216 protein-coding genes, 5 tRNA genes, 1 other RNA gene, 1 pseudogene and 2 riboswitches (2 of these 225 running past the window's edge) are annotated in these 225,022 nt (G+C 71.0%); of the genes and pseudogenes, 118 read left to right on the top strand and 105 right to left on the bottom strand.

What is annotated here, in order from left to right:
- Both EDD29_RS42440 and EDD29_RS42435 read right to left on the bottom strand, forming a co-directional pair.
- A protein-coding gene (locus tag EDD29_RS42440) for an aminotransferase class V-fold PLP-dependent enzyme (protein WP_123669775.1) crosses the window boundary here: on the bottom strand, nucleotides 1–355 show its start. The gene continues 839 nt to the left of window position 1, outside the view; only the first 355 of its 1,194 coding nucleotides appear in the window; its start codon is at nucleotides 353–355; its stop codon lies beyond the left edge, outside the window.
- A gap of 46 nt (nucleotides 356–401) precedes the next feature.
- Nucleotides 402–514: riboswitch (SAM riboswitch) on the bottom strand.
- 45 nt (nucleotides 515–559) lie between these two features.
- The gene (locus EDD29_RS42435) at nucleotides 560–1,372 is read right to left on the bottom strand and encodes a PIG-L family deacetylase (protein WP_123669774.1); all 813 of its coding nucleotides are present in this window, start codon (nucleotides 1,370–1,372) and stop codon (nucleotides 560–562) included.
- An 89-nt stretch (nucleotides 1,373–1,461) separates the two neighbouring features.
- On the opposite strand from EDD29_RS42435, the gene EDD29_RS42430 reads away from it, so the two are divergent.
- Nucleotides 1,462–1,845: a hypothetical protein gene (locus EDD29_RS42430; protein ID WP_123669773.1), complete on the top strand. Its 384-nt coding sequence runs from the start codon at nucleotides 1,462–1,464 to the stop codon at nucleotides 1,843–1,845.
- 25 nt (nucleotides 1,846–1,870) lie between these two features.
- Here the strand turns inward: EDD29_RS42430 and EDD29_RS42425 are convergent, their stop codons facing one another.
- Nucleotides 1,871–2,596 (bottom strand): hypothetical protein, encoded by a 726-nt coding sequence (locus EDD29_RS42425; protein WP_123669772.1) that lies wholly within the window; start codon nucleotides 2,594–2,596, stop codon nucleotides 1,871–1,873.
- 9 nt (nucleotides 2,597–2,605) lie between these two features.
- The gene (locus EDD29_RS42420) at nucleotides 2,606–3,841 is read right to left on the bottom strand and encodes a PucR family transcriptional regulator (protein ID WP_246053300.1); all 1,236 of its coding nucleotides are present in this window, start codon (nucleotides 3,839–3,841) and stop codon (nucleotides 2,606–2,608) included.
- Nucleotides 3,842–4,077: 236 nt separating this feature from the next.
- Between EDD29_RS42420 and EDD29_RS42415 the strand changes: the two genes are divergently transcribed.
- Nucleotides 4,078–5,343, top strand: a complete 1,266-nt coding sequence (locus EDD29_RS42415) for a lipase family protein (RefSeq protein WP_123669771.1) — start codon at nucleotides 4,078–4,080, stop codon at nucleotides 5,341–5,343.
- Nucleotides 5,344–5,388: 45 nt separating this feature from the next.
- Here EDD29_RS42415 and EDD29_RS42410 read toward each other — a convergent pair whose 3' ends face one another.
- Nucleotides 5,389–5,598 (bottom strand): hypothetical protein, encoded by a 210-nt coding sequence (locus EDD29_RS42410; protein WP_246053299.1) that lies wholly within the window; start codon nucleotides 5,596–5,598, stop codon nucleotides 5,389–5,391.
- A gap of 246 nt (nucleotides 5,599–5,844) precedes the next feature.
- Here EDD29_RS42410 and EDD29_RS42405 point away from each other — a divergent pair, with 246 nt between their 5' ends.
- From EDD29_RS42405 to EDD29_RS42395, 3 genes are all read left to right on the top strand, one after another.
- A complete protein-coding gene (locus EDD29_RS42405; RefSeq protein WP_246053298.1) occupies nucleotides 5,845–6,693 on the top strand; it encodes a serine hydrolase in 849 nt (282 codons plus the stop codon).
- A gap of 70 nt (nucleotides 6,694–6,763) precedes the next feature.
- Entirely contained in the window at nucleotides 6,764–7,693 is a 930-nt protein-coding gene (locus EDD29_RS42400; protein ID WP_123669769.1) for an alpha/beta fold hydrolase, read from the top strand.
- A gap of 55 nt (nucleotides 7,694–7,748) precedes the next feature.
- Nucleotides 7,749–8,423, top strand: coding sequence for a TetR/AcrR family transcriptional regulator (locus EDD29_RS42395; protein WP_123669768.1), 675 nt, complete (start codon nucleotides 7,749–7,751; stop codon nucleotides 8,421–8,423).
- On the opposite strand, the gene EDD29_RS42390 is transcribed toward EDD29_RS42395, so the two are convergent.
- Together EDD29_RS42390 and EDD29_RS42385 are read right to left on the bottom strand one after the other, a co-directional pair.
- A complete protein-coding gene (locus EDD29_RS42390; protein ID WP_148086284.1) occupies nucleotides 8,401–9,003 on the bottom strand; it encodes a hypothetical protein in 603 nt (200 codons plus the stop codon). The two genes, EDD29_RS42395 and EDD29_RS42390, sit on opposite strands and share 23 nt — an antisense overlap.
- Nucleotides 9,004–9,067: 64 nt before the next feature.
- On the bottom strand, nucleotides 9,068–10,825 hold the full coding sequence (locus EDD29_RS42385; RefSeq protein WP_123669766.1) for a S9 family peptidase: 1,758 nt from the start codon (nucleotides 10,823–10,825) through the stop codon (nucleotides 9,068–9,070).
- A gap of 146 nt (nucleotides 10,826–10,971) precedes the next feature.
- Between EDD29_RS42385 and EDD29_RS42380 the strand changes: the two genes are divergently transcribed.
- Nucleotides 10,972–11,475 carry a hypothetical protein gene (locus EDD29_RS42380; RefSeq protein ID WP_148086283.1) on the top strand — a complete coding sequence of 168 codons (504 nt, stop codon included), beginning with the start codon at nucleotides 10,972–10,974 and terminating at the stop codon, nucleotides 11,473–11,475.
- Nucleotides 11,451–12,359 (top strand): ATP-binding protein, encoded by a 909-nt coding sequence (locus EDD29_RS42375; protein WP_148086282.1) that lies wholly within the window; start codon nucleotides 11,451–11,453, stop codon nucleotides 12,357–12,359. The genes EDD29_RS42380 and EDD29_RS42375 overlap by 25 nt, the downstream gene beginning before the upstream one ends.
- Here EDD29_RS42375 and EDD29_RS42370 read toward each other — a convergent pair.
- From EDD29_RS42370 to EDD29_RS42360, 3 genes are all read right to left on the bottom strand, one after another.
- On the bottom strand, nucleotides 12,338–12,757 hold the full coding sequence (locus tag EDD29_RS42370) for a hypothetical protein (protein WP_123669763.1): 420 nt from the start codon (nucleotides 12,755–12,757) through the stop codon (nucleotides 12,338–12,340). The two genes, EDD29_RS42375 and EDD29_RS42370, sit on opposite strands and share 22 nt — an antisense overlap.
- Nucleotides 12,758–12,888: 131 nt before the next feature.
- Nucleotides 12,889–13,944 carry an aspartate-semialdehyde dehydrogenase gene (locus tag EDD29_RS42365; RefSeq protein WP_123669762.1) on the bottom strand — a complete coding sequence of 352 codons (1,056 nt, stop codon included), beginning with the start codon at nucleotides 13,942–13,944 and terminating at the stop codon, nucleotides 12,889–12,891.
- Nucleotides 13,941–15,209, bottom strand: a complete 1,269-nt coding sequence (locus EDD29_RS42360) for an aspartate kinase (protein ID WP_123669761.1) — start codon at nucleotides 15,207–15,209, stop codon at nucleotides 13,941–13,943. Before EDD29_RS42360 ends, EDD29_RS42365 begins: the two co-directional genes overlap by 4 nt.
- 469 nt (nucleotides 15,210–15,678) lie before the next feature.
- On the opposite strand from EDD29_RS42360, the gene EDD29_RS42355 reads away from it, so the two are divergent.
- The 4 genes from EDD29_RS42355 to EDD29_RS47955 all read left to right on the top strand — a co-directional run bounded on the left by EDD29_RS42355 (nucleotide 15,679) and on the right by EDD29_RS47955 (nucleotide 20,315).
- Nucleotides 15,679–15,999 (top strand): hypothetical protein, encoded by a 321-nt coding sequence (locus EDD29_RS42355; RefSeq protein WP_123669760.1) that lies wholly within the window; start codon nucleotides 15,679–15,681, stop codon nucleotides 15,997–15,999.
- Complete coding sequence (locus tag EDD29_RS47510; protein WP_123669759.1) at nucleotides 15,999–17,177, top strand: NB-ARC domain-containing protein; 1,179 nt, start codon at nucleotides 15,999–16,001, stop codon at nucleotides 17,175–17,177. The genes EDD29_RS42355 and EDD29_RS47510 overlap by 1 nt, the downstream gene beginning before the upstream one ends.
- A complete protein-coding gene (locus tag EDD29_RS42345) occupies nucleotides 17,132–18,442 on the top strand; it encodes a tetratricopeptide repeat protein (protein ID WP_342774486.1) in 1,311 nt (436 codons plus the stop codon). The genes EDD29_RS47510 and EDD29_RS42345 overlap by 46 nt, the downstream gene beginning before the upstream one ends.
- Nucleotides 18,443–18,614: 172 nt before the next feature.
- Nucleotides 18,615–20,315 (top strand): tetratricopeptide repeat protein, encoded by a 1,701-nt coding sequence (locus EDD29_RS47955; RefSeq protein ID WP_123669757.1) that lies wholly within the window; start codon nucleotides 18,615–18,617, stop codon nucleotides 20,313–20,315.
- Between the two features lie 83 nt (nucleotides 20,316–20,398).
- Here the strand turns inward: EDD29_RS47955 and EDD29_RS42335 are convergent, their stop codons facing one another.
- Complete coding sequence (locus EDD29_RS42335; protein WP_246053297.1) at nucleotides 20,399–20,869, bottom strand: NUDIX domain-containing protein; 471 nt, start codon at nucleotides 20,867–20,869, stop codon at nucleotides 20,399–20,401.
- A gap of 224 nt (nucleotides 20,870–21,093) precedes the next feature.
- On the opposite strand from EDD29_RS42335, the gene EDD29_RS42330 reads away from it, so the two are divergent.
- Both EDD29_RS42330 and EDD29_RS42325 read left to right on the top strand, forming a co-directional pair.
- Nucleotides 21,094–21,648, top strand: coding sequence for an RNA polymerase sigma factor (locus tag EDD29_RS42330; protein ID WP_123669755.1), 555 nt, complete (start codon nucleotides 21,094–21,096; stop codon nucleotides 21,646–21,648).
- Nucleotides 21,645–22,745 (top strand): CU044_5270 family protein, encoded by a 1,101-nt coding sequence (locus EDD29_RS42325; protein ID WP_123669754.1) that lies wholly within the window; start codon nucleotides 21,645–21,647, stop codon nucleotides 22,743–22,745. The genes EDD29_RS42330 and EDD29_RS42325 overlap by 4 nt, the downstream gene beginning before the upstream one ends.
- 60 nt (nucleotides 22,746–22,805) lie before the next feature.
- On the opposite strand, the gene EDD29_RS42320 is transcribed toward EDD29_RS42325, so the two are convergent.
- The 5 genes from EDD29_RS42320 to EDD29_RS42300 are packed head-to-tail and all read right to left on the bottom strand — an operon-like array spanning nucleotide 22,806 to nucleotide 27,826.
- Nucleotides 22,806–23,885 (bottom strand): SMP-30/gluconolactonase/LRE family protein, encoded by a 1,080-nt coding sequence (locus EDD29_RS42320; RefSeq protein WP_211360169.1) that lies wholly within the window; start codon nucleotides 23,883–23,885, stop codon nucleotides 22,806–22,808.
- A 48-nt stretch (nucleotides 23,886–23,933) separates the two neighbouring features.
- Nucleotides 23,934–25,100 (bottom strand): acyl-CoA dehydrogenase family protein, encoded by a 1,167-nt coding sequence (locus EDD29_RS42315; RefSeq protein WP_123669753.1) that lies wholly within the window; start codon nucleotides 25,098–25,100, stop codon nucleotides 23,934–23,936.
- A complete protein-coding gene (locus EDD29_RS42310; protein ID WP_123669752.1) occupies nucleotides 25,100–25,741 on the bottom strand; it encodes a carboxymuconolactone decarboxylase family protein in 642 nt (213 codons plus the stop codon). The genes EDD29_RS42315 and EDD29_RS42310 overlap by 1 nt, the downstream gene beginning before the upstream one ends.
- A 13-nt stretch (nucleotides 25,742–25,754) precedes the next feature.
- Nucleotides 25,755–26,306, bottom strand: a complete 552-nt coding sequence (locus EDD29_RS42305; RefSeq protein ID WP_123669751.1) for a VOC family protein — start codon at nucleotides 26,304–26,306, stop codon at nucleotides 25,755–25,757.
- Nucleotides 26,303–27,826: a class I adenylate-forming enzyme family protein gene (locus EDD29_RS42300; RefSeq protein WP_123669750.1), complete on the bottom strand. Its 1,524-nt coding sequence runs from the start codon at nucleotides 27,824–27,826 to the stop codon at nucleotides 26,303–26,305. The genes EDD29_RS42305 and EDD29_RS42300 overlap by 4 nt, the downstream gene beginning before the upstream one ends.
- Nucleotides 27,827–27,970: 144 nt before the next feature.
- Here EDD29_RS42300 and EDD29_RS42295 point away from each other — a divergent pair, with 144 nt between their 5' ends.
- The 3 genes from EDD29_RS42295 to EDD29_RS42285 are packed head-to-tail and all read left to right on the top strand — an operon-like array spanning nucleotide 27,971 to nucleotide 30,369.
- Nucleotides 27,971–28,582: a TetR/AcrR family transcriptional regulator gene (locus EDD29_RS42295; protein ID WP_123669749.1), complete on the top strand. Its 612-nt coding sequence runs from the start codon at nucleotides 27,971–27,973 to the stop codon at nucleotides 28,580–28,582.
- 21 nt (nucleotides 28,583–28,603) lie between these two features.
- Nucleotides 28,604–29,020, top strand: coding sequence for a nuclear transport factor 2 family protein (locus EDD29_RS42290; RefSeq protein ID WP_123669748.1), 417 nt, complete (start codon nucleotides 28,604–28,606; stop codon nucleotides 29,018–29,020).
- Nucleotides 29,017–30,369: a phosphotransferase family protein gene (locus EDD29_RS42285; protein WP_123669747.1), complete on the top strand. Its 1,353-nt coding sequence runs from the start codon at nucleotides 29,017–29,019 to the stop codon at nucleotides 30,367–30,369. The genes EDD29_RS42290 and EDD29_RS42285 overlap by 4 nt, the downstream gene beginning before the upstream one ends.
- Nucleotides 30,370–30,447: 78 nt before the next feature.
- Here the strand turns inward: EDD29_RS42285 and EDD29_RS42280 are convergent, their stop codons facing one another.
- Complete coding sequence (locus EDD29_RS42280; protein WP_123669746.1) at nucleotides 30,448–31,359, bottom strand: hydroxymethylglutaryl-CoA lyase; 912 nt, start codon at nucleotides 31,357–31,359, stop codon at nucleotides 30,448–30,450.
- Between the two features lie 68 nt (nucleotides 31,360–31,427).
- On the opposite strand from EDD29_RS42280, the gene EDD29_RS42275 reads away from it, so the two are divergent.
- Entirely contained in the window at nucleotides 31,428–32,081 is a 654-nt protein-coding gene (locus EDD29_RS42275) for a GntR family transcriptional regulator (RefSeq protein WP_123669745.1), read from the top strand.
- Nucleotides 32,078–33,286, top strand: coding sequence for a CaiB/BaiF CoA transferase family protein (locus tag EDD29_RS42270; protein WP_123669744.1), 1,209 nt, complete (start codon nucleotides 32,078–32,080; stop codon nucleotides 33,284–33,286). Before EDD29_RS42275 ends, EDD29_RS42270 begins: the two co-directional genes overlap by 4 nt.
- Nucleotides 33,287–33,366: 80 nt before the next feature.
- On the opposite strand, the gene EDD29_RS42265 is transcribed toward EDD29_RS42270, so the two are convergent.
- The 6 genes from EDD29_RS42265 to ffs form a co-directional block, all read right to left on the bottom strand.
- Nucleotides 33,367–34,299, bottom strand: a complete 933-nt coding sequence (locus EDD29_RS42265) for an EamA family transporter (protein WP_123669743.1) — start codon at nucleotides 34,297–34,299, stop codon at nucleotides 33,367–33,369.
- 112 nt (nucleotides 34,300–34,411) lie between these two features.
- Nucleotides 34,412–35,029 carry a DUF5063 domain-containing protein gene (locus EDD29_RS42260; RefSeq protein WP_123669742.1) on the bottom strand — a complete coding sequence of 206 codons (618 nt, stop codon included), beginning with the start codon at nucleotides 35,027–35,029 and terminating at the stop codon, nucleotides 34,412–34,414.
- Entirely contained in the window at nucleotides 35,022–35,621 is a 600-nt protein-coding gene (recR, locus tag EDD29_RS42255; RefSeq protein WP_123669741.1) for a recombination mediator RecR, read from the bottom strand. The genes EDD29_RS42260 and recR overlap by 8 nt, the downstream gene beginning before the upstream one ends.
- Nucleotide 35,622: 1 nt before the next feature.
- Complete coding sequence (locus EDD29_RS42250; protein ID WP_425455001.1) at nucleotides 35,623–35,961, bottom strand: YbaB/EbfC family nucleoid-associated protein; 339 nt, start codon at nucleotides 35,959–35,961, stop codon at nucleotides 35,623–35,625.
- Between the two features lie 184 nt (nucleotides 35,962–36,145).
- Nucleotides 36,146–38,236, bottom strand: coding sequence for a DNA polymerase III subunit gamma and tau (locus tag EDD29_RS42245; protein WP_123669740.1), 2,091 nt, complete (start codon nucleotides 38,234–38,236; stop codon nucleotides 36,146–36,148).
- A 23-nt stretch (nucleotides 38,237–38,259) separates the two neighbouring features.
- Nucleotides 38,260–38,355, bottom strand: an RNA gene (gene ffs / locus EDD29_RS42240) — signal recognition particle sRNA small type.
- Between the two features lie 45 nt (nucleotides 38,356–38,400).
- Here ffs and EDD29_RS42235 point away from each other — a divergent pair.
- Nucleotides 38,401–38,721 (top strand): DUF952 domain-containing protein, encoded by a 321-nt coding sequence (locus tag EDD29_RS42235; protein ID WP_123669739.1) that lies wholly within the window; start codon nucleotides 38,401–38,403, stop codon nucleotides 38,719–38,721.
- A gap of 10 nt (nucleotides 38,722–38,731) precedes the next feature.
- Nucleotides 38,732–38,819 (top strand) — tRNA-Ser (locus tag EDD29_RS42230).
- A gap of 325 nt (nucleotides 38,820–39,144) precedes the next feature.
- Here the strand turns inward: EDD29_RS42230 and EDD29_RS42225 are convergent.
- Nucleotides 39,145–39,747, bottom strand: a complete 603-nt coding sequence (locus tag EDD29_RS42225; protein WP_246053296.1) for an LURP-one-related family protein — start codon at nucleotides 39,745–39,747, stop codon at nucleotides 39,145–39,147.
- 591 nt (nucleotides 39,748–40,338) lie between these two features.
- Between EDD29_RS42225 and EDD29_RS42220 the strand changes: the two genes are divergently transcribed.
- A complete protein-coding gene (locus EDD29_RS42220) occupies nucleotides 40,339–41,133 on the top strand; it encodes an SAM-dependent methyltransferase (protein WP_123669738.1) in 795 nt (264 codons plus the stop codon).
- Nucleotides 41,134–41,330: 197 nt separating this feature from the next.
- On the opposite strand, the gene EDD29_RS42215 is transcribed toward EDD29_RS42220, so the two are convergent.
- Nucleotides 41,331–42,173 (bottom strand): bifunctional 5,10-methylenetetrahydrofolate dehydrogenase/5,10-methenyltetrahydrofolate cyclohydrolase, encoded by an 843-nt coding sequence (locus tag EDD29_RS42215; protein WP_123669737.1) that lies wholly within the window; start codon nucleotides 42,171–42,173, stop codon nucleotides 41,331–41,333.
- Nucleotides 42,170–42,790 carry a cyclodeaminase/cyclohydrolase family protein gene (locus EDD29_RS42210; protein WP_123669736.1) on the bottom strand — a complete coding sequence of 207 codons (621 nt, stop codon included), beginning with the start codon at nucleotides 42,788–42,790 and terminating at the stop codon, nucleotides 42,170–42,172. Before EDD29_RS42210 ends, EDD29_RS42215 begins: the two co-directional genes overlap by 4 nt.
- Before the next feature lie 232 nt (nucleotides 42,791–43,022).
- On the opposite strand from EDD29_RS42210, the gene EDD29_RS42205 reads away from it, so the two are divergent.
- Nucleotides 43,023–43,925, top strand: a complete 903-nt coding sequence (locus EDD29_RS42205) for a hypothetical protein (protein ID WP_123669735.1) — start codon at nucleotides 43,023–43,025, stop codon at nucleotides 43,923–43,925.
- Here the strand turns inward: EDD29_RS42205 and EDD29_RS46080 are convergent, their stop codons facing one another.
- The gene (locus EDD29_RS46080; RefSeq protein ID WP_170201789.1) at nucleotides 43,926–44,081 is read right to left on the bottom strand and encodes a hypothetical protein; all 156 of its coding nucleotides are present in this window, start codon (nucleotides 44,079–44,081) and stop codon (nucleotides 43,926–43,928) included.
- Nucleotides 44,082–44,504: 423 nt separating this feature from the next.
- Between EDD29_RS46080 and EDD29_RS42200 the strand changes: the two genes are divergently transcribed.
- Both EDD29_RS42200 and EDD29_RS42195 read left to right on the top strand, forming a co-directional pair.
- The gene (locus tag EDD29_RS42200) at nucleotides 44,505–45,956 is read left to right on the top strand and encodes a glycine hydroxymethyltransferase (protein WP_123669734.1); all 1,452 of its coding nucleotides are present in this window, start codon (nucleotides 44,505–44,507) and stop codon (nucleotides 45,954–45,956) included.
- 43 nt (nucleotides 45,957–45,999) lie between these two features.
- On the top strand, nucleotides 46,000–46,755 hold the full coding sequence (locus tag EDD29_RS42195) for an AfsR/SARP family transcriptional regulator (RefSeq protein WP_170201788.1): 756 nt from the start codon (nucleotides 46,000–46,002) through the stop codon (nucleotides 46,753–46,755).
- Here EDD29_RS42195 and EDD29_RS42190 read toward each other — a convergent pair.
- From EDD29_RS42190 to EDD29_RS42175, 5 genes are read right to left on the bottom strand one after another with little or no spacing between them, the layout of a single operon-like run.
- Nucleotides 46,736–48,064 (bottom strand): aldehyde dehydrogenase family protein, encoded by a 1,329-nt coding sequence (locus EDD29_RS42190; RefSeq protein ID WP_123669732.1) that lies wholly within the window; start codon nucleotides 48,062–48,064, stop codon nucleotides 46,736–46,738. The two genes, EDD29_RS42195 and EDD29_RS42190, sit on opposite strands and share 20 nt — an antisense overlap.
- The gene (locus EDD29_RS42185) at nucleotides 48,061–48,615 is read right to left on the bottom strand and encodes a cupin domain-containing protein (RefSeq protein ID WP_211360168.1); all 555 of its coding nucleotides are present in this window, start codon (nucleotides 48,613–48,615) and stop codon (nucleotides 48,061–48,063) included. Before EDD29_RS42185 ends, EDD29_RS42190 begins: the two co-directional genes overlap by 4 nt.
- The gene (locus EDD29_RS42180) at nucleotides 48,612–48,866 is read right to left on the bottom strand and encodes a ferredoxin family protein (protein WP_123669731.1); all 255 of its coding nucleotides are present in this window, start codon (nucleotides 48,864–48,866) and stop codon (nucleotides 48,612–48,614) included. Before EDD29_RS42180 ends, EDD29_RS42185 begins: the two co-directional genes overlap by 4 nt.
- Nucleotides 48,866–49,096 (bottom strand): Rieske 2Fe-2S domain-containing protein, encoded by a 231-nt coding sequence (locus EDD29_RS46075; protein ID WP_170201787.1) that lies wholly within the window; start codon nucleotides 49,094–49,096, stop codon nucleotides 48,866–48,868. Before EDD29_RS46075 ends, EDD29_RS42180 begins: the two co-directional genes overlap by 1 nt.
- Nucleotides 49,093–51,384 carry a GNAT family N-acetyltransferase gene (locus EDD29_RS42175; RefSeq protein WP_123669730.1) on the bottom strand — a complete coding sequence of 764 codons (2,292 nt, stop codon included), beginning with the start codon at nucleotides 51,382–51,384 and terminating at the stop codon, nucleotides 49,093–49,095. The genes EDD29_RS46075 and EDD29_RS42175 overlap by 4 nt, the downstream gene beginning before the upstream one ends.
- A gap of 160 nt (nucleotides 51,385–51,544) precedes the next feature.
- Here EDD29_RS42175 and EDD29_RS42170 point away from each other — a divergent pair, with 160 nt between their 5' ends.
- From EDD29_RS42170 to EDD29_RS42120, 12 genes are read left to right on the top strand one after another with little or no spacing between them, the layout of a single operon-like run.
- Complete coding sequence (locus EDD29_RS42170; RefSeq protein WP_123669729.1) at nucleotides 51,545–51,817, top strand: acyl carrier protein; 273 nt, start codon at nucleotides 51,545–51,547, stop codon at nucleotides 51,815–51,817.
- Nucleotides 51,818–51,825: 8 nt separating this feature from the next.
- On the top strand, nucleotides 51,826–52,932 hold the full coding sequence (locus EDD29_RS42165) for a ferritin-like domain-containing protein (protein ID WP_123669728.1): 1,107 nt from the start codon (nucleotides 51,826–51,828) through the stop codon (nucleotides 52,930–52,932).
- The gene (locus EDD29_RS46070; RefSeq protein ID WP_170201785.1) at nucleotides 52,929–53,699 is read left to right on the top strand and encodes a hypothetical protein; all 771 of its coding nucleotides are present in this window, start codon (nucleotides 52,929–52,931) and stop codon (nucleotides 53,697–53,699) included. The genes EDD29_RS42165 and EDD29_RS46070 overlap by 4 nt, the downstream gene beginning before the upstream one ends.
- Nucleotides 53,696–54,664, top strand: coding sequence for an alpha/beta hydrolase (locus tag EDD29_RS42160; protein WP_170201784.1), 969 nt, complete (start codon nucleotides 53,696–53,698; stop codon nucleotides 54,662–54,664). The genes EDD29_RS46070 and EDD29_RS42160 overlap by 4 nt, the downstream gene beginning before the upstream one ends.
- Nucleotides 54,661–54,930, top strand: coding sequence for an acyl carrier protein (locus EDD29_RS42155; RefSeq protein WP_148086281.1), 270 nt, complete (start codon nucleotides 54,661–54,663; stop codon nucleotides 54,928–54,930). The genes EDD29_RS42160 and EDD29_RS42155 overlap by 4 nt, the downstream gene beginning before the upstream one ends.
- Nucleotides 54,917–56,518, top strand: a complete 1,602-nt coding sequence (locus EDD29_RS42150; protein ID WP_123669725.1) for an AMP-binding protein — start codon at nucleotides 54,917–54,919, stop codon at nucleotides 56,516–56,518. The genes EDD29_RS42155 and EDD29_RS42150 overlap by 14 nt, the downstream gene beginning before the upstream one ends.
- A gap of 2 nt (nucleotides 56,519–56,520) precedes the next feature.
- Nucleotides 56,521–57,747 carry an aspartate aminotransferase family protein gene (locus EDD29_RS42145; RefSeq protein WP_123669724.1) on the top strand — a complete coding sequence of 409 codons (1,227 nt, stop codon included), beginning with the start codon at nucleotides 56,521–56,523 and terminating at the stop codon, nucleotides 57,745–57,747.
- The gene (locus EDD29_RS42140) at nucleotides 57,744–59,123 is read left to right on the top strand and encodes an MFS transporter (RefSeq protein WP_123669723.1); all 1,380 of its coding nucleotides are present in this window, start codon (nucleotides 57,744–57,746) and stop codon (nucleotides 59,121–59,123) included. The genes EDD29_RS42145 and EDD29_RS42140 overlap by 4 nt, the downstream gene beginning before the upstream one ends.
- Before the next feature lie 15 nt (nucleotides 59,124–59,138).
- A complete protein-coding gene (locus EDD29_RS42135; RefSeq protein ID WP_123669722.1) occupies nucleotides 59,139–60,137 on the top strand; it encodes an acyl-CoA desaturase in 999 nt (332 codons plus the stop codon).
- An 8-nt stretch (nucleotides 60,138–60,145) separates the two neighbouring features.
- Nucleotides 60,146–61,780 carry an AMP-binding protein gene (locus tag EDD29_RS42130; protein ID WP_123669721.1) on the top strand — a complete coding sequence of 545 codons (1,635 nt, stop codon included), beginning with the start codon at nucleotides 60,146–60,148 and terminating at the stop codon, nucleotides 61,778–61,780.
- Nucleotides 61,781–61,791: 11 nt separating this feature from the next.
- Complete coding sequence (locus EDD29_RS42125) at nucleotides 61,792–62,676, top strand: SAM-dependent methyltransferase (protein ID WP_123669720.1); 885 nt, start codon at nucleotides 61,792–61,794, stop codon at nucleotides 62,674–62,676.
- Nucleotides 62,677–62,681: 5 nt separating this feature from the next.
- On the top strand, nucleotides 62,682–63,980 hold the full coding sequence (locus EDD29_RS42120; RefSeq protein WP_170201783.1) for a condensation domain-containing protein: 1,299 nt from the start codon (nucleotides 62,682–62,684) through the stop codon (nucleotides 63,978–63,980).
- Nucleotides 63,981–64,035: 55 nt separating this feature from the next.
- Here the strand turns inward: EDD29_RS42120 and EDD29_RS42115 are convergent, their stop codons facing one another.
- A complete protein-coding gene (locus EDD29_RS42115) occupies nucleotides 64,036–65,550 on the bottom strand; it encodes an MDR family MFS transporter (RefSeq protein WP_123669718.1) in 1,515 nt (504 codons plus the stop codon).
- Nucleotides 65,551–65,672: 122 nt separating this feature from the next.
- Between EDD29_RS42115 and EDD29_RS42110 the strand changes: the two genes are divergently transcribed.
- Nucleotides 65,673–66,425: a TetR/AcrR family transcriptional regulator gene (locus EDD29_RS42110; RefSeq protein WP_123669717.1), complete on the top strand. Its 753-nt coding sequence runs from the start codon at nucleotides 65,673–65,675 to the stop codon at nucleotides 66,423–66,425.
- Here the strand turns inward: EDD29_RS42110 and EDD29_RS42105 are convergent.
- On the bottom strand, nucleotides 66,415–67,029 hold the full coding sequence (locus EDD29_RS42105) for a TetR/AcrR family transcriptional regulator (RefSeq protein ID WP_123669716.1): 615 nt from the start codon (nucleotides 67,027–67,029) through the stop codon (nucleotides 66,415–66,417). The two genes, EDD29_RS42110 and EDD29_RS42105, sit on opposite strands and share 11 nt — an antisense overlap.
- 50 nt (nucleotides 67,030–67,079) lie before the next feature.
- Between EDD29_RS42105 and EDD29_RS42100 the strand changes: the two genes are divergently transcribed.
- Nucleotides 67,080–68,027 (top strand): NADP-dependent oxidoreductase, encoded by a 948-nt coding sequence (locus tag EDD29_RS42100; protein ID WP_123669715.1) that lies wholly within the window; start codon nucleotides 67,080–67,082, stop codon nucleotides 68,025–68,027.
- Here EDD29_RS42100 and EDD29_RS42095 read toward each other — a convergent pair.
- From EDD29_RS42095 to EDD29_RS42065, 8 genes are all read right to left on the bottom strand, one after another.
- Nucleotides 67,981–70,098 carry a transglutaminase TgpA family protein gene (locus EDD29_RS42095; protein ID WP_148086280.1) on the bottom strand — a complete coding sequence of 706 codons (2,118 nt, stop codon included), beginning with the start codon at nucleotides 70,096–70,098 and terminating at the stop codon, nucleotides 67,981–67,983. The genes EDD29_RS42100 and EDD29_RS42095 overlap by 47 nt on opposite strands.
- A 41-nt stretch (nucleotides 70,099–70,139) precedes the next feature.
- Nucleotides 70,140–71,231, bottom strand: coding sequence for a DUF58 domain-containing protein (locus EDD29_RS42090; protein WP_123669713.1), 1,092 nt, complete (start codon nucleotides 71,229–71,231; stop codon nucleotides 70,140–70,142).
- Nucleotides 71,228–72,232 (bottom strand): AAA family ATPase, encoded by a 1,005-nt coding sequence (locus EDD29_RS42085; protein WP_170201782.1) that lies wholly within the window; start codon nucleotides 72,230–72,232, stop codon nucleotides 71,228–71,230. The genes EDD29_RS42090 and EDD29_RS42085 overlap by 4 nt, the downstream gene beginning before the upstream one ends.
- Nucleotides 72,229–74,460, bottom strand: coding sequence for a WD40 repeat domain-containing protein (locus tag EDD29_RS42080; protein ID WP_123669711.1), 2,232 nt, complete (start codon nucleotides 74,458–74,460; stop codon nucleotides 72,229–72,231). Before EDD29_RS42080 ends, EDD29_RS42085 begins: the two co-directional genes overlap by 4 nt.
- On the bottom strand, nucleotides 74,451–76,730 hold the full coding sequence (locus tag EDD29_RS42075; protein WP_123669710.1) for a WD40 repeat domain-containing serine/threonine protein kinase: 2,280 nt from the start codon (nucleotides 76,728–76,730) through the stop codon (nucleotides 74,451–74,453). Before EDD29_RS42075 ends, EDD29_RS42080 begins: the two co-directional genes overlap by 10 nt.
- Nucleotides 76,731–76,826: 96 nt before the next feature.
- Nucleotides 76,827–76,952 carry a hypothetical protein gene (locus tag EDD29_RS47950; protein ID WP_281280992.1) on the bottom strand — a complete coding sequence of 42 codons (126 nt, stop codon included), beginning with the start codon at nucleotides 76,950–76,952 and terminating at the stop codon, nucleotides 76,827–76,829.
- Nucleotides 76,952–77,419: a hypothetical protein gene (locus tag EDD29_RS42070; protein WP_123669709.1), complete on the bottom strand. Its 468-nt coding sequence runs from the start codon at nucleotides 77,417–77,419 to the stop codon at nucleotides 76,952–76,954. Before EDD29_RS42070 ends, EDD29_RS47950 begins: the two co-directional genes overlap by 1 nt.
- A gap of 61 nt (nucleotides 77,420–77,480) precedes the next feature.
- Nucleotides 77,481–77,831, bottom strand: a complete 351-nt coding sequence (locus tag EDD29_RS42065; RefSeq protein ID WP_148086279.1) for a hypothetical protein — start codon at nucleotides 77,829–77,831, stop codon at nucleotides 77,481–77,483.
- A 126-nt stretch (nucleotides 77,832–77,957) separates the two neighbouring features.
- Here EDD29_RS42065 and EDD29_RS42060 point away from each other — a divergent pair, with 126 nt between their 5' ends.
- Nucleotides 77,958–79,421 carry a hypothetical protein gene (locus tag EDD29_RS42060; protein ID WP_123669707.1) on the top strand — a complete coding sequence of 488 codons (1,464 nt, stop codon included), beginning with the start codon at nucleotides 77,958–77,960 and terminating at the stop codon, nucleotides 79,419–79,421.
- A gap of 324 nt (nucleotides 79,422–79,745) precedes the next feature.
- Nucleotides 79,746–80,549, top strand: coding sequence for an FHA domain-containing protein (locus EDD29_RS42055; protein WP_148086278.1), 804 nt, complete (start codon nucleotides 79,746–79,748; stop codon nucleotides 80,547–80,549).
- A gap of 69 nt (nucleotides 80,550–80,618) precedes the next feature.
- Here EDD29_RS42055 and EDD29_RS46065 read toward each other — a convergent pair whose 3' ends face one another.
- Both EDD29_RS46065 and EDD29_RS42045 read right to left on the bottom strand, forming a co-directional pair.
- Nucleotides 80,619–81,680, bottom strand: coding sequence for an NAD(P)H-dependent amine dehydrogenase family protein (locus EDD29_RS46065; protein WP_170201781.1), 1,062 nt, complete (start codon nucleotides 81,678–81,680; stop codon nucleotides 80,619–80,621).
- A gap of 109 nt (nucleotides 81,681–81,789) precedes the next feature.
- Nucleotides 81,790–82,455 carry a TetR/AcrR family transcriptional regulator gene (locus tag EDD29_RS42045; protein ID WP_123669705.1) on the bottom strand — a complete coding sequence of 222 codons (666 nt, stop codon included), beginning with the start codon at nucleotides 82,453–82,455 and terminating at the stop codon, nucleotides 81,790–81,792.
- Between the two features lie 188 nt (nucleotides 82,456–82,643).
- On the opposite strand from EDD29_RS42045, the gene EDD29_RS42040 reads away from it, so the two are divergent.
- Complete coding sequence (locus tag EDD29_RS42040; protein WP_123669704.1) at nucleotides 82,644–84,554, top strand: serine/threonine-protein kinase; 1,911 nt, start codon at nucleotides 82,644–82,646, stop codon at nucleotides 84,552–84,554.
- A gap of 105 nt (nucleotides 84,555–84,659) precedes the next feature.
- On the opposite strand, the gene EDD29_RS42035 is transcribed toward EDD29_RS42040, so the two are convergent.
- On the bottom strand, nucleotides 84,660–86,231 hold the full coding sequence (locus EDD29_RS42035) for a PstS family phosphate ABC transporter substrate-binding protein (protein ID WP_123669703.1): 1,572 nt from the start codon (nucleotides 86,229–86,231) through the stop codon (nucleotides 84,660–84,662).
- Nucleotides 86,232–86,429: 198 nt separating this feature from the next.
- Here EDD29_RS42035 and EDD29_RS42030 point away from each other — a divergent pair, with 198 nt between their 5' ends.
- The gene (locus EDD29_RS42030) at nucleotides 86,430–87,830 is read left to right on the top strand and encodes an FAD/NAD(P)-binding protein (RefSeq protein ID WP_123669702.1); all 1,401 of its coding nucleotides are present in this window, start codon (nucleotides 86,430–86,432) and stop codon (nucleotides 87,828–87,830) included.
- Nucleotides 87,831–87,839: 9 nt separating this feature from the next.
- On the opposite strand, the gene mftF is transcribed toward EDD29_RS42030, so the two are convergent.
- The 7 genes from mftF to mftA all read right to left on the bottom strand — a co-directional run bounded on the left by mftF (nucleotide 87,840) and on the right by mftA (nucleotide 94,567).
- Nucleotides 87,840–89,315, bottom strand: coding sequence for a mycofactocin biosynthesis glycosyltransferase MftF (gene mftF, locus EDD29_RS42025; protein WP_123669701.1), 1,476 nt, complete (start codon nucleotides 89,313–89,315; stop codon nucleotides 87,840–87,842).
- Nucleotides 89,316–89,558: 243 nt separating this feature from the next.
- A complete protein-coding gene (locus tag EDD29_RS42020) occupies nucleotides 89,559–90,674 on the bottom strand; it encodes an NDMA-dependent alcohol dehydrogenase (protein ID WP_123669700.1) in 1,116 nt (371 codons plus the stop codon).
- 197 nt (nucleotides 90,675–90,871) lie between these two features.
- On the bottom strand, nucleotides 90,872–91,600 hold the full coding sequence (gene mftE, locus EDD29_RS42015; RefSeq protein WP_123669699.1) for a mycofactocin biosynthesis peptidyl-dipeptidase MftE: 729 nt from the start codon (nucleotides 91,598–91,600) through the stop codon (nucleotides 90,872–90,874).
- A 25-nt stretch (nucleotides 91,601–91,625) separates the two neighbouring features.
- The gene (gene mftD, locus EDD29_RS42010) at nucleotides 91,626–92,816 is read right to left on the bottom strand and encodes a pre-mycofactocin synthase MftD (protein ID WP_123669698.1); all 1,191 of its coding nucleotides are present in this window, start codon (nucleotides 92,814–92,816) and stop codon (nucleotides 91,626–91,628) included.
- A 111-nt stretch (nucleotides 92,817–92,927) separates the two neighbouring features.
- Nucleotides 92,928–94,172: a mycofactocin radical SAM maturase gene (gene mftC, locus EDD29_RS42005; protein ID WP_123669697.1), complete on the bottom strand. Its 1,245-nt coding sequence runs from the start codon at nucleotides 94,170–94,172 to the stop codon at nucleotides 92,928–92,930.
- Complete coding sequence (gene mftB / locus EDD29_RS42000) at nucleotides 94,169–94,447, bottom strand: mycofactocin biosynthesis chaperone MftB (RefSeq protein WP_123669696.1); 279 nt, start codon at nucleotides 94,445–94,447, stop codon at nucleotides 94,169–94,171. The genes mftC and mftB overlap by 4 nt, the downstream gene beginning before the upstream one ends.
- Before the next feature lie 6 nt (nucleotides 94,448–94,453).
- On the bottom strand, nucleotides 94,454–94,567 hold the full coding sequence (gene mftA / locus EDD29_RS41995) for a mycofactocin precursor MftA (RefSeq protein ID WP_246053295.1): 114 nt from the start codon (nucleotides 94,565–94,567) through the stop codon (nucleotides 94,454–94,456).
- Nucleotides 94,568–94,675: 108 nt separating this feature from the next.
- On the opposite strand from mftA, the gene mftG reads away from it, so the two are divergent.
- Nucleotides 94,676–96,226: a mycofactocin dehydrogenase MftG gene (mftG, locus tag EDD29_RS41990; protein ID WP_211360167.1), complete on the top strand. Its 1,551-nt coding sequence runs from the start codon at nucleotides 94,676–94,678 to the stop codon at nucleotides 96,224–96,226.
- A 90-nt stretch (nucleotides 96,227–96,316) separates the two neighbouring features.
- On the opposite strand, the gene mftR is transcribed toward mftG, so the two are convergent.
- Complete coding sequence (mftR, locus tag EDD29_RS41985) at nucleotides 96,317–96,985, bottom strand: mycofactocin system transcriptional regulator (RefSeq protein WP_281280991.1); 669 nt, start codon at nucleotides 96,983–96,985, stop codon at nucleotides 96,317–96,319.
- A 241-nt stretch (nucleotides 96,986–97,226) separates the two neighbouring features.
- Here mftR and EDD29_RS41980 point away from each other — a divergent pair, with 241 nt between their 5' ends.
- From EDD29_RS41980 to EDD29_RS41935, 9 genes are all read left to right on the top strand, one after another.
- On the top strand, nucleotides 97,227–97,766 hold the full coding sequence (locus EDD29_RS41980) for an RNA polymerase sigma factor (protein WP_246053293.1): 540 nt from the start codon (nucleotides 97,227–97,229) through the stop codon (nucleotides 97,764–97,766).
- Nucleotides 97,763–98,938 carry a CU044_5270 family protein gene (locus EDD29_RS41975; protein WP_123669694.1) on the top strand — a complete coding sequence of 392 codons (1,176 nt, stop codon included), beginning with the start codon at nucleotides 97,763–97,765 and terminating at the stop codon, nucleotides 98,936–98,938. The genes EDD29_RS41980 and EDD29_RS41975 overlap by 4 nt, the downstream gene beginning before the upstream one ends.
- Nucleotides 98,939–99,554: 616 nt before the next feature.
- Entirely contained in the window at nucleotides 99,555–100,163 is a 609-nt protein-coding gene (locus tag EDD29_RS47945) for a fasciclin domain-containing protein (RefSeq protein WP_123669693.1), read from the top strand.
- Between the two features lie 46 nt (nucleotides 100,164–100,209).
- Complete coding sequence (locus tag EDD29_RS41965) at nucleotides 100,210–101,772, top strand: hypothetical protein (RefSeq protein ID WP_123669692.1); 1,563 nt, start codon at nucleotides 100,210–100,212, stop codon at nucleotides 101,770–101,772.
- A gap of 145 nt (nucleotides 101,773–101,917) precedes the next feature.
- Nucleotides 101,918–103,501, top strand: a complete 1,584-nt coding sequence (locus EDD29_RS41960; protein ID WP_211360166.1) for an ABC transporter substrate-binding protein — start codon at nucleotides 101,918–101,920, stop codon at nucleotides 103,499–103,501.
- A complete protein-coding gene (locus tag EDD29_RS41955) occupies nucleotides 103,498–104,991 on the top strand; it encodes an ABC transporter permease subunit (RefSeq protein ID WP_246053290.1) in 1,494 nt (497 codons plus the stop codon). The genes EDD29_RS41960 and EDD29_RS41955 overlap by 4 nt, the downstream gene beginning before the upstream one ends.
- Nucleotides 104,988–105,953, top strand: coding sequence for an ABC transporter permease (locus tag EDD29_RS41950; RefSeq protein ID WP_246053289.1), 966 nt, complete (start codon nucleotides 104,988–104,990; stop codon nucleotides 105,951–105,953). Before EDD29_RS41955 ends, EDD29_RS41950 begins: the two co-directional genes overlap by 4 nt.
- Nucleotides 105,953–106,996, top strand: coding sequence for an ABC transporter ATP-binding protein (locus EDD29_RS41945; RefSeq protein WP_123669690.1), 1,044 nt, complete (start codon nucleotides 105,953–105,955; stop codon nucleotides 106,994–106,996). The genes EDD29_RS41950 and EDD29_RS41945 overlap by 1 nt, the downstream gene beginning before the upstream one ends.
- Nucleotides 106,983–107,840 (top strand): ABC transporter ATP-binding protein, encoded by an 858-nt coding sequence (locus tag EDD29_RS41935; RefSeq protein WP_211360165.1) that lies wholly within the window; start codon nucleotides 106,983–106,985, stop codon nucleotides 107,838–107,840. Before EDD29_RS41945 ends, EDD29_RS41935 begins: the two co-directional genes overlap by 14 nt.
- Here EDD29_RS41935 and EDD29_RS41930 read toward each other — a convergent pair.
- Together EDD29_RS41930 and EDD29_RS41925 are read right to left on the bottom strand one after the other, a co-directional pair.
- Nucleotides 107,748–109,004, bottom strand: coding sequence for a sensor histidine kinase (locus tag EDD29_RS41930; RefSeq protein WP_123669689.1), 1,257 nt, complete (start codon nucleotides 109,002–109,004; stop codon nucleotides 107,748–107,750). The genes EDD29_RS41935 and EDD29_RS41930 overlap by 93 nt on opposite strands.
- Nucleotides 109,001–109,651 carry a response regulator transcription factor gene (locus EDD29_RS41925; protein WP_123669688.1) on the bottom strand — a complete coding sequence of 217 codons (651 nt, stop codon included), beginning with the start codon at nucleotides 109,649–109,651 and terminating at the stop codon, nucleotides 109,001–109,003. The genes EDD29_RS41930 and EDD29_RS41925 overlap by 4 nt, the downstream gene beginning before the upstream one ends.
- A gap of 124 nt (nucleotides 109,652–109,775) precedes the next feature.
- Here EDD29_RS41925 and EDD29_RS41920 point away from each other — a divergent pair, with 124 nt between their 5' ends.
- From EDD29_RS41920 to EDD29_RS41895, 6 genes are all read left to right on the top strand, one after another.
- Nucleotides 109,776–110,303, top strand: coding sequence for a hypothetical protein (locus EDD29_RS41920; RefSeq protein WP_123669687.1), 528 nt, complete (start codon nucleotides 109,776–109,778; stop codon nucleotides 110,301–110,303).
- Nucleotides 110,303–111,358: an efflux RND transporter periplasmic adaptor subunit gene (locus EDD29_RS41915; RefSeq protein ID WP_123669686.1), complete on the top strand. Its 1,056-nt coding sequence runs from the start codon at nucleotides 110,303–110,305 to the stop codon at nucleotides 111,356–111,358. The genes EDD29_RS41920 and EDD29_RS41915 overlap by 1 nt, the downstream gene beginning before the upstream one ends.
- Entirely contained in the window at nucleotides 111,355–112,026 is a 672-nt protein-coding gene (locus EDD29_RS41910; RefSeq protein ID WP_123669685.1) for an ABC transporter ATP-binding protein, read from the top strand. Before EDD29_RS41915 ends, EDD29_RS41910 begins: the two co-directional genes overlap by 4 nt.
- Nucleotides 112,023–113,240 (top strand): ABC transporter permease, encoded by a 1,218-nt coding sequence (locus tag EDD29_RS41905; RefSeq protein ID WP_342774472.1) that lies wholly within the window; start codon nucleotides 112,023–112,025, stop codon nucleotides 113,238–113,240. Before EDD29_RS41910 ends, EDD29_RS41905 begins: the two co-directional genes overlap by 4 nt.
- Before the next feature lie 123 nt (nucleotides 113,241–113,363).
- Nucleotides 113,364–114,230, top strand: coding sequence for a KPN_02809 family neutral zinc metallopeptidase (gene ypfJ, locus EDD29_RS41900; protein WP_123669684.1), 867 nt, complete (start codon nucleotides 113,364–113,366; stop codon nucleotides 114,228–114,230).
- Between the two features lie 49 nt (nucleotides 114,231–114,279).
- Nucleotides 114,280–114,570: a type II toxin-antitoxin system VapB family antitoxin gene (locus tag EDD29_RS41895; RefSeq protein ID WP_123669683.1), complete on the top strand. Its 291-nt coding sequence runs from the start codon at nucleotides 114,280–114,282 to the stop codon at nucleotides 114,568–114,570.
- A 211-nt stretch (nucleotides 114,571–114,781) separates the two neighbouring features.
- On the opposite strand, the gene EDD29_RS41890 is transcribed toward EDD29_RS41895, so the two are convergent.
- From EDD29_RS41890 to EDD29_RS41880, 3 genes are all read right to left on the bottom strand, one after another.
- The gene (locus EDD29_RS41890) at nucleotides 114,782–115,066 is read right to left on the bottom strand and encodes a MerR family transcriptional regulator (protein WP_342774471.1); all 285 of its coding nucleotides are present in this window, start codon (nucleotides 115,064–115,066) and stop codon (nucleotides 114,782–114,784) included.
- A gap of 674 nt (nucleotides 115,067–115,740) precedes the next feature.
- Nucleotides 115,741–116,139 carry a hypothetical protein gene (locus EDD29_RS41885; protein WP_123669681.1) on the bottom strand — a complete coding sequence of 133 codons (399 nt, stop codon included), beginning with the start codon at nucleotides 116,137–116,139 and terminating at the stop codon, nucleotides 115,741–115,743.
- Between the two features lie 344 nt (nucleotides 116,140–116,483).
- Nucleotides 116,484–116,915, bottom strand: coding sequence for an ATP-binding protein (locus tag EDD29_RS41880; RefSeq protein ID WP_148086277.1), 432 nt, complete (start codon nucleotides 116,913–116,915; stop codon nucleotides 116,484–116,486).
- 162 nt (nucleotides 116,916–117,077) lie between these two features.
- Between EDD29_RS41880 and EDD29_RS41875 the strand changes: the two genes are divergently transcribed.
- From EDD29_RS41875 to EDD29_RS41860, 5 genes are all read left to right on the top strand, one after another.
- Nucleotides 117,078–117,920, top strand: coding sequence for a helix-turn-helix domain-containing protein (locus tag EDD29_RS41875; RefSeq protein WP_123671021.1), 843 nt, complete (start codon nucleotides 117,078–117,080; stop codon nucleotides 117,918–117,920).
- A 9-nt stretch (nucleotides 117,921–117,929) separates the two neighbouring features.
- The gene (locus tag EDD29_RS41870; RefSeq protein ID WP_123669679.1) at nucleotides 117,930–118,115 is read left to right on the top strand and encodes a DUF397 domain-containing protein; all 186 of its coding nucleotides are present in this window, start codon (nucleotides 117,930–117,932) and stop codon (nucleotides 118,113–118,115) included.
- A 5-nt stretch (nucleotides 118,116–118,120) separates the two neighbouring features.
- Nucleotides 118,121–118,303: a hypothetical protein gene (locus EDD29_RS46060; RefSeq protein ID WP_170201780.1), complete on the top strand. Its 183-nt coding sequence runs from the start codon at nucleotides 118,121–118,123 to the stop codon at nucleotides 118,301–118,303.
- A gap of 126 nt (nucleotides 118,304–118,429) precedes the next feature.
- The gene (locus EDD29_RS41865) at nucleotides 118,430–118,666 is read left to right on the top strand and encodes a hypothetical protein (protein WP_246053288.1); all 237 of its coding nucleotides are present in this window, start codon (nucleotides 118,430–118,432) and stop codon (nucleotides 118,664–118,666) included.
- Nucleotides 118,666–118,923, top strand: coding sequence for a helix-turn-helix domain-containing protein (locus tag EDD29_RS41860; protein WP_123669677.1), 258 nt, complete (start codon nucleotides 118,666–118,668; stop codon nucleotides 118,921–118,923). The genes EDD29_RS41865 and EDD29_RS41860 overlap by 1 nt, the downstream gene beginning before the upstream one ends.
- On the opposite strand, the gene EDD29_RS41855 is transcribed toward EDD29_RS41860, so the two are convergent.
- The 5 genes from EDD29_RS41855 to EDD29_RS41835 form a co-directional block, all read right to left on the bottom strand.
- Entirely contained in the window at nucleotides 118,913–119,986 is a 1,074-nt protein-coding gene (locus EDD29_RS41855; RefSeq protein WP_148086276.1) for a hypothetical protein, read from the bottom strand. The two genes, EDD29_RS41860 and EDD29_RS41855, sit on opposite strands and share 11 nt — an antisense overlap.
- 132 nt (nucleotides 119,987–120,118) lie before the next feature.
- Nucleotides 120,119–120,208: transfer RNA gene (locus EDD29_RS41850), tRNA-Ser, on the bottom strand.
- Nucleotides 120,209–120,218: 10 nt separating this feature from the next.
- Complete coding sequence (locus EDD29_RS41845; RefSeq protein ID WP_123671020.1) at nucleotides 120,219–120,650, bottom strand: nucleoside deaminase; 432 nt, start codon at nucleotides 120,648–120,650, stop codon at nucleotides 120,219–120,221.
- A gap of 67 nt (nucleotides 120,651–120,717) precedes the next feature.
- Entirely contained in the window at nucleotides 120,718–121,176 is a 459-nt protein-coding gene (locus EDD29_RS41840; protein WP_211360164.1) for a tRNA adenosine deaminase-associated protein, read from the bottom strand.
- 20 nt (nucleotides 121,177–121,196) lie between these two features.
- Complete coding sequence (locus EDD29_RS41835) at nucleotides 121,197–121,685, bottom strand: tRNA adenosine deaminase-associated protein (RefSeq protein WP_123669674.1); 489 nt, start codon at nucleotides 121,683–121,685, stop codon at nucleotides 121,197–121,199.
- Nucleotides 121,686–122,000: 315 nt separating this feature from the next.
- On the opposite strand from EDD29_RS41835, the gene upp reads away from it, so the two are divergent.
- The 5 genes and pseudogenes from upp to EDD29_RS41815 all read left to right on the top strand — a co-directional run bounded on the left by upp (nucleotide 122,001) and on the right by EDD29_RS41815 (nucleotide 125,599).
- A complete protein-coding gene (gene upp / locus EDD29_RS41830; protein ID WP_123669673.1) occupies nucleotides 122,001–122,636 on the top strand; it encodes a uracil phosphoribosyltransferase in 636 nt (211 codons plus the stop codon).
- A gap of 174 nt (nucleotides 122,637–122,810) precedes the next feature.
- The gene (locus EDD29_RS41825) at nucleotides 122,811–123,038 is read left to right on the top strand and encodes a three-helix bundle dimerization domain-containing protein (RefSeq protein WP_123669672.1); all 228 of its coding nucleotides are present in this window, start codon (nucleotides 122,811–122,813) and stop codon (nucleotides 123,036–123,038) included.
- An 89-nt stretch (nucleotides 123,039–123,127) separates the two neighbouring features.
- Nucleotides 123,128–123,286 (top strand): hypothetical protein, encoded by a 159-nt coding sequence (locus EDD29_RS46055; protein ID WP_170201779.1) that lies wholly within the window; start codon nucleotides 123,128–123,130, stop codon nucleotides 123,284–123,286.
- Nucleotides 123,286–123,795 (top strand): annotated as a pseudogene (locus EDD29_RS41820) (PH domain-containing protein); the annotation flags it as partial. The gene EDD29_RS46055 and the pseudogene EDD29_RS41820, both read left to right, overlap by 1 nt.
- 511 nt (nucleotides 123,796–124,306) lie before the next feature.
- Nucleotides 124,307–125,599 carry a helix-turn-helix domain-containing protein gene (locus EDD29_RS41815; RefSeq protein WP_123669671.1) on the top strand — a complete coding sequence of 431 codons (1,293 nt, stop codon included), beginning with the start codon at nucleotides 124,307–124,309 and terminating at the stop codon, nucleotides 125,597–125,599.
- 220 nt (nucleotides 125,600–125,819) lie between these two features.
- On the opposite strand, the gene EDD29_RS41810 is transcribed toward EDD29_RS41815, so the two are convergent.
- The 5 genes from EDD29_RS41810 to EDD29_RS41790 all read right to left on the bottom strand — a co-directional run bounded on the left by EDD29_RS41810 (nucleotide 125,820) and on the right by EDD29_RS41790 (nucleotide 132,922).
- Nucleotides 125,820–126,458: a B3/B4 domain-containing protein gene (locus tag EDD29_RS41810; RefSeq protein ID WP_123669670.1), complete on the bottom strand. Its 639-nt coding sequence runs from the start codon at nucleotides 126,456–126,458 to the stop codon at nucleotides 125,820–125,822.
- 4 nt (nucleotides 126,459–126,462) lie between these two features.
- Nucleotides 126,463–126,909, bottom strand: a complete 447-nt coding sequence (locus EDD29_RS41805; protein WP_123669669.1) for an ATP-binding protein — start codon at nucleotides 126,907–126,909, stop codon at nucleotides 126,463–126,465.
- A gap of 184 nt (nucleotides 126,910–127,093) precedes the next feature.
- Nucleotides 127,094–127,933 (bottom strand): aldo/keto reductase, encoded by an 840-nt coding sequence (locus EDD29_RS41800; protein ID WP_123669668.1) that lies wholly within the window; start codon nucleotides 127,931–127,933, stop codon nucleotides 127,094–127,096.
- A gap of 275 nt (nucleotides 127,934–128,208) precedes the next feature.
- Nucleotides 128,209–129,267, bottom strand: a complete 1,059-nt coding sequence (locus EDD29_RS41795; protein WP_148086275.1) for a hypothetical protein — start codon at nucleotides 129,265–129,267, stop codon at nucleotides 128,209–128,211.
- 118 nt (nucleotides 129,268–129,385) lie between these two features.
- Entirely contained in the window at nucleotides 129,386–132,922 is a 3,537-nt protein-coding gene (locus EDD29_RS41790) for a replicative DNA helicase (protein ID WP_123669666.1), read from the bottom strand.
- A 228-nt stretch (nucleotides 132,923–133,150) separates the two neighbouring features.
- Here EDD29_RS41790 and EDD29_RS41785 point away from each other — a divergent pair, with 228 nt between their 5' ends.
- The gene (locus EDD29_RS41785) at nucleotides 133,151–134,479 is read left to right on the top strand and encodes an MATE family efflux transporter (RefSeq protein ID WP_123669665.1); all 1,329 of its coding nucleotides are present in this window, start codon (nucleotides 133,151–133,153) and stop codon (nucleotides 134,477–134,479) included.
- 67 nt (nucleotides 134,480–134,546) lie between these two features.
- Entirely contained in the window at nucleotides 134,547–134,735 is a 189-nt protein-coding gene (locus EDD29_RS41780) for a hypothetical protein (protein WP_123669664.1), read from the top strand.
- 104 nt (nucleotides 134,736–134,839) lie between these two features.
- Here EDD29_RS41780 and rplI read toward each other — a convergent pair whose 3' ends face one another.
- The 5 genes from rplI to EDD29_RS46050 all read right to left on the bottom strand — a co-directional run bounded on the left by rplI (nucleotide 134,840) and on the right by EDD29_RS46050 (nucleotide 136,780).
- Nucleotides 134,840–135,280, bottom strand: coding sequence for a 50S ribosomal protein L9 (gene rplI / locus EDD29_RS41775; protein ID WP_123669663.1), 441 nt, complete (start codon nucleotides 135,278–135,280; stop codon nucleotides 134,840–134,842).
- A 16-nt stretch (nucleotides 135,281–135,296) separates the two neighbouring features.
- On the bottom strand, nucleotides 135,297–135,533 hold the full coding sequence (rpsR, locus tag EDD29_RS41770; RefSeq protein ID WP_123669662.1) for a 30S ribosomal protein S18: 237 nt from the start codon (nucleotides 135,531–135,533) through the stop codon (nucleotides 135,297–135,299).
- Nucleotides 135,534–135,600: 67 nt separating this feature from the next.
- Nucleotides 135,601–136,167 (bottom strand): single-stranded DNA-binding protein, encoded by a 567-nt coding sequence (locus tag EDD29_RS41765; protein WP_123669661.1) that lies wholly within the window; start codon nucleotides 136,165–136,167, stop codon nucleotides 135,601–135,603.
- 58 nt (nucleotides 136,168–136,225) lie between these two features.
- Complete coding sequence (gene rpsF / locus EDD29_RS41760) at nucleotides 136,226–136,516, bottom strand: 30S ribosomal protein S6 (protein WP_123669660.1); 291 nt, start codon at nucleotides 136,514–136,516, stop codon at nucleotides 136,226–136,228.
- Between the two features lie 126 nt (nucleotides 136,517–136,642).
- Entirely contained in the window at nucleotides 136,643–136,780 is a 138-nt protein-coding gene (locus tag EDD29_RS46050; protein WP_170201777.1) for a hypothetical protein, read from the bottom strand.
- Between the two features lie 143 nt (nucleotides 136,781–136,923).
- Here EDD29_RS46050 and EDD29_RS41750 point away from each other — a divergent pair, with 143 nt between their 5' ends.
- A complete protein-coding gene (locus EDD29_RS41750; RefSeq protein WP_123669658.1) occupies nucleotides 136,924–137,709 on the top strand; it encodes a deoxyribonuclease IV in 786 nt (261 codons plus the stop codon).
- On the opposite strand, the gene EDD29_RS41745 is transcribed toward EDD29_RS41750, so the two are convergent.
- The 5 genes from EDD29_RS41745 to EDD29_RS41725 all read right to left on the bottom strand — a co-directional run bounded on the left by EDD29_RS41745 (nucleotide 137,706) and on the right by EDD29_RS41725 (nucleotide 145,414).
- Nucleotides 137,706–138,260: a barstar family protein gene (locus EDD29_RS41745; protein WP_123669657.1), complete on the bottom strand. Its 555-nt coding sequence runs from the start codon at nucleotides 138,258–138,260 to the stop codon at nucleotides 137,706–137,708. The two genes, EDD29_RS41750 and EDD29_RS41745, sit on opposite strands and share 4 nt — an antisense overlap.
- Nucleotides 138,261–138,267: 7 nt before the next feature.
- Nucleotides 138,268–138,651, bottom strand: a complete 384-nt coding sequence (locus EDD29_RS41740; protein ID WP_123669656.1) for a guanyl-specific ribonuclease — start codon at nucleotides 138,649–138,651, stop codon at nucleotides 138,268–138,270.
- A 28-nt stretch (nucleotides 138,652–138,679) separates the two neighbouring features.
- On the bottom strand, nucleotides 138,680–139,522 hold the full coding sequence (locus tag EDD29_RS41735) for a D-alanyl-D-alanine carboxypeptidase family protein (protein WP_123669655.1): 843 nt from the start codon (nucleotides 139,520–139,522) through the stop codon (nucleotides 138,680–138,682).
- A 1,290-nt stretch (nucleotides 139,523–140,812) separates the two neighbouring features.
- Nucleotides 140,813–142,387, bottom strand: a complete 1,575-nt coding sequence (locus EDD29_RS41730) for a hypothetical protein (protein ID WP_123669654.1) — start codon at nucleotides 142,385–142,387, stop codon at nucleotides 140,813–140,815.
- A gap of 132 nt (nucleotides 142,388–142,519) precedes the next feature.
- Complete coding sequence (locus tag EDD29_RS41725) at nucleotides 142,520–145,414, bottom strand: transglycosylase domain-containing protein (RefSeq protein WP_123669653.1); 2,895 nt, start codon at nucleotides 145,412–145,414, stop codon at nucleotides 142,520–142,522.
- Nucleotides 145,415–145,690: 276 nt separating this feature from the next.
- Between EDD29_RS41725 and EDD29_RS41720 the strand changes: the two genes are divergently transcribed.
- The 3 genes from EDD29_RS41720 (at nucleotide 145,691) to EDD29_RS41710 (ending at nucleotide 148,093) form a co-directional block, all read left to right on the top strand.
- Complete coding sequence (locus EDD29_RS41720; protein ID WP_123669652.1) at nucleotides 145,691–146,329, top strand: PadR family transcriptional regulator; 639 nt, start codon at nucleotides 145,691–145,693, stop codon at nucleotides 146,327–146,329.
- Between the two features lie 53 nt (nucleotides 146,330–146,382).
- Nucleotides 146,383–147,462: an inositol-3-phosphate synthase gene (locus tag EDD29_RS41715; RefSeq protein ID WP_123669651.1), complete on the top strand. Its 1,080-nt coding sequence runs from the start codon at nucleotides 146,383–146,385 to the stop codon at nucleotides 147,460–147,462.
- Between the two features lie 133 nt (nucleotides 147,463–147,595).
- Complete coding sequence (locus tag EDD29_RS41710; protein WP_123669650.1) at nucleotides 147,596–148,093, top strand: beta-class carbonic anhydrase; 498 nt, start codon at nucleotides 147,596–147,598, stop codon at nucleotides 148,091–148,093.
- A 37-nt stretch (nucleotides 148,094–148,130) separates the two neighbouring features.
- Here the strand turns inward: EDD29_RS41710 and EDD29_RS41705 are convergent, their stop codons facing one another.
- A complete protein-coding gene (locus EDD29_RS41705) occupies nucleotides 148,131–148,658 on the bottom strand; it encodes a hypothetical protein (RefSeq protein WP_148086274.1) in 528 nt (175 codons plus the stop codon).
- Between the two features lie 47 nt (nucleotides 148,659–148,705).
- Here EDD29_RS41705 and EDD29_RS41700 point away from each other — a divergent pair, with 47 nt between their 5' ends.
- Together EDD29_RS41700 and EDD29_RS41695 are read left to right on the top strand one after the other, a co-directional pair.
- Nucleotides 148,706–151,165, top strand: a complete 2,460-nt coding sequence (locus tag EDD29_RS41700; RefSeq protein ID WP_123669648.1) for a peptidase M16 family protein — start codon at nucleotides 148,706–148,708, stop codon at nucleotides 151,163–151,165.
- Between the two features lie 182 nt (nucleotides 151,166–151,347).
- Complete coding sequence (locus EDD29_RS41695; protein WP_246053285.1) at nucleotides 151,348–152,592, top strand: MFS transporter; 1,245 nt, start codon at nucleotides 151,348–151,350, stop codon at nucleotides 152,590–152,592.
- Here the strand turns inward: EDD29_RS41695 and EDD29_RS41690 are convergent.
- On the bottom strand, nucleotides 152,561–153,214 hold the full coding sequence (locus EDD29_RS41690; protein ID WP_123669646.1) for a hypothetical protein: 654 nt from the start codon (nucleotides 153,212–153,214) through the stop codon (nucleotides 152,561–152,563). The genes EDD29_RS41695 and EDD29_RS41690 overlap by 32 nt on opposite strands.
- A 197-nt stretch (nucleotides 153,215–153,411) precedes the next feature.
- Here EDD29_RS41690 and EDD29_RS41685 point away from each other — a divergent pair, with 197 nt between their 5' ends.
- Entirely contained in the window at nucleotides 153,412–154,677 is a 1,266-nt protein-coding gene (locus EDD29_RS41685; protein WP_123669645.1) for an adenosylmethionine--8-amino-7-oxononanoate transaminase, read from the top strand.
- Here EDD29_RS41685 and EDD29_RS41680 read toward each other — a convergent pair.
- Entirely contained in the window at nucleotides 154,674–156,098 is a 1,425-nt protein-coding gene (locus EDD29_RS41680; RefSeq protein WP_246053284.1) for a CCA tRNA nucleotidyltransferase, read from the bottom strand. The genes EDD29_RS41685 and EDD29_RS41680 overlap by 4 nt on opposite strands.
- 125 nt (nucleotides 156,099–156,223) lie before the next feature.
- On the opposite strand from EDD29_RS41680, the gene EDD29_RS41675 reads away from it, so the two are divergent.
- The 5 genes from EDD29_RS41675 to EDD29_RS41655 all read left to right on the top strand — a co-directional run bounded on the left by EDD29_RS41675 (nucleotide 156,224) and on the right by EDD29_RS41655 (nucleotide 163,118).
- Nucleotides 156,224–158,422 carry a DUF6049 family protein gene (locus EDD29_RS41675; RefSeq protein ID WP_281280990.1) on the top strand — a complete coding sequence of 733 codons (2,199 nt, stop codon included), beginning with the start codon at nucleotides 156,224–156,226 and terminating at the stop codon, nucleotides 158,420–158,422.
- Nucleotides 158,397–160,088: a murein biosynthesis integral membrane protein MurJ gene (murJ, locus tag EDD29_RS41670; protein ID WP_246053283.1), complete on the top strand. Its 1,692-nt coding sequence runs from the start codon at nucleotides 158,397–158,399 to the stop codon at nucleotides 160,086–160,088. The genes EDD29_RS41675 and murJ overlap by 26 nt, the downstream gene beginning before the upstream one ends.
- 86 nt (nucleotides 160,089–160,174) lie before the next feature.
- On the top strand, nucleotides 160,175–161,740 hold the full coding sequence (locus EDD29_RS41665) for a protein kinase family protein (protein ID WP_123669642.1): 1,566 nt from the start codon (nucleotides 160,175–160,177) through the stop codon (nucleotides 161,738–161,740).
- Entirely contained in the window at nucleotides 161,740–162,420 is a 681-nt protein-coding gene (sigM, locus tag EDD29_RS41660) for an RNA polymerase sigma factor SigM (protein WP_123669641.1), read from the top strand. The genes EDD29_RS41665 and sigM overlap by 1 nt, the downstream gene beginning before the upstream one ends.
- Nucleotides 162,417–163,118, top strand: coding sequence for an anti-sigma factor family protein (locus tag EDD29_RS41655; RefSeq protein ID WP_123669640.1), 702 nt, complete (start codon nucleotides 162,417–162,419; stop codon nucleotides 163,116–163,118). Before sigM ends, EDD29_RS41655 begins: the two co-directional genes overlap by 4 nt.
- Before the next feature lie 86 nt (nucleotides 163,119–163,204).
- Here the strand turns inward: EDD29_RS41655 and EDD29_RS41650 are convergent, their stop codons facing one another.
- Nucleotides 163,205–163,765, bottom strand: coding sequence for a dienelactone hydrolase family protein (locus EDD29_RS41650; RefSeq protein ID WP_123669639.1), 561 nt, complete (start codon nucleotides 163,763–163,765; stop codon nucleotides 163,205–163,207).
- A 127-nt stretch (nucleotides 163,766–163,892) separates the two neighbouring features.
- Here EDD29_RS41650 and trxB point away from each other — a divergent pair, with 127 nt between their 5' ends.
- Nucleotides 163,893–164,819, top strand: a complete 927-nt coding sequence (trxB, locus tag EDD29_RS41645) for a thioredoxin-disulfide reductase (protein WP_123669638.1) — start codon at nucleotides 163,893–163,895, stop codon at nucleotides 164,817–164,819.
- Nucleotides 164,820–164,822: 3 nt separating this feature from the next.
- On the top strand, nucleotides 164,823–165,146 hold the full coding sequence (gene trxA, locus EDD29_RS41640; protein ID WP_123669637.1) for a thioredoxin: 324 nt from the start codon (nucleotides 164,823–164,825) through the stop codon (nucleotides 165,144–165,146).
- A gap of 267 nt (nucleotides 165,147–165,413) precedes the next feature.
- On the opposite strand, the gene EDD29_RS41635 is transcribed toward trxA, so the two are convergent.
- On the bottom strand, nucleotides 165,414–166,526 hold the full coding sequence (locus EDD29_RS41635; RefSeq protein ID WP_170201776.1) for a DNRLRE domain-containing protein: 1,113 nt from the start codon (nucleotides 166,524–166,526) through the stop codon (nucleotides 165,414–165,416).
- 160 nt (nucleotides 166,527–166,686) lie between these two features.
- Nucleotides 166,687–167,289, bottom strand: a complete 603-nt coding sequence (locus tag EDD29_RS41630) for a GNAT family N-acetyltransferase (protein WP_246053281.1) — start codon at nucleotides 167,287–167,289, stop codon at nucleotides 166,687–166,689.
- Between the two features lie 184 nt (nucleotides 167,290–167,473).
- Here EDD29_RS41630 and EDD29_RS41625 point away from each other — a divergent pair, with 184 nt between their 5' ends.
- From EDD29_RS41625 to EDD29_RS41610, 3 genes are all read left to right on the top strand, one after another.
- The gene (locus EDD29_RS41625; protein ID WP_246053280.1) at nucleotides 167,474–168,709 is read left to right on the top strand and encodes an aminotransferase-like domain-containing protein; all 1,236 of its coding nucleotides are present in this window, start codon (nucleotides 167,474–167,476) and stop codon (nucleotides 168,707–168,709) included.
- Between the two features lie 2,906 nt (nucleotides 168,710–171,615).
- The gene (locus EDD29_RS41615) at nucleotides 171,616–172,536 is read left to right on the top strand and encodes a D-alanine--D-alanine ligase family protein (protein WP_123669634.1); all 921 of its coding nucleotides are present in this window, start codon (nucleotides 171,616–171,618) and stop codon (nucleotides 172,534–172,536) included.
- A gap of 1,439 nt (nucleotides 172,537–173,975) precedes the next feature.
- Entirely contained in the window at nucleotides 173,976–174,524 is a 549-nt protein-coding gene (locus tag EDD29_RS41610; protein WP_123669633.1) for a hypothetical protein, read from the top strand.
- A 782-nt stretch (nucleotides 174,525–175,306) separates the two neighbouring features.
- Here the strand turns inward: EDD29_RS41610 and EDD29_RS41605 are convergent.
- From EDD29_RS41605 to rsmG, 3 genes are all read right to left on the bottom strand, one after another.
- Nucleotides 175,307–176,305: a ParB/RepB/Spo0J family partition protein gene (locus tag EDD29_RS41605; RefSeq protein ID WP_123669632.1), complete on the bottom strand. Its 999-nt coding sequence runs from the start codon at nucleotides 176,303–176,305 to the stop codon at nucleotides 175,307–175,309.
- Nucleotides 176,306–176,336: 31 nt separating this feature from the next.
- A complete protein-coding gene (locus tag EDD29_RS41600) occupies nucleotides 176,337–177,245 on the bottom strand; it encodes a ParA family protein (protein ID WP_123671016.1) in 909 nt (302 codons plus the stop codon).
- A gap of 116 nt (nucleotides 177,246–177,361) precedes the next feature.
- The gene (gene rsmG, locus EDD29_RS41595; RefSeq protein WP_123669631.1) at nucleotides 177,362–178,063 is read right to left on the bottom strand and encodes a 16S rRNA (guanine(527)-N(7))-methyltransferase RsmG; all 702 of its coding nucleotides are present in this window, start codon (nucleotides 178,061–178,063) and stop codon (nucleotides 177,362–177,364) included.
- 129 nt (nucleotides 178,064–178,192) lie between these two features.
- On the opposite strand from rsmG, the gene EDD29_RS41590 reads away from it, so the two are divergent.
- Nucleotides 178,193–178,450: a DUF6458 family protein gene (locus EDD29_RS41590; protein ID WP_123669630.1), complete on the top strand. Its 258-nt coding sequence runs from the start codon at nucleotides 178,193–178,195 to the stop codon at nucleotides 178,448–178,450.
- Nucleotides 178,451–178,520: 70 nt separating this feature from the next.
- On the opposite strand, the gene EDD29_RS41585 is transcribed toward EDD29_RS41590, so the two are convergent.
- The 5 genes from EDD29_RS41585 to rpmH all read right to left on the bottom strand — a co-directional run bounded on the left by EDD29_RS41585 (nucleotide 178,521) and on the right by rpmH (nucleotide 181,073).
- Complete coding sequence (locus tag EDD29_RS41585) at nucleotides 178,521–179,000, bottom strand: Jag family protein (RefSeq protein ID WP_123669629.1); 480 nt, start codon at nucleotides 178,998–179,000, stop codon at nucleotides 178,521–178,523.
- Nucleotides 179,001–179,262: 262 nt separating this feature from the next.
- Entirely contained in the window at nucleotides 179,263–180,237 is a 975-nt protein-coding gene (yidC, locus tag EDD29_RS41580) for a membrane protein insertase YidC (protein WP_123669628.1), read from the bottom strand.
- Nucleotides 180,227–180,565 (bottom strand): membrane protein insertion efficiency factor YidD, encoded by a 339-nt coding sequence (gene yidD / locus EDD29_RS41575; protein WP_123669627.1) that lies wholly within the window; start codon nucleotides 180,563–180,565, stop codon nucleotides 180,227–180,229. The genes yidC and yidD overlap by 11 nt, the downstream gene beginning before the upstream one ends.
- Nucleotides 180,565–180,921 (bottom strand): ribonuclease P protein component, encoded by a 357-nt coding sequence (gene rnpA / locus EDD29_RS41570; RefSeq protein WP_123669626.1) that lies wholly within the window; start codon nucleotides 180,919–180,921, stop codon nucleotides 180,565–180,567. The genes yidD and rnpA overlap by 1 nt, the downstream gene beginning before the upstream one ends.
- Before the next feature lie 14 nt (nucleotides 180,922–180,935).
- Nucleotides 180,936–181,073, bottom strand: a complete 138-nt coding sequence (gene rpmH, locus EDD29_RS41565; protein ID WP_106396750.1) for a 50S ribosomal protein L34 — start codon at nucleotides 181,071–181,073, stop codon at nucleotides 180,936–180,938.
- Between the two features lie 406 nt (nucleotides 181,074–181,479).
- On the opposite strand from rpmH, the gene dnaA reads away from it, so the two are divergent.
- The 12 genes from dnaA to EDD29_RS41500 all read left to right on the top strand — a co-directional run bounded on the left by dnaA (nucleotide 181,480) and on the right by EDD29_RS41500 (nucleotide 197,006).
- Nucleotides 181,480–183,264 carry a chromosomal replication initiator protein DnaA gene (dnaA, locus tag EDD29_RS41560; protein ID WP_123669625.1) on the top strand — a complete coding sequence of 595 codons (1,785 nt, stop codon included), beginning with the start codon at nucleotides 181,480–181,482 and terminating at the stop codon, nucleotides 183,262–183,264.
- A 215-nt stretch (nucleotides 183,265–183,479) separates the two neighbouring features.
- A complete protein-coding gene (locus EDD29_RS41555) occupies nucleotides 183,480–184,181 on the top strand; it encodes a hypothetical protein (RefSeq protein WP_123669624.1) in 702 nt (233 codons plus the stop codon).
- 946 nt (nucleotides 184,182–185,127) lie between these two features.
- Nucleotides 185,128–186,258 (top strand): DNA polymerase III subunit beta, encoded by a 1,131-nt coding sequence (gene dnaN, locus EDD29_RS41550; protein WP_123669623.1) that lies wholly within the window; start codon nucleotides 185,128–185,130, stop codon nucleotides 186,256–186,258.
- Between the two features lie 203 nt (nucleotides 186,259–186,461).
- A complete protein-coding gene (gene gnd / locus EDD29_RS41545; protein WP_123669622.1) occupies nucleotides 186,462–187,337 on the top strand; it encodes a phosphogluconate dehydrogenase (NAD(+)-dependent, decarboxylating) in 876 nt (291 codons plus the stop codon).
- A 192-nt stretch (nucleotides 187,338–187,529) separates the two neighbouring features.
- Entirely contained in the window at nucleotides 187,530–188,660 is a 1,131-nt protein-coding gene (gene recF / locus EDD29_RS41540; RefSeq protein WP_123669621.1) for a DNA replication/repair protein RecF, read from the top strand.
- Nucleotides 188,650–189,147, top strand: a complete 498-nt coding sequence (locus EDD29_RS41535; protein WP_246053279.1) for a DciA family protein — start codon at nucleotides 188,650–188,652, stop codon at nucleotides 189,145–189,147. The genes recF and EDD29_RS41535 overlap by 11 nt, the downstream gene beginning before the upstream one ends.
- Nucleotides 189,148–189,438: 291 nt before the next feature.
- Nucleotides 189,439–191,382, top strand: coding sequence for a DNA topoisomerase (ATP-hydrolyzing) subunit B (gene gyrB / locus EDD29_RS41530; RefSeq protein ID WP_246053278.1), 1,944 nt, complete (start codon nucleotides 189,439–189,441; stop codon nucleotides 191,380–191,382).
- A gap of 58 nt (nucleotides 191,383–191,440) precedes the next feature.
- Nucleotides 191,441–193,954: a DNA gyrase subunit A gene (gene gyrA / locus EDD29_RS41525; protein WP_123669619.1), complete on the top strand. Its 2,514-nt coding sequence runs from the start codon at nucleotides 191,441–191,443 to the stop codon at nucleotides 193,952–193,954.
- The gene (locus EDD29_RS41515; RefSeq protein WP_246053277.1) at nucleotides 193,951–194,817 is read left to right on the top strand and encodes a DUF3566 domain-containing protein; all 867 of its coding nucleotides are present in this window, start codon (nucleotides 193,951–193,953) and stop codon (nucleotides 194,815–194,817) included. The genes gyrA and EDD29_RS41515 overlap by 4 nt, the downstream gene beginning before the upstream one ends.
- A 78-nt stretch (nucleotides 194,818–194,895) precedes the next feature.
- Nucleotides 194,896–194,969: transfer RNA gene (locus EDD29_RS41510), tRNA-Ile, on the top strand.
- Between the two features lie 213 nt (nucleotides 194,970–195,182).
- Nucleotides 195,183–196,121, top strand: coding sequence for an NADP-dependent oxidoreductase (locus EDD29_RS41505; RefSeq protein ID WP_123669618.1), 939 nt, complete (start codon nucleotides 195,183–195,185; stop codon nucleotides 196,119–196,121).
- Between the two features lie 90 nt (nucleotides 196,122–196,211).
- The gene (locus EDD29_RS41500; RefSeq protein WP_148086273.1) at nucleotides 196,212–197,006 is read left to right on the top strand and encodes a hypothetical protein; all 795 of its coding nucleotides are present in this window, start codon (nucleotides 196,212–196,214) and stop codon (nucleotides 197,004–197,006) included.
- A 16-nt stretch (nucleotides 197,007–197,022) separates the two neighbouring features.
- On the opposite strand, the gene EDD29_RS41495 is transcribed toward EDD29_RS41500, so the two are convergent.
- Complete coding sequence (locus tag EDD29_RS41495) at nucleotides 197,023–198,168, bottom strand: type III PLP-dependent enzyme (protein ID WP_123669616.1); 1,146 nt, start codon at nucleotides 198,166–198,168, stop codon at nucleotides 197,023–197,025.
- Nucleotides 198,169–198,783: 615 nt separating this feature from the next.
- On the opposite strand from EDD29_RS41495, the gene EDD29_RS41490 reads away from it, so the two are divergent.
- The 9 genes from EDD29_RS41490 to EDD29_RS41455 all read left to right on the top strand — a co-directional run bounded on the left by EDD29_RS41490 (nucleotide 198,784) and on the right by EDD29_RS41455 (nucleotide 206,858).
- Complete coding sequence (locus tag EDD29_RS41490; protein ID WP_123669615.1) at nucleotides 198,784–199,476, top strand: Crp/Fnr family transcriptional regulator; 693 nt, start codon at nucleotides 198,784–198,786, stop codon at nucleotides 199,474–199,476.
- A 64-nt stretch (nucleotides 199,477–199,540) separates the two neighbouring features.
- Nucleotides 199,541–200,008: a hypothetical protein gene (locus EDD29_RS41485; RefSeq protein WP_148086272.1), complete on the top strand. Its 468-nt coding sequence runs from the start codon at nucleotides 199,541–199,543 to the stop codon at nucleotides 200,006–200,008.
- Nucleotides 200,009–200,046: 38 nt separating this feature from the next.
- Nucleotides 200,047–200,679, top strand: a complete 633-nt coding sequence (locus EDD29_RS41480; protein WP_123669613.1) for a TetR/AcrR family transcriptional regulator — start codon at nucleotides 200,047–200,049, stop codon at nucleotides 200,677–200,679.
- A gap of 153 nt (nucleotides 200,680–200,832) precedes the next feature.
- Nucleotides 200,833–200,949, top strand: coding sequence for a DLW-39 family protein (locus tag EDD29_RS46610; protein WP_211360161.1), 117 nt, complete (start codon nucleotides 200,833–200,835; stop codon nucleotides 200,947–200,949).
- Nucleotides 200,950–201,043: 94 nt separating this feature from the next.
- A tRNA-Ala gene (locus EDD29_RS41475) sits at nucleotides 201,044–201,116 on the top strand.
- Nucleotides 201,117–201,434: 318 nt separating this feature from the next.
- On the top strand, nucleotides 201,435–201,911 hold the full coding sequence (locus tag EDD29_RS41470; RefSeq protein ID WP_170201774.1) for a DUF4352 domain-containing protein: 477 nt from the start codon (nucleotides 201,435–201,437) through the stop codon (nucleotides 201,909–201,911).
- Between the two features lie 262 nt (nucleotides 201,912–202,173).
- A complete protein-coding gene (locus EDD29_RS41465; RefSeq protein ID WP_123669611.1) occupies nucleotides 202,174–203,898 on the top strand; it encodes a choice-of-anchor M domain-containing protein in 1,725 nt (574 codons plus the stop codon).
- A gap of 307 nt (nucleotides 203,899–204,205) precedes the next feature.
- On the top strand, nucleotides 204,206–205,909 hold the full coding sequence (locus EDD29_RS41460) for a DEAD/DEAH box helicase (protein WP_246053276.1): 1,704 nt from the start codon (nucleotides 204,206–204,208) through the stop codon (nucleotides 205,907–205,909).
- Between the two features lie 163 nt (nucleotides 205,910–206,072).
- Entirely contained in the window at nucleotides 206,073–206,858 is a 786-nt protein-coding gene (locus EDD29_RS41455; protein ID WP_123669609.1) for a polysaccharide deacetylase family protein, read from the top strand.
- A 31-nt stretch (nucleotides 206,859–206,889) separates the two neighbouring features.
- On the opposite strand, the gene EDD29_RS41450 is transcribed toward EDD29_RS41455, so the two are convergent.
- Together EDD29_RS41450 and EDD29_RS41445 are read right to left on the bottom strand one after the other, a co-directional pair.
- Complete coding sequence (locus EDD29_RS41450; RefSeq protein ID WP_123669608.1) at nucleotides 206,890–207,621, bottom strand: acyltransferase; 732 nt, start codon at nucleotides 207,619–207,621, stop codon at nucleotides 206,890–206,892.
- Between the two features lie 68 nt (nucleotides 207,622–207,689).
- Nucleotides 207,690–208,115, bottom strand: coding sequence for a hypothetical protein (locus tag EDD29_RS41445; RefSeq protein WP_123669607.1), 426 nt, complete (start codon nucleotides 208,113–208,115; stop codon nucleotides 207,690–207,692).
- Between the two features lie 302 nt (nucleotides 208,116–208,417).
- Between EDD29_RS41445 and EDD29_RS41440 the strand changes: the two genes are divergently transcribed.
- Complete coding sequence (locus tag EDD29_RS41440) at nucleotides 208,418–208,945, top strand: peptidylprolyl isomerase (protein WP_123669606.1); 528 nt, start codon at nucleotides 208,418–208,420, stop codon at nucleotides 208,943–208,945.
- Between the two features lie 89 nt (nucleotides 208,946–209,034).
- Complete coding sequence (locus tag EDD29_RS41435) at nucleotides 209,035–209,808, top strand: rhomboid family intramembrane serine protease (RefSeq protein WP_246053275.1); 774 nt, start codon at nucleotides 209,035–209,037, stop codon at nucleotides 209,806–209,808.
- A gap of 163 nt (nucleotides 209,809–209,971) precedes the next feature.
- Here EDD29_RS41435 and EDD29_RS41430 read toward each other — a convergent pair whose 3' ends face one another.
- Nucleotides 209,972–210,229 carry a cell division protein CrgA gene (locus EDD29_RS41430; RefSeq protein WP_123669604.1) on the bottom strand — a complete coding sequence of 86 codons (258 nt, stop codon included), beginning with the start codon at nucleotides 210,227–210,229 and terminating at the stop codon, nucleotides 209,972–209,974.
- Nucleotides 210,230–210,375: 146 nt separating this feature from the next.
- On the opposite strand from EDD29_RS41430, the gene EDD29_RS41425 reads away from it, so the two are divergent.
- Genes EDD29_RS41425 through EDD29_RS41420 form a run of 3 tightly spaced genes read left to right on the top strand, consistent with a single transcriptional unit; the run spans nucleotide 210,376 to nucleotide 211,767 of the window.
- Complete coding sequence (locus EDD29_RS41425) at nucleotides 210,376–211,023, top strand: class E sortase (RefSeq protein WP_123669603.1); 648 nt, start codon at nucleotides 210,376–210,378, stop codon at nucleotides 211,021–211,023.
- The gene (locus tag EDD29_RS46045; protein ID WP_170201773.1) at nucleotides 211,023–211,190 is read left to right on the top strand and encodes a hypothetical protein; all 168 of its coding nucleotides are present in this window, start codon (nucleotides 211,023–211,025) and stop codon (nucleotides 211,188–211,190) included. The genes EDD29_RS41425 and EDD29_RS46045 overlap by 1 nt, the downstream gene beginning before the upstream one ends.
- Nucleotides 211,177–211,767, top strand: a complete 591-nt coding sequence (locus tag EDD29_RS41420) for an anthranilate synthase component II (protein WP_123669602.1) — start codon at nucleotides 211,177–211,179, stop codon at nucleotides 211,765–211,767. Before EDD29_RS46045 ends, EDD29_RS41420 begins: the two co-directional genes overlap by 14 nt.
- Nucleotides 211,768–211,905: 138 nt before the next feature.
- Here EDD29_RS41420 and EDD29_RS41415 read toward each other — a convergent pair whose 3' ends face one another.
- The 7 genes from EDD29_RS41415 to EDD29_RS41385 all read right to left on the bottom strand — a co-directional run bounded on the left by EDD29_RS41415 (nucleotide 211,906) and on the right by EDD29_RS41385 (nucleotide 220,958).
- A complete protein-coding gene (locus tag EDD29_RS41415) occupies nucleotides 211,906–212,184 on the bottom strand; it encodes a hypothetical protein (protein ID WP_148086271.1) in 279 nt (92 codons plus the stop codon).
- 643 nt (nucleotides 212,185–212,827) lie between these two features.
- A complete protein-coding gene (gene pknB, locus EDD29_RS41410; RefSeq protein ID WP_123669600.1) occupies nucleotides 212,828–214,762 on the bottom strand; it encodes a Stk1 family PASTA domain-containing Ser/Thr kinase in 1,935 nt (644 codons plus the stop codon).
- Nucleotides 214,763–214,950: 188 nt separating this feature from the next.
- Complete coding sequence (locus tag EDD29_RS41405) at nucleotides 214,951–216,447, bottom strand: penicillin-binding transpeptidase domain-containing protein (protein ID WP_123669599.1); 1,497 nt, start codon at nucleotides 216,445–216,447, stop codon at nucleotides 214,951–214,953.
- A gap of 11 nt (nucleotides 216,448–216,458) precedes the next feature.
- On the bottom strand, nucleotides 216,459–218,000 hold the full coding sequence (locus EDD29_RS41400; protein WP_123669598.1) for an FtsW/RodA/SpoVE family cell cycle protein: 1,542 nt from the start codon (nucleotides 217,998–218,000) through the stop codon (nucleotides 216,459–216,461).
- 31 nt (nucleotides 218,001–218,031) lie between these two features.
- On the bottom strand, nucleotides 218,032–219,657 hold the full coding sequence (locus EDD29_RS41395) for a Stp1/IreP family PP2C-type Ser/Thr phosphatase (protein WP_123669597.1): 1,626 nt from the start codon (nucleotides 219,655–219,657) through the stop codon (nucleotides 218,032–218,034).
- A complete protein-coding gene (locus EDD29_RS41390; RefSeq protein WP_123669596.1) occupies nucleotides 219,654–220,211 on the bottom strand; it encodes an FHA domain-containing protein FhaB/FipA in 558 nt (185 codons plus the stop codon). Before EDD29_RS41390 ends, EDD29_RS41395 begins: the two co-directional genes overlap by 4 nt.
- A 9-nt stretch (nucleotides 220,212–220,220) precedes the next feature.
- On the bottom strand, nucleotides 220,221–220,958 hold the full coding sequence (locus tag EDD29_RS41385; protein ID WP_123669595.1) for an FHA domain-containing protein: 738 nt from the start codon (nucleotides 220,956–220,958) through the stop codon (nucleotides 220,221–220,223).
- 129 nt (nucleotides 220,959–221,087) lie between these two features.
- On the opposite strand from EDD29_RS41385, the gene EDD29_RS41380 reads away from it, so the two are divergent.
- Nucleotides 221,088–221,170 (top strand) — tRNA-Leu (locus tag EDD29_RS41380).
- 262 nt (nucleotides 221,171–221,432) lie between these two features.
- Nucleotides 221,433–221,969 carry a MarR family winged helix-turn-helix transcriptional regulator gene (locus EDD29_RS41375; RefSeq protein ID WP_246053274.1) on the top strand — a complete coding sequence of 179 codons (537 nt, stop codon included), beginning with the start codon at nucleotides 221,433–221,435 and terminating at the stop codon, nucleotides 221,967–221,969.
- 29 nt (nucleotides 221,970–221,998) lie between these two features.
- Here EDD29_RS41375 and EDD29_RS41370 read toward each other — a convergent pair whose 3' ends face one another.
- A complete protein-coding gene (locus EDD29_RS41370; RefSeq protein ID WP_123669593.1) occupies nucleotides 221,999–222,835 on the bottom strand; it encodes an SGNH/GDSL hydrolase family protein in 837 nt (278 codons plus the stop codon).
- Nucleotides 222,836–223,125: 290 nt separating this feature from the next.
- On the opposite strand from EDD29_RS41370, the gene EDD29_RS41365 reads away from it, so the two are divergent.
- Entirely contained in the window at nucleotides 223,126–224,001 is an 876-nt protein-coding gene (locus EDD29_RS41365; RefSeq protein ID WP_123669592.1) for an Fpg/Nei family DNA glycosylase, read from the top strand.
- A 40-nt stretch (nucleotides 224,002–224,041) separates the two neighbouring features.
- On the opposite strand, the gene EDD29_RS41360 is transcribed toward EDD29_RS41365, so the two are convergent.
- Complete coding sequence (locus EDD29_RS41360) at nucleotides 224,042–224,494, bottom strand: SSI family serine proteinase inhibitor (protein WP_123669591.1); 453 nt, start codon at nucleotides 224,492–224,494, stop codon at nucleotides 224,042–224,044.
- A gap of 42 nt (nucleotides 224,495–224,536) precedes the next feature.
- On the opposite strand from EDD29_RS41360, the gene EDD29_RS41355 reads away from it, so the two are divergent.
- On the top strand, nucleotides 224,537–224,875 hold the full coding sequence (locus EDD29_RS41355) for a rhodanese-like domain-containing protein (protein ID WP_123669590.1): 339 nt from the start codon (nucleotides 224,537–224,539) through the stop codon (nucleotides 224,873–224,875).
- 57 nt (nucleotides 224,876–224,932) lie between these two features.
- Nucleotides 224,933–225,022: riboswitch (TPP riboswitch) on the top strand; it runs 25 nt beyond the window's last position.

The following is a 225,022-nucleotide window of genomic DNA, read 5'->3' as shown; positions in this document are numbered from 1 at the left end:
CGTGGTGCTCGGAGGTGAACACCACGACCGACGTGCCCTGCGGCACGGCGCGGGCGAGGAGGTTGAACGCGTCGGTGGTGTTGCGGGTGAAGATCACCGACTGCGGCCCACCGAGGAACTCCCGGACGGTCTCGCGGGCGTCCTCGTAGGCGCGGGTCGTCACCTGGGAGGCGTAGCCCGCGCCCCGGTGGACGCTGCTGTAGTAGGGCAGGGCCTGCGCCACGGCGTCGGCCACCGCCTGGAGACAGGGCGCGGAGGCGGCGTAGTCGAAGTTGGCGTAGCCGGTGAACCCGTCGCGGACGGGGACGGGGGCGTCAAGGCCGACGACGGCGGGAAGTGACGTGAGAACGGTCATGGGGGCCTCCCGGGCTCCTCATGGATTCCGGGAACGCCGTCCGGGGAATCCGCGCTTGCCCGGCGCCTTTGCGTCGGGCCTGGTCGTCACCCGGACCACCCCGCCGCGGAGGAGGGTTGGCGGCCAGCAAGCCGGGGCTTGACGCTGGCACTCATGACCTGGCCCGAAATATAGCAGGACGTCCCCGACCTCCCGCAACCCCCCTCAGGTGAGGCCGGCGAAGAGGTCCTCGGTGTCGGCGGTGGTCTCGCCGCGGATGCGGGAGAAGGCCTCGTGGCCGAGGAACATCAGCTGGGCCTCCTTGGGCAGGGTGAACAGGAAGGAGCCGTCGCTCTGGCTGGCGTGCGCCTGGAGGGCCTCGGCCTTGCGCTCGAAGTACTCGGTGACGTCCACCACAGTGGTGACGAGCTCGTCGGGGGTGCCGAACTCCGGCTCGGCGCCCTCTTCCAGCTCGGGCCAGTCCAGGCCCCACTCCTGCTCGCGGGCCATCCGGCCCATCTCGGCCATGGCCGAGCGGGGCATGGCGGTGGCGTACAGCCGCTCGGGGATGCCGCTGCGCTCGGCGGCGGCGACGGCGACGCGGTGTGCCTGGATGTGGTCGGGGTGGCCGTAGTTGCCGTTCGCGTCGTAGGTGACGACGACCTGCGGGCGATAGTGCTCCATGAGGGCGACGAGCTTGTCGGTGGCGGCGTCGAGGTCGGCGGCGGCGAACGAGCCGGGGGCGGTGTTGGCCGCCCAGCCCACCATGCCGGAGTCCGCGTAGCCGAGGAGTTCGACGTGTTCGATGCCGAGGATCTCGGCGGAGCGGGCGAGTTCCTTCAGCCGGGTCTCGCGGACCCCGGCCGGGTCGTGGCCTTCCTCGCCGGGCTTGACCCCGCCCGGTCCGTCGCCTTGCTCCCCGTTCGTGCAGGTGACCAGGACGGTCCGGATACCGAGGGCGGCGGCGCGGGCGAAGACTCCCCCGGTGCCGATCACCTCGTCGTCGGGGTGGGCGTGCACGGCCATCAGCGTCAACATGCGCTCCAGCCTATGTCGCCCCGGTACTCATCCGCAGTTGAGTATCCGCACCCTGGGCGGGCCGGACGGGAGTGGCAAGACTGGGTGACATGCAGCAGATCTCCCGTAATGCCGCCCCCTTTCTCCTGCTCGCCCTCGCCGCCGCCGCCAACTGGGCGGCCTGGCTCGGCTGGGACCAGCGGTACGACACCGCGCCTGACGGCTCGGTGTCCGGCCCGTACCAGGCCTGGCAGGTCGCCGGGCTCGTCGTGGTCCTCGCCGCGCTCCTGATCGGCGGCGCCGTGCGCTTCGGCGCGCTCGCCGCGTTCGGCCCGACCCTGGGCATGTTCGCCGCCGTCGTCTACGACTGGTCCGACGACGACAGCGGCCTGTGGGCCGTCGGCGCGTCCATGGTGGTGCTCGGCATGTTCTTCGCGACCCTGCTCGTCGTCGCGCTCGCCGGGAACGCCCGCAGGATGACGGCCGCGAACTAGGCGGCCGGCCGCCCTAGGCTCGGCCTCACGTGACGTCGAGGGCCTTCCATGCCGTCGAGCGCTTCTGCCACTGGGTTCCACCGGGGAACCGCGCGGACACCGAGCCGTCGGCCGAGGCCTTGAACGTGAACGTGTAGGCGCCCTTGGCGTTGGTCTTGGCCGTCCCCAACCGGACGGCCTTTCCGCCCTTGGGCCGGAACCAGATCTGGACGGTCGCTCCCTTCAACCCGGAGAAGCCGCCCTTGAGGGTGAGTCCCTTGACCGTCCCCTTCGCCTTCGCCTTCGCCCCCTTGACGGCCCGGGCGGGGGACGTCGAAGACAGCTTCGCCGCACGCCTGACGGTGATGGCGCCGGCCTTCCGGTGGATGACGAAGTCGTAGTACGCGTTCCCCGAAGTGCCGTCGGTGGCGCCGACCTCAAGGGTGTACTTGCCTCCCCAGTCGGCCTTGTCGAGGACGGCGGTGCCCTTGTAGATGCCGTCTCCGGCGGTCCCCGAGGCACGCTTCAGATCACTGACGAGAGCGAAGCCCTTGCCATTGGGGAGCCGGAGCGTCGCGTCGACGTCGGTGATCCGCGTCCCGGTGACGCGGACCCGGATCGGCACCTTCGCCTTGCCGTCCGCGGTGATGACGGGACTGCCGGTGGCCTTCGCGGAGCGGACCTTGAGGGGTCCGGCGGCGTGGGCGGGGGTGACGATGGCGACGGCCGGGAGAAGGACCGTCAGGACGAGGGGGGCGACGACGGTGCGCATGCGCGGAGTCTAGGACTTATCCCCTTGGAACTCATCAATCCAGACATGCAACAGCAGCATCATCTCCAGCCGGGTCCGCGGGTCCTCCAGGTCGGCGCCGAACAGCTCCTGGAGCCGCGCCAGCCGGTACCTGACGGTCTGCGGATGGACTTTCAGCACGGCCGCCGCCTCCGTGGCGTTGAAGCCGTTCTTCATGCACTCCAGCAGCGTCTCCGCGAGTCTCGGCGCCTGCCTCGACCCGGCCCGGCTCAGCGGCGCGAGGCGGCGTGCGGCGATGCGGGAGACGAGGCCGCCGCCTTCGCGCAGCAGCAGCCGGGGCAGGTGGTCCTCGGCCTTCGCGACGAACCCGGCGCGGCGCGTCGGCTGTCCGGAAACGGTCCCGGCGAGCACGAGGTCGAGGGTGCGGCGCGCCCACAGGAGCGAGGTCGCGGCCTCGGCGACCGGGACCGCCGGGCCCATCGCGCCGGTCCAGCCCGCGAGGGTCGCGGCGAGGTCGGCGGCCCGGCCGGGGCCGTCCGGGTCGGGCACGACGAGCAGCGGCCTGCCCTCGTCGTGGCCGCTCAACAGCTGCGGCGGGAGCCCGGACGGGCCCTCGGCGACCTGTTTGCGCGGCACGAGCAGCACGACCGACAGCAGCTGCGGCAGCGGCCATCCGGTCCGCACCGCCTGCTCCTCGACGGCCTCCGCGGGCGCGGGCGGGTCGGCGAGCAGCAGCCCGATCAGCCGGGCCCGCCGCCGTTCCCGCTCGCCCGCGGCCTTCTCGGTGGCCTTGGCGTACCCGTGCGCGGCGGCCGAGGCGAGCGCGTCGAGATAGGCGAAATTCGCCTCGGCGAGCCGCGCGATGAGCGCCCGCGATTTCCCGTGCCGCTCGGCCTCCTCCGCGAGGAGCCGCCAGGCGACGCGTGAGGAGACCCGCAGCGCGTTCTGGAGGTGTTCCAGACCGCGGTCTTCGAGCGCCTCGCCGTAACCGATGTCGAAATAGGTCTGGTGCACCTCGCGCCAGGACGCGGAAGGATCTTCGATCAGATCGAGGAAATGGTGGACGGCCCGGGTCGACGCCTGTTCGACGACCTTTCCATAGACGTCGTCGTCCCGCCGTCCGTACTCCGGCACCTGCCGCCGGACCGCCGCGGACATGCGCTGGACCAGGTGCGGGACATGCGGGCGCAGCCACCGCGCCTCGCTCGCCGGGACGGCCCGCCAGGGCTCGTCCAGCAGTTCCTCGCACTCGTCAGCACCGCCCACCCTCAGGACGCTAATTCGTCGGCCGGGCGAGGTTAACTCAGTGCCGCAACGCCTTCCGAAGCGCACTCCTCACCATCGGACAAGACACCGGAGAACTGCGCGTTGAGCTGCGCCGACGCCGTCCCGTCCGTCCACGGCGCACAATCGCGCCCCGCGCATTCATCATTCGGCCGTGTAGGAGGCCACGGGGTCCAGGCCGATATTCGAGACGCGGTTCCCCCACCCCTGGAGACTCCATGAGACTCAGATCCCTGTGCGCCGCGGCCCTCGTGGCCGCGGCCTCGACCCTGACGGCGACCGGCCCCGCGGCCGCCGCGCCTTTGCTCTGCCTGGCCTCGGAGAAGCAGATCTTCGCGGCCGCGGGAACGATCACCGCGCCCGTCGGCGAGCTGCTCGCCTGCCGCCGCGTCACCCTCTCCGAGGTGCCCGGCAACATCTCCATGACCGCCTACCAGGTCCGCTACGTGTCCACGGACCTGCGCGGCGCGAAGGTCCCGGTGACGGGGACGGTCGCGGTCCCGTCGGCGTCCTGGACGAAGGGCGGGTCGCGGCCCACCGTCGCGTTCAACCCCGGCACCCTCGGCTCCGGCCCTCAGTGCGCCTTCTCCAAGCAGCTCGCGGGCGACTACCAGGACATGTACGAGGGCGAGCAGGTCGCGTCGTTCCTCAAGGCCGGGTTCGCGGTGGCCGCGACCGACGGCGTCGGGTACATCGACGGCGCCGTGCACACCTACATGATCGGCCAGAACGCCGGGCATGCCCTGCTCGACCTGGTCCGGGCGTCCCGCCGGATCCCGTTCGGCTCGCTGCGGGCCGACGGGCCGGTGGGCGTCGCCGGATACTCCGAGGGCGGCGCGGCGTCCCTGTGGGCGGCGCAGGTCGCCGCCTCCTACGCGCCGGAGCTGAAGGTCGTGGGGGCCGCCGCGGGCGGTGTGCCCGGCGACCTGAAGATGACCGCGGCGAAGCTCAACGGCGGCCTGTTCGCCGGGTTCCTCGCCGATGCCGTGGTCGGCCTGGGCGAGGCCTACCCGAGCCTTCCCTTCACCGCGCTGCTCAACGACCGGGGCCGCCAGGCCGTCGCGGACGTGAAGTCCAAGTGCCTGCTCGGGACGCTCTCGGCGTTCACCGGGCAGAAGGTCGAGAACTTCACCACCGCGAAGTACTCGCTGGAGCAGCTCTACGCGCTCGGCGACGCGTCCGGCCTGACCTGGGGCCAGGCGGTGGACGCGCAGAAACTCGGCGTGGGCATCGGCGGCGCCGCCTCGACGGCGACGTGGAAGATCGGATTCCCGACCTTCCAGTACCGGGGCCTCCTCGAGGAGATCATTCCGGTCGAGACCCAGGAGGAGACCCGGCGGCTGTACTGCGCGGCGGGCATCCCGACGCAGTTCAAGAACGACTACGCCGGCGAGCACCTGACGACCGACGCCCTGGCCCGGGGCGACGTGACCGCGTGGCTCGACGACAGGTTCACCGGCAAGCCGGTGCCGAACAACTGCTGAGCACGGCGCCGGGCCCCGTCGCGGACGCGGCGGGGCCCGGTGGCGTCAGTGCTTCTTCTTCTTCTTGGTCTTGGTCGAGTGCGACGAGGAGGAATCGTCCTCCCACTCGTAGCCCGGGGTGTTCTTCTCGCAGTAGCTGTCGGCCACCACCTGGTCGGTGGCGTCGTGCTCGCACCAGCGGTCGCCGCCGGAACAGGCCGTGAGGCCCAGCCCCGCCACGGCGAGGGCCATGACGGACAGCGCGATCCTGCGCATGATCATCAACCTCTTCGAGAGTCGTCGGTGTCGTCCGGAACGCTAATCCCGCGGTGTCCCGAACACCAGGGACCGCGTGCCCGGCGATTTCGGGCACTGCCTGGAACAGGCGTTTCGACGCACACGGCGGCCCGCCGGATCCCCGCGCGGGAAAGTGACCTGTGCCGCTCCCCGGGCCAGTGGTCTGGACCACCGCACCGCGTGATCACTAGAGTGTGCCTCCTCCCAGTACGAGGGGGACGAACCGTGCACGCTCCCACGTTCTTCGGCAGGACGACCGCCGCGGTGGCGCTCACCGCCTCCGTCCTCGCCCTGATCCCGACCGCCCCGGCCACCGCCGCCGCCAAGCCCGTCTGTGCGTCCGAGGACCACCCTGCCCTCGCGGCACGCCTCGGCCCCAAGCTCCAGGCCGCGGTGCGCGGCCGCTCCGGCAGCATCTCCGTCGCCGTGTACGACCGGAACCGGGGGCTCGGCTGCTACCTCGGCACCGGAAGGCGCTACGACACCGCGAGCACGGTGAAGGTCGCCGTCGTCGCCGCGCTGCTGCGCACCGCGCAGAAGGAGAAGCGCAAGCTGACGTCGCAGGAGAAGTCCCTGGCACGCGCGGCCATCACCCGCTCGGACAACAACGCCACGTCCACGCTGTGGAGCCGGCTCGGCAGGACCCGGATCCAGAAGCTCCTCAACGACGTCGACATGGACGCGACGACGCTCGGGCCGAGCGGCTACTGGGGGCTCACCCAGACCACCGCGTTCGACCAGCTCAGGCTGCTGCGGATGCTCACCCGCGACGACGACGAGGTGCTGACGGCCGCCTCCCGCCGCTATCTGCTCGGACTGATGAACGACGTGGTGGGCGGCCAGCGCTGGGGCACCCCGGCGGGCGCGCCCTCAGGCGTCAAGGTGCACGTGAAGAACGGCTGGCTGCCGCGCAGCACGCTGGGCTGGCGCGTGCACAGCCTGGGCGCGTTCGACGGCGCGGAACGCGACTACATGATCGTGGTGCTGACCCATGGCAATCCCTCCATGGCCTATGGGATCACGTCCATCGAACGCGTCGCGAAAGTCGTCCACAGGCAGCTCAACCCCGAGTGAATCTCGTTGTGTCACATACCGCTTACACAGCGGAAGCATCCAGGTAACGCCACCCGGTCAGGCTTCCCCCATGACCGTCGATCTGCGGTTCCGTGAAGTGCATGGTTATCGCCGGGCCCTCCGGATTGCGGGCGAAGGGCCTCCGCTGCTGCTGATCCACGGCCTCGCCGACAGCTCCGAGACCTGGCTCCCGATCTTCGACGAGCTGGCCGAGCACCACACGGTGATCGCGCCCGACCTCCTCGGGCACGGCGAGTCCGACAAACCACGCGCCGACTACGCCGTCGCCGCCTACGCGTGCGGGATGCGCGACCTGCTCACCGTGCTCGGGATCGACCGGGTGAGCGTCGTCGGGCACTCGCTCGGCGGCGGCGTCGCCATGCAGTTCGCCTACCAGTTCCCCGAGCGCTGCGAGCGGATCGTGCTGGTCTCCAGCGCGGGCATGGGTCCCGAGGTCCATCCCGCGGTCCGGCTGGCCACCGTGCCGGGCGCGGCGGGCACCCTGAAACTGATCTCGGCGGCGCCGGTGCGGCACGCCGTCCTAGCCGCCGAACCCGTGCTGCGGCTGCTCGGCGGGGTCGGGCTCGGCCCCGACCTCGCCTACATGATGACCAGGTACGCGAGGTTCGCCGATCCCGAGGCCAGGCGCGCGTTCCTGCGCACGGTCCGGGGCGCCGCCGACATCTCCGGACAGGCCATCACCATGCTGGACCGCAGCTATCTCGCCGCGGAGCTGCCCACCCTGGTCATCTGGGGCGACCGCGACCCGATCATCCCGGCCGCGCACGCCGAGGTCGCCAGGACCGCGCTGCCCGGCAGCCGCCTCGAGGTCTTCGAGGGCGCCGGGCACTTCCCGCACCACCACGACCCGGCCCGCTTCGCCAAGGTCGTCGGGGAGTTCCTGCGCGGCACCGCCCCCGCCCGCTACGACCGGGGCCATTGGCAGGACGTGCTGCGCGAGGGCAGGCCGGACGCCCCCGCGGCCTCCAGCGGCACCTGAACCCGCGATCCCGGCCGGACACCGCGACCCTTCGCGGCGGCCTAGAGTAAGGGGCGTGAGCGAGCCGAAGGCCACCGGGCGGTCGGAGCAGACCCGGGAGCTGATCGTCCAGACGGCGCTGCGGCTCTTCCGCCAGCACGGCTACGAGGCGACGACGATGCGGGCCATCGCCAAGGAGGCGGGGGTGTCGGTCGGTAACGCCTACTACTACTTCGGCTCCAAGGAAGAGCTGATCCAGTCGTACTACGACGAGCTCCAGGTCTCGCACATGGCCACGAGCCGGGCCGTCCTGGCCGCCGAGACGAACTTCGCGCCACGCCTGCTCGGGGTGCTGCGCGCCCGGGTCGACACGATGGTCCCGTACCACGAGTTCGCCGGGAAGTTCTTCAAGCTGGCGGCCGAGCCGACGAGCCCGCTCAGCCCGTTCAGCGCCGAGTCGGGGCCGGCCCGGTCCGCCGCGGTCGCGATCTACCGCGAGGTCGTGGACGGCTCCCGCGACCTGCGGCTCGACCCGGACTTCCGGCAGGAGCTGCCAGAGCTGCTCTGGCTGTACTCCATGGGCATCGTCCTTTACTGGGTGCACGACGACTCGCCCGGGTGCCGCAAGACCTATCTCCTGGTCGACCGGACCGTCCCGCTGGTCCAGAAGATGGTGTCGATGTCGCGGCTGCCGGGCTTCCGCTCGGTCACCCGCGAACTCGTCGACATCATTCGCAGTGTCCGCGCCTGAGCCGGACCATCTTCTCCGCGCACCACTCAGGGCCGTAGAAGATGTCCCAGTGGTCGCGGCGCTCGTCCACATAGAGCTCCCCGGTCCGCAGGCCCCGGTACATCGGTGAGGAGTCCTTGCGGCTGCCGACCTTCGTCATGGTCCGGTAGATATGTGAATCGACGCAATCGGTGGGCATGATGTCCACCTTGTAGCCGTTCTCATGGCCGTACATCATCTTCTGGTGACCCAGTTCGGTGCCGCCCGACACGGTGACGGGGCAGCCGCTCTCGCGGACGAAGCGGAGCAGCCCGTCCAGGGTGCCGCGCCGCAGTCCCTCGTAGGAGGTGCAGCCGCGGCGCGTGCGATCGGTGCACGCGCCGCTCGATCTGCGCGCCACGCCGGCCGCCGTGAGCTCGGCGTCGACGGACTCATGGGTGAGCCGCTCGAAGAAGTTCACCGCAGGGGCCACCTGCTGCACGACCGGTGCGGACGGCCGGACCACGAGGTCCGGCTCCCGCCCGGAATAGGCGACGACGCCCGTGACCACGATGGCGCCCGCGCATGCCGCGACAGTCGCCAAAAGGCCCGTGCGCTTCATGGATCTCCCCCCTCAGGACGAGCGAGGAGATCCCCTGCGAAGTACTACCGAAACAACGCCCGAGTCAGGACATGTTCAGGGATTTCATGGCGAAGCCGATCTCCGCTTCCACCTGCTTGAGGCGTTCTTCAATGACCAGTGACCCGTGGCCCGCGTCGTATCGGTAGACCTCATGGGGTTTGCCGAGCTTGCCGAGAGCGTCCAGGTAGTTATTGATCTGCCGGATCGGGCAGCGCGGGTCGTTCTCGCCCGCGAGGATCAGGACGGGCGCCTCGACGGCCTCGACATAGGTGATCGGCGAGGACTCGCGGTACTTGTCGGGCACTTCCTGCGGAGACCCGCCGAACAGGGACCTGTCGAACGCCTGGAGCGCCTCCATCTCGTCCTCGTAGGCCGCCACGTAGTCCGCGACGGGCACCGCCGCGACCGCCGCCGACCAGTCGCCCGGCTGGGTGCCGATGCCCAGCAGGGTCAGGTACCCGCCCCAGGACCCGCCCGCGAGGACGAGCCTGGACGGGTCGGCGAGCCCGGTCTCCACGGCCCAGTCGCGGACCGCCTTGACGTCCTCCAGCTCGATGAGCCCGACCTTCTCCTCCAGCGCGTCGCGCCAGGCCGAGCCGTAGCCCGTGGATCCCCGGTAGTTCACCTGGACGACGGCGAAGCCGTGGTCGACCCACGCCGCGGTGTTCGGGTTGAACGCGTCGACGTCCTGGGCGGTGGGCCCGCCGTGCACGTCGAACACCGCGGGGAACGGGCCTTCGCCTTCCGGCTTGGAGACCAGGGCGTGGATGCGGCCCCCGGGGCCCTCCACCCAGGCGTCCTCGACCGCGACGGAGCCCGGCGCGGCCTCTCCGGGCGGGGTCAGCACGACGGCGCCGGTGGTGGACCGGATGACGGGCGGCTCGGCCGCGCAGGTGAACGCGAACTCCACGGTGCCGTCCGGCCGGGCCGTCGCGCCGCCGATGACGCCGCGCGGGGTGTCGATCCGGATCAGCTCGCCCGTCGCGAGGTCGTAGCGGAACAGCTCGTCACGGGCCTCGTAGCCGTGCGAGACCAGCAGGCTCCGCCCGTCGGGGAACCAGCTCGCGCCCACCTCCCCCGGCAGGTCGAAAACGAGTTCCCGCTCTTCACCGGTGAGCGGGTTCCACAGCAGCAGCTCCTCCTTGCCGCGCCGCTCGTGGTCGACCAGCAGCCGCGGGTCGCCCACCACCGGCGAGAAACCCGAGGGCCCGACGCCTTTGCCCGGGCCGTCCCACAGATCCGCCACCACGGTGCCGTCGGGGCGCAGGATCCGCAGCGCGGGATGCCTGCTGTCGCCGTGCTCGCTGTGCCCGATCGCGATGAGGTCCTCATCGCGCGAGAGCCCGCCCAGGTAGGCGTTCTCCGCGTGCTCGTACAGCGTGACGGCCTCAGCTCCGGGATCGACGAGGTGGACCGACGAACCGTGCGCGCCGGACCTGCCCACCAGGACCCGGCCGCTGCGCCCGATCGCCAGACCCGCCGGATACGACGGCTCCAGGGGGGTCGCCGGAACCGCCTCGCCGCCTTCGAACGGCTGCTTCAGCCACACGCCGAACTCGTCGCCGTCGGTGTCGGCGAACCACCACAGCTCCCGGCCCCAGGGCTCGAGCGCGCCCGCCACCGTGCCGTTGGGACGGTCGGTGGCCTGCCGCTGCTCACCGGTGTCCCTGTCCCAGGTGTAGATCTCCCACGTGCCGCTGGCGTTCGACCGGAACACCGCGCGCTGCGGGGCCTCGCGCGCCCAGCCCGGCAGACTCACCCGGGCGGCCCGGAACCGCTTCTTCCACCTGTCGTCACTCATGGTCCATGTCTACCTCTTCGGGCCGACGGTCCGCACCGTGATCGCCACCTCCCGTCTCATGACTGGATTGTTTTCCCACGGATAAGGGAAGAGACAGAAAAACACACTCCGCTGCCGTGACCCCGCGCATCCCCCGGCGGTGCCCCATGCAATCCCTGCTCCAAGTGCTCCTCCCGCTGATCGTCGGCGCGCTGCTGACGCTGGCCGCCAAGGAGTTCCCGCGCGCCCAGGACCGCAACCGGGAGCGCGCGCGCCAGCTCCTGGCCGCCGCGCACGCCTTCAGGCACGCCGGCGAGCAGTGGCTCGACCTGCGGCTGACCGCCCACTCCACCCCCTCCACGGCCGAGCTGCGCCTCTGCCATGAGGATCTCGGCTGGCAACTGGAGCACGTGATCAGCAGGCATCCCTGCTGGCGCTGGCCGCGCAGGCTGCTCGAACACCTTCAGGAGGGCCCGCTCGGGCCCGGGCTGACCAGCGGCTGGACAAGGCTGCGCCCGGAGGAGCGGCGGGCCAGGCACGCCGAGACCCACCGCGCGCTCGACGAGTTCGTACGGCACACCGCGCGGCTCGCCGCCCGGATGGAGCATCCGCTGCTGTCCCGCCGAGAGATGAGGAGTGAGCCGGTATGGACGCGACCCCCTCAGGGATGAACCGCAGGAACCCGTTCGACACCTCGCCCGAAGCCGGGCATCTGCCGCTGTGCCCATGGCGACGTGCGTCGCATGAGGGGGATTATGTAGCGGTAGACCATAGTTTCCAGGCTTATGAGCAGTTCACCGGCGCCCTTTCCGGCGACCCATTCGGGACGGGCTGGCTGTGCGTCTTCAAAGGGCCGTCCGGGAGCGGCAAGACCGCGCTGATGCACCGCTGCGCGTCCTGGCTGCGCCGGATGGGCGAGACCTCGGGAGCCTTCCAGGCGGAGATCATCGACTTCACCGACCAGGTGCCGCCGACCTTCGAGGCGCTGCCCGTCGAGCAGCGGGTCGAGTTCGTCGCCCGGCGGGTCGCCCTGCGCGTCGCGGAGTTCCTCGGCCGGACCGTGGAATCCGGGCCGCCCGACCTGGTGTACGCGGCGCTGAGCGACCTCCTGCTGGCCCAGGACGAGGAGGACAGGAGACTCGTCCTCGTCCTGCTCCCTCCCTCCGAACTGGCCTCCGAGCTCCAGCACTACAGGTACCTGGGCCGTCCAGGGCTGGTCTTCATGGCCGAGATCTGCACCGACGAGACGGACGCGGCGGACGCCCTGACCTCCCGGTACGGGCTGCGCACGGTCCCCCTGGAGCTGCGCACCCTCGACCCGGAGGACGGCTGGAAGCTCGTCCGCGAAAGGCCGCCCGACGAGGGGAGCCCGAAGTTCCCGCGTCCGCTCGTCGACGCGTACATGGCGGCCATGGCGTCCCGGGGAGGATCCGGGATCTCCATCAAGCAGCTCCGCAGCGTCCTCGCCGGCGCCTTCGACGTGGCGCGCGCCCGCGCGCACACGACGGTCAGCGAGGAAGACCTCCTCGACTCCTATCTGGGCGGTGTGTCATGACCGAAGAAGCCGACGCCTTCGTGGACCAGCTCCAGGCCCAGGTGCACCGGCGATTCACCGACCTCGTGGCGGCCGAGCTGAACGCGTCCCGGTACACCAGGCACGCCGCCCGTGCTCTGGACGAGCGGCGGCTCAGCGCGCGGCAGCTCATCCACCGGCTCGGGCTGCCCGAGCGGCGCTTCCTCGCCGCGCTGCGCCGGGACCTGCGCGCGCTCGTCGGCGACGACCAGTACGCCACCGCCCTCGCCCTGCTCGCCCGCGACCAGTTCGCCCCCCTGGTCCGCGACTGGCTCACCGGGGAGCCGCCCTGCCCCGCGCTGCGGGAACGCGGCGTCACCTGGACGATCGGCCGCCAGGCCGCGCCCCTGACCACGATGAGCCTCCTCACCCTTCTCCACACCGCCCCCGCAGGCCGTACGGCGGCCCGGTCCGAGGCGGTGTTACGGGTCGGCCAGGGCCCGGCAAGGCGACGGCCCGCCCCCGGGAATCCGGGAACGGGCCGTCTACGGTTCGGCGCTCGGCCGTCGCGTCAGGAGGTGAACTCCGTGGCGACGAGCTCGGCGATCTGCGCGGTGTTCAGGGCGGCGCCCTTGCGCAGGTTGTCTCCGCACAGGAAGAGGTCGAGCGCCTTCGGGTCGTCCAGCGAGCGGCGGACGCGGCCGACCCAGGTGGGGTCGGTGCCGACGACGTCGTTCGGGGTCGGGAACTCGTACGCCTCGGGGTTGTCGCTGAGCACGACACCCGGGGCGGCGGCCAGGACGGCCTGGGCCTCGCGCTGGTCGACCTCTGATCCGAAGACCGCGTGGACGGCCAGCGAGTGGGTGGTGATGACCGGGACCCGCACGCAGGTCGCCGAGACCTTCAGGCCGGGCAGGCCGAGGATCTTGCGGGACTCGTTGCGGACCTTCAGTTCCTCCGAAGACCAGCCGCCGTCCTTGAGCGAGCCCGCCCACGGCACGACGTTCAGCGCGAGCGGCGCCGGGAACGGGCCCTCGGTGCCGACGACCGCGCGCACATCGCCCGCGCGCTGGCCCAGCTCGCGGTTGCCGGCGATCTTCTCGATCTGGGAGTAGAGGGTGTCGATGCCCTCCTGGCCCGCGCCGGACGCCGCCTGGTAGGAGGCGACGACGAGTTCGGCAAGGCCCCACTGCCGGTGCAGCGCGCCCAGCGCGACGATCATCGACAGGGTGGTGCAGTTCGGGTTGGAGATGATGCCCTTGGGCCGCGCCTTGGCGGCGTCCGGGTTCACCTCGGGGACGACCAGCGGCACGTCCGGGTCCATCCGGAAGGCGCCGGAGTTGTCCACCGCGACGGCGCCGCGCTCGGCGGCGATCGGCGCCCAGACCGCGGAGACCTCGTCGGGGACGTCGAACATGGCGATGTCGACGCCGTCGAAGACCTCGGGGGCCAGGGCCTGGACCACGACCTCCTCACCGCGGACGGTGAGCTTCTTGCCCGCGGAGCGGGGCGAGGCGATCAGGCGGATCTCGCCGTAGACGTCCTCGCGGGTGGACAGGATGTCGAGCATGACGGTGCCGACGGCACCGGTCGCGCCGACGACGGCGAGAGTGGGCTTGCGGCTCATCGGCCGGTACCTCCGTATACGACGGCCTCGACCTGGTCTGCGTCGAGGTCGAAAGCTCGGTGCGCGGCGGCGACCGCGGTGTCGATGTCGTCCTGGGCGACGATCACCGAGATGCGGATCTCCGAGGTGGAGATCATCTCGATGTTCACGCCCGCGTCGGCGATCGCGCCGAAGTAGGTGGCGGTCACGCCCGGGTGCGAGCGCATGCCCGCGCCGACCAGGGAGATCTTGCCGATGCGGTCGTCGAACCGCAGGGAGTCGAAGCCGATCCGCTCCTGCGCCTTGTTCAGCGCGGCGAGCGCGGCCTGGCCGTCGGCGGCGGGCAGCGTGAAGGAGATGTCGGTCTTGCCGGTGGCGGCCGCCGACACGTTCTGCACGACCATGTCGAGGTTGATCTCGGCCTCGGCGAGCAGCCGGAAGATCCCGGCGGCCTCGCCGACCTTGTCGGGCACGCCGACGACCGTGATCTTGGCCTGGCTCCGGTCGTGCGCGACGCCGGAGATGATCGCGTTCTCCACCTGGGTCCCCTCAGTGCTCGCGACGACCCAAGTGCCTTCCTTCTGGCTGAACGAGGACCGCACGTGGATCGGAATGTTGTAGCGCCGCGCGTACTCGACGCAGCGCAGGTGCAGGATCTTGGCACCGGACGCGGCGAGCTCCAGCATCTCCTCGTAGGAGATGCGCGGAATCTGCCGGGCCGTCCGGACGATGCGGGGGTCCGCGGTGAACACGCCGTCGACGTCGGTGTAGATCTCGCACACGTCGGCGTCCAGCGCCGCCGCGAGGGCGACCGCCGTGGTGTCCGACCCGCCCCGGCCGAGGGTGGTGATGTCCTTGGAGTCCTGGGAGACGCCCTGGAACCCCGCGACGATGCAGATCGAGCCGTCGGCGAGCGCGTTCTGGAGCCGGCCCGGCGTGACGTCGATGATTTTGGCTTTGCCGTGCGAACCGTCGGTGATCACGCCGGCCTGGGAGCCGGTGAACGATTTGGCCTCGTGTCCGAGGTTGGCGATGGCCATGGCGAGGACCGCCATGGAGATCCGCTCCCCGGCCGTCAGCAGCATGTCCAGCTCCCGCGCGGGCGGAAGGGGGGACACCTGCTGGGCGAGGTCGATCAGCTCGTCCGTCGTATCGCCCATCGCGGAGACCACGACGACGACATCATTACCGGCCTTCTTGGTGGCGACGATGCGCTGAGCGACCCGCTTCACGCAGTCGGCGTCGGCGACGGAGGAGCCGCCGTACTTCTGCACGACAAGAGCCACAGGCGGCGCTCCTACAGGTTCGAGTGCAAAGCTTGACTCCCAGAGTCTACCGATACCCCCCTGTGACCCCTCACCCTGGTTTTCTCATCTGCTGAGACAGGCGTATCAAACCCGTAGGGAAGACCGCCCGGAGCCATGTCCGGATGGTCCGATCGCGCGGTCCGGCGGGCCATGCCCGGGGGCGGCCGAGCCCGGTGCAAATATTCCGGACACCTCTGGACCGACCGCCAGAAAGCGGGCAGTCGGTGATCACCCCCTCGGCGAACTGTGCGGATGTGGATCTTCAATACCCCGAGGACGGGTTCGACGCCTTCCGTTTCCAGGGCCTCCGCCGACCGAAAAGCAGGCGAATTTTCGCAATGTCTGGAAATTTCGTTGCATTCTGGTATGAGAGTTACAACTGGCGCCCATGATGGTAAAGAACAGTCCGAACCACGCATGTCGGGAATCAGCACCAGAGGAGTTCCAGATGCTCACCGAGGCGACCGCCGCACTGGCCGCCATGGGCGGAACCGCCGTCGTTCAGGCCGCGACTCAGGACGGCTGGACCGTGGTCCGTGCCAGGGTCGGCCGCGGCCTGGCCAGGCGCGGGACGTCCGCGCAGGTGGCGGCGAGTGCGCAGGAAACGGACGAGACCGCGGAGACCGCCGTCGCGGATCCGGGCGCCGACGCCGCGCGGCCCGCCGCCCGCAACGACTTTCCCGTGGCGGCCATTAACGCGAACGCGCAGGACGAGTCACGGCAAATCAACATCGCCCATCTCGAAGGCAACCCGACCTTCCAACTCTGATGACCGAATTCTCGCCAGAGGCGCACGGCGCAAGCCGTCAAGTGAACATCGGGGCCATCACCGGCAGCACGTCCTTCGCGTTCACACCGCCCGAGCCGAAGCCCGAGGACCTCACCCCCATCACCGCCCCGCTGCGGGCCGGCCACCCCCTGCGCGGCCGCGACGAGTTGCTCAACGACCTCGTCTCGGGCTGGAAGGGCGCGGAACGCGTCAGGGTCCTGCACGGGATGGGCGGCTGCGGCAAGACCAGCATCGCGGCCGAGCTCGCCGCCAGGGTGAGCCCGCACACGGACGTCTGGTGGCTGTCGGCGGTCGACAACGAGCAGTTCTACACGGGGCTGCGCACCCTGGCCCGGTCCCTCGGCCTGTCCACCGACCAGCTCGACACCGCCAACTACCCCGACCTGCTGTGGAACCGCCTCGACGCGCACCCGCGGCGCTGGCTCCTCATCGTCGACAACGCCGACGACGCCGACGTGCTGCGGATCGGCGGACGCCGGCTGAGCTGGGGGACGAGCTGGCTGCGTCCCATCCGCTCCCCGCAGGGCCTCGTGGTGGTCACCTCCCGCGACGGCGGCGAGGACACCTGGGCCGACTGGTGCACCCTCCACCCCGTCGACGTGCTCTCCAACGACGACGCCGGGCAGGTGCTGATCGACCTCGCCGGAAGCCGCTCGGGCGACCGGGAGAGCGCGGCGGTCCTCGCCGAACGGCTCGGCAACCTTCCCCTCGCCCTGCACATTGCGGGCTCCTACCTCGCCAGGACCGGAAGGATCAGCCCCGCCTTCGCCGACCCGTCGGCGCTGCGTACGTTCAACGCCTATCGGGACGCCTTGGACGCCGGCGTACTGACGCTCTCCTTTCCCGTCGGCCCGACCGACGACCTCACGCCGCGCCCGGCCGGCGCCGTCATCGGGGCGACCTGGGCGCTGTCGCTCGACCTGCTCTCCGTGCGGGGCATCGCGCAGGCCGTCCGCTGCTCAGCCTTCTGGCCTGCTTCGCCGAAGCGCCCATCCCCTACGAACTCGTCCTCCTCCCCGAGGTGCTCGCGCAGTCCCCGCACTTCGCCGGCATCACGGGCGAGGCCCTCTGGGCGGCGCTCATCGGGCTCCAGGACTTCGGGCTCATCTCGATGGCCGAGCCGTCCGACCCGGAGGCCGCCCGGGTGCCGCTGCTGAGCCTGCACCCGATCGTCCGGGACACCGGGCAGGCGATGTCGCCTCCCGGGCTGTTCGACCTGGCGTCCACCCTGCTCGTCCACACGACGGCGCAGCTCAAGGCGCCGGAGGTGCCCGACTCCTGGCCCGCGTGGGGGTCGCTCGCCCCGCACGTCTTCGGAGCGCTCCAGCGGACCGCCCACCCGTTCCCCGCGCACCTGTCGACCTCGGCGGTCATGGCGGTCCGGTACCTGAACGCGGCAGGGCTCAGCCACCCCGCCGAGACGAAGGCGCGCAGCTCACTCGAATCGCTCGCCTCCTTCGTCGGGGCCGAGCATCCCGACGCGCTCGCGCTGCGGCACGGGATCGCCCGCGCGCTGGCCCATCAGGGGCACTACGCCGAGGCCGCCGCCGCCTACCAGGACGTCCTGGAACCCTGCCTCGACGCGCTGGGCAGCGACCACGCGCTGACCCTCGCCACCCGGCACGACATCGCCTGCGTCCTGGCCGAGCAGGGGCACTGGGCGCAGGCCGAGGCCCAGCTGCACGAGGTGCTGAACACCTGGCTGCGCCTGGCCGGACCCGACCACCCGAACCTGCTGCCGACCCGGCACGAGATCGCCCGGGTGATGATCAGCCAGGGCGACGACGCCGAGGCCGAGCGCGAGTTCCGGCGCATCCTGGCCGTCCAGCTCCGGCTGGGGGAACCCGACCGGCCCGACGCGCTCACCACCCGGCACAACATCGCGCTCGCGATGGCCAGGCAGCAGCGGCACGCCGAGGCCGAGGAGGAGCTGCGCGCGGTGCTCGCCGCGCGCAGAGTGGTGCTGAGCCCCGAGCATCCCGACACGCTCGCGACCCGGCACGGCATCGCCTACGTGCTCGCCCAGCAGGGTGAGTACGCCGCGGCCGAGGACAAGTACCGCGACATCCTGTCCGTCCGAGAGCAGGTGCTCGGCGAGCACCATCCCGACACGCTCGGCACCCGGCACGAGATCGCCAACGTCGTCGCCGCGCAGGACCGCTACGCCGAGGCCGAGGAGGATTACCGCACCATCCTCCCGATCCGGGCGCAGGTGCTCGGGGAGAGGCACCCCGACACGCTGAACACCCGGCACGAGATCGCCCGGATGATGGCGCTCGGCGGCCGTGAGGACGCCGCGATCGGCGAGTTCGAGGCGGTCCTCGAACTGAGCATCGACGTGCTGGGCGCCGACCACCCGGACACGCACAGCACCCGGAGCTGGCTCGCCAGGCTTCCCCGTCCCCGCCCGGCGAACGCCTGACCCCGCGCCGCCGCGGCGGCGCCCGTGCGCGTCCTTCATCCGGGCGCGCACGGGCTTGCGCCCTTCCTCCGCGCGCCCCGTTTCACCACGGCGAAAAGCCAAAAGTGAACCGAAACCCAGGCAGCTAAGTCTCACTCCGCAAAGAGCACCCGATCAGGCGGAAGGCAGACATATGGGCTCGGCGGACGCGACCCCCTACACGCGCAGGCTCCTCGCGCTCCTGGCGTGCTTCGGACCGGCCCCCCTCCCGCACACGCTGATCCTCCGCCCCGCGGTCCTCCGCGACTTCCCCGGCTTCGAGGACATCACCGGCGCGTCCCTCTGGACCGCCCTCGCCGCCCTCCACCGCGACGGCCTCCTCACCCCCTCCCCGCCCGACGCCCGAGTCCCCCTGCTCCACCTGACCCTTCCCTTTCCCCCCGCCCCTCCCGCCCCCGACCCCCTCCACACCGCCGCCCGCGCCCTCCTCATCCGCGCCGCCGACGCCCTGGCCGACCCCGACCGGGCCCCCGCCTGGCCCCTCTGGTGCGCCCTCTCCCCCCACGTCTTCGCCGCCCTCCTCCCCCACCCCGACCACGCCGACCCAAGCCCCTCCCCCACGAACCCCGACCGCACCGACCCGGCCCGCACAAGCCCCGAGCGCACCGCCCCCGCCCGTACAAGCCCCGAGCGCACGAACCCAGACCACCCGGACGCGCTCCGCCCCGGCCCGAGCCCCGACCACACGGCCCCCGCGCGCACCGACCTCGACCGTCCGGATGCCGGCACGCCCGCAGACGACTCCCGCACGAACCCCGACCGCACAGACGCGAGCCGCACGAATCCCGACCACACGGACACGGGGCGCACGGACACGGGGCGCACGGATCTCGATCGCGCGGACATCGACCGAGCGGACGCGGGGCGCACCGGCCTTGATCGTGCGGATGCGGGGCGCAGGGGGCTTGATCGTGCGGATGCGGAGCGTTCGGAACTCGGTCGTGCGGATCCGGGGCGGGTGGAACTCGATCGTGCGGGTGTCGACTGTGCGGATCTCGGTCGTGGGCGGCGGGCGGTGCGGGACGGGGGTGGCGGGTGGCGGGTGGACGAGGGGGTGGTGCGGGCGGTGCCGCGGTGCCTGCGGGGGTTGAACGCGGCCGGGTTGTTCCGGGTGGCCGAGTCGAGGGGACGGGCCTGTCTGGCGGTGCTGGAGGGGGCGCTCGGGTACGGGCACACGGCGGCGGTGGCGGTGCGGCGGGAGATCGCCGCGGCGCTCGCCGGGCGCGGGCTGTGGATCGACGCGGAAGCCGCGTACTGGGAGATCCTCGACGGGGCGGCGTACCCGCCCGGCGACCCGGACGGGCTCGCGATGCGGCGCGGCATCGCGGCGGCGCTCGGCGGGCAGGGCAGGCACGGTGCCGCCGAGGACCTGTACCGGGAGCTGCTCGAGGAGCATCTGCGGACGCTCGGCCCGGAGGCGCCCGCCACCCTCGCCGTGCTGCGCGGGCACGCCGCGGCGCTCGCCGGGCAGGGCCGCTACACCGAGGCCGAGGAGGCGTTCCGCGACATCTGGCACACCGAACTCCTCACGGTCGGCCCCGCGCACCCCGACACCCTCGCCACGTACCACGGCGTGGTCACGGCGATGAGCGGCCAGGAACGCTACGAGGAGGCGGAACCCGCCTTCCGCCACCTGCTCGGCGAGCGCACCGCGATCCTCGGTCCCGACCATCCCGACACCCTCGCCACCCGTTTCGAGCTGGCGCTGGTGATCCTCCTGCTCGGCCGGGCCGACGAGGCCCGCGCCGAGATCCGCTCGGTCCTCGCCGCCCGCATCGACGTCCTCGGCCCCCGCCACCCCCTGGTGGAGACCACCCGCGCCCACCTCCCCTGACCCGTCGCCCGAGCGCCCCGACGGGCCCGGCGTGCGCCGCGCGTCCGAAGGGCCCCAGGGCGTCGCGCGACCGCCGGGCGGGGTCAGAGGCGGGCCAGGAGCCGGTGGGCGGGCTGGATGGCCTCTGGGAGCTCGTCCAGCGCGAAGAGACGGGCCTCGAGGATCTCGCGCGGGTCCAGGGCGAGGGACTCCAGGCCACCGCGGAGGACCGCCTCGTAGATGATCTCGATGCGGAGGCGGTAGCCGCTGTTCACCTGCAGCAGGCGGCCCACCTCGACGGTCAGGCCGGTCTCCTCGCGGACCTCGCGCGCGATGGTGTCCTCATGGCGTTCGCCCTTTTTCGCATAGCCCGTGGGGAATCCCCACTGGCGGCCGTCCGGCCAGAACCTGTGCCGCAGCAGCAGAACCCTGCCGTCCTCCGTGCGGACGACCCCGGTGATCCCGCACATGAACGTCGCGTTCGCCGACCACAGCAGCCGCCAGTGCAGCCGCTTCATCCACCGCGTCCGCCAGATCTTCCGCAGCACCCCGTACACCCGGTACACCCCGAACACCCCCGTCTCCTCGCCCGCCGCGCGCCGCGCACCAGCAGAAACCCCCGACACCGGACGCCGTCCGCGGCGTCCCACCCCGATCATCGCACCCGGAAATCCCGCTCCGGAGTTATCCACAGCCCGGATTTCCGGCCTCCCGGGAAAGCGCGAAGGGGCTTCGGCGAACTACTCGTGACAACCGCCCCCGGCGAAAGGATCCCTATGACGGTCATCGAGGTGGATCCATGACCTCCCAGGCGATCGATGAGCGGTCCGACACGGGTTTCAGGGAGGATCCCGAGCGGTTCACCGCCGTGTACGACAGGTACTTCGACGCCATCTACGCCTATGTCGCCGCGCGGCTCGGGCCGGAGGCCGCCGAGGACGTCGCCGCCGAGACCTTCACCGTCGCGTTCCGGCAGCGCCTCGGATTCGATCCCACGCGCGGCGAGGTGCGGGCCTGGCTGTTCGGCATCGCCACGAACCTCGTGGCGCGGCACCGGCGCGCCGAGGCCCGGTACTACCGGGCCCTGTCCCGGACCTCCGCCGAACCTCCGTCGCCGGGCCACGAGGGACGCGTGGTCGCCACGGTGACGGCCGAGGGGCTGCGACCCAGGCTGGCCGCCGCCCTGGCCGCGCTCCGACCGGCCGAACGGCACGTCGTCCTCCTGGTGGCGCTGGCCGAGCTCAGCCACGAGGAGATCTCCCAGGCGCTCGGCATCCCCTACGGCACGGTCGGCTCGCGCCTGAGCCGCGCCCGCGCCAAACTCCGCACCGCCCTGGAAGGGACCGACCGATGAACGACCTCGAACACCTCAAGACCGCCCTGGCCGTCCCGGCTCCCGACCGGTCGGTCCGCGACGCGGGCAGGCACCGGCTCCAGCGGCTGATCCGCGCCGAGGGCGGACGGCCGTCCGGCGGGCCGCGCCTCACCTGGCGCGGCCTCGCGATCGGCGCGATCGGCACGGTCGCCGCGGGCGCCGTGCTCGCCACCACGACCCTCACGGCGCCGCAGGACCCGGGCACCGGCGCCATCGCGCCCGGCGACTCCTCCGTCCTGCTGCCCGCCGACACGGTGCTGATGGCCGCGTCGTCGAAGGTGCGGCAGCGGCCCGAGAAGGGCGGCTACTGGCGGGCCAAGACGGAGAACGCGCCGTTCAAGTACAAGACCGCCAAGGGATACACCGTCCAGGCGACGATGCGGACAGAGACCTGGATCACCGCGTCTCCCCAGGTCAAGGGCTGGCGCGTGTTCGACATGTCGGGCTACGCCCCGGCCACGCCGGCAGACAAGTCCGCGTGGGAGGCCGATGGATCCCCGACGAGCTGGCGGGTCGAGTGGGCGCCGGGCTTCTGCGAACAGGTCAAGGTCAAGGGGGGTAAGGACTGCCACGTGACCGTGACGTCCGAGCCCGAGCACTCCGTCGAGCCGATCAAGACGAAGAACTCGATCGGCGATCTCGGCGGGCGCCCGATCACCCTGGACCAGGTCCGGGCGCTGCCGACCGACGCGGACGGGCTGGAGGCCGCGTTGGCCGACCGGATGCCGGGCATCGAGAAGGAGGAACTGCGAGACACGATCATCTTCGAGGCCGGCATCGACATGATCATGAGGTTGCCGGTCACGGCCGAGGTCAGGGCCGCCGCCTACGAAATGCTCGCGGGCCTGCCGGGCGTCGAGTCCACCGGCGTGATCGCCGACCCGCTGGGCCGCAGGGGCCCGTCCGTCGCGACGAACGCGGACGGCGCCGACAACGTCCTCTACCAGCTCATCCTGGACGAGAAGACCGGCCTGCCGCTGGCCACCCAGACCGTCGAAGTCGCCGACGGCGGCACGTCGGGAGCCAGCGTGGTGACGGAGATCGGCTGGACCGACGAGAAGCCCGGCCTGTCCTGACGCGGGGGCGCGCCCGTGCCGAACCGCGGAAGGGCTCGGCACGGGCGCGCGGGGAAAGGCTCAGGCCTTGTAGTGGTTCAGCTTGAGGCCGGGCCGGGGCCACTCGATCTTGAGCAGGCGACCGGTGCTGGAGGCGGTGACGTACGCGGTGCGCATGTCCTTGCCGCCCCAGGTGATGTTGGTGATGCCCGGGTCGCCGTCGACGTCGATCTCGACGAAGTCGACGAGCTCGCCCTTGGGACTGACGACGGAGATGCCCGCCTTCACCATGGACGCGACGTTCACGTTGCCGTGGCCGTCGACGCCGAGGGAGTCGAAGTTGACGTAGTCGGCGGCCGTGTAGAGGAAGTTGCCCCCACCGGACCCGGCCAGCGACTTGCCTCCGACGATCTGGCCGGGGCCCGTCACGTCCCACCACCACACACGGGCGGTGTAGGTCTCGCTGACGTACAGGCGCTTCCCGTCCGGGGAGAGGCCGACGCCGTTGGGGCCCTGCATGCCGGTGCCGACCGCCTTGCAGGACGAGCCGTCCGACTTGGCGTAGTAGAGCACGCCGGTGTCGGCCGCCTCGTTCACCGTCTTGCCGTAGTCGGTGAAGTAGAAGCCGCCGTGCGCGTCGAAGACGATGTCGTTGGGGCCGCGCAGGTCCCGGCCGTCGTCGTCCTTGGTGTAGAGGGTCTCGACCGCGCCGGTCTCCAGGTCGACGACCTGGACGCTGCCGCTCACGTAGTCGGCCGGGGTGCCGCCCGCGAAGGCGTACCCGTTGACCTCGAACCGGTACATGCCGCCGTTGTTGACGACGAAGACCTTCCCGTCCGGGCCGAGCGCGGCGCCGTTGGGCCCGCCGCCGACCTCCGCGACGACCGAGGTGGTGCCGTCGGGGCGGATCCGGGTGAGGGTCTTGCGGTGGATCTCCACGACGAGCACGTCGCCGTTGGGGAGGGCGACGGGACCTTCGGGGAACAGCAGGCCCTCGGCCAGCTTGGTGATCTTCACTTTCTTCCCTTTCGGCTTCGGGGAGTGCCCGTGGGGATGTGCGGAGGCGGCGTTGCCGCTGCCGAGGACGGTCAGGCCGACGGCCGAAAGGCCGAGCCCGGAGAAGAGCGACCGGCGGGAGAGCCGCCTGCGAGGGGCGCTCATATCTGCACCTTTCACGTGGGGTGGTGGGGTGGGGGTGGAAGGGGCGGATCAGCCCCGCATCTGGCGCAGGATCCGCTTCGCGGTGCTCTGGATGTGCACCTCGTCGGGGCCGTCGTACAGGCGCGCCTCGCGGGCGTGCCGGTACATGCGCGACAGGGGGAGGTCGTCGGTGAGCCCGGCGGCGCCGTGCACCTGGATGGCCCGGTCGATCACGTTGTGCACCATCCGGGCGCCGATCACCTTGATCGTGGCGATCTCCACCCGGGCCTGGCTTCCGGCGTCGATCGCCTCGGCCGCCTGGAGGGTGAGCAGGCGGGCCGCCTGGATCTCGGCGTAGGAGTCGAAGACGTGCTGCTGCATGAGCTGCTTGGCGGCCAGCGGCTCGCCGAACGCGCTGCGCGCGTCGAGCCTGGCGCACATCAGCTCGAACGCCCGCTGGGCCTGGCCGAGCCACCGCATGGAGTGGAAGATCCGGCCGGGGCCGAGACGGTCCTGGGCGATGACGAACCCGTCGCCGCGCGGGCCGAGGAGGTTCTCGGCCGGGACGCGCACGTTGTCGTAGTCGACCTCGTAGTGGCCGCCGTTGATGCCGAGCACGGGCGTCTCGCGCAGGATGCGGTACCCGGGGGTGTCCGTAGGCACGATGATCATGCTGAACGCCTTGTGCGCGGGCGCCTCGGGACCCTCGGTCCGGCACATGACGGTCGTGTAGGCGGCCTTCGCGGCTCCCGTGGTGAACCACTTGCGGCCGTTGATCACCCAGTGGTCGCCGTCGAGGACGGCCGTCGTGCGCAGGCCCGTAGGGTCGGACCCGGCCACGTCGGGCTCCGTCATCGCGAAGCTGGGAGACAGCTCTCCGGCGACCATGGGCGCGAGGTAGGCGTCGCGCCACCTGGGCGAGGCGTACTTGTTGAGCATGATCGAGTCCTGGAGGGTGTACGTCCCCAGGACCAGCTGGCCCCACTCGCTCCGGCCCTGGACCTCGTTGATGTACACATAGTCCAGGAACGGCAGTCCGCCCCCGCCGATCTCCTCGGGGTGGCCCAGCGCCCACAGCCCTTCGGACTTCGCCTGCGCGCGCAGTTCGTCGAACATCGCGTCCGACTCCTTGCCGCCCGCGTTGAGCACCGCCTCCGCGGGCTCGACACGGGTCGTCATGAACGCGTGGACGGCGTCGCGCAGGTCCCGGACCGAGTCGGGCACCGAGAACAGCATCAGTCCTCCCCGGCGAGGTCCGCGGAGATGTCCCGGCTGCCGTAGCCCTCGGGCGCGTCGACCTCGACGATCGGCTCGGGACGGTCGTCGTACTCCAGCTTCAGCACCTTGGACATCACGGCGTGCATCTCGTACAGCGCGGTGATGTAGGTGAGGAGGAGGATCTCCTTGTCGGTCAGGTGCTCGCGCAGGACCTCGAAGGTCTCGTCGGCGACCCGGCCGCCGTCGAGCACGATCCCGTCGGTGTAGGCGAGGACCGCGCGCTCCAGCGGGCTGTAGCAGTCGGCGGTGTGCCAGTAGGGGATCGCGGCGATCTTGTCTTCGGGCATGCCCAGCGCGCGCATCTGCTTGCAGTGCTGGGAGAACACGAACTGGCTGCCGCGGGCCCAGCCGGCCCGGCACTGGCCGAGCTCGCGCAGGACGGGGTCGAGTTCGGCCTTGCGGTAGAGGGCGAAGCCGCGGGTGGCGTGCCGGAACACGTGCGGGTCGTTGGCGAAGACCGTCCACCAGTCGCCGGGGGTTCCGGTGGCGGTGCCGTGGTCGACGGCCGGATCCTTGTCGGGGCCGAAGAGCCGGTCGTAGAAGAACAGGATGTTCTCGTCGGTGACCTCGGCGCGGGGGATCTCACGCAGGCGGGGCATGTGCTTCTCCTTCTCAGACGGTCCGGTCGGCGGCGGTGCGGGGCTCCGCGGTGGCGTCGGCCGCGGTGAACTCCCGCATCCAGCAGGCGAACTCCAGGAGGGCGCCGTCAGGGTCCTTGAAGTAGAAGGAGCGGACGAACACGCCGGGATGGAGCCTCCGCGCGATGGTCGACGGGCTGTCGTCGTGGTTGATGACGGGGCTGACCTCGACTCCCTTGGCCTGGAGCTTCTCGTAGTACTCGTCGAACTTGTCGACGGGCACGTGGAAGGCGACGTGGTTCATCGAGCCGGTCGCGCTGAGCAGTTCGCCCTGCTCGGGACGGGTCTTGGGCGCGGAGATGCCCGGGACGCCCTCGGGCGCGTCGGGGAACCAGAAGAACGCGACGCAGTTGCCGCCGCCACAGTCGAAGAAGAAGTGCTGGCCGTTGCCGGGAATGTTGAGCGTCTTCACCAGCGGCATGCCGAGCACACCGGAGTAGAAGTCGATGGTCGCCTTCATGTCCTTGCAGACCAGGGCCAGGTGGTTGATGCCCTGGATCTCGAACTCGGTGTTCTTGACGGTCACGCCTTCTCCTTCTGGGCGGTGCGCAGATCGCGCTTGAGCACCTTGCCCGCGACGTTCCTCGGCAGTTCGGCGAGGAACACCACGCGCTTGGGCACCTTGTAGCCGCCGAGGCGCCCGCGCACCGCGGCGATGATCGAATCGGCGTCTTCCGGCTCGCCTTGGCGCACCACCACGGCGGCGCAGACCGCCTCGCCCCACTCGGGGTCGGGGACGCCGAAGACGGCGGCCTCCTGGACCGACGGGTGAAGGTAGAGGGCTTCCTCCACCTCGCGGGAGGCGACGTTCTCACCGCCGGTGATGATCATGTCCTTGAGGCGGTCGACGATGTAGACCATGCCCTCTTCGTCCTGCCGGACGACGTCGCCGGTGCGGAACCAGCCGTCGTGGAAGGAGTCCGCGGTGAGCTCGGGCTCGCGCCAGTAGCCGAGCATCACCTGGTCGCCGCGCACGAGCATCTCGCCGTCCGCGCCCTGCGGGACGTCGTTGAGGTCCTCGTCGACGATGCGCAGGGAGGCCAGGTCCATGGGCCGGCCCGCGGCGGCGAGCAGGTGGGTCTCGCCCGCGGCGGCCCTGCGGTGCTCGGCCTCGCCGAAGTGCAGGATGTTGCCGCCCAGCTCGCTCATCCCCATGCCCTGGTAGAAGTCGCAGCCGAGCACCTCCATGCCGCGGCGGAGTACCTCGGCGGGGATGGCCGACGCGCCGTATCCGATGGCGCGCAGCGTGCCGAGGTCCTCGTTCTCGATGCCGGGGTGGCGGAGGAGGAAGGCGATCATCGTCGGCGCGAGGCCGGTGTTGGTGACCTTCCAGTCCTTGACCAGCCGCAGGAACGTGGGGTTGTCGTAGGCCCGCAGGATGCCCACGGTGCACGACCGCAGGTGGTTGACCAGGACGACGTAGCCGCCGACGTGGCAGAGCGGGAAGCAGAAGAGGAACACCTGGTCGTCGGGCAGGTCCCAGTGCGCGACGGAGCTGATCACACCCGTCAGCAGGTTCTTGTGGGACAGCATGACGCCCTTGGGCGTGCCGGTGGTGCCGCTCGTGTAGACGAGCCAGGCGAGGGAGTCCTCGTCGACCCGGGGCGGCTCCTCGGTCGAGGCGGCCGCGACCAGCTCGCGGTAGTCGAGGTCGCCGCCGCCGTCGAGGGCGACGATCGCCTTGACGCTCGGCATCGCGTCGCGGTGCGCGCCGATGGCCTCCAGGAAGTCGCCGCTCACGATCAGCACGGACGCCTGGGCGTGGTCGACGAGCTTGGCGATCTCGGCCGGGTGCAGCCGGTGGTTGAGGAAGGTCAGCGCCATCCCCGCGGCGGGCACGCCGTAGTACAGGTCGACGTATTCCGGCCGGTTCCCGGACAGCACGGCGACGCGATCGCCCGGGGCGGCGATCCCGCGCAGCGCGTTGGCCGCGCGCCGGACGCGGTCGCGCATGCCGGCGAAGGTGATGACCTGCTCTTCGAAACGGAGCGCCGTGCGGTCCGGGTGCTTGCGCGCGGCGAACTCGATGATGTCGTTGATCAGCATGAACGCCCCGGGGTGGTGGTGCGCATGGGTCCCCCTGCTTAGTGACTTGACAGTCATATCAAGTTGTCGGATGCTCGGGATACTGTTCCTGAGACCATCGGGTTGTCAACCCCTCAGCGGGAGCACTCGAGGAAGGAACGGCCCATGGAGACCGGAGAGACGCCCCTCACAGAGCGGGGGATCCGGACCAGGGAGAAGCTGATCTCGGCGGCGCGCGAGGTCTTCGAGGAACGCGGTTTCCTGGACACCCGGGTAGCCCACATCGCCCGGCACGCCAAGGTCGCGTACGGCTCCTTCTACACGTACTTCCCGTCGAAGGAGGCGATCTTCCTGGAGGTCGCCGACCGCCTGTTCGCCGACATGACGGCCCATCGGGTCCCGTCGCCGGGCAGCGAGCCCGCCGCGCGCATCCGGCGCGCGAACCGCGAGTTCTACGAGGCCTACCAGCGCAACGCGAAGATCATGCCGATCATCGAGCAGGTCGCCACCTTCAACGAGGAGTTCAAGGAGCTGCGGCGCAAGCACCGCGCCGAGGCGGTGACCCGCTCCAGCCGCGCGATCGAGCGGTGGCAGCGGGACGGCCTGGTCGACCCCTCACTCGACCCGGAGATGACGGCCAGGGCACTCGCCGCGATGGTCGACCACTCCCTCTACCTCTGGATCGTCCAAGGCGAGGACGCCGACGGCATCGAAAGGCTCCTCGACACCTTGGACACCCTCAACATCCGGGCCCTAGGACTACCCACCACCCCATGACCTGACCCCCGAGGAGAGACCGTGCAGCACGACGCGCTCGCCGACCGCTTCATCACCGCCGTCGCCGGCGGCGACATCGACACCCTCCGCACCCTCTACACGAGCGACGCCCTCATCTGGCACAACGGGCCCGGCGAAGGCGGCGGCGCGGAGCAGGCCGTCGAGGACAACGTCCGCACGCTGCGCTGGCTGTCGGCCAACCTCCAGGGCATGCGCTACGAGGAGGTCCGGCGCGCCCCCTGGAGCGCCGGGTACGTCCAGCAGCACGTGCTGCGCGGCAACCTCCCCGACGGGGCCGCGCTGGAGATCGCCGCCGCCCTCTTCGTCACCGTCACCGCCGACGGGCGCATCGCCCGCATCGAGGAGTACGCCGACACCCGCGGCAGTGACGCCCTGCGCGCCCTCTCCGCCGCCCAGCGCGCGGCGCGTGCCCGATGAGCGCGCCCACGATCGCGCCCGCGGCGACCGCCGAGACGCTGGCCGCGCTCCTGGCCGAACGCCTCGGCCCGGTCACCGGGCTGCGGCGGCTCTCGGGCGGCGCCAGCCGGGAGACCTGGGCCTTCGACGCCGCCGGGCGCGAGCTGATCCTCCGCCGCGACCCCCCGCACACGCCCGATCCCGTCGCGATGGCCCGCGAGGCCGCGCTGCTGGTCGCCGCGGCCGAGGCCGGGGTGCCCGTGCCCGCGGTCGTCGAGCACGGCCCCGACCTCGCCGGGACGCCCTACATGGTCATGGAGCGGCTGCGCGGCGAGACGATCCCGCGGCGGCTGCTGCGCGACGAGCGCTTCGCCGCGGTGCGCCCCGGCCTCGCGCGCGAGCTGGGCCGCATCCTGGCCCACCTGCACGAACTGCCGCCCGACGCGGTCCCCGACCTCCCGGCGCTCGACCCGTTGCAGGAGATGACGGACTGGTACGCCGGCTTCGAGGAGCCCCGCCCCGCCGTGGAGCTGGCGCTGCGCTGGCTAGCCGACAACCGTCCGGCCGAGGCGGGACGGCCGACGATCGTGCACGCCGACTTCCGCAACGGCAACCTCCTCATCGACGAGGACGGCGTCCGGGGCGTCCTGGACTGGGAGCTGTCGCACGCGGGTGACCCCTGGGAGGACCTCGGGTGGCTGTGCGTGAAGGCGTGGCGGTTCGGCTCCCCGCTGGCCGCGGGCGGCTTCGGGACGCGGGAGGAACTGCTCGCCGGGTACGCCGAAGGCGGGGGGACGCCTCCCTCACCCGAGACCCTGCGCTGGTGGGAGGTGTTCGGGACGCTCCGCTGGACGGTCCTGTGCCGGCACCAGGCGGAGCGCTTCCTGAGCGGCGCCGACGACAATGTGGAGTTCGCCGTGCTCGGGCGGCGCGTCTGCGAGCAGGAGCACGATCTCCTGCTCTCGCTCGGGCTCACCGAGCCCGTCACGGTCGCCGACCCCTTGGACGTCCCGGGCGAACCCGCCTCCGTGGGACCGCACGACCGTCCCGGGGCGGCCGCCCTCATCGACGCGGTACGGCACTACCTGACGACCGCCGAGGTGGCCGACGAGAGGCTGCGCTTCCACAACCGGGTGGGGGCCGCCGCCTTGCGGATCGTCCAGCGGGAACTGCTGCTCGGCGCGGAGCACGCGGCGGCGCACACGGCCCGGCTCGGCTCGTTCGGCTGCGCCGACGACGCCGAGTTCGCCGTGGGCATCCGCGAGGGCAGGTTCGACGACCGGTGGCACGAGGTCGTCACGGCCGTCGCCGCCTCGGTCGTGGACAAGCTGATCGTGGCCAACCCGCGGCACCTGGCCACACCCGCCTGACGTGAGCGGCCCGTTGGGCCGGGCGCCCCGGCGAAGCCGGGTTCTCGAGCGCCCGGCCCAACGGGGCCATGCGCACAGCTACGCGGGGAAGCCGCCCGCGCGGCCGAGCAGGGCGGGGGCCGGCTTGTCGAGCAGGGTGCCGAGCCAGGCGCCGGTCTCGGCGATCGCGGCCATGTCGATGCCGGTCGCCACGCCGCTGCGGTGCAGCATGTACAGCAGATCCTCGGTGGCGATGTTGCCGGTCGCGGCGGGCGCGAACGGGCAGCCGCCGAAGCCGCCCGCGCTCGCGTCGAGCACGGCGGCGCCCTCGTCCACGGCGGTCAGCGCGTTGGCGTAGCCGGTGTTGCGGGTGTTGTGGAAGTGGAACCGCAGCGCCGCGGAAGGAGCCGCCTCCTTGGCGCGGCGAGACAGGTCGCGGACCTGCGCGGGCACCCCTACGCCGATCGTGTCGGCGAGAGCCACCTCGAACGCGCCCGCGGCCTCGGCCCGGCGCGCGAGCTCCGCGATCCGCTCCGGCGGGGTCTCGCCCTCGAACGGGCAGCCGAAGGCCGCGGCGATCGTCATCCCGACGGGGACGCCCGCGGCGTGCGCGGAGGCGGCGATGTCGTCCCACGCGGCCAGCATCTCCGCGGTGGTGACGCCCTGGTTGCGCTGGGAGAAGGTGTCGGAGGCGACCACGACGACGTTGACCTCGTCGACGCCGGAGTCCAGCGCACGGTCCAGGCCGCGCCTATTGAGGACGAGGCCGCTGTAGGAGACGCCCTCGACGCGCGGGACGCCCTTCATGACCTCCTCTGCGCCCGCCATCTGCGGGACCCGCTTGGGGTTGACGAACGACACCGCCTCGATCCGCCGCACCCCTGCCTCGACGCAGCGTTCGATGAGCGCGATCCGATCGTCCGGGGACAGCGCCTTGGCCTCGTTCTGGAGTCCGTCACGCGGTCCGACTTCCAGCACCGTTGTATGCAATCTGACCAGTCCAATCCGCATCGTCCCTTGTGGCTCCTTCTATACTCCCCTATATTGCATGCAACAGCCAAGAGGAGAGGGGGTCGGAGATGGCAGCGGGCAACCGCGCGGCGGACACCGCCTACACGGAACTGCGCCGGATGATCGTCGGTGGCGAACTCGCCCCCGGGGCCCGGCTCGCCGAGGTCGAGCTGTCCCAGGCGCTCGGCCTGTCGCGCACCCCCGTCCGGGAGGCGCTCCAGCGGCTCGGCGCCGACGGGCTCATCGAGGTCCTGCCGCACCGCGGGGCACGGGTCGCCCTGTGGTCGGAGTCCGACATCGCCGAGATCTTCGAGCTGCGCACCCAGCTGGAGCCCTACGCGGCGGCCCGCGCGGCGCGCATCGGCGTGTCCGAGGCCGTCCTCGACGAGCTGCGCGGGCTGTGCGGGGCGATGGAGGCCGCGGCCGCCGAAGGCGAACTCGCCCAGGTGGCCCAGCTGAACTCGCGCTTCCACGCGGCGCTCATCGACGCCTCCGGCAACAGCCGCCTCCCGGCGATGCTCACCTCGGTGATGCACGCGCCCCTCATCCTCGGCACTTTCCACACGTACGACCCCGAGGGGATGGCCCGCAGCATGGGCCACCACCGCGAGGTCGTCGACGCGATCGCCGCCCGCGACCCGCAGTGGGCGGCCTCGGTGATGCGCTCCCACCTGCGCGCCGCCGCCGCGAAGATCTCCACATCCCCCAGGGAGGAAGAATGACCGATCCCCAAGCCTCCGTCAGCGCGCTGGGCGACCTGCGCGTCGTGGAGATGGGCCAGCTGCTCGCCGGGCCCTTCTGCGGCCAGCTCCTCGGTGACTTCGGCGCCGAGATCATCAAGATCGAGCCGCCGGGCTCCGGCGACCCGATGCGCGAGTGGGGCCGGGAGAAGCCGCACGGCCAGTCGCTGTGGTGGCCGATCCTCGCGCGCAACAAGAAGTCCGTGACGCTCAACCTGCGCACCGAAGAGGGCCAGGACCTGGCCCGGCGGATCATCACGCAGGCCGACGTGCTCATCGAGAACTTCCGGCCGGGCACCCTCGAGCGCTGGGGCCTGTCCCCCGAGAAGCTGTGGGAGCTGAACCCCGGCCTGATCATCACCCGGGTCACCGGCTACGGCCAGGACGGCCCCTACTCGCCGCGCGCGGGCTTCGGCTCGATCGGCGAGGCGATGGGCGGCATCCGGTACGTCACCGGCGACCCCGACTCGCCGCCGGCGCGGGCCGGCATCTCCCTCGGCGACGAGCTCGCGGGCACCTTCGCGGCACTCGGCACCCTCGTCGCGCTGCACGCCAGGAACCGGACCGGCAAGGGCCAGGTCGTCGACTCCGCCCTGTACGAGGCGGTCTTCGCGCTCATGGAGTCGCTCGTCCCCGACTGGGAGATCGCGAACTACCAGCGGGAGCGGACCGGCTCGGTGCTGCCGAACGTCGCGCCCAGCAACGTCTACCCGACGAAGGACGGCCCGATCCTCATCGCGGCCAACCGGGACACCATCTGGACCCGGCTCGCCGAGGTGATGGGCCGTCCCGAACTGGCCACCGACGAGCGGTACGCCACCCACGGGGCGCGCGGCGCCAACTCCGAGGAACTCGACGACCTCATCGGCGCGTGGACCGCCACCTGGGAGTCCGACCCGCTGCTCGCCCTCATGCACGAGAACGGCATCCCCGCCGGCCTCACCTACCGGGCCAAGGACATGCTCGCCGACCCGCACTTCAAGGCGCGTGAGGCGATCATCCGCCTCGCCCACCCGGAGTTCGGCGACTTCCCGATGCAGAACGTCTTCCCGAAGCTGTCGGACACCCCCGGCGAGGTGCGCTCGGTCGGGCCGGCGCTGGGTCAGCACAACGCGGAGATCTACGGCGGACTGCTCGGCATCGGTTCGTCCGATCTCGAGGGGCTGAAAGCGGCCGGGACCGTCTAGGCTTAACTCGTTGTTCCTCTGTTGTTCCACGCTGGGCCGGAACAGACCGATCAGGGCGGTCTGTTCCGGCCCAGCGTGTTTCATACGGCTTCTAGCAGGGGCTTCTCCTGGGCGTCCCGCGCGGGCGTCGCGCGCTGCGCGATGAACGCCCCGGCCAGCACCAGCAGCGCCCCGGCGAGCTGCGGCGCCGCGAGGCGCTCGTGCAGCAGGAACCAGCCGAGCACGATCGCGACCACCGCCTCAAGACAGGCGACGACCCCCGCGACCTGCGCCGACAGCAGCCTGACCGAAACGACGCCCGTCACGTACGCCAGCAGCGTCGCCACCAGCACGAGGTAGCCGTACGGCAGGAACGCCGCGATCTCGCGGCCGCCCAGATCGGCGGTTCCGGCGAGCACCCCGAAGTCCATCGTCCACGGCCGGGCCACGACGGTCAGCGCGAGCGCGGCGGCCAGGAAGCCGAAGGTGATCACGCCGAGCGGATCGGGCTGGTCGTCGCCCGTGCCCTGGTCCGCCAGCAGGAAGTACCCGGCCTGGCAGACCGCCGCGCACAGCGCGAAGGCGAGGCCGAGCGCGTCGAACGCCAGCCCCGACCAGATCTGCACCACGCACGCCAGCCCCGCGACCGCCAGCACGACGCCGAGCGACGCGGCACGGCTCACCGGCGCCCGCCGCACGAACCGCACCCAGCCGAGCACCAGCAGCGGCCCGAGGTACTCCACCAGAAGGGCCACCGCGACCGGGATGCGGGAGAGCGAGGCGAAGTAGAACGCCTGCACGCCCGCGATCCCCAGCATGCCGAAGCCGAGCAGCAGCACCGGGCGCTCCCGCAGGAGCGCCCGGTGGCGCCATGCCAGCGGCGAAAGCAGCAGCGCGGTCCCCGCGATCCGCAGCCAGGCCACGTGCAGCGGGTCGAGCCCCGCGTCGATCAGCGGCTTGGCCGCGACGCCCGAACTGCCGAACGCGAGCGCGGACAGCAGGGCTAGGGCGAGGGGTCTTCCTTGGCGGGACATCGGACCATGATGACAGGCGCCATTTCGGATTCACTCCTGGCGGTGTGCTCGGGGCACGCGGCCGGGGGTGCTTCCTCTCGTCCTGGGACGCTGCCCGTCAAATGGTCTTCCGTCAGGTGGTGACCAGGTCTGCGGGCTTGGGCTGCCCCGTCGGCTCGGTCGCCTCGGCGGGGTCGACCGGTTCCGCGTCGACCAGGCGCTCCTCGGCGACGTCCAGGCGGACGCCCGAGACGACCGCGTGCAGCGCGCGCAGCGCCGCCCCGCCGTGGTTGCCCCAGTGGTTCAGGTAGCTGTACTGCCACCACCACAGGGCCTCCATGGTCCGGCCCGCCTTGAAGTGGCGCAGCCCGTGGACGAGGTCGGACGCGACGTCCACGAGGTCGTCCGACAGCCGGTAGGACGTGGTCTCCACGTCCTTGTACGGGTCGAAGACCTCGATGTAGTCGTCCACCACGGGCAGCCGCTCGGCCAGGCCCTGGCGGACGACGTCGAGGTCGGGGTCGGGGCCGATCTCCGGCTCCCAGTTGTCGGGCAGCACCACGTCCGGGCTCGCCCCCAGCTGGGCGCCCGCCAGCATCACCTGGGCGACCTCCAGGAGGAGCACCGACACCATCTGGCTCCCCGCCTCGCCGCGCGCGCAGCGCTCCAGGCCCGCCAGATAGTTCTCCACATGCAGGACGACCCGTTCCGCCAGGTCGTCCCAGTCCTTCGGGGTGTTCGCACTAGACATCGAGCAATCTCCGTCCTTCGAAAGCGCGGCCCAACGTGACCTCGTCGGCGTACTCCAGGTCCCCCCCTACGGGAAGACCGCTCGCCAGCCGGGTCACCTTCAGGTTCATCGGTTTCACGAGCCGGGCCAGGTACGTCGCCGTCGCCTCGCCCTCAAGATTCGGGTCGGTGGCGAGGATGAGCTCGGTCACCTCCCCGTCCGCGAGCCGCTGCATCAGCTCCCGGATACGAAGATCTTCCGGCCCGACGCCCTCGATCGGGCTGATCGCCCCGCCGAGAACGTGATACGTCCCGCGGAACTCCCTGGTCTTTTCGATCGCGACGACGTCCTTGGACTCCTCCACGACGCAGATCACGGCGCGGTCCCGCCGGACGTCACGGCAGATCCGGCACTCGGTCTCCTCGGCCACGTTCCCGCAGACCCGGCAGAACCTGACCTTCTCCTTCACCTCGCGCAGCGCGTCGGCGAGGCGCATGACCTCGGCCGGATCGGCGTTCAGCAGATGGAAGGCGATGCGCTGGGCGCCCTTGGGCCCGACCCCCGGGAGCCTTCCCAGCTCGTCGATCAGGTTCTGGACGACACCCTCGTACATGTCAGAACCCCGGCAGACCGGGCATGCCCTGCGCGAGCGGGCCCATCGTGTTCTGCTGGAGCTCGGCGGCGGCGCGCGCCGCGTCCCGGATCGCCGCGATCACCAGGTCGGCGACCGTCTCCGCGGTCTCGGCGGGGTCTCCCCCGTCGATCGCCTTCGGGTCGATGACCAGCGCGGTGATCTCGCCCTGGCCGTTCATCGTCGCCTTGACCAGGCCGCCGCCAGAGGTCCCCTCGACCTCCGCGTCGGCCAGCTCCTGCTGCGCCGCGAACAGCTGCTGCTGCACCGCCTGCGCCTGCTCCAGCAACCGCTGCATGTCGAAACCGGGCTCCACGGCCATCCCCCTCCACCGACTCGGACTCCGAGCCTACGACGTCCCGCTCGATTCCGATACGACCCGGCCCCTGACCCATGACGAACCGTACGCGACCGGACACGGCTACCGGACGCCCTGGGGGTGTCCAGGCGTGGACGCGCCAGAACCCGATGTGGGTGGTGATCGGCTGCCGGTGGGGTCTGCGGGGTCAGGAGGTGGGGACCTCGCCGATGATCTGGCCGCCGAGTTCACGTTGGATCAGGGCGAGGCCGAAATCGGCCCTGCCGAGGCCGTCGGACTCGTCGAGGTCGTCGGGGCCGTCAGGGGGCGGGGGGAGCGGGTCGTCCGGTGCGGGGGCTGCGGGCGCGGGGCCCTTCGGCGGCTGCGGGGCCTGGGCGGCGGCGGGCGGGCGCGGGGCCTGGGGGCGTGGCGGCTCGGGCGCGGCGGCCGGGGCCGGGGCGGGCGCGGCGGGGCGGGGGGCGTCCCAGACAGCGGGCGGCGCGGCGGCGGGCGGGCGCGGCGGGGCCGCGGGCAGCGACCCGCCGAGCACCGCCTCGATCCGCCACTCCACGCCGAACAGTTCCTTGAGCACCTCGGCGAGCACCCCGTCACGGCGGCCGTTGACGAAGTTCTTGCGCTTGCCCTCGTGGTCGAACGCGATCGTCAGCAGGTTGCCCTCGACCGAGGCGGGGGCCACCCCCTCCATGATCGACATCCAGGCGACCCGGCTGCGGCGCTGCACCGACTCGAGGATCCGCGGCCAGTGCTGGCGGATCCCGTGCACGTCGACACCGCCGCCGCCACCCGTCGGGGCCTGCGCGGCCGCGGGCTGAGCGGGGGCGCCCCATCCGTCCTCGGCCGGCCTGGGGTCGGACCGCGGCGCGGCGGCCGGGGCCCTCGGAGGCTCGGGCGCGGCGGGCGTCGGCGCGGGAGCGGGCTCGTCGGCCCAGTCGGCGACCTTCGGCGGCTGCTGCGCGGGCTGCGGGCGCGCCGCCTCGACGGGCGGGGCCGGAGGCGTCGGCGCCTGCGCGGCCGGGCGGGCGGGGGCGGGCGCCGGGGGCGCCGCCGGAGCCTGACGGGCCGGGGCCGAAGGCGGGGACGGCAGGGCACCGCCCGAAGGAGGCGCGTAAGAACCAGCCGGAGGACCCGAGCGCTCAACGCGGTCCAACCGGGCGAGCAGCGCGGATTCGTTGCCGTAGGCGCCCGGCAGAAGGATCCGGGCGGAGATCAGCTCAAGGAGAAGCCGCGGAGACGTCGCCCCGCGCATCTCGGTAAGGCCGCTGTGCATGAGGTCGGCGGCCCTGGTGAGGTCGGCCGGGCCCATCGCCGCGGCCTGGACCTTCATCCTGTCGAGTTCGTCGGCGGGACCGTCGATCAGCCCCGTCGTCGTCGCCTCAGGCACGTTCGCCATGATCACCAGATCGCGGAAGCGGCCGAGGAGGTCGGCGGCGAAGCGGCGCGGGTCCTGGCCGCTCTCGATCACCCGGTCGATCGCGGCGAAGACGGCGGCCCCGTCACGCTGGGCGAACGCGTCGACGACCTCGTCCAGCAGGGCGGCGTCGGTGTACCCGAGCAGGGAGACGGCCCGCGCGTAGGTGATGCCCGCCTCGTCGGATCCGGCGAGGAGCTGGTCGAGGATCGACAGGGAGTCGCGCGCCGAGCCCGCGCCGGCCCGCACGACCAGCGGCAGCGCCGCCTCCTCGAACGGCACGTCCTCCGCGCCGAGGATCTCCTCCAGCAGCTCCTGGAGGGTCTTCGGCGGGATCAGCCGGAACGGGTAGTGGTGGGTCCGCGACCGGATCGTCCCGATGACCTTCTCGGGCTCGGTCGTCGCGAACACGAACTTCAGGTGCGGCGGAGGCTCCTCGACCAGCTTCAGGAGGGCGTTGAACCCCTCCCGGGTGACCATGTGGGCCTCGTCGATGATGTAGATCTTGAACCGCGCGGAGACCGGCGAGAAGAAGGCGCGTTCCCGGAGATCACGGGCGTCGTCGACACCACCGTGCGAGGCCGCGTCGATCTCTATGACGTCGAGGTGGCCGGCGCCGCCGGGGCCGAGCGCCACACAGGAATCGCAGACCCCGCAGGGGTCGGGCGTGGGGCCCTGCTCGCAGTTCAGGGAGCGGGCGAGGATCCGGGCACTGGAGGTCTTGCCGCAGCCGCGCGGCCCGCTGAACAGGTAGGCGTGGTTGACCCGACCGTTGCGCAGGGCCTGCTGGAGCGGTTCGGCCACATGTTCCTGCCCCTTGAGCTCACCGAAGGTGGCCGGGCGGTACTTGCGGTAGAGAGCCAGACTCATCTAGGGGATCCGTCCGTCTCGACGAAAAGGACCCCTCGCACACCCGCCAGAGCCTGTTTATCCTTGCTGCCTTCCGGCCCTGGGGAGGTTCACAAGATGACGCCATGCGAGGGGTCTGCCCCGAGTCTATGGCATCCGGCCGCCCCACCCGTACAGTCCGGAGAATGTCCTCCATCTTCCATGTCGCCGACCGCTCGGCTTGGGCCGCGACCACCCCTTCGACCCCCTACGCCTGGTCCTCCCGCGACCTCCCCTTGACCGAGGCCGGCTTCATCCACTGCTGCACCGAGCCCCAGCTCCCCCACGTCCTCACCACCTACTACGCCGACGCCGACCCCGCCACCCTCTGCCTCCTGGAGATCGACCCCTCATCCCTGGACGTCCGCTACGAGCCCGCCCCCACCGGCGACCTCTTCCCCCACCTCTACTCCCCCCTCCCCCTCTCGTCCGTAATCCGTGTTCTCCCACTCCCCAACACCCGCTAGACTCTCCCACGGAGGATTCGCCTAGTGGCCTAGGGCGCACGCTTGGAAAGCGTGTTGGGTGCAAGCCCTCACGAGTTCGAATCTCGTATCCTCCGCCAGTGCCTCGCCGGGCACGTAACGAGGGCCTCGCACGGGAAACCGCAGCTGAGGCCCTCGTTTGTTTCCCGGCCCGGCCCCACATCGACGGGCATGACGAAGCCACGGGCGCCCCTCAGGAGCCGGGGCTTCATCATGCCCGGTTGCAGTTGTGGTTTCAGTTGGCCCTTGAGCCCCAGCTGGGGTCCGCCATTGTCAGCTCCCACCAACCTCGCCCCGTGTGCCGGCCCGGCTGATCACCGGCTCCCACCGGCCACCTGCTCTGGTGGCTCGCATCGGCTGGCGCGCGGACCTTCCCGCGCTCTTGGTGCTCGAAGTCAGCCGGGGTCAGCGGCTCTGCAACGCGTCCAGCGCGACCGCCTGGGCGAGCACGAGCCGCCGGTCGATCCGGGGGTCGTGGATGTCGACGACGTAGCGGTCCCGCAGCCCGAACTTCTTGTCCACCGAGAACACCGGCTGGACGCCGCCCGCGGTGAAGTCGAAGTGGTAGGGCCACGCGAACGGCAGGCCGCCCACGATCGGCAGGAAGTCCCAGACGCGCCGCAGGATCGCCACGCCCTGGTTGCGCTCGGTGCCCGTGGTGACGCCGAGGCCCGGCACCTCGACATGCCAGGTCGAGGCGGTGAGGGAGCGCTTGAAGTCCTTGCGGAAGAGGCCGATCGGCTGGCCCGTGTGGTCGAAGACGTCGTACTTCGCCGCCAGGTCGATCCGCTGGCGCGCCTTGAACGAGGCGAGGACGTACTGCTTGTCCGCGCCCGTGTAGAGGGTGACCTGCTCCTTGAAGGCCATCCGCTTCTGCTGCGCGAAGCCCACGAGGGGGCCCTCCGAGCCGTCCGGGGCGGCGGCGTGCACCTCGTACTTGTTGACCATCAGGGTGACCTTCTGGCGGACGAGGAAGCGGGTCTGGGCCTGGAACCATTGGTAATCCACGGCACGGCAACTTACCGGGCCCTAGCGGTATATAACAGCCAAAATCGGACCACCTACGTCCACTCATCCCCACCACCCTCGCCGGAGCGGGCCTGAAGACCGGCCACAGGGCCTGGGACCCTCCCGTCGCTCGGGGATCGACTCACCTTCATGAGGTGGTCAGAGGCGGGACGGTCCAGCCCTACGCAACATGGCGGTCTCGGTTCTGGTCTCAGTTGCCCGTGTTCTAAGTGTTCGCGGGTACCCGAGCTTGGACATAAGGCCAGCTCAGGGATGGTGGCGGTTACCCGCGGACAGCCGTGTGCAGAATTGGAAAGCGTGTTGGGTGCAAGCCCTCACGAGTTCGAATCTCGTATCCTCCGCCAGCGCCTCGCCGGGCACGTGACGAAGGCCCCTCGCGGGAAACCGCTGACGGGGCCTTCGTTTGTTTCCCGGCCCGTGCCCGCTGGGGCCGCTGGGGCCGCTGGGGCCGCTGGGGCCGCTGGTCGGTATCGGCCATCTTCGGTTCAGTGGATCCGTTGTTCTCTGCCGATCACCGGTAGTTGGATGTTCTTCAACGACTCTGGCGATCCCCTCGTGAGGTGTTCAACCATGACGAGCAAGGCAGCGGACGTCAATCCAGACATTCCTCAGACGGCTCGGATCTGGAACTACTGGCTGGGCGGCAAGGACCACTTCGCCGTGGACCGGCAGGTGGGCGACGAGATCCTGAAGGTCATCCCGAACATGGCGCTGTTCGCGCGCGCCACCCGGCAGTTCCTTCAGCGCGCCGTCCACCACCTGGCGGCCGACCTCGGCGTGACGCAGTTCCTCGACATCGGCACCGGGCTGCCGACCGCCGACAACACTCACGAGGTCGCGCAGCGGGCGAACCCTTCGGCGCGCGTGGTGTACGTGGACAACGACCCGCTCGTCCTCACCCAGGCCCGCGCCCTGCTGGTCGGCTCGCCGGAGGGGAGGACCGCCTACCTGCACGCCGACCTGCGCGAGCCGGAGGAGATCCTCGCCAAGGCCGCCGACACCCTGGACTTCACCGAGCCGATCGCGCTCCTCCTGATGGGCGTCCTCGGCCACATCACCGACTACGACGAGGCGCGTTCCCTCATCCGGCGCCTGACCGACGCCCTGCCCAGCGGCAGCCATCTCGTCCTCTACGACGCCACCAACGTCGTGGACCCGGCCTCCGCCGAAGCCATCGACATCTGGAACCGCTCCGCCGAGCCCCCCTACGTCCTGCGCACCCCCCAGCAGCTCGAAGGCTTCTTCGACGGACTGGAGATCCTTCCCCCCGGCGTCGTCTCCTGCCCTCTCTGGCATCCCCCCGCCGACGACACCGACGAAGCCCCCGAAATCGACGAATTCGGCGGCGTAGGCCGCAAACCCTGACACCGCGCCCCGAGACCTCGAAGACCCGCGTCTCCCCACGTCAACGCCGCGGAACGGCCGGGTGGGCCGGATGCTCGACGCGTCTGCGAACCTCCGCGTCGACATCACGGGCCGCGTCGCGGAGCTCGGCCGCCCGGCCCCGCAGGTCGCCGGGTCCTGGTATCCCGGGGCGGGTGGCCGGGGGTCGAGCACGGCGGTCAGGAGTGTTCGGCGGCTTCGATCGCATGACGGAGCAGGAGCGCGGTGGTGACCGGGCCGACGCCACCCGGAACCGGCGTGACGGCGCGGGCGCGTGCGGCGACGGAGGCGTCGACGTCGCCGACCAGTCCGCCGTCCGCGGTCGGGTTGGTGCCGACGTCGATCACGATGGCGCCCGGACGGACGTGCTCGGTCGTGATCAGGCCCGCCCGTCCGACTGCGGCGACGACGACATCGGCGCGTGCGGTGACGGAGGCGAGGTCCTTGGAACGCGAGTGGCAGACCGTCACCGTCGCGTTCCGGTCGAGCAGCAGGTGCGCCAGCGGCTTGCCGACCACGTTGGACCGGCCCACGACGGCCACCTCCGCGCCTTCGAGACCGACCCGGTGATGGTCGAGCAGGGCCACGACGGCCTCGGCCGTGGCGGGCGCGAAGGCCGGCAGGCCGGAGGCCAGGCGCCCGAGCGACAGCGGGTTGGCCCCGTCCACGTCCTTCTCGAACGGGATGGACGACGCCATCTCCTCCAGCGCCGTCGAGCCCGGCAGCGGCGTCTGCAGCATGATCGCGTGGACGCCGGGGTCGGCGCCCAGCTCGGCCAGCCGCGCCGAGATGGCCTCGGGTGCGGCGTCCGCGCCCAGGTCGACGACGTCGCCGACGAGGCCCACGTTCGCGGAGGCCCGGACGATGGACCGGACGTACCACGCGCTGGCGTCGTCGTCGGTGGCGGTGACCACCACCAGCCGGGGCGGCCGGCCCTCGGCGACGAGGCGGGCGGTCCGCTCGGCGACGTCCGCTCTGACGGCCGCCGCGAGTTCCTTGCCGGACAGGACGGTGGCGCTCACTCGCCGATCTCCTGGAGGACGGCCGCCGACACCCGTTCGGCGCGGTCGGCGAGGTCATCGGTCAGCCCGGCCCTCTCGGTGAGACGCGCCCGCTCCCGCTCGTCCTTGATGCCGGTCAAGTTGATGACGACGTTGAGGCGGGCCGTGGTCACCGCCGCACGGACGGCGTCGGCGGCCGCCGCCACGTCGGTGATCACGTTGCGGTTCCCGATGGGCAGCAGGGTCTCGGCGAGGCCGGCCAGCCGGTCACCGAGCGCGATCAGCGCGGCGGGCGGCGCTGCGGCGCCGATCAGCGCGGCGGCGATCGCGGCGGAGCGCCGCGCCTTCTCCTCGTCGGAATCCTTCGGGAGCCTGTAGGCGTCCGTGACGGCGGTGAAGGCGGCGGCGTCCTCTTCGGCCAGCCGCAGGGCGGTGGCGCGGGCCTCGTCGGCCTCGGTGACGACGGCTTCGATCGTCTCGGCGTGCTCGGCGTGGTCGGGGCCGTCGCTGTACCTGGCGACCATGGCGAGCAGCGCGGCCGCCTGCGCCGCGTGCAGGGCCGCGACGGCGCCGCCGCCCGGCGCAGGTACCCGTTCGGCGAGATCGTGCAGATACTCCCCGACTGTTTGATCGCGCATCAAGCCCCCTCGAAGTCCGCCAAGACGACGCCGACTATAGCCAGTGGGGCACGGGCGGTCGCGCCGGGTTGCGCACCGGTGTCCGAGGTCGCGACCGATGGCTCTCCGGGTGAACCGGGATCGGGCCGGGGGCGTCTGAGGGGTTATGGACACCCCTGGGCCGCGGTTGCGGCGGCTGCGTGGGACGTGGCTGTACGGCACGTTGTTGTTGTCGTTGGGCGCTTTTGGCGTCGTGATCCTGCTGGCGCCGGCTGCCGGGACCGATCCCGGGCGGGTGCTGGTGGGGCTGCTGTTCTTGGGCAGTTCCATGCATGTCGCGGCGACCGGGTGGTTCTATACGTTGCCGGAGATCCGCTCCCATGCGCGTGCGCGGCTCGGCCGGTACGCGACGGTTCCGTTGGCGCTGGTCGCCGGGACGGCCGCGGTCGCCGCCGCGCTGCCGGAGTCGGCCTTCCGGTGGGCGCTGTACGCCTTCTTCGCCTGGCAGTTCTTCCACTTCCAGAAACAGAACCTGGGGATGGCGGCGCTGGCGGCGAGCGCGCTGCGGGCGGGATCCCTGTCGCGTGCGGAGCGCGCCGCGGTGGTCGGCACCGGAGTCGCAGGGACGGGCGCGCTGCTGGCCAGGCCGGATCTGCTCGGCCTGCACGACGCGCGTCTCGCGTGGGTGTTCCCCATCGCGTGCGCGGCCTTCCTCGCCGGGATCGGCCTCGGCCTCCACGGCCTGTACCGGCGTGGCAGCCGGCCGCCCGCGTTCGTGGCGATGTACCTGGGCTCGCTGCTGTTCTTCACGCCGGTCTTCCTGCTCGACGCGCCGTACGCGGCCGTCGCCGGCCTGATCCTCGCGCACGGGTTGCAGTACCTGCTGATCGTGGGGATGGTGGCCGTCACGCCGCGGCCGGGCGGCGGCCCGCTCGGCGTCGCGACGATGTTCGCGATCGCCTTGGCCGGCGGGTTCCTGCTGAACCTCGCCTCGCACCTGCACGGCTCGCCGCACGCCTGGGAACGCGCCCTCTACGGTGCGTTCCTCGGCGTGACGATGGCGCACTTCGTGATCGACGCGGGGCTGTGGCGGCTGCGCGAGGAGTTCCCCCGGCGCTTCCTCACCGCGCACCTGCCCTACCTGCTCAAGCCCTGATCAGCCGCCGCCGCAGCCGGGCACCTCGCCCGCGCCCGCGAGTCCCGCGAACACGACGACGACCCCCACGACCACGAGGAACGCGAACAGCCCCGCCGCGATCCAGCGCCGCTTCCTGCGAGGCCGTTCCACCTGCTCGGTCTCATACCAGTTCATCTCGGCCACATCGCTCATACCCGTCAGACGCGCGGAGCGGGTGGACGGTTCGGCGCACAACAGGCCAACATCGCGAAAGATCTGGGGGACCGATGGGATCTTTACCGTGAACCAGCACATCACCGATGGGCCGCCGCACAATTCGTCACGATGATGATAAAGCGCGGAATCGAGTATGACGCAGATCACACCACGGTGTGTCCCTGCAATTAATGCTGGTTACGGTCATATTAACGACTGCCCACCACCTCACCATTACTAATGGTGACTGTGAGTGCTTGACCGGGTTATGGCGCCCGATTTATGATTTCATCCGCGCGACTGGGGGCAGCCCGCGCGGGACGGTATCATTCCATGTCAACCAGCCTCTGGGGACGTCGCCAGGCGCGCCCCTGACTTCCGTTTCGGTGGCGAAGGGTATCGATGACCGAGATTCGGGCACAGGACGGTACGGTTTCGGCGGCATTTCAGAGCGCGCTCGAGGTGATCAGGCGGAGCGACCCGCGAATCGCGGACGCGATCTCGTCGGAACTGACCGACCAGCGCGAGTCGCTGAAGTTGATCGCGAGTGAGAACTACGCCTCCCCGGCGGTTCTGCTGGCGATGGGAAACTGGCTCAGCGACAAATACGCCGAAGGAACGGCGGGGCGGCGCTTCTATGCGGGCTGCCGCAACGTGGACACCGTCGAGGCACTCGCCGCCGAGTACGCTCGCGACCTGTTCGGCGCCCGGCACGCCTACGTTCAGCCGCACTCGGGCATCGACGCCAACCTCGTCGCGTACTGGGCGGTCCTCGCCCAGAAGGTGGAGTCCCCGGCACTGGCCAAGGCGGGCGTCCGCGGCGTCAACGACCTCGGGGACGCCGACTGGGCCCGGCTGCGCGCCGACCTCGGCGACCAGCGGATGCTCGGCATGTCCCTGGACGCCGGCGGCCACCTCACCCACGGATTCCGCCCGAACATCTCGGGCAAGATGTTCGACCAGCGCAGCTACGGTACCGACCCGGCGACGGGCCTGCTGGACTACGCGGCGGTCCGGGAGGCGGCCCGCGAGTTCCGGCCGCTCATCCTGGTCGCCGGGTACTCCGCCTACCCGAGGCTGGTGAACTTCCGGATCATGCGGGAGATCGCCGACGAGGTCGGCGCGACCCTGATGGTGGACATGGCGCACTTCGCCGGACTCGTCGCGGGACGGGTGCTGACCGGGGACTTCGACCCGGTCCCGCATGCCCAGATCGTCACCACGACGACGCACAAGTCCCTGCGCGGCCCGCGCGGCGGCATGGTCCTGTGCGACGACGAGTTCGCCGACAGCGTCGACCGGGGCTGCCCGCTGGTGCTCGGCGGCCCGCTGCCGCACGTGATGGCCGCCAAGGCCATCGCGCTGGGCGAGGCCCGGCGGCCGGAGTTCCGCGACTACGCCGCGCGCGTCGTGGACAACTCCCGGGCCCTGGCCGAGGGCCTGCTGCGCCGGTCGGCGACGCTCGTCACCGGAGGGACCGACAACCACCTGGTGATCATCGACGTCTCCCGGTACGGCCTCACCGGACGCCAGGCCGAGTCGGCCCTGCTCGACGCGGGGATCGTCACCAACCGCAACGCGATCCCGCGCGACCCCAACGGCGCCTGGTACACCAGCGGCGTGCGGATCGGCACACCCGCCCTCACCACCCGCGGCTTCGGCACCGCCGAGATGGACGAGATCGCCGAGCTCATCGACCAGGTCCTGCACGGCACGGAGCCCGCGCCGGGCAAGGACGGCCGCCCGTCCCAGGCGCTCTACCGCCTGAAGGACGGCCTCGCCGAGCACATCAGCGGGCGCGCCGCCGAGATGCTGGCGAAGAATCCCCTGTACCCGGAGATCGACCTGCCCTGACCCGGCCGGGGGACCACCTCGACGGCACCCGACGGAGAGCATGATGCGCTTCCTTCTGCTAGGTAATCTCGAGGTGCTCGACCAGGTCGGCCGGTCCGTCGAACTGACCCGCGCCAAGCACCGCCAGCTCGTGGGCATGCTGCTGCTGCGGGCCAACCAGGCGGTCTCGGTGGACCAGCTCGTGGACGGCATGTGGCCCGTCGTCCCCCCTCAGTTCGCCAAGGGGAACCTGAAGACGTACGTGTCGGCGGTGCGCCGCGCGGTGGCCGCCGCCGAGTGCGAGATCGAGACCGTGCCGCGCGGCTACCGGTTGTCGGTGCGCCCCGAGCTGGTGGACATCCTGCGGTTCGAGGCGATGCTGCGGGCGTCGGCGCGGGTGGGCTGCGACGCGGAGCGCGCCGTCCTGCTCGAGGACGCGCTCGGGATGTGGCGCGGCGAGGCGCTCCAGGACCTGGTCTTCGAGGGCGGACCGCTGCGGGACGCCGCGACGCGCCTGCGCGAGAAGCGCCTCGCGGCGATCCAGGACATCGCCGACCTGTGCGTGCGCTTGGGCCGCCACCGCGAGGCGATCGACCACCTCCGGGTCGCGCTCGGCCTTGAGCCGCTGCGCGAGCGGCTGTGGCAGAGCCTCATGGTCGCGCTGTACCGGGACGGCCGGCAGGCCGAGGCGCTCTCGGCCTACCGCGAGTTCCGGCAGCTGCTCGTCGACACGATCGGGCTGGAGCCCGGCTGCGACCTCCAGTCCCTGCACGGCAGGATCCTGTGCGGCGACGCGGCGCTCAGCGCAGGTTCACGGTGACGGTCTTGGGCCTGCGGTACTCGGCGAGCGCCAGCACGCTCAGGTCGGTCCCGGTCCCGGACGCGCCGCGCCCGCCGTGCGGGAGCTCCGCGGTCTGCACGAGATGGCAGTTGACCCAGGTCTCGCCCGCGTCCAGGCGCCGCGCGGCGTGCAGCGCGGTGTCCAGGGCGGCCGTCCACACGCTGGCCGCGAGCGCCTGCGGCACCGATCCGGCCAGCCGGAGCGCCTCGTCGAGGTCGCGGGCGGGCTGGACGGTGAGGACGGGCCCGAAGACCTCCTCGGTGACGGCGGGGTCGTCGTCGGGCAGCCCGGCGAGCAGGCACGCGGGCCGGAAGTAGCCGCCGTCGGCCTCGACCGCCCCGGCCGTGCGGACCTCGGCCTTGGCCCCGTCGACGAGCCGGTCGTAGCGCTCGGCCTGGGCGGCGTTGTTGAGCGGTCCGAAGTCGCGGCCCGCGGTCCGTCCGGCCAGGGCCGCGCCGAGCTTGGCGACCGCCGTGGCGTAGGCGGAGCCGACCGCGATGACGCGGGCGGGCGCGGCGCAGCTCTGCCCCGCGTTGTAGGTGGCGGCGTCGGCGAGGTCCGCCCAGGTGCGCTCCGGCGCGTCGGGCAGGACGAGGACCGGGCAGTTCCCGCCGAGTTCGAGGCTGATCCGGCGGGTCCCGGCCCGCCGCGCCACGTCGAGCCCTCCGGCGCCGCTGCCGGTGAACGCGACGGCGTCCACCTCGGCCTCGACGAGGCGGGTGCCGCACTCCCGCCCCCCGGTGAGGGTCTGGAGCACACCGGGCCCCAGCAGGATCGCGGCGTCCTCGGCGAGGAGCAGGGCGGTGTCGGGGGTGGTCTCGGCGGGCTTGAGGACGACGGTGTTGCCCGCGGCCAGGGCGGGCGCGCACCGCCAGGCCGCCATCATGAGCGGGTAGTTCCACGGGACGATCGCGGCGACGACGCCGAGCGGTTCGAAGCGGACCCAGCTCTCGTGCCCGTCGATGAGCTGCCCGCCGCCGGGCCCGAGTTCGGCCCGGACGGCGCCCGCGTAGAAGCGGAACAGGTCGGCGGCCTGCTCGACCTCCTCGCGCGCGTCGGCCGCGGGCTTGCCGGTCCCGGCCACCTCGGCCGCGGCGTAGGCGGAGGCCCGCTCGTCGAGCCGGTCGGCCAGCGCAAGCAGCCGCCGTGCCCGGTCGCGCGGGGTGAACGCCGCCCAAGCGGGCGCCGCGGCCCTGGCCCGGGCGACGACGGCCGCGGCGTCGCCGCCGGAGTCGGTGAGCCTGCCGCGGACCAGGCCGGTCCGCGGGTCGATCAGGTCGCCGGTCATGCCATCCCCACGCACGCGGCGCACGGGCAGTGCGCGCAACCCGCGTCGTGCAGCCGGTCGGGCAGCCCGGCGGACGCCCCGCAGATGAGGCAGTCCATGTCCCTGTCGGGTTCGAGGACCTCGATATAGGGGACGAGCTCCATGCGCTCGGTGGAGTCGACGGGCTTGTGCGGGGCGCCGACGGCGAGGATGAGGTGGTCGGTGATGGCGCCGACGGCGTGCGGCACCGAGCCCTCGATGAGGTAGACCTGCCCGGCCCGGGTCTCGTGGACGCGTCCGCCGTAGGTGATCGTCCCGATGCCCGCGATGACGGTGAGGACGTGGTGGCCGGGGTGGGTGTGCGGGGCGAACCCGGCTCCGGCGGCGAGCCTGATGACGTCCGCGCCGATGTCGCCGTTGCCGATGAGCGGACGGCCGGTGGCGCCGACGGCGCCCTCCATCGTGAGGGGCTGCGGGCCGTGCGGGATCCGCAGTCGGCTCTCGTCCGGTCCGATCTCGCTCTCGGCCCAGCCGAGGATGGACAGTTCCTGGCGGTACAGGGGTGTGCTCACTGGGACTCCTCGGGGGTGAAGAACGCGGCGTTCCGAGCGGTGAAGGACTCCCATTCCTCGGGGACCTCGGTCTCCCGGTAGATGGCGTCGACGGGGCAGACCGTGACGCACACATCGCAATCGATGCAGCGCTCGGGGTCGATGAAGTACTGGTCGGCGGCGTCGGTCGTCTCGATGCAGTCGGCGGGGCAGACCTCGGCGCAGGCGCCGTCCTTGACGCCGACGCACGGAAGGGTGATCACGAAGGCCATCAGAGGTCTCCTTCGGAGGGGGCGAGGTTCGGGCAGACCGGGCCGCGCAGCCGCTGCCCCGTCCTGACGTCGAAGGTGGCGCCGTGCCAGGGGCAGCGCAGGAACGGCCCGGCCAGGTAGGCGTCGGCGAGTGGCGCGCCCTTGTGCGGGCAGGTCTCCGGGATCACGTAGTCGCGGGCGCCGTGCCGCACCACGAGCCGGCCGTCCGCGAGTCGTGCGGGCGTGTTCACAGGGTCTCCTCCACGCGGATGAGCTTCTTGCCGTAGACGGGGTCGAACAGCAGGCCGCGGGCGTAGGCGGCGTCGGCGATCCAGCCGAGCCACGTGGCGAGGCGGGAGGCGGCGGGGATGTCGGAGGGCCGGAACTCCAGGTGCTGGCGGTAGAAGGTGCGGTTGAGGCGGACGTCGGCGATGCCCTTCCAGACCAGGCCCTCGTACTTGATGTGGGTGGGGATGCGGCAGCTCATCCGGATGCCCGCGGCCCGGTGGCCGCCGTGGTTGGCGTCCTCGGCGACGGCGATGTCCGGCAGGTTGAACGACTGGGCCTTGAACCGCCGGACGAGCGCGTAGTTCTGCGCCTTCTTGACGACGTTGTAGCGCAGCCGCTGCCCGATGGCGTTGGCGATGCCGACGTGGTCGAAGGGGACGCCCTCGGCCGCGCGGTCGAACGCCTCGCTGAACGCGGTGTAGCAGAACACGTCCTCGTAATCGAACTCCCAGGGCCGGTCCAGCTTCACCCCCATCGGGACGGTGAAGATCGCGTAGTCGACCGGGAGCGCGTCGTCGGCGACCGCCCACGCGCCGAGCGATCGCACGATGTCGGTGGGGGTCCGGCCGCCCTCGGCGGCGAGGTCGAGGAGTGCCGCCCAGGCCTGCGGGCCGTCGCCGGGCACGGCGCCGCCGAACTCGTCCTGGAGGTGGCCGCGCAGGTCGGCGGGCAGGGAGAGCACCTCGGCGCAGGCGGCGCGGGGCACGAGGAACTCGCGCCGCTCCCAGTTTCCGCCGTCGAACTGGAGGCAGCGCAGGTTGTCGCGCTCGACGGACCCGCGCAGGTCGGCGAGGCGGCGGGCGACGCCGCCCGGGGTGCCGGGCACGGCGCCGGGGTCCTCGCCGAGGAGTTCGGCGTAGGCGCGGATGCGGCGGGTCAGGAAGCCGAGGACCTGCGGCAGCGAGATGACCGACTGGTTGAGCTCCTGGAGGCAGAACCCCGAGTCCCGCCAGATCCACACCAGCGTGGCGACGGCGAGGGCGTCGGCGTCCCAGGTCCGTGGGTCGGTCCGGGCGCAGCGGGCGAGGACGGCGCCGACGGCGCGGTTGTCGAGCAGCTCGCCGCCCAGGTGGAACCGGATCTGCTCGAGGCCCTCGATGCGCTGCTGGAGTTCCAGCACGAGCAGGGGAAGGTCCTCCTCGCGCAGGCCGGTCCAGGCCCGGAGTGCCCGGTCGTGCAGCCGGTCGAGCCAGGGCCTGGACTCGGTGGTCCAGAAGGGCTCGCGGGCGGCGACGGCGTCGGCGAGGGAGTCCCAGCCGCCCGTGCGCAGCGGGCCCGTCAGCCCGAACTCCTCGCCGAGGACCGCGGCGGGCGGCTCGCCGGAGGCGACGCGCTCCAGGACGCGCGCGTGCAGGTGGACCGCGGACGCGACGTCGCCGCCGGTGCGGCCGAGCGCGAGGGCCATGGTGTACCAGGAGTCGGGGTCGGCGTCGCCGAACGGGATCTTCATCCGGTACCACAGGTCGTAGACGGTCGACCGGTGCTCCCCTGCGCGGTCGAGAAGGTCCTCGGCGGCGGCGGGGTCCAGGAGGGAGACGCCGGGCGCGAGGGCGGCGAAGCCCGCGGCGACCAGGCCCGCGGCCACGGCGACGTCGTCGTGGCGGGCGTCGTCGCGGATGAGGCGCAGCCGGTACTCCACCTCGTCGTCGACCGCCTTGGTCGGCGGCGCGGCCGGGCGGCCGACCAGCTCCCGGATCAGGGCGGCGTCGACCTCGAAGACGGCGAACTCCCCGGGCCCGGCGAGCCCGTCGGGGTCGGCGAGGTGGCCGGTCCGCGCGGGCCGGAGCCCCGCCTTGCGCAGGACCGCGTTGATCGCGCCGTTACGGGTGCGGGTCTCCAGGACGAGGCCGTCGATCGGGTACCGCGCCAGCACGTGGTCGGCCAGCACCGGCAGCGACCGCCGGAGGATCTCCGACAGGAAGCCGCGACCGCGCGCGGCCGGGTCGGTGAGGTGGACGTGCATGTATCCGCGCGGCCTGCCGAGGATGTTGACGTTGGTGAACCCGATGACCGTGTCGTCGAGGCAGAACGTGTATCCGAGGACGTCCGCGCGGGGCCCGTCCCGCCGGCACATCCGGACGAACCTGTCCCGGGTCTCGGCGCGTGTGCCAAGCCTTTCCGGATCAATTCCGAGAAATTCCAGATCGGCGGTCCCGTCATGCCAGTAGGAAACGAAACCGTCGATGTCGGACTCGGTCATGTCGCGGACGCTGAGTGATCCATCGTCGACTGGAAATCGCAGCAACTCCATGGGAATCCATGCTCGATGAGCGAGGTCCGCACCCGGTCCTGTCCGGATCCACACCGGGTTCACAGCCGGTTCATTGAGGCCGGAGGGGCCTTGTCAGCCCCTTGCCACCGCCGCACAATCGTCCGGGACGTGATCACGCCGATGATCTGGAGGGGCCGCCTTGATCGTTCTCGAAGAAGTCCTGGACATGGTCCGAAAGAAGTTGCGCAATAAACTTCCGGCCGATTATGAGATCACCGGTGAAAGCGACCTCGACGAGCTCGGCCTGTCCAGTCTCCAGGTCGCCGACATCATTTTCGCGCTGGAGGACAAGTACGAGTTCGAATTCGACCTGGCCAAGGCGCTCGGCATCGTGTCGATCAAGGACGTCGTCGCGGCGGCCAACGAGGCGATCGCCGAGTACCACGGCGTGTCCGCGGACGGGCAGGTCTGACCGAGCCGATGGACGCCAGCAACGCCCCGACGCCGGCCGGCCTCGCCGAGCTCGCCGGCACATGGGCCGTCCCGGTGGGCGGCGATGCGCTGTTCACCTGGGACTACGACCAACGGTCCGACCGGCTGATCAACCTCTACGCCAAGGGCAAGCAGCGCCAGTGGGACGCCGACACGCGGCTGGACTGGAGCCGGGAGGTGGACCCGGGCGACCCCCTGGGGATGCCCGACGAGCTGATCTGGATCGCCGACTCCGAGCTGTGGGACCGGCTGCCGGAGACCGAGCGGCAGGTGGTCAGACGGCACACCGCGGGATGGATGTACTCCCAGTTCCTGCACGGCGAGCAGGGCGCCCTGGTGTGCGCCGCCCAGGTCGTGCGGATGGTGCCCGGCATCGACGCCAAGTTCTACGCCTCGACCCAGGTGATGGACGAGGCGCGGCACGTGGAGGCCTACGACCGCTACCTGCGCGAGAAGATCGGCGTCCGGTACCCGATCACCTCGTCGTTGCAGGGCCTGCTGGACACGATCGTGCGCGATCCGCGGTGGGACTTCACCTACCTGGGCATGCAGGTGCTGCTGGAGGGCCTGGCACTGGCGTCCTTCAGCATCCAGCGCGATCTGATGACCGATCCGCTGGCCAAGGCGTTCAACGCCTATGTGCTGGAGGACGAGGCCCGGCACGTCGCGTTCGGCCAGATCGCGCTGCGCGAGCACTACCGCGATCTGACCGAGGCCGAGCGGCGCGAGCGCGAGGAGTTCGCACTGGAGGCCTGCTACGTCCTGAACGAGCGGTATGTGGGCAACGAGCTCTGGCACTCGCTGGACTACGGCGCGCAGGAGTGCATCGAGATCACCAAGAGGTCGGCCGCGCTGCGCGTGTTCCGCTACCGCCTGTTCTCCCGGGTCGTGCCGGCGCTGCGCTCCATCCACCTTTTCGGGCCACGGATGCAGGAGGGGCTCGGCAGCCTTGGGCTGCTGCGGTTCGCCAGAGAGGACCAGAACACGATGATCGAGGCCGACGAGCGGATCGCCCGCGAGATCGAACTGCTGGAGCTGGCCCGGCGGCGCGCCGAGATCGACGGCGCCGTCGCGCTCGGCGAGGAGGCCCGGTGACCCCGCCGCTCCTGGTCGCCAGGGACGCCCTCGTCTTCTTCGGGATCAACGCGCAGGGGATGCTCAAGCAGGACGAGCTGTTCCGGTTCATGGAGAGCACCGGGCCGCAATGGTGGCTGCCGGTGTCCGGCATGACCCGGGAGAGGTTCTGGACGAGCCGGCGGCACTCCCTCATGGCGCGGACCAGCACGGTCCGGATCCTGGAGGGGGGGTGCCGGCCGAGCGAGAAGGTGACCGTCGAGCACGAGATCACCCACGGCCGCCGCGCGCGCGGTCACCGCGCCCCCGAGTACGGGTTCATCGACGAGCTGCGGGTGCGCCGGGACCGGGACGGGCTCGTCGTCGCCGACCTGGTCTCGCACACCACGTGGATCGACTTCGGCGACGGCGTGCCGAAGGTCGCCGCGGCCCCGCCCGAGGGCCTGGACTGCCCGCTGGAGGAGCTGCCCCCGCCGGCGCCGATGCCGACCGCCGGGGAAGGGCTCGCCGAGGGGCTGTTCCGCTGGACGCCGCGCGAGTGCGACTTCACCAACCAGCACGTGTCGTTCCCGCGGTACGTGGAACGCGCCGAGAACGCGCTGGCGGACGCGGGGCTCGCGCTGCCCGCCCGTCCCGTCTGGCAGGGCTGGTACCGGGCGGACTTCAAGGCCGGGGAGCCGACCACCGTGGCGACCTCCCGCGGGGACGACGGCGCCCTGGTGTTCGCCTTCTCCGGCCCCGACGACCTGCGCCCCCGGGTCTGGGTGCGGCTCACGGACTCCGCGTGAGCGCCGTGCTGCCCGCCGGGCTCGACCCGGGACTGCGCGCCGTGCTCCGGCTCATCGGCGACGCGCCGCTGGGCGGCGCCGACTTCGACCCCCTCCGGGCCAGGGCGGCCTTCCGGGCTCTCACCGTCGCGGGGCGGCCGCCTTCGGCGCTCGTGCCGGTCGGCGGGGTCGAGGAGGTGACGGTCCCCGGACCGTCCGGCGCCCTCGCCTGCCGCGTGTACCGGCCGGAGGGGCGGGGACCGTTCCCGACCGTGGTGTTCCTGCACGGGGGCGGCTTCGTCCTCGGCGACCTCGACACCCACGAGGGCCACTGCCGGAGGCTGTGCGCGCAGGCGCGGGCCGTCGTCCTGTCGGTCGGCTACCGGCGCGCGCCCGAGCACCCCTTCCCCGCGGCGTTCCTGGACGCCCGCGCGGCGGTCCGCTGGGCCGCTGCGGAGATCGGGACGCTCGGCGGCGCGGGCGGGACACTGGCGGTCGCGGGCGACAGCGCGGGCGGCAACCTCGCCGCCGCGCTCGCCCAGGACTGCCGGGACCGGGGAGGGCCCGTCCTCGGCGGCCAGCTCCTGGTCTACCCGGCGATCGACCTCACCTTCTCGGACGGCTACCCCTCGCGCTTCGAGTTCGGCGAAGGACTGCTGCTCACCCTGGACGCCATGGCCTGGTTCCGGGAGTGCTACCTGGGGGCCGATCCGGGGACCTCTCCCTGGGCGTCCCCGATCAGGGGGGACCTACGCGCGCTGCCTCCGGCCATCGTCGTCACCGCGGAGTTCGATCCGCTGCGAGACGAGGGGGAGGCCTACGCGGCGGCCCTGCGGGCCGCGGGCGTGCCCGTGGAGTGCCTGCGGTTCGCCGGCCTCATCCACGGATCGTTCGAGCTGCCGCTGGTGTCGCCCGCCTGCGCGGAGGCCGCGCACACCGCCTTCGCCGCCTTCGGCCGGCTCCTGCGCGGGGAGGCCGCCCCGTGAGGCTCTTTCGCAGACGTGACGTACGGCGCAGCGTGACGTCGCTGATCGGTCAGATCCGCCCGGGGCTTCCAGCGGCCGCGCTGACGGGCGGCGCGCTCCTGCGCGAGGACCTCGGCCTCGACTCCCTCGCGACGGTCGGCCTCGCGGTGCGGCTGCACGACGAGCTGGGCGTGGACCTCGCGGCCCTCGCCGAACGCGCGGCCTCCGTGCTCACCGTCGACGACCTCGTCACCGTGCTGGAGGAACTGACCCATGCCGCCGACTGACGGACCGGGGCTCGCCGGCCTCGTCGCCCGCCTCGCCGAACTGCCCGACGCCGCGGTGCACCATCTGGAGGGCACGACCCTCGTCCGCCGTCCCTACCCGGAGGTCCACCGCGACGTCGTCGGCGTCCGGGACGGCCTGTCGGCGGTCGGCGTCAAGGCGGGGACGCGGGTCGGCCTGTGGGGCGCGAACTCCTATCAGTGGCTCGTCCACGAACTCGCGCTGCTGGACCTCGGCTGCGTGACCGTCACCCTGCCGGTCGCGGAGCTCGCCGGGCACGACCCCGCGGCGCTCGCCGAGCGGTTCGGCCTGGAACTGCTCATCGCCGACGAGGCCCGGTACGGCGACGCCGCCCGTCCGTCCTGGATGGTCCCGATGGGCGGGACGGAGAAGGCCGAGCCGCGCGACGCGGCGGACCCGCTGGATCCCGGCGTGTTCTCCATCGTCTTCTCCTCGGGCACGACCGGGACGGTCAAGGCGATTCAGATCGACCGGCGCGCGACCGAGGACTGCCTCGCCGAGTTCGGCCGCCACCACGCGTTCCGGCCGGACGACAGCATCCTGGTCTGCCTGCCGCTGTCGACGTTCCAGCAGCGGATCATGTACTACTGCGCGTTCTGGTACGGCTTCGACGCGGTCGTGGTGGAGCCGTCGCCGCTGATGTTCGCGGTGCTGAAGCAGGCACGGCCCACCATCATGGGCGGCCCGCCCGCCTTCTACGAGCTGGTGGAGAGCAGGTTCGCGGCGCTCCCCGCGCCCGTCCGGAGCACGCTCCGGGGGGCCGCGCGGGCGGCGGGCGCGCTGCCGGCCCCGCTGCGCCGCGCGGTGCGGCGCAGGCTGTTCGCCAAGGCGCACGAGGCCTACGGCGGCCGGATGCGGCTGATGCTGAGCGGATCGGCACCGCTGCGCCGCTCCACGGCCGAGCTGTTCGGGCTCGCCGAGCTGCCGCTCTTCCAGCTCTACGGCCTCACCGAGTCCGGCTTCATCGCCTGGAACCGCCCGGACGCCAACCGGATCGGCTCGGTCGGCCGCCCGGTGTTCCCCGGTTCGGTCTCGATCGCCGACGACGGCGAGGTCCTGGTCCGCTGGCCGCGCCCGCAGTCACCCGGCTACCTGGGCGAGCCGCCCGAGGTCCAGCGCGCCGCCTACCTGGAGGACGGGACGGTCGCCACAGGCGATCTCGGCCGCCTCGACGACGACGGGTTCCTGTATCTCACCGGCCGCAAGAAGGACCTCATCATCACCCGCGCCGGACACAAGATCGCTCCGGCACCGCTGGAGCAGCGGATCCTCGCGGACGCCGACGTCGCCCAGGCGGTCCTCGTCGGAGGCGGCGACCTCGCCTACGTCGGGGCGGTGGTCGCGCTGCGGCCGCACGCCGGGGACTCCGCGGTCGCCCGGGTCCGGGCCGCCGTCGCCGAGGTCAACCGGGACGTCCCGGAGGCGGGGCGGATCCTGCGGGTCCTGTTCACGCGGGACGACTTCACGAGGGAGAACGGGCTGATGACCACGACGTTGAAGATCGACCGGGCGGCGGTGGCGCGACGCTACCGCGCGGCCCTCGACGCAGGGGAGCTCTGGTACCCGTGAGCATGGTCACGCCGCGCGGCTCCGTCTTCCGCACGATGCGCCGCCATCTGCCGCCCGCTCTCGCCCTCGCCTACCAGGCGGCCGGGCAGGGCGCCCACGAGGAGACCGCCAGGGGGGCTACCGTCCGGCTGTCGGACGGCCGCGAGGTCGTCGACTTCGGCTCCTACGGCGTGGCGTTCCTCGGCCACGGGGAACCCCGGATCGTCGAGGCGGTCGCCGCGCAGCTCCGCGCGATGCCCGCGGCGACCCGCGCGCTCGCCAGCCCTCCGGTCGTCGCCTTCGCCGCGGAGCTCCAGCGCCGCTGCGGACCCGGCCTGGACCGGGTGTGGCTGGGCAGCGACGGCGCGGACGCCGTCGAGGCCGCGGTGAAGCTCGCCCGCCGGGCCACCGGACGGCTCCGGGTGCTCGCCGTGCACGGCGCCTTCCACGGGAAGACGCTCGGCGCCCTCGCCCTCACGCACGCGCCCGTCTACCGGGAGGGCCTCGAACCGCTGCTCTGCCACGTCACCCATATCGACCCCGGCGACCCGGAGGCCGTCGCACGCGAGGTCGCCCAGGGCGACGTCGCCGCGCTGATCGTTGAACCGGTCCAGGGGGAGGGCGGCGTCCGGCCGCTGGACCCCGAGACCGTCGCCCGCTGGGCGGCCGACGCCCGCGCGGCCTCCGCGTTCGTGATCAGCGACGAGATCCAGACGGGCCTCTACCGGTGCGGCCCCTTCGCGGTCGCGGTGGACCGCGGCTGGCAGCCCGACGCCGTGCTCTTCGGCAAGGCCCTGGGCGGCGGGGTGATGCCGCTGTCGGCACTGGTCGCCACGGCCGAGCTGTACGACCCGCTCATCGACGAGGCGGCCTGGCACTCCTCGACGTTCGGCGGGAACCCCCTGGCGTGCGCGGCGGGCCTGGCCGCCCTCACGGTCGCCGACGAGCTCGCCGACCGCGGTGCCCGCCTCGGCGCGGAACTCGGCGCCGCCCTCACCGCGGTGGCCTCGGCCCATCCCGGCGTCGTCACCGAGGTGCGGGGCATGGGCCTGCTGTGGGGCCTCGACCTGCGCCCGGACGTCGCCGACACGGTGCTCGCCGCGCTCCCGCAGCACGGCCTGCTCGTGTCGCGCTGCCTGAGCGCCCCGCACACCCTGCGGCTGCTGCCGCCCCTGGCCACCACCGACGCCGAGGCGTCCCTGGCGCTCGCCGCGCTGGACGCCGCGCTCACCGAGGCGGGTGCCCCATGAGGCGTTCGGCCCTGATCCCCCTGACGGCCGCGGGCGCGGCGTTCCTCGCGATGTTCGACGCGACCGTCGTCAACCTCGCGATCCCCGACCTCGCCGTCGACCACCCCGCCGCCGAGACCGCCGACCTCACCTGGGTCATCACCCTCTACGCGGTGTGCCTCGCGGCGCTGCTCGCCCCGGCCGGCCGCCTCGCCGACCTCCTCGGCGCCCGTACCGTCTTCGTCGCCGGGACCGCGGTCTTCACCGCGGCGTCCGTCGGGTGCGCGCTCGCCCCCGAGCTCGCCGTGCTGTTCGCGGGCCGGGCCGTCCAGGGCGCGGGCGCGGCGGCGATGCTGCCGGCCTCGCTGGCGATCCTGCTGCGCAACACCCCGCCGGAGCGACGGGCCGGGGCCATCGGCCTGTGGGGCGCCTCGAGCGCGATCGCGGCGGCCGTCGGGCCCAGTGGCGGCGGGCTCCTGGTCGAGGCGTGGGACTGGCACGCGCTGTTCCTCATCAACCTCCCGCTCGGCCTGCTGCTGATCCTCGGCGTCCTGGCCGCCTCGCCCGCGGACGCGCGCGGCAAGGGTCGCTGGCCGGACTTCACGGGAACGGCCCTGCTCGGCGTCGGCGTCGGCGGCCTCGTCCTCGGCCTGACCCTCGGCCAGGAGTGGGGCTGGGGCTCCGCGCGCACGGCCGCGGTCCTCGCCGTCGGCGTCGCCTCGACCGGTCTCGCCCTGTGGCGCTCGTCCCGGCACCCCGTCCCGGCCATCGAGACGGGCCTGTGGCGCAACCCCTGGTACGCCTGGACGAACCTCGCGACGTTCCTCTACGGGACGGCGCTCTTCCCGTGGCTGTTCGTCGGGATCCTCTACCTCACCGACGTCTGGGGCTACACCGGCCTGGAGGCCGGCCTCGCGCAGAGCCCCGGCGCGGTGACCGCGTCGGTGACGGCGCTGCTGTCGGGGCGGTTCATCAGCCGGTACGGGCCCCGGCCCGCGATCATCGGCGGTGCGCTGATCATGGTGGCGACCGTCGTCTGGATCCGGCTGGCGCTCACCCCCGAACCGGAGTTCCTGGCGTTCTGGCTGCCGAGCGGCCTGTTCGTCGGCATCGGCATGGGCGCACTGGCGACGGGGGTGGCGAGCTCGGCCGCGCTCGCGGTGGCGCCCGAGCGGTTCGCCGGCGCCGTCGGCCTGAACACCGCGGCACGGCAGATCGGCGGCGCGCTCGGCGTCGCGGCCATCGCGGTGATCCTCCCGGCCGGGACCTCCGCCGCGCACGGCGACTACCTGAACGTCTACCTGTTCTGCGGCGCGGCCGCCTTCGCGACCGCGGTCGCCGGGGCCGCTCTCTACGCGCTGCGCCCCGCTCCCGCCCCGTCCGTATCGCCCGCCTGACCTGAGGAGGAACCCGTGGACGGAAGGCAGCACCGCCTGTTCATCCTTGCCGTGAGCCTCGTGCCGTTGCTCGGCGTCGCCGTCGCGATGGTGCTGCTGTGGAACCGGGCGTTCGGCGTGAGCGACGTCGTCAGCCTCGTGGTGATGTACGCGATCGGCGGCATCGGGATCAGCACCGGGTTCCACCGGATGCTGTCGCACCGGTCGTTCAAGAGCGGCCGGGCCGTCCAGGACGTGCTCGCGGTGGCCGGGACGATCGCGGGACAGGGTCCGGCGATCATCTGGGCCGCCCACCACCGCCGCCATCACCGCGTCGCCGACCGGGACGGCGACCCGCACAGCCCCTACGCGGGCGGCGAGGGCAGCCGCCGCGCGATCCTGAAGGGCCTGTGGCACGCCCATCTGGGCTGGCTGTTCGACGAGGAGCTGACCTCCGACCCCGTCCGGTACTGCCCCGACCTCGTCCGCGACCGGCACCTGCGCTGGATCAGCGAGCACTTCGTCGGCATCGTCGTCGCGGGCCTCGCGGCCCCCGCCCTCATCGGCTTCGCGGTGAGCGGGGGCGAGCCGATGGCGGCGCTCACCGGGTTCGTGTGGGGCGGCCTCGTCCGGCTGTTCCTGCTGAGCCACTTCACCTACGCCGTCAACTCGCTCGGCCACTTCCACGGCCGCCGCCGCTTCAGCACGCCCGACGAGTCGCGCAACATCGGCTGGCTCGCCGTGCCGTCGTTCGGCGACTCCTGGCACAACAACCACCACGCCTTCCCGCGCGCCGCAGGGCACGGGATGCGCTGGTACGAGATCGACCCGAGCGCCTGGCTCATCAAGGGCCTGGCGGCGCTCGGCCTGGTGTGGGACGTCATCGAGATCGACAAGGACCGCCAGGACCAGCGCGCGGCCGGGCTGGCGAGGATCGGCGGCGGCAGGCACGCGCGCAACGAGCCGCCGGTACCGCTCGCGGAGATGCCCCGCCGGGGCCGCAGGCCCGCCGCGGACGCGGCAGACATCGAATAGGGAGCCCCATGGATTCGCTCTGGACGGCGCTGCTGGGCGCCCGGCGAAGCACTGTCCACTGCTGGACCGGGCACGGGTTCGCCGCCGCCACCTGGGCGGAGGTCGGCGCCGACGCCCGCCGCACGGCCGCGGGACTGCGCGGCCTCGGCGTCAGGCCGGGCACGACCGTCGCGGCGATCATGACCAACACCCCGGCGGCGGTGCGCGGTGTCCTCGCCATCTGGCTGGCGGGCGGCGCGGTCGCGTCGCTGCCCGTCCCGGCCCGGGGCATGGGCGTCGACGAGTACCTCGCGCAGATCGCGGCGATCTGCCGTTCGGCCGGGGCCCGGCTGCTGCTCACCGACGGCGCGCTGCTCCAGGCGCTGCCCGAGGGGGCGCTCGGCGGGATCGCCTGCCGGGAGTGGGAGTCGATCGGGGAAGGTCCCGCGATCGAGGCGTGCCCGCCCGGCGAGGACGAGCCCGCGTTCATCCAGTACTCCTCCGGCAGCACGGGCACGCCCAAAGGCTGCGTCCTCACTCCCCGCGCGATCGCGGCGCAGCTCGAGCTGATCCGCGACATGAGCGACGCCGACCCGGCCCGGGAGCGCGTGGTGTCGTGGCTGCCGCTCTCCCACGACATGGGGATGTTCGGCTGCACGCTGTTCCCCTGGTTCTTCGACATGCCGCTGGTCATGTCGACGCCCGAGCGCTTCATGTTCGGCGGGCGCTCCTGGTTCGCCGACCTCGCGGAGTTCGGCGGCACGATGACCGCGGGCACCAACACCGCCCTGTTCCTCGCGGCGCGGGCGCAGCACGGCAGGCCGCTGAATCACCGCCTCGAGGTGCGGACCGCGATCATCGGCGCCGAGCGGGTGGAGCGGGCGGCGCTGCTCGCGGCCTCGGCGGCCTTCGACGGGCTCCCCCTGGAGTCGTTCATGCCCGCTTACGGCATGGCCGAGGCGACGCTCGCGGTGTCGGCGTCCACCCCGCGGACGACGCCCCGGTTCACCTCGGTGGACGGCTTCGAACTGGCGCACGGCCGGGTGTCGCACGTCAGCCCCGACGCGCCGGAGGCGACCTGGCTCGTCGGCTGCGGACCGCCGTGCAAGGACGTCGGGATCTCCTCCACCGTTCCTTCGGGGGTGGGCGAACTCGTCGTGAAGTCGCCGAGCCTCGCGCTCGGCTACCAGGGCGATCCCGAGCTCACGGCGGCCCGTTTCACCTCGGCGGGCTTCCGCACCGGAGACCTCGGCTTCCTGCACGACGGCGAGGTCTTCCCCGTCGGGCGCCTGGACGAGGTGATCTCCTTCGGCGGCCGGAACGTCAGCACCCGCGAGGCCGAGCGGGAGATCGAGGCGATGGACCTGGTCCACCGGGGCTGCGCCGCCGTCCTCGACCTCGGCTCGGAAGGCCCCGCGGGCCGCCTCGTGCTCGTCGCCGAGCTCAGCAGGGCCGGCGCCGCCCCGTCCGAGGTCGCGGACACCGCCCGCGAGGCGGCCCGGATCGCCTCGGCGCGCTGCGGCCTCGTCCTGGACGCCTGCGTGTTCCTGCGGCGCGGCTCGCTTCCCAAGACACCGAGCGGCAAGGTCCAGCGTCACCGGGCCCGCCGGCTCCTGCTGGCGGAGGCCCTCCCGGCCATCGCCACGGTGCCCCTCGCAACCTGAACGGAGACGACATGACCCTTTCGGAATCGGTGTCCAAGCCCGCCTACATGGGCGCTTCAGCACCGGCGATCGAACACCACTACGACCTGGGGAACGCCTTCTTCGAGCTGTGGCTCGACGAGAGCCGCACCTACTCGTGCGCCCTGTGGGACGGCGACGACGACACCCTCTTCGCCGCCCAGCAGCGCAAGCTCGACTACATGGCGACCGGTGCCCGCGCGACCGGCGCCGCCCGTGTCCTCGACATCGGCTGCGGCTGGGGCGGCATGCTGCGGCACCTGGTCGAGCGGCAGAACGTGGCGCGGGTGGTCGGGCTGACGCTCAGCCCGTCCCAGGCGGAGTCGATCGGCCGGTGGGCCGACGACCGCTACGACGTGCGGGTGCAGAACTGGGCCGACCACGAGGCCGAAGGCTACGACGCGATCATCTCGCTCGGCGCGTTCGAGCATTTCGCGCAGCACGGGATGAGCCGCGAGAAACGACTCATGGCCTACCGGACGTTCTTCGGCCGCTGCCGCGACTGGCTCCAGCCCGGCGGCAGGCTCGCCCTCCAGACCAACATCGCGGGCCGGGCCCGGCCCCTGGACCGGCAGACGGTGCGGGAGATGCTGTTCGTGATCGAGAAGATCTTCCCCGAGTCGGTGATGCCGCCGATGAGCGACATCATCGAGGCGAGCGAGAACACCTTCGACGTCGTCACCGTCCGCAATGATCCCGACCATTACGTCCGGACCTGCCTGACCTGGGCCGACACCCTGCGTGAACGCAAGGAGGAGGCCGAGTCCGTCGTCGGCGCCGAGGTCGTCTCGGACTACCTGCACTACCTGGAGTCCTCGGCCCGCCAGTTCGAGCGGCGCAGCCTCGGCCTCGCCCGGATCATCTTCGAGCGGGTCTGAGCACGGTGCCCGACGGGCTGCCGGTCCCGCTCGTCCAGCGCCGCGTCGCCGACCCCGGGATCATCACCGAGGCGGTGCTCGTCTTCGCCGGGCCGCTCGACCCCGCCGCGCTGCGGGATGCGGCGGAGGCGGTCTGCCGCGCCCATGAGGCGACGCGCACGACCGTCGACCTGGACGCCGACCGCCAGACCGTCCACCCGTACACGCCCGGCGCGGTGTGCTTCGCGGTGTGCGAGGCGGGCCGGGGAGGGCTCCTCGCGACGCTGGACGAACGGGCCGGGCGGCCGCTCGACCCGGCCCGTCTCCCGGTCTTCCGGGTCGACGCCGTCACCGCCTCGCGGGACCGGGCGGCCGTGCACCTGGCGCTGCCGCACGCCGTCGCCGACTACACCTCCATGGAGATCGTCGTCGGCGACCTCGTCACCGCCTATGCCGGACTCACCGCGGGACGGCCGGTCCGTCTGGCCGTCCCGGGGCTGTTCACCGAGCACCTCCGGCACCGGGCGGCCCTCGCGGCCGACCCCGCCGTGTGGGCGCCCGGCGGGAAGGGGCACCGGGCCGCGGAGTTCTGGGCCGACCGCCTGGCGGGTGCGGCGCCGCCCGCGTTCGGCAGGCCCCGGCCCGGCGGAACGGGTCCGCGCACGCGGGTGCTGGCCGGGACGCTCGAACCCGAGGTGTCCCGGCGGCTCGCGGAGGTCTGCAGGGAGGCGCGCTGCTCCCCGTTCCACGCCGCGGTCGCCGCGTTCGCCGAGGCCGTCTCGGCCGTGACGGGCGAGGAGGACGTGACGACGATGTGCGTCGTGCACGGCAGGAACGACCCGGAGTACGCCCGCACGGTCGGCATGTTCATCGAGGAGGTGCCCTTCCGTCAGCGGGTGCGCGCCGGGACGCGGCGCGCGTTCCTGTCCTCGGTCGCGGTGCACGCCTTCACCGGCTACGTGCACGCGGCGACGCCGCTCGCGCTCGTCGCCGGGCACAGCCCCGAGGTCGCCGCGTTCGCCTCCCGCTGGCTGACCCGCGGACTGTTCCTCCAGTACCGCCCGCAGCGGTACGGCGCGGGCCTGGAGGACGCCGTGGACGGCGTGCGCCTGTCGTTCCCGCAGGAGGCCCACGCGATGAACGCCGCGGTGATGCCGGGCGTCGCCCTGTTCAGCGTCGATCACACGACCGACGTCCTGACCACCGACTTCCGCTTCGACACCCGCCGCTGGCTCCCCGCCGAGATGGACCGCCTCCACACGAACTTCCTCGACCGCCTCACCGACTACGCCCTGCACCCGGACGCCCCCGTCGGACCCTCCTGACCTCGACCACGCCGAAGGCCGGTGTCCAACGGGACACCGGCCTTCGCTGGTGGGGTCAGTGGGCGGGTTCGGCGTCCTTGACGGGATCGGCCGGGGTGTCCGGGGTGGTGGCGACGGCCGTGGGCTGGGGCCGGGGGATGAGGAGGATCGGGATGAGGGCCAGGGCGGCCAGGCCCAGGGCCCACCAGAACGTGTGGGTGAAGGCGGAGGTGAAGAGGTCGGCCGCCGCGGCCGGGAGGTCGGCCGGGACGGCGGAGAGGGTGCCGTCGGAGTCGGGGAAGCGGTCGGTGATGGCGAGCTGGAGGAGCACGGCCAGGGCGGCGACGCCGAGGGAGCTGCCGACGCGCATGCCGATGTTGCTGGCGGCGGTCGCCGACGGGACCTGGGCCGGGGACAGCGTCCGGTACATGCCGCCCATGAGCGCGGGCATCATCGAGCCGTGGCCGACGCCGATGAGGAACAGGATGCCGAGCAGCACCGGGATGGGCGTGTCGTAGCTGATCTGGGTGTAGCAGAAGATGCCGAGCAGCACGATGGGCAGGCCGGTGAGCGCGAGGCGGCGTGAGCCGAGGCGGTCGGCGAGGCGGCCGGACAGGGCCATGGTGATCATCGCGCCGAGGCCCATCGGGGCCGTCATCAGGCCGGACTTCAGCGGCGTGAAGCCGTGCACGACCTGGTAGTACAGCGGGAAGAGCACCATCATGCCGAACAGCGCGGCGACGTAGAGGAGGAACGCCAGGTTGACGACGCTGAAGGTGCGGTCGCGGTAGAGCCGGACGTCCACCAGCGCCCTGTCCCCGCGGCGCACGGCGTGCAGCACGAACGCGGTGATGAGCAGGAGCCCGAGCAGCGCGCTGCCGAGGACGCGCAGGCTCACCAGGTCCTCGCCTTCACCCGCCTCGGCCATGCCGAAGACGACGAGGGCGAGACCGGGGGACAGCAGCAGGAGGCCGAGCCAGTCGAGCTTGGACTCGACGGCCGAGCGGACGTCCCGTTCCATGAACCGGAAGGCGGCGGCGAGCGCGACGGCGCAGAACGGCACGTTGATGAAGAACAGCCAGCGCCAGCTCAGGTGGTCCAGGAGGAGGCCGCCGAGCAGCGGGCCCAGCACCGGCGCGAGCATCGCCGGCACCGCGATGACGGCCATGACGCGGCCCATCCGGTGCGGGCCCGCCTTCTGCGCCAGCATCGTCTGGCCGATCGGCATGATCATGCCCGCCGCCGCGCCCTGGAGCACCCGGAAGACGATCAGGCTCGTCACGTTCCAGGCCAGCCCGCACAGCGCGGATCCGGCCACGAACCCGATGAGTGACAGGATCCACATGCGTTTCGCGCCGAACCGGGCGACGGCCCAGCCCGTGATGGGGATGCTCATCGAGAGGGCGAGCGTGTAGCCGGTGAGCACCCATTGGATCGTCGGGAGGGGCTCCTCGAAGGCTTCCGCGAACGACTTCACCGCGACGTTGACGATCGTGGTGTCGAGGATCGTCATGACCGCGCCGAGGAGCACGACGATGGCGAGCTTGCGGAGTTCGGGGTCGAGCCCCTCGTCTTGGGTCTTTGTGACCACGGCATGTCCTAGTGCTGGGGGGTTTCGCGAAGCGGGCTCGTTCAGGGCGCTGAGCACTGTTCCGGCCCTACCGATACACTGTAGCGCTTAGCGATACGGCGTACGAGACTTATCATGGGGGCATGCGCTCCAACGTCGACCCACCCGGCCCCGGCGCGGAGGCGGGCCCCGTGTGGACGCGCGGCCGGACACGCCACCGCCGTCAGCTCTGCCGCGCCGACATCGTCCGGGCGGCCATGGAGATCGGCGACGCGGAGGGGCTGGCCGCGGTGTCGATCCGGCGGATCGCGACCCATCTCGGAGCGCGCACGATGAGCCTCTACAGCCACATCGACAAGAAGGAGGACCTCCTCGAGCTCATGGTCGACGAGCTCATCGGCGAGGTCCTCGTCCCGCCGGGCGAGCTGCCGCCGCACTGGCGCGAGGCGATCAGCCTGATCGCCCGCCGCTCCCGCGCGATGATGCGGCGCCACCCGTGGGCGGTGAAGCTGGTCAACCAGTACACGACGATCGGGCCGAACCGGTTGCGCCACCTGGAGCAGTCACTGGAGGCGCTCGACGAGCTCGGGCTGCCCCCGGAGAAGGCGGTCCAGATCGTCCACCACATCGATTCCTACATGATCGGCTGCACCCTGCGCGAGATCGTGGACGACGAGATGTTCCGCCGCTATGGCGTCACCCACGCCGATGCCAAGTCCGCGGCCATGCCCTACCTGCGCCAGCTCGTCGCCGAAGGCGACTTTCCCCGGCTCGCTCCCCTTGTCGAGGCCACCACCCAGCCCGCCGACCCGGAGCAGCGCTTCGAACGCGGCCTCTCCTGGCTCCTCGACGGCATCGCCCGCACCTTCGCCCCGGGCGAGACCCCTAGCGCCTGAGCGGCAGCCGGACGGCCGGGGGCAGCGGCGCGAGGACGGGGTCGGCCTGGAACGACCGGATCATCAGCGCGGCGAAGCGGCGCGACGCCGCGGCCCGCATCCCGGGTGTCTCCGCCCGGATGCCCTCGTTGGCCATCAGCGCCAGGCTGACGTCCTCCAGCACGAAGTCCCGCCGCAGCGAGCCCGTCTCCTTCGCCCGCCGGACCAGGTCGGCCAGCAGGTGGAGCGTGCGGTCGTGCGCCGCCGCGAATTCGGCGGGCAGCCCCGCGGTGAACGCGCGGGCGAAGCCCCGGTCGAGCGCGTGCACCGCCATGAGCCGCTCGATCACCAGGCAGAACCCGTGCCACGGGTCGTCGGCCGCCGCGCCCTCCGCGACGATCGCCGCGCAGGAGGCCATCTGCTCGGCGAACGCCTCGGCGAGCAGGGCCTCCTTGGTCGGGAAGTGCCGGTAGACGGTCGCGACGCCCACCTCGGCGCGCCGCGCGATCTCCCGGATCGGCACCTCGATGCCGTCGACGGCGAAGGCGGCGCGGGCGACGGCGAGGATGCGCGCGCGGTTGTCGCGGGCGTCTGAGCGGAGCTGCGTTCCCACTTGGGCCGGCATGTCTCTCACTTTAGGTAAACGGACGGGGTGCTCCGTTACGTTCTGCCGGTATGAGAGCAGTTCAGTTCGCCGCATACGGCCCCGCCGAGGTCGTCCACGTCGCCGAGGTCGCGGCGCCGCACGCCGGTCCGGGCGAGATCCGCGTCGCCGTCCGGGCTTCCGGGCTTTCCGCCGGGGACGTGCGCATCCGCTCCGGGGAGCTGCGCGCGGTGGTGCCCACGGTGTTCCCGTACCTGACCGGCTTCGACGCCGCGGGCGTGGTGGACGAGGTCGGCGACGGCGTCACCGGCGTCTCGGTCGGCGATGAGGTCTTCGGCATGACGAGCTCGGCCGCGCGCGGGGCCAACGCGGACTTCGCGGTCCTCGCCGCCTGGGCGCCCAGGCCCGCCGCGTGGAGCTGGGCGGAGGCGGGAGGCGCCGCGGGCAGCGTGGAGACGGCCACCCGGGTGCTCGACCGGCTCGCGGCCGGGCCCGGCCGGACCGTCCTCGTCCAGGGCGCGGCCGGCGGGGTCGGCACCGTGGCCGTCCAGATGGCGGCGGCGCGCGGCGCCACCGTGATCGGCACGGCGAGCGAGCGCAACCACGACTTCCTCCGCGCGCTGGGCGCGCTCCCCACGACCTACGGACCCGGTCTCGCCGACCGGGTCCGCGAGCTGGCCCCCGACGGAGTGGACGCGGTCTTCGACTGCGCCGGAGGCGCCCTTACCGACCTCGTCGCCATCGCCGCCGACCCCTCCCGGGTCGTAACGATCGCCGACCCGGCGGGACCCGCGCTCGGCGTCCACATGTCCCACGGGGCCCCGGCCGACGAGACGGGCAAGACCATCGGCTCCGCCGACCCCCTCGCCCTCCACGCCCTCCCCATCGCCGTCACCCTGGCCGCCGAGGGCCGCCTGCGCATCCCCGTCGCGGCGACCTTCCCCCTCACCGAGGCCCCGACGGCCCACGAACTCAGCGAGACCCGGCACGCCCGAGGAAAGATCGTCTTCCTGCACTGACCCGGCCCGACGCCCGATGACGCAGCGCGCCGGCTCTGCGGAGGGGATGGACGGCGAGCCGGACGTGGAAGGCGAGCTCCCTGGGCCGGAACCGACGGAACCAGGAGGTGGATCTGCGGAAGGCGAGGGCGGACGACCACGCGGCTCCGGCGTCGGACGAAGTCGGCGTATAGCGGAGGTAGAGGGAGGCGTCCATGAGCGCGGCGAGGGGCGCGAGCGGGGCGGAGTTCAAGTGCGCCGACTCGGCTACGGCCAACGTCCGGGTGGGCGTGAGTGCCGGATCCCTGGGAAGAGGACGGATCGCGTAGAGCCAGGCACCGGTGATGCGCGCTTGCGGGGGTCCCGCTCTTCTGGCACGGAAGACCGCGGCCCAAGGCATGACCGCTGCCGTGACGGGATAGGCGAGCAGCAGAAACGCGCCGAGGACCAGCAGCCACAGCCGCGAGGACGTCCACGCGACGACCGGCGGGTCGATGTCCGGCGGTTCGGGCGGCAGGGGCAGAACCGTGGGAGAAGGGCTCCCCTTCGGTGAGTCCACCTGATGGTCGGAGGGGGAAGTGTCGGGCGTCGGGGCGGCATCGGTCGTGCCCGCGCCGGAGCCTTCCCGGGCCGGGGTCGGGGAGAAGGCGACCCATCCGACCGACGGGAACCCGACCTCCGGCCAGACCAGCACGTCGCCGGACCTCACCGTGTGATCGCCGTCCAGGGCGTCGGCCTTCTCCGGGACCGTGAAACCGAGAACGAGACGGGTCCGGAGCCCCTGGGCGCGCGCGATCAGCGCGTAAGCGGTCGCGAACTGCTCGGACGTCCCGGCGCCGCCCTCACCACCGGCGCAGAAGGCCGCGAGCCTGCCGAGGGAGTGCCCGGGGCGGGCGTGGTCGTCGAAGACGCACCGCTCGCTGAGGAGTTCGGCGAGGCGCTCGGCGAAGTCGTAGGGGTTGGGCGCGTTCGCAGCGGCCTCCTCTCCCAGGTCGGCGAGCCGCGCGGGCAGCTCCACCCCGTGGTCGGGTCGCAGCGAGAGCTCGCGCAGCGCCGCCTTGTCGGCTTCGCCGGGTGTGCCGAGCCGGCGAGTCCACACCCGGTAGGTGAAGCCCTCCTTGACGGGGTCGGGCATGGCCAGCACGCCGGTCTCCGGATCGACGAGGGCCGGCGTGGAGAGCCGGTCGGGCCATCCGTCGGACGGCAGCCAACGGCCGCGCAGCCCGGTGAGCCGGATCGTGCGTTCGACGGGCTCGCCCGACACGTCGGCCCGCGCGGGGATCCGCGACCCGGTCCGCAGGAATGACGCCGACGTCGACCAGCGCAGTCCGTCGTGGGCGTCGAACACCGCGAGGCGGAACGGCTCGCCCGAGGCCGTGCCCTCGACGTCGAACAGTTCGGTGCCGTGCAGGAGCCATTCCGACACCCGGGAGAGGGGGTTCGCCTCGTCGCGGACGACGAGTGAGACCGACCTGCCGGCGCGCAGGTCGTGCGGCCGGGAGCCGCCGAGGAATCCCGCGGCGGCGACGGCCACGAACAGCACGGCGCACACCGCGAGCCCCGTCGCGATCCGCGCCCGCCGCGCACGCGGACGGCGGCGGGGCCTCCGCAGGAAGAGGAACGCGATCACCGCGGCGGTGAAGCAGACCGCGGGGACACGGTTGACCCCGGGTTCCGCCGATGAGTAGGCCATCGCGAGCGCGAAGACGGCGAACGCGGGGATGAGCGGCGTGGGACGGCCTCGTGTCCGCAGCGTCATCCGGACGGTCACCGCGGTTCCCGCCCAGAGCACCGCGAGCGGCACCGCGAGGTTCGCCGCCGTGGCGGGCACCGGGAGCGTGGTGTCGAGCAGCGCTCCCCAGCCCCGGTACAGGGCGATCGCCGAGCGTCCCGGATGGTCTCCGGCCCACCAAAGGACGGCGACGACGAGGAGCCCGGACGCAGGCCAGGCCGCCCACCAGGGAAGCCGCCGTGCGGCCGCACAGACGAAGGCGGTGCCGACACATACGACGGTGGCGGGTGTCCACAGAGCGCCCGCACCGAACAGTGAGTGGAAGCAGAGGCCCGCGGCGAGGACGGCGCCTGTTGCCACGGTGGCCTCCACGAGCCACCTCGGGGGGTGGAGGAGGCGTCTCACCGAGACCTCTGGAGCAGCCTCGCGGCCTCGGCGGCGTCGGGCGCCGTCACCGTCGAGACACGCGGGCGCCGCTGGATCGATGGCGGTTGCGCACGGGTGATCCGGAAGATCCGTGCGGTGCCCCGCGTGCGGCGCAGGAGGTCGTGCTGGCCGCGGTCCACCCCTCCGGTGACGACGACGAGCCGTCCGCCGCGCGGCGGACGGCCCCGGCGCAGCGGGATCGCCCCCGGGGTGACCGCGGCCAGCGCGTCGAGGAACGGGCGGACCTCCTCGACTCTGCGCTCGCCGACCAGGACCGTGCCTCCCGCCCTGAGGCTCGCGGTGTTGCGGCCGGGCAGGTCGGCCATCGCGTGCAGGAGCGAGGCGGCGGTCTCGACCGACGCCTCGAATTCGGCCGCGTCGGCGTAGGCGCGCGCGTCGGTGTCCAGGACGACGGTGAGGGAGCGTTCGACGGCGTCGGTGAGCTGTCTGACGACGAGGCGTCCGACCCGTGCGCTCGTCGGCCAGTGCACGTGCCGGAGACTGTCGCCGATGACGTAGTCGCGCAGCGAGTGGAACGAGGTGGGGTCGCGCTCCGCGGGACCGTCCGGGCCGTCGGCGGCCCAGGAGGCGGCCTGCGGCGGCATCGGCACCGACGCGGGATGGACGATCAAGGTCACCCGGTCGAGTGAGCCGAGCAGTCGTTCGGCGAGCCCGAGCGGCTCCCGGACCACCATGGAGGGGACGAGTTCGAAGACTCCGCGCCGGGCGGTCCCCGGTCCCAGCTCGAGCACGGTCCCGTCGGCGTGCTCCGCGACGTCGGCCTCGACGTCCCCGACCCGGACGGCGAGGGAGCGCAGCAGCCCCAGCCTGTCGCGCGTGCCGTGCACCTCCATCGGCAGCCCCATCGGCTCGCCCCGGGTGACCCGCACGACGCGTGCCCCGGTGCGCACCCGTGCGCCGCTCGGCCACCGGACGACGGCCGCCGCGCCGCCGGCGAGCAGCAGCAGGCACCCGCCCACCAGCAGGAACTCCCGATAGGACAGCGCGATGCCTGCGACGGTGAAGGCGGCCCCCACCCCTACGACGAACCGGCCGCTCTGCGTCACGCGCTCCACCAGCCGGACGAACTCGCGGTGGGCGCCGCGCGGACCGCCTTGGCGACGGCGTCGGCCGCGGTGAACGAGCCGTGGGCGAAGTCCGGTTTGATGACGAGCCGGTGCCCGAGCACCGCGGGGGCGAGATCCTGAACGTCGTCGGGGGTCACGCCCGCCCGCCCCTCGGACGCGGCGCGCACCTGGGCGGCCCGCATCAGCGCGATGCCCGCCCGCGGGCTCGCGCCCCGCTCCAGCTCCTCCATCGTGCGGGTGCGGCCGGTCAGCTCGACGATGTAGGTGTAGGCGAAGTCGCTGAGGTGCACCCTGCGGCAGGTCTCCTGGTAGTCCCTGATCTCCGCCTCGGGGATCGCGCGGGCCACTTTGCCGGGGCCGCGCAGGTCCCGGTGCCCCCGCAGCATCGCGATCTCGGCCTCCGGATCGGGGTAGCGCAGCGACAGCCGGATCATGAACCGGTCGAGCTGGGCGTCGGGGAGCGTGTAGGTGCTCTCGAAGTCCGCGGGGTTCTGCGTGGCGATGACGAGGAACGGGCTCGGCACCTCGTGCGTGGCGGTGCCCACCGTGACCTGCCTTTCCTCCATCACCTCCAGCAGGGCCGACTGCGTCTTCGGGGACGCCCGGTTCAGTTCGTCGGCGAGCAGGACGTTGGCGAAGACGGGACCGGGACGGAACCTGAGCCGTCCGGTCTCCGGGTCGATGATCTCGGTGCCGACCACGTCGGACGGCAGGAGGTCGGGGGTGCCCTGGACACGTTGGAACACCCCGCCGAGGGTCTGCGCCAGAGAGCGCGCGAGGAGCGTCTTGCCTACGCCGGGCGCGTCTTCGATGAGCAGGTGGCCGCCCGCGAAGACCGCGGTCAGCGCCAGCCTGATCTGCTCCTCCTTGCCCTGGACGACCTCCGCGATGCCCCGCACCGCGTGCTCGAACCCCGTCTTGAACCGCTCGACGCGCTCGGTCAGCTCGTCATCCGTCCGGTACATCGCGTTCCCCGTCATCGGCCGGGCACCTCCACGATCCATACGTTCCCGTCCCCGCCGGAGACCGCGACGGTCTCGTCATCCGGGCTGAATCTGAGCGACGATCCGGCGTCGAGGTCGTCGAGTGGGTCGCCGCGCCGCTGACCGGTCACCGTGTCCCAGAACGTGAGCGTGCCGTCCTTCCCGCTGAGCGCCACGACCGAACCGTCCCTGTTCGCCGCGATCGCGGTGTAGATCCCCCCGTCTCCGTGGTTGATCTCCTGGGGCGTGTAGTCGATCGAGCGGATCATCGCCCCGGTGGCGAGGGAGCGGACCGTGATCTTCTCCCCCAGCGTCACGACCGCCTCGCCGTCGCCCGTCCAGGTGGCGCGGTGCGCGTCCTCGAACTTTTCCTCGGGGAGACCACCGATGTCACCGGAGATCCAGAGCACCCGGGCCTCTCCGTATCCCGTCCAGAGAAGCCGGGTACCGTCCGGGCTCGGCTCCTTGACCGCGAGGAGGCCGAGCATCCCGAGCCGCGTGTACTCGCCGGGCTCGGCGAGATCCCAGGAGATGACGCGCTGGGCGTCACGGCTGTTGGCGTAGGGACCGCCTCCCCCGATGAGGGTCCGCCCTTCGTCGGCGAAGCTCAGCAGGTCGAAGGTGATCGGGTAAGGGACCTCCGCGAACATCCAAGCGCCCTCCAGGGGCGGATGGCCGGTGCGTTCCAGGGTCTGGACGTCGTACAGGAGGACCGATTTCCCGTCGTCGGCCGAGACCGCCGCGAAGGTACGGCTGTCCTGGCTGAACGCCATCGCCCCGCCAACGCCCCGGAGCCTTCCGCGCAGCCTTTTCGCGGGCATCTCGTACACCATCACCTCGTGCCCGCCGGAGACGGCGAGGGCCCGCCCGTCCGGGCTGTAGAGCAGGCCGGCCGATCCCTCCGGGCCGTCCAGCGAGGTCGGCGGTCCGTCCGCGACTCCGGTCGGGACGGGCTCCGGCTCCTCGGTCGGGGCCTCCTCGACGGGGCCCGACGGCCCGGGCTCGGAGGTCTGCGGAGGGGTCGGCGAGCTGTTGGGAGAAGGCGGGCCGGTCGAGGGCGCGGCGCTCGGGTCGAGCTGGGCCGGCGGCGCGGACGGGCGTGAGGTGGGCGCGTTCGCCTCCAGGGAGGCGGTCCCCGGGAAAGGCGGCTTCTCCGCCTTCTCGTCGTATTTGCGGATGAGCCGGTGTCCGTTCTCGCGGATCACCAGGGCGTTGGGGCCGTCGATCTCGTTGACCCAGAGCATGCCGTCCTTGCCGAACATCTCGAAGCCCGCCGACGCGATGGTCCGGTCGTCGATCTGGATGGGGTCCTCCTCCGCGCCGGTCACGAGGTCGTAGACGAGGAGCCGTCCGGCGGGGAGGTCGGGCACGTACACGGCGGAGCCGAGCTGGAACGCCCGGGCGGCCACGGTGCCGGCGCCGCCCAGCTCCACCCGCCTGACGCCCGGCCCTGCCTTCCCCGGCACGAGCAGGGTGCGCGGCGGCTGGAGCACCGGAACCCGGGTGCCCGAGGTGTTCTCGACGGGGAGCAGACCGGCGCCCGTCGCGGGCAGCCGGGTGACGGTCCCGTCGCGCAGGCCGCGGATCTCCCCCGAGGCCGGGACGAACAGGGCGGCCTCCCCGTCGTGCACGATCAGGTCGACGGTTCCCCGCACGGCGCCGACGCGCACCGGTTCCTCGGCCGTCCCGGCGTGGAAGGGCACCGCGCGTCCCTCGTCCAGGGAGAGCGCCCACAGGACGCCCCAGTCATCGACGACCGCGTCGTCGGCGGGGCCGGTGAAGCCGTCGACCTCCCGGGCCTCGGTCGGCTCCTCCCGCGGCACGAAAGAGGGGGATCCGCCTTCACGGAAGGCGTAGGCGCCGTCCGTCGTGCCGACCAGGCGGGCGGGCGGCGCGGGGAGCGTCGCCGCGGTCTCTCCGGTCATCCGCCGGGCGTCGACGCGGCGCAGTTCGGGTGTCGTGTCCTGCCAGACCAGCAGTGGGTCGGCGGCCTGGAACATCTCCGGGCTGAGCAGACCGTCCAGGGGGACGGAGCCGGAGACCTCGCCCGACATTCCGTCCGCGAGCATGATCTTGCCGATGGCACGGCTGCGGAGCCATGCGGTCCCGGTGGCGAACTCGAGGCCGACCCGTTCGGTCCGCAGACTGAACGCGGTCAGGGTGAGGCAGGCGCCGAGCGCCGCCGCGCTCGCGACGATCCTGCGCTGGAGAAGGGTCAGGCGCACGCGTCGGCTCCCAGGGTGCGGTCGGCGTCCGGCGCGAAACCGGCCCAGTCGTCGGGCGTCATGGCGCCGCCGACCGTGCAGGCGAAGGCCACGAGGGCGCTGTCGGACGGGGGCGAGGGGTCGGGCTTGAGACGCCAGACGGTGGGCGGGCCGACGCCCGAAGTGATCATGAAGGTGCCGTCCTGGGTGAAGGCGGCGTCCTGGGAGAGTGACCCGTCCGGATCCGGGAATTCCGCGGTGACCTCGCCGGAGTCCGGATCCATCAGATGGATCGCGGCATCGGGCATCGTCACGATCGGCGTGCCGTCGGGACCGACCGCCATGCGGTCGGCGGCACGGATCTCGGTCCTCGTGAGGCCGCGGTCGCGGATCCGCCAGAGGACGATCCGGGACCTCTCGTCACGGCCGATCAGCGCGCCGCCGTCCGCGGTGAAGGTCGGGGAGAGCAGGACGCCGTCGGGCGCGTCGACCCGGCCGAGCGGCTTGCGTGTGCGCAGATCCCAGAGGGCCACCTCGGTACCGAACACCCGGTCGCCGGCGAACAGGAGGCCGGGGGCCATGAGCACGGCGAGGACCGAGCCGTCCCGGCTCATCCGCGCGAAGCCGGATTCGGGGATCGTGAGCGTCCCCTCCGCACGGCGGCTCGCGACGTCCCAGAAGGCGACGCGCCCGCCGCCGAGCGCCGCGAGCGTGTCGTCGTCGGGGAAGGCGACCTGATCGGCGGCGAAGCGGAGCCGGCCGCCCGACTGCTCGCGAATCGTGGCGTTCCACAGCCTGACCGTGCCGTCGCCTCCCGCCGTGGCCGCGAGCCGGCCGTCGGGGCTCAGCGCCACTCCGGTGACGTCGGCGGTGTGCCCGGTGAGCGAGGGGAGGAGTTCGCTCCGGGTGTCCATGTTCCAGAGCCGGACGGTCGGCCCCGTCGCGGTGGCGAGGAGGGAACCGTCCCGGCTGATGACGGGTTCACGGATCTCGAGCGGTTCGCCCGCCTCACCCACCTCGCCGGAGAGATCCCCCTGGTCGGGGGCGTTGTAGGAGGCGAGTAGCGCGGCACGTGCCTCGGTGCCGGGCGAGACCTGCCAGGCCGTGGCGGCAAGGCGGGCCGCGGTGGCGGGGTCGGAGGCCAGTGTCTCGCCTGCGGCCTTCGCGAGGGCATGGGACAGCGTGAGACGGGCGTCGTCCGGGGCCGCGTCGGCGGCCGTCAGCAGGACGGTGACCGCTACGGCCGTCACCGCCGTCGCGCCCGCCGCGGCGAGGACGAGCCCGCGCCCCCGGAAGCGCACCCGGGGAAGCCGCGCCGCGGGCTTCGGCACGCGGGGAAGGGGCTGCGCCGCGGGCTTCGGCGAGCGGGACGCGAACCTGCGCCGAGGGCCGCGGTCCGGCACACGGTCCCAGGCCCGCAGCCGCTCGGCGGCCCTCTCGGCATCCGGCACACGGGCGGCGCGTTCGTCGCGGTCCTTGGTGAGCAGGTCGAGGATGAGGCGGTCGAGCGCCGGGGGAAGGTCGGGGCGCCGGACGCCGGGCGGCACGGGTTCGCGGTTCAGGTGCTGGTCGGCGTACCCCTCGCTGACGTCCGCCCGGAACGGCGGCTCCCCGACGGCGAGCTGGTAGAGGATGCCGCCGAGCGCGTACAGGTCGGCGCGGGCGTCGATCGCCTCGCCGCGCCACTGCTCGGGTGCCATGAACGGCCGGCTTCCTATCACCCTCTTGCCGATCGTGGGGTGCAGGGCGACCTGCTGGACCAGATGGGCGATGCCGAAATCGCAGATCTTCGGCCGGTCGCCGTCGAGCAGCATGATGTTGGCGGGCTTCAGGTCCCGGTGCACCACGCCCCCGTGGTGGGCGGCGGCGAGCGCGTCCGCGACGCGCGCGCCCACCTCTGCCAGCCGCGGAACCTGAAACCCGCCGTGCAGGAACACCTCCTCCGCGAGGTTCCTGCCGTCGAGGAACTCCATGACGAGATACCACTGCCAGCGTGCCTGGATCTCCCCCGGCCGCTCGACGACGCACTCCCCGAAGTCCAGCACCCGGGTGATGCCCGGATGCCGCAGCCCCGCGCCGATCTTGGCCTCCTGGTGGAACTTCCCGAGCCAGATCGGGTCGCTCGCGGCGACGTGCGGGAAGAGGAACTTGACGGCGGCCCGGCACGCGTTGAGGCCGTCGTACGCCTCCCAGACCTCGCCGAATCCGCCGGCGCCGAGCTGCCCGACGAGTCGGTAGCGACCGGCTATCTCCATGCCGGACGCGAACCACGCGCTGCGCTCCGCCCTCATCACACCCCCTGACCCGGATCCGGCACATGATGCCGGATCCGGAAATTGATCACGGCGGCACCGATAAGGACTGTTCGAATTGTTACGCGGAACGGCTCAGTCGTCAGACCGCCGCTTGCGCGAGTACTTCCGGTCGAACAGGACGGAGAACTGGGAGAGCGCACCGAGGACGACGAGGCACAGAATTCCGATTCCGATGGCGGTGCCGATGAATTCGCTCACTACGCGTCCCGCTGCGCGATGGCGATGCGGGCGAGCGGGTCCACGGCGCGCAGGTCCGCCGCGATGGCCTCCAGGAAACGCTTGTAGGGGGCCATGCCCGCGATCATCTTCGGGCCGGTCGGGATGAACAGCGTCTTGGTCTGGGTGGTCTTGTAGGTCTCCAGGCCCCCGACCCGGAGCCTGGTCACGGTGCCCCCGTCCGACGCCGTCGCCGACGCGGTCGCGCTGAAGGTGCAGAGCTCGAAGATCCGCCTGCCGCTGTTGATCGAGATCTCCAGCCGGCCCCGCGCCTCGCGCTCGACGTGCACCTCGGCGCCGAGGTTCTGCAGACCCGTGGTGAGCAGGCTCGCGCCCCCTCCCTTGACCTTGCCCGACGCCTTCTTGACGAGCTTCAGCACTTCCTGCGGGTCGACGTTCGTCGACGCGTTGAGGGCGAGGCTCGCCCGGGCCGCCACGGTGATCGCCATTTTCTCTTCTCCTGATTCTGAGTGGTCAATGCTCTTGTCCGAAGATCACGAAATTGCGGGTTCAGGCCGCCCTGTCGTTGCACGCGATCATGATCGGCGCGACGGTGAAGGAGAGTTCCAGCGGATCGAGGGAATCGCGCTCGGCCATCTCGGCGATTTTCGGTCCCGCATCGCCGATATCGGGGTCGTCCGGATATCGGGTGGCCACCTCGCCCAATTCCGCGAGCGCGGTGAACACCTCGCGTCCGGGAATGGAATTAGGGCCGTCATAGACCCGGGCCAGGTCGACGTAGGCGGCGCAGACGTCGTCGAGTCCGGTCGGGCCGATGCCGTCGGCTCCCGCCGCGCAGGCCTTGACGGGCAGCACGAGCAGCGCGGCGAGGAAGAGGTGGACCGCCGGGCGCACACGCATGTGTTCTCCTTCATCGCGGGGGACGACAGCCGCATCCTGAGGGAACCGAGGGCCCCGGAGCCTGCCGATCTGTAGTGTTTTTCGGGACGAATCGTCAGGACCTCGGGGGACGGACCGGGAGGTCATGTGGGGCAGAGCGAACGGGAGCGCGCGGCGATCACCCTGTGCCTCGACGCGCTGGCCAGACGCGGGATCACCACCAAGGCCGAGGTCGCGCGGCGGCTGGCGGGCGCGCACGGCAGAGCGGGCACGCTGAAGACGCTCAGCCACCACGGCGGGGTCACCCCCGAATTCATGCGCGACCTCGCCACCGCGGCCGGCCTGTCCGTCACCGAGGTGTTCGGCGCGCTGGGCTGGCTGCCGCAGCGCGAACTGCGCGACACCGCGTTCACCGACCTGGCGCACGACGCGACCTCGGCGCTGCGCGCGCTGAGCGAAGTGCCGGACCTGACCGCGTTCACCGCCGCGGTCCCCGCCGCGCCCTTCGCCGCGGCCCGTGCGCTGCTGACCGACCCCGACGGGCAGGAGCGCTTCGAGGTCCGGCTCTCCCAGATCGTCTCGGGCGACCGGTACCGTGCGGGCACCAGCGCCGTCGCGGAGTTCGGGCTGCGCGACAGGGCCGACCCGCTGCCGTCCCGCGATCTCGAACGGCTCGTCCTCGCCGCGGGCTTCCCCCATCCGCCGCGCGTCGCCGACGCGCACGCGGCCGTCCGCTGGGAGCTGCGCGCCCGCACCGCCGCCGCGCTCTCCGACGGGCAGGAGTACAGCTGGCAAGGGGACCGCGCACACCGGACCTGGCGGGCCGCCGCCGGGACCTGGCCCGCCCATCTCCTCGTGCAGGACTCCATCGTCGGGCAGCAGCGGCCGGTCGACCCGCACCCGCTCGGCGGCGGCGATGCCCCCGGCACGATCGTCGTGGTCGGCGGGCGGGAGAGCGGCGGCCAGGCCGCGGCTCTGCTGGCCGAGGCGCTGGGCTGGCAGTTCGTCCTGGTCCGGCCGGACATCGACATCACGCCCGGCGGCCGGGTCCGCCGTTATCCGAAGACGCGTGCCCAGGCCTGGATCGGCGTCGCCGAGCACATCGCGCGCCGGGCCGCCGACGGCAGGCCCTGGCACACCGTGGTCCTGCTCCGGCCGGACGCGCTGACCCACGACGGAGCCGGAACGCACTCGTACGCCGCGGAGCTGCTGGAGCGCACGCCCGCGCCGATCCTCTACCTGCGGCCGCCCACCGCCAACCTCCACTGGTGGGTCGCCAGGAATGCGGGCAACCACGATCCCGGTGACTTTCCCGAGGACGTCTGGCTCGACCGGTACACCGCGGCCTACGCCGCGGTGGAGGACCTGCTGCTCCGCAGATCCCGGCACGACGACCTCCTGCTGCGGTGCCCCGAGCCCGCCAGACCGCTCCTGCCGCACGTCCCCGAGGCGCCCGACGAGGTCATGGACCAGGCCGCGCGGGCGGCGTGGACCGCCGCCCGCTGGCTGACCGGCTCCGGCGTCGAACTGCGGGCGCCGCGGCCCGGAGTGTTCGCCCGCTGGCGGCCGGCGCTCGCCACCGACCCCGTGGCGTTCCTCCCGCGCCTGTGAGCCGGGTCCGCGCACGGTCAGTCCTGGCATCCGCAGTCGCTGTCCTGCTCGCATCCGCATCCTCCACCGAAAACCTGCACGATGCCTCCCATTTCGTCACCGAATGATCACCATGAGTAGCCATCGAAGGGGTCGAACCATGCGCGGAAACGCTCCGAACTCGGTGGATCCGGATGTTCGTTCCTTCTCGGCGCGGCCATCGTGCAAGGCCCGCGGCGTCCGGATCTCCCCCCTGATCCGGGGGTGGGAGAAAGCTCCGGGACGGGAGTACTTTGGGCGCGGGCGCGGCATCCCGCCGCGCCGGACCATCTCTCAGGCGGTGAGATGAACACTGCGCACCAGCGCGCGGCGGTCCCCGTTGTGGTAATCCCGCCGACGGGCGGCGAGCGCACCCTGGCGCCCGGCGAGGACCTTGTCTTCGGCCGCGAGTGGACCGTGGACCTGCCCCTCGACGGCGACCCGTCCCTCTCCCGCACGGCGGGCCGCATCACCGCCACCGCGGGCGGCGTCTTCATCGCCAACCTCAGTACGAAGCGCGCGCTCTACGTGCAGGTCGGAGCCGACCGCATGCGGCTTCCCCCCGCCCCGGAAGACGGCGTCGGCGTCATGATCACCGGTGGCGAGGTCGGCGTGGGCACCTCAACGATGCTGCGCCGCGGTCTGGCCATCACCGTCCGCCTGGGCGATCCGGCGAGCCGGCCCGCCGCGCACCGGCGCGATCAGGGCCTGCCCACCACCGGAACCGCGATCACCCTCGACGTCATGACCAAGGAGTTCATGGTCGCGTTCCTGCTCTGCCGCCCCTGGCTCCTCGACCCCACCCGCACGACCCCGCTCCCCGACACCCCGGAGCTGGGCCGACTGGCCCTGGAGCTCACCGGAGCGCACCACCTCCTGCGCGGCTACCGCACCAGCCCCGCCCGCGACGTCATCTCCTCCCGGGTCAACGACCACCTCCGCGAGCTCAGGCAGAAGCTCCACCGGGCCTCGCTCACCGCGACCGACCGCCTGCCCCTCCCCGCGCTCGCGGGCGCCCTGCTCCACTTCGACGTCATCACCCGCCGGCATCTCGCCCTCCCGGACGACCCGCGCTGGCTCACCGCCCAGGAGAACAAGTGGTGGAACTGACCGCCTCAGTGCCCTGATACCGCCCTGCCCGGACGTCCAGGGGAGGCCGGGGCAAGGCGGGGCGCGGGGTCAGGGGAGGTGGCGGGAGGACTGGGTGGTGAGGTCGGCGTAGGTGATGATGCCGGGGCGGGCGGCGAGGACCGCGGGGATCGCGTTGACCAGGGGCATCGCGGTGATCACGGAGCCTATGGCGAGCATGTCCTCCAGGGACATGGTGAACATGTCCTGCGGGAGCACCTCTACCTGGAGGTTGACCTGGGGGTGGCCGCGCACCTCGATGAGGTAGGCCATGGCGATGTCCCAGGACGGGTCGAGGTCGGGGGTGACGGTCCAGCGGACGCGGGCGGTGACGACGTCGGCGCCGGCACGCGAGCCGATCCATCGGACGTCCAGGCCCGCGACGGTTCCGGCGGCGACGTCGCGGCCCGGGACGTCGAGGTCCTTGGTGGCGTGCGCGAAGGCGACCTCGCAGCGGATGTCGTCGAGTTCGGCGCCGAGGAGTTCGGCGGTGGCCTCGACGGCGTCGGCGAAGGGGGCGGTCGCCTCCCGGACGGCGTCGGTGTGGCCCGGGTCGCCGGCCGGACGGCCCCAGCCGAGTCCGTCCTGGTTGGCGTCGGCCGCCCACGGCCCGATGTTGAACGACTCGAAGATCTCGACGTGGTCGACGCTGCGGCAGATCCCGGAGGCGACGGCGGCGAGCTGGTCGGCCCAGCCGGGGTTGACGCCGCTGCCGAACAGGCTCGCCCCGCCCGCCAAGGCCGCCTCCTCCAGGGTGGCGCGCACGGCGGGGCCGTAGGCGCGGCCGGTGAGGAACGAGGCGGTGGTGAGGACGTTGATCCCGGCGCGCAGAAGGCGGGTGAGCTGGTCGACGTCCGGGTGGAGGGGCGAGTGCAGGACGCAGTCGGGCGCGAGGGCGATGATCTCGTCGACGTCGGCGGTGGCGAGCACGCCGAGGGGGCGGCCGAGCCCGGCGAGTTCGCCGGCGTCCTTGCCCGCCTTCTCCTTGCTGTGCGCGAAGACGCCGACGAGTTCCAGGTCGGGGCGTTCGGCGATGGCGGCGAGCGATTGCCGGGCGACGTTCCCGGTCGTCCACTGGACGACGCGGATCGGGCGGTCGGGGGTGCGTGCCACGAGTCCTCCTCGGACGGCGGGGGGACCGCGAGCCTAAGAAGTTTTCTGACCACGGTCAACAATTTCGGGCGGAGACCCCTCGGGTGACCGGTAGCGGACGGCGGGCCGTTCAGGGCGCGAGACCGCTGTGCCCGGCGATGAGCGCCGCGATGTCCCGTCCGGTGGTCTCGGCGAAGCCGCGGTCGCCGTACGCACCGCTCGCCCAGTGCCGGGTGCCCGTCTCCATGAGGGACTGGGCGCCGCGGGCCAGGTGGAGCACGTCGACATGGGCGGGGAGCCTGCCGTCGGCCTGGGCGCGGGCCAGGACCTCGAAGAAGAGCAGCCCGGACGGGTGCGGCCCGCCCGACCGGAGCTCGGCGCGGTGCCCTTCCAGCACCGCCTCGACGAGCAGTTCCGGAGGGTTCCTGCGCATCGCCTGCTCCAGGACGGCGAGCATCGCGGTGATCACCTGCGCCAGGTCGTGGTCCCCGGCGAGCAGCTCCCTCGCCTTGCGCCGGGCCGCGCCGCTGGACAGCACCCCGGCCTCGGCGAGCGCGTGCTCCTTGGTCGGGAAGTAGAAGAAGAACGACCCCTTGGAGACGCCCGCCGCCTTGCAGATGTCGGCGACCGTCGTGTCGGCGAAGCCCTTGGTCCGCCACAGCGCGATCGCGGCCTGCAGCAGCGCGCGTTTCTTCTCCCGCGACCTGGACTGGGCGAGGTTCGCCCTCCGCTTCCCCTGGTCGGCGGGCGGGTCGGCGGGCGGGTCGGCGGGCGGGGTCGGCGCGTCCGGCTGCATGCCCCCACCCTAATCCCGACCCTGGTCAACTTTCTGAGGCCTTCCCGCCCGCAAGGCCGGACGGGCAGCGCCGCCTGGATGGACGCCGGACGACGTACCGGACAAGAGCGGATGAACAGCGGATGAGCCGCTGGTCGGGAGGGTCCGGACGGCCCTAGGGTCGGGGTCGTCTCGGAGAGGGGGCCGCGGTGTCGGAGATCGGCGGCTACCGTCTCGTCCGCCTGCTCGGGAGGGGAGGGCAGGGGGCGGTCTACCTCGGCGAGGGCGACGGGGGCCTCGTCGCGGTGAAGGTGCTGCACGAGGGAGGCTCCGGGGACGCCGTGCGCCGTTTCCTTCGCGAGGCGGAGATCGCGCGCAGGGTGGCGCCGTTCTCCACCGCGAGGGTGCTCGACGCCGGCGTGCACGAGGGCAGGCCGTTCATCGTCAGCGAGTACGTGCCCGGCCCTTCCCTCGACGTCCTCGTCCACCAGGAAGGGCCGCGTAACGGCAGCGCGTTGCAGCGGCTCGCCGCGACGACCCTTAGCGCGCTCGCCGCGATCCACCGGGCCGGGGTCGTCCACCGGGACTTCAAGCCCGCCAACGTCATCCTCGGCCCCGAGGGCCCGGTCGTCATCGACTTCGGCATCGCCCTGGCCATCGACCAGGCCGGGACGCGGACGGGCTCACTCGGCACGCCCGCCTACATGGCGCCCGAGCAGTTCGGCCAGACGCCGGTCGGGCAGGCCGCCGACGTGTTCGCGTGGGCCGGGACGATGGTCTTCGCCGCGACCGGGCACCGGCCGTTCCCCGGCGAGACGATGCCCGCGCTGCTGAACGCGGTCCTGCACGCCCCGCCGGACGTCTCCGGGGTGCCCGAGCCACTGCTCGGCGCCGTGCTGCGCTGCCTGGACAAGGACCCGCGGACCCGTCCCACGGCCGACGAGCTGTACGGGCTGTTCACCGGGCACCGGCCCGCTCCGGCGGCTCCCCCGGCGCCGCCCGAGCCGCCGACGCGGCCCGCCGAGCCCGCCACCCTGCCTTCCCCGCCGCCCCGCCGCTCCCGGCCCGCGCTCTGGCTCGTGCCGGTGGCGGTCGGCCTCGTGGCCGCGGTCGTCGCCACGTTCACCCTCTGGCCCGAAGGCGACCGCGCCGAAACCGGCGGGTCGCCCACGCCCGCGTTCGGCGCACCCGTGGGCGCGCCGCTCCTCGACCACGGCAACGACATCCGGGCGGTGGCCGTCGGCGTGGTCGGGGGCGCCCCCGTGGCCGCGACCGGATCGGACGACCAGACCGTCCGGCTGTGGTCGCTGGGCGACGAGCCGGCGGCGGGCCTGGTGCTGCAAGGCCACACCGGCTGGGTGCGCGGTGTCGCGTTCGGCTCCCTCCAGAGTTCCCCCGTCGTCGTGAGCGCCTCCGACGACGACACCGTAAGGATCTGGGATCCCTCCGACGGCTCCGAGATCGGCTCCTTCACCGGACATAACGGTGACGTGAAGGCGGTGGCCGTCGGCGACGTCGCCAGGCGGGCCGTAGCCGTGAGCGGGGGCGCGGACGCGGTCTTGCGCGTCTGGAACCTCGACGACCGGACCGAGACCGCCCAACTGCCCGGCCACACCGGGACGATCTGGGCGGTCGCCCTCACCGAACTCGACGGCGTCCCCCTCGCCGTCTCGGCCGGCGAAGACGGCACCGTCCGGATCTGGGACCTTCAGACCCGCACCCAGCGCGCGGTGCTCACCGGCCACACCGGTCCGGTCCTCACCCTCGCCGTCACCAGGATCGGCGGCCGCCCCATGGCCGTCACCGGCGGCGACGACGGCACGATCCGCTTCTGGGACCTCGCCTCCGGACTGGAGGACGGCACCCCGATCCGCGGCGGCGAAGGCCCCGTCCGGTCCGTGGCCGCGGGCACCACGGGCGGCACCCCGGTGATCATCTCCGGAGGCGAGGACCAGGTCCTCCGCGTCTGGGACGCCACCTCCCGCGCCGAGATCGGCGCCCCCTTCACCGGCCACACCGACCGCATCTGGACCGTCGCCTTCACCGACCGCACCGGCGTCCCCCTCGCCCTCAGCGGCTCCCGCGACAACACCCTCCGCCTCTGGAACCTGACGCGCTGAGCGGAAACGGGGCCGCCGCCCGTCGGCGGCCCCGCTCACGTCATCCGGCCGACACCAGGGCCGGATCATCAGCGGCTCGGGGGCGAGAAACGCGACCGGTCGGTGTCAGGTGGGTCGGCAGCCGGCTGGGGAGTCGAGGTCGGCGCAGGGGTGGTGGGCGTGGGCGCGGATGATGTCGAGGCCGCGTTCCATGGTGAGGAAGCGGAGGAAGCCCGCGGCGAGGGAAGAGGCGGCGGGGTGTTTGAAGGTGTAGGCGTACTCGGTTTCCCAGAAGGGGTAGATGCCCGCTTCCGCGGCCTCCAGGGTGGGGGACTCGTTGTCGATGGTGATGAGCTTGACGGCGTCGCCTCGGGCTTCGGCGAGGCCGAGTTCGGCGTAGCCGAGGGCGCCCGGCGTGCTGCCGACGGCGTCGAGGAGGTCCTTGGTGGAGGTCTTGCGGCAGCGGACCACGCCTTCGCCTCCGCCGTCGACCTTGAGGCAGTCCCTGGAGTTGTCGCCGGGAAGCAGCCCGGCCCTCCCGAGCACCCGCTTCTCGAACGCGGTGCGGGTTCCGGAGCCGGTCACCCTGTCGACGAGCCGGATCGGCAAGGGCTCGTCGCGCAGACGGGCCTCCTGCCAGTCGGTGTGGTCGCCGTTGTAGATCTCCTTGAGCTCGGTGACCCCGAGGTCCTCGATGTCCAGGCCGGGATTGCCGACGAGGGTGAACAGCATGAACGCGACGGGCCTCTGCACCGCGTTCGGGTAGGCCCCGTCCTTCCTGCCGTCGGAGAAGGCGATCTGGTCCGGGCCGCGCAGGCTCTCCAGGCCCGCGGCGCTGCCCTCGGCCTTGATCGCGAAGTGCGCGTCGGGGCACAGGTCCCCGTACGTGGCGGCGGCCTCTTCGAGGACGGGCCGGAAAGCGGTCGAGCCGAAGAGTTCGACCGTGCCGGAGGCGCAGTCGAGGGGCGCCGCGTCGGTGGTGGAGCCGAGCGCGAACTGGCCCGCGACGATCAGGACGAGGAAGGTCACGAGGGCGATGACGCGCCTCGGGACGCCGGTGTGGCTGATCGTCTCCTCCACGACGCCCTGGCGGGTCCGTCCGATGACCCGGTGCAGGACCCCGTCGGTCATCCGGTTCGCCAGCCGCCCGGTGAACCTGCGGACGGCGCCGCCCTTGATGCCGCCGACGACGACGGGCGGCAGCGCCTGGGCGCCGGTCCCGTCCCGTTCGAGAACGACGAGGACCTTGTAGTGGTCCGTCCGGTTCAGCGGGACGCGCGGCAGTTCGAGGGTGCCGCCTTCGGCGGACAGGCCCGTCCGGAAGAAGCGGCGCAGGTTCTCGTCGCTCAGCTCGGTGACGAGCATCCCGGCGACGCGGCGGCCGGGAAAGGTGAAGCCGAGCCCGACGGGGTCGTGTTCGGGCGCCGCGTAGTCGGCCGAGTCGATGTGCGAGGTTCCGTCGTTCTCGATGCGCAGCAGCACGAAGGACGGGTCGGTCAGGCTGTCGCCGTCGACGTCGCTCAGCCGCTCCAGGACGCCCGCGTGCTGGCCGGGCAGCACCTCGGTGGCGACGGTGTCCATCTGGACTCGGTAGCCGAGGCGCTTCTCGCCGACGACGACGAACTCCCAGAGGAACGCGGCGATGGGCACCGCGATACCGGCCACCGTGAGCACGAGATCCCAGGGAATGTCCGTCACGACCGCTCCTCGCCTGATCGTCGGATTGGCAAGGCTAGGCTCACCCCCAGGCCCGGCAGAACACTCCGCACGGACCTTTCCCCAGGTGTTCATCCCAAGGTCAAGACAGGCGTGGAACGCCTTCTTCCACGGCGCGAGTGGATCTTCGGTCACGCATTGTCTATCTATCCTCTGGGAAATATGGGTTAGTCTTTGGGCATGAGCGTGCGTGGGAGAACGGCTGCTCCGGCCGTGGTCATAGTCGGCGGGGGTGCCAGCGCGGCGCTCACCGCGATCCACCTTCTCCTCGGTGAAAGGGAGGCCGAGCCTCCCCGGGTCGTCATCGTGGATCGGGAGGGAAGGCACGGCCTGGGCCAGGCCTACTCGACCACCGATCCCACGCATCTCCTCAACGCCCCCGTGGCGAAGATGAGCGCGCTCGCCGAGGATCCCGATCACCTTCTGCGCTGGGCGCGGGCCCAAGGGATCACCGTCGAGGGGTCGGACTTCCTGCCGCGCCGCACCTACGGGCGGTATCTCCGTGATCTCCTCGACGAGGCGGGGCGGCTCCGCCCCGGCCGCCTCACGGAGATCACCGGCACGGTGACCTCCGTCTCCCCCGAAGGCTCCCGCTGGAAGGTGGCCGTCGATGACGGCGACCTTTTCGACGCCGACGCCGTGGTCCTCGCCACAGGGAACCGGGCGCCTACCGCGTGGCCGTGGGAGCCCGAGGGCGACCCCCGGTACATCGCCGACCCTTGGGCGCCCGGCGCGCTCGACCGGGTCGACGACTCCGGCGACGTCCTCGTCGTCGGGACCGGCCTCACCATGGTCGACCTCGCCATGACCCTGACGTCGCGGCACCCCGACCGGGTCGTCTACGCGGTGTCCAGGCACGGGCTGCTGCCTCGCCCGCACCGATGTCCGGCCCCGCCCGCGGTGCCGTTCAGCCCGCCCGCCGGGGACGTCACCGTCGCCGACCTGCACCGGATCTACCACGAGTCGGTCGAGCGCAACGACGGCGAGTGGCGCGGGGTCGTCGACGGGCTGCGCCCGCACGTCCCGGAGATGTGGGGGCGGCTGAGCCTGCCCGAGAAGCAGCGGTTCCTCACGTTCTTCGCGCGCGGCTGGGAGGTCCGCCGCCACCGCATCCCGCCCGTGTCCGTCGCCCGGATCGACGATCTGCGCTCCACCGGCAGGCTGCGCGTCGTCAAGGGCTTCCTCGACGACGTCACGGCGGGCCGGGACAGCCTCGCGGTCGCGGTCGCCACCGACGGGCTCCGCCGGGAGTTCGAGGTCGGCTGGGTCGTCAACAGCACGGGGCCCGCCGCCGACCCCCGCACCGACCCGCTGCTGCGCGACCTCATCGACGCGGGCACCATCGCCGCCGACCCCTTGGGCCTCGGCCTTTCCGCGGACGGCTGCGGCTGCCTCCTCGGGCCGGAGGGCGAGCCCCGTCCCGGCCTGTTCACGCTCGGCCCCACGCTGCGCGGCCTGCGTTACGAGACCACGGCCGTCCCGGAGATCCGCGCCCAGGCGGCGCACCTCGCGGCCGTGCACCTCGCGGAGTACGACGTGCCCGCGGCGCGGCCGAGCACCGGACGGGCCGTCACGACCTGAGCGGCGCCGCTACCGCGCGGGTTTCTTACGCTCGGCGAACGGCGTCCGTATGTGCGGCAGCAGGGGCGCGAGCGTACGCGCCCGCCACGCGGACGCCGTAACGCCCGAGCCGTAGGAGACGTCCTCCATCAGGCGCAGAGCCGTGTACCGCAACGGGTCCATGGCGGGGCGCCGGGTGACCCACTCCAAGGCGATCGGCGCGAGCATCGCGGCGGAGGCGGCGCGCGCAAGGCGGCTGCGCGGCGACGCCGCAAGGCAGGTGAGCCCGAGCGGCCACCACTCGCGCCGCAACGCGTGGCCCAGGGCGGCGGCGTCCGCCGTGACGCCCTTCGCCACGATCGCGGAGCTCAGCTTCCAGTCGTCGGACGTGCCCTTGAGCGAGCGCCGAAGGAGGTACGTCGTAGCGGCGACGCTCGCCGCGGCCGACACGGGACGCCCGTACGTCAGCAGGCCGAGGGTCGCGAGGTTCCAGACGGAAGGACGCGCGGGGACGAGCCGTCCAGGGTGGCGGCTTTCGAGGTCGGGCGCGGACGTCCCGTACTCGTGTCTTCTCTTCGCCCACGCCTTCGGGTCGAGCCTGGGCGTGTGCACGACCCGTGCCTCCGGCTGGTACCTGACATGCCAGCCGAGATCGGCGGTCCGCCAGATGAAGTCGACGTCCTCGCCGAGCCGGAGATCGGCGTCGAAGGCGGGGGCGCCCAGGGCCGCGTTGCGTACCAGGAGCGTCGCGCTGGGCACGAAGCCGAGCTTGGCGCCCGGCCTGACCAGCGCGGGCTTCGGCCCCATGTCCAGCGCCGACCGCGCGGCCTCGTAGCGCGCCAGAAGGCGGCCGTCCGCGGCGTCGGGAACGACCCGGGGCGCGACGACCGCGACCTTCGGATCGGCGAAGTACGGCATGAGGACGTCGAGCCAGCCGGGCTCGGGCCGGCAGTCGGAGTCCACGAACGCGGTGAAGGCGGTCCGGACGAGGCGCAGCCCTGTGTCGCGGGCCGCGCCGGGCCCCTGGTTGGCCTCGTGCCTGACCAGGCGCGCCCCGTACGTCCGTGCGACGCGGCGCAGCGGCTCGGGATCGGGCGAGGCGTCGTCCACGACGATCGCCGGAAGGCCCCGGACCGCCCTGAGCGTCCGTTCCAGCTCGTCGGGGCGGCCGTACGCGGGGACGACCACGGTGACGTCGTAGGGTCCGGACGCAGGCGCCGGGACGGGGCGCGCGAACCCGTGGTCGAGAAGCTGACGGGCGAGGGCTCGTCCCAACGGGGAGTGGAAGACGACTCCCCGCCTACCGGCCGCACGCAGCTCCGCGAGGAGCGGCACCGCGGCGGCGCCCATACGGACGACCTTCCAAGGCGAGCCTCCGGTCGCCACCCTGTCGCCCGACCACAGGGACGTGCCCGGGTCCAGCGCCACGCCGAACCCCTCGGGAAGTGCGGCTGCGGGCCCGGTGGGCGGACGGCCGGGTTCTGCGGTCGGAGGCGAAGTAGGCATCGGAGGTCCTAGGAGACGGGAAAGGGACCGCGACCCATCCCGTCGCGGCCCCCGGGGAGAGCGGTGTCCCGCGTGCTCCCCGCCCGGGGCGACGGGAGGGGAGTCACGCGGACGACCGCCGTCCGTCGGACGGGCGCGGGGCGCCCGTCCGACGATCGACGCCCGGCAGGCTACCGGTAAGGGTCATCGTGGACCGTGCTTCTCCACGAGGATTCCCACTCGGATGTGCCGGGACCGGGTGGATCAGGCCTGGAAGTCGATCACGCCGCGGATGTTCACGCCCGCGTGCATGTCGGCGTAAGCCTGGTTGATGTCTTCGAGCTTGTACCGGCGGGTGACCAGCTCGTCCAGCTTGAGGATGCCCTCGGCGTACAGGTCGAGCAGGCGCGGGACGGACAGGCGCGGCGCGTCCATGCCGTACAGGACGCCCTGGATCCGCTTCTGCATCATGGACAGCTCGAACAGGCTGATCGGGACGTCCACGACGTCCGCGGGGCCCTGCGCGGTCGAGACGACCGTGCCCGCCTTGCGGACGGTGGTGAGCGCGTCGCCGACGTTCTGGCCGGTGATGACGCCGACCGTGACGATCGTCGAGTCGGCGCCCTGGCCGTTGGTGAGGCTGCGCGCGAGGTCGCCGGCCTCGTGGATGTCGGCGACGCCGTCGGTGGCGCCGACCTTGAGCGCGACCTCCCGCTTGAACTCGACCGGGTCGCAGGCGATGATGCGCGCCGCGCCGGCGTGCTTGGCGCCCTGGACGGCGTTGATGCCGATGCCGCCGACGCCCATGACGATCACGACGTCGCCGGGCTTGACCTGGCCGCCGTTGACCGCCGAGCCCCAGCCGGTCGGGACGCCGCAGGCGATGAGGCACGCCACGTTCAGCGGCACGTCCTGGCGGATCTTGATGACCGAGAGCTGGTCGTAGACCTGCCAGTTGGCGAAGGTGCCGAGCAGGCCGCCGGTGGCGACGTCCTGGCCCTCGTAGTGCATGCGGAAGGTGCCGTCCATCTGGCTGCCTTCGAGCATCTTGGCGCCGTTGTCGCACAGGACCTGGAGGCCCTGGGCGCACCACTTGCAGCGGCCGCAGGCGGGGACGAAGGAGGTGATGACGTGGTCGCCCTCCTTCAGGTCCGTGACGCCGGGGCCGACCTGGCGGACGACGCCCGAGCCCTCGTGCCCGCCGCAGAACGGCAGGTGGGCGACGGGGATGTCGTTGACGGCCATGTGGTCGTCGGAGTGGCACAGGCCGGTGGAGACCATCTCCACCAGCACCTCGCCGTAGCCGGGCTCGTCCAGCTCGACGTCCTTCACCTGCCATGTGCCGGGCTGCTCCAGCAGCATGGCTGCGCGTGCCTTCATTTCCGTCTCCTTCGATGTGTTCCCTTCGGCGGACGTGCATCCGCCGAAGAGCGGGGGGGAACCTCGGACCCGTGCGTCCGAGGCCCGTCTCCGCGGCTCGCCTTCCCGGCGGCCCCTCCGTCAACGGGGGCGGGACGGGACCAGGCCGTGAGCGGGCATGCCGAAGAGAAGTCGTGGCGGCGGCGATGAGCGAAGGGTCAGGGCCCGTGGGGCTCTTGAAGGCGGCCCCGCTTGTCGGCGCGGCCTTCCCTGACCCGTCTGACGACGGTCGCGACCATCGCGGCGACGATGCGCTCGCCTTCTTCGGCGGTGGCGCCCGTCGGGTCGCCGAGGACGCCGGACGGCGACACCGCGCGCACTCCGCCCGCGAGCAGGTCGGGCATCAGCTCGGCGAGGGGCCGGGTGTCACCCGCGACGGCGTCGGCGAGCCGTACCCGGCCGGGGTCGAGGTGCAGCATCGCCGACGTCTCGGTGAAGCCCGCGTGCGGATCGGCGCCGGGCACCCCGCAGGGCACCCAGGACACGTCGTGGCCTTCCGCGCGCATCTGCGCGAGCGCGTCGTCCAAGGTGGGCACGTTCCCGCCGTGCCCGTTGACGAACACGACGCGGCCGGCCCACAGTCCGAGCGACCGGACCGTCTCCACGAGCACCGCGCGCAGCGCCGTGTGGCCGATCGAGACCGTCCCGGGGAAGCCCGCGTGCTCGCCGCTCGCGCCGAACGCGATCGCCGGAGCGACCAGTACGGGGCCGGGCAGTTCCCGCGCGGCGCGGGCCGCCACCGCCTCGGCGATCACCGTGTCGGTGGCCAGCGGCAGGTGCGGCCCGTGCTGCTCGGTCGCGCCTACGGGGACGAGCGCGAGCGCGCCGTCGGGGACGTCCGGCCACACCGCGCCCGCGAGGGCGCGGGTGGCCGGTTCGTGCGCCATCTCCGGGTTCCGGTCGCGATGCCGGTCAGGACTCGGTGAGCCCGGAGCCGCCGAGGGTCACCTTGAAATCGCGCGGGATGTGCAGGTCGGCGGGCGACAGCTCGCCGACCGACGAGTGGCCGAGGCCCAGGACCGCGGAGTCCAGGCCGCCGCGCAGGATGTCGAGCACGTTCTCCACGCCCGCGGTGCCGTTCGCGGCGAGGCCCCACAGGTAGGCGCGGCCGATGAGGACGGCCCGCGCGCCGAGCGCGAGCGCCTTGGCGACGTCGCTGCCGCGCCGCACGCCGCCGTCGAGGAGGACCTCGATCTGGTCGCCGACGGCCTCGGCCACGCCCGGCAGCAGCCGGATCGTCGCCGGGGTGGTGTCGAGGTTGTTGCCGCCGTGGTTGGAGACCGAGATCGCCGTGACGCCCGCGTCGACCGCGCGCTTGGCGTCGTCCACCCGGGTGACGCCCTTGAGCAGGAAGGGGCCGCCCCACTCCTTGCGCATCCACTCGACGTCCTCCCAGCTGGGGGGAGGGGTCTGCATCCACTCGTAGTAGGCGCCGAAGAACGTCGGGGCCTGGCCGCCGGGAGGCTGGAGGTTCGGGGCGGTGAGGTCCGGGATCTTGCCGGTCTTGCCGAAGCGCCACAGCCAGCCCGGCCGGTTGATCACCTTCGGCGCCAGCTTGACCATGGTCTTGAGGTCGATCTTCTCGGGGATCTGCGGGCTGCCCCAGTCGCGGCCGTTGGAGAACGACCAGTCGAGGGTGGCGATGAGCGCCTTGGCGCCCGCGTCCTTCGCGCGCTCCATCCGCTGCACCATCGCCTCGCGGCTGCCGGTCCAGTACATCTGGTAGAAGACGTTCTGGTTGACCGCGGCCACGTCCTCGACCGAGCGGCTGGCGAACGAGCTCAGGCCCATGATGACGCCCCGGTTGGCGGCGGCCCGCGCGACGGCGACCTCGCCCTCGGGGTCGACCGCCTGCACGCCGGTCGGCGAGATCATGACGGGGAACGACGACTCCACACCCATGATCGTGGTGCTGAGGTCGCGCTCGTTCTTGTGGCCCGCGACCTTCGGGGCGAATCCGAGCTGTGCGAACGCGTCGATGTTGTCGTCGATCGTGCGGCCGCGCTCCGACCCGGCGACGAGGGCGCCGTAGACCATGCCGGGGAGGCGCTTCTTGGCCCGGCGCTGCGCTTCGGCGACCGTTTCGAACCAGGCGTTGCCCATGGGTGCTTCTCCTTGCCGAGGGAGCGGCGGCGGGGGTGCGGGCGCCGTCCCTGAAAGATGTGGGGTAGCGCGGCGGACGCCCGCGGGGTATCGGACGTCCGCCGCAGGGGATCAGAGGGTGAGCCCGGCCAGGGGGTTCTCTTCGCACGCGCTCACCGGGCGGCGCTCGGGGTCCGGACGGCGCGTCGACAGCTTCACCGGGACCGGGCGGGACCGCGGCTTCACCTTGCGCGAGTGGTCGGCGGACGGCTTGGGGATCGCCGACCTGTCCTCGGACCGTCCCGCGAGCAGTGCCTCGCCGTGCCCGATGACGCACTCGGGGTCGGGACCGTCCAGCGGAAGTCCGGTGAAGAACTTCGCGGCCATGCAGCCGCCCTTGCAGGTGCTGTAGTGCGAGCAGGAGCTGCACGCCCCGCCCGTCTGCGGCTCCCGCAGGTCCTGGAACAGGCCGGACTCGCGCCACACCTCGGCGAAGCCGCCGGGCTGCCTTACGTTGCCCGCGAGGAACTTGTCATGGATGGCGAAGGGGCAGGCGTAGACGTCGCCGATCGGGTCGATCAGGCAGACGACGCGTCCCGCGCCGCAGAGATTGAGGCCGGGGAGCGCCTCACCGTACGCCGACAGGTGGAAGAACGAGTCTCCGGTGAGCACCTTGTCGCCGTTGGCGATCAGCCAGTCGTACAGCTCGCGCTGCTGGCCGGCGAGCGGGTGCAGCTCGTCCCAGACGTCGGCGCCGCGGCCGGACGGGCGCAGGCGGGTCAGCCGGAGCTGGGCGCCGTACTTGTCGGCGATCGCCTTGAACTCGTCCATCTGCGGGATGTTGTGCCGGGTGCAGACGACCGACAGCTTGAAGTTCTTCATCCCGGCGTCGCTGAGGTTCTGCATCGCGCGGATGGCCGTGTCGTAGGACCCGGGGCCGCGGACCGCGTCGTTCACCTCGGCGGTGGCGCCGTCCAGCGAGATCTGGACGTCGACGTAGTCGTTGGCGGCCAGACGACGGGCGGCCTCGGGGGTGATGCGCACGCCGTTGGTGGAGAACTTGACGCCGACGCTGTGCGAGGTGGCGTAGTCCAGCAGTTCCCAGAAGTCCGAGCGCACCGTGGGCTCACCGCCGCCGATGTTCACATAGAACACCTGCATGCGTTGCAGCTCGTCGATGACGGCCTTGCATTCGTCGGTGGTCAGCTCACGCGGGTCGCGTCGGCCGGAGCTGGACAGGCAGTGCGCGCAGGCCAGGTTGCAGGCGTAGGTCAGTTCCCAGGTCAGGCAGATCGGCGCGTCGAGACCGAGCTCGAACAGGTCGACCAGCCGCGTCCCGGGGGCGGGCGTGGCTACCCGCTCGGGCGTGATGGTCATGGGGTGGTCCTTTCGACGACCATGGCCGATCCGACGAGGGCGCCGAGCGCCGCGCCGAACCTGGGGAGGTCGGTTTCGGGTACTCCGGCCGCCGCGCAGGCGGCCCGTGCGGAGGGCGCGTCCTTGAGGGACTGCACTACCTCCAGCAGCACGCGGTCCTTGAGGAACGAGAGCTTGCGGGTTCCGAAGTGGTACAAGAGCGCGCCGAAGGGTTCCGGCCGCACCGAGACCTGCGGGTGCAGGTCCCAGGCGCGGTCGAGATCGAGAGCTGGCATGACGGCCTAGTACACGCCGCACATGCCGTCGATCGAGACCTCCTCGATCAGCGACTCGACGAGTTCCACGTCCTGGTTCTCGTTCATGGCACCTCCTCTTTCGGGTATGCGGCGGCCCACCTGTAGGTGAGGCGCCGCTCACATTGCTCGGACATGTCGGATACTAGTTACATCGAGTGCCAAAAGAAAGGGTCTACTTCGGATGAAGTACAGGTCACCTGCGGAATCATGGCCAAACCGGGCACGCCGATGAGCCGCCCGGACGTCCTGGTGGTCGGTGCCGGCGGGAGCGGGTCCGCCCTCGCGGCACGCCTCAGCGAGGACCCTTCGCGACGTGTCCTTGTCCTCGAAGCAGGCCCTGTACCTGCCGATTTGTCTGGTTTCCCGGAGAGTCTGCTGGACGCCCGGCTCGTCCCCGGAGCCCAGGCGGATCACCCCGCCGTCAGCACCCACCTTGTGCGGCTCACCCCCGGACAGGCTTACGTGGCCACACGAGGCCGCTACCTCGGCGGCTCCACGACGGTCAACGGCGGGTACTTCATCCGGGCCCGTGAAGCGGACTTCACCCGATGGGCCGCGGCGGCCGGAGACGACCTGTGGTCCTACGAGCGCGTCCTGCCGCTGCTCCGCCGGATGGAGAACGACCTCGACCTCGGAGGCGGGCCCTTGCACGGGGACGGAGGGCCACTTCGCGTCCGGCGTACGTCACTCGCTCATCCGGCCGCGGAGGCGTTCCGGGAGGCCGCTCGCGCACTCGGGTACCCGGAGGAGGCCGACAAGAACGCACAGGAGGCCCCCGGGTTCGGGGCGGTGCCCTCCAACGCGGTGGACGGGATCCGGATCAACACCGGGATCGCCTACCTGCTCAGCGCGCTGTCCCGGCCGAACCTCACGGTGCGCGGAGGATGCCTGGTGCGTTCGGTCGCCATCTCCGGCGGGCGGGCCACGGGGGTCGTCGTCGAACACGCGGGGCGGACCGAGGTCATCGAGGCGGGCGAGGTCGTCCTGTGCGCGGGGGCGTTCGTCTCGCCGCACCTGCTGCACCTTTCCGGCCTCGGACCCGCGCGCGACCTGGAACGGGCCGGCGTCCCCGTCGTCGCCGACCTGCCCGCCGTCGGGGCGGCGCTGAGCGACCACCCGCAGGTGGCGCTGGAGTGGACGCCGCGGGAGGCGCTGCCGGAGGCGTCGGGGTCGTGGCTCGGCGGGGCGCTGCACCTGACGTCCTCACGCGGGGCGGAGCCGGGGGACCTCGAGGTGCTCCAGTCCCTCGTGCCGCTCGCCGGACTCGTCGGCGGAGCCGTCTCGGTGCCCGGCGCGCCGCTGGCGTTCCTCGCCTCGGTCCAGACCCCTCGGCGGGCGGGAAGGCTGCGCACGGAATCGGCGGACCCCCGCGTCGCGCCCCGGATCGACTACGGGTACCTGGAGACCGAGGCCGACCGGGGGGCCCTTCGGGACGTCGTCCGGGCCGTCGCCTCGCTCGTCGCCACGGACGCGTTCGGTGAGGTCTCCTCCGGCCTCGTAGAACCCGCGGCCTTGGACGATGACAACGCGCTCGACCTCTGGATCGCCACCCGTCTCGGCACCTCCCAGCACACCTGCGGCACCGTCCCCATGGGCATCGAGGGGGACTCCGCCGTCGACTCCCAAGGCCGCGTCCACGGCGTTCCGGGCCTCCGCGTCGCCGACACCTCCATCCTCCCCACCGCCCCCCTCCGCGGCCCCGCCAACACCGCCGTCCTCACCGGCGAACTCATCGCCGCGGCCATGCGCGCCCAGTAGGCGCCCAGGAGTCCATACGCGGACCGGGCCCGCAGGCCGAGTCCGGCCCTGGGCGGCGGCTCAGTCCTCCGCAGGGCGGCCTGCCGCAGGTCACTCGACCTCGGGGCGTCCCGTCGCGGGGTCGGTGATCGCGAGGGCTGCGGCCTCAGGGCGGGCCGTTGCGAGGCCGGTCGTCGCGGGGTCGGAGGCGGCGAGGCCGTCGGCGATCCTGCGGAGGGCGGCGTCCAGGAGTTCGGTCAGGTCCTCGGCGGCGCCCACCGACAGCCAGTACTCGTAGGCGGAGATCGACGCGGCGAGCACCGCGTAGCCGGACAGGACGGGGAGCATCGCGGTAGGCGGCTGGCCGGTACGGGCGGCGACGAACGCCGCGATGATCTCCCGCCAGGCCGCGTAGCGCAGGGTCGCGTCGGCCTGGAGCGTCGGCACCCGCAGGATCAGCTCCATCCGCTGGCGGTGCCACGGCACCTCCTGCGGGTCGTACCGGTTGAACGCGACGACGGCGGCGCGGACCGCCTCCATCATCGGCGCGGCCGGATCCGCCTCGTCCAGGAGCACCCGCAGCCGCTCGAGCTGGTCCTCGAAGTCACCCCACACCAGGTCGTTCTTGGACCCGAAGTACCGGAAGAACGTGCGCCGCCCGATCCCCGCCGCCGCCGCGATGCCGTCCACGGTCGTCTCGTCGAACCCGTCCCGCGCGAACAACTCGAACGCGAGCCTCTCCAACGCCACCCGCGAAGTGACCCGAGGCCGCCCCAGCACCCCCCGATCCCTCCGCTTACCCCCCTCGATCTGCACCCCCCCAGGCTTTCACGCCCCCCACCCTCCCGCGACCCGCCCCGACCCTCGCACCCCCACCGCAGGAATCGTGGGCTTCGCCGGGACATGGCCCCGGGCCTGAACCCATGGGGCGGTCGGGTTTCTGGAAAACGGCGGTAACGATGGACGGTGCGGGACCACTTCCTGGTGACAGTGAAGTGAACCCGAGGACGGAGGTGAACGCGTGAGCGAGGACGAAAGGCGCTTCTCGGCGATGTACGGCGAGTGCCGTCAGCATGTCTGGGCTTACGCCGTCAGCCGCGGTGGGCGGAGTGTCGCGGAGGAGGTGGTCAGCGAGACGTTCGCCATCGCGTGGCGGCGTTTCGCGAGCCTGCCCGATCCGCCGCTGCCGTGGCTGCTCGGCATTGCCCGCAACGTGCTGCGCGAGGGGTACCGGGCCGAGCTGAAGCGGGAGCGGTTCGTCGCGGAGCTGCGCGAGCGGGCCACTCCCCCACAGGCCGACGTCGCCGAGGACGTCGCGGAGCGGCAGGCGGCCCTGCGCGCGCTGGCGACGCTCCCAGAGGACGAGCGCGAGCTTCTCGTCCTCGTCGCCTGGCACGGCCTGTCGCCACGAGCGGCCGCGAAGGTGATCGGCTGCTCGCCCGCCACGCTGCGCGTCCGCCTGCACCGGGCCCGGCGCCGCCTCCAGCGCGAGCTGGAGCGACCCACCGAAGCACGACCCGTCCGCCCCCGGCTGGGGATGATCCGTGAGGAGATGCCATGAACCGCGATCCGCTGCGCCTGCTGTCCGAGGCGCGTCCCGCCGACCTCGATCCACGTCTGCCCGTCGCCGAGGAGACCCGGCAGGCCGAACTCGCCGCGGCGATGGCCTCCGCCGTGCCCTCCACCGAGCCGGGCCGCGCGCCGCGGCGCGCGGCCCGGTCCGTCCGGCTCGGCTGGGGCGTGGGCCTGGTCGGCGTGCTCGCCGCGGCGGCGGTCGCGGTCAGCGTGCTGCCCGGCGAGATCCCCGCGGACGGCGGCACCCGCGGCCCGTCCTCCGGCACCGTGGCGCCGGGCACCATCGCCCTCGACCCCGAGAGCCTGCTGCTCGCCGCCGCCCAGGAGGCCGCCGTCGCCCCCGACACCACGGGCGACTACTGGAAGCGCGTCGTGTCCGCCCGCTCCTATGCCCGAGCGGGCGAGGGCGCCTCCGCCTACACCGTGGTGACGACGGTCCACGACGAGAACTGGACGCCGAACGTCCCCGGCGGCCGCCAGTGGTTCCGCCACCAGAACCTCGGCACCGTCCCGGCCTCCCCGCAGGACGAGGAGGTCTGGCGCGCCCAGGGTTCCCCCACCCCGATCGAGGTCGACCTCGCCCGGGGGAAGAAGCCCGGTGCCGGGCTCACCCCCCTGGAGACCGTCCCAGGTCCGGTCGAGACCGGGAGTTCGGCGCCCGTCGGGGGCGACAAGGTCTTCTGGCTCGGCCGCAACGTGTCCATGAAGGATCTGCGGGAGCTGCCCGCCGACCCGGCGAAGCTGCGCGCCTCGCTGCTGCGGTTCTACACCGGCACCGACACCGAGTCGTCGAGCGTTCCGATGGAGCGGGACGCCTGGCTGTTCCGCGTCGTGTCCGGCATGGTCACCGACATGCCGCTCCGCCCCAAGGTCCTGTCCGCCGCCTTCACCGTCCTGTCCGGCCTCGAAGGCGTCACCTCCGTCGGCGAGACCACCGACCCCGAAGGCCGCCCGGCCGTCGCGGTCTCGGCCCTCGAGACCACCCCGAACGGAGTCCTGGAACACCGCATCTACCTCGACCGCGCACGAGGCCAGGCCCTCGCCTCCGAGGTCATCGTCAAGACCCCCGCCGGCATGAACGCCGCCCTTCCCGCGGGCACCCCGCTCACCTCCACCACGGTCGTCTCCACCACCTGGACCGCCGACCACCCCTCCTGACCCCGACCCGGCCCGGGCGGCCCCGCCGCCCGGCCCCACCCCTCCGGTCCCCTTCGGGGGCGGGACCAAAGCCCCACGCCGCAAAGCGGGAAACGAGGTGGGACCCCCACCGACCAGAAGCAACGAACCGGACGAGTCCCCAACGAACGAAGGCAAGGCGGGAATCCGCACCATGGGTGCGCGGGCGCCGATCCGCGGTCCCGCCGAAGCGGGCCGGTGGGTGCGGAGCTGAACGCGACGAGCAGAGCAGGACCGGAGCCCCGCAGGGCGGAGCAATGAACAGCACGAAGCCCTGACGGGACAAAAGCCCACCGGCCGGGGGCCCTACGGGAGCGGGCCGTGTGAGGGCCCCGCGGAACGGGAGCCCTCACACGGCCCGACAGGCAACCCCGCAAAGGAGTGATGGGTCGGCAGGAGCGACGGGCGGAGGGAAGCGACGGGCGGAGGGAAGCGACGGGCGGAGGGAAGCGACGGGCGGGGTGGACGCGGGAGGGCGGTCGGGTATCCGGGTGGATGGGCGGGTGCGGGTGTGAAGGGGGGAAAGGGCGGGAACGGGCTTGATCATCGAGTGATCCGTACGGCGGAGAAGGCCGGGAACAGGCGATTCGGGGGGATCATGAAGGGTTATGTGCTGGCGGCGGGGGCCGTCATGGTGATGGGCGTCGCGGGCTGCGGCGGTGCGACTCAGGACGCTGCGGGCAAGGGTGGAAAGGCGGCGACGAGTCAGGCGCCGGCCGCCGTCTCGGTGTCGGCCGCGGCGCCGCAGACCTTCGGCTCCGGGTGCGCCGCGGTCCAGGGGTCGGCGGGGGCGGGGCTCGCGGGGATGGCGGCCCAGCCGGTGGTGACGGCCTTGGCCGACAGCCCGGAGCTGACCTCGTTCGCCTCGGCGGTCCGTAAGGCGGGCATGGTCGACACCCTCGACACCGCCCCGGAGATCACCGTGTTCGCGCCGAGCAACGCCGCCTGGGCGGCGGTCAAGAAGTCCGACCTGGACGACGGCATGATCCTCACCGGCATCCTCATGAACCTCATCGTCGAGGGCAGGCAGGGGCCCGCGGAGCTGGGCTCGGGCGATCTGGAGACGCTGCGCGGCAGCAGCCTGAAGGTCGCGGGCTCGGACGGCGCGTACACCGTCGGCGGCGCGAGGATCCTGTGTGGCAACATCAGCACGGGCAACGCCACGGTGCACGTGATCGACAAGGTCCTGCTCCCACCGGAGGAGTGACCGGCGTCCCGGTGGTCCGGCCGGGGCGCGACCGCCGGGAGGGCACATGGACATCCGTTCGCTGGAAGAGCAGGTCGACCTCCTCGTGGGGCTCGGTACCCGGCCGACGGGCTCGGCGGCCCACCGGGCCCTCGTGGAGGACGTCGCGGCCCGGTGGGCGGCGCTCGGTCTCGAGGTGCACCGGGACCGGCACACGTTCACCCGCTGGGAGGTCCCGCCGGGCGCCGCCCGCCTGCTGGTGGACGGCCAGGACGTCGAGGTCTCCTCGCCCTACCCCTATTCCGGAACGACGGGTCCCGAGGGGGTCTCCGGGCGGCTGCACCTGCTCGACGGCCTGGTCAAGCACTGGCGCCGGGCGCGCGGCGGGATCGCGGTCGTCGAGGTGCCGCACCGCGAGGTGCCCTTCGATCTGCTCGTCGGCGACTGGGAGGGCGGCGCCCCGGCGCGTCCCCCCATCGCCAACCCCGTGGTGACCGCGACCCTGTTCGGACCCTCGCTGGCCGCCGCGCGCAAAGCGGGCGTGCGTGCCGTCGTCGCGGTCTGGCGCGGTCTGTCCCCGGGCAACGCCGAAGGCCAGTACCTCCCGTTCACCTTCCCCTACCGCGACCTCCCCGCCCTGTGGGTCGCGGGCGAGGAAGGCGAACGCGTCCTCGCGGCCGCGAAAGCGGGCACGGAAGCCCACCTGACCCTGGACGCCATCCTTACCGAGTCCACTCGAACCGAGACGATCTGGGCGATCTCCGAAGCCTCATCCGATCCCGAAGACCCGGCACCCGCAAGCCGTTCGGCAGACGCCGCGCTTGCCGAGAGCCCGACGACCCCGGGTGGGGAGTCGACATCCGATCCCGAAGACCCGCGTTCGGCGGACGCCGTGCTTGCGGAGGGCGCAGGGGGCCCGGGTCGGGAGTCGATTCTTGTCGTGTCGCACAGCGACGGGGTCAACGCGGTGGAAGAGAACGGGCATATCGGGCTGGTGGAGATGGCGCGGGACGCGGTCGCGCGGCCGCATCGACGGAGGATGGTGTTCGTGCTCACGTCGGGGCATCTGCGCATCCCCGCGGTGACCGCGCACGGGCAGGCGACGACGGCGTGGCTGGCGGCGCATCCGGAGTTGTGGGCGGGCGGGCCGGGGCGGTCCCGGGCGGTCGCGGGTCTCGTGGTGGAGCACCTGGGCGCCCGGGAGTTCGCCGACGACCCGGCGACGGGCGACCATGGCCCGACCGGCGCCCTCGAACCCGAACTCCTCTACGCGACGACCCGGCAGCTCCGCGATCTCGTCCTCGAGGAGTGGACGGGGCCGGCGCCCGCGCCCACGGAGGTGTGCGCGCCCGGCCCGCTCGTGCACTTCGGCGAGGGCGAGCCCCTCTACGAGCACCGCATCCCCGCGGTCTGCCTCGTCACCGCTCCGCAGTACCTCCTGGCCGAGACCTCGCACGACGCGGTCCTCACCGACCTCCCCTCCCTCCAGCGCCAGGTCGAGAGCTTCATCCGACTCCAGCGCCGCTTGGACGCCCTCCCCTCTTTCGACCCGGTCCCCGCGCCCTCCCGGCTCCGAAAACTCCTCGCCACCCTCCGCGCGGCCCGCCTGGCCCTGACCCCCGTCTCCTAACCTCAAGGCACCATGTTTCACGTGAAACATGGTGCCGGGGCGGCCCACCGATGCCCGAGTGGACAGAGATACGGCATATGTGCTGTTATGCCCCGGTTGCTATTGCGAGCTGTTCGCAATAACTGAGAGAGGCAGGGGCCCGCCGGTGGGTTTGCGGAAGACGGGGACGATCACGGCCGCGGCGTCAGTGCTGTTCCTGGGGCTGGTCGCCTGCTCGACCCCTGAGGGGTCCGCGAAGGACGCGAAGTCGTCGGTCACCATCGGGGTCTCCTACGAGCCGGAGACCCTGAGCCCACTGCTCGGCTACGGCAAGGACGGCAACTCCAAGATCTTCGATGGCCTGCTCCAGCGGAACCAGCAGATGAAGCTGGAACCCGCCCTGGCGACGGACCTGCCCGAGGTGTCCGACGACGGCCTGACCTACACCTTCAAGCTGCGTGAGGGCGTCTCCTTCAGCGACGGCGCCCCGTTCACCGCCGCGGACGTGGTCTTCACCTACGACACGATCACCGACGCGAAGACCAACAACGCCTATGCCGGCGAGCTCGACGCGATCGAGGACGTCCAGGCGAGCGGCTCCCACAAGGTGGTCTTCACCTTGAAGTACCCGTATGCGCCATTCGTCGAGCGGGCGGTCCTGCCGATCGCGTCGGCGAAGGCCGCGGGCGGACAGGACCCGAACACCGGTCCGTACAACACCGAGCCCATCGGAACCGGCCCGTACACGCTCTCCTCCTGGCGCAAGGGCGAGAAGCTGACGCTCAAGGCGAACCCCGGCTACTGGGGCGGCAAGCCGGAGATCACGGACGTCACGATCGCGTTCATCCCCGACGACGACGTCCGCGCCACCCGGCTCCGCGCCGGCGAGCTCGACGGCGCCGCCCTCCCGCCGTCGGTCGCCGAGCCGTTCCGGAAGCTCGACGGCCTGACGGTGCTCAACGCCGAGTCCGTCGACTACCGCTCGGTCAGCCTCCCGACCGGCGACCCCGTGACGGGCGACAAGGCGATCCGGCAGGCGCTCAACCTCGCCGTCGACCGAGACCTGATGGTCGAGTCGATCCTGAAGGGCGCCGGACGCCCCGCCTACAGCGCCCTGCCCGACGACAGCCCGTGGTTCCTGGCGAGCGCCAAGCCCGTCCACGACGCGGCGAAGGCGGCGCAGATCCTAGACGAGGCGGGCTGGAAGCCCGGCGCCGACGGGGTCCGTGTGAAGGACGGGCGGCGCGCGTCGTTCACGCTCTGGTACTTCTCCGGCGACAAGCTCCGCCAGGACCACGCCCTCGCCTACGCGTCGGACGCGAAGAAGATCGGCATCGAGGCGAAGGTCCAGGCGGGCACCCGCGAGGTCGTCCAGCCGCTGCTCGGCAAGGACGCGATGCTGGCGGGCGGCGGGGCCGGGTTCGACCCGGACTTCGATCTCTACCCGGCGCTGCACTCCGAGCTCGGCGGCGACGGCTGGAACAACATGCCGCACTACTCCGACGCCACCGTCGACCAGGCCCTGGAGATCGGCCGCGAGAGCGGCGACGGCACCGAACGGCACGTCGCCTACGACACCGTCCAGGAGCGCTTCGCCGACGACCCCGGCTACACCTTCCTCACCTTCATCGACCACGTGTACGTCATGTCCGACACCTACGCCGACCTCACCACCCAGGTGGAGCCCCACGACCACGGCCTGGCCGGCGGCCCCTGGTGGAACCTCCAGGACTGGCGCCTCCCCAAGTGACCTCCCCCGACCCCGACCCCACCGCGGCCTCGACCACGGCACCCGACGCCCCCGCTCCCATGACACCCGAACGCCCCGCCCCCGGAACCACGACCCCTGAGACCGGGGCGACCGCACCCCGCACGGCCGAGACCAACGCGGCCGAGACCAACGGACCCGAAACCAACGGACCCGAAACCGATACGGCCGGGATCGACCTGATCAAGACCGGCACCCCCAAGATCACGGTGGCCGGGCCCAGCGTGACCGGGGCCGGCACGACCGACAGCGGTACAGCCGACGGCAGCGCCACCACGAGCGGCGCGACCAATGGCAGCGCCACCACCAACAGCGGTACGACCAACAACAGCACGACCGACGGCAGCGCCACCAACAGCGGTACGACCAAAGGCAGCGCCACCACGAACGGCGCCACCAACGGCAGCACGACCGACGGCGGTCCGGCCGATAGCGGCGTGGCCGTGGGTGGTGTTCGTTCGGGCGGTGGTTCTTCGGGTGTGGGGCCGCGTCGGGGACGGGGGGTGGTTCGGCTGGTGGGGCGGCGGGCGGTGGCCGGGGTGCCGGTGCTGCTGGCGGTGACGTTCGGGGTGTTCGGGTTGGCGGCGGTTTCGCCGTTCGATCCGGTGCAGCGGTATCTGGGGTCGGCGGGGGTGCGGGCTTCGCAGGAGACGCTCGATCAGGTGGCGCGGAACCTCGGGGTGGACGTGCCGTTCTGGCGGCAGTGGTGGAACTGGTCGAGCGGCGCGGTCGGTGGGGATCTGGGGCAGTCGAGTACGTATCGGCAGTCGGTCGCGGAGGTGATCGGGGCCCGGCTCGGGTGGACCGTGCTGCTGTGCGGGGCCGGGCTCGCGCTCGCCGTGGCCGTCGCGGTGGTGCTCGGGGTCGCGGCGGCGCGGCGGCCGGGCGGGCTGCTCGACCGCGCGGTGACGTCGCTCGCCTACACGTTGGAGGCCGCGCCGTCGTTCTGGGTCGGCCTGCTCGCGATCTGGTTCTTCGCGCTGCACCTCGGCTGGCTTCCCGCGGGCGGCCTCACCGATCCGGGCACGGACGAGACCACGCCGGGAGGGGTGGCCCGCCATCTCGTGCTGCCCGCGGCGGTCCTCGCGATCTCCCAAATGCCATGGTTTCTCCTTTATGTCCGGCAAGGGGTGTCCGACGCGCTCGCCGAGGACCCCGTGCGCGGCGCCCGCGCCCGCGGCCTGCGAGAACGGACCGTGCTGTTCGGCCACGCGCTCCGCTCCGGCCTCCTCCCCGTGCTCACCCTCATCGGCACCCGGACCCCCGAGGTGATCACCGGCGTCCTGCTCATCGAGACGGTCTTCAGCTGGCCCGGCCTCGCCTCGGCCACTTCCGAGGCCGCCATGGCCGCCGACTTCCCCCTGCTCGCGGCGGTCACCACGCTCGCCGCCGCCGCCGTCCTCGCCGGAAACCTTCTCTCCGACGTCCTCTACGGCCTCGCCGACCCCCGTGTCTCCCTGGAGGACCTGTGAGTCCGCGCCCTTCCCCGGCCCTCGATCCGGCGCCCAAGAACGCACGGGCGCCCGAGAACGCACGGGCCGCGGCGAAGGCGGCGATCAGCGCCGGGAAGGCGGGCAGGGCAGGCCGGCCGGTGCGGCGGGGCGGCGGGGCGCGGCATGTCCTGCGACTGCGGGTCTCGGCCGTGCTCGTCGCGCTCATCGCGCTCGGCGTCGTGCTGGTGCCCGTGGGCTTCCCGCTCGACCAGCAGGCGGTGGATCTGCGGAGCACGCTGGAGGGGCCTTCCTGGACGCATCCGTTCGGGACCGACGGCAACGGGCGGGATGTGCTGCTGCGCTGCGTGTACGGGTTGCGAGTGTCACTCCTCGTCGGACTTGTCGCGGCGCTCGGCTCCGCGGTGATCGGCACGGTGATCGGTTCGGCGGCTGCGCTGTTCGGCGGCCGGGTCGACCGGCTGGTGATGCGCGTGGTCGACACGTTCTCGGCGGTGCCGCACCTGATGCTGGGCATCTTCATCGTGGCGATGTTCCGGCCCGGCGTCTGGCCGGTGGTCATGTCGATCGGGCTGACGCACTGGCTGTCGACGACCAGGATCGTCCGCGCGGAGGTGCTGTCGCTGCGGGCGCGTCCGTTCGTGGACGCGGCGATCTCCGGTGGGGCGTCGCGGCTGCGGGTGGCGACGCGGCACCTCGTGCCCGCGGTGCTGCCGCAGGCGGGCCTGGCCGCGGTGCTACTGGTGCCGCACGCGATCTGGCATGAGACGGCGCTGTCGTTCCTCGGCCTCGGCCTGCCCTCCCACCAGGCCAGCCTCGGCAACATGATCTCCGACGCCCGCGGCACGCTCCTGGCGGGCCACTGGTGGCCGACGCTCTTTCCGGGCCTGTTCATCATCGTGCCCACCCTCGCGATCGCCGGGCTCGCGGGCGCGTGGCGGGAACGCCTGAACCCGCGCCGCCGATCGGAGCTGATGCTGTGATGCTGAAGGTTCGCGACCTGTCGGTGCGGTTCGCGGTTCGGCGGGAGAGGGCGTGGCGGGAGGTCGCCGCGGTCTCCGGGGTGGGGTTCGACCTGGCGCCCGGGGAGTGCCTCGCGCTGGTGGGCGAGAGCGGGTGCGGTAAATCCGTGCTGGCCTCGGCGCTGCTGGGGCTGCTGCCGGGCAACGCGGAGGTCGCGGGGAGCGCGGTGCTGGTGGAGGACGGGCTGGATCTCCTCGCCGCCGACGAGGCGACCCTCGCCGGAAGGGTGCGCGGGCGGCGGGTAGGGCTGATCCCGCAGAGCCCGGCGGGGCATCTGACGCCGGTGCGCACGATCCGCTCGCAGCTCGCCGAGACGGTCCGGGAGCTCACGCCCGATGCCGACAGGCGGGCCGGAGTGGTGGAGGCGGCGGAGCGCGCGTTCTTCCCCGCCGACCATCTCGACCGGTATCCGCATGAGCTGTCCGGCGGGCTCGCGCAACGCGCGGCGACGGCGCTGGCCCTGGTCGCGGACGCCCCGCTGCTGCTCGCCGACGAGCCGACGACGGGGCTGGACCGCGATCTGGTCGACCGGACCGCCGCCGAGCTGCGCCGGCTCGTCGACGCGGGGCGTTCGCTGCTCCTGATCACGCACGATCTGACGGCGGCCGAGCAGGTGGCCGACAGGGTGGCCGTGATGTACGCCGGACGGATCGTGGAGATCGCCGACGCCGCCGCGTTCTTCGGCTCCCCCGGCCCCCGGCACCCGTACGCGCGGGGTCTCCTGGACGCGCTGCCGACCCGGGCCTTCACCCCCGTTCCCGGCATGCCGCCCGCACTGGACGAGCTGCCCCCGGGCTGCGCCTTCGCCGCCCGCTGCCCCGCCGCGACCTCCGTGTGCACCATCGAACTCCCCCTCCTCGACACCCGAACCCGCCACCCGGCCTGTCATCACCCGGCCGACCACCACACTCTGGCACCCCCCACTGACATTCCGTCACACCCCGACGAAACCTCCGGTTCGTCCGCATACGCCGACGGGGAGTCCACCGATGCCGTCCGCTGACACCCCCGAACCCGCCGCAACACCGCCCACCCGGACGCCACCCGCCCGGACACCGGCACCCGCCGCCGATGCGCCGCACGAGCGGTCGCCGCACGCCCAGGCACGGGCCGCCCGCGCGCCGCACTCCCAGTCGGCGCCACGTCCTCAGGCGGCGCGGGTCGGTGCGGTCCCCGCGCTGGAGCTTCGGGGGGTCACCGCCGGGTATCCGGGGCGGGCGCCGGTCGTCCGGGACGTGTCGCTGACGATCGGGGCCGGGGAGTCCGTCGCGTTGCTCGGGCCCAGCGGGTGCGGGAAGTCGACGCTCGCCAGGGTCGTGGCGCTTCTTCACCGGCCCGCCTCCGGCGAGGTGGTCCTCTCCGGAACTCCGGCGACCGGCTGGCGGTATCGGGCGTCGCGCGCGCAACGGACCTCGGTGGGGGTGGTGTTCCAGCAGCCCCGTGCGGCGGCCGACCCCCGGTTGAGCCTCGCCGATCTCATCGCGGAGCCGCTCCGAGCCACGAAGGCCGTGCGGCGCGGGGATCGCGGGGCCGTCGCGGAGCGGGTCCTGCCGCTCGCCGAGCGGGTGGGGCTCACACCCGACCTGTTGGCGCGGCGGCCCCACGAGGTCAGTGACGGGCAGCTTCAGCGGGCCTGCGTAGCGCGCGCGCTTGTGCTCGGGCCCTCCCTGCTGATCTGCGACGAGATGACGGCGATGCTCGACGCTTCCACGACCGCCGCGCTCGTCGCCGTCGTGGAGGGCTACCGGGCGGAGTCAGGCGCCGCGCTCCTCGCCGTGGGCCACGACCGGCCTCTCCTCGCGCGCTGGTGCTCCCGAGTCCACGACCACGCCTCCCTCGGCGCCTAGCCCGCGAAGGGCGTCCGGCACTGGCGGGAACTCCACGATGTGGACGAGTCCGCCCGCCTCTCCGGGCACGGTCCGCAGCCGGGCGCCGTGCGCCTGGACGATGGACCGCACGATCGAGAGCCCCAGTCCGGCGCCGGGCGCGTGCAGCCGGCTCTTGTTGCGCCGGTGGAAGGGTGTGAACAGCGACGGGATCTCGTACGCGGGCACGACGGGCCCGGTATTGGCGACCGTAAGGAAAGCCGACCCCTGCGCCGAGGTCCCCGCGACGACCTCTACCCGTCCGCCTTCGGGCAGGTTATGACGGACCGCGTTCTCCACGAGGTTCTGCACGAGCCGTTCCAGAAGGACGGTGTCACCGATCGCAGGCGCCTCGTCCAGCCGGACGGTAAGGCCGACCCCTTCACGCGGGACGGCCACCGCGACGTGTTCGGCGATGTCGGCGACGTCGAGGTAGGCCCGGTCGGCGATCTCCGCGTCCGATCTGGCGAGCATGAGCAGCCCCTCGATGAGCCGTTCGTGCCGGGCGTTGACCTCCAGCAGGGTCTCGCCGAGCTGCCGCACCTCCGCGGAGGCGTTGCGCCGGTGCACGGCGACCTCCAAGAGCGCCCGGTTGAGGGTGAGCGGCGTACGGAGTTCGTGGGAGGCGTCGGCGATGAAGCGGCGCTGCCCGTCGAAGGAGGCGTCGAGCCTTTCCAGCATGAGGTCGAAGGTGTCGGCGAGTTCGGCGACCTCGTCGCGCGGGCCGGTGAGCCCTATCCGCTCGTGCAGGCCGCGGTCTGCGGCGGGCGCGTGGGCGATGCGCCGCGCGGTCTCGGTGACCCGCTGGAGGGGTTGCAGGAGCCGTCCGGCGAGCAGCCATCCGAACGCGATGGCCGCGGCCCCGACGACGACGAGGGCGAGCGCGCCCTGGGTCAGCACCGCGCCGAGGACGCCCTGCTGAACCTCCCGTACCTGGGTCATCTCCCCCAAGGTCGGCATCACGCCTCCGGCCCCGTCGGGAAGGAATCCGCTCTTGGTGATGACCTGGCGTTCTTCCGGCAGGTTCGTCGAGACCAGGAAGTACGTGACGCCGAGCAGGACGATCCCAGCGAGCAGGAAGAGCCCGCCGAACATCGCGGTCAGCCGCACCCGGATCGTCATGCGCGCTCGCGTCGGGCCGCTCATGGGATCCGGTACCCCGCTCCCTGCTCGGTGATGATCACAACCGGTTCGCCCAGTTTGCGACGCAGTTTGAGCACCGCCACGCGGACCGCCCCCGTGAACGGGTCCGCGTGTTCGTCCCAGGCCTTCTCCAGCAGCCTTTCGGCGGACACCACGCCCCCGTCCGCGCGCAGCAGCTCGGCGAGTACGGCGAACTCCTTGCGGGACAGCGCGACATAACGCCCGTCGCGGAACACTTCTCGCCGGTGCGGGTCGAGCCGGATGCCCGCCCGCTCCAGAACGGGCGGCACGTCCGCGCCGGTCCGCCGGCCGAGCGCGGTGACGCGGGCGGCGAGTTCGGCGAACGCGAAGGGCTTGGTCAGGTAGTCGTCGGCGCCGAGTCCCAGGCCCGCGACCCTCGCGGACACGTCGGCCGCCGCGGTCAGCATGAGCACCCGCGCGCTGCCGGGGGCGAGCGCGCGGCACACGTCGTCGCCGTGCACGACGGGCAGGTCGCGGTCGAGCACCACGACGTCGTAGTCGTGCACGCCGATCCGCTCCAGCGCCGCGCCGCCGTCGCCCGTGACGTCGACGGCGTGGGCGTCGCCCCTCAGCCACTCGGCGACGGCTTCGGCGAGCAGGGGTTCGTCCTCCACCACAAGGATGCGCATGGCCTATCGATACCCGCGGAGGTGTTGCTTCGGCGTTAAGCCTTTCGGAAACCGGCGGGAAACGCCCGGCTCGGTCTACTTCCCAGCGGAAGGCCGGGAAGCTCCTGGCCGGAAGGGCACGAAGATGCGCCTGATCACAGGCATCGCGCTCAGCCTCCTCCTCGCCGGAACGACCGCCTGCGGCGGGTCGGACGAGGGGCCCAAGGTCGCGACGGCCGGGGGCACCCCCACCACGTCGGCCTCCGCGCAGGCGGAGGAGGGCTCGCCCACGGCCTACGCCGCCTGTATGCGGGAGAACGGGATCCCGATGGACGACCCCAAGACCGACGCCGAGGGCCACACCAGGTTCGAGCTGAAGATCCCCGAGGGCATGGACAAGGCCAAGGTCGACGCCGCGCAGGAGAAGTGCCGGTCTCTCCTGCCGAACGGCGGCGACATGTCCCAGAACGACCCGGAACAGCGGGAGAAGATGCTGGAGATGTCCCGCTGCATGCGCGACAACGGGTACCCCAAGTTCCCCGACCCGAACGCCGACGGCGGCATCAACATCACCCCGGACATGGGGATCGAGCCGGACGACCCGGCGTTCGAGGCGGCCCAGAAGAAGTGCCAGCCTTCCGACGCCGGTCCTCGCCTCGAGAGCGAGAACTGATGCGGCGGCGGCTTCTCACCGCAGGAGTGGTCCTCGCGGTGGCGGGCGTGGCGGCGGCGTCCGCGGCGGCGCTCGGGACGCGCGACGGCGAGCCCTCGGAAGGCAAGAGCGCGCTACCGCCCGCGACGGCGGAGGTCGTCCGGCAGACCCTGCGCGACACGCAGGACGAGACCGGAACGCTCGGTCATGGCGACGACGTCAACGTCGCGTCCGGCCTGGCCGGCACCTTGACGAGCCTGGCGAAGTCCGGAAGCACGGTCGGCAGGGGCGAGACCCTGTACCGGGTCGATGACGACCCCGTGGTCCTCCTCTACGGCGGCCTCCCCGCCTACCGCGTCCTGTCTTCCGGCTCCTCCGGCCGCGACGTCCTCCAGTTCGAGAAGAACCTGTGGGCCCTGGGCTACCGGGGCTTCACGGTGGACAAGGAGTACACCTACGCGACGGCCGCGGCCGTCGAGGAGTGGCAGGACGACCTGGGCGTCACCGAGACCGGAACGCTCGACCCGGCCCGTGTCCACTACGCGGACGGCGCCTCAAGGGTCCATTCCCGCATCGCCGACAAGGGCGACGCGGTCCAGCCCGGCACGGACGTCCTCGCCCTGACGGGCCAGGAGCGCGCCGTCACCGTCTCCCTCTCGGTGGACGACCAGCGCCTCGCCAAGAAGGGCGCCAAGGTGGCCCTCACCCTTCCCGACGACAAGACGACGACAGGCAAGATCACCGAAGTCGAGACGGTGGTGGCCGCCGCCGAGGACGACCGTTCCGATCCCGAGACGGAGATCGAGGTGACGATCGCCCTGGACGAGCCCAAGGACGCGGGTTCCCTCAACGAGGCGTCCGTGACCGTCTCCTTCACCTCGGAGACGCGCAAGGACGTCCTGGCCGTCCCCGTCGCGGCGCTTCTCTCCCTCGCGGAGGGCGGCTACGGGGTGGAGGTCGTGGAAGGCGGCGCCTCCCGGATCATCGCCGTCGAGACGGGCATGTTCGCGGGCGGCCTCGTCGAGGTGTCCTCCGCCGACCTCGCCGAGGGCGACGTCGTGGGAGTGCCGGAATGACGCCCGATGGGCAGGTCGTGGAGCTCGTCAACGTGAGCAAGGTCTACGGCGGCGGCGTGACGGCCGTCCGCGAGGTGTCCCTGACGATCGGCCAGGGCGAGTTCGTAGGCATCGTCGGGCCTTCGGGGTCTGGCAAGTCCACGATGCTGCATCTGATGGGGACGCTCGACAGGCCGTCCTCAGGGGTCGTCCGGGTCGCGGGGCAGGAGGTGTCCCGCTTGTCTGACGGACGCCTGTCGGCCCTGCGGGCGCATCGGATCGGCTTCGTCTTCCAGCAGTTCCATCTGACCGCGGGCAGGTCCGCGCTCGACAACGTCGCCGACGGCCTGCTGTACGCGGGGATCCCGCTGCGGGAGCGGCTGGCGCAGGCGGAGCGGGCGCTGACGCGGGTGGGGCTCGCCTCCCGGATGCGGCACCGGCCGCAGGAGCTGTCGGGCGGTGAGCGGCAGCGGGTCGCGATCGCGCGGGCCGTGGTGGGCGATCCGGCGCTGCTGCTGGCCGACGAGCCGACCGGCAATCTCGACTCGGTGTCGGGCGCGGGCGTCATCTCGCTGCTGCACGAGCTGAACGAGGCCGGGACCGCCGTCGTGGTGATCACGCACGACCAGGAGATCGCCGCGGAGCTGCCGCGCAGGGTCGCGATGCGGGACGGGGGGCTGGTGCCGTGACCGTCCAGTCCCCGCCGATGCTCCACGCCCCGCCTCCCTCGCGGCTGCTCCCCCGGGACGTGCTGCGGACGGGCGCGGTCGGGCTGCGCTCCCGTAAGGTGCGCGCGTTCCTTAGCGCACTGGGCATCGCCATCGGGATCGCCGCGATGGTCTCGGTGCTCGGCGTCTCCTCGTCCGGCCGGGCCGAGGTCGACCGGGCGCTCGCCGCGCTCGGCACCGACCTGCTGACGGTCGGGCCGGGCCAGACGATGTTCGGCGACGAGGCGGCGCTGCCGGAAGAGTCGGTCGCGATGATCTCCCGGATCGGCCCGGTCCGCCGGGTCGCGGCGTCCGGCGTCGTCCCGGACGCGAACGTCTACCGCTCGGACCGGATCCCCGAGGAACAGAGCGGCGGCCTTACGGTCCGGGCGGCCCATCTGGACCTCCCCGGCACGGTCGGCGCCCGGCTCGCGGCGGGGACCTGGCTGAACGCCGCCACGGCCCGGTACCCGGTGACGGTCCTGGGCGCGGACGCGGCGAAGCAGCTCGGCGTCGGCGGGCTGGGCGCCCGGGTGCTGCTCGGCGGCGAGTGGTTCACGGTCGTCGGGGTGCTCGAACCCGTCGAGCTGGCGTCGGAGCTGGATTCCGCGGCGCTGGTCGGCTGGCCCGCGGCGCGGGAGCGCTTGGGGTTCGACGGCAGTCCGACGACGGTCTACACCCGGACGGGCGACGCGCACGTGGCGGAGGTGCGCGCGGTGCTCGCGGCGACGGCGAACCCGGAGGCGCCGGGCGAGGTGAAGGTGTCCCGTCCGTCGGACGCGCTGGCGGCCCAGCAGGCCACGGACCGCGCGTTCACCGGGCTGCTGCTCGGGCTGGGCGCGGTCGCGCTGCTGGTCGGCGGGGTCGGGGTGGCGAACACGATGATCATCTCGGTGCTGGAGCGCCGGGCTGAGATCGGGCTCCGCCGCGCGCTTGGCGCTACCCGTAGGCATGTCCTCGCCCAATTCCTCACCGAATCGCTGTTGCTGTCGGCGCTCGGCGGGGTGGGCGGGACGCTGCTGTCCGCGGCGATCACCGCGGGGTACGCGGTGTCGCAAGGCTGGCCGATCGCGATCCCGCTGTGGTCGCTGCCCGCGGCGCTGGGCGTGACCCTGCTGATCGGCGTGGTCGCGGGCCTCTACCCGGCGACGCGCGCGGCCCGCCTGTCCCCGACGGCGGCCCTCAGCACCCCGTAGTGACGAGAACGCCCGATCGACGGCCCGAAGCGGACCGCCGATCGGGCGTTTTGCTGCTCTTTTCGGGATAGCCAGAGGTTTCACAGGGCTTATCCCGGCACTTCTCCGGCTATCTGGACATTCGTGGACTTCAACGATGACGTGCGGCTGGATCCGTCCCAGGTCGAGGTCAGCCGGGGGAAGCGGGGCCGGAACGTGGCGGCGGGCGGCGGCCTGATCGGCATCCTCGCGGCGATCTTCTTCGGCGTGAACCCGTTCGAGGAGGGGCAGTACGCCCAGCAGCGACAGCAGGCGCCGCAGGAGGTCCAGGAGGCGAGCGACGTCCAGAAGAAGTGCCTCACGGGCGTCGACGCCGAGCAGGGAGGCGACTGCCTCGTGGTGGGCGTCGTGAACAGCGTCCAGGACTACTGGGGCAAGGTGTTCGCCAACAGCGGCCTCACCTACACGCAGGCCAAGACCCAGCTCTTCGAGGGCGCCACCCAGACGGGCTGCGGCTACGCGACGGCGCAGGTGGGCCCGTTCTACTGCCCCGCCGACCAGAAGGTCTATCTGGACCTCACCTTCTTCGACGAGCTCCAGTCCAAGTACGGCGCGGAGGGGGGTCCCGCCGCGCAGGCGTACGTGATCGGCCACGAGTACGGGCACCATGTGCAGAACCAGCTGGGCGTGATGAACAAGGTCCAGCAAGGCACCTCGGGTGCTTCCAGTCCCGCGGTGCGGATGGAGCTCCAGGCCGACTGCTACGCCGGGGTCTGGATGCGCAATGCCGTGCAGACGGGGTATCTGGCGCAGATCACTCAGCAGGATCTCGATCAGGCGCTGAGCGCGGCCCAGGCCGTCGGCGACGACCGGATCCAGAGCCGATCGCAGGGCTACGTCCGCCCCGACGCGTTCACGCACGGCACCTCGGCCCAGCGCACCAAATGGTTGACAGAGGGGTATTCCTCCGGTGATCCGTCGCGTTGCAACACGTTCAAGGGTGCGATCTAGGAGTGTGCACTGATGACCGGCCCCGTCCTGCGGCCCTAGACTCCGACCCGTGATCTTCAAAGCGGTGGGCGACGGCCGCCCCTACCCCGACCACGGACTCCAGGCGCGGGACTGGGCGAAGATCCCCCCGCGCCAGGTCCGCCTGGACGAGCTCACCACCACCAAGCGCGAACTCGACCTCCACTCCCTCCTCGCCAAGGACTCCACCTTCTACGGCGACCTCTTCCCTCACGTAGTTCACTGGAACGGCGACTTCTACCTGGAGGACGGCCTTCACCGAGCCCTCCGCGCCGCCCTACACCAGCGCACAGTCCTCCACGCCCGAGTCTTCGACCTCTGAACACAGCCCGTGGACGGCACCGGCGAAGCCCGGGGGTGACCTATGGCCTGCTCGGAAGACAGCCGCGCGCCCGCCGCCGTCCTGAGCCTTGAGCGCCTTCGACGGCCGCCTCACCCAGAACCCGCACAGACCGGCGACGACATGTCCCACAGCTCGTCCGCCGAATGCGCCCGCACCGACATCGTGCGGCCCGGCGCCCAGGCGGGGCGGGTTACTTGTCGGCTTTGAGTTGTTCGTTGATGCGCAGGGCTTCGGCGAGCTGGTCTTCCAGGATGATGATCCGGCAGGCCGAGTCCAGGGCGGTGCCGTTGTCGACGAGCTCGCGGGCGCGCTGGGCCAGGCGGAGCTGGTAGCGGGAGAAGCGGCGGTGGCCGCCCTCGGAGCGCAGCGGTTCGATCAGCTTGGCTGCGCCCAAGGCTCGTAGGAACGCGGGCGTGACGCCGAGGATCTCCGAGGCCCGTCCCATGCTGTATGCGGGGTAGTCCTCATCGTCCATCCGGTCTTGGAACCGATCGTGGCCGGGACCGGGCTCTTGGGGTACTGAAGTCATGAAACCTTCCGGGAACGCACCTGGGGCCCCGGCGCGCATGCGCCGGGGCCCGAACCTGACTATTTGAGTTTCAACACCATCGTCCGGCCGTGAAAGCGCCGGATCTCAGGGATCGCGTCTGCTTGACCGAAGACCACCACCTATCCGTGGAACCGCGGTACCCGACCGGCCAACTCGCCGGCCAGGCGATCCTGATGATGCGAACACTCCTTTCCCTCTGACTAGATCGTTCGTTCACTTACTCGATCTTGCTCGTACTGCCGTACCGCTGTACTTCGTCGCCGCAGGAGCCGACGCGCGCCGGGTGCTCACGAGCCCCTTTCACTGCCCTGGCTCGATCACACCCGGCCTTCGCCGTACTGCGACGTTCCCGAGCGCGCGCCCGCCGTACTGAGCCTCGACCGGCTCTTGCACGCCGGGCCTTCGCCCGTCCTGCGATCCATCACACCGGGGCAGTTCGTCTCTACCCCGCCTCATGGACTCTTTTCTTCTGATGACAGAAACACTACCCACACCGATCACGAATGTCTACACCGATGGCTACAGATTTTCTGGACTCGGTGACAGCGACCGTGAGCGCGGCGGATGCAGCCGGGGGCAAGCGCAGGAGGCTGGGGGCGTTACGCGGCGCGCCAGGAGCGGACGCGGTCGCCCAGCCGGGCGAGGAGGCCCGGCGGACGGCGCGGGCCGGGATCCTGGCTCGAGGAAAGGTGGCCGAGTCCGGGCCAGTAGTCGTCGGCTGCGCTGCGCCGGATCTGGACCGGGCCGCGCGAAGCCGCGGGAAGCGGGGGAGCAGGCGGGGCGGGGCGGACACGGCGCGGACGGGCGTGCGGGTGGGGACCGGGCGAAGGGCGGCGGGTCCGCAGGAGGGTCCAGAGGGCGTGGCCCAGGTGTTCGAGGGTGTCGGCGGTGACCCAGTCGTCGCGGCCGTCGATGCGGACGAGGGCTCGCCAGAGGTGGGTGGAGTCGCCCCAGAAGAGGGTCGCGGCTTCGGGGAAGGAGGCCAGGAGGGTGGCCATGTCCTGAGGGCGGGGGACGGCTTGGCCCGGGCGGGCCGGTCGGACGGGGGTCTGTGCGACGGATGCCCATGAGCCGGAGTCGGCGACGGCCATGAGCGGGCGGGCGGACGCTACGGGGCGGTCTCCCGGGTGAGGGACGCGATGCGCGCGCGGGGCCGCGATTCCGTCCGGAGCGGTGGTAGCGCATGTGGGCAGGAGCTCGGGCTCGCTACGATCGCGCATAAGTCAGGACCTCGTTTCCTGGCCGAGGCTCCGGGTCCCGCTGTTCGCGCAGCGGCCGGGGCCGTTCTCGTTGTGGGGCACGGCGGACGGGCAGGGCGCTGAGGGCCCACCCGCCGCGCGCGCTAGGCGGACGCCTTGGCGTCGATCTCGAACCAGACGGTGGTGCCCTTGCCGTCCGGGCCCGGGCCGTGGCCCCAGGAGTGGGCGAGTGCGTCGAGGAGCAAAAGGCCACGGCCGTCCTCGTCGTCATCGGAGGCGGCACGGGGCGTCGGGCATCTGTGCTCATCGCCGTCAGCCGGGGGGTTCTCGTTGAAGACCTCGACCCGAACTCGCTGTTCCGCGGTGATCAGCACCGTCACGCGTACGATCCCGGTCGCGTGACCGTGCTCGACGGCGTTCGTGGCGACTTCGGAGGTGAGCAGCCGCAGCGTGTCGATGGTGTCGGCGTCGGCGTGGGGAGCGGCGACGGTCGCGGTCCACGTCCTCGCTCGGCTAGGCAGCCGGTTGTCGGGGCGCATGCGGGAGAAGCCGACGAGATTTCCAGTCCGTCCCACTGATCATGCTCCTTACAGTCGCGGCACCGCCACTCTCCGCAGCGCACAGGCACATCATGTAGTAGGCAGAACACATAGCCAGGTAGAAATTTCTAATGAATCTTGGCCGCATCCGGCCAGCAAACCCCGGTCGCTCTGTGCGTGCATGGGACACTCGCCGTCATGTCCACTCAGCAGGGCCGGTCCGCTCGCCACCGGAAACTTGCGGCGGAGCTGGTAAAACTCCGCGAACGCGCAGGACTGACGAGGGAGCACGCCGCCGCGGCCCTCGGTTGGCAGCGATCGAAGTTGTCTCGGATCGAGACGTCGGTGACAATGCCGTCCGTCGCTGACGTCACCCAGATTCTCGGCGTCTACGGCGGCACGGATCAGGCGACAAGACTCGCGTTCATCGACCTCACCCGGCAGATCCGCGAACGCGGGTGGTGGGTTCCGTACGGTGAGGTCTTCCCCGGGTCCTACGCCGAGCTGGAAGACGCCGCGAACCGAATCTTGACACTTCAGAAAGAGATCGTTCCGGGCCTGCTCCAGACTGCGGACTACGCGCGGGAGCTGATCGCCCGCCACATCGGCGATGCACGCGAAGCAGATCTCCGGCTCCAGGCCCGCATGACACGGCAGGCCATCCTGCTCCGGGACAAACCTCCGGCTCTCCGCGTGGTCCTGGCCGAAGAGGTTCTGCGAAGGCCGATCGGCGGTGACGCCGCGATGCGCCGACAACTGGAGAAGCTCCTGGTCGAAGGGGAGCGGCCGAACATCGAGATCCGCGTCATCCCGACCGCAGCTGCGGACTACCCGACGTTCGGCGAGGGCAGCATGGTCATCTTCGAGTTCGATTCCCCGATCGACCTGGACACGGTCTACGTCGAGTACGTCCCAGGCGGCCACTACATCGAGGAGATCGAGCAGGTCCGGCGCTGTACCGTGGCGTACTCAGGGGCTGCGGCGGCTGCACTCTCGCCCGAGGAGTCCGCAGACCTCATTTCCGCCATCGCTAAGAAGTGAGTCCAGGCCATGCTCAAGCCCAACTGGCGAAAGTCCAGCTATTCCAGCGCGCAGGGCGCTGACTGCGTGGAACTCGCGGACATGCGCGGTCGCGTCGGGATTCGCGACAGCAAGAACCCCGACAGCACCCCCCTTGATGTGACTCGCCGCCAGTTCGGCCGCCTCGCCTCCCGGATCCGGGCGAACCGCATCTGAATCAGGTGCCAGGAGCCCCGGCGGCCCGTCTTCGGAACCCCCTTCAGCCGTTCTCGTTCGCCGTGCGGTTCGTCTTCGGCCTGCTGGTCGTCTTCACCGTGGTGGGGGTCGGGCACGCGGTCGTGAACGACCGCGCCTACTTCCTCGGGGTGGGGACGGGCCGCTTGTCTGTGTTCATCCCGAGATGAGGGTGGCCGGGGGCGATTACGAGAGGGCCCTGGCGGCGTACTGGGAGGTGCTGCGGGAGAAGGCGCTGAAGCCGGGGCCGGCCGTTCAGCCCGCTGATCCCCAGCCGCCTGCGTACCATCGGATGGGTGCTGATCATCGGCGGCTACCTCGCCCATGCCGCCCATGACGTCGCCGAAGGGGCGCTGGAGAACACCTTCTCCGTCCCCGGGACGGACCTGCACACCGGCACCGGATACCTACTGCTGGAAGGGGTGCTCACCCTGCCGCTCGCCGATCTGCTCGCCGGCCTCGGCCTGCTCACCATCGCGCGCATCATGCGGATCGGGGCACGCATGCACGACGAGCTCTCCGCGACCGTCTGATGTCCGAGATCTCCGACGAATCCGGCGACCATCGGGTCCGCGTCCACCTGGACGAGCTCCTCGCCGAACGGGGCATGACGCTCTCCGATCTCGCCCACCGCGTCGGCATCACGCCCGTGAACCTGTCGATCCTGAAGAACGACCGCGCCAGGGCGATCCGCTTCAGCACCCTCACCCGCATCTGCCAGGTCCTCGGCTGCCGGCCCGGAGACCTCCTCACCGTCGACCCACCGGCAGACGCCGGCGTCAGGGGGTAGCGCGGTAGGGGGAGCCGGTGACGGTCAGGCGGACGGGGTCGGTCTCGGAGGCGAAGTAGCCCTTGCGGCCGGGATAGACGGCGATGACCTTGCCCGTGCAGACGGCCTTCTCGGTCTTGGAGAACCGGCCGTTGGCATCCGTGCGGGCGAAGCTGTAGTCGGAGTACCACTCCTTGCCGTCGCCGGTCTTGTCGCAGGTGAAGTAGAAACTCAGGTTCTGGTACCGGACGCCGCGCTTGGTGTTCGGGCCCGTGTACTCCCAGAGGCGTCCGCTGAGCGTGATCTTCTTCTTGTAGCCGACCTTCTTCGGGGTGATCTTCCAGCCGGTGAAGTAGGTCGCCCAGCGCCACGCCTTCACGGTCTCACCGACCGTCCTCTTGAAGACGCCGTCACCGGGATAGAGCCAGCGCCAGTAGCCCGAACGGCCGTAGTAGAAACGCTTGAGCGCGAGCGAGGCCGTCGTGGCGGGCTTGAGGTCGGTGGTCTTCACCGTCTTCCAGGTTCCCGGCTTCCCGTTCTTCGAGAACTGGAGCCGGAACTGCGCGCGCAGCTTCTTGCCGCCGGCCTGGCTCGTCTTGGCCGACCCGCGGGCGGTGATCCGGCCCCACTCGTCCATCTTGATCGTGGTGGTACCGAAGAACTCCAGCCGCGGTCCCGGAGGCGGGGCGTCCACGGGAACCTCCACTGTCGCGGAGATCTCCTTGGCGTGCACGGTCGCCTCAGCCCGGAAGGTCACCGGCTCGGGGCCCTCGTAGGGCAGCTCGAACGTCACCGAATAGAGGCCGTCGGTCTTGGTGGACGACCAGAGATGGATCCTCTCCTTCGAGCTCGGGTGGGACATGGTCACCCTGACGTTCACCCCCGGCCACGGGAAGAAGTTCGCGTCGCCGCCGGCGGTCGCCTCGACGAGCCCGGCGACGGTGACCTTGTCTCCCTTGGCGGCCTTCACGGGCGACGCCGCGATGCTGAGCCGCGCGTCGTCTTCGGCCGCGGCGGCGGGAACCTGGAACAGGGCGAGGACGACCGCGGCAGCGGCTCCCAGCACCGACAACGCACGCAACACCGGCAACACTCTTCTCACTGAGGGGTGGACCGGATCTTAAGCCCAGAAGATCACAATCCACGCAAGAGAGCGCCACAAAACGGCGAAAGGGCCCCCGATCATGCATCGCTGCACGTCAGGGGCCCTTTCGGGTGGCGGTGGTGGAGGGATTTGAACCCTCGGATGAGTTGCCCCATCACGCGCTTTCGAGGCGCGCGCCCTCGGCCACTAGGCGACACCACCGCGGGAGAGCTTACCCGAGTCTGCGCCCAGAGAAGAACCGGGTTAGGAGAGCCGCCGACTCTTCGGCGAGGATTCCGGTGATCACTTCGGGGTTGTGGTTGAGCCGGCGGTCCCTGACGACGTCCCACAGCGACCCGACGGCGCCCGCCTTGAGGTCTATCGCGCCATAGACGATCCGGTCGACTCGGGACAGTACGGCGGCTCCCGCGCACATCGTGCACGGCTCCAGGGTCACCACGAGGGCGCATCCCGTGAGGCGCCATTCTCCCCGCGCCTCCGCGGCGCGGCGGAGGGCGAGGACCTCGGCGTGCGCGGTCGGGTCGCCGGTCAGCTCGCGCTCGTTGTGGGCGCGGGAGACGATCTCGCCGTCCGGGCCGATGACGACGGCGCCGATCGGGACGTCGGGGCCCGCGGCGCGGGCTTCGGCGAGGGCCTCGCGCATCCAGGCTTCCGCGATCGCCTGGAACGCCTCGGCTTCGGCCTTCGCCGCCTCGGCCCTGTCGGCCGGGTCAGCCACGCAGGGAGTCGAGCTCGTCGGCGAAGCCGCCCTTCTCGGCGATCTCCTCGATCGCGTCCGTCGGGACGGCCCGGTCGCTCAGGCCGAGCAGGCGCTCCTCGCCGGTGCCGAGATCGCCCAGCACCGTCGGGTCGCCGACCGGATCTCCGTCGGCCTTCGCCTCAAGGCCGTCGGTCACCAGATCCAGCAGCAGCCCGCCGAGCCCGCCGCCCTTGGCCGCCGACGCGTCCGAGACGAAGACCCGCGGATCCTCCTCGCCGTCGAGGCGCACGACGCCGAACCAGGCGTCGTTGTCCTCCACCAGGAGCAGCACGAGCTCCCCGGACGCCTCAAGGGACGCCTCGCGGAGCAGGTCCGTCACGTCCGAGGGCTGCTCGCTCTCGGCGAGGTCGGCCTCCGTGGCGAGCCAGCCGGAATCCGTCTGGGCGAAGACTGCGGCGAAATAAGGCACAGACCTATTGTGACCTGCCGTCATACCAGGCTGTCGAGGGCCCGCTCCAGAGGAATCGCAAATCCGAGCTTCTCGCCGATCGACAGCAGCATCTCGTCGGGGTAGGCGTCGAGGTCGCCGGAGATCGCGCCGAGCTCCATCTCGTCGAGCCCGAGGTCCGCGAAGATCGACATGTCGCCGACGGGCAGGACCTGGTCGAGGTCGTCGTCCTCGTCCGGGAGGTCGATGTCGAGGAACTCCAGCACCTGACGGGCCAGCGGCCAGTCCAGCGACGCGGTCACGTCCGACAGGAACACCAGCACCTCGGCGCCGAGGATGCGGATCGCCACAAAGAAGTCATCACCGACCGCCACGAGTCCTATCGTGCCGCCGATGCCCGGCATCTGCCGAAGCGCATGGATCAGACCGTCGAGATCCTCGGAGAGCGCCACGGGCAGGAGTTCGGTCTCCCACTTGGACTCCTCGCGGAAGACCACAACGGCGAAATCGGTCGTGTCGCTGTCCGTCATACCTCACCCGCCGCTAGTGCTGTGCCACCGGAATGTTCCCAGATGCCAGGCCGCAGTGCGGCGTGAGCGCGTTATTTACTGCGTGAACACTACTCCGCCCGATAAGTCCTCCGGCGAAGGGTCGCATGTATCTGAGCGCGCTTGGACCGCCGGGGGGTGACACGACGGCGCAGCTCGCGGGCCTCGGCGAGGTCACGCAGGAACGCAGCCCGGCGACGCAGCCGCTCGCGGATCTCCTCAGGACTCCAATCGGTGCCTTCCATGGGGTTTTCCTTCCCCAAGGAGAACCCATCATCCCTGTTAGCGTGGCCACTCATGGAGATCCTCGCCGTCCACCACCCGCTGGTGGCGCACAAGCTGACCGCCTTGCGCGATGTGAACACCGACTCCCCCACGTTCCGGCGGCTCGCCGACGAACTCGTCACCCTTCTTGCCTATGAGGCGACGCGCGACGTGCGGGTCTCGCCCGTCACCGTTGACACCCCCTTGCAGCCCGCCCAGGGCGTCCGGCTTTCGCGACCCGCGCCTCTGGTCGTGCCCATCCTGCGCGCGGGGCTCGGCATGCTGGACGGGATGACCCGGTTGATCCCGACCGCCGAGGTGGGCTTCCTCGGCATGGTCCGCGACGAGGACTCCTTGAAGGCCCAGACCTATGCGACCCGGCTGCCCGACGACCTCGCCGGCCGGCAGTGCTATGTGCTCGACCCCATGCTCGCCACCGGCGGCACCCTTGTCGCGGCGATCCAGCTGCTGTTCGACCGCGGCGCCCGCGACGTCACGGCCATCACCTTGCTCGCCGCGCCCGAAGGACTCGCCACCGTCGAGAGCGCGTTCCCGGCCGAGACCCCGATCCGGATCGTCACCGCGGCGGTCGACGAGCGGCTGAACGAGAACGGGTACATCATCCCCGGCCTGGGCGACGCGGGAGACCGGCTGTACGGGGTCGTCTGACCTCGTCCGACGGGTCCGGCGGACGGTGTCCGCGGGGCCGGAGCGTCCGCGCGGGAAGGTTCGACGTTCATCACCCCGGGGTAACTAGTTATTACGGAGAGTAATCTCCTCTCGCCGTCCCGGCCCGTTGGGGGTATTCGCCGGGCTCGGCGGGCGAGGCTAAGGGACCCGTCGATGGCGCTCGAACAGCAGGCATACGAAGAGGTCACCGAACGGCTGCGCAAGGAGTTCGCCGCCGTCCATCCCGCGCGGACCGTCACCCGATGCGTCACCGTGGCGCTGCACGGGGCCCGGGACGTCATCGGGTCGGACGAGCCGGAACTCGTCGAGAAGATAGCGCGCCGCCACCTGCGGGTCCTGGCGATCGTCGCGGCCGAGCGGAGCCCGCGGATCGGTACCTGAAAACCGCCGAATCGCCTGTGGGCTAAGGGGTTCCGAGGGGTATGACCGCTACTGTGGTGAGGCCGGTCAGCTCCTCGGGAGGCGGGTTCGTGATCAGTGGGAAGCACGTCTTGTGGGTCGGCGGAGCCTTCGCCGCCATCTACGCGCTCCAGTCGCCGGACGGCGCGGCCACGCTCATCAACGGCGCGGCTTCCGGCATCGCCGGTGCCGCGGGCTCGATCGCTACCTTCCTGAACGGACTCGGCTGATGCGGCTCGTGACCCCGGGCGATTCCGCGCCCACCTCCATCACCCGGTACCTGCTGCCGCAAGAGCAGCAGGTCATCGTGGTACGCAAACACCCCGCGATGCTGATGACGCCCGTGCTGTTCGTGCTCGGGGGACTCATCGTCGCGGGCCTGATCTCCAACACCGTCGGCGGCTCGGACGACTCCGGCCTGTTCGTCAACGGGATCTGGTGGCTGTGGCTCATCCTTCTTGCGTGGTTTGTCTGGAAAGTTGCGGAATGGTCAGTCGCTTACTTCGTCATCACCAACCAGCGCATGCTGCTGTCGGGCGGACTCGTCACCCGCGACGTCGCGATGATGCCGCTGTCGAAGGTGACCGACATGAAATACGAGCGCTCCCCCGCCGGAAGGCTGCTCGGCTACGGCACGTTCATCGCCGAATCGGCCGGCCAGGACCAGGCGCTGCGCAAGGTGAACTTCCTGCCCTACCCCGACCACCTCTACACCGAGGTCTGCCAGATGATCTTCCCGGGGGGCAAGCCCACCCCGCTGGAAGACCGGCTCCGCGACATGATCGACGCCATCCCGAAGATGCGCACCGAACTCGCCGCCGCCGTCACCACCGGCACCGACGGCGACCTGGACGAACGGCGCCTCAAGCTCGAAGGCGTCCAGGCCCAGCTCGACCAGCTCGTCGCCGAGAGCGGCGAATGGCACCGGCAGGCCGCCGAGATCCACCGGCAGCTCGCGGAGCGGATGCCTCCGGGCGAAACACCGGAACTATGACCCGCTGAGACAGTGGCCCGTACCCCCGAGGTACGGGCCACTGTCATATCCACGGGTTTGACCGGCTCCACGACAACGATCCTGACCCGCTATGTCACAGGTGAGATACGGCCCGGCTCATGGAGCACTCGGGCGGTTACGCTGGCGAATGCACCAGGCGGTTCTATTCACACCTCCGCGTGAAGGCCCGGTGCATACGAATATCGAAACCCCCGCCGCGTCGAATCGCGTCGCTTCCCCCGTTGAGAGAGTCGTCATGCCGGGTCCTGGCAGTGTTGGTGAACGCGTCCGTGATCTGCGGCTTACCCGTCGCATGTCACAGGCACAACTGGCCGGTCACGACCTTTCCGACAGCTATATCTCACTCATCGAGTCAGGCAAGCGCACCCCCACCCCCGCCGTGCTCAAGCTGCTGTCCGAGCGGCTGGGCTGCACCCCCGAGTACCTGTCGGAGGGCATCGAGCCCGAGCAGCGCGCGCACATCGAGGTGCTCGCGCGGCACTGTGAGCTCGCCCTGCACGCGGGCCGTCCCGAGGACGCCCTGCGCGGCTTCGACGAGGTCATCGCCGCCGACGACAACCCCGAGCTGACGCTGCGCGCCCGCTGGGGCCGCGCCCGCGCGCTGGAGCGGCTCGGCCGTGCCACCGAGGCCATCGCCGGGTTCGAGGACCTGCGCGAGGTCGCGGAACGCGACGCCGGACGCACCAGCTGGCTCCCGTCCGTCATCGCGCTGACCCGCTGCTACCACGCCGTCGGCGACCTCGGCCAGGCCGTCTCGCTCGGCGAGCGCGCCCTGGCCCGGCTCACCGAGCTCGGCCTCACCACCGGACCCGACCTCGCCGAGGTCGCCCGGGTGCTGCTGCTCGCCCACTTGGACCGCGCCGACACCGACCGGGCCCGCGAGCTCACCACGCTGCTGCCCGACGACTGCGACGTCGCCGAGGCGTACTACCAGGCCAGCCGGCGCGCGCTTGCCGAAAGCGCCCTCGGCGACGCCATCTACCTGGCCGAGCAGGCCCTGTCCGCCGCCGCCACCCGAGGCCGGGACTCCTCTCGCGCCCGGCTGCGCGTCGCGGGCGCGCGCGCCCTCGTCCGCGGCGACGGCCAGGACAACCTGCGCGCCCTCGACCTCCTGACGGCCGCCGCCCCCGACCTCAACGGCGACGAGGCCACCGCGTGCGTCATCGAGTCCGCGCGGGCCCTCGTCCAGCTCGGCAGGCTCGACGAGGCGGTCACCACCCTCCGCCGGACCCTCGGTGCCCTGCCCCGGCAGCTCGACCCGATCGCCGTCCAGGCCCAGCTCGTCCTCGCCGCCGCCCAGCTCGCGCAGCGCGACACCGAAGGCGCCCTGGCCGTGCTGCGGACGACCGCCGCCCAGCTGGAACGCCTCCCCGCCTCCCGCCACACCGCCTCGCTGTCCCGCGAGCTCGGCGACCTCTTCGACGCCGCAGGCGACGGCTCCGCCGCCACCACCGCCTACCGCCGCGCCCTGGAATCCGTCGGCCTCCGCCCCACCCAGCGCGCCACCCAGGCCTTCGCCCAGCACTGACGGCCCGCCTGCCCGCTGTGAGCGTGCGGGTGCACCCGTCGTCGGCACGGCGCGCGCAGCCCGCGACTCGCGCGAGCGCTCGCCGGGCACCGACAGGCCGAGCGCGCGGCCGATGGCGCGCCATCGCCTGGAGACCGCCCACGACCTTGACCGGCGCGCTTCCCGACCTGCGTGACCGTGCCCCGACGTCGCCGGTCCGCGTGCTTGTCGGGCTCGGGCGTCAGGTGATGAGGCGGCCTTCGATCTCGACGTCCGGGGCGATCGCGCGCAGGCGGGTGGCCAGGGCCTCGCCGGCGGCGTGCAGGCGCTCCAGCGGGTAGGGCTCCAGGCGTTCCAGCAGGAAGAGGGCGTCGCGCGTGTCCTCGGTGATGCGGGTGCGCACGCCCTGCCGCCAGTTCCAGCGACGGCAGGTGACGCCGATGTCGTCGCGCCACACGACCTCGCCCGCGACCGGCGGCTCGTCCTCGCCGAACGTCTCGGTGCCGTCGGCGACGGTCAGCACGGCGGCGCCCGCGTAGTGGTCGAGGTCCTCGCCGCCGATCGGCAGCGCGTACTCGACGCTGACCGCGTTGTAGGCGTCGACGACCCTGCTGATCGAAGGCAGCTTGTCGGCGCGGCGCAGCAGCGCGTCCACCGACGGACGGGTCCGGTTGGGCTTCGCGCCGAACGCCCGGTAGGCCTCCCGCCAGGCGAGCACATGGGCGTCGTCCGGGTCGGCCTCCAGCGCCGCGGCGGTAAGCCAAACCCGCGACTCGGCGTCCCCCGGACCGTTCACCAGGCCGCGCGCGGCCATGGCCAGCACCGCGAAGTCCGGCCGCAGCGCGCGGACGGCGTCGGTGACGACGATCTTCTCCAGCATCCGCTCAGTATGCCGGGCTGAGCACGCCCGTCGCCGACTCGCGCCGGTGCGCCGCGTCTTCGGGCGCGACCCCGACGTCGAACCACACCCGGGTGCCGTGCGGATCGCGGGTGATGCCCCAGCGGGACGCGCACGCGTCGAGGAGTTCGCTGCCGCGTCCCGCGGTGGACTCCACGCCGACCCGGCAGAAGCACGGAACGGTCTGCGCGCCCGCGTCGGCGACGACGACCCGGGCCCAGGAGTCGGTGCGGCTGACCGTCACCGTGACGAACCCGCCCGGCTCCCCGCTGCCGGTGTGCGCGACCGCGTTCGTCACCGTCTCGCTCACCAGCAGGATCGCGTCCTCCCGGCCGGCGTGCTCCAGACCCAGCGCCGAACCCACGAAATTCCGAGCCCGACGCACCTGGTCGGCCCTGCCTGGGAAACGCACGCTGCTCACCTGTGCGGCCATACCTGCCCCCACTCCGAACTACGGCGAGTAACCACCCGATGCCCGATGGTCTCGCCAAGGCCGGGCCTGCGCAACCGATTCCCTTGTTTCCCCAGGCCGTGCGCGCGCCGTTCGGCAGAATGCCCGGCCGCCGCGCCCCGGAATCCGGTGACCGTGCGTGATCATCGGCGGGGTGCGCGGGCCGTCAGAGGAGGGCGTCGAGGGTGCCGAGCTGCCCTGGGGAGAGTTCGAGCTCGGCGGCGGCGAGGTTCTCGGCGAGATGCTCGGGCGAGGAGGTGCCCGGGGTGGGGATGAGCACCGACGAGCGGTGGAGCAGCCAGTTCAGGGCGACCTGAGCAGGCGTCGCGTCATGGAGGCGGGCGATGTCGGTGACGATCTTGTGCTCGGCGGCCTTGCGGGCGGCGTCCCCGGTGCAGGGCAGGAACGCGATGCGGCGTTCCTCGCACAGTTCGAGCAGGGCGGTCGCCGTGCGGTCGAACAGGTGGAAACGCTGCCGGACCGACACGATCTCGGTGATCTCCAGCGCGGCGCGGAGCTGCGCGGCCGACACGCCGTCCAATCCGATATGCCGGATCTTTCCTGCTTCGCGGAGCTCAACGAGGGCGCCGAGCTGCTCCGTCAGCGGAACCTGCGGGTCGATCCGGCTCAGCGTGAACAGGTCGATCGTGTCGAGCTTCAACCGGGAGAGGCTGCCCTCGCAGGCGGCGCGCAGCGCCTGCGGCCTGCCGTCGATGTGCCACTCCGTCGCCGACGTGCGGGTGACGCCGCCCTTCGTCGCCACGATCAGGCCGAGCGGATACGGGTGCAGCGCCTCGGCCACCGACTCCTCGGCGAGCCCCGGCCCGAAATCACCCGCGGTGTCGATGAGATCGACCCCGGCCTCGACCGCGCGGCGCAGCAGCGCCACCGCGTCCGCGCGTTCGCCGCGCGGCCCGAAGAGGCCGTCGCCGACGAACCGCGCGGTGCCGAAACCGAGCCGGTGCACCGGAAGGTCACTGCCGATGAAGAACATCCCGAACGACATGACGGCGACTTTACCCCGGTCCCCGACATCCCGCGTCGCAAGAGTAAGCCGGGAGTCATCCCAGCTCAGCGCATCAAGACCTGCGATAACTGACAATTCGCCGCATTAGCCAAGCGGTTTTTCCTTCCTTACCCCCATATGATCACCTGTCTCCACCCGGCCACACTGTGACCGCGGCCGGTTCGCCGGCAGGTGTCGGGGAGACACCGTTCCGGTGTCGTGTGGTGCGGTCACACGACACCGGAACCCACCCCGGGCCGTCCGGTCGAGGGTGCTCAGCGCAGGCTGCGGAAGACTCCCCCTGCGCCGCCGATCGCTCCGGTCGCGAAGAGCGGTCCACCCGGGAACACCGACAGGGACGACAGTTCGCCACCGGACGGAACCTTTGTCCACCCGCCCTTCGCGTCCCGATGGGCGAGCGCGGAGTCATAGCCGTTGACGTCGGTCGAGCCGAGGAACCAGTGGCCGCCGACGCCGTCCGCGACGGGGTGTTCCGAGTGCGTCATACGGCCGGATTTTTCGGAGATGTCCTCGCTGCGCCATCCCGTGTCCGTCTGGAACAGCAGGAAGGGCGAGACTCCGATCTCTCCGGTGATCCAGACACCTGACGCGTCGGCGGTGATGGAGTCCAACCGCGGGCCCTCCGGGCTGGGCGGGGCGTCATCGGCCGGGGGAGGTTCGGTCGGGAGCGCATCGGCGACGTCGACGGCCGCCCAGTCCTTGCCGTCGAAGCGGTGGACCGCGGCGGCGGTGATGTCGATGGCCCAGACGTCGTCGGCGGCACGGGCACTCGCCCGGAAGGCGTCGAACGGGATCTCCCGCTGCGACCAGGCCGCACCGTCGTAGTGCCAGGCCGTGTGGTCGCCGAGGAGCCAGACATCGCCACCGGCGGCGGCCAGGGTGAAGAAGCCCTCATCTGCGGGGAACGTCCTGGCGACCGTCCAGGCGCCGCCGTCCCAGTGCAGGGCCGAGGTGCCGCCGTCGTCGGTGCCGGCGAGCGCCCAGACGTCGGACGGCGAGACGGCGACGACCGAGCCGATCTCCCCGCGTTCGACCGGAAGCTCCTGCTCCGCCCAGTCCTTCCCGTCCCAGTGGAACGCCGTCGGCCGGTTCGGCCCGTCCGCCATCGGCATCCACGCCTTGATGCCGACCTTCTCCCACCCGAACGCCCACGCCTCCCGCTCCCCGGTCGCGACCACCTCCCCGAACACGACCGATCCCTCATCGGCCACCAGCTTCCACCGGTCGTTCCCGTCATCCCACGGGGCCTCCGCACCCACCCACACCACAGCGCCGAACGCGACCACGACGACACCCACCCGCTTCAGCAACATGGGACGAACAGTAGAAGCCCCGACGCAAGCGGCATATAGGTATTCATACTTAGATCCTCACCGCCCCCGGCAGGCCGACCTCACCAGGCCGCCCCACCGAAGACGATGACCGGGCCGGCTACCCCGTCGCCATGTCGACGAACCGGCTGTAGTGCCCCTGGAAGGCCACGGTGACCGTCGCCGTCGGACCATTACGGTGCTTCGCCACGATCAGGTCCGCCTCCCCCGCCCGTGGAGACTCCTTCTCGTACGCGTCCTCACGATGCAGCAGGATCACCATGTCCGCGTCCTGCTCAATGCTGTTGTGCAGGGCAATGCCGTTGGCGATGAAGTTACTGAGGCCCATGACCGTCGCGTCGAAGACCTCCTGGACGCCGATGCTCTCGACCGAGGCGATCTCGTCCCAGAACACGTCGTTGGTCGCCATCAGTTCAAGTTCGGTGCTTTCCAGCACCTCCGCCACCCGGGTGAGGCGCTGCCGTCCCGGCGCGTGCTTCCACTGGGTGCTGCCGCAGAACTTCGTACCCAGCGCCCTGGCGAACTCCCGGTGACTCATATCGCGTTCGGTGAGGATCGTCTTGACGTCGTCCCAGACCTCGACGGGAACCGTGTCACGATTCGTGTTCGCCCGCTTGGCTCGCAGGCGCGGAGCCGCCTCCCGCGCGACTTCACCGCGGGCCCCGTGCACGCCGACGTGCTCGAAGAACGCCAGCTGGTTCGGCGCGGCGTAGATGTGCAGTTGGTAAGAGGGCTCGTACCCCTCCTTCCGGGAGGTCTTGACCCGCGTGATGATGCCGAAACGGAGCAGCAGCCGCGCGACGTCGTCCACAAGGCGACGGCTGGACGAGGCGTAGTACACCCGGCACATATCGCTCTTGTCGTCCCACCACACGCAACCGTCGGTCGCCCACAGATGGCGCAGGAACAGCGCGACTTGGTCCTTCGGCAGGGAAAAGACGGGATGCGGCACGAACTTCTCGGCCGAGCGCAGGCCGAACAGACCGAGCTTGTCCAGCCACTCCGCGATCGGATTGCGCGAACCGTGCGTGAGGTGATGCGGCGAGGCCAGCCGGAGCGTCGTCACCCGGGCGTCCACGTGGTCGTCCCTGCGCACTCGCACGCCGAACCTGCGGACCGCCGACTCCTCCACGACACCGAGACATGCCTCATCCGTGCTGGCGTAGCGAATCGGCTGGCTCTTGACGAAGGAGCCGTCACCGATCAGGTGCGCGAGGACGACGATCTCGTCGTCGTCCATCCGGGCGGTGTTGAGCGGCGGCGGAACGTGCCGCGGCACCGCCACGCGGGCGCCGACGGCGAGCGAGCCGAGGTCCCGCCAGCCGCCGTAAGTGAGGAAGGGGTGGTTCATCGTCGCCTCGACCTGCCTGCCCGACGACAGCGTGACCCGGAAGACCTCCTTGTGGCCGCTGGAGAACGCATGGGTGAGCGTCCTGGGCACGTACTTGAGGCGGTCGTCCAGCGCCCACACGGGAATGTCCCGCGCACCGCTGGCGAACAGTTCCCCGATGGTCACCTCCTCGTTGTTGTCGGCGCGCATCAGCCTGGTGGAGGCGGTGACACAGCCCGATTCGCGAAGGTCGGAGACCATGGGGCGTTTGTCGGTGCGCTGTTCCGGGCCTCGGTTGAGCTGGGAGAGGGCGATGACGGGGACCTGGAGCTCCTTGGCGAGGAGCTTCAGGGAGCGGGAGAACTCCGAGACCTCGACCTGGCGGCTTTCGACCCGTTTGCCGGAGGACATCAGCTGGAGGTAGTCGATGACGACGAGGCGGAGGTCGTGCTGCTGCTTGAGGCGGCGGCACTTGGCGCGGATCTCCATCATCGACATGTTGGGCGAGTCGTCGATGAAGAGGGGAGCCTCGGCCACCTCGCTCATGCGGCGGGCGAGCCTGGTCCAGTCGTCGTCGTTCATGGTGCCGGAGCGCATCGCGTGCAGCGCCACCCGCGCCTCCGCCGACAGCAGACGCATCGTGATCTCGTTCCGGCCCATTTCCAGGCTGAAGAACGCCGAGGTCAGACCGTGCCTGATGGACGCGGCCCGCACGAAGTCCAGCGCGAGCGTGGAGTTGTGGGTGGCCACCATGCGCCGCCCAGCGAGGTACAGCCGGTCCGCCGCGTCCACCTGCACGCACTTGACCGGCCGAGACGGCACCGGCCGTACCGCGACGATCCGCCGCTCGCCGGCCACCGGCCCGGCCTCCCGCCGCGCCTCCTTGTGCGCACGCTCCTTCACCGAGTCCCGGAAGACCTCTTCGTCGGTGACGAACACGATGTCCGCCCGCTCCCCGGTCTCGCCGGGCAGGGCCGGGCGCCGGGTGCAGGGGTGGGCGAGGGTGGCCAGGAGTTCGGCGACGGAGTCGGCGAGGGCGGCGGGAAGCGCGGGCAGGGTGATCGTGCCGTCGGGGCGGGACAGACCCGCCGCGTCGAGGATTCCGGCGAGGAGGGCGCGGCGCTGCGGCGCGGAAGCGCGCAGGTAGGCGCTCGGGAGCCCGGAGTCCGCGGCGAGTTCGTTCTCCCCAGGCCGTGGACGACCGGCGAGCGCACCCTCGACGCGCATCGCGAGTTCGCCCTCGACGGGTGAGGCGACCGCGGCGGAGGCGACGAGCGCGCCGAAGGCGTAAGGCGCGACGGGGAGGGGTGCCGATGGCAGGACCAGCGGAGCGTGCAGGGCGACGGTATGGGCCGGCGAACCGTCGGAGGCGAGAAGGGACGCCGCGATCTCGGCCGTGGTCCTCACCGCCTCGACGCCGGAGGACTCCAGGGTCGTCCACAGGTGCTCGGCGTCGGCGACGATCCTGGCGCCGTCGCAGAACTCCACCTCGAAGCAGGGGCGGCCCTCCATCACCTCACTGATCGCGGTGACGGCCACGGGGCGGCCATCGGAGCCGAGCAGGAGATCGCCCGGGGCCGCGGCGCGCATGGTGGTCCAGCCCGCGGGGGTCGGGAGCGGGGTGTCGAGATCCAGCGCCTTGCCCATCGCGGGCCGGGCCGCGATGACGATCATCTGGCCGCCGTGCAGGCCGTTGGTGAGCGCGTCGAGATCGGTGAAGCCGGTGGGCACGCCGACCATCGAGCCGTCGCGGCTGCCGATCGCCTCGATCTCGTCGAGCGCGCCCGGCATGATGTCGCCGAGCTGGAGGTAGTCCTCGCCGGAGCGCTTGTCGGCGATCGCGTAGACCTCGGCCTGGGCCTGGTCGAGCAGATCGTCGGCGTCGGCGCCCGCGGTGTAGCCGAGCTGGACGATGCGGGTGCCCGCCTCGACCAGGCGGCGCAGCACCGAGCGCTCCTGCACGATCTTGGCGTAGTACCCGGCGTTGGCGGCCGTGGGCACGGAGTTGATGAGCGTGAACAGGTACGGGGCGCCGCCGGTGCGGGTGTGCTCGCCGCGCTTGGTCAACTCGGCCCCGACGGTGACGGCGTCGGCGGGTTCGCCGCGGCCGTACAGATCGAGGATGACGTCATAGATGACCTGGTGCGCGGGCCGGTAGAAGTCGTTGGAGCGCAGCTCCTCGACCACGTCGGAGATGGCGTCCTGCGCCAGCATCATGCCGCCCAGCACGCACTGCTCGGCATTGAGGTCGTGCGGCGGCACCCGCTCGAACTCCGATTCCTGCCTGGGGATCTCGGCGATGCTCACCCCGCACACCTCCGCTCTCCGGGCAGACCTGCCCCACCGTTCTAACCCGACCGTCTGACATTCTCGGACCGAAGCGGAGCGACTCCAACTCAGCCCTGTGGATAACCCTGTGGATGACCTGTGCAGAGGTCCCCCCAGCCTGTGGATAACCTGTGGACAACTTGGGGACAACCGCGTTGCCAGATCACGAAATGAGGCCCTGAGCTGCGGAAGTACGATCCACAACCTGTGGATGACGAAAACCCTCGAGAAAACCTCGACACCGCGCGCGGCGGAGGCCTCAACGGAGAGATCCTCAGGCTCGCGATCCCGGCATTCTTCGCGCTCGTCGCCGAACCGCTCTTCCTGCTCTCCGACGCCGCGATCGTCGGACGGCTCGGCACCGCGCAACAGGCCGGGCTGACGATCGCCGGACAGGCCATGGCGACGGTCGTCGGGTGCTGCGTCTTCCTCGCCTACGCCACGACCGCCGCCGTCGCCCGCCAGGTCGGCGCGGGACGGCGCCGAGAGGCGACCCGTCAGGGCGTCGACGGCATCTGGCTCGCGCTTATCCTCGGCGCCTTCATCGTCGCCGCGGGGGTGCCCCTCGCCCCCGCCATCGTCGGATTCCTCGGCGAGAACCCCTACGCGACCGAATACCTGCGGGTCGCTCTCCTGGGCGCCCCCGGCATGCTCGTCGTCCTCGCCGGGACGGGCATCCTGCGCGGCCTCCAGAACGGGCGGTTCCCCCTGGCCGTCTCGGTGGCCATGTTCGCCCTGAACCTCGGGCTCAACGTGCTGTTCGTGCTCGTCCTCGACTGGGGCATCGCCGGATCGGCGTGGGGCACCGTCACCGCGCAGACCGCGGGCGGACTCGTCTACCTGGGCGCGGTCGTCTCCCTCGCACGAAAGCACCGGGCAGGGCTGCGGCCCGACCTGCGGGGTCTGCGCACGGCCGCGGCCTCCGGCTTCGCCCTCGTCATCCGTACGGTGACGCTCCAGGCGACGCTCGTGTTGTCCACAAGGGCGGCCGCCCATCAGGGCACTGATGTGGCCGCCGCCTACGGCATCAGCTCCCGCATCTGGATGCTGTCGTCGTTCCTGCTCGACGCGGTGGCCATCGCCGGGCAGTCGCTGCTGGGGCGTCATCTGGGGGCCGGGGACGTCGCCAGGGCGCGCGCCGTGACGCGCCGGATGCTCTGGTGGGGGCTCGGCGCCGCGTGCGCGTTCGGCGCCGTGCTCCTGGCCACCCGCACGGCGATCCCCCCTCTGTTCGACGCCTCCCCCTCCGTCTCTGCGCTGCTGCTGCACGCGCTCGTGGTCGTCGCGCTCATCCAGCCGCTCGGCGGCCTGGTGTTCGTGCTCGACGGCGTCCTCATCGGCGCGGGCGACATGCGCTACCTCGCCTGGGCCGGAGTGGCGACCTTCGCGGCGTTCGTCCCGGCGGTACGGCTCGCCGCGGACCACGGGATCGTCGCACTGTGGGTCTCCCTCGGCTGGTGGATGCTGATCCGGCTCGGCACGCTGGCCTTCCGCGCGCGTTCCGGCCGCTGGCTCGTGACGGGCGCCGTCCGCTGAGAGCTGCCCCGGACTCCCGATTCGAAAACATGCTCGAATTGTCAGTGGGGCGCGCTAGACTTCGAACATGCGTTCACCACACGGGGAAAGGCTGGCCCGGCTCAGCCAGGCGATCGACGAGCTGTCGGCGCACGGTCTCGCCGGCCTGCCACCTGATCTGCTCGCCGAGCGCGTCGAGCACATCTTCACACTCGTGGAGGGCATCGACCCGGAGTCCGCCCGGCGCCGCACCCGCCGAGCCGTCATCGAGAACTGACGGGGCATCTCGGAGATCAGGACGGCACACAGACGGGACGGCGTGGAAACGAGCGAGGCCCGCATCCGATGCGGATGCGGGCCTCGCGCGGCTGCTGGTGAGCGTCAGGCGACGGTCAGGTTGACCGTTCCGCCGATCTCCGAGTGGAGACGGACGGTGACCTGGTGGGCGCCCACGGTCTTGATCGGGTTCGAGATCTCGATGCGGCGCTTGTCGAGGTCCGGACCGCCGGCCGCCTTGACGGCGTCGGCGATGTCACCGGCGGTCACGGCGCCGAACAGGCGACCGCTCTTGCCGGACTGGGCCTTGACGACGACCTTGAGGCCCTTGAGGGAGTCGGCGACTTCCTTGGCCTGGTCGAACGTCGCGATCTCGCGGGCGGCGCGCGCCTTCTTGATCACGGCGATCTGCTTCTCGGCGCCCTTGGTCCACAGGATCGCGAACTGGCGGGGCACGAGGTAGTTGCGGCCGTAGCCGTCCTTGACCTCGACGACGTCGCCCGGCGCACCGAGGCCGGCCACCTGCTGGGTGAGGATGAGCTTCATTATGTTCGTCCCCTTCCTAGCGAGCGGTCGAGGTGTACGGGAGCAGCGCCATCTCACGAGCGTTCTTGATCGCCGTAGCGACATCACGCTGGTGCTGGGTGCAGTTGCCCGTCACCCGGCGAGCGCGGATCTTTCCGCGGTCGGAGATGAACTTCCGGAGGAGGGTCGTGTCCTTGTAGTCCACGTAGGAGATCTTCTCCTGGCAGAACAGACAGACCTTCTTCTTCGGCTTGCGGGGCGGTGGCTTGGCCATCGTGGTGCTCCTAGAGTGCAGAGCCCTGCGTTATGCAGGAATGGACATCATGGACAGAATACTTCGTTTAGAACGGGGGCTCGTCGGAGTAGCCTCCGCCGGACGGGGCGCTGGTGGCCCAGGGGTCGTCAGCGGGCGGGGCCTGGCCGCCGGAGTTGCCTCCGCCGCCCTGGTAACCGCCGCCGCCACCCTGCTGGTAGCCGCCGCCTCCGCCGCCGCCCTGGTAACCGCCGCCGCCTCCGCCGCCGAAACCGCCACCGCCCTGACGGGAGGTCTTGGTCACCTTGGCCGAGGCGTTCTTGAGCGACGGGCCCACTTCGTCGGCCTCGATCTCGTAGACGGTGCGCTTCTCGCCTTCGCGCGTCTCGTAGGAGCGCTGCTTGAGGCGGCCCTGGATGATCACGCGCATACCGCGCTGGAGGCTCTCCGCGCAGTTCTCCGCCGCCTGACGCCAGACGTTGACCGTGAGGAAGAGGCTTTCGCCGTCCTTCCACTCATTGGTCGCCTTGTCCAGGAAACGCGGCGTGGACGCGACCCGGAAGGACGCGACGGCCTGCCCGGACGCGGTGAACCGCAGGTTCGGGTCCTCGACGAGGTTGCCGACGAGGGTGATCGTGGTGTCGCCTGCTGCCATGGGTTATCGCTCCCGCCTGGAGTGTGGGGCCGGTCGCCGGAGGACTAGTCGCTGAGGACTAGTGGACCTCGGGACGCAGAACCTTGGTGCGCAGCACCGACTCGCTCAGGTTGAGCTGGCGGTCGAGCTCCTTGACCAGCGCGGGCTCCGCGGTGAGGTCGACGACGGCGTAGATGCCTTCGGACTTCTTCTGGATGTCGTACGACAGGCGCCGACGGCCCCAGACGTCGACCTTCTCGACCGATCCGCCGCCGGTCTTGACGACGTTCAGGAACTGGTCGACGGTGGGGGTGATCGCGCGCTCGTCGAGCGACGGGTCGAGGATCACCATGACTTCGTAGCGACGCATGAGGTCCCTACCTCCTCTGGACTGATGCGGTCACGGCGTGTCCGTGACAGGAGGGCTAGCTGCCTGCCCGTCCGTGCTCTGCGCACAGTACGGGACCGGACCACAGTACCAGCGCGTCGCAGGTCGTCATGCCGCGTTGGCGCGCCGCCTGTCCAGCTCGGCCATGAGGTCGAACATCCGGGCGCGCATGCGCGCCGTCTGGGTGGTCAAGGTGGACAGTTCGTCGATCAGCGCGTGGTCGTCGAGCTGTGCGAATTCATTCACACCCTGCTCAGCAGACCGCCCGGCGTGCCTCGCCGTCTCCTCTACCATCCGGTCCTCCTCCCTATCGAAGTCGTGTTCGACTCTAGCCTCTGCGGGTGACAAAACGGGGTCCAAGCTGTGGACTCGCCGATAATCTGACTCGTATGCGCATCGGAGCCCACGTCAGAGCACTCGATCCGATCGAGGCCGCGGCCGAGGTCGGGGCCGAGGTCGTCCAGATCTTCATCGGCGATCCCCAGAGCTTCAAGGCCCCCGTCGCCCCGGACGGGCTGGCGGAGGCGATCGCGGCGTCGGACGTCGAGGTCTTCGTCCACGCCCCGTACCGGATCAACGTGGCGACCACCAACAACCGGATCCGCATCCCCAGCCGCAAGCTGCTCCAGCAGCACCTGCACGCCGCCGCGGCCATCGGCGCCAAGGGCCTGATCGTGCACGGAGGCCACCTGGGCGACACCGACGACCCGCAGGTCGGGTTCGACAACTGGCGCAAGGTCTTCGAGCGGCTCGACTGCCCGGTCCCGCTGCTGATCGAGAACACCGCGGGCGGCGGCAACGCCATGGCCCGGCGGTTCGACCGGATCGCCCAGCTCTGGGAAACCCTGGACGGCGTCGACGGGATGGCGGAGAAGGTCGGCTTCTGCCTGGACACCTGCCACGCGCACGCGGGCGGAGAGGCCCTGATCGACGCCGTCACCCGGATCAAGGCGATCACCGGCCGGATCGACCTGATCCACTGCAACGACAGCCGCGACGCGTTCGACTCCGGCGCCGACAGGCACGCCAACCTGCGCAAGGGCCAGATCGACCCCGAGCTGATCCTCGCCGTCTGCCGGGAGGCCGCCGCCCCGATCGTCGTGGAGACGCCGGGCGAGGGGCAGGCCGAGGACATCGCGTGGCTGCGCGAGTCCCTGACGGCCGCGGAGGGCTAGCCGTCCAGTTCGGGGAGGCCGGGCAGTTCGCCCGGACCGGCCGGGAGCAGCACGAACATCGGGGTCTCGCTCTCGGCCCACGCCTCGACGGCGTCGCCGAAGACCTCGAGCGCGGTCGCGAAGACCTCGGGCGCCGCCTCCGACAGCTCGCGCCAGCCCGGCCAGACGATCAGGTAGCCCACCTGGGCGGGCAGCCATTCCATGTCGGTGAGCAGGTCGTAGCAGGCGTCCCAGCTATGGGCGTTGTAGTACTCGGGGAACTCCAGCACCTCGCCCACGTGCGCCAAGAACGCGTCCTTGTCTTCGGCGGGGCCCAGGCCGAAGACCTCCCACCCGCCGTCTTCCGCGGCGATGAGCCAGGGCGGCATCTCCACGTCGGTATGGCCGCCGCTCATCGCCAGCGGTAGCGCGAGCCGCCCTTCGGGGGTCCTCGTGGGGGTCGCCGGAGACGGCGCCCTGCGCACGGTGCGGAACAGCTCCGCCGGGTCGATCTCCCAGCGGTAGACGCCGGGCGTCCCCTGGCCGGCGATCACGTCTTCGAGCCCCTGCATGCCTTCCTCAGCCGGTGATCCGCAGGAATGTGCGGTAGTGATCGGGCGAGTAGTAGCGCTCTCCGCCCTCGCCCACGACGATCCGCCGCGGCCCCCTGTAGTGCTGGCCGGGCGCGGCGACGGTGAACTCCCGATAGTACCCACGGGGGTGTGCCGGCAGGAGCCTCTCCCGGTTGACGAAGACCGACCCGTCCCGTCGATAAGGGTAGGGGCCGCCTGCGGCGATGAGGGTCAGGGTCTTCTGGGCTGCTCTGGGGAGATCCGCGAACTCGATCGTCGCGTGCGCGACCGTCGTCTGGACGGCGGTGCGGACGGTGGTCGTCGAAGACCCACAGGCCGGGACGGACAGCAGGAGGAGGACGGGGAGGATCGCGCGTATCGCTGTGATCACGGTGCGTGATCTTAGGGCGGACGCCGCGTCAGATGCCGAATCCCCAGTTCAGCAGGCGGGTGGCGTCGGTGAAGCGGCGGCTCGCGGTGGGGGCGCCGAGGATCACGCCGATCTGGATCTTCTTGCCGCGCTGGGCGGCGAACAGAAGGCAGTACCCGGCCTTCGAGGTGTACCCGGTCTTGATGCCCAGGCCGCCCTCGTACTTGCCGATCAGGGTGTTGGTGTTCTTCCAGGTGTAAGAACGGTCGTTCAGGCTGCGCACCGTGATCTTCTTCGTGGCGAAGATCTTCTTCAGGGTCGGGAAGCGCAGTGCGTACCGGCCGAGCTTCACCTGCGAGGCGGCCGTCGAGTACGTCGAATACTGCGACGGGTAAGGCAGGCCGTCGAAGTTGGCGTACTTGGTGTTCGCCAATCCCAGCCGCTTGGCCTCGGCGTTCATCTTCTTGACGAACCCGTCGTATCCGGGGCCGTAGGTGTCGGCGAGGGCGGCCGCGGCGTCCGCGCCGGACTCCAGGAGGGTGCCGTAGAGCAGGTCGCGGACCTTGACGCGGTCGCCCACGACGAGACGGGCCTCGGTCGCGCCCCATTTGTCGCCGTACGTGGTGTACTTCCGCTTGATCTTGATCGGCCGGTCCAGATCGGTCTCGGTGCGGAGCACGACGATGGCCGTCATGACCTTGGTGAGACTCGCGATCGGGCGCTTGGTGTCGGCCTTGCTCTTCCAGATCGTCCTGCCGTTGAGGCTGAGCAGACCCGCCCCCGCCTTGATCGACGAGGGCGGCTTCGTCACGTCGGGAGCGGCGGCGGCAGGGGCTGCGGGGACGGCGACGAGGGCCGCACCGGCGGCCACGGCGGCGATCAGCTTGCGCACGACGCTCCCGGATCTTTCGGTTCAGGACGGTCGCCACCTTGTCAGCCGACACTGACATCACGCAAACCGCACGGGCTCGAAGAAAGTTGTCCACAGATTCGATCGCCGTCCGCTGCGGGGCGATCGCGGAGCGCATGCTGGGGGCATGACGCAAACGACGTTGTTCTCGATGCCCGGATCGCGGTTCGCGTTCGTCAGCCTGCGCGGGCGGGGGCCGCTCGCCGAACGGGCGCGGCGGCTCGGTGCCGCCGAGCCCGGGGCCGTCCTCAGGCTGCGCACGGCCGCCCATCTGTGGGGGCTCGCGGTGCCCCGCCGCCCCGCGGAGGCGATTCCGCTGGACGTCGCGCTGCCCGATCCGCGCGGCGCGCCCCTGCCGTCGCCGGATCTCACGGAGAGGGACGGGCGGGTGCTCACCACCCTGGAGCGGACCGTGTTCGACTGCGCGCGGGAGCTCCCCCGATATGACGCGCTCGCCGTCGTCGACCAGGCACTGGCCCTGGGCGTCGGCCGGGAGGCATTGGCGGGCCGGGCACGGCGCGCACGGGGCCGGGGCACCGCCCAGGCCGTCGCCGTCATCCGGATGGCCGATCCCGGGGCCGAATCCCCCGGCGAGTCGCTCGTGCGCGGGGTCGTCATAGACGCGGGCTTCCCCAAGCCGTCCTGCCAGGTCCCGGCCCTCCCGACCGGCTACCGCCTCGATCTGGGCCACCCCGAGTACCGCAGCGCCCTCGAATACGACGGCGAGGCCTTCCACACCGGCCGTGCCAACCGCACCCGCGACGCCCTTCGCCACGCCGTCCTGGCCGAAGCCGGCTGGCGCGTCCTCCCCGTCACCGCGGAGTTCCGCACCGCCCCCGCGCCCTTACCTCTCCGCCTGGCTCACCATCCTCCAGAACTCCGGCTGGACCCCTGCCCCCGCCCACCTCAGCCAGATCGCCACCCACATAACCCGCCTGACCCGCCCCCGAGACCGCCGCAGCCTCTTCTAGCCACCCCCTACAGGCCGCCCGGGGCCCAAGGCCATGGACGAGCCCACGGACGCCGGACGCCGGGGGGCCGGGACCGGGCCGATGCCAGCCCCGCGCCCCCAGGCGCCCAGGGCCTGGGCCATGGGCCAGGCCAGCGCCCACAGGCGCCGCCATGGACCGACGGCTCTTGGGAGCGGGGCGGCCCGGGGACGAGGCGTGCGCGGGACGGGCCGGGTGGCGTTCGGGTGGGGTCGGCCGGTCCACCGGCCCCGCAGCGCCTGAGCCCCCGTACCCCTCCTGAGGAGGTGACGTCCGGGTGGGGTCAGCCGGTCCACTGGCCCTGGGTGAAGGAGGCGGTGAAAGCGACCATCAAAGGGAGAGAGATCGACAGGTAGACGGCGAGGAGCCAGCGGTGGCGGGACATGAGGTGGCCGAGAACGATCCAGAGGGGGAACCAGAGGAGGGTGGCGCGGCCGATGGAGAGGTAGAAGCTCGACGTCATGAAGGCGGCGAGCTGGGTGGCGACATAGACGAATTCGGGCCACTGGCGCTGGTGCAGGAGCCAGGCGACGAGGAGGACGCCGACGGCCGCCGCGGCGATCTCGACGCGGAACGCGTTCGTCCACTCCGACTGGATCTGGAAGGCGTTGACCCAGGTCGTCTTGAAGGACTCCCACGGCATGACGGTCTGCCGGTTCCAGCCCTTCTCCTGGGCGTGCTGCCAGGCCATCATGTCGCCGGTCTCGTACCAGAGGTAGCCCATGTAGGCGGCGATCGAGACGAAGGGGGCGATAAGGAAGGGTGCTTTGCGCCAGTTGCGGGCCTTGCGGCCGTGCGGTCCGACGAGGAACTCGACGATCATGGCGAGTGCGAGGAACAGGCCGGTGATCCGGACGACCGAGGCCGCCGCGGCGAGAAGCGCGGCGTACTCCCAGCGCCCCTTCTTGGCGAGCAGCCAGGCGGGCAGCGCCAGGGCGAGGAAGAGCGCCTCGGAGTAGGCGGCGAAGAGGAACACCGCACACGGGCTGGTGATGATCGCCAGCACGGCGAGGAAGCCGGGCCTGCCCCACCAGGCCTCCGGCCGCTCCTCCGTGCCCGCGTCCAGATCCGCGCCGCCTGGCGCGGTCGCGCCCCTCCGCCGCTCCGCGGCCCCCGCGGACCCGGGACGCTCGGTGCCCACCCCGACGGCCCCGAACTCGGCAGTCCGCTCACCGACCCGCCCGGAGACCCCACCCGAAGCCCGCTCGGCGGCGCTCTCCGCACCGAACCCGGAGGCACGCCCGGACCCGCTGGACGCATGCTCGGCACCGCGATCCGGGATCCACTCGGCGGCGTGGTCCCGGTCCCGCCCAGCGACGAATCCGGAAGTGCGCTCGGTGGCCCCGCCCGCACGATCCGAGGGGTGTTTCCCGGCGTGATCGCGGGTGCGTCCTGAACCGGGAGCGCGCTCGGAGGAGCCGTCCAGGGCGGAGGTGCGGGATGGGGGGGCGCCTATGCGGTGGCGGAGGAAGGTGGGGGTGGAAGTGGGGAGATCGGTCAGGCGAGAGAGGGCGATGGCGACGACGGGGCCGGCGAGCAGGGAGATGAGGAGGCCGGCGGCGCGGTAGTCCGAGACGACGAGGCCCACGAACCGGATGACCAGGGGGTATCCGGGGAAGAAGGCGGGCCAGCTTTCCGGGTCGTAGACGTCCGGGGGGCCGCCGCTGTAGCCGTAGGTCGCGAGCCACCAGAACCGGTCGGCGTCCCAGCGGTTCCAGCGGGTCAGGTAGTCCGGCCAGGGCCCGTCGTGCGGGATCACCCGGATCGCCACGATCGAGAACCAGGCCACCGCGAGCGCGGCGGTCAGCCACGCGCCTGCCGCGGTCCGGTCAGCCCTCCGAGGGATCAGCCTCTTCATACTGAGGCGTTCTACCACGCCCGCCCTCTGCCCCCTGTAAACACCGCCAAACCCCCGCACCTCAGCCCTGCCCGGTGGCGGCGGGAAAGGGGGAAGGGCCCGTGCTCCGGAGCACGGGCCCTTCCCTTGAGGCTATTGCGCTGTTTGTCTGTTGCCTTGGCCCTGGCCGTTGTTCTGTTGGTTCGGGACGTTCGGGTCGTAGTCGTTCGGGTCCTGGTCGGCGGTGACACCGTCGCCGTCGTTGTCGACGTGGGCCTGGTCGCCGCCGTCCTGCGTGGCGCAGGCCGGGTAGTCGGCGTGCGCGACGCAGAACCAGTCCGGCGGGTCGTTCTCGGTGCCGGGCGGCGGCTTGGTCGCGTCACAGGCGGGCGGGAGCTGGCCGACCTGGCAGCCCGGCAGGTCCTGCTGACCGCCGCCACCGTCGCCGTGCCCGTTGTTCTCGCACTGGTTCATGATCTGCTCGATCGGACCGCACTTGTCGGTCTTGGTGGGCTTCGGCTTCAGCGTGTCCCACTTCATCGTGTCGCCCGTGTAGGTGGGCGTCGGGAACTGCTCGAGGTCCGAACCCGCCAAGGCCTTGTCCATGAAGGCCTTCCAGATGAGCGCCGGGTAGTGGCCACCGTAGGAGGCGGACTCCCCGATATAGGGCTCCATCGACTTGCTCTTCTGGTGGTACACCGTCGCGGCCGCGGAGTACTGCGGCGTGTAGCCGACGAACCAGGTGGCGGCCCCTTCGTCGGTGGTGCCGGTCTTGCCCGCGGCGGGCTGGCCGTTGACGAGCCGTGCCTCCTTACCGGTACCGCTGGTGACGACCGCCCTCATCGCCTCGGTGGCCTGGGCCGCCTGGTCCTCGGTGAGGACCTGCTTCTTCTTCCAGGGCAGAGGGACTTCGGATTCCTTGCCGGTGCCGCTGTCCTTGTGGGTGATCTTGGTGATCAGGTGCGGAGTGTACGCGGTGCCGCCGTTGGAGAACGCGGCGTAGCCCGCGGCCTGGTACATGGCCGGGACGTTGGAGACACCGAGCGAGAGGCTCGGGTTGGCCGGATCCATGCCTTCGGTCGGCAGGCCGAAGTCCTTGGCCTTCGCGATCACCTTGTCCAGGCCGACCTTGATGCCGAGCTTGACGAACGAGGAGTTGATCGACTGCTCGGTCGCCTTGACCAGGGTGATCGCCTGGCCCTCACTGTGCGCGCTGCGCATCCAGTAGCCGCCCCGCTGGTCCTGGCACACCGTCTCGCTCTTGGCGTCCGCGATCACGTCACCGGTGGTCTTGTCGAGACAGATGAGTCCGCGGCCCTCGATGAGGGACTTGACGTTGAAGCCCTCGGAAAGCGCGGTCGCCAGCACGTAGGGCTTGAACGACGAACCGATCTGCGGCTGGTCGACCAGGGCCGCGTTCGGCATGTTGCGCTTCGGGTTGCCGCCGTAGAAGGCGACGATCGAGCCGTCCTTCGGGTCCACCACGACCAGGCCCGAACGGATGATCTTCTCGTTCTTCTTGGAGAGCGTGGCGTCGGGGCCGGCCTTCTTGACGGCCTCCTCGGCGTAGTCCATCAGCTTCGGGTTGAGGCTGGTGTAGATCTTGTATCCACCGGAGGTGGTGACCGCCGTCTCGTCGAAGTCCGGGATCTGCCCCAGTTCGCTGAGCACCCGGTCGAGGATGTAGGCCTGCTGGCTGTCGGACTGCGGGGCAGCGTTCTCCTTGACCTTCGGGAACTTCATCGCGTCCCGCTTGCCCTTTTCGAGCCAGCCCTCGGTGACCATGCCGTTGAGCACGTAGTTCCACCGATCGACGAGCGCGGTGTGGCAGGGCAGGTCTTCCTTCTTCGGGTCGTCCCACCCGCAGAAGTAACCCGGCTGCTGGATCATCGCGGCGAGCATGGCGCCCTCCTCGACGGAGAGCTTGCTGATGTCCTTCCAGAAGTACGCCTTGGACGCCGCCTGGATCCCGCTCGCGTTCCGGCCGAACGGGATCGTGTTCAGGTAGTTCTTCATGATCTCGTCTTTGGAGTACTTCCCCTCGAGCTTGAGGGCGGTGAAGATCTCCTTGACCTTGCGGGTGACGCTGCGGTCGGTGCTCAGCGTGTTCAGCCGGTTGCGCGCGAGCTGCTGGGTGATCGTCGAGCCGCCCTCGACGCTGCCGCCGGTGACGGTCTTCATGGCGGCACGCGTCATGCCCTTGATCGAGATGCCGGGGTCGGTCTCGAAGCCGCGCTGCTCGGCCGCCATGACGGCCTGGCGGACATGGACGGGCACGGCGGCGAGCTCGACGTCCTCCCGGTTGGCGGCCATGCTGAACATGACCTTTTCCTTGCCCTTCTTGCCGTCCCAGTAGACGGAGGTGCGCTGGAAGTCCACGCCCTCCTGGAGGTTGGCCGAGTTGGTCAGGTCCGGGGTCGGGGTGGAGGCGTAGCCGATGCCGACGAGGCCCAGCATCGCGACGAGGCCGACCGCGCAGACCGCGGCGACGATCTTCCAATTCGGGACGTACTTCTTCCAGCCCTCTTTGCCGCCGCCCCCCTTGCCGCGCCGGCCACGGCCACGGCCGCCGCCGCCACGGCCGCCGTCGTCGCCGACGTCGACGCCGGGCGGGTTGTCGACCTGGATCGGTCCGCCGTCGAGGACGGTGACGGCCGGGTCCGCGCCGTAGCCGTCATGTGCCTCGTAGCCGTTCTGGTGGGCGGCGTAAGACTGATCGGCGTAGGTCTGGTCGGCGTAGTGGTCCCCGTACCCCTGGTCGCCGTATCCCTGGCCGTCGTACTGCTGGCCGAAGGCCTGACCGCCCGCGGCGTCGAAGGACGTGTGATCGTCGTAGCCCTGCTGCGCCGGCACGTACCCGTTCTGGTCGGCGAAGCCGCTCTGGTCGCCGTACTCGTCGTACGCACCGTACTGTGTCGGTGGCGCGGAGTTACCGTACTGGGACTCGCGGTAGATCTGTTCGCGCCCCTGGGGCGGCGCCGGCCGGAACCAGTCGTCCTCCGGCAGGTCCCCTGAGGGGCCACCGGATCCATACGGCGGATTACTCACACGACCTCTTCAGCTGGGGTGCGGGGCCGGGGGACCCCACACGGCGGCACTGCCGGGGCCGGTCTGGCGGGGGGCAAAGCCCAGCAGCGTCAGGTGTCTAACGGGTCATCGTACCGACGGGGCCCACTCCACCGGTGCGGTATAGCCCACACCGTTCCTTCACCGTTGCGAGGAATGAGGCGGCTTGCGGAGTTGGTTAACACTACGTATCTTTGCGATGTATCGAAGCGATACATTCACACGATACATCTAGCTGAGCTACCGCGGAGGGGAAGCATGGTCAGCAAGAGGGGCGGCGTGTTGGAACTCGCCGTGCTCGGCTTGCTCCACGAGTCCCCGATGCACGGGTACGAGCTGCGCAAACGGCTCAATACCCTGCTCGGCATGTTCCGGGCGTTCTCCTACGGCACGCTGTACCCCTGCCTCAAGCAGCTCCTCGCACAGGGGCTGATCACCGAGGACGAGGACGAGCAGCCACCGGCGACGCTCCAGAGCAAACGGGCCAAGATCGTCTACAAGCTGACGGCCGAGGGCAAGGAGCAGCTGCAGAAGCTCCTCACCGAGGCCGGCCCCGCGGCCTGGGAGGACGAAGGATTCGGCGTTCATTTCGCCTTCTTCGCCCAGACCCGGGCCGATGTGCGGCTGCGGATCCTCGAAGGCCGGCGCAGCCGGCTGGAGGAGCGCCTCGACCATGTGCGCACCGCGCTCACCCGCACCCGGGAGCGGTTCGACAGCTACACGCTGGAGTTGCAGAACCACGGGCTCGAATCCGTCGAGCGCGAGGTCAGGTGGCTGAACGAGCTGATCGGGCGGGAGCACGCGCGAGCGGCCGATGAGCGTCAGCGGGCAGACGAGACAGATGTACATGACGACAACGAAACGGACGCTCCCCGTCGGGGGACGTCTCCCTCATAAGAGCCTGGGGATCTTCCCCCAGACCCGGTGAGATAGAGAAAAGGAGCAACCGGATGGGTTCGGTGCGCGTAGCCATCGTTGGAGTGGGCAACTGCGCCTCTTCGCTCGTCCAGGGTGTCGAGTTCTACAAGGACGCGGCGCCCGATCAGCGGGTCCCCGGGCTGATGCACGTTCAGTTCGGCGACTACCACGTGGGCGACGTGGAGTTCGTGGCGGCGTTCGACGTGGATGCGAAGAAGGTCGGGCAGGACCTCGCGCACGCCATCCACGCGAGCGAGAACAACACGATCAAGTTCGCTGATGTCCCGCCGACCGGGGTGACCGTGCAGCGCGGGCACACCTTCGACGGCCTGGGCGAGTACTACCTCGACATGGTCGAGGAGTCCGACGCGACCCCGGTCGACGTCGTGCAGGCGCTCAAGGACGCCAAGGTCGACGTCCTGGTCTCCTACCTTCCGGTGGGCTCGGAAGAGGCCGACCGCTTCTACGCCCAGGCGTGCCTCGACGCCAAGGTGGCGTTCGTGAACGCCCTGCCGGTGTTCATCGCGTCCGACCCGGAGTGGGCGCAGAAGTTCGTCGACGCGGGTGTCCCGATCGTCGGCGACGACATCAAGTCCCAGGTCGGCGCGACCATCACGCACCGCGTCATGGCCAAGCTGTTCGAGGACCGCGGCGTGGAGCTGCTGCGCACGTACCAGCTCAACTTCGGCGGCAACATGGACTTCATGAACATGCTGGAGCGCAAGCGCCTGCAGTCCAAGAAGATCTCCAAGACGCAGTCGGTCACCTCGCAGATCCCGCACGAGATGGCCAAGGCCGACGTGCACATCGGCCCGTCCGACCACGTGCCGTGGCTGGACGACCGCAAGTGGGCGTACGTCCGCTTGGAGGGCAAGTCCTTCGGCGACACCCCGCTGAACCTGGAGTACAAGCTGGAGGTCTGGGACTCCCCCAACTCCGCCGGTGTCATCATCGACGCCGTCCGCGCCGCGAAGATCGCCAAGGACCGCGGCATCGGCGGCCCGATCCTCTCGGCGAGCTCGTACTTCATGAAGTCCCCGCCGGAGCAGTACAACGACGACGAGGCCCGCCTCGCCGTCGAGGCGTTCATCCGCGGTGACGTCGAGCGCTGACCCCGCTCGTCCTTCTCAGGACACGTCAAGGCCCGGCAGGCTCTGCGCCTGCCGGGCCTTCGTCGTTCTCGGAGGCGCCTTCACCACTAATCTCGTCTATTCTTATAGGAAATATCTAGATCTGGAGGTCTCGTTGAGCGTCACCGACGAACTGCTGGCCAACGCCGAGCGCTACGCCGCGTCCTTCGACAAGGGCGCGCTGCCGCTGCCCCCGGCCAAGGGCGTCGCCGTCCTCGCCTGCATGGACGCCCGCCTCAACCCGTACGGCCTCCTCGGCCTCGGCGAGGGCGACGCGCACGTCATCCGGAACGCGGGCGGGGTCGTCACCGCGGACGAGCGGCGCAGCCTCGCGATCAGCCAGCGGCTGCTCGGCACCCGCGAGATCATCCTGATCCACCACACCGACTGCGGCATGCTCACCTTCACCGATGACGGGTTCAAGACCCAGATCCAGGACGAACTGGGCATCAAGCCCGACTGGTCGGCCGAAGCCTTCGCCGACCTCGACGAGGACGTCCGCCAGTCGATCGGGCGCATCAAGGCCGACCCGTTCATCCCGCACACCGACCAGGTGCGCGGCTTCGTCTACGACGTGGCGAACGGCACCCTGCGCGAGGTCAAGCCCGCCTGAGGACTCCGGGCCTGGCTCCCTTCGGGGTGGGAGGGGGTCAGGTTCCGGTGGCGACGCGGCGGTCCAGGGCGTGGCGCGCGGCCGCCTGGCGGAGGATCTTGGCGGGGTCCTCGACCTCGGGCGGCACGAGGATCTGGATCGCGGGGTGGGGGGTGCCCACGAGGGTGCCCAGCGGGGTGACGGCCCGGATCGCGTAGACGGCGTCGATCGGGGTCGCCAGGATCGCGGTGGCCTGGGCGAGATCCGCGGCGGCGACCAGGGTTCCGTTCGGGTACCAGGTGCGCGGCGGGGAGGCGGCGATCTGGGCGATCGCGGCGCGTTCGCGCTGGACGGACAGGGGCTGGCCGGGTCGGGGGCCCTTGTGGAAGCGGGCCTCACGGGCGCCGCCCCAGACGGTGAAGCCGTAGAGGACCGCGACGAGCAGCAGGACGAGCGCCGCGTTGGACAGCGCTTCGCCCTCGGCGAAGACGACCAGCACGCCGGCTGCGGTGACCGCTGCGACGGGCCGGATCCGCGACCCGCGCAGCGCCCGGCCAGGGGGGACAAAGCTATAGCTGGCGGACACCCGGTGATCGTATGATGCGGCAGGCTTTTTGAGGAGTCTGGGAGCGCATGGAACTCGAAAGCACCGCGGTCGACGGAGTGCCCGCCTTTCACGGCCCGGGTTCCGAGTTCGCCGCCGCCCTGGTCTTCCGCGTCGGCAGGGCCGACGAGATCCTCGCGACGAGCGGGATCACCCACCTCGTCGAACACCTCGCGCTGCACGGGCTCGGCCCCGCCGAACGGCACTTCAACGGGGCGGTCGGCCCGATCACCACGACGTTCGTCAAGCAGGGCGAGCCGGAGGAGGTCGTCCGGTTCCTCAAGAGCGTGTGCGCGGCGCTCCAGGCGCTGCCGGCCGAGCGGATCGAGGCCGAGAAGCAGGTGCTGCGGGCCGAGGCCGAGAACCGGTCGGACGGCCCCGTCGACCTGCTGGCCTGGCGGTACGGCCCGGCCGGTCCGGGAATGCTGGGATATGCCGAGCTCGGGGTGGCGCAGCAGACACCGCAGTCGCTCGCCTCCTGGGCCGGGCACTGGTTCACCCGGGGGAACGCCGCCCTCGCCATGTCCGGCCCGATCCCTCCCGGTCTCGTCCTCGAGCTGCCCGACGGGCCGCGCCGCCCCATCGCGCCCTCCCCGAGCGTGCTGCCGTGGCTCCCGGCGTCGATGCCGTCCCAGCTGCACGGGGTCGCGCTGCACACCGTCGTCGAGCGCGGGCCCGCCGCGTCGCTGTACCGGGAGATCCTCACCCGGCGGCTGCACCAGGCGCTGCGGCTCGACCGGGCGATCAGCTACAGCTCCTCGGTCAGCGCGGTCGGGCAGTACGCCAGGACGCTCGAACTCCTCATCGGCGCCGACGGGATCGGCGACCGGCTCCCCGAACTGAACTCCGCGTTCCTCGACGAGATCGAGCGGATCGCCACCCGGCCCGTCACCGGCGCGGAGCTGGAGGCGGCCCGGGCGGCCGCCGCGGAGGCGCTGGACGGGCCCGACGCGGGTTTCTCCCTGGCCGTGGGCGCCGCCACCGACACCCTGATCGGCGCGCCCGTCCGGACCGCCGCGATGATCGCCGACGGGCTCGCGCGGGTCACGCCCGACGACATCCTGCGGGTCGCGCGGCAGGCCAGGGACGGGGCCCTGGTGACCCGGCCGGTGAAGACCGGGGTCGCGCACTCCCGGTACGTCGAGGCGCCGGCGAACTCGACGGTCGGGGTCGAGGGCCGGGCGTTCCACCCGTGGGAGGCCGACGGCGGGTTCCTCTTCGCCGGGCCGTCGGGCGTGACCCAGGTGCACGGGCCGTCGATGGGGACCGTGCTGTTCGCCGAGTGCCGCGGGCTGCTGGTGTGGCCGGACGGGGCGCGGCGGCTGTTCGGCCGCGACGGCGTCACCGTGCACATCGAGCCCGCGCTCTACCGGGACGCCGAGATGCTGCTCGCCCTGGTCGACCGTGGGGTGCGGCCGGAGACCGTGGTGCGGATGCCCGCCCGGGAGCGGACACCACGTGCCGAGGCCGCGGACAGGCCGATGTCCCTCGACGTGCCCGCGCGCACGATCGAGAACCGGCAGGCGGTGCGGGAGCGGCTGCCGTTCCTCGCCGGGCGCTACGCCAGGCCGATCCACGAAGACCCCGAGCTGTACGCCGTGCTCGGCAGGATCCGGCGCGGAAGCGTCGAGCTGGGCCTTCCGCTGCTCGCGGCCACCCGCAACGACGCCGAGCGGCGGCGCCAGCGGCTCGGCTCGCTCGCCGACGCGGTCAAGGCGGAGGCGCTCAGCGGCCTCCGCGCGGCCTTTCCCGATGATCCCGACCTGCTGCTGTGGGCGGGTTCCGCGATCATCCGGGACGCCTGGACCATCCGGAGCGACTCGCAGGCCCAGTACGTCGGACGCGACCAGTTCACCCGCTTCTGGGCGGTGCTGTCCGGGGCGGCCGAGCCGCTGCTCCGCGCGGCGACCCTGCTGCCGCACGACCCCTCGCCGTGGGACGAACTCCAGTCCTACGGACGGGGCATGCAGCTCGGCCGTCCCGTCCTCGACTCCTACTGGGCGGAGATCACGCGCCGCGCCCCGAACCTGTGGATCGGGCACTACAACCGCGTCCAGGTGCTCGCCGCCAAGTGGCAGGGCTCGGCCGCCGAGGTGCTCGCCTTCGCCGAGGACACCGCCGCCCGCGTCCGTCCCGGCGACCCCCTCGCCGCCATGGTCGCCGCCGCCCACCTGGAGAACGCCGTCGCCTGCGACGAAGGCCCCACCCCCTACCTCGCCCAGCCCGAGGTCCACTTCTCCCTCGCCCGCGCCGCCGACAAGTTCAACGCCTCCCCCACCCCCCACCTCCGCCGCTCCTGGGCCCACCAGCTCTTCGGCGGCGCCTTCCACACCGCCGGCGACCTCACCCGAGCCCGCCACCACCTTCGCCAAGCCGGCTGGACCGACGCCGAACCCCTCGCCTGGAACTACGCCCCCAACCCCCAACGCCTCTTCCGCCTGGCCCGCCGGCACACCGGCGTCCACCGCCACCGAGCCCCCGGTCTCTGACCGCCCACACGGCCGCGCCACCCGACCTCAAGGCGCAGGCGGCACCCGCCTGACGCGACCGAGCCAGGCAAGCGTGCTCGGATGGATCGGCGGACGCGTCCGTGGACGGGACGGTGGGCGGTGCGAAGGTCCTGCCTCGCTCGAGCGTGAACGTGGCGTTGGAGCGTGCGTAGAGTGATCTGGTGGGTTTTCGGGAGGTGTGGCGCGAGCGCGGGTTCCGGTGGTTGTACGGGACGCGGCTGGCGTCGCAGTTCGCGGACGGGCTGGTGCAGGTCGGGCTTGCCGCCTATGTGCTCTCGCCGGAGAACGAGGCGAGCGCCGGGAAGGTCGCTGTCGCGTTCGCGGTGATGCTGCTGCCCTATTCGGTGCTCGGCCCCTTCGCGGGAGTCCTGCTGGATCGGTGGCGGCGGCAGGTCGTGCTGGTGCGGACGCCGCTGGTCAGGGCGCTGTGCGTGCTGGGGATGGCCTGGCTGATCTCGGCGCTGGACGACAGCGACCTCTACCTCGTCGCGGCGCTCGTGGTGCTGGGGGTCAATCGGTTCTTCCTGTCCGCGCTGTCCGCGGCGCTGCCGCATGTGGTGCGGGGGCCGGAGCTGCTGCTGGCCAACACGGTCTCGGTGACGTCGGGGACGGTGGCGGCGTTCGCGGGGGCGGGGGTCGGGTTCCTCGTCGCTCAGGCGGGGACCACGGCGGTGCTGGTGACCGCGGCCGTCCTCTATGTCTGTGCCTCCTTCGTCGCGCGGGCGCTGCCTCGCGACGGGCTCGGGCCGGACGGGACGGAGAGCCGGGAGACGGTCCGGAACGTCGTGTCCGGGATGGTCGAAGGGGCGCGGTACATCGCGCGGAGGCGGCCCGCGGCGCTGGCTCTCGGCGCGATCGCGGCACACCGCTTCCTGTACGGGATCTGGCTGCTGATGACGATCCTGCTGTACCGGAACCATTTCCCCTCCGGGTTCGGCGGGGTCGCGGTGATCACCACGGTCTCCGGTGCGGGATATCTGCTCGGGGCGGTGATCACGCCGCCGGCGGCGCGGCGGTTCGGGAAGGACGCGTGGATCTCGGCGATGCTGCTGGCCGCCGCCGTCTCCCTGCTCGTCCTCGCGGTGCCGCTGCGTGAGCCGCTTTACGTCGCGGGCGGGTTCGCCCTCGGGATGGCGGCGCAGGGCGTCAAGCTCTGCGTCGACACGATCCTCCAGGAGAGCGTCGCCGACGAATTCCGGGGAAGGGTCTTCGCGGCCTACGACATGTTCTTCAACGCGACCTTCGTCGCCGCCGCCTGCGTCGGGGCCTTCGCCCTTCCTCCGGACGGGCGTTCCTACGCCGTCCTCGGAGGAGTGATAGCCGCCTATGCCGCTGCGGCCGTCACCTACCGGGTGCTCTCGCGCAAGGACGCCGCTACGGAGCCGTCTTCACCGATGCCGCGTTGACGGCCGTGCCCGCGTAGCGGACCTGAAGCCTTCCGGAGCGCTTGGCGAAGGCGTACTTGCCCTTGCCCCCGGTCACGGTCGTCTCGACGAGCTTCCAGGCGCCCCCGGTCCACTTGTAGAGCCGCACCTTCTGGCCCGCGTAAGGCGCGAAGCCTCCGGTCTCGCCGAGCCTGCGCAGCGCCCCGTTGACGCCCCCGCCCCGCCCGGACGGCGCCACGGCCGAAAGGGTGGTGCGCCGTTTCACGTGAAACATCAGCCGCGCGGCCTTCTTCTCGCCGCCCGCTTCATCCCGGACGAACAGGGCGCCACCCCACTTGCCCGGCGCGTCGAACCGGTTGAACGAGAACGACCCCGTCCACCGGTCCGAGCCGTCACGCCGGACGAGGTCGATGAGCGTCCGCGAGCCGTCCGGCCCGGTCAGTTCGAGGTCCATCGCCCGCACGGACGCCCCCGCGCCCCGTGCGGTGAAGGTCGTCCACACGCCCCTGCCCCGTTCCCCTACGACGACGGTCGGCTGCGAGGACTCCAGCGTGATCGCCGCCGCCGAGGCGGGTACGGCCGGTCCGGCGACGAGCGAGCCGGTGAGCGCCAAGACGGTCAGCGCCGGGAAGGTGTAGCGCATGGTCCACTCCGGAGGGGGGATCGAAAGGAGCTTTCTCGATCAAGTTAGAGCTGACAATCCGTCTACTTATGCCTTCCGGCAGGTGAGGCGGCTCACGTTCGCCGAATAAGTGCTTGCTTACGCAGCTCAAGCTACTCACGAGTAATACAGATCACGGCGGTACCGTGACCCACGTGACACCCGAAAGGACGCCCCCGATGACCCCCGAGGAACTCCAGGCCTACGACCGCGAGCACGTCTGGCACCCCTACGCGCCGATGCCCGCGACCGTCAGCGCCCACGCGGTGGCGGAGGCGCACGGCGTCCGACTCCACCTGGAGGACGGCAGGGTCCTCATCGACGGCATGTCGTCCTGGTGGGCGGCCATCCACGGCTACGACCACCCCGCGCTCAACGCCGCGATCACCGGCCAGCTCGAAAAGATGGCCCACGTCATGTTCGGCGGCCTCACCCACCGCCCGGCCGTCGAGCTCGCCGAGCGCCTCGTGAACCTCTCCCCGGAGGGCATCACCAAGGTCTTCTTCGCCGACTCCGGATCCGTCGCCGTCGAGGTGGCGATCAAGATGGCGCTCCAGTACTGGCGGGCGCAAGGCCGGAACCGCCCAAGGCTGCTCACCGTACGAGGCGGCTACCACGGCGACACCTTCGGCGACATGGCCGTCTGCGACCCCGTCAACGGCATGCACCACATGTTCAGCGACGTCCTGCCCGTCCACGTCTTCGCGCCCGAGCCCCCGGCCGGGCCCGACCCCGCCTACGCCGAGGCCCTGGCCCGCCTGGTCGAGGCGCACGCCCACGAGCTCGCCGGGATCATCGTCGAGCCGATCGTTCAGGGCGCAGGCGGCATGCGCTTCTATGACCCCGCCCACCTCCGCACCCTCCGCGACCTCGCTGACGCGCACGGCCTCCTGCTCATCCTCGACGAGATCGCCACCGGATTCGGCCGCTCCGGCGAGCTCTGGGGCGCCGACCACGCCGGGGTCTCCCCCGACATCATGTGCGTCGGCAAGGCCCTCACCGGCGGCTACCTGACCATGGCCGCGACCCTCTGCACCGACCGCGTCGCCGCCGGGATCAGCGCCTCCGGCGAGGCCCCCCTCATGCACGGCCCGACCTTCATGGCCAACCCGCTGGCCGCAGCAGTCGCCGGAGCGTCCCTGGACCTCCTGACGGCCCGGGACTGGCGCACGGAGGTCCAGACGATCGAAAAGGTCCTCTCCGACGGCCTCAGCGGCGTCCGGGGCCTGCCGGGCGTCGCCGACGTTCGGGTGAAGGGCGCGATCGGCGTCATCGAGACCACCCGGCCCGTCGACGCCCAGCGGATCCAGGACACCGTGATGGCCCACGGCGTGTGGCTGCGCCCGTTCGGCAGGCTGATCTACACGATGCCGCCCTACGTCAGCACCGAGGACGAGACGGCGAGGATCACCGAGGCGATGACCGCCGCCGCCCGCACCCTCTAGAGAACGCCTTCCTCACGAGCCCAGGCCAGGAGCGCCTCCTTGGCGGCCTCCTTGTCCTGCGGCCCCTTGTCGAGGCGGAGGTCCATCAGGAACTTGTACGCCTTGCCGACGAGCGGCCCCGGCTTGATCCCCAGGACCTCCTGGATCTCGTCGCCGTCGAGGTCGGGCCGGATCCTGCCCAGCTCCTCCTCCTCGGCGAGCCGGGCGATCCGCTCCTCCAGCGCGTCGTACGTCTTGGCCAGACGGTCGGCCTTACGCCGGTTCCGGGTGGTGCAGTCCGCACGGGTCAGCTTGTGCAGGCGCGGCAGCAGGTGTCCCGCGTCCCTGACGTACCGGCGCACCGCCGAGTCCGTCCACTCGCCTTCGCCGTACCCGTGGAAGCGAAGATGCAGCTCGACCAGCCGGGAGACGTCGGTGACGATCTCCTTGGAGTACTTCAGCGCCATCAGCCGCTTCTTGGTGAGCTTCGCGCCGACGACCTCGTGGTGATGGAACGAGACCCGGCCGCCCTCCAGGTGGGCGCGGGTGCGCGGCTTGCCGATGTCGTGCAGCAGCGCGGCGAGGCGCAGCACGAGGTCGGGGCCGTCCTCCTCCTGCGCGATCGCCTGGTCGAGCACGATCATCGAGTGCTCGTAGACGTCCTTGTGCCTGTGGTGCTCGTCGATCTCCAACCGAAGCGCGGGCAGCTCGGGCAGCACGTACGCGGCGAGGCCCGAGACGTCCAGGGCGGCGAGGCCCGCACGGGGATACGCCCCGCACAGCAGCTTCGACAGCTCCGCCTGGACGCGTTCGGCCGAGACGATCTCGATCCGGTCGGCCATCTCCCGCATCGCGGCGAGCACCGGCGGGTCGATGGTGAAGCCGAGCTGGGAGGCGAACCGGGCGGCGCGCAGCATCCGCAGGGGGTCGTCGTTGAAGGAGTCCTCCGGAAGGCCCGGGGTGCGCAGCCGCTTGGCCTTCAGATCCTCCAGGCCGCCGAACGGGTCGACGAACTCGCGGCTCGGCAGCCGCGCCGCCATCGCGTTGACGGCGAAGTCGCGCCGCCGCAGATCCTCGACGAGCGATGTGCCGTAGGACACATCGGGCTTGCGGGATTTCGGATCGTAGGTCTCGCTCCGGTAGGTGGTCACCTCCATGAGGTGCTCGCCCTTCCGCAACCCGACCGTGCCGAATTCGATGCCGATCGTCCACACGGCGTCGGCCCAGCCGTCGATCACCTCGAGGACGCGATTCGGCGGCGCGTCCGTGGTGAAGTCGAGGTCGGTGACCGGGCGGCGCAGCAGGGCGTCGCGGACGGGGCCGCCGACCAGCGCCAGCTCGTGTCCCGCCGCGGCGAAGCGCCGGCCGAGCTGCTCGGCCTCGGCGGGGATCACCCGCCCGAGCAGGGTGGCCAGGGCCTTGCGCTGTTCCTCGTTCGACACGACCGCCAAGCCTACGGTGCGACCCCGACCCCCTCCAAACCTGTTATCGACGCTCCGCCGCGTCCGAAGCCTCCGGTTCGGCCCACTACCATCGAGCGGGTGACACGGCGGGGAACGAAACCTCAGTGAGGAAACGGCTCACGGCTGCTCTCGGAGCGGTCACGCTCATGCTGACCGCGGGTTTCCTGCCCGTGGCGACCGCCCCCGCCCAAGCGAAGGCGCCGGGCAAAGACCAGGTGTCGATCGTCCTGGAGAACGTCGCGCCGAGCGTCCTCCAGGCGAAGCACAAAACGCTGACGATCAAGGGCAAGATCGTCAATGCGGGCGACACGGCGCTCACCGGGGTCCAGGTCCAGGCCCAGTACGGGACCAGGTTCACCACGCGCGCCCAGCTCGCGGACTTCGCCTCCGGCGCCGGCGCCAACCCCGCGACCGCCGCGCTCGACGTCTCCCGCACCTTCGACCTCCCCGCGAACGGCACCCAGCCCTTCACCCTCAAGGGGGACGCGACCCGCCTGGCCGCCATCGCGCCGAGCGACCTGTCGGTGTTCCCGCTGGCGGTCACCGCGGCCGACGCCGAAGGCCCGTTCGAAGCCGAGGCCCGCACCTTCGTCAACTACGTGCCGAAGGAGGCCAAGAAGACGATCAAGCCGACCAAGGTCGCGTTCGTCTGGCCGCTGATCGAGGCACCGCACCGCACCACCGACACCGAGTTCACCGACGACGGCCTCGCCGCCTCCCTCGACCCCGACGACACCGGGAACGGCAGGCTCGACGCCCTCCTCGACGCCGTCGACACCGGGTCCGCCTCCACCTCCGGCGCGGTCACCCTCGCGATCGACCCCTCCCTCGTGACGGACGTCGACGCGATGCAGCGGCCCTACCAGGTCGTCGAACGGACCGACTCCCCCGAAGACACGGGGGGCACCAGCGCGAAGGCCGAAGAGAAGCCGTCGAACGGGGACGCCAAGAACTGGCTCAGCAGGCTCCGCGCCTACGTGGACGAGGAAGGCCACCAGTTCTTCCTCACCCCCTACGCCGATGTCGACAGCGTCTCCCTGGTCAACAAGAAGATGGCCCAGGGCGGCGTCAACCTCCTCAAGGCCGCGTACGCCGACAAGACGCTCGCCACGGACATCCTGGACGCCAACGAGACCTACGGAAAGCTCACCTGGCCCGGCAACGGCACCATCAACCAGGCGACGATCGACCGGCTCTACCGCCTCGGCACCCGTCAGTTCCTGCTCACCAGCGACCAGCTCCAGCCCGTCGGGGGCCTCAGCCGCACGCCCAGCGCCGCGCACAACGTGGAGACCTCCAGCGGCAAGCGCCCGCTCGCGCTGGCCTTCGACGAGACGATCCAGCAGGTCGTCAGCGGCAACACCCGCGCCGAGGGCGGCGCCCTGGCCGCCCGGCAGCGCTACCTCGCCGAGACCGCCATGATCACCGCCGAGGCGCCCAGCGACGGCCGGACCCTCCTCGTCGTCCCGGACCGGCGCTGGAACCCCTCCCCCGACTTCGCGAAGTTCCTGCTCGGCCACACCGACGCCAGGTCGGCGTGGCTGCAGCCCACCACGCTCGGGGCGATCGCGCAGCCGAAGAACCGGACCGATGAGCGCCAGCTCGTCACCTACCCCGACCGCGACGCCGAGTTCAGCCGCACCTACCTCGACCGCGTCAAGACGATGTACAACAAGGCCGCGGCCTTCGGGAACCTCTTCACCGAGCCCGACGGGGCCCTGCTGCGCGCGCCGATGCGGGCCACCTCGAACTCGTGGCGCGGCGCGGTCCGCAGAGAGTCCGCCTACGACTTCCTCGACGCCGCCGAGGACTCGGTCAACGCCGAGGTCGGCAAGATCAACCTCGCCAGCGAGGAGGTGAAGCAGCTCGCCGGGTCGTCCGGGATGCTGAGGTTCACCGCGGTCAACGAGCTGACCGAGGGCCAGGTCACGATCAAGATCGAGATCGCCACCGACCCCAAGGGCCGGCTCGTCTTCCCCGACTCGGAGAACCCCGACGTCTTCACCGCCACAAGGCCGATCGACGCGGGCCAGAAGGACACCTTCATGGTGGCCGTCAAGCTCCCGACCGGCGGCTCGATCGACAACAAGATCCCGGTGCGGGTCAGGATCCTCAACGAGGCCGGCCAGGAGATCAACTCCAGCACCATCGACGTCAGTACGACCGGAGTCTCCTCAGTCGGTGTTTTCATCACCATTGGCTCACTCGCCTTGCTGGTCATCGGCGTAGGCTTCCGGGGAATGCGCGCGCGGCGGCGGCGCAAGGAGGAGGAGGGCCGTGACGACGGAGCAGCAGCCGGCTGAGCAGAAGGAGGAGCCCCGGCCCGACAAGGGCGTGGGCTCCAGCATTCTGCGATCGGGCGCGCTCATGGCGCTCGGCACGATCGCCTCCCGGATCACCGGGTTCGTCCGCAGCGCGGTGATCATCATCGCGCTCGGCAACGGCATCCTGGGCTCGATCTACAACCTCGCCAACACCATCCCGAACATCATCTACGACCTGCTGTTCGGCGGGATCCTCGGCTCGATCATCGTGCCGATGATCGTCCAGGCCAAGAAGAAGGACCGCGAGTACGGCGAGCGGTACGAGCAGCGGTTCTTCACCGTCGCGCTGCTCGGCCTCGGCGTGCTCACCATCGGTTCGGTCGTCGCCGCACCGCTGATCATGCGCGCGTACGGCGGCGCCGAACTCCAGGGCGCCGACCTGCGCCTCGCGGTGCTGTTCGCGATGTTCTTCCTCCCGCAGATCTTCTTCTACGGGGTCGGCGCGTTCGCCGGGGCCATCCTCAACACCCGGAACTCCTTCGCCGCCCCCATGTGGGCGCCGGTGCTCAACAACGTCGTCGTCATCGGCGTCGGCATCGCCTTCCTGATCGTGCAGGGCGGCGGCCCGCCCACCTCGGCCAACCTCACCGACGCCGAGTTCCTGCTGCTGGCCATCGGCACCACCGGCGGCATCGTGCTCCAGACCCTCGTGCTGTGGCCCGCGCTGCGCCGCACCGGCTTCCGCTGGCGGCCCCGGCTCGACTTCCAGAAGGGCGAGCTCCGCCAGGTCGGCAAGGCCGCGGGCTGGACCCTGCTGTACGTCGTGCTGATCCAGATCGGCTTCCTGATCGTCACCCGGCTCAACACCACCGCCGGGTTCATGGCCGAGCAGGAAGGGCTGTCCGGCGCCTACGGCTACGCGTCCTACGCGACCGCCTACCAGTTCTTCCAGCTCCCGTACGCGATCGTCGCGGTCTCGGTCATCACCGCGCTGCTCCCCCGGATGAGCGCGCACGCCGCCGACGGCGACACCGACGCCGTCCGGGACGACTTCTCCTCCGGCCTCCGGCTCTCGTCGGTGCTGATCATCCCCGGCGCCGCCTACATGCTGGCGCTGGCCCCCGACATCGTCCAGGCGCTCTTCGCACACGGCAACACCAGCGCGGAGGACGCCGCGGTCATCGGCCGGATCATGCAGGTCTTCGCGATCGCGCTCGTGCCGTTCTCGATCTACCAGCTGATGCTCCGGGTGTTCTACGCGCACCGCGACACCCGCACCCCCGCGCTCATCGCGTTCGTCACAGTCGCGGTCAACATCGGCACCGCGGTGGCCGCCTTCAACCTGCTGCCGACCGAGGACATCGTGGTCGGCATCGCGGGCGCGTTCGTGGTCACCAACGCCGTCGGCGTCGTCGTCTGCGCGCTGGTCCTGCGCCGTCTCCTCGGCCGGATCGACGCGGGCCGGATCATCGCCGCGCACGTCAAGATGCTCGCCGCGGCAGGGCCGATGGCGGCCTTCGCGGTCGGCTGCCACGTCCTCATCGAGAAATGGGCCGGAAGCGGACTTATCCCTTCCCTGGCCACACTGGTCGCAGGCGGCCTCGGTGGTGGCATTCTGTACCTTGTCGCCGCGCGGGTGCTCCGCATCCCCGAGGTCGACACGATGGTAAGGACGCTCAGCGCCCGAATTCCGGGACTGCGCTAACCCCTCAGCCCTACTACGATGTCAGGCACCATGGGATTCGACGATGTGCGGCGCAGTGACCGGCCGAAGATCCGGCGGGGATCGTCATGAGCACTTCCGTCATTGAACCCGGGAACCGCCTCGCGGGGCGCTACCGCCTCGAAGAGCAGGTCAGCGAGGCGGGCGGCTCCGCCCTGTGGAAGGCCATCGACGAGATCCTCGCCCGGGCGGTCTGCGTCCGGACCTTCGCGCCGGACTTCCCGCGCGCGGCCGAGGTCGTCACCGCCGCCCGCAGCGCGTCCCGGCTGACGGACCCGCGGCTCACCCAGGTCTTCGACGCCGACGACACGGGGGAGCTCGCCTATGTCGTCAGCGAATGGGTCAGCGGCGACACCCTCGAGGAGATGATCGCCAAGGACGGGCCGCTCGCGCCCGGCCGGGCCGCCCGGTTCGTCTCCGAGGCGGCCGAAGCGCTGGCATCGGCCCACCAGGCCGGGATGTCCCATCTGTGCCTGACCGCGCGCGAGCTCGTGTGGACCACCGGCGGCACCGTCAAGCTCACCGGGCTCGGCGTCGAGGCGGTGCTCAACGGCGTCACCACCGCCGACCCCGCCCGGCTCGACGCGCTCGGCCTCGGTCAGATGCTGTACGCGGCCGTCACCGGCCACTGGCCCGGCGCCGCCGACGAGTCGTCGCTGCCGATCGCGCCGGAGACCGCGGGTGAGTTCGCCGCGCCCGGCACGCTGCGCGCGGACCTGCCCCCGGCCGTCGAGGCGATCGTGTGCCGCGCGATGGAGCTCGGCGAGCCCGAATCGCCGCTGACCACGCCGGCCGAGGTCGCCGCGGCCCTCACCGAGGTGCCGCGCACCCCGCTCCCGCTGTTCGCGGGGCTCCAGACCGGACCGCCTCCCTCGGTGATCAACCGTCCGCGGCCCGAGCCGGCGAAGCCCGAGGCGCGGACCGTTCCCGCGCCGCGGCCCAACGCCACCACGCCGACCCCGCAGCGCACCGCCCGGATGCCCGCGGCGCCGCCGCCCCCGCCGCCCGCCGTCCCCGAGCCCAAGCGCGTCAACCGGCCGCTCGTCGGCGGCGCCATCGCCGCCGCGGCCGCGGTGATCGCGATCGCCGTCTGGCAGTTCACCGGCGGCGACTCCCCGAAGACCCCGACCCCCTCGGACACCTCGGCCGAGACGTCCGCCCCCGCGGAGCCGGGCTCCGGCGGCGCCAAGCTGACGATCGCCTCCGCCGAGGGCCTTCAGCAGGTCAAGCCGGGCCAGGACAGCCACCGGGACGACTCCGTCGTGCCCAAGGCGCCGCTGATCATCGACGGCAAGACCTCGACCTACTGGGAGACCCAGAGCTACCCGAACGCCTTCTTCGGCAACTACCTGGACGGCGTCGGCATCCGCCTCACCCTGAGCGCATCCACCCAGATCGGACGAATCGCGCTGAACGTCCCGGGGACCAGCGCGGGTGCCCCCTACGTGCTCTCGATCGGCGACTCCACCGACCGCGCCTCCCTCGTCGAGGCCGCCAGCGGCACCCTCACCGGCGGCAAGAACGAGATCACGGTCGACGACGCCACCGGCAAGTACGTCGTCCTGTGGTTCCCGCAAGGCCCCGCGTCCGGCAAGCTCCGGATCGGTGAGGCCACGGTCTTCGGAGCGTCCTGATGGCCTTCTTCGGACGCGGCAGGCCCGAGGCGCCCGCCACCGACAAGGAACTCCTCCACAGGCACGCCCAAGGCGACCCGCACGCCTTCGGCGAGATCGTCACCCGGCACCGGGACCGGATGTGGGCGGTCGCCCTGCGCACCCTGGGAGACCCCGAGGAGGCCGCTGACGCCCTCCAGGACGCCTTCCTGTCCGCCTACCGGGCCGCGGGCCGCTTCCGCGGCGACGCCGCCGTGACGACCTGGCTGCACCGGATCGTGGTCAACGCCTGCCTGGACCGGGTCCGCCGCCGCGCCGTCCGCCCGACCGTCAACCTCCCCGACGCCGAGACCCTCGACGCGCTCGCCCCCAAGAACAACGACCCGACCTCCGCGCACGAGATCTCCCTGGACGTCACCGACGCCCTGGCCCACCTGCCCTTCGACCAGCGGGCCGCGCTCGTGCTCGTCGACATGATGGGCTACTCCGTCGATGACGCCGCGCTCGTCCTCCAGGTCCCGCCCGGCACCGTCAAGAGCCGGTGCGCCCGCGGCCGCGCGCGACTCGCGCCACATCTCCGGCATCTGCGGAACCGCCGCGGAGGCAACCGCGTCGAACCCTCGAACGTTGGTACTGACGTTCCCGCCGTTCCGCGGCAGGGTGGCTCACCAGTGCTCGAAGAAGGAGGGGGCGCGTCATGACAGGCCGGCATTATGACCTCGACGTGCTCGCGGATCTCGCCGAAAACCTGCTCGACGACGAGACCACGAAGGCCGTGCGCGGTCATCTGGCGGGGTGCGCGCTGTGCGCGGCCCACCAGGCAGAACTGAACGACGTGACCAGGGTGCTGGCGTCCGCGCCGCAGCCTGTGCTGCCCGAGAGCCTGGTGGCCAGACTCGACGCGGCCCTGCTGGCCGAGGCGACGCGCGGGGCCCCGGCCGAGATCGTCGATCTCGCGTCCCGGCGCCGGGCCAAGACGGCGCGGATGGCCAGGTTCGTCTCGGTGGCGGCCGCCGCGGTGGTGGTCTCCGGCGTGGGGGCCTTCGCCGTCTCCAACGGCGCACTGGACAAAGCGGGCAACAATGACATCGCGACCGTGGTCACCCCGCCGGTGCCCTTGCGGACCGCCGACTCCATGGTGGCGAGCGGGCGGAACTACTCGGCGGAGGACCTGCGGTCCCTGGCCGGGAACCAGAGCCGGATCAGGGGGGATGTGCCACCGCCCCTGACCGACGACCAGAAGGCCTGTGTGGACCGGACGGTCCCGCAGAACCGGTCGATCTCGTTCATCGACGTCGCGGAGTACCAGGGCACCCGGGCGATGATCATCATCGCGACGGGCGCGGTCTACGTCGCCGGACCGAACTGCGAGCTGCTCGCCCAGAGCGAGGCCGGCTGATACCGGCCGGTTCCACCTGGTTCGCCCGGCTGACCGTGCGCTGTTTCACGTGAAACAGCGCACGGTGGCGTTTCGGGTGATCGGGGTCAGCCGACCTCGTCGAGGAAGTCCAGGGCGATCGCCCAGGCCTGCTCGGCGTAATGGGCGTCGTAGTCGGGCAGCCCCGAGTCGGTGAACAGGTGCCCCGCGCCCTGGTAGCGGAAGATCTCCACATCGGCTCCCGCCCGGCGCATCTCCAGGTACCAGGAGTTCAGCCAGTCGGCGGTCTCGTGCGGATCGGGGTCGGCGACGTGGAGCTGGACCGGGAGCTCGGTCTCGGCGTCCTCGGCGAGATCCGACGTACCGTGGATCAGCAGAAGGCCCTTCGCCCGCTCGTCGGCCATCCCGACGGTCTGGGCGAGCGCGGCGCCGAGGGAGAAACCCGCATAGACCAGGCCCTCCTCTGAGTGCGGCGCGGCGGCCTTGGCCGCCTGGCTGAGGAGTTCGTCACGGTCCATACCGGCCAGGAGCTCCTGGCCCTCCTCCCAGGTCTCCGCGGTACGGCCCGCGAAGAGATCGGGCGCATGCACGACATGCCCCGCTTCGCGTAGCCGTTCGGCTGCCTCTTCCACAGCCGGACGCAATCCGTAGACGGAGTGAAACAACATCAGTGCGGCCACATCCCTACCCTATGGGTCTACGGGCCGCTCACCCAGCAGGGAATGAGCGGGCCTTAGGATTCGTTGTCGCCCGCGAGAACCCCGAGCGGGCGCCTTTGAGGAAGAGGGAGCATCAGTGACCACCGACATCCGCGATGTGATCATCATCGGATCCGGTCCCGCCGGATACACGGCGGCGATCTACGCGGCACGAGCGGATCTCAAGCCCCTCGTCTTCGAAGGCTCCATCAGCGCGGGCGGCGCGCTGATGAACACCACCGACGTCGAGAACTTCCCCGGCTTCCCGGACGGGATCATGGGCCCCGACCTCATGGACAACCTGCGCAAGCAGGCCGAGCGGTTCGGCGCCGAACTCGTCACCGACGACGTCACCGAGGTCGACCTCACCGGCAACCCCAAGGTCGTCAAGGTCGGCGAGGAATACCACTACGCCAAGGCCGTGATCATCGCGACCGGCTCCGGCTACCGCGAGCTCGGCCTCCCGAACGAGAAGCGGCTGTCCGGCCGCGGTGTGTCGTGGTGCGCCACCTGCGACGGATTCTTCTTCCGCGACCAGAACATCGCGGTCGTCGGCGGCGGCGACACCGCCCTGGAAGAGGCGATCTTCCTCACGAAGTTCGCGAACGTGACCGTCATCCACCGCCGCGACACCCTGCGCGCCAGCAAGATCATGCAGGAGCGCGCCCTCGCCAACGAGAAGATCACCTTCCTGTGGGACAGCGAGGTCATCGACGTCCTGGGCGAGGACAAGGTCAAGTCCGTCCGCGTCCGCAACACCAAGAACGGCGAAGAGGGCTCCCTCGACGTCACCGGCCTGTTCATCGCGATCGGCCACGACCCGCGCAGCGAGCTGTTCAAGGGACAGCTCGACCTCGACGACGAGGGCTACCTCCAGGTCGAGCACCCCACCACCAAGACCAAGCTCGCCGGGGTTTTCGCCTGCGGCGATGTCGTGGACCATGTTTACCGCCAGGCCATCACGGCCGCGGCGAGCGGCTGCTCGGCGGCCATCGACGCCGAGCGCTACCTTCAGGAGGGCTGAACCATGCAGGCAGTGACCGACAACACCTTCGAATCCGAAGTTCTCAAGAGCGACAAGCCCGTCCTCGTGGACTTCTGGGCCGAGTGGTGCGGCCCGTGCCGGATGGTCGCCCCGATCCTCGAGGAGATCTCCAAGGAGCACGGCGAGTCGATCTCCATCGTCAAGCTGAACATCGACGAGAACCCGAACGTCACCCGCGACTACGGGATCATGCAGATCCCGACCATGTTCGTTTACCAGGGCGGCGAGGTCGTCAAGCAGATCATGGGCGCCAAGCCGAAGGCGGCGCTGCTGCGGGAGCTCAAGGAGTTCCTGCCGGACGCGTAGTCGGTGGCCCATCTCCTCCGCGGGGGCGGGGGTGTGGGATCGGCCCCTCGGCCTTCGGGCCGGGCTCGGCCGGGCGTGGTCGACGTGTGAGGCCCGTACGGAGGGATCCGTGCGGGCCTTTGTCGGTCTTCCCCCGGGGCTTCCGGGGTTCCGGGGCTTCTGAGACCGGAGGAAGTGCGGCGGCCCCGCATCGGGGTGGATGCGGGGCCGTGGTCCTGGTGCGCGGGGCGTCAGGTTGTGGGGTTCTGGGGGGTTCTGGGTTCCGGGTCAGGAGCGGGCGGCGGGGACCACGGGGACGACCGGGGGGTCGGCCGGGTCCGGGTCGACGGGGCCGGGGGCGGCGGGCAGGTCGACCTCGAACTCGCACCAGCCGCTCCAGGCGCTCGCGGCGACGTCGTCGCGGGCCTGGACCCGCCAGCTGTAGATGCCCTCGGCGAACGCGGCGTCGCCCGCCGCGAACGCGAAGGTGCGCTTCTCGTTCGGCTCGGAGTACTGCATGCCGGAGAGCGCCACCTTGAGGTTGGCGTCGGCCGCCGCGGCGGCACCGGGCTTCCACTGCGCGCGGAGGCCGATGAAGCTGCCGTCCGGGTCTGCCGTCGTCCCGCCGAACGTGCCGGTCGCCACGGCGATGACGGGCCGGGTCGCGCCCGCGCCGCACGCGATCGGCGCGGCCGCCCCCGCCGGGGTGAACGAGGCGCCCTCGACCGGTGTCGGGAGGTTCGCGCCCGGGTCGCCGCCGACGCCGCCCGCGTCGTCGCTGCTGGCGCGGATGACGAGACGCGCCTTGTTCGAGAAGTTCACGAATCCCTTGGCGGACTTCTCGTTGGCGGCCGACAGCCGCAGCGTCACCGTGTAGTTGCCCTTGTTCAGTATCCCGGCGGCGACCTTCGTGATGTTCAGCTCCAGCGACTTCGAGGAGCACGTCGCCTTGACGGTGGCGAGCTTCTTCACCGTCTTCGGCTGGTTCTTCCACGTCGTCTTCTTGCTGATCCCACCCGTCAGGTGGACGTTCACCTTCGGCGTCCCGCCCTTGCGGCACGGGTTCGGCTTGGTGACCGGCACGACGAGCTTCACCGAGTCGAGGTGGTCCTCGTAGACGGCGTCCTCGAGCGTCATCCGGAAGTACGCACGGTTCACCGAGCCGGCGGTCTTCCCGACGGGCGCCGCGGTCTTCTTGTTGTAGAAGGCCTTCTTCGGCTGCTTGCTCGACACCCGCGTCCAGACGAGCTTGTTGCCGTTCGCCTTGCGGGCCGCGGGAGCGGCGGCGGTCGGCGTCTCGGACGCGTCCTGTTCCTCCGGACCGAACAGCGCGTGCGCGACGGGGAACGCCGAGACGGTGAGCGCCACCGACGCGACGACGGCGAGGAGACGTGCTTTCACGAAGGGGGCCTCTCGATGGGGGGATGCGCCGGAGCCTAGCGGCCCCGCGCCTCCCGCGCCACGATGATCCCGAGGGCCTCCCGGTCCCCACCCGACGAGCCTGCCCGATAAATCCTTGGCATCCCATTTGCCCCGATATTTTCGAGGCTCTGAGATGGCCTCAGACGGGCCGCAAGGCACCCTCTGGGGTCATTGATCCAAGGAGACGCTCAAGGGCCACCTCGACGTCCTCACGCCACGACAGGGCCGATCGCAGATCGAGCCTCAGCCGCGGAAAGCGATGATGGGGACGAATCGTTTTAAATCCGACAGCGAGCAGGTAATCAGCGGGGACCATACAGCCGCCCTCTTCCACCTTCAGATCCCCGAACGCCTCGATGGCTTTCACGCCCCGACGCGTCAGATCCTTCGCGACGCTCTGCACCAGCATCCGGCCGAGGCCGCCGCCCGCGAACTCCGGAATGATGTGCGCGTTCATCAACAGCACCGCGTCGGCCGACACCGGGCTCGTCGGGAAAGCCACCGACCGCGGCACGTACAGCGGCGGCGCGTATTGCACGAACCCCGCCGGCACATTGTCGACGAAGACGAGCTTGCCGCAGCTTCCCCATTCCAGCAGCGTCGCCGAAACCCAGGCTTCCTTCTCCAGACCCGGGTCGCCGACCGCGTCGGCGCGTTCGCGGCTCACCGGGTCCAGTTCCCAGAACACACAGGTCCGGCAGCGCCGGGGCAGTTCATCAAGGTTGTCGAGCGTGATGTTCACTACGCGACGCGACACCGGCACCGCACCTTTCGCTCGGTGACTGGTTCGAACGAGCCACCCCAAGGCCCCCCGAAGGCCAACCGGAATAGCCCATCCGGCATCGTATCCAATACCGCCCGGCGGGAACCTCAGCCCGTGCCGTACGGTGGGGTATCGGCCATCGCGCCCTTTCAGGAGGCAGAAAATGGAGACCACACGCAGCGACTCGCATCTCAACCGCTACGCAGCCCGCGCACAGGGCATGGTGGCGTCGGAGATCCGAGCTCTGTTCGCAGTGGCCTCTCGCCCCGAGATCGTCTCGCTCGCCGGCGGCATGCCGTTCGTCAACGCGCTCCCCCTCGACGCGGTCGGCGCGATGCTCCAGCACCTCATCGTCACCAAGGGCGCCGAAGCCCTCCAGTACGGCTCCGCGCAGGGCGACCCCGAGCTCCGCGAGCGCATCTGCGACGTGATGGCCCTCGAAGGCATCACCGCCTCGCCGGAGGACGTCACCGTCACGGTCGGGTCCCAGCAGGCCCTCGACCTCCTGTCCAAGATCTTCATCGACCCGGGCGACGTCGTCCTCGCCGAGTCCCCCTCGTACGTCGGCGCGCTCGGCACCTTCGCGGCCTACCAGGCCGAGGTCGTGCACATCCCGATGGACGGCTACGGCATCATCCCCGAGGCGCTGCGCGAGACCCTGGTACGGCTGCGCGCCGAGAACCGCCGCGTGAAGTTCCTCTACACGGTCCCGACCTTCCAGAACCCCGCGGGCGTCACCCTGTCGGCGCCGCGCCGCGCCGAACTTCTCGCCCTGGCCGAGGAGTTCGACCTCCTCATCATCGAGGACAACCCGTACGGCCTCCTCAGCTTCGACGCGGCCCCGCCCCGTCCGCTGCGCGCCGACGAATCCGAGCGGGTCATCTACCTCGGCTCGTTCTCCAAGACCTTCTCCAGCGGCATGCGCGTCGGCTGGGCCCTCGCCCCGCACGCCGTCCGCGCCAAACTCGTCCTGGCCGCCGAATCCGCGATCCTCTCGCACAGCAACCTCACCCAGCTCGCCGTCCGCGAGTTCCTCGCCACCCACCCGTGGCGCGACCAGGTGAAGTCCTTCGTCGAGCTCTACCGCGAACGCCGCGACACCATGCTCACCGCCCTCGACGAGTTCATGCCCGAGGGCACCACATGGACCCGCCCCGCCGGCGGCTTCTTCGTCTGGCTCACCCTCCCCGAGGGCCTCGACTCCAAAGCCATGTCCCCCCTGGCCCTGGCCAACCGCGTCGCCTACGTCCCCGGCACCGGCTTCTACTCCGACGGCACCGGCCACCGCCACATGCGCATCTCCTACTGCTACCCCGAACCCGCCCGCATCCGCGAAGGCGTCCAACGCCTGGCCACCGTGATCAACCAGGAACTCTCCCTCCGCAACACCTTCGCCTAACCCCACCACCCCCACACAAAGCCGCCCCGGGCCACCCCCAGGGCGGCTTTCCCTTTCCCCGCCCAACCCCGTTTCACGTGAAACACCCCCCGCCCTCCCCACCCACTACCCAGCAAGACTCAACGCCCAGCGCCCGGGCAAGGTTCAGCGACACCGCCCCGCAAACCTTCCAGCACCTCACCACGCACCACGCACCACGCACCAGGGCCGCAGAGCCGCAGAGCCGCAGAGCCGCAGAGCCGCAGGGACACCGTTCCATAGAGGCCACCCCAGCGTCCGGCACCCTGCAGAACGAGAACCCCCATCCCGGCCCCGCCACACCGCACCCCGGTGCGCGTGACCAGAGCAAGCCCAAGCACACACCCCACTCCGTCTCAGGGCTCCTCCTCCAACCCGCCGAACCCCACTCCCCGAAGCCCAAGCCGCCCCCGGACCGCCGACGCCGGCCGCCTCCCACCGCCCCGTTTCACGTGAAACACAGCCACCCACGCACCGCCGCGCGCCCCACCCAACAGCCCGACAAGCTCCGCTCCCCCATCGCCTAAGGTCCCCCGCGACCCCGCGACCCCGCGACCCCGCGACCCCGCGACCCCGCGACCCCGCGACCCCGCGACCCCGCGACCCCGCGACCCCGCGACCCCGCGACCCCGCGACCCCGCGACCCCGCGACCCCGCGACCCCGCGACCCCGCGACCCCGCGACCCCGCGACCCCGCGACCCCGCGACCCCGCGACCCCGCGACCCCGCGACCCCGCGACCCCGCGACCCCGCGACCCCGCGACCCCGCGACCCCGCGACCCCGCGACCCCGCGACCCCGCGACCCCGCGACCCCGCGACCCCGCGACCCCGCGACCCCGCGACCCCGCGACCCCGCGACCCCGCGACCCCGCGACCCCGCGACCCCGCGACGAGATCGTCCGCCCCGTGCACCCCGTTTCACGTGAAACAGCGGCAGTGGGCAGCGCTAGTCGACCCCGCTGTTTCACGTGAAACACCAACGCGCCCGCAGGCGAGTCCGCTCTCCGACCAGTGCGCCACCTCCGAGTCTCCGACGCCGAAGCGCACGCCCAGACGACCTCTGCGCAGTTCCCCGCCCAGCGCCCCGCAGCCTCTCACGTGACCGGTCGATCCCTGCCAGAGGGCCAACCAACCCGTCAGGCCGCAGCCTTCCATCGGCCGCGTTTCACGTGAAACATGCTCCCGCCGAAAGGCGCACACACTCGCGGCTCCCGGTACCCAGCCCACCCAGATCAGCCCGGTGGGCATAGGGCAGGCTGCCGACCTCGCGGCTAGCACGAGGCAAGGGATCCCCTCCCCCAACTTCCCCCCGCGCTGTTTCACGTGAAACACCTCGCGCCCACAAGCACCCCCACCCCACCATGGGCGCGCACCCATTAGGCGCCCCGCCCCACCCACCCCGGTGGCCCGCCCCTTCTCCCGCGGCCCGTCCGCTCTTCGGCAAGCGGTCAGCACCCTGCCGACCCATCAGACCGCAGGCGCCCACCCCGCCGTTTCACGTGAAACAGGCTCCTCCATGACACGCCCTCGGACACACCGCTCCCCGAACCCAGCCCGCCCGCACCAACCAACCTGCCCCACCGATCCCTGAGTCTCCGAGCCCGTCCACCCGAATCCCAACCGACGCGAAGCGAGGAGTCCGGTCCCTCGAGCTCTCCCCCCTCACGGTTTCACGTGAAACAAGGTCCGACCCGGCACCCCGGCACCCCGGCACCCCGGCACCCCGGCACCCCGGCACCCCGGCACCCCGGCACCCCGGCACCCCGGCACCCCGGCACCCCGGCACCCCGGCACCCCGGCACCCCGGCACCCCGGCACCCCGGCACCCCGGCACCCCGGCACCCCGGCACCCCGGCACCCCGGCACCCCGGCACCCCGGCACCCCGGCACCCCGGCACCCCGGCACCCCGGCACCCCGGCACCCCGGCACCCCGGCACCCCGGCACCCCGGCACCCCGGCACCCCGGCACCCCGGCACCCCGGCACCCCGGCACCCCGGCACCCCGGCACCCCGGCACCCCGGCACCCCGGCACCGGGATCGTCCCGCGCGCCTGCCGCTGTTTCACGTGAAACAGCGGCCGTGCCCAGCGCCGAACCGGCCCCGCGTCGGGTTCACGAGCACCGGCATACGGAGCTTCGCGACGATCGGGCGGGGTCCAAACGGTGAGTTCTCCCATCGCCAGAGCGGGCTGCCATGAGAGACCCGCGCGCTAGGGAGTGCCCCTTCGGAGAGTCGCAGCTGCGGCTCCCGGTGGGCCGCAGGACCTCAAGGCGGACGCCTCCCGATGCCGACCTGAACAGTCGACAGGCACACGCTAACGATGCCCTTCTTCCGGGCGGCCTGCCTCTCGTCTCCTCGGCGGCTATCGCTGTTTCACGTGAAACAGCGATAGCCGCCGAACAAGCCCAGCCTCCCGACCCGCCTTCCGCTCGCCCACGGCTTCCATCGGGGACCACAGAATCCTTTCCTCCCACCGCGAGAAGACCTCGACGTCGCCGTACACACTCCACGAGGAGCGCCTATCCGCCACGACGCCACGACGCCACGACGCCACGACGCCACGACGCCACGACGCCACGACGCCACGACGCCACGACGCCACGACGCCACGACGCCACGACGCCACGACGCCACGACGCCACGACGCCACGACGCCACGACGCCACGACGCCACGACGCCACGACGCCACGACGGGGATCGTACGAGGACAGGGCTTGTTTCACGTGAAACGTGGGGCCCGGGGCTTGGTTTCAGGGTTTGCGGATGGGGGTCACCGAACTCGTCGGAGGTGGGTGGTTCGGAGAGGGGAGGCAGGGACGGGGTTTGCGGGTCGGGGTGGGGGTGGGCGGCGTCAGGCGGGGGGAGGAGCATTAGGGTCCTGGGTATGGAACGGGTGATCGTGTTGGCCGGTGGCATGTCCTATGAGCGGGAGGTGTCGCTCAGTTCGGGGCGCCGGGTGGCCGACGCCCTCAAGAGCGCGGGCTTCCAGGTGGAGATCCGCGAGGCCGACTCGGGGCTTCTGCCGCTGCTCGCCGAGGACCCGCCGGACCTCGTCTTCCCCGTGCTGCACGGCGCCGAGGGCGAGGACGGTTCCATCCGCGAGGTCCTCGATCTCCTCGGTATCCCCTACGTCGGCGCCCGGCCTGACGCGTGCCGCCTCGCCTGGGACAAGCCGACGGCGAAGGCCATCGTGCGCGCGGCCGGTCTGGAGACGCCCGAGTCGGTGACGCTCCCCAAGGAGGTCTTCCACGACCTCGGGGCGTCCGCGGTGCTCGACGCGATCGTCGCGAAGCTCGGTATGCCGCTGTTCGTGAAGCCGACGCGGGGCGGTTCTGCGCTGGGCGCGTCGCTCGTCAAGGAGGCTTCGGATCTACCGGCCGCGATGGTCGGCTGCTTCTCCTACGGCGACGTCGCCCTCATCGAACGGTTCATCACCGGGACCGAGGTCGCGGTGGGCGTCGTCGAGGTCGACGGTGTCCCGACCGCTCTCCCCGCCGTCGAGATCATCCCGATGGGCGAGCGCTACGACTACACCGCGCGCTACACCGCCGGCCAGACCGAGTTCGTCACGCCGGCTCGCCTCACCACCGAAGCCGCAGAGCGCGCCCGCGACGCCGCCCTCACCGCGCACCGCGCTCTCGGCCTCCGCCACCTTTCCCGCACCGACCTCATCGTCACCCCCGACGGCACTCCCTACCTCCTCGAGGTCAACGTGGCACCCGGCATGACCGAGACGAGCCTTCTCCCCCTGGCCCTTCAGGCCGCGCACCTCACCATCCCCCAGCTCCTCCCCGCCATCCCCTGACCCCTTGTTTCACGTGAAACAAGGGGTCGCGTTTCACGTGAAACATCGCCGCGCGTTCTCCCGGATCGACCGCGCTGCCGAGCTCTGTCGGGTCCAGCAGGCGTCGACACAATGACGGCGACGTCCCGGCCGACACCGCAGAGGGCCGCCTCAATGCCGCGTACCTCCATCTCGCCGCCCAGCCGACTCGCTCGTCCGTCGCGCGTTCACGGCCGCACCCCAACCCCCGGCTCCCGCACCCCGGTTCCTACGATCCGCCCCGTCACCACCGGCCGCAGCCACACAGCCCGGCTCCCAACCGTGGCCTGTGCTCCCGGCCGCTTCGCCCCCGAACCCGTGCGGGCTCCGCCGACTCCCGGCCGTTGAAGAGACCCCAGGTTTCGCCGAAGCCGTGGACCGCCGGGCTCACCGCGGCCCGGCCTCTCGTCAGAGGACTGCGCCTTGGGCAGAGGTCTCGTCCGCACCCGTTTCACGTGAAACACTCACACCGCCGTCTCCCTCTGCCGGGCGACAAGCCGCCCTCTCGACCGCGGCCCGTTGACCCATGACCCTGCCGCTACGGCCCAGCAGCCGGACGAGGGTTCGTGGCGCCCCAGCCGCCGAGAGAGCTTCTGGTTCCGCTGGAGACGTGGACCGGCCGCCTCGCCACGGTCTGCGGCGGCTTCGACAACGACAGGCTCCACAGACCGTTTCACGTGAAACACCACCGCGCCCTACCCGAGCCCCCTGACAGCGGGCCGCCCACCCACCCGGACCGCGACGGCTCACGCCCTCCACAGCCACTCGACGCCCCCGGGCCCTGTTTCACGTGAATCAGGATCCGCCGTGGTCCCGCCGCCCATGATCGCCCAGCCCGACGAACTTCGAGCTCCCCGCCTTCGACGCCCGGCCCGTCCCCACAAGCGAGCGCACCTCGACCGAGGCACCCCGACCTCTTCTCCCTCCCGAATACCCGGCACCGCCCGCCTACTCGCCCGACGTCGAAGCGAGCTCCTGGTTTCACGTGAAACCAAGGGCTCGCCCTCCGCCCTCCGCCCTCCGCCCTCCGCCCTCCGCCCTCCGCCCTCCGCCCTCCGCCCTCCGCCCTCCGCCCTCCGCCCTCCGCCCTCCGCCCTCCGCCCTCCGCCCTCCGCCCTCCGCCCTCCGCCCTCCGCCCTCCGCCCTCCGCCCTCCGCGGCGGAGCATGCCGGAGTGGGGGCTTGGCGTTGCGCTTCGCTCGGCTGTTTCGCGTGAAACAGCGATGCCCGCTGTGGGCCGATGAAGGCTCAACGGCGGAACGCAGCGACGGCGTCGGGTGTGGTCGGGGGACGCCCGCTGGGGCTGGTTGCGGAGTGGGGACTCGCGGGGCGGGGAAAGCCGTTTCACGGGAAACATGGCGGCGCGGAGGGCGGGCGCCACCCGTCGCCGGGGCGGGAAGGACGACCTTCGAAGGAGGTGCGGTGCTGGGGCTGCTGGGCTTCTATGACGAATTCGACGACCGTGCGGGACAGCCGAACGGATCCATACGCGCTGCCGTCCAGCACGCCGGCAGGCCGGACGAGGCGGACCTCGTGACCTACCTGGATGCCGGCCACGTCCTCATCGATGTCATGGAAGGTGGCTCCGACGTTCTCACCGGGAGCGCGCACCGCCATTCCGCGGGTTGCTCATCGCTGGTCACAGACGGCACCTGGCTCTGGCGACTCGACTTCGCCCACTACGTGGAAACGCACCACGTGCTGCTCCCCGAGGCGTTCATCGAGCACGTGCGAGCCCTGAGTCACCGGATGCCGCCGCTCGTCACCGCGCAGTTCGCCCCCCACTACAACGAGACCATGCCCCTCGTCGGCTGGGCGTCGGCCGTCCCGTGGCGATCGACTGCCGACGTGCTCGAACCTGAACCACGCGAAGTCATGAGCAGGATCGAGTTCGACGCGGCACTGCGGGCCCGGGCACGGGACCGGCCGCACGGCACCCGGGCCGAGCGTCGCAAGCCGAGGAGAACATGAGCCGAGTCCAGCCCCATCACGATCTGCGGCGGGAGGACCAGGGACCGGGCGCGAGCGACGGTGTTTCACGTGAAACGTGGGGCGGACTGGATACCGAAGGGAGATGTCTTGGTGCCCACCCTTCCTTGCCGCTGGAGGTCCGGGTGGGGGTGGCCGGGGAAAAGCCTGAGAGGCGTTGAGGGCGGGTTCGGGTGGAGGGGCAGCTCCAGGGTCGGGAGTGGGGTGGCGAGGGCCTTAGTGGCGGGCTGGGAGGGCTTGGAGGGGGTGGAGGTGGGTTCCAGGGAGATCTAGGTGTGGAGTGAGGTGGCGGCGTGCGCGTCGCAACGCGGCCGGCGGATGCCCCTCGGACCCCGGCACCTCGACCTCACCGGGCCCCGAACCCCGCGGCAGCGCCAACCGCGCAGGAGATGTCCTCCACCTCCACCGTCGCGGGAGGTCCCGCCTTCCCCGACGCCTGGAGCCACGCACCCAACCGACCGTCCGCTCCCCCCCGTCTGCCCCACGGCCCTGCCGGTGAAAGGCGGGTAGGCCAGGCCGAGGCACCAGTACCGGGCGAGGTGCCCCGCGTGGTGAAGCGCCCCCGAGGGGAGCAGCCTCCCGGCGAGCATGGCCGCCAGAGCGACGGGTCCGGCGCCCTCCCGACCCTCCCCCACTCACGCAACAGGTTTTCCACACCCCTGTGGATAACTCCGCGGCCATCGCCGTTTCACGTGAAACAACGCACCCCGCACAGAGAACGGGCCCCTCCGCCGTAGCGAAGGGGCCCGTCAGACAGCCAGGTTTCAGGACGAAGCGCCGTCCCCACCCTCGGGCGCCATCGCGGAAAGGATCCGGTCGAGATCGTCCAGCGTCGCGAACTCCACGACGATCTTGCCCTTACGGGACCCCAGATCGACCCGGACCTTCGTCTCGTAGCGCTCGCTCAGCCGGTTGGCGATCGCCTCGAGCCCCGGCGCGGTCGGCTTGCGCACCGGACGGCGCACGGGCGACGGGGTCGCGGGCTCCTCCGCCTCGCGCAGCGCGATGATCTCCTCGACGGCCCGTACCGAAAGCCCCTCGGCCACGATCCTGGTCGCGAGGGACTCCATCGCCTCCTGGCCCGTCAGGCCGAGCAGCGCCCGCGCGTGGCCCGCGCTCAGCACGCCCGCGGCGACGCGGCGCTGCACCGCGGGCGGCAGGCCCAGGAGGCGCAGCGTGTTGGTGATGTGCGGCCGGGACCGCCCGATCTTGGACGCGAGCTGCTCGTGGGTGGCGCCGAAGTCATCGAGAAGCTGACGGTAGGCGGCCGCTTCCTCCAGCGGGTTGAGCTGCTGCCGGTGGAGGTTCTCCAGGAGGGCGTCACGCAGGAGGTCGTCGTCGGAGGTCTCGCGGATGATCGCGGGGATCTTCCGCAGCTCGGCCCGCTGGGAGGCGCGCCAGCGCCGCTCCCCCATGATCAGTTCGTACTTGGCGGGCTCGAACGGGGTGTCCGGCGAAAGCTCCCGGACGACGACGGGCTGGAGCAGCCCGACGAGCGAGATCGACGTGGCCAGTTCTTCCAGGGCCTCTTCGTCGAAGTGGAGCCGGGGCTGGCGGGGGTTCGGCACGATCGAGGTGATCGGCAGCTCGGAGAACCGGGCCCCGTCCACCGGGACGAGTTCCGGCAGCACGGACGCACCGGGCACCCCTGCGGGGGCTGCGGGCGCCGGCGCGGGGGTCGGTGCCTGCGTGATGACCGGGGCCGTCGGGATCAGCGCGCCAAGGCCCTTGCCCAGGCCGCGCGGCTGACGTGAAGCGCTCATGACCGTCCCCCGTTGACGTGCTCGGTGTTGCTCACGACGCGGCCCCGGCCCAGCGATGCGCGATCTCCGAGGCGGCTTCGCTGTAGGCGAGGGCACCGGTCGAGCCCGGGTCGTAGGTCATGACGGACTGCCCATAGCTGGGCGCTTCAGACACCCGGACGCTCCGCGGAATGACCGTCTTGAGGCAGGTCTCCCCGAAGTGCGACCGGACCTCTTCGGCCACCTGGGAGGCGAGCCGGGTCCGCGCGTCGTACATCGTGAGCAGGATCGTCGAGACGTTCAGCGTCTGGTTCAGGTGGGAGGTGACGAGATCGACGGTGCCGATGAGCTGGCTCAGGCCCTCCAGCGCGTAGTACTCGCACTGGATCGGGATGAGCAGTTCGTCGCCGCCGACGAGGGCGTTCAGGGTCAGCAGCCCCAGTGACGGCGGGCAGTCGATGATCACGTAGTCGAACTTGGTCTTGTCGTAGGCGTCCAGCGCGCGGCGGAGCCGCGACTCGCGGGCGACCTTGGACACGAGCTCGATCTCGGCGCCGGCGAGGTGCAGCGTCGCGGGGGCGCAGCACAGGTTCGGCAGCTCGGGCGAGGCGACGATGATGTCCTCGAGCGGCATGTCCTCGATGAGCACGTGGTACATCGAGGGCACGTCGGCGTGGTGCTCGACGCCGAGCGCGGTCGAGGCGTTGCCCTGTGGGTCGAGGTCGACGACCAGGACACGGGCGCCGTGCATGGCGAGGGCCGCGGCGATGTTCACGGACGTCGTGGTCTTGCCGACGCCGCCCTTCTGGTTCGCCACCGTGATCACCCGGGTGTTGGCCGGGCGCGGCCACTCGCGGTCGCCCCGCTTGGCCATCACCTCGAGCGCCGCGGCCGCGGCGCGGGCGATGGGGGTGTCGGTCGGAGGGCTCGGCTGCGGCACGAATGTTTCACGTGAATCCATGGGCGCCTCGGTCTCCATCCGCGGCTCGACGGAAGCCGTCTCGGCGGTCCCCTGCATGCTGAACGCGTGACCTGATGACGGCTCCACCGCGGTCTCCTTAGTCGAAGAGGGCTCAGTCATGGCCGCGACCGGTGGCCCTTCCGCTGCTTGGTCTTGCTGCCCCCGCGCTCCGGAGGCTGTTCGGCTACCAGCCGAACGAGCGTGGTCGGCGGATCGACCTTACCTTGACCGACCAGCAGGAGTTCAGCCGTACGCACACCCATCTTGCGCAAAACCGCCTCCGCTTCGTCCAATTCGAGTGCCGCGCGCTCCCCCTTGAGGGCGAGGAGTTCCCCTCCGGGACGCAACAGGGGCAGCCCCCAGCGCGCCAGACGGTCGAGTGGGGCGACGGCCCGGGCCGTCACGACGTCGACGGCGAAGTCGCGCACGACCTCTTCGGCCCGGCCGCGCCGGACTGTGACATTCGTCAAACCGAGCTCCTCGACCGCCTCGTTGAGGAAGGTCGTGCGGCGCAGCAGGGGCTCCAGCAGGGTGATGTCGAGGTCGGGCCGGGCGATCGCGAGGACCAGTCCGGGGAGCCCGGCGCCGGAGCCGATGTCGACGACGGAGGCGCCCTCGGGCACCGCCTCGCTGAGCACCGCGCAGTTGATCACATGCCGTTCCCACAGGCGGCCGACCTCGCGGGGGCCGATGAGCCCGCGTTCGACGCCCGCGGTGGCGAGGAGCTCCACATAGCGGATCGCCAGGGGAAGCGCCGTCCCGAAGACCTCCCCCGCGACGGCAGGAACTGGTTCGGACGGCACGGGCTGGTCAGTCATCGCTCTTCCCCACAATCCACGATGGTTCCACATACGCCGTACCGCTGAGAAACGCGGTGAACCACCGACACGCATAATTCTGGTCAAATGGGTACATCTTCCCTAGGACAAGATCTAGGGAGAGGAAGCATGGGCATCGGAGTCGGACTGACCCTCGTCGCGCTCGGAGCGATCTTCGCCTTCGCGTTGGACTTCTCGCTCAGCGGCGTGGACGTCAACGCGATCGGCTGGATCCTCATGGTCTGCGGCGCCGCCAGCATCGCCTTCACCCTGCTCTACCTCCGCCCGCGCCGCGCCGTCGTCCCCGTTTCCGAGGAGGACGCGGCCGCGCTTCGCCGAGCCGAGGAGATCCGCGCGGAGGAGAATCGCCGCGACGGGATCCTGTAGCGCGAGCGGACCGGAAGACAGAGGGCCCCCGACCTCATCTCAAGGTCGGGGGCCTCGTCGTCGATGTGCGTCAGGAGGCGTAAGCCACGACAAAGCGTTCGGGCTCTTCGCCCTCGGACTCGCTGCGCAGGCCGGCCGCGGCGATGGCGTCGTGCACGATCTTGCGCTCGAACGGGGTCATCGGGGCCAGCGGCTTCGGCTTGCCCGTGCGCTTGACCTCCTCGGAGACCTCGGTGCCGAGCTTGGTCAGCTCCGCCCGGCGGCGCTCGCGGTACCCGCCGACGTCGAGCATCAGCCGGGTCCGGTTGCCGGTCTGCCGGTGCACGGCGAGCCTGGTGAGTTCCTGGAGTGCTTCGAGCACCTCGCCGCGCTGGCCGACGAGATCGTCCAGATCGTCGCCGACGACCGACACCATGGCGCGCTCGCCCTCGACGTCGAGGTCGATGTCACCGTCGAAATCGGCGATGTCGAGCAGGCCTTCGATGTAGTCGGCCGCGATGTCGCCCTCCTGCTCCAGCGCTTCGATGTCCGGCGCTGCGGTTTCCGCCACCCGTGCCTCCCTCACCTACTCGTGACCCTGGACCTGCTCGTGACCATGGGACTGTCAGAGACGATACAGCGTGCCGGGCACCGCCTGCGACAGGCCCGCTCCCCTACGGGCTCCCACATCCGCCCTACCCGGTCAGGGGCGAGGCGCACCCGTCGACAAACAACGCGTGAGCCATCGAACCGGACGGACCGGCGGCCCTTCCGGCCATAAAAAAAGACCGGGCGGTCAAGGTTCGACCGCCCGGTCCGAAAAGCCGTGGATGTCAGCGCTTGGTGGAACCGGAGCGCTTGCTGCGGGTCTGCCGGACCGGCTGCTTGCGCACCGTCGGCTCCTTGCGGATCTCGGCGGCGGCCGCGGCCTCGTCGGCGCGGCGCTTCTTCAGCAGCCCGCCGGACGACGGCGCCTCCTTCTCCTTCTTGGCCGGGGCCTTGGCGGAGGAGGAAGAGGAGCCGGACTTGTCGGCGTCCTGGCCGGTCGGCATCGGGTAGCGCTTGTAGATGTAGTGCGACTGGGCGAGCGTCCAGGAGTTGGACGTGACCCAGTACAGCAGGACGCCGAGCGGGAAGCCGAGGCCGAAGAGGCCGAAGACCGGGGCGAGCCAGACCATCATCTTCTGGGCGGACGCCATGGGGTTGTCCGGGTCCATCGCGGGCTGGCGCTGCATCGAGGCGCGCATCGTGAGGAAGGTCGTCGTCGAGGAGATGATGACGGCGACGGCGCAGACGATCAGCGCGGTGATCGACTTGGGGTCGTTGCCCCAGGCGGCGATGAAGCTGTCGGAGATGTGCGCGCCGAAGATGCTGGCGTTCTTGGCGCTGGCGACCAGCTCGGCGGAGATCCCGTGGCTGCCGTTGCCTTCCTTGGCATTGGCGATCTTGCTGAGCACCTGGAACAGCGAGATGAAGACCGGGAACTGCACCAGGAGCGGCAGACACCCGGAGATCGGGTTCGCCCCGTTCTCCTGGTAGAGCTTCATCATCTCCTGGTTGAGCCGCTGCTTGTCGTTCTTGTACTTCTTGCGCAGCGCCTGCATCTGCGGGTTCAGCGCCGCCATCTTGCGCGACGACTGGATCTGCTTCACGAACAGCGGGAAGATCAGGATCCGCATGAGCATGGTGAGCAGCACGATCGAGCCACCCCACGCCCACCCGCTGTTCGGGTCGAGGAAGGTGCTCAGGCCGGAGTGGATCTGGACGAGGATCCACGCCACGGCCCGGTACAGCGGATCAAGCGTCACCGGATGCTCCTAGCGAATCTGAAGGCTGGGTCGAACTGTCTGCGGCGGTCCCGGGGGCTCGGCCGGAGTCGAGGCCGCTGCCTTTAGTTGCACGGGGTGCAGGCACGGGATCGTACCCGCCCGGATGAAATGGGTGACAACGGGCGATCCGCCGGATGATCAGCCAGGTACCGTAGAAGGCCCCGTGCACCTGGAGCGCTTCGAGGCCGTAGGCGCTGCACGACGGTGCGAAACGGCACGTCGGAGGCAGCATGGGGCTGATCACTTTGCGGTAGACACGCACGAAAGCGATGAGCACCCACGCGACCGGACCCGGTCTGTCGTTCATCACCGCCCCTTGGCAGACTGCCGCAGCACCTTGTCCAGAGCCTTGTCTAGATCTCTGGCCAGTTCTTCGGAGGGCGCCGCCGCCGCGAGGGGGTTCGCGCGCACCACCAGAAGGCTACCCGGAGGCAGCAGGTCGAGCTTCGTGCGGACGAGATGCCTCAGCCGCCGCTCGACCCTGTTGCGCACGACGGAATTGCCCACCGCCTTGGAGACGATGAAGCCGGCCAGGGAGTTCCCCTGGTCGTTCCCTCCGGGCAGAAGGTGCGCAACGAGATGTGGCCGCCCTGCGCGGTAACCGCGCCGGACGGCCAGCGTGAACTCGTGGCGCCGCCGCATCCGGTGACCGGACGGCAGCATGGTGCGACCTGTCGTCAGACCGCGACGCGGGCGCGGCCCTTGCGGCGGCGCGCGGCGAGGATCGCCTGGCCGGCGCGGGTGCGCATGCGCAGCCGGAAGCCGTGCTTCTTGTGGCGACGACGGTTGTTCGGCTGGAAAGTACGCTTGCTCACAACTGGCTCCTGCTGCTCTGACGTGGACGTCCGACGGTGGGTCGGAAGCCGGGCGGCGTCGCATCGCGGGCACGTCTGGTCCCTCGCAGCGGGGGCCCGCCCTCGGTGACCCGGACCCTGCCCCTTGGGGCCGACCGGGACAGATGCGGGCACGCGTCACCATCGTCGATGCGACTCGACCTTAGAACGTTACGTTCTGGCGGGCCGTCGGGTCAAACGGAGGCACCCCGATGCGGGTCCTACCACCGCCCGCCAAGTTATACACAGCATGTGGACAAACCTGTGGATGAATCGTGAGAGAGTAGGGGCTCCCGTTCCGCGAAAGTCCCCCTGAGCAGCGCTGCGAAGAGCCCGCGCGAGGACGCCGGGCCGGGAGTCGAAGGTACGAATCCGGGGGGAGGCGCACGTGGACGGACAGGACCTTGAGGCCCTGTGGAACCGCTCCGTTGACGCGCTCCCCGAAGTCCCCGCCCATCAGCGCGCATGGCTCGGCGTCACCCGGCCGATCGGGATCTTCGACGGGATGGCACTGCTCGCCGTCCCCAACGACTTCGCGAAGAAGACCCTCGAACAGCGTGTCACGTCCCTGATCGAGACGACGCTCTCCCAGGAGCTCGGCACCCCCGTCCGGGTCGTGCTGACGGTCCAGCCCGACATCTCCCGGCAGCCGCCCGCGCCGCAGCAGGGCGCGCCCCAGGGGTACCACCCGGCGCCGCCGGCCCAGGCTCCCTCGGCCCACCCGCAGCAGCCGCCCGCCGCCCAGCACTTCCCCCAGCCGCAGGCGCGCCCGGCGGAGCAGCCGGGACCGCCGCCCGCGCCGCCCCGGTACGAGGAACCCGCTCCCGAGGCCGCCTTCCCGCGCACTCCCCCACTCGAAGATCCACAGCGTTATCCACAGGACGAGGGCCTTTTCAGCACGGGTTCCGCGAGTTATCCACAGGATGTGGGTTATCCCCAGGAGGGCGGACACCAGCCTCCCCCGGCGCCTCCCGCCCATCTTTCCGGCCACACCTTCGGCGGCGGAGCCCAGCAGCCCGAGCCGTTCCCGACCTCCGGATACGCGCCGCCCCCCGTCGAGCCCGTCTCCGAGACGGTGCCGACTCCGGCCCCCTGGCAGCAGGGCGGCTCGACGAGCCCCGTCAAGGGGTCGATAGAGGCCGCCCGGCTCAACCCGAAGTACACCTTCGAGACCTTCGTCACCGGCGCGAGCAACCGCTTCGCCCAGGCCGCGGCGGTCGCCGTCGCCGAGTCGCCGGCCAAGGCCTACAACCCGCTGTTCATCTACGGCGAGTCCGGCCTCGGCAAGACCCACCTGCTGCACGCGATCGGCCACTACGCCCGCAGCCTCTTCGACGGCGCCCGGGTCCGGTACGTCAGCTCCGAGGAGTTCACCAACAACTTCATCAACGCGATCCGCGACGGCAAGGCCGAAGGCTTCCGGCGCAGGTACCGCGAGGTGGACATCCTGCTCGTCGACGACATCCAGTTCCTCGAGGGCAAAGAGCAGACGCAGGAAGAGTTCTTCCACACGTTCAACACCCTCCACAACGCGAACAAGCAGATCGTGATCTCCTCGGACCGGGCGCCCAAGCAGCTCGTCACCCTTGAAGATCGCTTGCGGAACCGGTTCGAGTGGGGTCTGATCACCGACGTGCAGCCCCCCGAGCTGGAGACCCGCATCGCGATTCTGCGCAAGAAGGCCGTCCAGGAGGGCCTCGCCGCGCCGCCGGACGTGCTCGAGTTCATCGCGACGAAGATCTCGACCAACATCCGTGAACTCGAGGGCGCCCTCATCCGGGTGACCGCCTTCGCCAGCCTCAACCGTCAGTCGGTCGACCTGCGCCTCGCGGAGATCGTCCTCAAGGACCTCATCCCCGACTCCGACAGCTCCGAGATCACCATCGGCATGATCATGGCGCAGACGGCGACCTACTTCGGGATCGAGATAGACGACCTGTGCGGCGCCTCGCGCTCGCGCGTCCTGGTGACCGCCCGGCAGATCGCCATGTACCTGTGCCGTGAGCTCACGGACATGAGCCTGCCGAAGATCGGCCTCCAGTTCGGCGGCCGCGACCACACCACGGTCATGCACGCCGACCGCAAGATCCGCTCGCTGATGGCCGAGCGCCGGTCGATCTACAACCAGGTCACCGAACTCACCTCCCGTATCAAGCAGCAGACCCGGGGCTGACCCCGCCCGCTCATCCGCCCGCGCATCCCCCGTCACAGGGACATGGTCCGGCGCCGCCCATCGTTACCGCCGTCTCCAGGAATCCCCGCCCTCCGCACGGCGTCCGACCAGGCCTGATGCCCGCCAGTCCCTTCCTCGCCCCCCTGCGCCCTCCTCTGTCGTCCACAGGACGATCCGGGCTTGGGGACGGACCGGCCTTCGCGCACAATGTCCGGATGGCTCTCGATGCCGTCCTCGCGGCGATCGACGCGGTCGCCTGGCGCGGGATCCCCGACCACAGCGGGTTCTACGCCCCTGAGTCCGCCCAGGAGGGCCTGCGCGCCCTGGCCCTGGCCACGGCCCTGCCCATCGCAGCAGCCGCCGCAGCCCGCCTGGAAGGCGGCGGCGTCCTCCACGACCACAGCGGCGTCCTGCTCCCCGCAGCCGCCCCCGCGGCCCCGATCCTGCTGTCCATCGCCGAGCACGGCCATCCCAAGGCCCAGGGCACGGCCATCGTGGTGCTCAGCGACTGCCTGGGCCTCTCCCCGTACGCGAAGGACGACCGCTGGGATGGCCTGCCGCTGTGCTGCGCGGTGGCCGCTCCCGTCCAGGCGGCCGCCCACGTGGTGCTGACCCAAGGCGAGGACGGCAGGAAGCTCCCGCGGTCCGCGGCGGCCCACTGGCGCCTCCAGGTGGCGGAATGGGCCCCGGACGGTGCCGATGTCCTCGTCGTCGGGTCCCTGGCCGGGAGACTGCCCTCCGACCGCCTCACCGTCGAGGTGCCGGCCTCGGGCAGGGCCGCCGCCCAGGTCGGCGAAGGCGTTCGGGAGGCCGCCGGCGAGGGTTCGGCCCTGCTTCGTCTGCGGGGCCTGACGGCCGGTCATGTCCGGACGGGGGCGGTGCTCTGCGGGGCGTGCTGTGCGGAGAAGGGCGTCTGACCTGCGGGGATGTGGGTTGTCCACAGATTTTCCACAGCGTCGTCCACAGAAATCGGCGAGTTGTCCACAGGAGGGGGCGGCGGCGGGGGGCGAGGGGCTCTTTCGCGGTTGTCCACAGGCTTGGCGGGGGCGTCCACAGGGGGTGGGGACGGGCGCCGGGACCTGTGGATATTGCTTCAATGGAGACGTACACAGGCCGGCTGGGAGTACAAAACGGACTCGGGTCGGCCGCCGATGGCACCGGGGAGGGGTCTTGAGGGGGTCCATCGAGGGCTCCGAGAGACCGGCGAGCGGTGCTCCGGTGAGCTTCCCCGCAGGTCACAGGGGTCTATCGGGTACACAGGAACCTGTGGAGTCACGTTGTGCACAGGTCTTCGGAGGGAACCTGTGGACTTCCTCGCCTGTGGATGAACCTGTGGACCACGCTGGGGACAACGTGTGGATAACCTGTCTTACCTGTGGACGACCTGTGGACAGTACCGTTCGGTATTCAAATGGCCTGTGGACAGAGCGGTGGATAACCTGTGGAAAAAGTCCCCGAGCCTGTGAATTGTGTGTGGAAACCGAGGTTTCCACAGGTCGGCCGGGCCGCAGAACGTCGTAGGCATATGTCAGGATTTACCGGTACTCGCATTAAGCCCTGTGGATAAAACTGTGGAGAAGCTGTGGACAAGTGGGGGTCATCCTGTGGACGGAGTGTGGACAACTTTTCGCCGTCCACAGGGGGCTGAGTTGTCCACAGGTCCGTACCCACAGGGCCTGGGGATAAAAAAGTGCCCCTGAGCAGGGAGACCATGGGTTATCCACGGTTTCCACAGGCCCTACTACTACTACGACTCTCTCTCTACAACTGAACAAGGAAAAGCCAGAACCAGTAAGGGCCTTGCGGATCTTGTTCCCCGAGCGCCCTTCGCGAAACCCTCAACGATCAAGGAGGCGGGTCCCGTTGAAGTTCCGCATCGACCGTGACGCCCTCGCCGAGGCGGTGGCCTGGACGGCCAGGACGCTCCCGGCGCGGCCCCCCGTGCCCGTGCTGGCCGGCATGCGGCTGGAGGCCACCGAGGAGAGCCTGACGCTCTCGGCCTTCGACTACGAGACCTCCGCCGAGGTCTCGGTCGCCATCGGCGGCCAGGAGGCGGGAACGGCGCTGGTGTCGGGCAAGCTGCTCGCCGACATCTGCCGAGCACTTCCTCCCCACCCTGTGGACGTCACCACCGACGGGGCGAAGGTCATGCTCCAGTGCGGGTCGGCGAAGTTCACACTCCAGACGATGCCTGTGGAGGACTACCCCTCGCTGCCGCAGCTCCCGCCCGTGGCGGGCGTGGTCGGCAGTGACGAGTTCGCCGCCGCCGTCGCCCAGGTCGCCATCGCGGCGGGCCGCGACGACACGATCCCGATGCTCACCGGCGTCCGGGTCGAGATCGACGGCGACACCGTCACGCTGGCCTCCACCGACCGCTACCGGCTGGCCGTCCGCGAGTTCAAGTGGACCCCGGACACCCCCGACCGCGCGGGCGTCGCGCTCATCCCGGCGAAGACCCTCGCCGACACCGCCAAGTCGCTGACCTCCGGCGCGGAGGTGAAGATCTCGCTCGGTGGCGGCGCCGACGGCCAGGGCGAGGGCATGATCGGCTTCGAGGGCGGCGGCCGCAAGACCACGTCCCGGCTCCTCGACGGCGACTTCGTGAAGTACCGGTCGCTCTTCCCCGCCGAGTACGCCGGATACGCCGAGGTCCAGACGAGCCAGTTCGTCGACGCGCTCAAGCGCGTGTCCCTGGTGGCCGAGCGGAACACCCCTGTGCGGCTCCAGTTCAGCCAGGGAGAGGTCGTCCTGGAAGCGGGGACCGGGGACGAGGCCCAGGCCGTCGAGGCCCTGGAGGCCGTTCTGGAGGGCGAGGACATCAACATCGCCTTCAACCACCAGTACGTCCTCGACGGGCTGTCGCACATCGGCTCGGACATCGCGCGGCTGTCGTTCACCACGCCGACCAAGCCCGCGGTCCTCACGGGCAAGCCGGTCGACGAGGGGGCGCCGACCTACCGCTACCTGATCATGCCGGTCCGGCTGTCCGGCTGAGCCCTGCGGGAAGACCCACTTGTCCACAGGCGTCGACGACCTGTGGACGGACCCTGTGGACAAGTGGGTGTTCGGTTTCACGGGCGGGCGTGCCCATGCCGGGGTAGGGACGGACTGTGGAGGACTAGCCTTGTGGCGGTTTCCCACAAGGAACGGCTTTCAGGTCCCTCCGTGCAGGAGGACCTGCCCCTATGAGGAGTGGCATGGAACTGGGACTCGTCGGCCTGGGCAAGATGGGCGGGAACATGGCCGAGCGGCTGCGCCGCGGCGGCCACACGGTCATCGGGTACGACCGCGACCCGGGCCTGAGCGACGCGGGCTCGCTGGCCGAGCTGGTCGAGCGGCTGCCCGCGCCGCGCGTGGTGTGGGTGATGGTCCCCGCCGGATCCCCGACCCAGGCGACGATCGAGCAGCTCGCCGAGCTGCTCTCCCCCGGCGACCTCGTCGTCGACGGTGGCAACTCGCACTATGTGGACGACCAGCGCCACGCGGTCGAGCTCAAGGCCAAGGGCATCGGGTTCGTCGACTGCGGCGTCTCCGGCGGCGTCTGGGGCCTGGAGAACGGCTACGCGCTCATGGTCGGCGGCTCGGCCGACGACGTGGCCAAGGCCCAGCCCGTCTTCGACACGCTCAAGCCGGAGGGCGAGTTCGGCTTCGTGCACAGCGGTGAGGTCGGCGCGGGCCACTTCGTGAAGATGGTCCACAACGGCATCGAGTACGGCATGATGCAGTCCTTCGCCGAGGGCTACGAGCTCATCAAGGCGTCGGGGATCGTCACCGACGTCCCCGCGACGTTCAAGAGCTGGCAGGAGGGCACGGTCATCCGGTCCTGGCTGCTCGACCTGCTGAACCGCGCGCTGGCCGACGACCCGGACCTGGAGCACATCCGCGGGTACGCCTCGGACAGCGGCGAGGGCCGGTGGACCATCCAGGCGGCGGTCGACCACGCGGTCCCGCTGCCGGCGATCACCGCGTCGCTGTTCGCGCGGTTCGCCTCGCGGCAGGACGACTCGCCCGCGATGAAGGTCGTCGCGGCGCTGCGCAACCAGTTCGGCGGGCACGCGGTCGTCAAGGAGTAGCCTCCCGAGCAGCACCGGAGCCGCCTCGGCCGAGTTATCCACAGGGCTGGGGATGTTCGCGGCCATGGTCGTCCACAGGACTTCCCCTCCCTGTGGACGCCCGCTTCCGGCGCGCCGGGCACCCCCGCCCGGTCGTCCACAGGTTGTGCATGAGCACCCTGCGCACGACGGGCCCGCCGTAGACTCGTCGCTGTGCACGTCGCCCATCTGACCCTCGCGGACTTCCGGTCCTACGCCGTCGCAGAGGTACCTCTCGACGCGGGCGTCAGCGCGTTCGTCGGGCCGAACGGGCAGGGCAAGACCAATCTCGTCGAGGCGATCGGCTACGTCGCCACGCACGGCAGCCACCGGGTCGCCACCGACGCGCCGCTGGTCCGCCAGGGCGCGCCGCGCGCGATCGTGCGGGCCCGGGTGCACCGGGACGTCCGCGAGGCGCTGATCGAACTGGAGATCAACCCGGGCAGGGCGAACCGGGCGCGGCTCAACCGGGCGCCCGTTCCCCGGCCGCGCGAGATCCTGGGGATGCTGCGCACCGTCCTGTTCGCGCCCGAGGACCTCTCCCTGGTGAAGGGCGATCCGGGTGAGCGCCGCCGCTTCCTCGACGAGCTGCTCACCACCCGCACCCCGCGTTTCGCCGGGGTGCGGGCCGACTACGACAGGGTGCTGAAGCAGCGGAACGCGCTGCTGAAGAGCGCGGCCCAGCAGCGCCGGGGCCTCACCGCCGAGCTCACCGCGACCCTCGAGGTCTGGGACACGCACCTCGCGCAGGTCGGGGCCGAGCTGCTGGCGGCCAGGCTCGATCTGGTCGCCGCGCTGTCCCCGCTCGTCGCCAAGGCGTACGCCGAACTCGCGCCGGGCGCGGGGGCAGGCCTGGAGTACCGCTTCTCCGGGGGCGACGGGCCGGGCGAGTTCTCCACAGGCCGTGGACAACTCGTGGAGTACCTGCTCGCCGGCCTCGTCGAGGCCCGCCGCCAGGAGCTGGCCCGCGGCACCACGGTGATCGGCCCGCATCGCGACGAACTGCTGCTCAAGCTCGGCGACTTCCCCGCCCGCGGCTACGCCAGCCACGGCGAGTCCTGGTCGTTCGCCCTCGCGCTCCGCCTCGCCGCCTACGAACTCCTGCGCGCCGACGGCGACGACCCCGTCCTCATCCTCGACGACGTCTTCGCCGAACTCGACTCAGGCCGCCGCCGCAGGCTGGCCGAGATGGTCGCCCCCGCAGAGCAGGTCCTGATCACCGCCGCGGTCCCCGAGGACGTCCCTTCGGAACTCACCGGCGCCGTCTATGCGGTCTCCGCGGGCGAGGTGACCCGTGATCGCTGAGGGCGCCGGGGGCCAGGCCGAGGAGCCGAAGGCGAAGACGGGGATCGAGCTGGCCCGGGAGGCGCTGGCGCAGGCTCGGGCCGACGCGGCCAAGCGGCAGTCGGTGCCCGGGCAGCGGCGGCGCAAGCGGAACGGGGACGTGCCGCGGGACCCGACCAGGGGCGGCGGGCCGCAGCTGTTCGGCGCGGGGATCAAGAAGCTGCTGTCCGAGCGCGGCTGGGAGGAGCGCGCGGCGGTCGGCGGCGTCTTCGGCAACTGGGCCGTGTTCGTCGGCCCGAAGGTCGCCGAGCACACCGCCCCGGGCACCTTCGTCGACGGCGAACTGACCGTCCACTGCGACTCGCCCGCCTGGGCGCAGCAGGTCCGGCTGCTCGCCGGACAGCTTGTGCGGCGGCTCAATGAGGAGCTGGGCGACGGCACAGTGAAACGGGTCAAGGTGGTGGGCCCGCAGGCCGAACGCCGCCCCGGCCAGTGGCGTGTCCGATAAGTCCGCTGGACGCCACCGGCGCGTTTGTCAAGCGCCACGTACGCGCCAGTACGGCCCGGGTCGCGTAGGGGGATGTCACTTCCGGCCCGTCCGGGCTCCAGACGCGACCTCAGCGACCGTCAGCGCCACTTTTGGACGCCTGACCCTGTAGACTGACCATGGGTTCAGGACACTGCACCGTGAGCATGGCGCTCGGTATCGGACACGACACCGGCGCCATCTGTGATTCATCCAAACCGCGTGTTACGGGGCATGCGCAAGCGGTGGGTGTCCCCGGCAGGAGGCTTCCCTTTGTCGTACGACGCTAGTTCCATCACGGTCCTCGAAGGTCTGGAAGCGGTACGCAAGCGGCCCGGCATGTACATCGGGTCCACCGGTGAGCGGGGCCTGCACCACCTTGTCTACGAGATCGTGGACAACGCCGTGGACGAGGCGCTGGCCGGGTACAACGACACCATCGTCGTGACCCTTCGCAACGACGGAGGGGTGAGCGTCCTCGACCGGGGCCGCGGCATCCCCGTCGGGCTGCACCCGGTGGAGCAGGTTCCCGCGGTCCAGCTGGTGCTGACCACGCTGCACGCGGGCGGCAAGTTCGACAGCCAGTCCTACGCGGTCTCCGGTGGTCTGCACGGCGTCGGCGCCGCCGTGGTGAACGCGCTGTCGAAGCGCCTTGAGGTCGACGTCCAGGTCGACGGCTTCCACTGGCGCCAGCAGTACGAGATCGGCGCCCCGCTCGGCCCGCTGAGCAAGGACGAGGAAGCCGAGGAGACGGGCACGACCGTCACCTTCTGGGCCGACAGCGACATCTTCGAGACCACCGAGTACAGCTTCGAGACCCTGAGCCGCCGCTTCCAGGAGATGGCGTTCCTCAACAAGGGCCTGTCGATCACGCTGATCGACGAGCGCGAGGGCCACGAGACCGACGAGGGCGAGCCCTTCAGCGTCACGTACCACTACGAGGGCGGCATCTCCGACTTCGTCCGGCACATCAATGCCAAGAAGGACGCGGTCCACAACACCATCATCGACTTCGAGGCCGAGGGCGACGGCATCGCCGTCGAGATCGCGATGCAGTGGAACGGCTCATACACCGAGTCGATCTACAGCTTCGCGAACACGATCAACACGGCCGAGGGCGGCACGCACGAGGAGGGCTTCCGGGCCGCGCTGACGAGCATCGTCAACCGCTACGCGCGCGACCAGAAGCTGCTCAAGGAGAAGGACGACAACCTCACCGGTGAGGACGTCCGCGAGGGCCTGACCTCGATCATCTCGATCAAGCTGTCCGACCCGCAGTTCGAGGGCCAGACCAAGACCAAGCTCGGCAACACCGAGGCGAAGTCGTTCGTGCAGAAGACCTGCAACGACCACCTCAAGGACTGGTTCGAGGCCAACCCGGGCGAGGCCAAGGAGATCATCAACAAGGCCACCCAGGCGGCCCGCGCCCGGGTCGCCGCGCGTCAGGCGCGTGACCTGACCCGGCGCAAGAGCCTGCTGGAGACCACCTCCCTGCCGGGCAAGCTGAGCGACTGCCAGTCCGCCGACCCCGCCGAGTCCGAGATCTACATCGTCGAGGGAGACTCCGCGGGCGGCTCCGCCAAGGGCGGCCGCGACCCGAAGTTCCAGGCGATCCTCCCGATCCGGGGCAAGATCCTGAACGTCGAGAAGGCGCGGATCGACAAGGTCCTCAAGAACACCGAGGTCCAGGCGATGATCACCGCGCTGGGCTCGGGCATCCACGACGAGTTCGATGTCACCAAGCTCCGCTATCACAAGATCATCCTGATGGCCGACGCCGACGTCGACGGCCAGCACATCCGCACCCTCCTGCTGACCCTGCTGTTCCGCTTCATGAAGCCGCTGGTCGAGGCCGGGCACGTCTACCTCGCGCAGCCGCCGCTGTACAAGATCAAGTGGAACAGGACCGGCACGGAGTACGACTACGTCTACTCCGACCGCGAGCGCGACCTCGTCATCGAGCAGGGCATGGCCGCGGGCCGCCGCGACCCGCGCACCATCGACGGCGTGCAGCGCTTCAAGGGTCTGGGCGAGATGAACGCCGACGAGCTGTGGTCCACCACCATGGACCCCGCCCGCCGCATCCTCCTCCAGATCACCCTGGACGACGCGGCCCAGGCCGACGACCTGTTCTCCGTCCTCATGGGCGAGGACGTCGAGGCGCGCAGGTCGTTCATCCAGCGGAACGCCAAGGACGTCCGCTTCCTGGACATCTGATCCGGCCGGGTCCCCAGACCGTTTCCTTACTTCATGACGCAGTAGAAGAGGTTTCGCAGTGACCGAGGTGACCAGCGAGGGCCAGCACGACCGGATCGAACCGGTCGACATCCAGGACGAGATGGCCAAGAGCTATCTCGACTACGCGATGTCGGTCATCGTGGGGCGGGCCCTTCCCGACGTGCGGGACGGGCTCAAGCCGGTGCACCGGCGTGTTCTGTACGCGATGTACGACGGCGGCTACCGGCCCGACCGCGGCTACTTCAAGTGCGCGCGCGTCGTCGGCGATGTCATGGGTTCCTACCACCCGCATGGTGACTCCTCCATCTATGACGCCCTTGTCCGTCTCGCCCAGCCCTGGTCGATGCGGTACCCGATGGTCGACGGCCAGGGGAACTTCGGTTCACCGGGTAATGACCCGGCTGCGGCCATGCGTTACACCGAATGCCGAATGGCCGCGCTGGCCATGGAGCTGTTGCGGGACATCGACAAGGAAACCGTCGACTTCTCCCCCAACTACGACGGCAAGCAGCAGGAACCCGACGTCATGCCGTCGCGGTTCCCGAACCTGCTCGTCAACGGCTCGGCCGGCATCGCGGTCGGCATGGCCACCAACATCCCGCCGCACAACCTGCGCGAGGTGTCCGACGGCGTCAAGTGGTACCTGGAGAACTTCGGCGCCACCGACGAGGAACTGCTCGACGCGCTGATCGAGCGCATCAAGGGCCCGGACTTCCCCACGGGCGCCCTCATCGTCGGCCGCCGGGGCATCGAGGACGCCTACCGGACCGGCCGCGGCTCCGTCACCATGCGGGCCGAGGTCGAGGTCGAGGAGATCCAGGGCCGTACCTGCCTGGTCGTCTCCTCTCTGCCGTACCAGGTCAACCCGGACAACCTGGCGCTGAAGATCGCCGAGCTGGTCCGCGAGGGCAAGCTGACCGGCATCGCCGACGTCAAGGACGAGACCTCCGGCCGCACCGGCCAGCGCCTGGTCATCGTGCTCAAGCGCGACGCCGTCGCCAAGGTCGTCCTCAACAACCTGTACAAGCACACGCAGCTCCAGGAGACCTTCGGCGCGAACATGCTCGCGCTGGTCGACGGCGTGCCGCGCACGCTGCGCCTCGACCAGTTCGTGCGCTCGTGGGTGACCCACCAGATCGAGGTCATCGTCCGGCGCACCCGCTTCCTGCTGCGCAAGGCCGAGGAGCGCGCCCACATCCTGCGCGGCCTGCTCAAGGCCCTCGACCGGATCGAAGAGGTCATCGCGCTCATCCGCGCGAGCGCGTCGGCGTCCGACGCCGAGCAGGGCCTGATGAACCTCCTGGAGATCGACCAGATCCAGGCGCGCGCGATCCTCGACATGCAGCTGCGCAAGCTCGCCGCCCTGGAGCGCCAGGCGATCCTCGACGAGTACGAGTCGCTGATGGCGGAGATCTCCGACTACAACGACATCCTGTCCTCGCCGGAGCGGCAGCGCTCCATCGTCGCCGAGGAACTCGCCGCGATCGTCGAGAAGTTCGGCGACGAGCGCAGGACCGCGATCATCCCCTTCGACGGCGACATGTCCATCGAGGACCTCATCGCCGAAGAGGACGTGGTCGTCACCATCACCCGCGCCGGCTACGCCAAGCGCACCCGGACCGACCAGTACCGCGCGCAGCGGCGCGGCGGCAAGGGCGTGCGCGGCGCGCAGCTCAAGCAGGACGACATCGTCGAGCACTTCTTTGTGACCTCGACGCACAACTGGATCCTGTTCTTCACCAACAAGGGCCGCGTCTACCGGGCCAAGGCCTACGAGCTGCCGGACAGCGGCCGGGACGCGCGCGGCCAGCACGTCGCGAACCTCCTGGCGTTCCAGCCGGACGAGAAGATCGCCCAGGTCATGACCCTGCGCGACTACGAGGTCTCCCCGTACCTGGTCATCGCGACCAAGGCGGGCATGGTGAAGAAGACGACCCTGTCGGCGTACGACTCGCCGCGCGCGGCCGGGCTCATCGCGATCGACCTCAAGGACGACGACGAGGTCATCGCGGCCCGTCTGGTCTCCCCCGACGACGACATCCTCATGGTCTCCACGGCGGCCCAGTCGATCCGCTTCAAGGCCGACGACGACCAGTTGCGGCCGATGGGCCGCGACACCCGCGGCGTCATCGGGATGCGGTTCGAGGAAGGCGCGGAGGTGCTCGACCTCCACGTCATCCGAGAGGGCGCCGACGAAGAGGTCCTCGTGGCTACCGAAGGCGGCTATGCCAAGCGGACCCCGGCCGAGCAGTACCCCGTTCAGGGACGCGGTGGCAAGGGTGTGCTGACCGCTAAGATCGTGCAAACTCGCGGCAGGCTGGTCGGAGCCCTTATGGTCCGACCGGAAGACGAGGTATTTGCTATGACCTCCAGCGGTGGTGTCATCCGCACCAGCGCCGGGGAGATCAAGCAGTCCGGACGTCAGACCATGGGCGTCCGGCTCGTCAACCTCGCGGAGGGCGACGTCGTGGTCGCCATCGCGAGGAACGTAGAGTCGATCGAGGACTCCGCGGACGCCGAGCCGGGGGACGAGGGAAATGAGAGCTCGTGAGCACGACCTCTAGGAACGAGAACAGGGCCGGCGGTCCGCCCGAGGGCGGCGCGGCCGGGGGCTCGGTGACCGGCGAGGCCGCGGCCGCGCAGGCGGATCCCGGCAAGGCCGAAACCCAGGTCGATCTGGCGAAGGACGGCGCCGCGGCGAACGTCGTGGAGGCCGCCGCCGCGGTCGCGGACGGCCCCGCCGAGGCGGATAAGGCAGGCACTATGGACAAGGTCGCCGCCAACGGTGCGGACTCCGCGGGAGCCACCGAGACGGTCATCGACCCGCCGTGGGCGACGGCCGCCGAGCCGGCGACCTCGGTGTTCGCGGACCGGGCGGGCGCTCCGGCGTTCGGCCCGGCCCCGGCCGTCGCGGCGGCGCCGCTGCCGCTCGGTGCGGCCGCGGTGCCCGCCGGGCAGCCGTCGACGGACCGACCCGTGGCGTCGGCCGCGCAGGCGCTCAGCGCGAAGCTGAGGGCCGCCGCGACCTCCGGCGGGGGCGCGGACGGCAAGAACCCGCGCCGGGCGCATCTCCAGATCTCGCGGTTCGAGCCGTGGTCGGTGATGAAGTTCAGCTTCATCATGTCGCTCGTGTGCTTCGTCGTGCTCTTCGTCGCGGTCACCGTGCTCTACATGATCCTCGCGGGGCTCGGCGTGTTCGACTCGATCACCGAGGCGATCAACGAGACCACGGGGTCCGACGGAGCGGGCGCGGGGAGCTGGTTCACCGCGGGCCGCATCCTCGGCTACACGGCGCTCATCGGCGCCCTGAACGTGCTGCTCATCACCGCTCTGGCGACGGTCGGCTCGGTGATCTACAACCTCGCGTCCGACTTCGTCGGCGGCGTGGAGGTCACCCTCAAGGAGGCCGAGTAATCCAGTTCGCGTTGCCCGCCACGATGGGGTAATCTCACTTCTCGTCGCCGAGGAAGAAACCCCTCAAGGCAACGCCCCGGGCGTATAGCTCAGTCGGTTAGAGCGCATCCCTGATAAGGATGAGGCCCCAGGTTCAAGTCCTGGTACGCCCACCCGGAAGTTTTATGAGACAGGCCGTTTCCCGCAAAGGGAAGCGGCCTTCTTGCTTTTGTCCCCTTGGCCGCGCGCCCCGGGCAGTCAGCCGTGCGCACCGGGTCTCCCGGGCACTTGCTCGTGGGTTACTCACCTTCAGGTGCCTACTTACCGAGGGAGAGCGGCTCCTCCTAGGTTGGGCCTGTCGATCAGGCGGATCACCAGGAGGAAGCATGCGTGCCGCAGTCATCCGAGCGTTCGGCGGTCCCGAGGTCGTGGAGATCGCGGACGTCGCCGTGCCCGTGCCGGGCCCTGGACAGGTCCGGATCCGGGTGGAGGCGGCCGCGGTCAACCCGGTCGACGCCGCGATCCGGGCGGGGCTGCTCGCGGAGGCCGGGCTCATGGCGGGCCGGGACGTCATCGGTCTCGGGTGGGACGTCGCGGGGGTCATCGACGCCGTCGGGGAGGGCGTCTCGGGGCATCGGGCGGGAGAGCGCGTCATCGGGCTCGCCGACCGGCTCGACGTGCCGCTCGGGACGCACGCCGAGTACGTCGTCCTGGACGCGGCGGCGATCGCCTCCGCCCCGGTGGGCGTCTCCCCCGTCGAGGCGGCGACCCTGCCGCTCAACGCGTCGACCGCCGCCCAGGCACTCGACCTGCTCGACCTGCCCGAGGGCGGCACCCTCCTCGTGACGGGTGCGGCGGGGGCGGTCGGGGGCTTCGCCGTGGAACTGGCCGCCGCGCGCGGGTTGCGCGTCGTGGCGGTCGCGGACGAGGCCGACACGGACCTGGTCCGGGCGCTGGGTGCCGCGTGGACCGTCCCGCGTTCGATCGCCGACCTTGCTGAGGCCGTCCGCGCGCTCGTCCCGGGCGGGGTCGACGGCGCCCTCGATGCGGCGTCCCTCGGCGTCCGCGCGCTGGGCGGCGTCCGGAACCGGGGTGCTTTCGTCGCGGTCGTGGGCGGGGCCGCGCCCGTCGGGCTGCGCGGGATCCGGGTCGCGAACGTCTGGATCACCGCCGACGCCGACCGGCTCGCCGAGCTCTCGGCTTTGGCCGCCTCGGGGAGCCTCACCCTTCGGGTCGCGGACACCCTCCCCCTGCACGAGGCCGCTCAGGCTCACGCGCGCCTTGCCAAGGGCGGCCTCAGAGGGCGGCTCGTCCTCGTTCCGTAGGGAACCACGGCGAGGCACGGGCGGAGTCCCGGGCAGGGCGGGACGCCGCTCACGGTCGGGGCGGACATCCCATGCCTAGCGTGGGGTGGCATGGAGATGGGATTCGAGGACTTGTACGGGGCTTGCGGCTCGGTGATCAGCGGGGACCACGAGCAGGGGAGGCGGGACCTCGAGGGGTTGCTGCCGCAGGTCGTCGCGCGCGGACCGCGGTGGATGGAGGGGCTGGTGCGGGTGCTGCTCGCGGACCTCGCCGGGCGGCGCGGGGACGGCGGCGAAGGGCTCGCGCATCTGGCGGCGGCGGTGGCGGTCGGATGGAACGACTGCGTCGTCGCGGGGCATGAGACGGGTCTCAGGGCGCTGACCGGGGCCGAGGGGTACCGGGAGGTGCACCGGAGGATCGCGGTGTCTCCTGCGGATCTTGAGGAGCTCCGGTGGATCCATGCCGAGCGGGCCTGCGTCGACCACGACACGATGATGATGATCGGGGAGAACATCGGGCGCAAGGACAGTTCGCCGACCGAGGTGCCGCAGAGCGCGCTGCCGACCCGGACCGCCGACGGGCAGGGGGTGCTCGCGGCGCGGGCGATGCTGCGGATGCGGCAGCGGAGCCAGCTGAACTCCGTGCTCGCCTCCGACACGATGCGCCGGTCGCACGTGTCGTCGATGGCGGTGATCGGCAACATCGGGTCGTCGCCCTTCGGCGGGTCCGGGTTCGGCGGTGGTTTCGGCGTCGGGGGTTTCGGCTCCTCTGCGATGGAGGCCGCCTCGTCGCAGGCGCTCGCGAACTCCCGGGCGGCGACCCGGCGCGACGCGGTCCGCGCCCGCGCGTTCTGCCCGACGATCGGGCTGCCGAACTCCGCGGCCCCGGCCCCCGACCCGTCCTGACGGGGAGGGCAGGCCGTCAGAGGTAGTGGAAGGACGGCTCCGGGTGCATGAGGAAGGAGTGGTGCGAGATGTTCCAGGCGTAGGCGCCGGCCATGGCGAAGACGACCCGGTCGCCCACAGAGAGGCGCGGCAGGGGGATGTCGCGGGCGAGGACGTCCTTCGGCGTGCAGAGCTGGCCGACGAGGGTGACGGCCGTGTCCCGCACGGAAGGCGCGTCGGCGTGACGGGGACCGGGGAGGACACGGAAGGGCTGGTCGTGGTTCTTCGTCGCGGGAGTGCGCAGGTGATGGGTGCCGCCGCGGACGACGGCATAGGCACGTCCGTGGGCGGTCTTCACGTCCAGGACGTCCGTGACGTACCAGCCGTGGTGGACCGTCAGCGCCCGTCCAGGCTCGACGCGCAAGGTCTCGCCGGGAAGAGCGAGTGAAGACAACGCCTTGCCGTAGGCGGCCCAGTCGAAGCGTGCCTCGGGGCGCGCGTAATCGACGGCCATGCCTCCGCCGAGATTGATCTCGGGAAGGGTGACGCCCGCACGGGCCAGCCAAGGCCGCGCCCAGTCCAGGATCTCCCGCTGCTGCGCGACGAGCGCGGGCACGTCGAGGCCGGACGCCAGGTGCGCGTGCACGCCGCGCAGCCGCAGCCGCGGCGCGGCGGCCAGGATCGGGAGGCAGTCGGCGATCAGCCCGGGGTCCATGCCGAAGGGGCCGCTCATCGCCAGGGCGGCCCCCGCCCTGTCCCCCGCGAGGTTGACGCGCAGCAGCACGTCGAGGTCGCGCCCCTCCCCTTCGGCGGCCTCCGCGAGCCTGCGCAGCTCGTAAGGGCTCTCCACATGGACGCGCTCGGCCTTGAGCCGGGCTGCGAGGCGCAGCTCCCGGTCGGTCTTCCCCGGGCCGCCGAACGCGATCCGCGCGTCCGGCAGAAGCCGTCTGACGTGCTCCAGCTCTCCCCCGCTGGCGACCTCTATCCCGGCGACCTCGGCGGCCACGGCGCGCAGCACGGGCGCGTCGGCGTTCGCCTTCGCGGCGTAGAACACCTCGGGCCCGTCCGCGAGCGCCGCGACGATCTCACGGACGTACTCCCCCAGCCCGGAGACGTCGTACACGTACGCGGGCAGCCGCTCCTCCCCCAGCCCCGCCGAGAACCCGTCGACCCCCACCGCCATACCGCCTCCCCCTCCGCGTACCGACCCTCCGATCATGCCGCTTCCGCCCGGCCGCGCGGCACGCCGTGTTCGGGCCGGCGGGCCGGCTCCCGGCACGCCCCGCCGACCCTGCCCCCGTGGGACGCGGCCCCCTGCCGCCTCCGGCACGTCCCCGAGGATGGGTCGCGCGGTCGCTGGAGACTCCCTCATCCGGGGGATTCTTCATGATCTATAACGTTTTCCAGATGGCCCATTCAAAGACACTCAGTGCCTTAACTACGGCCACAGGGGATTTATCGTCCTTTCGCAAAGATGGCCGGTGAAATCAGTTTTATTCGTGACACGATGGCCCCAGGAATCCCGCCGATGTGCGGGCCGGCGAGCGCTGGGGGCGGCGCCCGACGGGCCGGACCGGGAGGCCGGAGGGCTGGGGCAGGCCGTCCGGACCCCGAGGCGGGGGTCACCCCCCGACCCTGAGGAGACCATGACCCGGACACGCCGGGCGTGCGTGTCCCGCGTTGCGGAAAGCCGAGGCCGGATCGGCTTTCCCGGCGCAGGACCGACGACCGCCACCCCCTCCCTGAAGCACACCGCCGTACACGCCGAGGCGAAGCCCGAACCGGAAGGGCGACGCTGATGGCCGAACGCTCAGGCACCTGGCCGACGAGCAGCCTCATAGGGACCCTCACCGAACAGGAGCGGAGAGAACTCCTTCACCTCGGCACAAAAGTCGAGTTCCCGCACAAGGCGGTCCTGGTGCTCCAAGGCGCCGAGGACAACGACGTTCTGTACATCCTTCTCGACGGCTTCGCCAAGGTCACCGTCGACACCGCGGACGGAAGCCACACCGTCCTGGCGATCCGTTCCCGGGGCGACCTCATCGGGGAGTTCGCCCTCCTCGACGGAGGCCCCAGGACGGCCACCGTCACCGCGATCAACACGGTGGTGGCCGTCCGGATAGGCAAGTCGGCCATCGAGACGTTCCTCGCCGACCACCCGGACACCCGTGGCAAGGTCATCGCCAGTCTCCTCGCCAAGATGCGCACCTCCACCGAGCGAAGGGTCGAGGCGAAGGCATGGGGCGCGCGGGAACGGCTGGCGCGGCTGCTCTGCGAACTCGTCGAACGGTACGGGGAGGACTCCCCCGACGGCGTCGTCGTAGGGCTGCCGCTCAGCCAGTTCGAGCTGGGCGGGCTCGCCGGGGCCGGCGAGGCGACCACCGAACGCGTGCTCAACGAGTTCCGCCAGGCCGGGCTGATCCGGACGAGCTGGCGGCGGATCACCGTCCTCGACGTCGCCAAGCTCAGGTCCCTCTGGCACGGGAACTGAGCCGCCCGGCACAAACCCCTGCAACGAGGGAGTCTCCCCCACCGGTCGGCGCGACCATCGTCGGATGAGCCGACCGGTGGGCGGGATCAGACGGGTGACCTTGGCGCTGGCGGTCGACATTCCGGTGCCCGGGCTGATCGACCTTCCGCCCTTCGACCGGACGCTGTGGAACGACGCGGAGCCCGGACTGCGCACGGGGGTGCTCCCCCCGGGCGTCGACGAACCCGACCTGCTCGGCGCGATGGTCGAGACCGTGCGGGAGGCGCTGTGCGCGGGCGGCGGGCCCCTCGTCCTCGCGCTGCACGAAGGACTCGCCTCCCTCGTGGACGGCCAGTTCCGCGGCCCGGGCCTTGAGACCGTGCGAGACCTCGGCCGAGCTCGTTTCGCCAGTCCCTGCTCGGTCGTGATCTCCGGTCGTCTCTTCGAGGATCTGAGGGCCTTGGAGCGGCCTGTCCTGCCCGTCCAGCGGTTCCGTCCGGTGACGGTCGGCGGGGTGGCGGCGATGCGGGCTCACCCGCTGGACTGGCCCTGAGCGGACCGGAAACGGGCCGATGATCTTAGGCTGGGCCCGTGCGACATGAACCTGGCCTGCGCGAGCGCAAGAAACGGGAGACCCGCCAGCTGATCTCCGACATCGCCACGGGCCTGTTCCTCGAGCGCGGGTTCGACGAGGTGACCGTCGTCGAGGTCGCGGCGGTCGCCAACGTGTCGGCCAAGACGGTCTTCAACTACTTCCCCCGCAAGGAGGACCTCTTCCTCGACAGGTTCCCGGACCTCCTCGAACGCGTCGCCTCCGCCGTCAGGGAACGACCGGAGGGGGCGACCCCGCTGAAGGCGCTCAAGGACGAGTACCTGCTGATGCTCGAAGAACGGGACCCGGTGACGGGCTTCGGGGACGAGCGGCTCACGGCGTTCCGCCAGGTGATCCACAATTCGCCGGCCTTGCAGGGCCGGGTTCGCGAGGTCGTCCAGGAGCTGGAAGACCTTCTCGCCGTCCTCTTCGCCGAGGCATACGGGGAGGAAGCGGATGATCCGGACGTAAGGATGGCCGCGCTGACGACCGTCGGCGTGCTCCGGACCGTGAACTGGGCCAGCGCGCGGATGATCGCCGCGGGGGAGTCCGGCGACGCGCTGGCCGACCACCTGCGCGATCTGGCCGAGCGCCTGTTCGCCCGCCTCGAACGTGCCCTTGACGCCCGTTGACGCCCCGCGGGGCGCCGGAAGGCCCCGAGGAGAAGGGATCTGTGTCCTGCCGAGAAGGTGACCCCGGAGGTGACCTGCGACAGGTTCGGTAGTGTACGAGGCGTTGCTAGGTTTGAGTTCTTGCCCACTGTCGAAGGTGAAGGGGTCCTCGCCATGAAGAAGCTTCTTGTGCTCGCCGTCCTCGCGCTCGGCGGCTTCGCCGTCTGGAAGCGCCTCCAGCAGGACCGCGCCGAGCTCGACCTGTGGACCGAGGCCACGTCGGCCGAGTAGGGCGCCCCGGGACGGTCCGGCGCCGCGCCACCCGCGGCGCCGCCGCCCCCATTTCCCACCACCCCCGCACCCCCGGTACGCTGACCACGCACAAGGGGCCATAGCTCAATTGGTAGAGCACTTGCCTTGCATGCAAGAGGTCTGGGGTTCGATTCCCCATGGCTCCACCCTGTGAAGGGCCCGCCGTCCAGGACGGCGGGCCCTTTGTCATGTTCGTGGGGGTCGGTGGGCGGCCGGGTGCCTGAGGGCGGGCGTGGGGGTCGCGGGCGAGAGGGGAGGGGAGCCATTGTTCGGGGCGGATTTTTTGCGTTTAGGGGATTGGGGAATGTGTCCGGTGACATCACCGATAACCGGGTGGTAACTGGAAGAGTTCTTTTTGGTTTCGGGTGTGGGTGGCGAGGGGTGCGGGGCGTGTAATTGTGGGGGCAACGGGGCTGGGGGGAGATGTGGGGATCATGCGGGGATTGTGTGCCGTGTTGGGTGCGGTGGTGCTGGTGGTGGGGTGTTCCGCGGTGGGGGAGCGGCCTTGGCCGGGCGGGGAATCGGTGGGGGCGACGAAACCCGTCGTGGTGGGTGGCGGGGTCGGGGAGACGGTGCGGGACGGGGACGTCGTGTTCAAGGTGACCAAGGTCCGGAAGGGGCCACGGGAGGTCAAGGGCGAGACCGCCCAAGGGAGGTTCGTGCTCCTGTACGTGACGGTGCGGAATGAGGGGGACACGCCGTTGTACTTCGCCGGGGGAGAGCAGAAACTGCTCGTCGGGGGAAAGGCGTACGAGGGGGATGCGGAGCTCGCGGCGCGGATGGGGGACCGGGCGCGGAGCCTTCTTGAGGAGATCGGGCCGGGGAAGCGGCTCAAGGGGATCGTCGTCTATGACATTCCGAAGGGTGCGCGGCCCGACGGGGTCGAGTTGCACGCGTCGGTGTTGTCGGACGGGGTTCTGGTGAGGCTCGATGGTTTGTGACGCTCGTCACGTCATGAGTCGGGGAGGAGCGGGGGCATCGCCGGAGATGACCGCAACCTCCCGTTCGCCGAACATTGGTTTTACCGACATTCCGCCAGTTTCTGTCTGATAACAAATCGGTGCATCTCCCTCTGCGGAGTGTGTTTCGGCTGCTCCGGCTGGAAGAGTTGCGGCTGGTCGTATAGCTGGATTTCTTCGACGTGCCGCCGCCGCTCCCTAGGGTTGGGCTTCGCGTCGGAACGGACTGTTCGGGGAGTGGATGATGCGCAGGGTCCTGGGGGCGCTCGGCGGAGGTCTGCTCATCCTGGCCGCGACGGCCTGGCCCGCCCAGGCGGCGCCACCCACGGAAGTCAAGCCGCAGGTCGCCGAGAACGGGCACATCGATCTGCTGAGCCCGAAGATCACCGCGGGCGCGATCGACGTCTCGACGATCGTGGACGGCGGCGCCACCTACGCGGCGGGCGACCTCGACGCCCTGATCCCCGCAGAAGACACGGACAAGATCACCGTCGCGGATGGTGTCCTGAAGGGCGACTGGTTCGTCAGCGGCACGGAGGCGACCAAGGGGACGAAACCCTTCCTTGGTGTCTCCTTGACCGGCCTCGCAGGCGCTGGGGTGCAGGGCGACGTCACGGTCGACCTGGTCGGCGCGCAGGCCCCCGTCGCCGGTGGGTCCTTCGAGCTCCTCACCGAGTCGCCGGCGACCGCCGACGCGGCCGACCGGGTTCTCTCCTCGGATGCGACCGCGAACCTCAAGACGTTCAAGCAGACCCCCGGCACGGCGGATCACAAGGACTATTTCTGGGCCTTCAGCGACAAGGGCCGCTACCGCCTGTCCTTCACCGTCAGCGCGACCACCGCCACCGGGACCCTCAAGTCCGCGCCGATCACCCAGACCTTCTATGTAGGTGCGGGTGCGCAGGCGGCGGCGACCAAGACCCCGACCACCACGACGGTGACCGCGGCCGCCGGCGCGACGGCCGGGCAGACCGCGCTGACCGCGACCGTGGCCATCACCGGCCTCGTCGGCAGCCCCAGGGGTTTCGTGGAGTTCCGCGACGGCGTCACCGCGCTCGGCACCGCGCCGGTCCCGGTCCAGGGGGGCGTCGCGAAGGCCGAGTTCCCCCTGACCGAGGGCGCTCACGAGCTGACCGCGATCTTCTATCCCAAGTACGAGCTCGACTACGCCGCGTCCCCCGAGTCCGCTCCGGTGACCTACACGGTCCCGGTGGGCGGCGGCCCGCAGGACCCGGACGACGACCCCACCGAGAGCCCGTCCCCCACGAGCTCCCCCACGGACGACGCCGACGAGGACCCCGTCGACGGCGACTGCACGATCATCGCCGATGGTGATGTCGATTACGCGGTCCGCGTCACCGGCAGCAAGGCCCAGTCCGGTGTCAAGGACGGCTCGTCCCTCTGGCTCGACCCTGCCGAGGCCGTCGTGCGGGTGCCGGCCGCGGCTAAGACGGCGCTCCCCGACGGCCAGGGGTTCCTGGGCGAGGCGGGCGACGAGGCGTGGCTGCTCCCGCAGACGGCGCAGTCGGGCGTCCCGTCCCTCGGCTGGGCCGCGGAGGGCACGGCGGCCACCTGGAAGCTCACCGAGGTCGACGGCCCGGGCAAGGCGGTCCTGTTCGCGACCGGCACGGACGGCACCCCCGAGGTCCTCTTCGACGGCGCGGGCGATTCCCGGCAGCTCACGGCGGGCGAGCACGGCCACGGCACGTGGGGTTTCACGGCCGAGGGCGTCTACCAGTTGACCTTCACCCACACGACGGCGTCGCAGGGCTCCGACGAGGGCGTCCTGACGTTCGCGGTGGGCGCCTACGACGAAGACGACCTTCCGTCCTGCGTCGTGGCGTCCGACGACGACAGCCTCGCCGACACGGGTGCTCCGGTCCTGCTCTACGGTAGCATCGGTGTGATCTTGGTCACCTGTGGTGCGGGCCTGCTGATGGGGGTCAACCGCCGGTTCGGGCTGTTCTGAGGACAAACGCGAGGCCCCTGCGAGGCCGGTGCAAGGCAGGTGTCGCAAGGGGTATGGCCGTCCGGTTCCATGAGCAAGGCGGGTATGCTGGGCAGTCGTCACGGAAAACACGGGCATAAGGGCCCGGTTTCCATGGCGTTAGACCGCAACCATGTCGGCGCGCCGTTGCCTCGGCCGCCGGGCTCGTCCTTGCAGCGACCCTCTTGTCGACCCGTACCGTGCCCGCTCACGCGGGCCGTGGTGCCGAGGGCCTCCCGAGACGTGCCCCCCTCTCGGAAGGCTGTACGTGTCAGACGTCTCCGCTGCTGTGTCCAACGCTGCCCCGGATGAGGAGAACCTCCCCTCGTTCGCAGAGCTGGGCCTGCCCGAAGCGCTCGTCGAGTCCCTGGCTCGCGGGGGCATCACCCACCCGTTCCCGATCCAGGCCGCGTCCATCCCGGACGCCCTCGACGGGCGCGACATCCTCGGCCGGGGCAAGACCGGCTCCGGCAAGACCCTCGGCTTCGGCCTCCCGCTGATGACGCTGCTCGCGCACCAGCAGGCGCGTCCGAAGAAGCCCCTCGGCCTGATCCTCGTGCCGACCCGCGAACTCGCCCAGCAGGTCCAGACGAACCTGGAGCCGCTCGGCCGGGCCGTCGGCCTGCGCATGAAGACCGTCATCGGGCAGACCTCGATGCCGCGCCAGATCGACGCGCTGCGCCGGGGCGTCGAGGTCCTGGTGGCCACGCCGGGCCGCCTCAAGGACCTCATGCGCCAGGGCGCCTGCGACCTGTCCGACGTGCGCATCGCCGTCCTGGACGAGGCCGACCACATGGCCGACATGGGCTTCCTGCCCGATGTCACCGACATCCTCGACCAGGTCCGGCCCGGCGGACAGCGCATGCTGTTCTCCGCGACGCTGGACCGTGAGGTCGACGTTCTGGTCAACAAGTACCTGAACAACCCCATCACCCACGCGCTGAGCGAGATCGACGACCCGGTCGACACGATGGAGCACCACCTGATCCTCGTGCCGCCGAAGGAGAAGAACACGATCACCGCGGAGATCGCCAACCGCGAGGGCCGGACGATCATCTTCGCCCGCACCAAGCACGGCGTCGACCGCATCGCCAAGCAGCTCACCGCCGTCGGCGTCCGCGCGGCGGGCCTGCACGGCGGCAAGTCGCAGAATCTGCGCACCCGCACCCTCGCGGAGTTCCGTGAGGGCCGGATCGGCGTGCTGGTCGCCACCGACGTCGCCGCGCGCGGCATCCACGTCGACGACGTGAGCCTCGTCCTGCACGTCGACCCGCCGGCCGACCACAAGGACTACATGCACCGCGCCGGCCGTACCGCCCGGGCGGGGGAGAAGGGCACCGTCGTGACGATGGTGCTCTCCCACCAGGTGCGGGCGACCACGTCGATGATGCGCCGTGCGGGCATCAACGCCGAGCGGCTCAAGGTCACCTCGATGGACCCGTCGCTGGTGAAGCTGACCGGCGCGCGCGAGCCTTCGGGTGAGCCGATCCCCGAGCCGATCATCCCCGAGCAGGACAAGCGGCCGGCGCGTCGTCAGGGCGGCGGCGGTGGCTACGGCCGCGGCCCGCGCCGCGGTGCCCCGCGCCGGTTCCGTGACGGCGAGGGCGGCGGCTCCGGTGAGGGCCGGCCGCGCCGCGACGACGGCGGGCGTCCCTTCGAGCCGCGCGGCAACGGCGGCGGCTACCGGGGCGACAGCAACGGCGGTGGCGGCGGCTACCGCGGCGACCGTGACAACAACAGCGGCGGCGGCTACCGCGGCGGCGACCGCAACGGCGGCGGTGGCGGCGGCTACCGCGGCAACGGCGGCGGCAGCAGCGAAGGCGGCTACCGCGGCAACGGTGGTGGCGAGGGCGGTGGCTACCGCGGCAACAGCGGCGGCGGCGAGGGCGGCTACCGCGGCAACGGCGGTGGCAACGGCGGCGGCGAGCGCCCCCACCGGGCCGGCAACCGGCACAGCGGTGGCGGCCGTCCGCGGCGGTCCACGAACGCCTGACGCGGCTGACGCCACGCGCTGAACGTCCATGAGGCCGGGATTCCCCCAGGGGAATTCCGGCCTTATGTGTTGGTTTTCCCGCTGAAGCGCCTGAGTGCCCCGAAGGGTCCTAGACTCCAAGGGTTCATATGGGCCACGGAGCCATCCGGGGGAACTGTTGCGTTTGGGCGAGAGGCCGGCGAGCGCCGTCGCACTTGCGGCTGCGGCCCTGCTGCTCGCCGCCGGGTCGGTCCCCGGCTCCGGCGCGGCCCCGAAGACCCCCACCGCGGCCCCCGTCGTGTCCGCGACGCCCGCGGCCTCGCCGAGCCGCGCCCCGCTCAAGGACTTCCAGCGGCCCGTCACCGACTGCGCCAAGCACAAGTGCGTCGCGCTGACCTTCGACGACGGCCCCGGCGACCACACCGCCCGGCTCCTCGACCTGCTCGCCGAAGCCGACGCGAAGGTGACGTTCTTCCTCATCGGCGAACAGGTGGTGCGCTACCCCGACCTCGTTCTGCGCGAGATCGAAGAGGGCCACGAGGTCGGCAACCACACCTGGCACCACACCCAGCTCGACGCGGCGCCCACCACCAGGATCCGCCGCGAGGTCGAAGGCACGTCCAAGGCCATAGAGCGCATCCTCGGCTTCAAGCCGACCCTCATGCGCCCGCCCTACGGCGCCACCGACTCCCGCGTCGGCAAGATCGCCAAGTCCAACGGCCTGGCCGAGATCATCTGGTCCGTCGACACCGACGACTGGCGCGACCGCAAGTCGTCGATCGTCGCCCGCCGCGCCATCCGCGGCCTCCACCCCGGCTCCATCATCCTCATGCACGACATCCACCCGACGACCGTCGACGCCGTCCCGGCCATCCTCAAGGCCGCCAAGAAAAAGGGCCTCACCCTCGCCACCGTCTCCGACGTCCTCGGCGGCAAGCCCAAACCCGGCAAGAAGTACATGGGCCGCTGATCCCGCCGGTGAGAGCGCGCTGCGGAGCTCCCTAGGCGGGGTCCTTGCGCATGCGGTCTTGGAGTTCCTGCATGCCTTCCATGCTCAGGGCCAGGAGGGCCAGCTCCTCGGCCGTCGGGACCGGGCGGTCCTTCATGGGGGGGATCCAGCCTTCGTCCGGGTCGTGGCGGCGGAGGATCTTGGCGGGGATGCCGCCGATGACGCAGTTGTCGGGGAATTCGCCGCGGACGACGGCGCCGGCCGCGACGGCGACGTTCTTGCCGAGTCTCGTGCCGGGGAGGATGACGGCCTGGGTGCCCAGCCAGCAGCCGTCGCCGATCTCCACGGGGGCGTTCTCGGGCCACTGGCGGCCGATGGGGGCGTCCAGTTCGGCGTAGGTGTGGTTCTGGTCGGTGATGTAGACGTAGGGGCCGGTGAAGACGTCTTTGCCGATCTCGATGGACTGGTGGCCGACAATGTGGCTGCCGCGGCCGATGGAGCAGGCCGATCCGATCTTCACGATGACGTCGGGGCCCAGGTCCAGATCGGGGACGAAGCCCGCGCTGATGGAGACGTGGGTGCCTATGAGGGTGTGGGCGCCTATCGAGATCCACGGGTCGCCGAAGATGGCGCCTTGGGGGAAGGCGATGCAGACGCCTTCGCCCAGGTGGTGGAAGCGCTTGCCGCCGGGGGTGGCGGGGGTGATCTCGCCCAGGCGGCGGACCAATGCGTACGCGCGGTGCACGGCTGCCGCGGCGAGCTTGCGTACCCCATCCTTCAACATGGGGCAAAGGTACCGGTTACCGAAATAACGGCTACCCGCCGGTAGGGCGGGTAGCCGGAAACCTCAGGTCAGTCGTGCCCGATGCCGCGGCTATGACCGGTGCCGCCGCCGCGCCCCAGACCGCCGTAGGAGGAGCTGCTGCTGTATCCCGTCGCGGGCTGGTAAGTGCCGGAGGGGTGCTCCTCGTGGTACTCGCGTTCGCTGACGCCGATCTCCGGCTCCAGCAGGTCGGCGAGGCGGCTCCGGCGGCGGGCCGCGATGATCCCGGCCGCGGCGCAGCCGAGTGCGAAGAGAGCGGCCCCGGCGAACATCATCGAGGTGCCGCGACGACGCCGCGGTGGTTCCACCCAGTGCGCGGTGCCGTGCATCATGCCGCTGATCCGCGGCGCGATGATGTCGTCGAAGAAGTCGGCCGTGCGGTTGATCTGCGGAGCGGTCCAGCCCCGGGTGGCCAGCATGCGGTCGGCGGCGACGCGCCGGGTGCTCCCGTACATCGGCGACATCCATCCCGCCGCGTGCGAGGCACCGCTGCGCGCATGGGACATGGCGGAACCGCCATAGTCCATGAGGCGCTGAGACCGGCTGACCTCCTTGGGAATCCTGCGAACTGACAGTCGAATGGACACGCTTCCTCCCCCGATGACTTAAGTCCTGAAACCCTCCATTCCCCACCCCCCGGACATCACACCTGGTGACGATCCGGGCGCGTTCGGCTCCGGCCCGCGTCGTCCGGGGGGACGCGGGCGTGGCAGGATGACGGGAGAGGCAAAGCAAACCGACGACGGAGGAACCTCACATGGCGGAGACGCTCGCCACGTTCAGCACCAGCCAGGGCAAGTTCGTCATCCGGCTGTTCCCCGAGCTCGCGCCGAACACGGTCGCCAACTTCGTGGAACTGGCCGAGGGCACGCGCGAGTGGACGCACCCGGCGACCGGCGTGAAGTCCAAGACGCCCCTGTACAACGGGACGATCTTCCACCGGATCATCGACAACTTCATGATCCAGGGCGGCGACCCGCTCGGTAAGGGCGTCGGCGGCCCCGGCTACGACTTCGACGACGAGATCCACGCGCAGAACAAGTTCGACCGCCCCTACCTGCTGGCGATGGCCAACGCGGGCAAGCGCATGGGCAAGGGCACGAACGGCTCGCAGTTCTTCATCACCACGGTCCCGACCCCGTGGCTGAACGACGGCCACACCCTGTTCGGCGAGGTCGTCGAGGGCCAGGACGTCGTGGCGGCCCTCGGCAAGGTCCCGACCGCGGCCGGCGACAAGCCGCTGACGGACGTCGTGCTGGAGTCGGTGACGATCGAGCGCCGCTAGGCGTTGTCGTAGACGTGACCGAGCAACCTCCCGCTCCCGAGCCGGCTGAGGCTCCGCAGTGCTATCGCCATCCCGGTAGGGAGACGTATGTGCGCTGCACCCGCTGCGACAGGCCGATCTGCCCGGATTGCATGATCCCGGCGTCGGTCGGCTTCCAGTGCCCGGAGTGCGTGCGCGAGGGCAATCGCGACGTGCGCCAGGCCACCGGCAGGTTCGGGGGCGAGGTCGCGACCAGGCCGCTGCTGACGTGGGGGCTCATCGCGGTCAACGTCGCGGTGTTCCTGCTGGAGTACGCGAGCAACGGGGTCGACAGGTTCGAGCGGGCCTTCAGTCTCTGGCCCTACTACGTCGCGGTGGACGGCGATTACTACCGTCTGGTCACCTCGGCGTTCCTGCACTACGGCCTGCCGCATCTCGCGCTCAACATGTGGGCGCTGTGGGCGGTCGGCCAGGCGCTCGAACTGTCGCTGGGCCGGATCAGGTTCGCCACCCTGTACGCGTTGAGCGCGCTGGGCGGCGCCGTGCTCGTCTACTGGGCGTCGCCGATCCTCACGCCGACCGCGGGCGCGTCGGGCGCGATCTTCGGCCTGTTCGGCGCGATCTTCGTGGTGTCGCGTCGGCTGCGGATGGACATCCGCCCGATCGCCCTGGTGATCGTCGTGAACCTGGTGTTCACGTTCCTGCCGGGCTTCAACATCAGCTGGCAGGGCCACATCGGCGGCCTCATCACCGGCGCCGTGGTCGCCGCGGTCTACGTCTACGCCCCCAGGGCGAAGCAGACCCTCATCCAGGCGGTCTTCTCGGTGCTCCTGCTCGTGGCCTTCGTCGCCCTGATCTACGCCCGCACGGCCTATCTGGTCTGACGGCCCGGCTTACCAAGATGCCTCCCCTGTCTCCTGGACGGGGGAGGCATCTCTGGTTCGAGCTGGGCGCGCGTCACCATCCACAGCCCTGTGGATAACTCGAGGTTATCCACAGGGCTGTGGAAAAAGTCGTGGATTAGGGGCTGGGGAAAGTGGGTAAGGGCTAGCGCCACTTGGTGGAGAGGACCACGCCGACGATGATGAGGGCGAAGCCGATGCCCAGGTTCCAGTTGCCGAGGTCGCTGATCAGGGGGACGTTCGAGCCTGTGCTCGCGGCCACGTAGTAGGTGGCGATCCAGCCCAGGCCGATCAGCCATGCGGCGAGCATGACGGGAACCAGCCAGCGGGGCGAGACCGCTGCCTGCTCAGCCCGCACCGGCGGGGTGTAAACGGCCTTCTTACGGGTCTTGGACTTGGCCACGGTTTCTCCTATTGCGGTGCGCGGTCGCGCGCCCGCGCAGGAATCCAGTCGTGGGAAGTCTAGTCGCCGACCGGCCGTGCCCACAGCGTCCGGGGCCGTCCGATACGCGGCGCGGCCGCCGGAAGAGGCGCTGATAGGTTGGCGCCATGATCCGCGGCTTCATCAAGGGTCTGGGGGAGCTGTTCCTGACCTTCGGGGTCGTGGTCGTCCTCTTCGCCTGCTACACGCTCTGGGGCACCGGCCAGTACACCGCCGACGCCCAGGAGAGCCTGCACGAGCAGCTCGACCGCGAGTGGGCGAAACCCCAGAAGGTCACCACCGAGAAGATCAAGCTCGGTGACGGCGTCGCCCTCATCCGTATCCCGAAATTCGGGAAGAAGTATCGTTTCGTCATTGTGGAGGGCGTCGGGGTCCCCGATCTCCGCAAGGGTCCCGGGCACTACCCGGACACGGCGCTGCCGGGCCAGACGGGCAACTTCGTCGTGTCCGGGCACCGTACGACGTACTCGGCGCCGTTCAACCGGATCGGCGAACTCGACAGGGGCGACAAGATCCTCATCGACACCCGGGACATGCAGTACGTGTACAAGGTGACCGATGCCAAGATCGTCACGCCCGATCGGGTGGATGTGGCCGAGCCCGTCCCGTTCCATCCGGGCAAAAAGCCCAAAGACCGGCTTATCACCCTGACGACCTGTCATCCGAAGTACTCTGCGGCACAGCGGCTCATCGTCTTCGGTGAGCTCGACTCGCAAACCCCCCGGGTCACCGAAGAACAGAGGAAGTCGGCCTGATGTACCTGTGGATCTGGCGCCACCTGCCCGTCCGGCACCCCGCCGCGAAGGCCGGGGTCTCCTTCCTGCTGCTGCTGATCGTCGCGGCGGTCCTGTGGTACTGGGTCTTCCCGTCGGTGATGCCGATGCTCCAGTTCGACAACGGCACCGTCCATGACGGCTCCTGACGGCCGTCCGCGCGTCCTCGTCGTCGACAACCGCGACAGCTTCGTCTACAACATCGTCCAGGCGCTGCTCGCCCTCGGCGCCCACTGTGACGTCCGGGAACGGGCGCGAACCACGCGGGCCGACGCCGAGGGCGCCGACGGGATCCTCATCAGCCCCGGCCCCGGGCATCCCGCCGACACCGGGATCTGCCTCGACCTCCTGCGCGACGCCGAGCACACCGGACGGCCCGTCCTGGGCGTCTGCCTCGGCATGCAGGCCCTGGCGCACGCCTACGGAGCCTCTGTGGGCCACGCGCCGGCCGTCGTGCACGGCTACACCAGCGAGGTCCACCACACCGGCGCCGGCGTCTTCGCCGGGCTGCCCTCCCCCTTCAAGGCGACCCGGTACCACTCGCTCGCGGTCGACCCCGAGACCGTCCCCGACGTCCTGGAGATCACCGCGAGGACGTCGGACGGGGTCGTGATGGGCCTGCGGCACCGAAGCTCCCCCGTCGAGGGCGTCCAGTTCCACCCGGAGTCGATCCTCAGCGAGCACGGCGAGGAACTGCTCGCGGGCTGGCTCCGTGGTCTGGCCTGAAGGTCGCGCGGGTATCCGGAAGGGAAGAAGGCGGCCTCTGAAATAATCAGAGACCGCCTTCTTGGCTGCTGTGTCGGCGAGACCTGGAGATCTGCCCGTCAATATATCGAGCAGTTCCCCTTTCTCACCCTCGGTCCGTTAGTAGACCAAGGGCCAGCCGTAGTTCAGGCCGCCCCTGCCGGAGCAGTAGGCGTACGACCATTTCCCGCTGCCGCCCGTGTAGGTGGCCCCCGTGGCGGTGGTGCCGTTGTTGCAGACGCCCTTGGCGGCGAAGTACGGGGTGTTCCAGCACGTCGTTCCGTAGGTGTTCGAGTCGCTCCACTCGTCGCATCCCGCGGCGAGGGCGGGGGTCGCGGTGAGGGCGACGACGCTGCCGGCGGCGAGGACGGAGGCGGCGAACAATCGTGACAGCTTCAAAAGGCACCCAATCGCTATTGGTATACGTTCTGACAGGGAAATCATCTCCGGTTGCCGCTAATTGCACCAGGGTTTGTGTTCTACATCACACTCGTGCATTGATTTGTCCATGATAAATGCAAGTGGTGTCGAACGCCCGGCATCCTGCATATTCTCGGTTCGGTGTGTTCATCGTGTGATAATCATTGGTCACATGCAAAGGGCCGAGATGGGGAAAGCGGCTGTGCCCGTCCGGTCCCGGGTACGGATCACATGGGTCGGTGATGGCGCAGCGATCGAAGTGGCAGGAACCGGACCGGGTACCGGTGTGCCGAGAGGGCGGGCACGCAGCGGGGGCCGTACCTACCCGCGATAAGGAGGCCGCCGGAGCCCGTCCGGGTAGAAGGGGCTGTTCGAAGCCGCCGGCACCGTTCCTTCGGAGTCCGCCCGGTCGCGGCGCCGCCGGGCGCAGCTTCGCGTTAGGCGGTGGAGCTTCGTGGGGGAAGATTCCTTCCACCGGATACGAGAAAGCTGTAACACCCGCGTCCCCGGCGACGAACACTCGTATGAGGGCTTCCGCCATCGCCCCCGAGTGGCGGAAGCCCCCTTAGACGCAAAGGAGCCCCGGACCCTTCAAGGGTCCGGGGCTCCGGCGTTCTCAGGGTCAGGGCTCCCGGTAGAGGCCGTCGGTCCGGCCGCCCTCGGTGCCGTCCTCGACCGGCGGGGTGGTCACCCCGGGGTCGACGGGCGGGGTGGTCTCGGTCGGAGGCGTCTCGATGTCCTGGGCCACGTAGACGGTGATCGACTGGTCCTTCTTGACCTGGGCGCCGGCCTCCGGGTTGGTCTTGAAGACCGAACCGGGCGCCACATCGCCCTCAGGGGTCGTCTGGATGAACCGGATCGAGGTGAGCCCGAGCCGCTCCAGTTCAGCCTGGGCGTCCTGCTGGGTCATCTGGTAAAGGTCGGGCATGGTGATCAGGTCCTCGGCCTTGGCGACCGTGATGGTGACCGTGGAGCCCGCGGCGACCTTCTGACCGCCGCCCGGGTTGGTCTTGAGCACGGTGCCGGGTTCGGCGTCGGAGGTGACCTCGTTCTTGATCTTCACCTCGAGCCCGAGATCCTGGAGGATTCGCTGCACGTCGGTCTGCGACTGGCCGGCGAGGCCCGTCGGGATCGTCACCTTGCCCTTGCCGGACGAGACGAACAGGGTGACCGCCGATCCGGCGTCCACCTCCTGGCCCGCCTCGGGGTCGGTGCGGATCGCGTCGCCCGTGTCGACGGTGTCGCTGTTCTCCCGCTGGACCGTCACCTTGAGCCCGTCGGACTCGAGGTCGGCCGTGGCGTCCTTCTCGGACTGGCCGGAGACGTTGCCGATGGTGACGGTGTCGGTCTTGTTGTCGTCACCGCCGCCGCTGGTCATCCAGGCCACCAGACCGGCGAGGAGGCCGAACACCACGACGCCGAGCAGTACGTACAGCGCGAGGCTCTGCGCCTTCTTACCGGGCTGCTCGTCGTCGTCGGCGCGGTGGGAGGCGCGGCCGCCCGGGCCGCCGGGACCCTGCGGGCGGTTGCCGTACTGGGTGTCGTCGTAGCGGACCGGCGGAAGGTCGTTGTAGTTCTGGCCCGCGTAGGTCGCCGGGCCCACGGGCGGCTGCACCCGGGTCTGCCCGCCGGGCGCCGCGCCCATCACCTGGGTGCCCGCCATCGGCGGCACGACCATGGTCGCGGTCGACTGGGACGCCACGGGGGCGCCCTGCATGGCCCGCTGGATGTCGGCGCGGAACTCCGAGGCGCTCTGGTAGCGGTGCGCGGGGTCCTTGGTCATCGCCTTGAGCACGATCCGGTCGGCCCACTGCGGGATCTCCGGGTCGATCTGCGACGGCGGGATCGGTTCCTCGCGGACGTGCTGGTAGGCGATCGCCACGGGGGAGTCGCCCTGGAAGGGCGGCCTGCTGGTCAGCAGTTCGTAGAGCACGCAGCCGGCGGAGTACAGGTCGCTGCGCGCGTCGACGCGCTCGCCGCGGGCCTGCTCGGGCGACAGGTACTGGGCCGTGCCGATCACCTGGGCGGTCGCGGTCATGGTCGCGGCGGAGTCCGACATCGCGCGGGCGATGCCGAAGTCCATCACCTTGACCTCGTGCGACCGCGTCAGCATGACGTTGGCCGGCTTGATGTCGCGGTGGATGATCCCGCCGCGATGGGAGTAATCGAGGGCGCGCAGGATGCCGTCGGTGATCTCCAGCGCGCGCTCGGGCCGCAGCCGCCGCTCGCCGCCGCCTTCGGGGCGGATCAGCTCGCGCAGCGTGTGGCCCTCGACGAACTCCATGACGATGTAGGGGATCGGCTGGCCGTTGAAGTCGTCCTCGCCGGTGTCGTACACCGCGATGATCGACGGGTGGTTCAGCGACGCCGCCGACTGCGCCTCACGGCGGAATCGGGCCTGGAACGTGGCGTCCCTGGCCAGGTCGGTGCGGAGGGTCTTGATCGCGACGGTCCGGTCAAGGCGAAGGTCACGGGCACGGAACACCTCGGCCATGCCGCCGCGCCCGATGACCCCACCGAGCTCGTAACGGCCACCGAGCAGCCGAGGCTGTGTCATGTCTTCCAGTTCCTTCGATCCGAGTCAAACCTTGTTACCCGAACCTAGCGCCCGAGCGGTAGTGCTCTCGGGATTGGGTTCGGCGAGGGACGGAGGTGTGGTAATCGTTACCGGCGTCCTCAGCGCGTGCCCGTACGCTTTCCGGAGTGTGACGATCACGCTGCGCCGTCGTGGTGATGTGATGGGACTCACTTCTTCCCCAGGGCGTCGATGATGTCCGCGGCGATGGGGCCCGAGGTGCTCGCGCCGAAGAGGCTGGTGCTGCCTTCGACGAAGACCGCGAAGCCGTATTTCGGGTCGTCCGCCGGGGCGAATCCGACGAACCAGGCGCCTCCTCGGGTAGCCGTCAGTTCCGTCGTACCCGTCTTTCCAGCGATGTTGCGTCCCTGGAGGTTGGTCGCGGTCCCGGAGGCGACGACCTCGCGCATCATGTCCTGGAGCTGGGATGCGGTGTCGCCGCTGATCGGCTTGCCGAAGGTCTCCTGCTCGGCCTCGTGGATCGTGCCGGTCTCTTCGGGCTTGCCCTTGTCGCCTTCGATCCGGCCGACGGCCTTGTCGACGAGGTAGGGCTTCATCATGTCGCCGCCGTTGGCGATCGCCGCGGCGACCATGGCCATCTGGAGGGTCGTGGTCTTGGTCTCGCCCTGGCCGAACGAACCGCGCAGGATCTCGTCGCGGTTGTCGACGTTGTGCGGGTACTGGGAGGCCGGGGCGTCGAGGTCCTGCTCGATCGGGATCGGCTTGTAGAACCCGAACTTCTCCGACTGGGCGCGGACCGCCTCGTTGCCGAGGACCGTGTCGTCCACGCCGAGGAGGGCGTAGGTGGTGTTGCAGGACTGGGCGAACGTGCCGATCAGCGGGGCGGAGCCGACGCCGCAGATGTTGTCGTTGTGGCTGTTGCCGATGACGCCGCCTCCGGTCGGCACCTCGCGGGGGGAGGGCACGGCGCTGTCCTTGGTGTTGCCGTCCTTGCCCAGGAAGGCCGCCGCGACGATCGTCTTGAACGACGATCCGGGCGGGAACAGTTCGCTGTAGGCCTTGTCGACCAGCGGCTGGCCCTTGGCATCGCCCAGTTCGTCGAGCTTCTTCTGGTCGTCGCCGGGATTCTTGATGTCGGCGACGGAGGTCGGGTCGAAGGAGGGGTAGCTCGCGGCGACCTTGATCGCACCCGTCTTGACGTCGATGACGACGGCCGCGGCGCGCAAGGGGTTCTGGGCTGAGAGGGTCTGGTACGCGCGTGTCTGTGCCTTGGAGTCGATCGTGGTGTAGATGGTCCCGCCCAGGGGCTTCTCCCCCGTCAGCATGCGGACCCACGAGTCGGTGCTCTGACGGGTGTCGATCCCGTCGAGCAGGGAGTTGTAGGCGAGTTCCAGGCCGGCCTGCTGCATGGTCCCCGCGTAGTACCCGGTGACCGGTACGAAGGCCTCGGCGTTCTTCAGGTAGCGGCGCTGGTACTTGGTCTTGGCGTCTCCCGGGCTGAGCGCGTCGGACCAGGCCATCTTGACCCCGTCGGCCGAGATGATGTCGCCCCGCGCCCGCAGCGACACGCCCTGGAGCGGCCGGTTGTTCAGCTTGTGCACCCGCAGGTCCTCGGCCTGTCCGGCCTGGATCCAGTTGACGTTGATCGCGAGGACGCCGATCAGCGCGAGGCCGACCAGGCCGACCCGCTTCAGCTCCTTGTTCATGTTGCCCGCGCTCACTCCTGGGCCCCCCTCAGATTGACGATCTGCGTCATCCCCTCGTCCTGGATCGCCACCGGCGCGGGCTTGCGCGCCTCGTGGCTGAGCCGCAGCAGGATCGCGATGAGGATCCAGTTGGCCAGCAGGGACGAACCACCCTGGGTCAGGAACGGCGTCGTCAGACCGGTGAACGGGATGAGCTTCGTGACGCCGCCGCAGATCGCGAAGACCTGGAGCGCGAAGACGAACGAGACGCCGCCCGCGAAGAGCTTGGCGAACTCGTCCTTCGTGGCGATCGCGATCTTGAAGCCGCGCTCGACGAGAAGGACGTAGACGAGCAGCACCGCCATGAGGCCGGTGAGGCCGATCTCCTCGCCGAAGGACGTGAAGATCTCGTCGCTGAAGGCCAGGTCGTTCAGGTACGGCTGGCCCTGACCGAGGCCGGTGCCGATGACGCCGCCCTGGCCGAGCGCGAACAGGCCCTTCATGAGCTGCTCGCTGTTGGAGATGTTGCCGCCGCTCGCCACGCAGGCCTTGTAGCCGTCGGCGTCGCTCACGGCGTTGAAGATCTCGCCGCCGTGCGAGCAGCCGTTGCCGAAGAACGCCTCGGGGTCCAGCCAGATCTCGATGCGCTGGTTGACGTGCTCCAGCGGGCCGCCGATGACGTGCGCGAGACCGTAGAGCAGGAGCGCGCCGCCGACGAACATGCCGACGCCGATGACGACCCAGGCGACCTTGCCCGTGGCGATGTAGACCATCGAGACGAACAGGCCGAAGAACAGCAGCGCGGTGCCGAAGTCGTTCTCGACCGCGAGGATCATCAACGCGATCACCCAGAAGATGAGGATCGGCATCAGGTCGCGCGGGCGCGGCAGCTCCAGTGGGCCGACCTTGCGGCTCACCAGGGACAGTGCCGCTCGTTTCTTCACCAGATATGCCGCGAAGAAGGCGATGAAGGCGAACTTGCAGAACTCGGCGGGCTGCACCGAGAGCGGACCGAGCTGGATCCAGATCTTGGAGCCGTTGACGCCGGGGAAGAAGACCGGGGCGACGAGCAGGACGAGGCCGATCGCGCCCAGCGTGTAGTGGTACCGCTGGAGGATCTTGATGTCGCGCAGCAGGATCAGCGCCGCGATGAACAGGCCGATCGACAGGACCGTCCACAGGAGCTGGCCGTTCACGTTGGCGCCGGCGCCGAACGGGGTGTACTTGGCCCCCGGGTGGGTCGCCTCGAAGCGGGCCTTGTCCTCCTCGAACGTGGCGATGGTCGTCTGGTCGATGCGGTAGATCATCGCCAGGCCGAGGCCGTTGAGCAGCATCGCCAGCGGCAGCAGGACCGGGTCGGCGTAGGGCGTGAACCTGCGCACCACGAAGAACGCCACGCCCGACAGGGCCGCGATGGCCAGGCCGTAGCCGAACATGCCGGTCGGCAGGGTGCCGTCGCGGGCCAGGCCCACCTGGGCGAAGGCCGACACCGCGACCACGATCGCGAAGATGAGCAGCCCGAGGGATGCCCCGAGACGGGTGCGTCCCGCCGTCGGAGTCGCTGCCTCGCTCATGAGCGGTGGAATCCCTTCCTTGGCTGCCGGATCAACCCGGGCACGAGTTGTCGTTGTCCCGGCACTTGTCGACCTGGTTCTTCAGGGCGGCGAGCTTCTCGACCGCCTTCTGGAGGGTCGGGTGGGTCTCCGCCTCGATGGACGCGAGTTCCGCGGCGCTCAGGAACTTGACCTCAGGTGCCGGGAGCGCCCCGGCCTTCGGATTCTGGGTGACCGGTTTGGGGGTGCAGTCCTTCTGGTCCCGGCCCTGGACGACGATGAGGGTCTTGCCCGCGTCGTCCCGCACGATCTTGAACTGGCAGAGCTGCCCGCGCAGTTTCTCGATCTCGTCCTGGATGCCCTTGGGCGAATTCGCGGTGATGCCCCGGCCGCGCACGTCGCGCTGCGCGGGGTCGGTGAGGTCGGCCACCGCGAGCTTGGGATCGGGCTGGACGCCCTTGGCGCCCTTCGCCGAAAGGTCGAAGCCGAGCACCTTGTCGTTGCTGCCCTCGTAGACGACGACGTCGCCGCCCTCGGCCCGCAGGTAGTAGCCGCTGTTCAGGGTCCGGTAGCCGAAGAACGCGGCGCCGATGACCAGGAGGCCGGTGACGCCCGCCGCGCCGAGCAGCAGGGTCGCCTTGCGCCCCCGGCGCCGGCTGCGGCCGGGCGGCGCCGCCAGGGGCGCGGCCTGCTGCGGCGGACCGGGAGGCGCGGGCGGCGGGCCGCCGTGCTGGTAGGGCGGCGGCGCCGCGGCGGGCGCCGGCGCGGGCGGCGGGGTGAAGTCGCCGCCGTTCATCATCAGCGCGGGCTGCGGCAGCGTGTCGCGGAGGTCGGCGGCGCGCTGGGCGGGCGTGTCGGCGGGTCTCGGCCGGTTCTGCTCGGCCTCCTGGGCCTTGCTGGCCGCCGCGCCGACGAGCAGCGAGCGGTCCGGCGGCGGCGCGGAGGCGTCCAGATCGACGACGTCGGCCATCACACAGGTGATGTTGTCCGGGCCGCCGCCGCGGTTCGCCAGATCGATGAGCTGGCGGATCGCGCCGTCCGGGGTCTCGTGGCTGGTGAGCACCTGGTGGATGGTGTCCGCGGACACCACGCCGGACAGGCCGTCGGAGCACAGCAGGTAGCGGTCGCCGACCTGGGCCTCGCGCAGCGAGAGGTCGGGCTCGACCTCGTTGCGGCCGTCCAACGCGCGCAGCAGCAGGGAGCGCTGCGGGTGGGTGGCCGCCTCGTCGAGGCTGATCCTGCCCTCGTCGACGAGCGACTGCACCAGGGTGTGGTCGTGCGTGATCTGGAACAGTTCGCCGTTGCGCAGCAGGTAGGCGCGCGAGTCGCCGATGTGCGCGAGCGCGACCTGCTGGCCGGACCACAGCATCGCCGTCAGCGTGGTGCCCATGCCCTGGAGCGACGGATCGCCCTCGACGGTCTGGTGCAGCCGGTCGTTGGCCGCCCTGACCGCGTGTTCCAACGCGGTGAGCAGCTGTTCGGCCGGGACGTCCGCGTCGAGCTTGCGGAGGGTCTCGATCGCGGTGGCGCTGGCGATCTCGCCGCCGACATGGCCGCCCATGCCGTCGGCGACCGCGAGGAGCCGGGGCCCGGCGTAGCCGGAGTCCTCGTTGCCCTCGCGGAGCATGCCGACGTCCGAGCGGGTCGCGTAGCGGATGCCGATACGTGGAGTGTTCATTTGCGCAACTCGATTACGGTCTTGCCGATACGCACCGGGACGCCGACAGGGAGTTGGACGGGCCGGGTCACCTTCGACCGGCCGAGGTAGGTGCCGTTCGTCGAGTTCAGGTCCTCAAGGACCCAATCGGCGCCCTGGGCGTAGATCCGGGCGTGGCGGCTCGACGCGTAGTCGTCCGACACCACGAGCGTGGAGTCGGGGGCCCGGCCGACGGTGACCGTGCCGGAGGAGGCGAGGTCGATCGTCGTGCCGGTGAGCGGGCCCTCGGTGACCACCAGGACCGCCTGCCCCTGCCCTTGCGGCTGCTGCTGTTGCTGCGGCTGCGTCGGAGGGCGGGCAGGAGCGGACTGCTGCTGAGGGGGGGAGGCCTGACGCTGCTGCCTCGCGCGCTCCTGCGCGGTCTGGCGGGCCGGTCTCGGGGGGCGGTTCGCGGCTCGCTCTGCGGCCTTGGAACCGAACAGGTCGGCTCGGATCACGCCCACCGCGGCGATGACGAACAGCCACAGCACCGCGAGGAACGCGATCTTGATGAGCGTCAGGGTGATCGGGGTCATCGAGGGGTGCTACTCCCGGTCGCGGCGGAACACGAGGTTGGTCCGGCCGATCGTGATCCGGGTGCCGTCGACGAGTGAGACCCGACGTATCGGCTGACCGTTCACGAAACTGCCGTTGGTAGACCCTAGATCCACGAGCACGATTTCGGGACCTTCTACACGGATCTCGGCGTGATGCCGGGATACTCCCGGGTCCACCAGGCGCAGATCGCAGTCCGTCCCGCGGCCGAGAAGGGTCACCGGCGTGCTGATGTCATAGGACTGGCGCGCCCCGTCACCCGTGGTGACGTCCAGCCGGGGGCGGCCGGGGAAGGCGCTGCCGTGGCGCGGATGGTCGGTGTGCGGCTGGCGGATCTCGTTGTTCTCGATCGTGGACCCGCGCACGACGCCGGACCGGATGCGGAACATTCCGGTGCCGAGGTCGCCGGCCGGCTCGAAGCGGACCCGGACGGGGCCCACGAAGGAGAAGCCCTGTTCCTTGGCGTACTCCCTGGCGAGGTTCGCCAGTTCCTGGCTGAGGCTGTCGGCGTAGACCTCGAGCCGCTGGCCGTCGGGGTGCGAGATCTCGACCACGAAGTCGTTCGGCACCAGGGTGCGACCCTGGGCCACGATCGCCGCGCGCTCGTCCATCTCGCGTTGCACCGCGCTGGCCACCTCGACCGGCTGAAGCTCCGCCTTGAACGCCCTCGCGAAGGCACCCTCGACCATGCCCTCGAGTCGACGTTCGAAGCGTTGTAGGACGCCCACCGGGCACCTCCTCTCCCTGCTCGTCAGACGATCGTATCCGTGGAGTGGTTCGCGGCCCGCCGTCGTTTACAAACCACCCTTTGCGTCGTGCTAATCTTTTCAAGCGCCGCCAAGAGCGGCCAGTCGCAAGGGCGAGTGGCGGAACGGCAGACGCGCACGGTTCAGGTCCGTGTGCCCGAAAGGGTGTGAGGGTTCAAATCCCTCCTCGCCCACCCTGGTCAGGGGTCCTCTGGTTTCAGAGGGCCCCTGATGCCTTCTCGGCGGCTTCTGCGACATCTTCTCATTCTCCTCTGCTCCGCCCCCGGTTTCCATGGCCTGCGTCTTCCGGCATGGGCCTCCGGCTCGGCGTGTCCTCCCCAGGCGGTGGAAAATAGTTGAACGTTGATCTTTTCAATGTTCAGATGGTTATCCACCGGTGGCCTGTGCGTTGTCAACTACTTCAACGTTGAGATACATGCGGTACGGTCTGGTGCCGTGGAGGACGCCTCGCGCGGTGGTGTGGACGACGCCGTCGACCGGATGATGGCCCAGTGGCGCATCGCACGCCCCGATCTCGACCCTTCGCCGTTCGGGATCGTCGGGCGGGTGCACAGGCTCGAGCGCGTCTTCGAGCGTGAGATGGGCCGGTTCTACGCGGAGTACGGCCTGGACGGGCCCGAGTTCGACGTGCTCGCCGCGCTGCGCAGATCGGGCCGCGAAGGCACGCTCACCGCGGGCGAGCTGCTGCGGGCCTCGACGGTCACCTCGGGCGCGATCACCAACCGGATCGACAAACTCGCGCGCAAGGGCCTGGTGGAACGGACCCCGGACCCCGCGGACCGCAGGTCCGTGATCGTCGTGCTCACCGGTCCCGGCCGCGCCCTCATCGACGACATGCTCGACGGCTACTTCGAGGCCGAGCGCCGGGTGATCGAGGCGCTCCCCCACCCCGACGCGCTCGCCGCGGCCCTGCGGACCCTGCTCGTCGCCCTCGGGGACGCCTCGCCGCCGGGACCGCCCGGAGGCCTGTGACGGCCTCCGGGAGCTCGTGACGCGCCTGTTCAGGGGATCGTCGCGGCGAAGGCCTGGGCGATCCTGCGGTACCCCTCGGTGTTGGGATGGATGTCCCTGCGGGCGCACATGTGCGTCCACAGGCAGATCCGGGCGACGTTCAGCGGCAGCCTGCCGTAGCCGTCGACGGTGGTCTTCGTGCGGAAGTCGGCGGTGGCGTAGACCCGCTCCACGTCGGCGACCCGGTAGCCGGCCAGCAGGTAGAGGGTGGCCGCGAAGTCGTTGACGCCCTGGAGGAGCGGCACGGAGAAGGTGGCGAGGGCCTTGCCGTTCCCGCCGCTCAGCCAGGACGCGAGGACGGGGTCGTAGTACGTCATCCCCGTGTAGCTCACCCCTGCGCCGCCCGCCTTGCGCAGCTCGGTGACGATCGTCCACAGGTTGGCCGAGAGGGCCCGGACGTTGGCGTTGAGACAGGTCGGGTCCAGGGATCCGCCGCGAACGCACTGGTTGATGTCGTTGCCGCCTATGTCGAGCGTCAGGTAGCGGACCTGGCCCGGGTGGGCGGCGAGGAACGCGACGGCCGCCTTGACCTGGCTGCCTTCGGGGTAGGCGCACTTGCCGCCCTTGAGCATGGTGACCGTGGTCTCGCCGCTGCACCCGAGCTTCACCAGTTCGAGCCCGGGCGCGCGGGCGGCGAGGAGGGGCTGGAGCTGGTCGGGGTATCCGGTGGCGGTGTTCCCCTGGCCCGGCTGGTAGCCGGTGGAGAGGGAGTCGCCGAGGGAGAGGTAGTACAAGGGCGCTGGTTCGGCTGTGGCGGGGGTGCCGAGCACGCCGCACACGAGCGCGAGCGCGCTCAGGACGACGGCGGGCGGACGCCGGGAACGCATCGCGGTGCCTCTGGCCTTCTCCCCCGAGTTTCACTTTGCGGGGAAGTATCGGCGCCTCGGTCGCCTCCGCGCCACCGGTCCGCGGAAGTCGGTCGGGCACGGTTCAGTCACAGGGTTATCCACACCCCCTGTGGATATCCCTCTCGCTCCCCCCTGGGTGTTTTGTCAGATCGTGTGTGGTTTTCGCCACTTTGCAGGCTGGGTATCCACCGCGCCCCAGAGTTATCCACAGGCGTTGTCCACAGGTATCCACAGGGTTGGGGACGGCTGTGGAGAGGCATGCTGACGTCATGCCGGAGCTTCCCGAAGTGGAGTCGCTCGCCGCGTTCCTGCGCGAGCACGCCGTCGGCAAGGCGATCGCCCGTGTGGACGTCGCCGCCGTGTCGGCGCTCAAGACCTATGATCCCCCCGTCACCGACCTCGGCGACCGGACCGTGGCCGGCGTGGCGCGGCACGGCAAGTTCCTCGACCTGGAACTCGACGCCGCCGCCGGCCGGCTGCACCTCGTCGTCCACCTCGCCCGCGCGGGCTGGCTGCGCTGGAAGGACGAACTTCCCCTCACACCGCCCCGCCCCGGCCCCAAGAACCCGATCGCGCTGCGGCTGCGGCTGAACGACGGCTCGGGGTTCGACCTCACCGAGGCCGGGACGAAGAAGGGCCTCGCGGTCTACGTGGTGCGCGATCCCGGCGAAGTCCCGGGCGTCGCCGATCTCGGGATCGACCCGCTCTCCCCGGAGTTCACCCCCGCGGCGCTCCACGCGCTCACCAAGGACGCCAAGACGCGGATCAAGGGGCTGCTGCGGGACCAGAAGATCATCGCGGGCATCGGCAACGCCTATTCGGACGAGGTCCTGCACGCCGCGAAGATGTCCCCCTACAAGATCGCCTCGACGCTCACCGAAGCGGAGGCCGCGGCCCTGCACGACGTCATCGTCGGCACGCTCACCGACGCCGTCGCACGGTCGAAGGGGCTGGCCGCGGGGGACCTGAAATCGGAGAAGAAGCTCGGGCTGCGGGTGCACGGCCGCGCCGGGGAGCCCTGCCCGGTCTGCGGCGACACGATCCGCGAGGTGTCCTTCGCGGACTCGTCGTTCCAGTACTGCCCCACCTGCCAGACGGGCGGCAAACCACTCGCGGATCGCCGTTTGTCCCGTCTGATCAGGTAGATGGGGGGTTGTAGGGGCGTGGGGGGTTAATGCCTAAGGGCTAGCGGACCTTGGGCAGCTCGCCGAACAGCTCGGAGACCTTCTCCCAGCGCTGGACCTCGCACCCGTCCTTGCGCGTGAACGTCGCGTCGACGGCGGTGCCCTTCCAGGTGCCGGTCACGGTGCCCTGCTCGGGGCCGCCGTACTGGGTCCCGCACTGGGAGCCGGCCGGGACGGGCGTGAACGCCTCGGCGCCCGAGGACGCCAGCTGGGCGCAGGCCTTGGCGGCGGCGGGGTGGGTGCCGCCCGCGGGGTCACAGGTGAGCGTCCAGGACTCCTCCGGGGCGCTCGGGGACTTCTTGAGCGTGATCGTGAGCTGGTCGGCCGCGGCGGCCGCGTTGGGGGACGCGGTCTCCTGCTCGGCCGACTGGCCTCCGCAGGCCGTGGCGGCGGCCACGACGGCGGCGGTGAGCAGGAGCAGCTTCGCGCCGGTCTTCGGCGATGAGGTCCTCATGGCGATTCGACGTGGGGGTGCGATCCACGGTTCCATGGGTCCGTGACGAATTTCGGCGGAAGCATTCCCAGCGTCGGCGCGCTCCAGATCCCGGACGGCGCGTATCTTCTCGACGTCCGTGAGCAGGACGAGTGGGACGCCGGGCACGCGCCCGAGGCGGTCCACATCCCGATGAGCGCGCTCAACGAGCGGGCGGGGGAGATCCCGCAGGACCGCGAGGTCTACGTGGTGTGCCGGGTCGGCGGCAGATCGGCCCAGGTGACGGTCGCGCTGAACAACGCGGGCTGGAAGGCCCTGAACGTCGACGGCGGCATGATCGCGTGGGAACGGGCGGGCCTCCCGGTCGACGCCGTGGGCGACGCGGAGCCGTACATCGCCTGAGATATCCCCCTGACGTGGGGTGATCTTGGGGGATAGGGGTACGATTCGCGCCGAATCAACCCCCACCGCGGGAGCTCGGAAGTAGGCCGGGCTGAGAGGGCGACCCATCTGTCGCCGACCGCATGAACCTGTCCGGGTAATGCCGGC

Source organism: Actinocorallia herbida (genome assembly GCF_003751225.1).
Lineage (GTDB): Bacteria > Actinomycetota > Actinomycetes > Streptosporangiales > Streptosporangiaceae > Actinocorallia > Actinocorallia herbida.
Note: the sequence above shows the minus strand (reverse complement) of the source record. Positions and strands in the feature narration are given on the sequence as shown.

Coding starts and splice junctions, on each gene's coding strand:
- EDD29_RS42065 (WP_148086279.1), bottom strand. CDS start 77,831: ATGCGTGTGCGCCCGGCGGTCCACCTCTTCCTCGCCGCGCTGCTCGTG.
- EDD29_RS42165 (WP_123669728.1), top strand. CDS start 51,826: ATGGACGCCAGCAACGCCCCGACGCCGGCCGGCCTCGCCGAGCTCGCC.
- EDD29_RS42345 (WP_342774486.1), top strand. CDS start 17,132: ATGGCCGAGCCGTCCGACCCGGAGGCCGCCCGGGTGCCGCTGCTGAGC.
- EDD29_RS41795 (WP_148086275.1), bottom strand. CDS start 129,267: ATGTTGCTGAAGCGGGTGGGTGTCGTCGTGGTCGCGTTCGGCGCTGTG.
- rsmG (WP_123669631.1), bottom strand. CDS start 178,063: ATGACTGACCAGCCCGTGCCGTCCGAACCAGTTCCTGCCGTCGCGGGG.
- EDD29_RS41465 (WP_123669611.1), top strand. CDS start 202,174: ATGCGCAGGGTCCTGGGGGCGCTCGGCGGAGGTCTGCTCATCCTGGCC.
- EDD29_RS41495 (WP_123669616.1), bottom strand. CDS start 198,168: ATGGCGGTGGGGGTCGACGGGTTCTCGGCGGGGCTGGGGGAGGAGCGG.
- EDD29_RS42055 (WP_148086278.1), top strand. CDS start 79,746: ATGAACACTGCGCACCAGCGCGCGGCGGTCCCCGTTGTGGTAATCCCG.
- EDD29_RS41750 (WP_123669658.1), top strand. CDS start 136,924: ATGCGCATCGGAGCCCACGTCAGAGCACTCGATCCGATCGAGGCCGCG.
- EDD29_RS41890 (WP_342774471.1), bottom strand. CDS start 115,066: ATGGACGATGAGGACTACCCCGCATACAGCATGGGACGGGCCTCGGAG.
- EDD29_RS42300 (WP_123669750.1), bottom strand. CDS start 27,826: ATGCTGATCAACGACATCATCGAGTTCGCCGCGCGCAAGCACCCGGAC.
- EDD29_RS42320 (WP_211360169.1), bottom strand. CDS start 23,885: ATGAGCGCCCCTCGCAGGCGGCTCTCCCGCCGGTCGCTCTTCTCCGGG.
- EDD29_RS42140 (WP_123669723.1), top strand. CDS start 57,744: ATGAGGCGTTCGGCCCTGATCCCCCTGACGGCCGCGGGCGCGGCGTTC.
- EDD29_RS41625 (WP_246053280.1), top strand. CDS start 167,474: ATGGAGACCACACGCAGCGACTCGCATCTCAACCGCTACGCAGCCCGC.
- EDD29_RS42275 (WP_123669745.1), top strand. CDS start 31,428: ATGGCAGCGGGCAACCGCGCGGCGGACACCGCCTACACGGAACTGCGC.
- EDD29_RS41390 (WP_123669596.1), bottom strand. CDS start 220,211: ATGACCCCGATCACCCTGACGCTCATCAAGATCGCGTTCCTCGCGGTG.
- EDD29_RS41730 (WP_123669654.1), bottom strand. CDS start 142,387: ATGAAGAGGCTGATCCCTCGGAGGGCTGACCGGACCGCGGCAGGCGCG.
- EDD29_RS42295 (WP_123669749.1), top strand. CDS start 27,971: ATGGAGACCGGAGAGACGCCCCTCACAGAGCGGGGGATCCGGACCAGG.
- EDD29_RS41490 (WP_123669615.1), top strand. CDS start 198,784: ATGGCCGAACGCTCAGGCACCTGGCCGACGAGCAGCCTCATAGGGACC.
- EDD29_RS42200 (WP_123669734.1), top strand. CDS start 44,505: ATGACCGAGATTCGGGCACAGGACGGTACGGTTTCGGCGGCATTTCAG.
- EDD29_RS42220 (WP_123669738.1), top strand. CDS start 40,339: ATGACGAGCAAGGCAGCGGACGTCAATCCAGACATTCCTCAGACGGCT.
- EDD29_RS42385 (WP_123669766.1), bottom strand. CDS start 10,825: ATGAGTGACGACAGGTGGAAGAAGCGGTTCCGGGCCGCCCGGGTGAGT.
- EDD29_RS41400 (WP_123669598.1), bottom strand. CDS start 218,000: ATGAGCGAGGCAGCGACTCCGACGGCGGGACGCACCCGTCTCGGGGCA.
- rpsR (WP_123669662.1), bottom strand. CDS start 135,533: ATGGCCAAGCCACCGCCCCGCAAGCCGAAGAAGAAGGTCTGTCTGTTC.
- EDD29_RS41700 (WP_123669648.1), top strand. CDS start 148,706: ATGGAACTCGAAAGCACCGCGGTCGACGGAGTGCCCGCCTTTCACGGC.
- EDD29_RS41605 (WP_123669632.1), bottom strand. CDS start 176,305: ATGAGCGCTTCACGTCAGCCGCGCGGCCTGGGCAAGGGCCTTGGCGCG.
- EDD29_RS41590 (WP_123669630.1), top strand. CDS start 178,193: ATGGGCATCGGAGTCGGACTGACCCTCGTCGCGCTCGGAGCGATCTTC.
- EDD29_RS42085 (WP_170201782.1), bottom strand. CDS start 72,232: ATGACGGGGAACGCGATGTACCGGACGGATGACGAGCTGACCGAGCGC.
- EDD29_RS42195 (WP_170201788.1), top strand. CDS start 46,000: ATGCGCTTCCTTCTGCTAGGTAATCTCGAGGTGCTCGACCAGGTCGGC.
- EDD29_RS41975 (WP_123669694.1), top strand. CDS start 97,763: ATGAACCGCGATCCGCTGCGCCTGCTGTCCGAGGCGCGTCCCGCCGAC.
- EDD29_RS47510 (WP_123669759.1), top strand. CDS start 15,999: ATGACCGAATTCTCGCCAGAGGCGCACGGCGCAAGCCGTCAAGTGAAC.
- EDD29_RS42315 (WP_123669753.1), bottom strand. CDS start 25,100: ATGCTGTTCTCGGTGCCCGACTCGGTCCGGGACCTGCGCGACGCCGTC.
- mftD (WP_123669698.1), bottom strand. CDS start 92,816: ATGGGCAACGCCTGGTTCGAAACGGTCGCCGAAGCGCAGCGCCGGGCC.
- EDD29_RS42070 (WP_123669709.1), bottom strand. CDS start 77,419: ATGGCGATCACCGTGGCGGCCCGGGCGAGCCTCGCCCTCAACGCGTCG.
- EDD29_RS42435 (WP_123669774.1), bottom strand. CDS start 1,372: ATGTTGACGCTGATGGCCGTGCACGCCCACCCCGACGACGAGGTGATC.
- EDD29_RS41405 (WP_123669599.1), bottom strand. CDS start 216,447: ATGAACAAGGAGCTGAAGCGGGTCGGCCTGGTCGGCCTCGCGCTGATC.
- EDD29_RS42325 (WP_123669754.1), top strand. CDS start 21,645: ATGAACGACCTCGAACACCTCAAGACCGCCCTGGCCGTCCCGGCTCCC.
- EDD29_RS42175 (WP_123669730.1), bottom strand. CDS start 51,384: ATGGAGTTGCTGCGATTTCCAGTCGACGATGGATCACTCAGCGTCCGC.
- trxA (WP_123669637.1), top strand. CDS start 164,823: ATGCAGGCAGTGACCGACAACACCTTCGAATCCGAAGTTCTCAAGAGC.
- EDD29_RS41425 (WP_123669603.1), top strand. CDS start 210,376: ATGATCCGCGGCTTCATCAAGGGTCTGGGGGAGCTGTTCCTGACCTTC.
- EDD29_RS41745 (WP_123669657.1), bottom strand. CDS start 138,260: ATGCAGGGGCTCGAAGACGTGATCGCCGGCCAGGGGACGCCCGGCGTC.
- EDD29_RS42310 (WP_123669752.1), bottom strand. CDS start 25,741: ATGCCCCGCCTGCGTGAGATCCCCCGCGCCGAGGTCACCGACGAGAAC.
- EDD29_RS42125 (WP_123669720.1), top strand. CDS start 61,792: ATGACCCTTTCGGAATCGGTGTCCAAGCCCGCCTACATGGGCGCTTCA.
- EDD29_RS41930 (WP_123669689.1), bottom strand. CDS start 109,004: ATGAGCGGCCCGACGCGAGCGCGCATGACGATCCGGGTGCGGCTGACC.
- EDD29_RS41505 (WP_123669618.1), top strand. CDS start 195,183: ATGCGTGCCGCAGTCATCCGAGCGTTCGGCGGTCCCGAGGTCGTGGAG.
- EDD29_RS41555 (WP_123669624.1), top strand. CDS start 183,480: ATGGCTCTCGATGCCGTCCTCGCGGCGATCGACGCGGTCGCCTGGCGC.
- recR (WP_123669741.1), bottom strand. CDS start 35,621: ATGTACGAGGGTGTCGTCCAGAACCTGATCGACGAGCTGGGAAGGCTC.
- EDD29_RS41875 (WP_123671021.1), top strand. CDS start 117,078: ATGTCCACTCAGCAGGGCCGGTCCGCTCGCCACCGGAAACTTGCGGCG.
- EDD29_RS41655 (WP_123669640.1), top strand. CDS start 162,417: ATGACAGGCCGGCATTATGACCTCGACGTGCTCGCGGATCTCGCCGAA.
- rplI (WP_123669663.1), bottom strand. CDS start 135,280: ATGAAGCTCATCCTCACCCAGCAGGTGGCCGGCCTCGGTGCGCCGGGC.
- pknB (WP_123669600.1), bottom strand. CDS start 214,762: ATGACACAGCCTCGGCTGCTCGGTGGCCGTTACGAGCTCGGTGGGGTC.
- EDD29_RS42270 (WP_123669744.1), top strand. CDS start 32,078: ATGACCGATCCCCAAGCCTCCGTCAGCGCGCTGGGCGACCTGCGCGTC.
- EDD29_RS42190 (WP_123669732.1), bottom strand. CDS start 48,064: ATGACCGGCGACCTGATCGACCCGCGGACCGGCCTGGTCCGCGGCAGG.
- EDD29_RS42210 (WP_123669736.1), bottom strand. CDS start 42,790: ATGCGCGATCAAACAGTCGGGGAGTATCTGCACGATCTCGCCGAACGG.
- EDD29_RS42075 (WP_123669710.1), bottom strand. CDS start 76,730: ATGAGGGCGGAGCGCAGCGCGTGGTTCGCGTCCGGCATGGAGATAGCC.
- EDD29_RS41420 (WP_123669602.1), top strand. CDS start 211,177: ATGACGGCTCCTGACGGCCGTCCGCGCGTCCTCGTCGTCGACAACCGC.
- EDD29_RS46080 (WP_170201789.1), bottom strand. CDS start 44,081: ATGAACTGGTATGAGACCGAGCAGGTGGAACGGCCTCGCAGGAAGCGG.
- EDD29_RS42020 (WP_123669700.1), bottom strand. CDS start 90,674: ATGAAGGCACGCGCAGCCATGCTGCTGGAGCAGCCCGGCACATGGCAG.
- EDD29_RS42415 (WP_123669771.1), top strand. CDS start 4,078: ATGAGACTCAGATCCCTGTGCGCCGCGGCCCTCGTGGCCGCGGCCTCG.
- EDD29_RS42330 (WP_123669755.1), top strand. CDS start 21,094: ATGACCTCCCAGGCGATCGATGAGCGGTCCGACACGGGTTTCAGGGAG.
- rpsF (WP_123669660.1), bottom strand. CDS start 136,516: ATGCGTCGCTACGAAGTCATGGTGATCCTCGACCCGTCGCTCGACGAG.
- EDD29_RS41860 (WP_123669677.1), top strand. CDS start 118,666: ATGTCCGAGATCTCCGACGAATCCGGCGACCATCGGGTCCGCGTCCAC.
- EDD29_RS42430 (WP_123669773.1), top strand. CDS start 1,462: ATGCAGCAGATCTCCCGTAATGCCGCCCCCTTTCTCCTGCTCGCCCTC.
- EDD29_RS42130 (WP_123669721.1), top strand. CDS start 60,146: ATGGATTCGCTCTGGACGGCGCTGCTGGGCGCCCGGCGAAGCACTGTC.
- EDD29_RS42265 (WP_123669743.1), bottom strand. CDS start 34,299: ATGTCCCGCCAAGGAAGACCCCTCGCCCTAGCCCTGCTGTCCGCGCTC.
- EDD29_RS42425 (WP_123669772.1), bottom strand. CDS start 2,596: ATGCGCACCGTCGTCGCCCCCCTCGTCCTGACGGTCCTTCTCCCGGCC.
- EDD29_RS41500 (WP_148086273.1), top strand. CDS start 196,212: ATGGAGATGGGATTCGAGGACTTGTACGGGGCTTGCGGCTCGGTGATC.
- mftB (WP_123669696.1), bottom strand. CDS start 94,447: ATGCCAGCTCTCGATCTCGACCGCGCCTGGGACCTGCACCCGCAGGTC.
- EDD29_RS41365 (WP_123669592.1), top strand. CDS start 223,126: ATGCCGGAGCTTCCCGAAGTGGAGTCGCTCGCCGCGTTCCTGCGCGAG.
- EDD29_RS42400 (WP_123669769.1), top strand. CDS start 6,764: ATGACCGTCGATCTGCGGTTCCGTGAAGTGCATGGTTATCGCCGGGCC.
- EDD29_RS41945 (WP_123669690.1), top strand. CDS start 105,953: ATGCTGAAGGTTCGCGACCTGTCGGTGCGGTTCGCGGTTCGGCGGGAG.
- EDD29_RS41780 (WP_123669664.1), top strand. CDS start 134,547: ATGCGTTCACCACACGGGGAAAGGCTGGCCCGGCTCAGCCAGGCGATC.
- EDD29_RS42105 (WP_123669716.1), bottom strand. CDS start 67,029: ATGCCGGCCCAAGTGGGAACGCAGCTCCGCTCAGACGCCCGCGACAAC.
- EDD29_RS42100 (WP_123669715.1), top strand. CDS start 67,080: ATGAGAGCAGTTCAGTTCGCCGCATACGGCCCCGCCGAGGTCGTCCAC.
- EDD29_RS41925 (WP_123669688.1), bottom strand. CDS start 109,651: ATGCGCATCCTTGTGGTGGAGGACGAACCCCTGCTCGCCGAAGCCGTC.
- EDD29_RS42045 (WP_123669705.1), bottom strand. CDS start 82,455: ATGCAGCCGGACGCGCCGACCCCGCCCGCCGACCCGCCCGCCGACCCG.
- mftC (WP_123669697.1), bottom strand. CDS start 94,172: ATGACCATCACGCCCGAGCGGGTAGCCACGCCCGCCCCCGGGACGCGG.
- EDD29_RS41370 (WP_123669593.1), bottom strand. CDS start 222,835: ATGCGTTCCCGGCGTCCGCCCGCCGTCGTCCTGAGCGCGCTCGCGCTC.
- EDD29_RS41870 (WP_123669679.1), top strand. CDS start 117,930: ATGCTCAAGCCCAACTGGCGAAAGTCCAGCTATTCCAGCGCGCAGGGC.
- mftE (WP_123669699.1), bottom strand. CDS start 91,600: ATGGCGCACGAACCGGCCACCCGCGCCCTCGCGGGCGCGGTGTGGCCG.
- EDD29_RS41920 (WP_123669687.1), top strand. CDS start 109,776: ATGCGCCTGATCACAGGCATCGCGCTCAGCCTCCTCCTCGCCGGAACG.
- EDD29_RS42280 (WP_123669746.1), bottom strand. CDS start 31,359: ATGCGGATTGGACTGGTCAGATTGCATACAACGGTGCTGGAAGTCGGA.
- EDD29_RS41650 (WP_123669639.1), bottom strand. CDS start 163,765: ATGTTGTTTCACTCCGTCTACGGATTGCGTCCGGCTGTGGAAGAGGCA.
- EDD29_RS41810 (WP_123669670.1), bottom strand. CDS start 126,458: ATGCTGGAGAAGATCGTCGTCACCGACGCCGTCCGCGCGCTGCGGCCG.
- gnd (WP_123669622.1), top strand. CDS start 186,462: ATGGAACTGGGACTCGTCGGCCTGGGCAAGATGGGCGGGAACATGGCC.
- EDD29_RS42355 (WP_123669760.1), top strand. CDS start 15,679: ATGCTCACCGAGGCGACCGCCGCACTGGCCGCCATGGGCGGAACCGCC.
- EDD29_RS41800 (WP_123669668.1), bottom strand. CDS start 127,933: ATGTCGTTCGGGATGTTCTTCATCGGCAGTGACCTTCCGGTGCACCGG.
- EDD29_RS41715 (WP_123669651.1), top strand. CDS start 146,383: ATGGGTTCGGTGCGCGTAGCCATCGTTGGAGTGGGCAACTGCGCCTCT.
- EDD29_RS41395 (WP_123669597.1), bottom strand. CDS start 219,657: ATGAACACTCCACGTATCGGCATCCGCTACGCGACCCGCTCGGACGTC.
- EDD29_RS41885 (WP_123669681.1), bottom strand. CDS start 116,139: ATGGCCACCCTCCTGGCCTCCTTCCCCGAAGCCGCGACCCTCTTCTGG.
- EDD29_RS41825 (WP_123669672.1), top strand. CDS start 122,811: ATGGCGCTCGAACAGCAGGCATACGAAGAGGTCACCGAACGGCTGCGC.
- EDD29_RS46045 (WP_170201773.1), top strand. CDS start 211,023: ATGTACCTGTGGATCTGGCGCCACCTGCCCGTCCGGCACCCCGCCGCG.
- EDD29_RS41845 (WP_123671020.1), bottom strand. CDS start 120,650: ATGCGCGAGGCCCTCGCCGAAGCCCGCGCCGCGGGCCCCGACGTCCCG.
- EDD29_RS41690 (WP_123669646.1), bottom strand. CDS start 153,214: ATGCGCTACACCTTCCCGGCGCTGACCGTCTTGGCGCTCACCGGCTCG.
- EDD29_RS41720 (WP_123669652.1), top strand. CDS start 145,691: ATGGTCAGCAAGAGGGGCGGCGTGTTGGAACTCGCCGTGCTCGGCTTG.
- EDD29_RS42250 (WP_425455001.1), bottom strand. CDS start 35,961: ATGGCCGTGGAGCCCGGTTTCGACATGCAGCGGTTGCTGGAGCAGGCG.
- EDD29_RS42260 (WP_123669742.1), bottom strand. CDS start 35,029: ATGTCTAGTGCGAACACCCCGAAGGACTGGGACGACCTGGCGGAACGG.
- EDD29_RS42375 (WP_148086282.1), top strand. CDS start 11,451: ATGGACGCGACCCCCTCAGGGATGAACCGCAGGAACCCGTTCGACACC.
- EDD29_RS41485 (WP_148086272.1), top strand. CDS start 199,541: ATGAGCCGACCGGTGGGCGGGATCAGACGGGTGACCTTGGCGCTGGCG.
- rnpA (WP_123669626.1), bottom strand. CDS start 180,921: ATGCTGCCGTCCGGTCACCGGATGCGGCGGCGCCACGAGTTCACGCTG.
- EDD29_RS42285 (WP_123669747.1), top strand. CDS start 29,017: ATGAGCGCGCCCACGATCGCGCCCGCGGCGACCGCCGAGACGCTGGCC.
- EDD29_RS41965 (WP_123669692.1), top strand. CDS start 100,210: ATGGACATCCGTTCGCTGGAAGAGCAGGTCGACCTCCTCGTGGGGCTC.
- sigM (WP_123669641.1), top strand. CDS start 161,740: ATGGCCTTCTTCGGACGCGGCAGGCCCGAGGCGCCCGCCACCGACAAG.
- EDD29_RS41805 (WP_123669669.1), bottom strand. CDS start 126,909: ATGGCCGCACAGGTGAGCAGCGTGCGTTTCCCAGGCAGGGCCGACCAG.
- EDD29_RS41440 (WP_123669606.1), top strand. CDS start 208,418: ATGGCGGAGACGCTCGCCACGTTCAGCACCAGCCAGGGCAAGTTCGTC.
- EDD29_RS42410 (WP_246053299.1), bottom strand. CDS start 5,598: ATGCGCAGGATCGCGCTGTCCGTCATGGCCCTCGCCGTGGCGGGGCTG.
- EDD29_RS42235 (WP_123669739.1), top strand. CDS start 38,401: ATGTCCTCCATCTTCCATGTCGCCGACCGCTCGGCTTGGGCCGCGACC.
- EDD29_RS41450 (WP_123669608.1), bottom strand. CDS start 207,621: ATGTTGAAGGATGGGGTACGCAAGCTCGCCGCGGCAGCCGTGCACCGC.
- EDD29_RS42390 (WP_148086284.1), bottom strand. CDS start 9,003: ATGAAGCGCACGGGCCTTTTGGCGACTGTCGCGGCATGCGCGGGCGCC.
- EDD29_RS41935 (WP_211360165.1), top strand. CDS start 106,983: ATGCCGTCCGCTGACACCCCCGAACCCGCCGCAACACCGCCCACCCGG.
- EDD29_RS42180 (WP_123669731.1), bottom strand. CDS start 48,866: ATGGCCTTCGTGATCACCCTTCCGTGCGTCGGCGTCAAGGACGGCGCC.
- EDD29_RS42365 (WP_123669762.1), bottom strand. CDS start 13,944: ATGAGCCGCAAGCCCACTCTCGCCGTCGTCGGCGCGACCGGTGCCGTC.
- EDD29_RS41615 (WP_123669634.1), top strand. CDS start 171,616: ATGGAACGGGTGATCGTGTTGGCCGGTGGCATGTCCTATGAGCGGGAG.
- EDD29_RS42110 (WP_123669717.1), top strand. CDS start 65,673: ATGCGCTCCAACGTCGACCCACCCGGCCCCGGCGCGGAGGCGGGCCCC.
- mftG (WP_211360167.1), top strand. CDS start 94,676: ATGGCCAAACCGGGCACGCCGATGAGCCGCCCGGACGTCCTGGTGGTC.
- EDD29_RS42380 (WP_148086283.1), top strand. CDS start 10,972: ATGCAATCCCTGCTCCAAGTGCTCCTCCCGCTGATCGTCGGCGCGCTG.
- EDD29_RS41685 (WP_123669645.1), top strand. CDS start 153,412: ATGACCCCCGAGGAACTCCAGGCCTACGACCGCGAGCACGTCTGGCAC.
- EDD29_RS42030 (WP_123669702.1), top strand. CDS start 86,430: ATGAGCGTGCGTGGGAGAACGGCTGCTCCGGCCGTGGTCATAGTCGGC.
- EDD29_RS47955 (WP_123669757.1), top strand. CDS start 18,615: ATGGGCTCGGCGGACGCGACCCCCTACACGCGCAGGCTCCTCGCGCTC.
- EDD29_RS41765 (WP_123669661.1), bottom strand. CDS start 136,167: ATGGCAGCAGGCGACACCACGATCACCCTCGTCGGCAACCTCGTCGAG.
- EDD29_RS42145 (WP_123669724.1), top strand. CDS start 56,521: ATGGTCACGCCGCGCGGCTCCGTCTTCCGCACGATGCGCCGCCATCTG.
- EDD29_RS42150 (WP_123669725.1), top strand. CDS start 54,917: ATGCCGCCGACTGACGGACCGGGGCTCGCCGGCCTCGTCGCCCGCCTC.
- EDD29_RS41835 (WP_123669674.1), bottom strand. CDS start 121,685: ATGACGGACAGCGACACGACCGATTTCGCCGTTGTGGTCTTCCGCGAG.
- EDD29_RS46610 (WP_211360161.1), top strand. CDS start 200,833: ATGAAGAAGCTTCTTGTGCTCGCCGTCCTCGCGCTCGGCGGCTTCGCC.
- EDD29_RS41600 (WP_123671016.1), bottom strand. CDS start 177,245: ATGGATTCACGTGAAACATTCGTGCCGCAGCCGAGCCCTCCGACCGAC.
- EDD29_RS41445 (WP_123669607.1), bottom strand. CDS start 208,115: ATGTACGGGAGCACCCGGCGCGTCGCCGCCGACCGCATGCTGGCCACC.
- EDD29_RS42245 (WP_123669740.1), bottom strand. CDS start 38,236: ATGAGTCTGGCTCTCTACCGCAAGTACCGCCCGGCCACCTTCGGTGAG.
- EDD29_RS41815 (WP_123669671.1), top strand. CDS start 124,307: ATGCCGGGTCCTGGCAGTGTTGGTGAACGCGTCCGTGATCTGCGGCTT.
- EDD29_RS41915 (WP_123669686.1), top strand. CDS start 110,303: ATGCGGCGGCGGCTTCTCACCGCAGGAGTGGTCCTCGCGGTGGCGGGC.
- upp (WP_123669673.1), top strand. CDS start 122,001: ATGGAGATCCTCGCCGTCCACCACCCGCTGGTGGCGCACAAGCTGACC.
- yidD (WP_123669627.1), bottom strand. CDS start 180,565: ATGAACGACAGACCGGGTCCGGTCGCGTGGGTGCTCATCGCTTTCGTG.
- EDD29_RS41910 (WP_123669685.1), top strand. CDS start 111,355: ATGACGCCCGATGGGCAGGTCGTGGAGCTCGTCAACGTGAGCAAGGTC.
- EDD29_RS41665 (WP_123669642.1), top strand. CDS start 160,175: ATGAGCACTTCCGTCATTGAACCCGGGAACCGCCTCGCGGGGCGCTAC.
- mftF (WP_123669701.1), bottom strand. CDS start 89,315: ATGCCTACTTCGCCTCCGACCGCAGAACCCGGCCGTCCGCCCACCGGG.
- EDD29_RS41360 (WP_123669591.1), bottom strand. CDS start 224,494: ATGAGGACCTCATCGCCGAAGACCGGCGCGAAGCTGCTCCTGCTCACC.
- EDD29_RS47945 (WP_123669693.1), top strand. CDS start 99,555: ATGAAGGGTTATGTGCTGGCGGCGGGGGCCGTCATGGTGATGGGCGTC.